The following is a 224,605-nucleotide window of genomic DNA, read 5'->3' as shown; positions in this document are numbered from 1 at the left end:
TGGTCGTACCGATGTCACCGCGCTTGGCGTCGGCGATCACCAGGAGCCCGGCGTCGCGGGCGCCCGCCATCACGTCCTCCAGCGCGGCGAAACCGCGGGAGCCGTACCGCTCGAAGAACGCCACCTGCGGCTTGACCACGCCGACCCGCCCGCGGGCGGCCTCGACCACTCGCAGGCCGAACTCGCGCGCGCCCTCGGCCGTGGCATCCAGCCCCCACGCCGACAGCAGCGCGGCGTGGGGGTCGATGCCGACGCACAGGGCGCCGTGCAGGTCGAGGGCGGCGCTGAGCCGCTGTCCGAAGGTGTCGCTCACAGACGCCCCGCGCGATCCACGGCGTACTCCTGAAGGCTGCGCACTCCGAAGCCGTCCTTCATCGCGCCCAGGGCGCTCACCGCGGCGCCGAGCACGGCCATCGTGGTGAACAGGGCCTTATCGGCGGCCACCGCGGCTGCGCGGATCTCGTACCCGTCGGCACGGGCGGTGCCGCCCGAGGGCGTGTTGACGATCATGTCGATCTCGCCGGCGTTGATCAGGTCGACCACGTTCTGCTGGTCGGAACCCTGCGTCTCGGAGTACTTCTCGACGACCTTGACCCGGATGCCGTTGCGGGCCAGGATCTCGGCGGTGCCCTCGGTCGCCATGAGCTCGAAGCCGAGCTCCTGCAGGCGGTGGGCGGGCAGGATGACGGCGCGCTTGTCGGCGTCGGCGACCGAGATGAAGACGGTACCGGAGGTCGGCATACCGCCGTACGCGGCTTCCTGCGACTTCGCGAACGCCGTCGGGAAGTCGCGGTCGATGCCCATGACCTCACCGGTGGAGCGCATCTCGGGTCCGAGGACCGAGTCGACGGTGTGACCGTCGGCGGTGCGGAACCGCTTGAACGGCAGCACGGCCTCCTTGACGGCGACGGGGGCGTCGAGCGGCACGCGCGAGCCGTCCTGCTCGGGGAGCAGCCCCTCGGCGACGAGCTCGGCGATGGTGTTGCCGACCATGATCCGGCTGGCGGCCTTCGCGAGCGGGATGCCCAGGGCCTTCGACACGAAGGGCACGGTGCGGCTGGCGCGGGGGTTCGCTTCGATGACGTAGAGGACCCCCGCCGAGATCGCGAACTGCACGTTCAGCAGACCGCGGACGCCGACGCCCTTCGCGATCGCGAGGGTCGCCTCGCGGACGCGGTCGACCTCTGTGCGACCGAGCGAGACCGGCGGAAGCGTGCACGAGGAGTCACCGGAGTGGATGCCGGCCTCTTCGAGGTGCTCCATGACGCCGCCGATGTACAGGTCGGTGCCGTCGTACAACGCATCGACGTCGAGCTCGATCGCGTCGTCGAGGAAACGGTCCACGAGCAGCGGGAGCCCGGGGCCGATGATCGCCTGGTCGGCGACGCGCACGAAGTAGTCGCGCAGCGCCTCGGTGGAGTACACGATCTCCATGCCGCGACCGCCGAGCACGAAGCTCGGGCGAACCAGCACGGGGTAGCCGATCTCCTCGGCCACGGTGACCGCGCCCTCGACATCGATCGCCGTTCCGTTGCGCGGGGCGACGAGACCGGCCTCGTCGAGCAGGCGCGAGAACAGCTCGCGCTCCTCGGCGAGGTCGATCGCCTCGGGGCTGGTGCCGAGGATCGTGTAGCCGGCGGCCTCGATCCCCTTGGCCAGGCCCAGCGGCGTCTGACCGCCGAGCTGACACACGACGCCGAGGATCCGACCCGACTGGGACTCGGCATGCAGCACCTCGAGCACGTCCTCGAGCGTCAGCGGCTCGAAGTACAGGCGGTCGGACGTGTCGTAGTCGGTCGAGACCGTCTCGGGGTTGCAGTTGACCATGACGGTCTCGTACCCGGCAGCCGACAGAGCGAACGACGCGTGCACGCAGGAGTAGTCGAACTCGACGCCCTGACCGATGCGGTTGGGGCCCGAGCCGATGATGACGACCTTGGTGCGGTCGGAGGGGGTGACCTCGGTCTCGGCGTCGTACGAGGAGTAGTGGTACGGCGTGAGCGCCGGGAACTCCCCCGCGCACGTGTCGACGGTCTTGTAGACCGGGCGCACGTCGAGCGCGTAACGGCTCTCGCGCACCGCGGCCTCGTCGATCCCGCGGATCTCGGCGATCTGGGCGTCGCTGAAACCGTGCTCTTTCGCCGTGCGGAGAGTCTCGGCATCCAGCTCAGATGCCTCGCCGATGAAGTCCGCGACCTCGTTGATGAGGACCATCTGATCGATGAACCACGGATCGATCTTGGTCGCCTCGAAGGCCTGCTCCGCCGTCGCGCCCTTGCGCAGCGCCTGCTGCAGGACGACGATGCGGCCGTCGGTCGGCGTCTTCGAGACCTCGAGCAGCTCGTCGACCGAGCGCGACTCCTCGCCCCAGTGGAAGCTCGACCCGCGCTTCTCGAGAGAGCGCAGGGCCTTCTGCAGCGCCGTGGTGTAGTTGCGGCCGATCGCCATGGCCTCGCCCACCGACTTCATGGTGGTGGTGAGGGTGGTGTCGGCGGCCGGGAACTTCTCGAAGTTGAAGCGCGGCACCTTCACCACGACGTAGTCGAGCGTGGGCTCGAAGCTCGCCGGCGTGACCTTGGTGATGTCGTTGGGGATCTCGTCGAGACGGTAGCCGATCGCGAGCTTGGCGGCGATCTTCGCGATCGGGAAGCCCGTCGCCTTCGACGCGAGCGCCGAGGAGCGCGAGACGCGCGGGTTCATCTCGATCACGATGATGCGGCCGGTCGCGGGGTCGACGGCGAACTGGATGTTGCAGCCGCCGGTGTCGACGCCCACGGCGCGGATGATGTCGATGCCGATGTCGCGCAGGCGCTGGAACTCGCGGTCGGTCAGCGTGAGGGCGGGCGCCACGGTGATCGAGTCGCCGGTGTGGACGCCGACCGGATCGACGTTCTCGATCGAGCAGACGACCACCGTGTTGTCGGCGGTGTCGCGCATGAGCTCGAGCTCGTACTCTTTCCACCCGAGGATCGACTCTTCGAGGAGCACCTCGTTGGTGGGCGAGTCGTGCAGGCCCGCGCCGCCGATGCGGCGGAGGTCGGCCTCGTCGTAGGCGAAGCCCGAGCCCAGGCCGCCCATCGTGAAGGAGGGGCGGACGACCAGCGGGTAGCCCAGCTTCTCGGCACCGGCGAGGAGTTCGTCCATGGAGTGGCAGATGACGGATGCCGCCACGTCGGCGCCCGCCTCGATGACGAGCTCCTTGAAGATCTGGCGGTCCTCACCGCGGTTGATCGCGTCGAAGTCGGCGCCGATGAGCTCGACGTCGTACTTCTCGAGGATGCCGCGCTTGTGGAGCTGGATCGCCGCGTTCAGCGCCGTCTGGCCGCCGAGCGTGGGGAGAACGGCATCCGGCTTCTCTTTGGCGATGATCGACTCGATGACCTCGGGGGTGATCGGCTCGATGTAGGTCGCGTCGGCGAAGTCGGGGTCGGTCATGATCGTCGCGGGGTTGGAGTTGACGAGGATGACGCGCACCCCCTCTTCGCGGAGCACGCGGCACGCCTGGGTGCCGGAGTAGTCGAACTCGCAGGCCTGACCGATGACGATCGGGCCGGAGCCGATGACGAGGACGGAGTTGATGTCGTCGCGCTTAGGCATTCTTCTTGGTCTCCATCGTCGCGAGAACCATCTCGCGGAAGCGGTCGAACAGGTAGTTGGCGTCGTGCGGGCCCGAGGCCGCCTCGGGGTGGTACTGGACGCTGAACGCGGGGATGTCGAGGGCGCGTAGCCCCTCGACGACGTTGTCGTTGAGGCCGATGTGGCTCACCTCGACGCGGCCGAAGCCGTTCGGGCTGTCGACGACCTGATCGAGCGGGGCGTCGACGGCGAATCCGTGGTTCTGGGAGGTGATCTCGACGCGGCCGGTGGTCTTGTCGAGCACCGGCTGGTTGATGCCGCGGTGTCCGAACGGCAGCTTGTACGTGCCGAAGCCGAGGGCGCGCCCCAGCAGCTGATTGCCGAAGCAGATGCCGAAGAACGGCAGGCCGTCGCCGAGGACGGCGCGGAGCAGCTCGACGTGCTGGTCGGATGCCGCGGGGTCGCCGGGACCGTTCGAGTAGAAGGCCGCGACCGGCTCGATCGCGCGGATGTCGTCGATCGTGGCGGACTGCGGGAAGACGTGCACGTCGAAGCCGCGGGCCGCGAGGTTCACGATCGTGGACTGCTTGACGCCCAGGTCGAGGACGGCGAGGTTGCCGATCCGCTCCGCCGTGGCGGGCGTGACCTCGACCTCGGTGACCGAGACCTCGGCCGACAGGTTGCGGCCCGCCATGCCCGGGGCCTCGAGCACGCGGCGCAGCTGCTCGTCGGGAGCGAGGTTCGCCGCCTCGCCCGAGAAGACGCCGCCGCGCATGCTGCCCGACGAGCGGATGCGGCGGGTGACCGCGCGGGTGTCGATGCCCGAGATGCCGACGATCCCGTCCTCGACGAGGGCGTCGTCGAGCGAACGGTCGGCGCGCCAGTTCGACACCATGCGCGAGGGGTCGCGCACGACGTAGCCGGCGACCCAGATGCGACGCGACTCGGGGTCTTCCTCGTTCACGCCGGTGTTGCCGATGTGGGGCGCGGTCTGCAGGACGATCTGACCCGCGTACGAGGGGTCGGTGATGGTCTCTTGATAGCCGGTCATGCCGGTGGCGAAGACGACCTCGCCGAGGGTCTCGCCGCGTGCGCCGTAGGCACGGCCGGTGTAGCGGGTGCCGTCTTCGAGCACGAGGACGGCGGGGTCTCGCGTGAGGCGCGAGGAACTGATCAGGGCGGTCATGCGTCGCTTCCTGTCGTGGTGATGAGGGGACGGATGGCGTCGGCGAGGGCTTTCGCCGAGGCATCCTGGGGTCGGAGGTAGGTGTCGACGACGGTCTCGTCGTCGATGCGCCAGCTGACGCGCGTCAGGCCGTCGCGCTCGACCACGCGGTCGATGGCGACGGTGGCTTGAGCGGCATCCACCAGGCGGTCGCGGTCGAGCACGATGCGCGGCTGGCCTCGGAGGTCGAGCGCGACGCCCGCCGTGGTGACGGTGACGTCGAGGCGGGAGCGGAAGCCGAGACCCTTGATGGCGAGCCGCTCGAGCGGCTCGTCGTGCCGGGTCGTGGCGACGTAGAGCCCCGAGAACACCGCCGTCTCGACGGCGCCTTCGGCCAGCTCCCCCACCGGGGCGGAGTAGCGCGCATCGCGCCGCGTTCGTCGTACCCAGGCCCACGCGAGCAGGGCGAGCAAGACGACGGCCACGCCGACCATGACGAGCAGGGCGCCCTCGCGGCTCACGAGAGCGCTCCGGGGGCGTCGAGCACGGCACCGTCGGCGACGGTCGGGATGCCGGCACGCACGGTCCAGCGCACCTCTCCGGGCAGCTCCCGGCCGAGGTAGGGCGAATTCGTGCTGCGTCCCGCGAGATCGTCGAGTCCGAACGCACGCGAGGGGCGCGGGTCGTAGAGCGTGAAGGTGGCGGGCTGTCCCTCGGCCACGGGCGTGCCGTGGCCGTCGAGGCGACCGATGCGCGCCGGGGTCGCCGACATCACCCGGGCGACGTCGGCCCAGGTCATCAGGCCCGTCTCGACCATCGCCTGATGGACGACCCGCAGGGCGCTCTCGAGCCCGACCATGCCGTTGGCCGCCGCCGCCCACTCGCAGGCCTTCGCCTCGGTGGGGTGCGGAGCGTGGTCGGTGGCCACGATGTCGATCGTGCCGTCGGCCAGGCCCTCGCGCACCGCGAGGACGTCCTCTTCGCGGCGCAGCGGCGGGTTGACCTTGAAGCGGGCGTCGTAGTCGCGCACGAGCTCGTCGGTCAGCAGCAGGTGATGCGGGGTGACCTCGGCGGTGACGTTGACGCCCCGCTTCTTGGCCCAGCGAATAATGTCGACCGAACCCGCGGTGCTGAGGTGGCACACGTGCAGGCGCGAGCCCACGTGCTCGGCCAGCAGGACGTCGCGGGCGATGATCGATTCCTCGGCGACCGCGGGCCAGCCGGCGAGACCGAGCTCGGCCGAGACGGCGCCCTCGTTCATCTGGGCGCCCTCGGTCAGGCGGGGGTCCTGGGCGTGCTGGGCGATGACGCCGTCGAACGCCTTCACGTACTCCAGCGCGCGACGCATGATGAGCGGGTCGAAGACGCAGAACCCGTCGTCGCTGAAGACGCGGACGCGAGCGCGCGAATCGGCCATCGCGCCGAGCTCGGCGAGACGTTCGCCCTTCTGTCCCACCGTCACGGCGCCGATCGGCTGCACGTGCACATAGCCGGCGGCCTCGCCGAGGGCGAGCTCCTGCTCGACCACGCCCGCGGTGTCGGCCACGGGCGAGGTGTTGGGCATGGCGAAGACGGTGGTGAAGCCACCGGCGGCGGCCGCCCGGGAGCCGGTCAGGATCGTCTCGGACGCCTCGTACCCCGGTTCGCGAAGGTGCACGTGCAGATCGACCAGACCGGGCAGGGCGATGAGCCCATCGGCGTCGACGACCGTGGCGCCCGCGTGCGACAGACCGGAACCGGTCTCGGCGACGACCCCGTCGCGCACGAGGAGATCGGTGGCATCGTGGCCCTCGATGCGCGCGCCGCGCACCAGAAGCGTCTGGGGGGTGGCGTGGCTCATCGGAGGTCCTCTTTCTCGGTGTGGGGCCGTTCGCCCGCCAGAAGCAGGTAGAGAACGGCCATCCGCACGGAGACACCGTTCGTGACCTGCTCGAGCACCGTCGAACGAGGCGAATCGGCGGCTTCGGCGGAGATCTCCAGACCCCGGTTCATCGGACCGGGGTGCAGGACAATGCTACCGTCCGGCAGAGCCTGCAAACGCCGCGCGTCGAGACCGTACCGGCGGGAATACTCCCGTTCAGTCGGGAAATACGCGGCACTCATTCTCTCGAGCTGGATGCGGAGCATCATGAGGGCGTCCGGACCCGCTGCGATCGCATGATCGAGGTCGTAGTCGATCTCCACGGGCCACCCGCTGACGTCCTGCGGCACGAGCGTGGGCGGGGCGACAAGGGTGACCTGGGCGCCCAGGGTGTGCAGCAGCCAGACGTTCGAGCGCGCGACGCGCGAGTGCAGCACGTCGCCGACGATCGTCACCCGGATGCCGCTGAGGTCGCGGCCGCGGCTGTCGTCGCCGAACAGGCGCTTGCGGATCGTGAGCGCGTCCAGCAGGGCCTGGGTCGGGTGCTCGTGCGTGCCGTCGCCGGCGTTCACCACGCCCGCGCTGATCCAGCCGGAGGTCGCGAGGGTCCGAGGAGCGCCGGAGGCTCCGTGGCGGATGACCACGGCATCCGCCCCCATCGCCTGAAGGGTCTGCGCGGTGTCCTGGAGCGACTCGCCCTTGCTGACGCTCGAGCCCTTCGCCGAGAAGTTGATGACGTCGGCGGAGAGGCGCTTGGCGGCGGCCTCGAACGAGATGCGCGTGCGCGTGGAGTCCTCGAAGAAGAGGTTGACGACGGTCTTTCCGCGCAGGGTCGGAAGCTTCTTGACCTCGCGGCGCTGGGTGTCGGCCATGTCTTCGGCGACGTCGAGGATCTGCAGGGCGTCATCGCGCCCGAGGCGCTGCGTGTCGAGGAGGTGCCTCATGATTCGATCGTCACCTCCTCGACGCCGTCGATCTCGGCGAGGCGCACGTTGACACGCTCGTCGCGGGCGCTGGGGAGGTTCTTGCCCACGAAGTCGGGGCGGATCGGCAGTTCGCGGTGACCGCGGTCGATCAGCGTCGCAAGGCGCACGGCGGCGGGGCGGCCGATGTCCTGCAGAGCGTCGAGGGCGGCACGGATGCTGCGGCCCGAGAACAGCACGTCGTCGATCAGCACGACCGTCTTGCCGTCGATGCCCCCGGCGGGGATCTCGGTCTTCCGCGGGGACCGCGTGGGATTGCGGTGCAGATCGTCGCGGTACATCGTCACGTCGAGGGAGCCGACCGCGACGGGAGCACCGCCGAACTCGCTGACGAGAGGGCCGATCCGATTCGCGAGCGTGACGCCGCGGGTCGGGATGCCGAGGAGGACGAGTCCCTCCGGTCCTTTGTTGGACTCCAGGATCTCGTGCGATATGCGCGTCAAAGCGCGGGCGATATCGGCATCGTGCATGACGGTGCGCGTATTCATCCGCCGCTCCCTTCTCCGCCTCACGGGACGGGGTTAAAGGTTGCTGTGGTTCTCGGACCAGTCTAGCGGGTGGGCTGGCCGGATGCCGTGGAGAGAAGCTGTGCGGCGGGGGTCCGTATCAGCGGGGTAGCTCGGCGACCCCGCCGCCGTCGGCCGCACCCGCGCATCCGGCGAGGAGCGTGCCATGTCATTCGGCTGGCGCCGCCTTCGCAGGGCGCGTCAGTCGAGGGTCGGGGTCTCGTCCTCGTCGGCGACGATCTCTGCTTTGAAGCCGGCGGAGTTCTCCATCCATCCGGCGTAGTGGGCCGGACCGCCGGCGAACGGATAGCGCTCTTGGTAGAGGGGCCGCCAACCGTGATCCGAGCAGGACGCCATGATCTCGTCGACGCGCGCTCGAGAACCCCCGCGGAATGCCAGGTGGTTCACACCCGGGGCGCGACGGTCGTGATCGGGACGGGACAGATTGGGCGACGTGGTGAGGGTGAGGTAGGACTCCCCCGCGGCCCACGACTCCCCCTCGGTCCACTCGGCGCTGCGCTTGAATCCGAGCTGGTCGAGCAACCACCCCCAGTCCGCGCGCGCCACGACCGGGTCGGCGACCCAGACCTCGACGTGATGGAACCCCGGCACGGGTCAGCCAGCGGCGACTTCGGCGGCAGCCCGCTCGGCCTCGGCGCGCTCGCCGCTGGGCGTGGAGCGGATCGGGTGACCCGTCGTGGTCAAGCAGCGACCGCTGGCCAGGTCCCACTTCCAGTCGTGCAGCGAGCACGTCAGCACGCCGTTCTCGATCTTGCCGGTCTTGGTGAGGTCCGCGCGCAGATGCGGACAGCGGCGCTGAACGGTCCACCCGTCGATCTCGGCATCCTCGGTCTGATCCGACTGCTCGGCGTACCAGTTCTCGACGTACTCGATGCGGTCGCGCGACAGGCACTTGAGGAACGTCGTGAGGAACTCGTTGAACTTGCCCGAACGACCCACCTCGAACTGCATCGACAGGAAGATCGAGTTCGACCAGTCGATCTCGTGATCCCGGATGTTCGTCGACACGAGGTCGGCGGGGATCGTGTACCAGTAGATGCACTCTTCGCCCGCGTACTCCCGGACCTTCGCCTTGGGGAAGTCCACGACCATGTCGAGCTCGCCGATGCGGAAGCGCACCATGCCGCCGACACCGTTGCGGATCGTGCGGGCACGACGCAGCAGCGGCTCCCACCACTCCTTGATCGCGGCGAGCATCTCCGCCGGGGGGATGACCTCCGCGCGAGTGGCCTCCTCGGCCCGCACCTCTGCCTGACGGCTGTCGCGCTGCTCGGCCAGGTAGTTCCACTTGTCACCGAAGACACGCTCGATCTCGGCATCCGTGTACAGCGTCTGGGTGACGGTGACGTCCGACCCCTGCACCTCGACCTCGGTCCCCGGGAGGAACAGGTAGCCCTTCTGGTCGGGGCGCTGCTCCTTCATGTGCGCGAGGAACTCCCGCTGGTCGGTGAAGATCGAGTCGTTCTCGAGGCCCGTGCCGTTGTAGCGGAACAGCTCCTCGCGCAGGAACATCGGCGGACCGGCCATCGGGAACACGTGCTCGGCGTCCACCTTGTCGATGTAGTACATCGCGCGCTTGTTCTGCGCGTCGCGCTTGAGCTGCGCGAAGTTCTGCTTCGCGTCCTGGGGCAGGTCGTAGACCATGGGCCACCAGATCGCGCCGGAGACCTGCGTGAAGTACGCGTCGGGCTTGCCGAAGTCGAACAGCTTGTCGAGGTCGAGCGGGTGCGAGTCGTTCTGGTTGAGGATCGACGCGGTGCCGTCGTCGAGCGACAGCGACGAGTCGCCGATCGGACCGTCGGAGGGGGCGCGCAGCGGCGTCACCATGAGCTTCAGGTCGCCGAACTGCAGGGGCACGCCGGCCTCGGTGCGGATGAGGTTCGTGTAGCCGAGCGCGATGAGGTCCTGCTCGAGGTCGTCGGTCGGGTACTCGGGCAGGAGCACCTTGATGTCCTTCGACACGTAGCGTTCCAGCATCGCCGGATCGAAGTGATCGCGGTGGCGGTGAGAGATGTACAGGAAGTCCGCCTTGCCGAAACGCTCCCAGTCGAGGGCGCGGTTGTCGGGGAAGGGGAACCACGAGCCGAAGAAGCTCGGGCCGATGACGGGGTCGCAGATGATGCTGCCGCCGCGCGTCTCGATGAACATTCCCGCGTGGCCGAGGCCGGTGATCTTCATGCCGCTCCTGTGTCGTTGGCGAACCCGAAGAGTCTACGCGCGCACGGCTGCGAGCGTCCGGGGAGCGCGGGGTGTCGGGGCAACGCGCAGTCGCCACCCCCGCCCCTCACGGCCCCAGCAGTCCCCGGATGTCGTCGGCGTCCAGGGCGGCCGCAAACGCGTCGCCGTCGTCGATCACCGCGTCGAACAGCGCAGCCTTCCGATGCTGCAGAGCCCGAACCTTCTCTTCCACCGTGCCCGCGGCGATGAGGCGGTACACGAACACGCTCTTGGTCTGCCCGATGCGGTGAGCGCGGTCGATGGCCTGCGACTCCGCGGCGGGGTTCCACCACGGGTCGAGAACGAACACGTACTCGGCCTCGGTGAGGGTCAGACCGAACCCACCCGCTTTGAGACTGATGAGGAACACCGGGGCGTCTCCCCCGCGGAACCCGTCGATCACGTCCCCGCGCCGGGTGGTGGAGCCGTCGAGGTGCGCGTACGACAGGCCCTCGGCATCCAACCTCTGGGCGGCGAGGTCGAGGAACGACGTGAACTGGCTGAACACCAACGCGCGGTGCCCCTCGGCGGCCACCTCGACGAGGCGCTCGAGCAGAACGTCGAGTTTCGCCGACCCGAGGTGCGCGTCGCGTTCGTCGACGAGCCCCGGCGCCAGGGCGAGCATGCGCAGCAGGGTCAGGGACCGGAACACGATGAAGCGCTGCCGATCGAGGTCGTCGAGAAGACCCAGCACCTTCTGCCGCTCGCGCTGCAGGACCCGGTCGTAGAGCTCCTGATGGGCGGGGCCGAGGGGGACGGCGATCTCCTGCTCCTGCTTGGGAGGCAGATCGGATGCCACGACATCCTTCGTTCGGCGCAAGAGGAACGGTCGCACGCGTCGACGAAGCCGCTCCAGTGTCTTCTCGCGGTGCGCGCTCGCCGCGGCCGCCGAGATCGCGGTCGGGGCATCCGCGGGCAGCTGCTCGATCGCGCGCGTGTAGTCCTCGCGGAACTGCCGGATCGAGGGGAACAGCCCGGAGGCGGTGAGCGCCAGCAGCGCCCAGAGGTCGTCGAGGCCGTTCTCGATCGGGGTCCCCGTCGCCGCGAACACGGCATCCGTGGTCAGCGACGCGATCGCGCGATGGATCCGCGTCGCCGGATTCTTCACGAACTGCGCCTCGTCGAGGACGACACCGCCCCAGTGCGGCACGCCGAACTCCTCGGCATCCGTGCGCACGACCCCGTAGGGGGCGACCACGACGTCGACGCCCGCGGCGATCTCGGCGACCGTCCGCGTGCGACGCACCGACGTGGCCTCGACCAGGGCGACCCGCAGATCGGGGGCGAAACGCGCGGCTTCGTCGCGCCACGTGGGCAGCACAGACGTGGGGGCGACCACGAGCCAGGGGCGGGTCTGGCCGAGCGCACGCGTGTGCGCGACCAGGGCGAGCAGCTGCAGCGTCTTGCCGAGACCCATGTCATCGGCCAGGATGCCGCCGAGCCGGTGCGCGTGCAGCAACGCGAGCCACGACAGCCCCTCGCGCTGGTACGGGCGCAGCTCGGCGCAGAATCCGGCGGGCGTCGGCACGTCCGGTACGTCGGCGACACCGCGCAGGGCCCGAGCGAGACCGCGCCATTCGACGGCGGCGTCGGACTGGTCGGCCAGGTCTTCGAACTCGGCCCACAGCGACATATGGGTACGCGAAAGACGCGGACCCGTCTCCCACTCGTCGAGGGCCGCGGCCTCTTCCAACAGTTCCCGCAGACGCTGCAGGGCGGGATGCGCGAGAGAGAACCACGCGCCGTCCGAGAGCTTGACCCGTGTCCTCCCGCGCGACAGGGCCGAGAACAGCATCCCGAACGGGATCGTGCGCCCCTCGATGGTCACGACGATCCCCAGGTCGAACCAATCGCGGTTGAGGGACTCCACCGCGGTGATGCGCAGCGACGGGTCGCCCCGCAGCTCGCGGAACGCCGGGGCGGTGCCGGTCGTGCGCACCCGCACCTCGTCGAGCACATCGACGGTGGGCAGCACGCGCGTCGCGAAGACGGCGGCATCGGCATCACGCAGGATCGCGCTCGCCGCGATCGGCAGGTCGGTTGCCGCCGCCCACGCCGTCGCGAACCGCTCACCGATCTGTGCCTCGGCGCGCACCTCGCGTTCGCCGTCGTCTGCGTCTGAGCCGTAGGCGACACGGAGACCGCCGGGATACGCCCAGGTGAGCCGGTAGGTCACGACGTCGTCCTCGTAGCCGACCGCCACCTCGAGGGTCGGGCGTGCCGGCGGTGGGGCCGGAACCCCCGCCCCCACCGACAGGGGCGCGCGCCGAGCGAGCCGGGGATAGACCTCCGCCACGAACTCGGCGGCCTCGGACGGCGGCACATCGACCGGCGGAGCCCCGAGCAGCGACGGCAGCGGTGCGGGCAGATCGACGGCGGCCAGCACGATCGGCACCGGGTCGACGTCGATCGCATAGGCGAACAGCCCCGAGTCGCCGATGGCGCGGGCGTGCGCGGCATCCGTCGACCGCCCGTCGAGCTCGAGGGCCGCCGACACACGCAGTGCTCCCTGACCCACCGCGTCGAGGGCCACACGCGCCGTCGCTTCACGAGCGAGTCGCACACGCTGCTGCGCGTGCATCGGAACGAGAGGGATGCCGAGACCCTCGGCCGCGGCCAGGTGCGGCCACAGCAGCGGCGAGTCGATGGCGTCGAGCGCCACGGTGTCCCCCGACGGGGCGAAGGGACCCGCCGTGCGCAGGGCCTGCGCCAGGGCGTGGAGCTCGGCGAACCACCTCACGTGTGCGGGGTAGAACCGGCCGGAGGACCGCCGGACGGCATCCCACGTGGCATCCGCGCGGATCCACGCGTCTCGTGACCCACGCACGAGGGGGCGGGCGACCAGCTGCAGGTCGTCCTGCCGTTTCGCCAGCGATCGCGGCGTGACGGGCACCACCGCTCGCGCCTCCCAGCGCGACGGGTCGTAGGCCTCGCGCTGGCGCAGCTCGACGCCGAGGGCGAGCGGCTCGAACGCGGTCCGCGCGCCCTCGGGGACGAGGTCGCGCCACGAGGTCACGGCACGATCCTTCCGCTGACCTCCGACATCGCGGCCGGAACGTCGCCCCCGGCGACCTCTCGGCGCGCAGAAACGCGGCCCGCGCGCATAAACGCGGTGTCTTCGCGTTTATGCGCGCGCAGAGCGTTTATGCGTGGGGTGGGGGCCGCGGCAGGCGAAACGGCGCTGCCCCGGGAGTCGGAACGACGCGACGCGGCCGCCGACGGGAAGTCGGGGCCGCGTCGGAACACGTCGGAAGGGGTCAGGACGATCGCGCGATCCGCGCCAGCACGCCGTGCACGAACGAGCCGGAGTCGTCGGTCGAGAATTCCTTGGCGAGCTCGACGGCCTCGTCGATCGCGACGGCCGTGGGCACCTCGTCGTTGTAGAGGATCTCCCACGTGCCCATGCGCAGCAGCGCACGGTCGACGGCGGGCATGCGCTGCAGCGACCAATCCTTCGAGAAGGTGGTGATCTGCTCGTCGATCGCGTCGCGGTTGTCGATCACGCCGTCCACGATGTCGCGGGCATAGAGCCACGAAGACTCGCGAGCGGGCTCGTTCGCCGCGCGCTTGGCCTCGGTGGCCAGCATGATCGACAGCTCCTCGCCGCGCACGTCGGCCTGGAAGAGGATGTCGAGGGCGCGCTTGCGCGCCTTGGTACGGGCGCTCAACGTCAGCTGATGCGGCCGAGGTACTCGCCGGTGCGAGTGTCGACCTTGATCTTGGTGCCGGTCTCGAGGAACAGGGGAACCTGCATCTCGTAGCCGGTCTCGACGGTGGCGGGCTTGGTGCCGGCCGACGAGCGGTCGCCCTGCAGGCCGGGCTCGGTGTACGTCACCTCGAGGATGACGGACGGCGGCATCTCGACGTACAGGGGGTTGCCGTTGTTGAGCGCGATCTGGACCTGCTGGTTCTCGAGCAGGAAGTTGGCGGCGTCACCGACCGTGGCGGCACCGACCGTGATCTGGTCGTAGTCGGCGACGTCCATGAAGACGAAGCCGTCGCCGTCGTTGTAGAGGTACGTGAAGTCGCGGCGGTCGACGTTCTCGGTCTCGATCTTGGCGCCGGCGTTGAAGGTCTTGTCGACGACCTTGCCGCTCATGACGTTCTTCAGCTTCGTGCGGACGAACGCGCCGCCCTTTCCGGGCTTGACGTGCTGGAACTCCACGACGCTCCAGAGCTGACCGTCGATGTTCAGGACGACGCCGTTCTTGATGTCTGCAGTGGATGCCATGAGTGCCGATATTCCGTTTCGTGAGTCGAAGTGGGCGAGAGCCCGACGTCAGAGTCTACGCGATCCCCGCCGTCAGCCGTCGGCCCGCCCCGAGAGGACCTCGACCAGGAGGTCGACGGCGCGGGCGTAGCCGGGCACTCCTTCGCCGATGACGTGCACCACGGCGACGTCTTCGATGTAGGAGAAGCGGCGGAAGCTCTCGCGCTCCTTGATGTTCGAGATGTGCACCTCGGCGACGGGAAGGGCGACGGATGCCAGCGCATCCCGCAGCGCGACCGAGGTGTGCGTCAGCCCTCCGGCGTTGATCACGATCCCGGCGCAGTCCAGACGTGCGGCGTGGATCGCATCGATCAGCACCCCCTCGTGATTGCTCTGGACGGCGCGGACCTCCAGTCCGTGCCCGTCGGCGGCCTCCGTCGTCACGCGCTCCACGTCGGCGAGGGTCTCGCGGCCGTAGATCTCGGGTTGGCGCGTCCCGAGCAGGTTGAGGTTCGGGCCGTTGACGAGCAGGAGACGGCGGGGGGTGGTCATGCCTGGCACGCTATCAGCGCCGCCCCTGGGCGCTGAGCCGCACGGGGGCCGTGCCCGCGCCGTAGCCCGTGTACCCGTCGACGCGCTCGACGAACTCGAGGAAGACCTCCCCGATCGTGCGCGTGTAGAAGTGCAGGTATTCCCCCGCGTGGTCGCGGTCGTAGCCCAGATGCAGCTCGCGCAGCTCATCGACAGCGGCATCCGTCATCTCGAAACGCGCCGCGAGGTCGTCGTAGTAGTTGCGCGGCATCGCCAGCGGGACGAAGCCCCGTTCGCGGGCGGACCGGGCGAGGGCCCGTACGTCGCTGCACGCGAAGGCGACGTGCTGGGGCAGGGCGGCGCCGGCACGTTCCCCGGCCAGGATCGGAGGGGCGACGTTGAGCGGAAGTCGTACCCCACCGCCGGGGGCGCCGAGCACGCGGCTGGCGACGAGACCCTGCGGCCCCGGCACCTCGGTGCTGCTGTCGACGCGCAGGGCGAAGCCGGCGGTGTAGAACAGCGTGGCTTCCTCGATGGCCTGCCACGGCTGCGACAGGCTCACATGGTCGACGCCCACCACGGCACTGGCACGCTCGGGCTCGCCGTGCTCAAATTCGGCGACCCAGGCGGGCTCGCCCTCGTCGGCGGCCTGAGCCCAGTAGACCTCGGTGCCGTCGGGGGCGACGGCGCCGTCGAGGCGTTCTTCGCTCGCGTAGGTGCGGCGGTAGGCGCGCGGCACGTGCAGCTCGTCCATGCGCAGGTCCACCGCCTCGGCGTCGTCGACCTCGAGGCCCACCGCGGCCAGCCGCGGCTCCCAGCCGCGCGCGTGCTGCTCGTTGAGCACGAGGCGGGCGTTGCCGGCCGTCCACAGCGTCACCGGCTTCGTACGGTGGCGTCCACGCGAGGTGAACCCGAGCTGACCGAGAAGCTCCTCGACGGCCGAGGTGTCCTCCGCCTTGATCTCGACGAAGTCGACTCCCGAGGGAGCCGCGGAGTCGGGGAGCATCGACAGGTCGTCGCGGTCCACGGCATCCGGGAACACCCTCGACACGGCGTCTTCGAGCCAGCGCAGCGAACGGCGCGCGTGGCGGGCCGTGCGGCGCGCGTCGGTCTGACGGAAGGTGTCGTTGAACACCTCGAGCGACCACGGACCGGTGTATCCGGCCGTGACGATGCGCGCGGTGAAATCGACCAGGTCGAAGTCGCCCTCGCCCGGGAACAGGCGGTGGTGCCGACTCCACGAGAGCACGTCCATGCTCAGCCGCGGGGCATCGGCGAGCTGGACGAAGAAGATCTTCTCGGGCGGGATGTCGGCGATGGCCGCGGGATCGTGCCCGCGCGAGAGGATGTGGAACGAGTCCAGGCAGACCCCCACGGCCGGGTGGTCGGCGAGCTCGACGATGCGCCACGCGCGGCGGTAGTCGTCGACGAAGCGCCCCCACGCCAAAGCCTCGAAGGCGATCCGGATGCCGTAGCCCCGGGCGAGGTCGCCGAGTCGCCGCAACTGCGCGGCCGAGACGGCGTCGTCGTCGATCGTCGCGGTCGCGACGTTGCTGCAGCACAGCACGAGGTCGATTCCGAGGCGGTTCATGAGGCGGAACTTCGCCTCCGCCCGGCGGAGGACCGCGGCGAAGGCCGGCTCATCGACTCCCTCGACGTCGCGCATCGGCTGGTACAGGTCGAGAGCGAGGCCCAACCTGCCGGCGAGGGCGGCGATCTCTTCGGGGCTCTCCGGGGCGGCGAGCAGGTCGGGCTCGAAGATCTCGACGCCGTCGAAGCCGGCATCGGCGCACGCGTGGAGCTTGTCGGCCAGGGTGCCGCTGATGCAGACGGTCGCCATCGAGGTCCTCATGGCGGCCGAATGTACCAGTTAGTACAAACGGGGTCCACTCCCCCGTCCACTAGGTTGGGGCCATGGCCGAGGCACGTCGAGACGCCGAGCGCACCCGCTCCGAGCTGCTGGCCGTGGCGACCGAGGTGTTCGCCGAAGACGGTTACTCGGGTGCCCGCGTCGATGAGATCGCGGCCCGCACGCGCACCACCAAGCGCATGATCTACTACTACTTCGGCAGCAAGGACGGTCTGTATCGAGCCGTTCTCGAAGAGGCGTACCGCGGCATCCGCGAGGCCGAGCGCGCGATCGACGTCGACCACGCCGACCCGGTGGATGCCATTCGCGCCCTCGCCGAACTCACCTACGACCACCACGTCGGCCACGACGCCTTCATCCGTCTCGTCGCTATCGAGAACATCCACCGCGGGGCCTTCATTCGCCAGATCGAGGGCCTGCGGACCCTGTCGCAGCCCGCGAAGGGGCTGCTCGACGAGATCCTCGAGCGCGGTCGCGCGGCGGGGATCTTCCGCGCCGACGTCGACGCGATCGACGTGCACCTCGTGATCAGCTCGTACTGCGTGTTCCAGGTCGCGAACCAGTACACCTTCGGGCACCTCTTCGATGTCGACCTCGCCTCCCCCGACCGACGGACGCACCTGCGCGCGGTCATCGGCGACGTCGTGGTCGGGTGGCTGACGGCGTCCTCGCGCTGAGGTGGTCGGGGTCTTTCGCCCCGGGCGCCGACGGCGGCGAGCAGCTGCTGCATTCGGAATGGATCGTTGACACCGTTTGCGAGGCATGGTTTTCTCTGAACGTACCGGTTAGTACATAACCGCGTCGCGGACACGAAGGAGTACCGTGAACGACGCTCACCCGTATCTCGTCGGCCTCATCGGCACGGGGGTCCTGCCCTCGCTGACGCCGCCGATGCACATGGCCGAGGCTCGCGCTCTCGGGCTCACCTACGTGTACCGCCCTCTCGACCTCACCGCCCTCGGGATCGACCCCGACCGCATCGGCGACGTGCTCGCCTGGGCCGAGCGCCTCGGGTACGACGCCGTCAACGTCACGCACCCCTGCAAGCAGAGCGTGCTCGCCCATCTCGACCGCGTCGATCCGGTCGCCGCCGCTCTCGGCGCCGTCAACACGGTGCTGTTCACACCCGCCGGTCGAGTGGGCTACAACACCGATACGACGGGCTTCGCCGCGGCCTTCGGCGACGGACTCCCCGATGCCGGCACCCGGCACGTCGTCCAACTCGGCGCCGGAGGGGCCGGTTCGGCGGTCGCCGATGCCCTGTTGCGTCTCGGAACCGCGCACCTGAGCATCGTCGACCTCGACCCCGCTCGCGCGACGGCTCTCGCGGACGACCTGGGCCGGCGTCATCCTCTCGCCGCGGTCGAGACGGCCTCTGTCGCCGATCTTCCCGCGGTGCTCGCCGACGCCGACGGGCTCGTGCACTGCACGCCGGTCGGCATGGCCGAGCACCCCGGCCTTCCGCTCGATGCCGGGCTGCTGCGCCCTGAGCTGTGGGTCGCCGACATCGTGTACCGTCCGCTCGACACCGAGCTGCTCGTCACCGCACGCGAGCGCGGGTGCCGCACCCTGAGCGGCGGACGCATGGCGGTCCACCAGGCCGTCGACGCATTCGCCCTCATCACCGGGACGCGACCCGATCCCGACCGCATGAGCGCCCACTTCCTCGACCTCGTGGCCGCCGACACTCCCGTCGACCCGGCCCTCGCCCGCTAAGGAGCATTCGTCCATGACCACCACCGCAACGACGCGGAAGACTCCCGTGAGGGCGGCCACCGCCAGCTTCATGGGGAGCGCCGTGGAGTACTACGACTTCTTCCTGTTCGGTTCCGCCGCCGCTCTCATCTTCCCCACGGTGTTCTTCCCCTCGGGCGATCAGGCCGCACTCGTGATGTCATTCGCGACTTTCGGTTTCGCGTACATCGCCCGGCCCTTCGGCGCCGTCATCCTCGGTCACTTCGGGGATCGCATCGGACGCCAGAAGGTGCTGATGTTCACCTTGCTGCTCATGGGGCTGTCGACCTTCGTCATCGGCTGCCTCCCCGGCTTCGCGCAGATCGGCTGGTTCGCCCCGGTGCTGCTGGTGCTCTGCCGTCTCGCCCAAGGGCTCTCGGCCGCCGGCGAGCAGGCGGGAGCGTCGTCTCTCACCCTCGAGCACGCCCCGGATTCGCGTCGCTCGTTCTTCACCTCGTGGACGCTGACCGGCACCCAGGGTGGACAGATCCTCGCCGCGTTGATCTTCATCCCGGTGGTCGCCCTGCCCGATGACATCAAGTTCTCGTGGGGCTGGCGCGTTCCGTTCTGGCTGAGCGCCGTCGTCGTGGTCGTGGCGTTCTTCATCCGACGGAGCTTGCACGAGACGCCCGAGTTCGAGCAGGCCAAGGCCGACGGCCAGATCGCCCGCATGCCGCTGGTACCGCTGCTGAAGAACCACTGGCGCGACGTGCTCCGGGTGATCTGCTGCGCGTTCATCGCCGCGGTCTCGACCGTGTTCGGCACCCTCGCGATCGCCTACGGCAAGGAAGAGGGTCTGGACGCGAGCGTCACCCTGTGGCTCGTCGTCGTGGCCAACGTCGTCGCACTGTTCACGCAGCCGCTGTTCGGCACGCTCGCCGACCGCATCGGACGCAAGCCCGTCTTCATCTACGGCGCGCTGTCGTCGGCGGCGTTCATGCCGTTCTACATGCTGTCGATGGGCGCAGGGAACAACCTCGTCACCTTCGGTCTGGCGATCCTCACGTTCTCGTGCGGATACGCGGCGGCCAACGCCGTGTGGCCCTCGTTCTACGGCGAGATGTTCAGCGTCCGCGTCCGCTTCTCGGGTATGGCGATCGGCACCCAGCTCGGCTTCCTCATGGCCGGTTTCGCCCCGAGCATCGTCGCCGCCCTCGGCGGCGGATCGGCCGGCGGCTGGGTCGTCATCAGCGTCTTCACCGCCGTCATCGCCGTGATTGCCTCGGTGAGCGCCCTCACCGCCCGCGAGACGAAGGACGTCCCGACCGATCAGCTCGGCCTCGCCGCTGAGCGCCGCGCCCCCGCGACGGTCTGATCGGCACGCGAAAGCCCCGTCCTCTCCGGAAGGCGGGGCTTTCGCGCGCACGGGTGATCTCGAAAGACCACGCTCGACGTCGCATGAGAGACGGAATCAGGACCGGATGCCACCGCCTCGGCACTCGCGCGCCTCATCGATCCGGAGACTCGCAACGGGTTCGAAGACGCGGGCGGGGTGGTCCGATTTCGGCTCGGGAATCCGACCTGCGTGCGGCCGTCCGCGCAGCGGCGTGCGCGTCAGAGCGTGCGCAGCGACCGGCTCATCGCGAGTTCGGCGCCGATCGGCCCCGTGAACGTCTCGCCGGTCGGCGTGAATCCCGCGCGCCGGTACACGGCCTGAGCGCGGGCATTGTCGACGTGCACGTCGAGTGAGAGCGTCTCGAAGCCCTGTTCGGCGCTCCAGCGCGCGGCGGCGTCGAGAAGAGCGTCGATCGCTCCGGTCCCCCGCGCCTCGGGGGCGACGTACACGCCGACGACGTCGGCGCGCCCCGCGCTCAGCCGCCGCCCCGTGTGGTCGACGTCGCCCGCACGGCGCACCAGCACGGTCACCGATCCGACCCACGCGTCGCCGTCTTCGGCCACGAACATCGCCGCGTCTCGCCCGGCCGCACCGCCCGCCGCGCGCTCGTCCCAGAAGGTCGAGTCCCGCTCGAGCTCCTCCTCGCGGGTGGTGAGGAAGGCGATGGATGCCACCGGGTCGCTCACCGCACGCAGCCGGAGCTCGCGCACGCGGGCACCCTCATCCGCGCGCACGCGGCGCACGGCGATGCTCACGCACCGACCTCCTGATACGCCGCGAAGAGCAGCGATTCGTCGGGCGCCTGCAGCACGGTGGGACGCGCGAGGTCGTCGAGCACGATGAAGCGCAACATGCTGCCCCGACTCTTCTTATCGCGCTGCATGGTCGCCTTCAGGGTCTGGAACGCCCCCGCTCGATACGTCGTCGGAAGCCCGAGAGACTCCAGCACCGTGCGGTGGCGCTGAGCCACGTCATCCGAGAGGCGCCCCGCGAGCCGCGACAGCTCGGCAGCGAACACCATGCCGACCGAGATCGCCGCGCCGTGACGCCAGCGGTACCGCTCGGCGTGCTCGATCGCGTGTCCCAGCGTGTGCCCGTAGTTGAGCACCTCGCGCAGTCCGGCCTCTCGCAGGTCCTCGCCGACCACGCGCGCCTTCATGTCGATCGCGAGCTCGACGCAGCGACGGAAGCCGTCTCCGCGGGGGTTCACGATCCCCTCCGGATCGGCCTCGATGAGATCGAGGATCTCCGGATGCCAGATGAAGCCCGCCTTGACCACCTCGGCGAAGCCGGCGGTCGCTTCGTTCTTCGAGAGCGTGTCGAGCAGGTCGAGGTCGCACACCACGGCGACCGGCGGCCAGAATGCCCCGACGAGGTTCTTGCCCTCGGCGGTGTTGATGCCGGTCTTGCCGCCGACGGCGGCATCGACCATCCCCAGCACCGTCGTGGGCACCTGCACGAGAGCGACGCCGCGCAGCCAGGTCGCGGCGACGAAACCGGCGAGGTCGGTCACCGCGCCGCCGCCGAAACCGACGACGACGTCGGTGCGAGTGAAGTCGGCCTGCCCCATGACCTGCCAGCAGAACGCCGCGACCTCGACGCGCTTTCCGGCCTCGGCATCCGGGATCTCGGCGAGCAGCACCTGACGATCGCCCACGAGCTGGGCGCGAAGCTCTTCGGCCTGCTTCGCGAGCGTCGGCGGGTGGACCACCAGCACCTTCTGCGCCCCCGCGGGCAGTGCCTCGCCGAGCGAGGCGAGAAGGCCCCGTCCGATCGTGATGTCGTAGCCGGGCTCGCCGGCGACGCTGATGGTGGTGGTGTCGGTCATACCGTCTCTCCGGCCGGCACACGGCGTGCCCAGGCCACGATGTCGTCGACGACCCGTGCGAGCGGGCCGGACGAGGTGTCGAAAGCGATGTCGGCGGTCTGCTCGTACACGGGCCGCCGTTCTTCGAAGATGCGCTGCCAGCGAGCGACGGGGTCTTCTCCGCCGAGCAACGGCCGTTCGTCGCCGTGGATCCGGGATGCCACGACGTGCGGCGCCACGGTCAGCAGCACGACACGGTGCTCGCGAAGGCGCGCGCTCGTCAGCGGGTCGAGGACCGCGCCCCCGCCGAGCGCGACCACTCCGCCGCGGGCCAGGGCCTCGACGACCGCCTCGCGCTCAAGGGCACGGAAGTGCGGCTCGCCGTGGGCGGCGAACAGCGCCGGGATCGGGCCGTGGTCGCGGACGACGAGCTTGTCGGTGTCGGTGAAGGGCGTGCCCAGCGCTCGCGCCACGCGGCGCCCGACGCTGGTCTTCCCCGCGCCCATCGGACCGATGAGCACGACGGCCGAACCCGCGGTCGGCTGCTCAGGCGAGGTCATGCGCGAGCAGCGCCGCGTCGGACGCGTCGGTCGTGCGCAGCGTCTCGGGGAGGTTCGCGAGGTACGTCTCGACGTTGCGGCGGGTCTCGACGATGTTGTCGCCGCCGAACTTCTCGAGCACCGCGTCGGCGAGGGTGATCGCGACCATGGCTTCGGCCACGACACCGGCCGCCGGAACCGCGCAGACGTCGGAACGCTGGTGGTGGGCGGCAGCGGTGTCGCCGGTGGCCACATCGACCGTGCGGAGGGCCTTGGGGATCGTCGCGATCGGCTTCATCCCGGCACGCACGCGCAGCACGGTACCCGTGGACATGCCGCCCTCGGTGCCGCCCGCGCGGTCGGACGACCGCGTGATCCCGTCGCCCGTGGCGAACAGCTCGTCGTGTGCCTGCGATCCACGGCGGGTGGTGGTGAGGAAGCCGTCGCCGACTTCCACCCCCTTGATCGCCTGGATGCTCATCAGCGCCTGAGCGAGCTTGGCATCCAGTCGACGATCCCACTGCACGTGGGAGCCGAGCCCCGGCGGAAGGCCGTAGGCGAGCACCTCGACGACACCGCCGAGGGTGTCGCCCGTCTTCTTGGCGTCGTCGACCTCGGCGACCATGGCCGCGCTCGTCTCGGCGTGGAAGCAGCGCAGCGGATCGGCGTCGAGGCGGTCGACATCGTCGGGCGTGGGGAACTCCGCGTCGTCGGGGACGCGCACGGGGCCGATCGAGAGGGTGTGGCTGACCAGTCGGATGCCGAGCTCGTTGAGGAACGAGCGGGCGACGGCACCCAGTGCGACGCGCGCGGCCGTCTCGCGGGCCGAGGCGCGCTCGAGGATGGGCCGGGCTTCGTCGAAGCCGTACTTCTGCATGCCGACGAGGTCGGCGTGGCCGGGACGGGGGCGCGTGAGAGCGGCGCCGCGGCCGCGCGAGCGGTCGGACAGCTCGACGGGCTCGGGGCTCATCACCTCGGTCCACTTCGGCCACTCGGTGTTGCCGATGCGCAGGGCGATGGGGCTTCCGATCGTGAAGCCGTGCACGATGCCCGTGGACAGCGACAGCTCGTCCTCTTCGAACTTCATGCGCGAACCGCGACCGTATCCCAGGCGACGGCGCGCCAGTTCTGCGCGGATCTGCGCCGAAGAGATGGGGACGCCGGCCGGCATCCCTTCCATGAGGGCGATCAGCTCGGGGCCGTGGGACTCGCCGGCGGTGAGAACGCGAAGCATGGTCCTAGTCTCCCACGAGCGCGGTGCGCATTGCGGCCAGCACCTCGGTCTCGCGTTCGAGGGCGATCTCGGGGTCTTCCCCGACGAAGACGCGCACCTGCAGCAGAGCTTGGTGCAGCAGCATCGCGAGACCGTCGTGCGCCTCGCCGCCCGCGCGTGCCCACGCCTGAGCGAGCGGAGTCGGCCAGCCGCCGTAGACGACGTCGACGAGCGGACCGGAGACGGATGCCAGATCGTCGGCGACGCCGCCGAGATCGGTGCCCCCGGGCAGAGCCGCGATGGTGGCGTCCACCGGTGACAGCTCGGGGTCGTTGAGGGCGACGACGCGAACGACGACCCCCAAAGGGTCGGCGAGGGCGCCGAGGGGGGCGGCCGCCTCGGGCCGCCGCGCGCGGACCTCGATGAGACCGGCTCCCGTACGGGCGGCGGCGACCACCGCGGAGGTCGCTGTGGCTCCGGCGCCGAGCACGCGGATCGCCCCGGGCTCGCGCACGCCGATCTCGTCGAGGGCACGGGCCAGGCCGCCCACGTCGGTGTTGAAACCGCGGGGGCCGCCCTCGGCCAGCAGGAAGGTGTTCACGGCGCCGGTCAGCCGCGCGTCGTCGTCGAGCGAGACGGCGGCGCGAGCGGCCGCGTGCTTGAGCGGCATGGTGAGCGAGAGCCCGCGCCAGACGGCATCCAGTTCTTCTACCGCGGAGGCGAAGTTCGCCTCGTCCACCCGTCGGCGCCCGTAGTCCCAGTCGAGGCCGAGCGCGCCGTACGCCGCCGCGTGCAGCCGGGGCGACCGCGAATGCGCGATCGGGTCTCCCCAGACGGCCAGACGGCGGCGAGGTCCGGTCAGCATCCGCCGTTCGGGTTCTCGCGGCACCACTGCTGGAACTGCGCGACCGCCTTCTCTTGGTCGGCGTAGGTGGTCGAGAACACCGTCTCGCCCGTCGACAGGTTCACCGTCGTGAAGTAGTACCAGGGGCCGTCGACGGGGTGCATCGCGGCGTCGATTGCGAGGTCTCCGGCGTTGGCGATCGGCCCGACGGGGAGCCCGGGATACTTGTAGGTGTTATAGGGATTGTCGCTGTTGAGGGCGTTCGCGCTCGACGACGAGGCTCCGGCGTCGAGCTCGTTCGCGCCGTACTGCGCCGTGGAGTCCATCTGCAGCAGACCGTGCGTCTCGGTGTTGTCGGGTTGCAGACGGTTCTCGATCACGCGTGAGACCTTGTAGAAGTCCTCGCTGCTGCGGGCTTCGCGTTCGATGATCGAGGCGATGGTGAGGATGCGCTCTCGATCGTTCGGCGCCACGCCGGCCTTGTCGAGCGACTCGATCGTGCGCTTGACCATTCGATCGATGATCTGTGGGGCGGTGACGCCGTCGTCGAAATCGTAGGTCGCGGGGAAGATCCAGCCCTCGAGGGTCGAGGCGGAGACCCCGTAGGTCGAGGGGGTCGCGACCGCGGCATCGAGATCGGCGCGCGCGATGCCGACCTGCTCCGAGATGATGTCCAGCGATTGCGTCAGGGTGAGCCCCTCACGCAGCTGCACCGAGTTGTCGAGACGGTTGGCCGGGTCGCGGAGCGCGGCGATCACCGCCTCCGAGGTCATCTGCTGCTGCAGCTTGTAGACGCCGGGCTGGAACGTGAAGCCCACCGCGTTGTCAACCATGTACTTGTAGAGCGAGTTGGTCGCCTTCGTCACGCCCGCCTCGAAGAGCTTCGGCGAAACGGACTGGCCCGTGTCACCCGACACGATCGTGACGCGTGCTTCGCCGGTCGCCTGTCCCGCTTCGTACTCGAGCGGCTCGCCGTTGCCGAGGAACGCCTGGATACGTTCGCCGTAGGTGTTCCACAGCGCGAAGCCGCCGCCGGCGACACCACCGACGAGGATCAAGACGATGGCGAGAGCGATCCAGCGACCCCCACCACGGCGCCGCTTCGGAGGCTTCTGCGGTGCCCAGCCGATCTGCTGCGTGGTGGTCTCACCGGTGAAGAGGTCTTCGAGAGATCCGGATGCCGTGCTGCGAGGCGTGGCGGAGGCTGCGGCGGCCGTTCCCGCTCCGGCTCCGACGAGGGCGGGTTCGCGGTCGCGCGACGGCTCGTTGCGGCGAGACTCGGATCCGGAACGGGGAGCGTCCGCGCGGCGGGCTGCGGCCTGCCAGGCTGCGGATTGCGTGTCACGGGCGGGCTGCATGGCGCCGGAGGGCGAGGAGGGAGTGCTCTGCGCGGAGGTCGTGCGAGGCGCCTGATCTCGCACAGCGCGCGTGGCAGGGTCTGAGGCCGCCGGTTCCGGCGCCGTCGCGGAGGCCGCGGCGGGAGCACCGCTGCGACGCGGCCCCGGCGCCGCTTCGTCGCGGCCGCCAGCGGAAGCGGCGTCTCGCGTGGTCTGCGGCGAAGGGGAATCGGTGGGTCGCGCGGACGCAGACTCCCTCCCTGCCGCCTGCTCGGCTGCGGAACGAGGCGCGGGCGTCGAGCCGGGGCGCGAAGCACCCGACGGCTCGGCGGGGAAGGCTGTCGGATGTTCGGCGGGAGCGGCCGGCTCCAGCGGCGGCTGCGCGTCCGCGACTCGCGGTGTGGCCGTGGCTTCGGCCTCGCGATGGGCGGGTGCGGTGGACGCGCCTTCGACCGCCTGCTCCGCGGACACGGTCGGCGTGGCCTCGGTCGCCGCGCGTCGGGCCTCGCGGGCGGCTCGGCGCGACGGCGGAGCAGCATCCTCGCCGCCGGGGAGGCGAGAGGAGCGCGTACCGGTGCGCGGGTCGGGCAGACGACCGTAAAGATCCGCGAACGGATCGTTTTCGGGGTGCTGGTTCTCGGGCATGTCAGGCGGGCTCCTGTCCCGGTGTTACGGCGGGTCCGGCCGGCTCGCCGGACTGTCGCTCCACATCGATCGCCTGCTGCAGAAGCACCACGGCGGCGACTTGGTCCACAATGCTACGAGAATCCCGCTGAGAACGCCCTGCTTCGCGGAGAACACTGTGCGCCGAAACGGTGCTCAGGCGTTCATCGACCAGGCGGACGGGCATCGGCAGAGCCGCGGCCAGCGCCGCGGCGAAGGCACGAGCGTCGGTCGTCGACGGCGTGTCTTCACCGCGCAGGTTCAGCGGCAGCCCCACCAGGATCTCGAATGCCTCGTACTCGCCCGCCAGAGCCGCGATGCGGCGAATCGGCTCGCCCTTTCGAGGCACCGTCTCGACGGGAACGGCGAGCACCCCGTCCGGGTCTGACCGAGCCACGCCGACGCGCGCGCGCCCGACGTCGATCCCGAATCGGATGCCGCGACGAAACGACGTCACGCGATCGTCGTCCTCACGTCCGAGACGATTCCCTCGAGCGCCTGCGGCAGGGCCGCGGCATCCGTCCCGCCGCCCTGGGCGACGTCGGGACGACCTCCGCCACCGCCGCCGAGCACACCGGCCGCCGCCTTGGCGAGGGCGCCCGCGGCGAGCCCCCGTTCGCGCGCGGCGTCGTTGGTGACGACGACCACCGTGGCGCGGCCGCCGGTGGTGCTCGCGAGAGCGACGACCGCGGGGTCGCTGCCCAGGCGGTCGCGCACCTGCAGCGCGAGCGAGCGCACGTCGTCTGCCGAGGCGCCCTCCCCGAGGCTCTGTGCGACCACCCGCACGGTGCCGACGGCGACGGCCGACTCCACCAGCTGGGGCAGGCGACCGGTGAGGGCCTGCGCCTCGAACGCCGCGATCTTCTTCTCGGCGGCCTTGAGGCTCGCGGCCAACTCGGCGATGCGGGTGGGCAGCTGCTCGCGCGGCGTCTTCAGGCTCGAGCTGAGCTGAGAGACGATCGCGCGCTCGGCGGCGAGGTCGCGGAAGGCGTCGAGGCCCACGAGGGCTTCCACGCGGCGGTTCGACGCGCCGACCGACTGCTCGCCCACGAGGTTGACCAGGCCGATCTCGGCGCTGCGAGACACGTGGGTGCCACCGCACAGCTCACGCGACCAGGGACCACCGATGTCGACCATGCGCACGGTGTCGCCGTACTTCTCGCCGAACAGCGCCATGGCGCCCGCGGCTTTCGCCTCGTCGAGCGACATCACGCGCGTGGTGACCTCGAGGTTGTCGCGCACCGCGTTGTTGGCGATGTCCTCGATCTCGGTGCGGGTCTCGGGCGACAGCGCGGAGCCCCAGCTGAAGTCGAAGCGCATGTAACCCGCGCGATTGAGCGAACCGGTCTGCGTCGCCGTCTTGCCGAGGGTGTCGCGGATCGCCGCGTGCACCAGGTGAGTCGCAGTGTGCGCCTGCTGGGCGGCGTGGCGGTTGAGCGCGTCGACGACGGTCGTGGCGGGGGCGCCGACCGAGACCTCACCGGTCGTCACCTCGACGGTGTGGCTGACGAGACCCGGAACGGGACGCTGCACGTCGAGCACCTCGAGCTCGTAGCCGGGACCGACGATGACGCCCTTGTCGGCGACCTGGCCACCTGATTCGGCGTACAGGGCGGTCTCGGCGAGGATCACCTCGGCGATCTGGCCCTCGGCCGCGCGGTCGGTTCCGACCCCCTGGATCAGGATGCCGAGAACCCGGGACTCCGTCTGCATCTCGGTGTAGCCGGTGAAGACGGTCTCGCCGTGGGCGCGGAACTCGCGGTAGGCGCTCTGGTCGGCGATCGTGCCCTTGCGGGCGCGGGCGTCGGCCTTGGCACGTGTGCGCTGCTCGAGCATCAGCTGGTCGAAGGCGCCGCGGTCGACGGACAGCCCGGCCTCTTCGGCGATCTCGAGCGTGAGGTCGATCGGGAAGCCGTAGGTGTCGTGCAGCAGGAACGCCTCGGAGCCCGACAGCGTGGTGCCGCCGCCGTTCTTGGCCTCGACGACCGACTGGTCGAGGATCGCGGATCCGGCCGCGAGCGTGCGGAGGAACGTCTGCTCCTCGGCGATCGCGTAGGCCGAGAGGCGCGCGTAATCGGCCTCGACCTCGGGGTAGGACTCTTTCATCGCGTCGCGTGAGGCGGCGAACAGCTCCGGGAACGTGGGGCCGTCGACGCCGAGGAGGCGCATCGAGCGGATCGCGCGACGCATGATGCGGCGCAGGATGTAGCCGCGGCCCTCGTTCGAGGGGGTGACGCCGTCGGCGAGCAGCATGAGGGATGAGCGCACGTGGTCGGCGACGATGCGCAGGCGCACGTCGTCGTCGTGAGACTCCTGGCCGTACGACTTGCCCGCGAGCTTGGCGGCCAGGTCCAGCACGGGGCGCACCTGGTCGGTCTCGTACATGTTGTCGACGCCCTGCTTGATGAACGCGATGCGCTCCAGGCCCATGCCGGTGTCGATGTTCTTCGCGGGCAGCTCCCCGACGATGTCGAAGTCGTACTTCGAGCGCACGTTGGTGATCTCGTACTGCATGAACACGAGGTTCCAGATCTCGACGTAGCGGTCGTCGTCGGTGGCGGGGCCTCCGTCGATGCCGTACTCGGGACCGCGGTCGAAGAAGATCTCCGAGCAGGGACCGGCGGGGCCGGGCAGACCGGTCGACCAGTAGTTCGTGTCCTTGCCCAGGCGCTGGATGCGCTCGTCGGGCAGAGAGCTGAGCTCGAGCCAGAGGTCGCGGGCTTCGTCGTCCTCCTCGTAGACCGTGACCCAGAGGTCCTTCGGATCGAACGCGAGGCCGCCCTCCGACTCGGGGGCCGTCAGCAGCTCCCAGGCGAAGCGGATCGCGTCTTCCTTGAAGTAGTCGCCGAACGACCAGTTGCCGAGCATCTGGAAGAAGGTGCCGTGACGCGGGGTCTTGCCGACTTCTTCGATGTCGTTGGTGCGGATGCACTTCTGCACGTCGGCAGCGCGCGGATAGGGCGGCGGAACGACCCCGCTCAGATACGGGATGAAGGGCACCATGCCCGCCACGGTGAACAGCAGGGCCGGGTCGTCGGTGACGAGCGAGGCCGAGGGGACGATCGTGTGGTTCTTCTTCTCGAAGAAGTCGAGGAAGCGCTGGGCGATCTCGGCGGTTTTCATGGCGGGTCTTTCCGTACGCATGCGGATCCGCCCCACGGGTGGGGGCGGGAGGCCGGAGGGGGTCAGTCGGAGGGGGAAACGGCCTTCTCGGCGGCGCGGGCGGCGTCGTCGACGGCGTCGGCGGACTTCTCGACCGCCGAGGACGCGACGCTCTTCGCGTCGTCGATGATCTCGGAGAGGCGGGTCTCCTGCGCGTGGTAGGCGTCGCTCATACGGTCGGTGAACTCGCCGATGCGGGAGTCGAGCTGCGCGAGCACCTCCTGCCCGCGGGGGTCCTTGTTGACGAGGTGGGCGGCGACGAAACCGCCGACGATGCCCAACGCGAACCAGACGAGGCTTCTCACGATCACCACTTCTTCCTCGATACGACGCCGCGGTCGCGGCATTCCCCCATCGTAGGCGAGGGCCCCCGCGGAGCGCGCGCCCGCCGGTCGGATGCCGCGGACTCGGCCGCCGAGGTCGCCACCGGCTCGTGCGGCGGCGCGAGGCTCGAACACGCGCACGCTCCTCGGCGAGTCCCGCCGCGACGCGGGCAGTCTCAGGCCGCTCCCCGGAAGTCGGGGCGGGATCGGCGGTGGGTCGCGCGCAAGCGCGACCCGAGAACCAGAAAGGGCGCCGGGAGAACCCGGCGCCCTTCTGTGCTCGCTGAGGTCAGCGGGCGGCGTAGTACTCGACGACGAGCTGCACGTCACACGTGACGGGCACCTCGGCGCGCTTGGGGCGACGAACGAGCTTCGCCTGCAGCGTCGAGAGGTCGACCTCGAGGTAGCCCGGAACGGGGGGCAGCACTTCGGCGTGCCCACCGGCGGCGGCGACCTGGAAGGGCTCGAGACCCTCGCTCTTGGTCTTGACGTGGATCAGCTGACCCGGCTTCACGCGGAACGACGGGCGGTCCACGAGCTGGCCGTCGACCATGATGTGGCGGTGCACGACGAGCTGGCGAGCCTGCGCGGTGGTGCGGGCGAAGCCCGAACGCACGACGAGGGCGTCCAGACGCATCTCGAGCAGCTCGACCAGGTTCTCACCGGTCAGGCCGTCGGTGCGGCGGGCCTCGTTGAACGCGATGCGCAGCTGCTTCTCGCGGATGCCGTACTGCTCGCGCAGACGCTGCTTCTCGCGGAGACGGACGGCGTAGTCGCTGTCGGCCTTGCGCTTGGTGCGACCGTGCTCGCCGGGAGCGTAGGGACGCTTCTCGAGGTAGCGGGCGGCCTTGGGGGTGAGTGCGACGCCGAGGGCGCGCGACAGACGCACCTTGCGGCGGTCCTGAGACTTCGTGGTCACGAAGTTCTCCTTCCGATGACGTGGCCGCGCCTTTCACGGCTCACGGGCGTATCGCCCCCTTCCGCCCGATCCGAAGCGCACGCCGGGGCGCACCGGAAGGTGATCACAGGAAGGAGGGGATGCCCGAAAACCCTGTTTCGAGCCGGTTCATGCTATCAGAGCCACCCACGCGTGCCCTCTGCACGCTCACTTCCCGTCGAGGATGCGTCGGATCTTCTCCAGGCGCGCGGAGACGTCGCGCTCGGTGCCGTGATTCGTGGGCTCGTAGTAGCGCTTGCCTCGGAGTTCGTCGGGCAGGTACTGCTGCGCCACGATGCCGATCTCGCTGTCGTGCGCGTACTTGTACCCCTTGCCGTGTCCCAGGCGCTTGGCGCCCGGGTAGTGCGCGTCGCGGAGGTGCATCGGCACGCGTCCGAAACCACCGGCGCGTACGTCGGCGATCGCGGCATTGATGGCGTTGTAGGCGGCGTTCGACTTGGCGGTCGTCGCGAGGTACACCGTCGCTTCGGCGAGGGGGATGCGGCCCTCGGGCATACCGATGAAGGCGACGGCGTCCGCCGCCGCGACGGCGATCTGCAGCGCCTGCGGATCGGCCATGCCGATGTCTTCCGCGGCGGAGATCACCAGGCGCCGCGCGATGAAACGGGGGTCCTCCCCCGCCTCGATCATCCGCGCGAGGTAGTGGATCGCGGCATCCGGATCCGAACCTCGCACCGACTTGATGAAGGCGCTGATCACGTCGTAGTGCTCGTCGCCCTGGCGGTCGTAACGCAGCAGAGCGCGGTCCACGGCCTGGGCGATGTGGTCGGCGGTGATCACGGGGAGCTCTCCCCCGTCGTCGACGAACGGTCCCGGATCCTGCTCGTCGTCATCGTCTTCATCGTCGTCTCCGCCGGATGCCGACGCGGGGGCAACGCCGTCGTCGCCCGCGACCGAGGCCGCGGCTTCGAGGGCGGTGAGAGCGCGACGGGCGTCTCCGGATGCCAGACGGACCAGGGCGGCGCGAGCGGCGTCCTTGAGCACGACGCGGCCGGCCAGACCGCGCGGGTCGGCCACGGCTCGGTCCACGAGGGCGCCCAGGTCGTCGTCGCCGAGGGGACGGAGGGTGAGCAGGAGAGAACGCGACAGCAACGGCGAGATGACCGAGAACGAGGGGTTCTCGGTGGTCGCGGCGATGAGCACCACCCACCCGTTCTCGACCCCCGGCAGCAGGGCGTCCTGCTGGGCCTTCGTGAAGCGGTGGATCTCGTCGAGGAAGAGGATCGTGGACTGCCCGTAGAGGTCGCGCTGCGTGAGCGCTTCTTGCATGACCTCGCGCACGTCTTTCACACCCGCCGTGATCGCTGAGAGCTCGACGAAGCGGCGCCCCGACGACCGCGCGATCGCCTGGGCGAGCGTGGTCTTGCCCGTTCCGGGCGGGCCCCACAGGATCACCGAGGCGGCGGTGACGGATGCCGAGGAGTCGGTCGTCGCGAGCGTGACCAGCGGGGACCCGGGCCGCAGCAGATGCCCCTGGCCGGCGACCTCGTCGAGGCTCACGGGGCGCATGCGCACCGCGAGCGGTGTCTGGCCCTGGAAGAGCGCGGAAGATGGGGTCACCACACCAGGCTAACCGCGGCCTCCGACACCGTGTCCGCGAGCGGCGAACCCGGTCGCCGGACGGCTCTTTGTAGGATCGACGTGCCCGGACGGGCGGAGGAGGTCGATGTGGCGGCGCGCGGAAAAGACCGGCAGGCGCGAGAGCAGCGCGAGCGTGCTCGCGCGTATCAGGCGCGGCTCGAGCTCCACGAGCGTCAGGGGCGACGCCGCACACGCGACAACCTCATCGGTCTCGTGGTCGGGCTCGTCCTGATCGCCGGCGCGGTCGGCGCACAGACCGCCTACTTCGTCGCGGGCCCGGGCGCACCGGACCCGGCACCCTCGTCGACCGATACCCCCGCGACGCCCGCCCCGACGGAGGTCCCCGCTCCCGTGCCGTCGGAGTCGACCACTCCTTGACCTCTCGCGCCGTGCGGTGGGAACGGCCGCGTTGCGATCGGCAGGGCTCGATCCTGTAACCCCGGGGTCGCGCGTACTAGGCTCGGAGGGTCCTTCTCCCCCAGGCGGTTCTGCCGCGATGAGGTGCTACCCGTGACTTCCGTCCCCACTCCCGAGACCTCCGACCCGCGCGACGACGAGAACGCCGTCGAGGTCGATCCCACTGCCACGACCTCGGTCGAGGCGGAGACCGATGCATCTTCGGCCCCGAGCGCCTCCTCCGACGAGGCCGCCGCGCCCGTCGAGGAGCACGAAGCTCCCGCGGGTGAGGTGCCGATCGCAGAGCAGTCGTCGGATGCCGCTGAGCCGGCGTCTACCGCCGATGCTCCCTCCGGCGATGACGCGATCGACGACGGTGCGACCGCCGAGGTCGAGGCCTCCTCCGACGCGGCTGAGGCGCCCAGCACCCCGTCCGCGCCCGCGCAGCCCGCCACTCCGCGGCCCGGCGCGCGCATCCCCGGACCGCCTCCGGGAAAGACCGCGTCCACTTCGACCGCGCAGCCGTGGGGTCGCGTCGACGAAGAGGGCACCGTCTCGGTCCGCGAGGGTGAGGACTGGCGCGTCGTGGGGCAGTACCCCGACGGCACGCCCGCGGAAGCTCTCGCTTACTATCAGCGCAAGTTCTCGGATCTCGCCGGCGAGGTCACCCTGCTCGAGACGCGTCATCGTCGCGGTGGGGCGTCGGCATCCGACCTCCGTTCGACGGCGAAGACCCTTCGCGGCAAGCTCGACGGTGCGGCCGCGGTGGGCGATCTCGCGGCCCTGATCGCTCGCGTGGATGCCCTCACCTCTGAGCTCGCCGAGGCGAGCGAGACCGAGGCCGTCGCCGCCAAGCAGGCCACTGAAGAGGCTGTGCGCGAGCGGACCGCGATCGTCGAAGAGGCCGAGGCCCTCGCCGCTCGTGACCCGCAGACGGTGCAGTGGAAGCAGATGACCGCCGAGATGACGGCTCTGTTCGACCGGTGGCAGGCTCACCAGCAGAACGGCCCCCGTCTGTCGAAGTCGACCGCTCAGCAGCTCTGGCGCCGCTTCCGCGACGCCCGCGCCACGGTCGACCGTCACCGCCGCGAGTTCTTCTCTTCGCTCGACGAGGTCCACAAGTCCGCCCGCGAGGCGAAGACGCGTCTCGTCGAGCGCGCCGAGGCCCTCGCGCCGCGTGGCGAGGACGGCATCGGGGCATACCGCGACCTGCTCGACGCGTGGAAGGCCTCGGGCCGCGCCGGCCGCAAGGTCGACGACGCGCTCTGGGCTCGTTTCAAGGCTGCGGGAGATGCCCTCTACGGAGCGCGCATCGAGCGTGAGTCCGCCGACGCCGAGGCCTCGAAGGAGAAGATCGAGCAGAAGCGTGCCCTGCTCGAGAAGGCCGCACCCATCGTCGACGAGAAGAACCTCGCGAGCGCCCGCCAGAAGCTCACCGCCATCCAGCGCGAGTGGGACGAGATCGGCCGGATCTTCCCCCGCGACAAGGAGCGTGTCCTCGACGACGAGCTCCGCAAGATCGAGCAGAGTGTGCGCACCCGCGAGGACGCCGACTGGAAGCGGAACGACCCCGAGCAGAAGGCGCGTGCCAACGACATGACGCGCCAGCTGACCGACGCGATCGACAAGCTCGAGGCCGAACTCGCCGAGGCCGAGTCGCGCGGCGACAAGCGCGCCGCGGCTCAGGCATCGGAGGCTCTCGAAGCGCGCCGCACCTGGCTCCGCGCCCTCGGCGGCTGATCGGTTCTCCACAGGTCGACGGTTCCGACCGTCACGGGCGACACCGCCCCGTCACACTGACGGGATGGTGTCGCCCTTTCTGTTCTTCCCCGGGGAGCGTCTCGCGTTGAGCGAACTGAGCGCTGCGTGTCTCGACGGGCTGCTGGTGCCCCTCGGCGAGGGGTTCATGCCCGCCGACGCGGTCGAGACGGCGTGGATGCGCGCCCGTAGCCTGCTGCCCCTTCTCGGGGAGCGATGGGCGGGAGTGCGCCTGACCGCCGCGTGGGTGCACGGAGGGATTCCGACCGAGCCGACGCGACATCACCTTCAGCGGGTCGTGACGAGGCGGACACGGGCCCATGACGGGACCCGTGCGGTGTATCACGACGTGCGCCTGCCACCGGCAGATACGACGTCGCTCGCCGGCGTACACCTCAGCACACCGGGACGCACGCTGGCCGACCTCGCCCGCTCCGACGACGAGCATCAGCGCGCTGCGGCGGTCGCGTGGGCGGCGTCCGATCCGCGAGCGAGAAGCGATGCGCGAGCGTGGCTCGATCGGCATCCGACCTTCCCCTACGGACGGAGAGGGATCGCGCTGCTCGCGACCGCGGACTCGGAACGCTGATGCGGCGGCTAGGAGGAGGTCACGCGGTAGACGTCGTAGACGGCGTCGATGCGTCGTACGGCGTTGAGCACGCGGTCGAGGTGCACGGTGTCACCCATCTCGAACACGAACTTGCTGAGCGCCAGACGGTCGTTCGTGGTCGACACGGTGGCCGACAGGATGTTGACGTGATGCTCGCTCAGCACACGGGTCACATCGCTCAGGAGCCCCGAGCGGTCGAGGGCCTCGACCTGGATCTGTACGAGGAAGACGCTCTTCGTGGTGGGTGCCCACTCCACGTCGATCAGTCGGTCGGGCTCTTCCTTCAGCGCCTTGACGTTGGTGCAGTCGCCGCGGTGAACCGAGACGCCGCTCCCCCGCGTGACGAAACCGACGATCTCGTCTCCCGGCACCGGCGTACAGCACTTGGCGAGCTTGACGAGGATGTCGGGGGCACCGCGCACGAGCACGCCCGAATCGCCACCGCGCGGGGCACGGCTGCGACCGACGGGGATGTCGATGGGCCCGGTGTTGGTCTCTTCGACGTTGACGAGCGCCGTGACCTTCTCGATCACGGACTGCGTCGAGACGTGGCCCTCGCCGACGGCGGCGTACAGGGCGGAGACGTCTTCGTAGTGGAAGAGGCGAGCGACCTCGGTGAACGAGTCCTGGTTCATCAGCCGCTGCAGTGGCAGGTTCTGCCGGCGCATGGCACGGGCGATGGAGTCCTTGCCCTGTTCGATGGCTTCTTCGCGACGTTCCTTGGTGAACCACCCGCGGATCTTGTTGCGCGCGCGGGTGCTCTTGACGAAGCCGAGCCAGTCCTGGCTTGGACCCGCGTCGGGGTTCTTGGAGGTGAAGACCTCGACGACGTCACCGCTCTGCAGCGTCGATTCGAGCGGCACCAGGCGTCCGTTGACCTTGGCCCCCATGGTGCGGTGGCCGATCTCGGTGTGCACGGCGTACGCGAAGTCGACCGGGGTCGCGCCGGTCGGCAGGCCGACCACACGGCCCTTCGGCGTGAAGACGTAGACCTCTTTCGCGCCGATTTCGAAGCGCAGCGAGTCGAGGAACTCCCCCGGGTCGGCGGTCTCGGCCTGCCAGTCCGAGATGTGCGCGATCCAGGCCATGTCGGCGTCGACGGCCTTGGCGTCGGCTTTGCCGCCCGCCATCCGCTCCTTGTACTTCCAGTGCGCGGCGACACCGAATTCCGCCTGCTGGTGCATCTCGTGCGTGCGGATCTGGATCTCGACCGTGCGTCCGCCCGGGCCGATCACCGTGGTGTGCAGCGACTGGTACAGGTTGAATTTCGGCGTGGCGATGTAGTCCTTGAATCGCCCGGGCAGGGGCGTCCACCGCGCGTGGATGGCGCCGAGCACCGCGTAGCAGTCGCGGACGGTGCCGACGAGGATGCGAATACCGATGAGGTCGTAGATGTCGTCGAACTCGCGACCTCGAACGACCATCTTCTGGTACACGGAGTAGAGCTGCTTCGGGCGTCCCATCACGCGGCCGCGGACGCGCAGTTCGCGCAGATCGGCGTCGACGGCGTCGATGACGTTCTGGACGTACTGCTCGCGCTGCGGCGTACGCTGCTTGACCAGGCTGTCGATCTCGGCGTAGAGCTTGGGATGCATCACCGCGAAAGAGAGGTCTTCGAGCTCGCTCTTGATCGCCTGGATACCGAGGCGGTGCGCGAGGGGCGCGTAGATCTCGAGAGTCTCGGTGGCCTTCTTCGCGGCCTTGTGCGGGGGCACGAAGCCCCAGGTCCGGGCGTTGTGCAGGCGATCGGCGAGCTTGATGAGCAGGACGCGGATGTCTTTCGACATCGCCACGATCATCTTCCGCACGGTCTCTGCCTGCGCGCTGTCGCCGTACTTGACCTTGTCGAGCTTGGTCACGCCGTCGACGAGCATCGCGACCTCGTCGCCGAAGTCGGCGGCGAGCTCGTCGAGGGGGTATCCCGTGTCTTCGACGGTGTCGTGCAGCAGAGCGGCGGCGATGGCCTTCGGTCCCAAGCCGAGTTCGGCGAGGATCTGCGCGACGGCGAGCGGGTGCGTGATGTACGGCTCGCCACTCTGGCGCTTCTGCCCGTCGTGCGCCTTGTCGGCGACGGCATAGGCCCGCTCGATGATCGCGAGGTCACCCTTGGGGTGGTGCGTACGCACCGTGCGCAACAGCTTGTCGACGTCGTCGCGGCGAGCGGCGCGCGAGAAGATGCGCGGGACCAGACGCCGGAGCGAAGACGGCGGCGGCGCGGAGGAAGTGGTCTCAGCCATGTGCCACCCCTTCCTTACGGCCAGTCGATCAAGTCTATGCCTCGAGACAGGAGTCCAAGGCGGGGTCCGCGGGTGAGACCCCGGGGGCGGGGCCCCGGCCTCAGGCCGGGACACCCGCCTTCTCGCGAGCCGCCACGACACGTGCGTCGCGCTGAGCGATCGGCTTCTCCTTCTCGCGCAGCAGGGCGTACATCGGGACGGCGACGAAGAGCGTCGAATACGCGGCGACGATCGTGCCGACGAAGATCGACAGCGAGATGTCGCTGAGTGTGCGCGCGCCGAGCGGCACACCGATGAAGAGGATCGCGCCGACGGGCAGGATCGCGACCACCGTGGTGTTGATCGATCGGATCAGCGTCTGGTTGGCGGCGAGGTTGACCGACTCCGCGAACGTGCGACCGGAGATCTCGCCGTCGTCCCTGGTGTTCTCTCTCACCTTGTCGAAGACGACGGTGGTGTCGTAGAGGGCGTAGGAGAGGATGGTCAAGAAGCCGATGACGGCGGCCGGCGAGATCTCGAAGCCGAAGACGGCGTAGACACCGATCGTGATGACGAGCACGTCGACGAGACCGATGATCGCGGCGACCGACATCTTCCACGTGCGGAAGTAGAGCGCCAGGATCAGGAAGGTCAGCGCGAGGAAGATCGACAGACCCCAGAGCGACTGTCGGGTGACGTCGTTGCCCCAGGTGGGTCCGATGAACGAGTTCGTGATCTCCGAGGCGGGAACGTCGTATGCCGTCGCGAGGGCGGCCGAGACCGCCTGCGTCTGGTCGTTGTCCAGCTGGTCGGTCTGCACGCGCACGGACTGATCGCTGATCGTGGTGACGCGCGTCGCGGCATCCGGGACGACCGAGGTCACGGCCTGCGTGGCCAGGGCCTGGTCGAACGTCGACGGGTTGGACACCGTGAACTGCGAGCCGCCGGTGAACTCGATCGAGAACTGCACGGGGCGGAACAGCGGAACGAGGGCCGCGCCGATCACGAGGACCGCGGCGATGATGAACCACAGGCGACGACGCTGCACGAAGGGGAAGGACGTCTTCCCCGAGTAGAGGTCGTTACCGAGCTGCGACATGGAGCGCATCAGTCGTCTCCCTCCTTCGTGGAGCGGCTATCACCGCGGCTGGCGGCCGCCAGTTCGGCCTGCTTGCGTTCGGCGATCGTCTGCCGACGCTGCGCCTCGCCGCGGGACTTCTTCACCCGACCGGCGTCGACCACGGGAGCCCGGAACTGCGCGCGACCGCGGTACACGGCGCCGAGGGCGTTGGGGTCCATCCCCGAGAGGGGGTGACCCGAGCCGAAGAACCGGGTGCGAGCGAGCAACTGCATCACGGGGTGCGTGAACAGGATGAAGATCAAGATGTCGATCGCGGTCGTGAGGCCGAGCGTGAACGCGAAGCCCTTCACCGTGGCATCCGCGAGGATGTACAGCACGACGGCCGCGAGGATGTTGATCGACTTCGAGATGTAGATCGTGCGCTTGGCGCGCGACCAGCCGTCTTCGACGGCAGCGGTGATCGACTTGCCGTCGCGCAATTCGTCTCTGATTCTCTCGAAGTAGACGATGAACGAGTCGGCGGTGAAGCCGATCGTCACGATCAGACCGGCGACACCCGCGAGCGAGAGGCGGAAGCCCGCTCGCCACGCCAGGACGCACAGCGCGAGATACGTCAGCACCGCCATCACGCCGAGCGAGGCGATGATGACCGTGCCGAGCGCGCGGTAGACGATGAGCGAGTAGATCGCGACGAGACCGAGTCCGATCAGACCGGCGATGAAACCGACCTGCAACTGCTGCGAACCGAGCGTCGCCGACACGGTGTCGGAGCTGACCACCTGGAAGCTCAGCGGCAGGGCGCCGTACTTCAGCTGGTCGGCGAGGGCCTTCGACGACTCCTGCGTGAACGAGCCGGTGATGCTGGGGCGACCGTCGACGATGATGCCGTTCATGGACGGTGCCGACAGCACGGAGCCGTCGAGCACGAACGCGAACTGGTTCAGCGGCGGCTGGGCTCCGTAGAGGCGCTGGCTGATCTCGGCGAACTTCTGCGTGCCCTGGTCGTTGAAGACGAGGTTGACGGCCCACTGGCCGGTGTTCTGCTCCTGGCCGTTGGTGGCGTTGGAGATGTCGGTGCCGTCGAGCTCGACGGGGCCGAGGATGTACTTCTGCCCGTCGTTCGTGCCGCACGTGATCATCGGCTGATCCGCCGGAGCCTGGGCGGGATTGCTCGGCGGGTTCGCGCAGTCGTACGCGAGGAACTGCGCCTGCAGAGCCGGGGTGATGTAGGCCGGGTCGCTGGCATTGGTCGGCGAGGCGGTCGGCGTCGACGGCAGGCTCGGGTCGGGCGTCGGGTACGGCGTGGAGACACCGTCCTGACCCACGAACGAGGTCGCCGGCGAGCCGCTGAACAGCACCGGGCGCAACTGCAGCTGGGCCGAGCTCTGGATGCGCTGGCGCGTGGCCTCATCGGCCTGGCCGGGGATCTGCACGACGATGTTGCGGCCACCCTCGGTGGCGACGTCGGCCTCACCCACGCCCGAGGCGTCGACGCGCTGGCGGATGATCGTGACGGCCTGTGCCAGCTGTTCGCTGTCGGGCGCGGCGCCGTCGGTGGTCTGGGCTTGCAGGATGATCTGCGTGCCGCCCTGGAGGTCGAGCGCGAGCTCGGGGGTCCAGGAACTGGCGTTGAAGACGTACACGCCCAGCGCGTTGATGCCGAAGAGCACGCCGGTGATGGCGAGCAATCCGGTCAAAACGCGCCAGGCGTGACGGACAGGAGTCGAGGGCGCCACGGAGTCGGCTTTCTGTGCGGCGGTGAACGAAACGGCGGGAGGGGCGATCAGACCGCGGGGCGGTCCTTGTCGTCGCGCTCTGCGTCGGCGGCGTGCTGGCGGGCGGCGCGCTGGTCGTCGCTGATCGAGGTGATGTCGCCGTCGGCGACACCGGCGACGTACTCGGCCTCGGTCTCTTCGGCTTCGATGTACTCGTCTTCGGTCACCGTGCCCGCGGCGGGGTCGACGATGCGCAGGATCGCCTGGCTGTGCACCTTGATGACGACGCCGGGGGCGATCTCGACGTGCGCGGGCTTGTCAAGGTCTTCGGCGTCGTACTCGACGATGGTGCCGTAGAGGCCGCCCTGCAGCAGCACCTCGGCGCCGGGGACCGTCTCGCGAGCCTTCTGCTCGAGCTCGGCCTTCTGCTTCTTCATGCGCCGGCGGGAGCTCAGGAACATGAAGACGAGCAGTCCGGCGAACAGGATGAGCAGGAGGAAACTGGAGTCCATGGAGGCGGTGCACCTTTCAGATCAGGCGCGCCGTGCGGCACTGCCTAGCGTGGGTCGGGGAATCCCCCGCCGAGTATAGGTCATGACCCCTGGCTGAACCGGAGCATGCCGTCGGGATGGGGTGCTCCGAGGTGGTCGTACGCCTCGGGAGTTGCCACACGGCCGCGCGGGGTCCGCCCCATGAATCCGATGCGCACGAGGTACGGCTCGACGACCGACTCGATGGTCTCCGGCTCTTCTCCCACGGCCACGGCCAGGGTGCTGAGCCCCACCGGTCCCCCGCGGAATCGGCGCACGAGGGCGTCGAGGACGGCCCGGTCGAGACGGTCGAGCCCGATGGCATCCACATCGTAGAGATCGAGGGCGGCGCCGACCGTGCGCACGTCGGCGTGACCCTCGTCGGTACCGGTCGACGGGCCGTTCACGACCAGGTAATCCCGGACACGCCGCAGCAGGCGGTTGGCGATACGGGGAGTTCCTCGCGAACGGCGGGCGATCTCGGAGCGCGCGGTGCCCGGCAGGCCGACATCGAGCATGGATGCCGAGCGTGAGACGACCCGCTCCAGCTCTTCCGGCTCGTAGTACTCGAGGTGGGCGGTGAAGCCGAAGCGGTCGCGCAGCGGGTTGGGCAGCAGGCCCGCGCGTGTCGTGGCGCCCACGAGGGTGAAGGGAGCGAGGTCGAGGGGGATGCTGGTCGCGCCCGCGCCCTTTCCCACCATGATGTCGATGCGGAAGTCCTCCATCGCGAGATAGAGCATCTCTTCCGCCGAGCGCGCCATGCGGTGGATCTCGTCGATGAAGAGCACCTCCCCCGGCGTGAGCGACGACAGCAGGGCGGCGAGGTCGCCCGCGTGCTGGATCGCGGGGCCGCTCGACAGGCGCAGCGGCCGACCGCTCTCGTGGGCCACGATCATTGCGAGGGTGGTCTTGCCGAGCCCCGGAGGACCCGAGAGCAGGATGTGATCGGGCGAGCGCTGCTGGATCCGGGCGGCGTCGAGCAGCAGCTGCAACTGGCCGCGCACCTTCTGCTGACCGACGAACTCGGCGAGCGAGGTGGGGCGCAGGGCGCCTTCGATAGCGAGTTCGACCTCGTCGTCGGGCGTTCCGGCGTCGCGGACGTCAGCCACTCACGCTCTCCTTCCGGGCGGGACCCAGCAGCGCGAGAGTGAGGCGGAGGAGCGACTGGACCGAGGCGCGGTCGGCCTCGGAGGCGGATTCGGCGACGGATGCCACGGCCTCGGCCGCGGTTCGTTCCGTCCAGCCCAGGCCCACGAGCGCCTGCGTGACCTGCGCGGGAATCTGTCCGTGCGGCGAGGCGGCGGCGGGAGCCGCGGACGGCGCGACCTGCAGCTTGCCGGCCAGCTGCACGACGATGAGCTTCGCGGTCTTGGGGCCGATGCCCGAGACGCGGCGGAACGGTGCGTCGTCGTCGTCGGCCACGGCCTGGGCGATCTGCGGCACGGTCAGCGACGACAGCACGCCGAGGGCGGACTTCGGGCCGACGCCGGTGACGCTGATCAGTTGCGTGAAGACGGTGAGTTCTTCACGGGCCTCGAACCCGTAGAGCGACAGCGCGTCCTCGCGCACGATGAGGTTGGTGTGCAGGTGGACGTCGTCGCCGACGTGCACCGTGCGTGCCAGCTGGGCGGTCACCGCGACGGAGAAGCCGACACCTCCCACCACGATGACCAGCGAGTCGTCGGCGACGTGAGCCGCCGTACCGTGCAGCGAGGAGATCATCGGACCAGCTTACGCGCCCGTTCGTACATGTGTTCGAGCGACACGCGTCGGCGGGGTGCGCTTCTTCTCGGCATCCCGCCAGGCTTTCTGCGCGGGTGTCAGAGTGTCGTCGCCCGACGCTCCGGCGGCTCCCCCGCGCCAGGCGTGGCACAGGGCGATGGCCAGGGCATCGGCGGCATCCGCGGGCTGCGGAAGGGAGTCGAGACGCAGCACCCGCGCCACCATCGTCTGCACCTGCAGCTTGTCGGCGGAGCCGTAGCCGGTGATCGCGGCCTTGACCTCGCTGGGCGTGTGGGTCGCGGCGGCGAGCCCGTGTTCGGCGGCGAGCAGCAACGCGATGCCGCTGGCTTGGGCGGTGCCCATCACCGAGTGCAGGTTGTTCTGGGCGAAGACGCGCTCGACGGCGACGACGTGCGGCTGGTGTCGGACAAGCACCTCGCGGATGCCGGCGGCGATCGCCGCGAGGCGCTTCTCGATCGGATCCGTCGGTGCAGACCGCGCGACGCCCACGTGCACGAGGGAGGCCGTGCGGTTCGGCGAGACGTCGACGACGCCGAGGCCGCAGCGGGTCAGTCCGGGGTCGATGCCGAGGACGCGGAGGGAACGAGACACGGCCCCCACGCTAAGCGCCGGGGGCCGTGCCGAGGAGAGGGCGCGCCCTTACTCGTCGTTCTCGAGCTCGGCCTGGACCTCGGCCGTCATGTCAAAGTTGGTGTACACGTTCTGCACGTCGTCGCTGTCTTCCAGAGCGTCGATGAGGCGGAACACCTTGCGGGCGGTGTCGGCGTCGACCTCGACCTTGAGGGAGGGGACGAACTCGACGTCGGCGGAGTCGTACTCGATGCCGGCATCCTGCAGAGCGCTGCGCACCGACACGAGGTCGGAGGCCTCGGTGATGACGCCGAAGCCCTCGCCGTGCGGCTCGACCTCTTCGGCTCCGGCCTCGAGGACCGCGAGCATGACGTCGTCTTCGGTGGTGCCCTCGGAGGGGACCACGATGACGCCCTTGCGGCTGAAGTTGTAGGCGACGCTGCCCGGGTCGGCGAGGGTGCCGCCGTTACGGCTGAGGGCTGTGCGCACCTCGGCTGCGGCGCGGTTCTTGTTGTCGGTCAGACACTCGATGAGGAAGGCCACCCCGTTGGGTCCGTAGCCCTCGTACATGATCGAGGTGTACTCGACGGCTTCGCCGCCGATACCGGCACCGCGCTTGATCGCGCGGTCGATGTTGTCTTTGGGGACCGAGGTCTTCTTGGCCTTGAGCACGGCGTCGAAGAGGGTGGGGTTGCCCTGGAGGTCGGCTCCACCGAGCTTCGCGGCGACCTCGATGTTCTTGATGAGCTTGGCCCACGACTTGGCGCGGCGGGAGTCGATGACCGCCTTCTTGTGCTTGGTCGTGGCCCATTTGGAGTGTCCGGACATGGCTTCCAGTCTAGAGCGCGGGCGCGCGCGTGCTGTATCGGGTGGACACGTGGTCCAGGAATCGGCGGTGGAAGCGCGTCTCCCCCGTCGATTCGGGGTGGAACGCGGTGCCCAGCAGTGCGCCCTGTTCGATCGCCACGACACGTCCATCGGGAAGGGATGCCAGGGGCTCGGCATCCGGTCCCCACTCGACGACCGCGGGCGCACGGATGAAGACGGCGTGCACCGGCGGATCACCCAGGACGGGGACATCGAGGTCCGTCTCGAACGAGGCGGTCTGGCTGCCGAAGACGTTGCGGGCGACGCGCGCGTCGATTCCGCCGAAGGTCCGCTGGCCGGTGATGGCGCCGTCGATGCGGTCGGCGAGCAGGATGAGTCCCGCGCACGTGCCGTACATCGGCATCCCGGCCGCGATCGCCTCGCGGATGGGGTCGAAGAGGCCGAAGGCGCGCGCGAGCTTATCGATGACGCTCGACTCGCCGCCGGGAAGGACGAGGCCTTCCACGGCGGCGAGCTCCTCGGGCCGGCGCACGGGGCGTGCGTCGGCGCCGAGGGCGGTCAGGACCGCGAGATGCTCTCGCACGTCTCCCTGGAGTGCGAGAACGCCGACGCGGGGTTTACCAGCCACGCTCGGCGAGGCGGTGCGGGGCGGGGAGGTCGGCGACGTTGATGCCGACCATCGCCTCACCGAGTCCGCGCGAGGCCTCGGCCACGATCTTGGGGTCGTCGTGGAAGGTCGTGGCCTTCACGATGGCCGCCGCGCGCTGGGCGGGGTTGCCCGACTTGAAGATGCCCGAGCCCACGAAGACGCCGTCGGCGCCGAGCTGCATCATCATCGCAGCGTCCGCGGGAGTGGCCACGCCCCCGGCCGTGAACAGCACGACGGGCAGCTCGCCGGTCTCGGCGATCTCGGCCACCAGGTCGTAGGGTGCCTGCAGCTCCTTGGCGGCGACGTACAGCTCGTCCTTGGTCTTGGCGCGCAGGGCGTTGATCTCGCCGCGGATGGTGCGGATGTGCTTGGTGGCCTCGGACACGTCGCCGGTGCCGGCCTCGCCCTTCGAGCGGATCATCGCCGCGCCCTCGGTGATGCGGCGCAGCGCCTCGCCCAGGTTGGTCGCCCCGCACACGAACGGCACGGTGAAGTCGTACTTGTCGATGTGGTTGACGTAGTCGGCGGGCGAGAGCACCTCGGATTCGTCGATGTAGTCGACGCCGAGCTCCTGAAGGATTTGCGCCTCGACGAAGTGGCCGATGCGGGCCTTGGCCATGACCGGGATCGACACCGAAGCGATGATGTCGTCGATCAGGTCGGGGTCGCTCATGCGCGCCACGCCGCCCTGGGCGCGGATGTCGGCGGGCACACGCTCGAGCGCCATGACGGCTACGGCGCCGGCGTCCTCGGCGATGCGCGCCTGGTCAGCGGTGACGACGTCCATGATGACGCCGCCCTTGAGCATCTCGGCGAGTCCGCGCTTGACGCGGGAGGTTCCGGTGTCGGTCATGTCCACTCCGTTCGGCGCCCGGGGGCGCGAGATGCGCGCTTCGGGGCGCGTCTAATTGGCTTAGGCCAAACCGTAGCATGGCGCAGGACATAGGCTGGTCTCGACTCAGGGGGGCTATGACCATCGACATGACCGGCCGATCGGCATCCGGCATCGCCGCCGACCTGCGCGAGCGGATCGAGCGGGGCGAGCTCTCACCGGGGACGCTCCTCCCATCGGTGCGGGCCGTCGCCGCCGACCTCGGCGTGAACCGGAACACGGTCGTCGCGGCCTACCGCCAGCTTGCGCAGGCGGGGCTCGTCGAGGCGCGAGGCCGCGGCGGCACGCGTGTCGCCGACCGTACCGCCGTCGCTCAGGAGGGCTACACGCCCGATACCGTCCTGCGCGACGTGGGTACCGGTAACCCCGACCCCGCGCTCATTCCCGACCCCACCGCGGCCCTGGCGCGCTCGACGCGCCCGGTGCTCTACGGGGAGCCGGTCATCGACCCGGGCTTGGAGGCCTGGGCCCGCGGCTGGATGGCCGACCAGCTGCCCCATGACGATCTGCTGATCACCGTCACCAGCGGCGCGAGCGACGCGATCGAGCGCCTCCTCGCGCAGGCCCTGCAGCGTGACGACGCCGTGGCGCTGGAGGACCCGTGCTTCTTGTCTGCGCTGCACACGGTCCGCACCGGCGGGTATCGCGCGGTGCCGGTGGCGGTGGATGCCGAGGGCATGACCGTCGAGGGACTGCGCGCAGCCCTGGAGGCCGGCGTTCGCGCCGTGATCTGTACGCCCCGTGCGCACAACCCCACGGGGGCGAGCCTGAGCGCCGAGCGCGCCGCGGCCCTGCGGGAGGTGCTCGCGGAGCACCCCTACGTGCTGGTGATCGAGGACGACCACTTCTCGCTCTTGTCGCGTGCTCCCCTGCACTCGGTCATCGGTCCCTCGCAACGCCGGTGGGCGCGCATCCGGTCGATGTCGAAGTTCCTCGGGCCCGACACGTGCCTCGCGGTCACGGCATCCGATCCCGACACGGCCGATGGTCTCGCCGTCCGTCTCACACCGGGCACGACGTGGGTGAGCCACATCCTGCAGCGCATGACCCTCGCCCTCGTGACCGACGATTCCGTTCGAGCCGACATCGAGGCGGCCGCCGAGCACTACGCCGCGCGCAACGCCGCGTTCGCGGCAGCCCTCACCGAACGGGGACTGCCGGTGGCTCCGGGCGACGGCCTCAACCTCTGGGTGCCGCTGCCGGTTCCGGCCGCGTCCGTCCGCGAGGAGCTCATGCACCGCGGCTGGCTGGTACGCGAGGGGGATCCGTTCTTCCTCTCCCCCGACCACGCCGGCGCCTTCTTGCGCCTGACGGTGCACGACCTCGACGAGGCCTCGGCCGCCGCCCTCGCCGACGACCTCGCCGTCGCCGCGGGCGCACTCCGTCCAGGCGTCCGAGGTGGGAGGATCGAGGCATGAAGGTTCTCTCGATCCAGTCGGCCGTCGCGTTCGGGCACGTCGGCAATTCCGCCGCTGTCTTCCCCCTCCAGCGCATCGGCGTCGAGGTCCTGCCCGTCTACACGGTCAACTTCTCCAATCACACCGGCTACGGTGCCTGGCGCGGACCCCTCATCTCTCCCGCCGACGTCGCCGACGTGCTCACCGGTATCGAGGAGCGCGGCGTTTTCCCCGAGATCGACGTGGTCCTCTCGGGTTACCAGGGCGGCGAGGGCATCGCCGACGTCATCATCGACGTCGTCGAGCGGGTCAAGAGGGCGAATCCGGATGCCGTCTACGCCTGCGACCCCGTCATGGGCAACGCCAAGTCGGGCTGCTTCGTGGCGCCCGCGATTCCCGAACTCCTACGCGAGCGAGTCGTGCCGGTGGCCGACATCCTGACGCCGAACCAGTTCGAACTCGGATTCCTCACCGGCACCGAGCCCGACGGCATCGACTCGACCCTCGCCTCGGCCGACCTCGTGCGCGAGCGGGGTCCGCGGACGATCCTCGTCACGAGCGTGGAACGCCCCGACCGAGAGGCCGACACCATCGAGATGATGGTCGTCGACGACGCCGGCGCGTGGATCGTGCAGACGCCTCTCATCCCCATGAAGGCCAACGGCTCCGGAGATGTGACGGCGGCGCTCTTCACCGCCCACTACCGCCGCAGCGGCGACGCGGCCGACGCCCTGGCGCGCACGGCGTCGAGTGTCTTCGATCTGCTCTCGAACACCTTCGAATCCGGATCGCGCGAACTGCGACTCATCGAGTCGCAGGAGGCCTACGCGAACCCCCGTCTGCAGTTCGCCGTCCGCCAGGTGCGCTGACGCGGCTCAGCCGCCGTACACCTCTCGATACGCGGCGACCCAAGCGTCGCCGTCGGCGGGGCACATGAAGGTCGCGCCGAAGACCATGACGCTCGCGATGGGCTTCTCGGCCTGTGTGCGCGCGGCGCCCTGGAGGTCGCTCGGGATGAGTTGGGCGAACAGCGGGGAGGTCGCGACGTGTGTGTTCATGGTCGAGGCATCGACCTGATGGCGATTGAGGATCGCCGTCTCGCACGCGTCTCCGGCGAGGGCCAGTGCCAGGCTCTCGTCGGCCGACGTCCAGGCCGAACCCTGCTGCTCGACGTATGCCCGCTGCTCGGCGATGAATTCTTTCTGGGCGAGCGTGACCGCGACCAGCGGTGAACCGTCCATCGGAAGCTGCTGCTCGCGGAAGTACTCCTCCCGCTCCGCGAAGACGTCGGACACGTCGTCGGGATCGGCGGTGGTCGACTCCTCGGGCACCGGACTCTGCGCGCCGTCGGGAGCGGAGGTCGGCCGCCCCGCGGCGCCGTCGGGCCCGAGCGGGCTCGGCAGCGGGATGCAGGCTGTCGTCCCGAGGAGGACGGCGGCGAGCGTGAGGGAAAGAACCAGATGGCGAGTCCGAGAGCTCATGCCGTGACGCTATCGGGAACGCTCTCGTCGCGGACGGGGGTTGTGCATAACCCCGGTTTGCTCGATACGTGGTCGCTCGAGGTTCTGGGAGCGCTCTCGTCCGACGCGTTACGCATGACCTCCAAAGACGCCTTGACAGAGGCCGGTTCGCGACGAGAAGATCGCACCCAAGCGGGTATGTGAGCGTTAACACTGGAGTCGACGCCCCGCGAGAACGCGTCTCCGCAGATCCCGTCAGGGGTCGCGGTCTGCCGGGCAACCCCCTCCCCGACGACGCGCTGTCGTGCGCTTCCGGCCGGCACTCCCCGCCTGCGGCGCGCGGCGTTCCCCCGCCCCACCCGGGCTCGCCTCGTGGCGGTCCGGCACAACGAAAGGTACTCACATGTCTCGGACGACGACGTCGCGAGCAAGAGGTCGAGGATGGAGCCTGGGCAGCGCGCTCTTGACATCCCTTGCCCTCTGTCTCGCCGTGTTCGGCTCAGCCTCCCCCGCCTCGGCCGCACCGACCGCGCCGGTCGGCACGGGCACGAACCAAGAGATTCGCAATCAGCAGAACACCCTGTGCATGGACGACTACGCCTTCGATACTCAGCCGGGTGCCGAGGTGCGCCAGTGGACCTGCCTCGAGGGCCAGAATCAGCTCTGGGCGATCACCGACCTCGGAAACGGCTACGCCGAGATCAAGAACACGTTCAGCAACCTCTGTCTCGACAACTACAACTTCGCCACCACGAGCGGATCGGAGGTGCGTCAGTGGTCGTGCTGGCGCGGCGACGTGCAGCAGTGGCAGCTGACCGACGTCGGAGGCGGCTGGACCGAGATCCGCAACAAGTACAACAACCTCTGCCTGCAGAGTGTCGCGTCCCCTGCCGACGGGGGGCTGCTGTCGCAGGTCACCTGCGACGGCACCGGCGTCCAGCGCTGGCGCCTTACGGACCCGAACGTGTCGAAGATGACATACACCCTCTACGAGTCGTCGAACCCGTCGGCCGATGAGCTCGATGCCTACGCCCGCATCAGGGACGCGATGGACCGTGCGCTCGCCCGGTACAACAAGTTCAACAACACCTGGCGGCACCTGAATGTCTCCTACGCACCCGGCGTCCCCACGGCCGAGGCCAGCATCAACGGTGACATCCGCTTCGGAAGCAATCGTTCCTACATGGTCGAGGGGACGGCGCTACACGAGATCTCGCACACCGTCGGGGTAGGCACAGCCGGCCACTTTCAGGCCAAATGCGACGCGCAGGATTGGCCCTCCGCCCTACCCCTGCTGAAGTCGTGGGATGGTCCGGACGCGCGGATCAACTGCGGCGGCAGCCACATGTGGCCGTACGGGCTGAACTACTCGGACGAGTTCAGTGAGACCGCGTTCGACCGCAACGTGCGGCTCATCCAGGCGATGCACCATGACGGTCTCTAACGCCTGAAACGACGGTGCCGGTTCGCGAAGACGATCCGCGGACCGGCACCGCCGTGTTCACTTTCCCCAGGCGTCCGAGACCGTGCGGCGCACGTCGCCGAGCAGCTGGGGCAGCGCCTTCGTCTTCGCGATGATCGGGAAGAAGTTCGCGTCCGACGCCCAGCGGGGCACGATGTGCTGGTGCAGGTGCCCGTCGACACCGGCTCCCGCGATCGCGCCCTGGTTCATGCCCAGGTTGAAGCCGTCGCACTTAGACACCGCCCGCAGCACCCGCATGCCGCGCTGCGTGAGCGCGCCGATCTCGGCGACCTCTTCGTCGGTGGCCTGGTCGTACGTCGCGATGTGGCGGTACGGGCACACCAGCAGGTGGCCCGAGTTGTACGGGAACAGGTTCAGCAGCACGTAGGCGGTCTTCCCGCGCGCGACGATCAGACCGTCCTCGTCGGACTTGTCGGGGGCGGCGCAGAACGGGCAGTTCTGCTCCATAGGCTCCCGGCCCGCCGAGATGTACGCCATGCGGTGCGGCGTCCACAGGCGCTGGAACTCGTCTGGTACGCCCGGGAGCGTCATGGCGTCGACGAGTTCGGCGTCGGTCGTGACCGATCCGGACCCGTCGCTGGCGGGTGTCGACCCGGCCACCGGCGACGAGTCCGCCGCGACGGCATCCGGATCGGTGGTCACGCGAGATCCTCGGCGGTGTTGACGAGCGTCCGGGCCGAGATCGCCCCGGTGATGCGCGCGACAGCCTCGTCGACGGGGATGCCGTTGAGCTGGGTGCCGTCGCGGAAGCGGAACGAGACCGTGCCGCCCGCGCGGTCCTGCTCCCCCGCGATCAGCATGAGCGGCACCTTCTGCGTGGTGTGCGTGCGGATCTTCTTCTGCATGCGGTCGTCGCTGTGATCGGCCTCGGCGCGTACGCCTCGGGCCTTGAGGTCGGCCACGATGCCCTGGAGGTAGTCGCCGTACTCGGCGGCCACGGGAACGGCCACGACCTGCACGGGTGCGAGCCACACCGGGAAGGCTCCGGCGTAGTGCTCGAGCAGGATGGCGAAGAAGCGCTCCACCGAGCCGAACAGGGCGCGGTGGATCATGACGGGGCGGTGCTTCTCGCCGTCGGGGCCGGTGTACTCGAGCTCGAAGCGCTCGGGCTGGTTGAAGTCGAGCTGGATGGTCGACATCTGCCAGGTGCGTCCGATCGCGTCGCGCGCCTGCACCGAGATCTTGGGGCCGTAGAAGGCCGCCCCGCCCGGGTCGGGCACGAGCTCGAGGCCGGAGGCCTCGGCGACCTCGCGAAGGGTCTCGGTCGCCTCGGTCCACAGCGCGTCGTCGCCGATGAACTTGGGATTGCCGTCTTCTTTGGTCGACAACTCGAGATAGAAGTCGTTGAGACCGTAGTCGCGCAGGGTCTGCAGCACGAAGTCGAGGCTGTGGGTCAGCTCGCCCTTGACCTGTTCGGCGGTGACGTAGATGTGCGTGTCGTCCTGAGTCATGCCGCGCACGCGCGTGAGGCCCGAGAGGGTTCCGCTCTTCTCGTAGCGGTAGACGGACCCGAATTCGCTCAGGCGCAGAGGCAGCTCGCGGTAGCTGCGTCCGCGCGAACGGAAGATCAGGTTGTGGAACGGGCAGTTCATGGGCTTCAGGTAGTACTCCTGGCCCTCGCGCGACACGTGCCCATCGGCATCCACGACCTCGTCGAGAACCATCGGGGGGTACATGCCGTCGGCGTACCACTGCAGGTGACCGCTCGTCATGAACAGGTCGCCCTTGGTGATGTGCGGGGTGTTGACGACCTCGTAGCCGCTGGCGAGAAGGCGCTCGCGCATGTAGCGCTCGATCTCGTAGCGGATGATGCCGCCCTTGGGGTGGAACACCGCCAAACCCGGACCGATCTCGTCGGGGAACGAGAAGAGGTCGAGCTCTTTGCCGAGCTTGCGGTGGTCGCGCTTTGCGGCCTCTTCGAGACGGTGCTGGTAGGCACGCAATTCGTCCTTGGTGGGCCACGCGGTGCCGTAGATGCGCTGCAGTTGCGGGTTCTTCTCGCTACCGCGCCAGTAGGCACCGGCGATGCGCGTGAGGTCCCAACCGTTTCCGATGAGGCGGGTGCCCGGAACGTGGGGGCCGCGGCAGAGGTCTTTCCAGGCGGTCTCGCCGTCTCGGGTGACGTTGTCGTAGATCGTCAGCTCACCGGCGCCGACCTCGACGGACGCGCCCTCGGCCGCCTCGGCCGAGCCGCCCTTGAGCCCGATCAGCTCGAGCTTGAACGGTTCGTCGGACAATTCCGCGCGGGCCTCGTCGTCGCTGACGACACGGCGCACGAACCGCTGGTTCTCGCGGACGATGCGCTCCATCTCCTTCTTGATGACCTTGAGGTCCTCGGGGGTGAAGGGCTCGTCGACCTGGAAGTCGTAGTAGAAGCCGTCGGTGACGGGAGGGCCGATGCCGAGGTTCGCCTGGGGCTTGACACGCTGCACGGCCTGAGCGAGCACGTGCGCGGTCGAGTGGCGCAGGATCGACAGGCCGTCGGCGCTGTCGACCGTGACCGGCTCCACCCGGTCATCGGCCGTCACGGTCGTGGCCAGGTCTTTCAACTCCCCGTTGACGCGCAGAGCGACGACCGAACGGTCGGGGAAGAGGGCGAAGCCATCGGCGGGGAAATCAGTCACAGAACATCTCCTGAAGGGGTCGTTTCCAGGCTACCGGGCGGGCGTGGTCTCGACCGCACGCGACGTGCCTCATAGTGGAGCGGTGACTTTGGCCATCATCGGCGGCGTGCTCTGGGTGCTCGGGCTCATCGCGCTGCTCACCGGCGTCTTTCCCGCCGACGCCGCCCTCGCCGTCGCCGACCGCGTCTGGCCCATCTTGCTTTTCGTCGTCGCCGTGACGATCGTCGCCGAACTGGCCTCGAAGGCGGGGCTGTTCGACGTCGTGGCCGCGCGCCTGGCGAGGATCGCTCGCGGGCGCACCGCCTTGCTGTGGGTGCTGGTCGTGGCCCTCGCCACGGTGGCGACGGCGTTCCTGTCGTTGGACACGACCGCGGTGCTGCTCACTCCCGTGGTCGTCGCCATGGCCGTGGCGCGGCGACTGGATCCGCTTCCCTTCGCCTTCGTCACCGTCGTGCTCGCCAACACCGCCTCGCTGGTGCTCCCGGTGTCGAACCTCACCAACCTGCTGGCATCCGAGGCGCTCGGCGGCGGTCACGACCCCGTCGCGTTCCTCGCCCTGCTGGGTCCCTCGGCGCTCATCGCCATTGCCGTGTCGGTCATCGTGCTGACGCTCGTGTTCCTGCGCCGACTGCCGAAGACATACCCGGATGCCGCCTCCCCCGAGGTCTCGGATCGCCTTCTGCTACGCGTCTCGGCGGTGGTGACCGTCGCTCTGCTTCCCCTGCTGGTCATCGGACTCGAACCCTGGATGCCGGCCACGGGAGCGGCCCTCGTCCTGATCGCCGCGTTCGCCTGGCGCGCGCCGCGAGCCCTCGGCATCCGTCTGGTGCCCTGGTCTCTGCTGGTGTTCGCCGGCGGACTGTTCCTGGCCGTGGGGGCCCTCGAGGCCCTCGGGATCGGGCGGGTCACCGCGGTGCTGGCCGGCTCGGGCGACGACCTCGTGTCGCTCTGGCAGGTGGCGGGTGTCGGCGCCCTCGCGGCGAACGGCATCAACAACCTGCCCGCCTACCTCGCCCTCGAGTCGGTGGCGGGCTCTCCCGCGCGACTGGCTGCGCTGCTGATCGGTGTGAACGCTGGTCCGATCGTCACGCCTTGGGCGTCGTTGGCGACCCTGCTGTGGCACGACCGTCTCGTCGCGGCGGGCGTCGAGGTGCGGTGGAGCCGATTCGTTCTGCTCGGCGCGGTGATCGCGCCGCTGATCCTGTTGCTGGGCGTCCTGCCGCTCGTGTGGTGAGCGGTCAATCCTCGTAGGTACGCGACCACGCCTTGCCGGGCTCGATGAACCAGACCGCCAGTCCCTCGCGCAGACCGTAGTCCTCGCCCGTGTAGAGCCGTGCGATGCGATCGACGTACGGCAGGGCGGCGTCGCCGTCGATCCGTTCCACGGCCACGCCACGCACGAACGCCATCGAGTAGCTGTTGTCGGATGCCGTGACCGAGATGGCCACGCGAGGGTCGCGCTGCAGGTTGCGGTCCTTGAGGGTGTCGACCTCGGTGAACAGCATGAGCCGTTCGCCATCCACCCCGACCCAGAGTGGGATCGAGTGGGGCGATCCGTCGCGCATGAGTGTCGCCAGGTGCGCCACGGCATCGGTCTCGAAGTACGGCTTGGTGGTGGCCCAATTGCTCATACCGGAGGTAACCGCCGAGGGCTCGGCATCCATTCCCCGCTCAGCCGCGGATGGAGTGGGGGGCCTGGTCGTTCGGAACCTCGCTGAACACCATCTCTTCGCGCCGCACGCTCTCGCGGGGAACGAACTCGTCGGGCTCGGTCACGACATAGAGCCCTCGACCCGAGTTGGCGTTGTAGGTCAGCGCGTGCAGCCAGGCCGTGCTGAGCTGCGGCGTGCGGCTACCGTGGAACTTGAACACCAGCGACACGTGCGGGTGGATGTAGACCGTGGTGCGTCCGCCGCCGGTGCTGATGTCGTCCTTCCACGTGAAGGGGAAGCTCTCGCCTCGCCGGACCTTGGCCATGATGACCGCCTGCAGGTGGGCCAGCAGCCGGTCTTCGAAATCGACCTTGATGTTGCTGTCGTAGATGAACTTGCCCATTTTCCACTCCCGTCGCCGCCGCCCACGGCCCTGCGCCTCTCGGCGAGAAGGGGAACGCGGGATCCGGGGGCCGGCAACCGCTCTCTATGTGAACGGTCTCTCGAAACCCTCTCGCGCGCAAACCCCTTGCGGCGGACTGCGCGTTCGGGATAGCGCAGCGGATGCCGCCGATCAGGCGTCGCGCGAGATGCGGATGATGACGCGGTCACCGGGCTTCCGCTGGATCCGCCTGGCGAAGGCCTCGAAGCCGAGGATGGCGCGGTACTGCAACCCGTACTTGCCTTTGAGCGCGGCATTCGCGCGGGCGTCGTCGGTGGCGGGTCCGGCGATGCGTCCCTCGGCCTCGACGCGGATGGCGTCCGGTTCGACCTTGCCCATGCGGCTGCAGGGCTGCAGCGTGACGCGGGAGTCGTTGCGCAGACGTTTGACCTTGCCCGTCGAACGCTCGCTCGTGACGACCAGCTCGTCCCCGTCGCGCGCGATCCACACGGGAACGGCCACGAGGGCGCCGTTGCGGCGGTAGGTACCGAGAGAGACGAACGGCGTGGCGGCGAGCTCGCGCCACTGGGCATCGGGGACGGTCATGGTGTCACCGTAGTGCGCGGCGCTCTCCGCCGGGGTGGGTTGCGCCGACGGCGCGCCTCGATCCCCGTACAGGTCGAGAACCTCGGGGACGGATGCCATCTCTCCCGTCCGTCCGTGTGCGAAGCCGCCCCACAGCGCGCGAACGCTCTTCCCGACGGCGGCGAGTTCGTCGGGCCGCGCTCCCGCGTACGGGGGAAGATGCGCCCCGGTCGACTCCGTGCCGAAGACGAAGGGCACCTCGATCGCGTGGGACGCGCGGTAGACGTCATTCGCCCGCCACCGGAAGACGTAACGCAGCGCCGTCCCGCCCGCACGTCGATAGTCACGGGCGAGCCGACGAGCGGGGTGGCCGTAGACGATGGCGTTCATGGCCGTGTCGAGCGCGATCGAGACGAGCGCGTAGAGCGGCGGGAGGGATCGAAGGCCGTCGAGAACCGAGATCCCCGGCAGGAAGAGCCGCGTCTCTTCGGCCGTGACGCCGATGAGCAGAGGGATGCCGGGGGCGCGCTCGAGCCACCTCTCGCGGATCTGTTTCTCGGGAGGGAGCGGGGTGAATCCCGGCTGCGGCGCGAACGGCATGAGAGAGAAACGCCCGAAGCCGCGCGAGACCCGCAGTGCGGCCGCCTGAATGCGTGCCAGCTCCCCCACCGGCGTGATGGAGGTGAGTTCGGCGGATGCGGCACTCATCGCCGCCGCGAGCTTGACGCGTGCGCCCATGGTTCCCATCGGGGCGCTCTGAACGATCGCTCGAGCGAACAGCCCGCGGGCCCGATCGATCGCCATGAGGTGCAGGACCGCGTCGCCACCGGCGGACTGCCCGAAGGCCGTCACGCGCGCGGGGTCTCCCCCGAAGCCCGCGATGTTGCGCTGCACCCATTCGAGGGCCGCCAGCTGGTCGAGCAGACCGAGGTTCGCCGGCCGTCCCGCACCGTCGCCGAGATAACCCAGAACGCCGAGGCGGTAGGTGACCGTCACGACGATGACCCGCTGTTCGTGCGCGAGCACGGCGGGGTCGTACACCGGAAGGTCACCCGCGCCACTCGTGTACCCGCCACCGTGGATCCACACCATCACCGGAAGAGGTGCGTCGTCGGTGCCCCGATCGGCGGGCACGGTGATGGAGAGGTGCTGGCAGTCCTCACGGATCGGCAGCCCCCCTGTCTGGTCACCGAGAGCATCGATCAGCGGGGTAGGCGCCTGGGGGGAGGCGGGAGACGGGGCGATCGCGTCGAACACGTCATGTGCGGGTCGGTCCTCGATCGGTTCCGGGGGATCGAAGCGGTTCGCGCGTGCATAGGGGATGCCGCTGGCGCGCAGAACCGCGCCCTCACGGCGTCCGCGAATCGGACCCGACGGGGTCGAGAAGAGGGGGGCTTCATTGTTCACGGGGATCTCGCTTCCTGTTCCGCGAGGCGGTTCGGGCGTTGGCGGCGGGGCCGCGGGGTGCCAGGTCACGATACTGAGCCTCGACGATGCGCCCGCTGTGCGCGCGACGTTCTCGGCGCAAAGCGAGCGCAAGATCAGCGCAAGGACACCACAAGACTCGACCCAATGTGTCCCCCAAATGGTGGACACGACGTAGTCTCGTGTTGTTCCCGCCGCCAGGCACTCCGCAGCCCCCCTTACTGGCGGCGGGAACGACCACTCGGTCCGATGGCTCTCCGCCTGACCGGCTCGGTAGAGCTCCCCTCGGCGCAGCTCCCGAACTCGGGGTGTGGGTTACCGACTCGTGCATGAGTGCGCCGTTGCGCGACAGTCGTGCGAACGTCGTCGGCCAGAGCGTCGCGACAATCCTGCACGGTACGTCGCAATCACGTCGTCGGCCGGGTCTTGTGCCGCACCCGGAAACGACGAAACCCCCGGCGAACCGGGGGTTTCTCAGGTGGTGCGCGATACTGGGATCGAACCAGTGACCTCTTCCGTGTCAGGGAAGCGCGCTACCGCTGCGCCAATCGCGCCTATACAGGCTGTTCTATTGTGAGGCGAGGTGGCGACGGGATTCGAACCCGTGTAAACGGCTTTGCAGGCCGGTGCCTAGCCGCTCGGCCACGCCACCGTGATGTGGTTCGACCCACGTGTCGTGATGCTCCATCGGTTTCCCAAACGGAGATCCCTCCACTCGAGCGGATGACGAGACTCGAACTCGCGACCCCAACCTTGGCAAGGTTGTGCGCTACCAACTGCGCTACATCCGCATTTCGTTCCCGGGGCTTGCCCCGAGCACTCGTAAGACATTACCCGATCTCAGCGCGGGTGCAAAACGAGGCGCCCCCCGCGCGTGTCTCCCGGCACTGGTTCGAAGCACCTCTCGGCATCCGGTACGATCGATGAGTCCCGTTCGGGATGAGGGCGATTGGCGCAGTTGGTAGCGCGCTTCCTTCACACGGAAGAGGTCGTCGGTTCGAGTCCGGCATCGCCCACCAGATAAACCCCTGGCCACCCGGGGGTTTTCTGTTTTTCGTTGCGCGTTCGACCCCTCAGCGTGAAGCAAACGTGAAGCAAAAATGCCCGCAGCGCGACGCAATCTTGCGCAGTACAGCGATAGCTGCACCCGCCGACGCCGTCGCTATGCTGACCCCCATGAGCGACACGACAACCCCGAAGCCGGGCAAACACGACCACCTAAGAGCCGATATTCGGGACGCCGCCCAGAGCCTTCCGGCATCCGGTTTCGTGAAACGGGATCTCGCACACCTCGAGTCCAATCTCGCCGAGGGTGAGACTGTGTCGCTTATCCTCTCCGGGACGTATGACAACCAGAACGGCATCTTGGCTCTGACCGATCGTCGCCTCCTGTTTCTGAATCACGGTTTGCTCTCGCAGCGCAGCGAAGACTTCCCGCTCGAGAAGGTCAGTAGCGTGCAATTCAAAGCGGGCATGGTGCTCGGCGAGGTAACCATCTACACGTCCAACCAGCAGGCCACCATCAAGAACGTTGGAAAGCCGCAGGGTAAGGCCTTCGTGGATGCGTCGCGCGCCCGCCTCGGCAAATCCCCCAGCCCCGCCAGCAGTGAATCGGCAGCCGACAGTAGCGACCCCGTCGCGCAGCTGACCAAACTCGCCGCCCTCCGGGATGCCAGCCTGATCACCCCGGACGAATACAACGCAAAGAAAGCCGAGATCCTCGAGCGCATGTAGCCCCCGCGTGCCCGATGCGTCGCTCGCGGCCAGCAACGACGAAACGCCCCCGGCGCTCCTCCCCCATCACGGGTTTGGAACGCCGGGGGCGTTGTGCTGCAGCGTGCGGGTTACGCGTGCGCGAGCAGGTTGTCAACCTCGGCGCGAGAGAGACGCATGACGTCTCGCGCGCCGGCCGACTTGAACTGACCGATCGATGCCGGGTCCGACAGGGGGCGCAGCGAGCCCGCGTTCAGCAGGTACACGCTCGCGTCGGCGGGGTCGCTCATGCGCACCAGGTCGGCGCGGTCGTCCTGCTGCGAGTGACGCAGGAGGATCTCTTTCCCGAGTCGATCCGACACGTGCTCGATGCGACGCACGCCGGTCAGGCGCCCACCCTCGCCGGGATCGGCGATCCAGTGCAGGTGACCACCGAGAGTCTCGAGGAACTGCGCCCCCGAATCGAAGATGTACAGGTCTGCCATTTCGTAATCCTCCTCAGGCTTGGCCGTGGTGGCCGGGTTGATGGCGATCGCAGCGAACGCCGGGATCGTGAAGGGGTCGAAGTCACCGATGTGCCACTCCTCGCGGGGGGTGACGAAATCGACAGTGAAGCCGACGAGCCGGCACAGCGCGACGAACCGGCCCCACGCGAGCGACTCGTTCCCGGGTGCCAGGGCACGCCAGTTGTTGACGTCGATCGCCGCGCAGTCGCGTCCCTGATAGGTGAGGCCGTGCGACGATCGGCCGGGCACAGCCGCCCATATGCCGAGCTCCTCGCGGTACTGCACCTGCACGTCGAGCGGTCGGTACCCGTTCCACCCGGGCGTCACGTAGATCAGCACGCCGTACTTCTCGACTCCGAGGCGACGGAGCTCAGCCCACCGTGCGGCCGTTCCTGCGGGCAGGTAGAAATCGGGGCCGAGGTAGACGAGATCGCTCAGCGGGGCGCGCCCGTTGTCGTAGCGCGTCATCACTGATCCGCCAGGAACGTGAAGGCGATATCGGTGCGCGCCGAACTGAGCGCAGTGTCGCCGACGACGACGTTCCCGCTCGGCGAGATCTCGATCGGCCGGGCCTGCCCGTTCGACCAGATCGTCACGACGATGTATTTCGTCGGCCGCGAACCCGCCGGCAGAACGAACAACACCGTTCCCGGCGCGACCGTGCCGCTCGCGATCGTCCCCTCCACAGCGACGACACCGTTTCGGCGGCGGTGCTGGATCGTCTGATAGTTCGCGTTCGAGTGATTGCCCCACCCGTTCTGCAGCGCGAGAGCCGACCACCCGGTGTCCTCGAGGATGACCTTCCAGCCGCCCCCGACGTACCGCTCTACGGTGCCGGTCGTCGTGTTGACGAACGTCAGCCCCGTGTAGAGCTTCGCCGCCGGGAGCGCGTCACGTTCTGCGGTCGTGCCGACGCGCGTGTTCCCCACGTCGCCCAGCAGGGCGATGATCTGGTTCAGGTCGGCCACGGTGCGGGCCGAGTCGGTGACGACGCCGAGCCCCTTCGGGCCACCGGTCGATGTGTATCCCACGTCTTCTCCTTTGCTATGCCGTGAACGTGACGCGCAGCACGCCTGACTGCCCGTCTCTTTGTCGGCCGGGCCAGACGTTCCACCCGCCGAGGGCGAAACCGAGGCCGCCCGTGTTCGCTTTCAAGTGGTCGATGAGGCCGGTCGGGATGCCGCACCACCCGGACGTGCCCCCGAGGGTGGAGGTGTCCGAGAACGTCAGCGCCCCGCCCGGCTTGCCGGCCTGGTCGTGTCGACCGAACGGCCGCGCCCCGGTCAGACGGTCGGGCTGCGGCAGGTAGATCTCGGCCCCGTCGATGCGGGCGTTATCCGGGATCGTGTCTTTGATCTGATCGCCGTAGAACCATCCGCCCGAGTTGCTCGAGGAGCTCCACACGTCGGCGGTTCGCCACCCGTAGCCGGGCTGGTAGCTGCCCGAGTCGGTCGGGGTGAAGGTGACCGTTCGCGTCTGCGGGCCGGTGCTCTCAGGCGGCGGCGGGACGTCGACCACGGGCGCGGGACCGCGGCGCCCGATGATGTGCGCACCCTCGCGCCAGGTGAGCTTCACGAGCGTGCCGGCGGCGAATGTCACCGCCCCGTCGTAGGTCGCTTCGATCTCCCCGAGCGCGGTCGAGACGCGTGCCGTACCCCCGGATGCCGAGATGACGGTGCCGTTACCGAGCCGGGGCGTGGTCGGCCCCATCACGTACGCGACACCGTCGATCACCTGCACCCAGACCGACTCGTTCACCGAGGGCACGTAGTCAGTCAGCATGTAGGCCGGCACGCGCCCGCCGTCGAAATCGACGACCGCGCGCAACCCGTCGAGACCGCGGAAGTTTCCCGGGATGACGCGCGCCGTGCTTTTGTCTCCGATGAGCTTCAGCAGCGTTTCCTGCTCGGTCGCCATCCGGTCCCCCTTCTACTTCGGGGTGATCGCCCCGATTTCTGCGGTGAGCTTCTGAGTCGGCCCGTCGTCGCGCTCGACGGTCACGACCCGGCCGAGCATCCACACCTCGGGCCGTTCGATGAGCACGACGTCGCCTCGCTCGCGCAGCGGGTTGAAGATCTCGACGACGGGCACTACCTGCGCGCGCGGTGTCGACACCTGCGCGAGCGTCGAGTTACCCCACGCCTGCGCCTGCGTCGGCGTGGTCACGTACTCGCTCGAGAGGTACTTCGTGCGGCGCCCCCACGGGGAACGCGACCCGTCCGGGTTTGCCACACGCAGCGGACCGTCGAGCACCTCGGACACCGAGAGCACGCTCGACTGCTGTCCGCTCGTCGCCCGCACGACCACCCGGTTATAGACGCCGGCCGCGCTCATCATCTGCCCCACCGACACGATGTGATCGGCACGGGTCAGGCGGGCTCGCACGGCCGGCCAGGTGTTCGGCCGACAGGCCAGCGCACCCGACGGTGTCATGTGCGGCACCGCGTCGAGGATGACGTCGGCGAGCTCGTACAGCACGTCGAGTTTCTTCCCGTCGTAGAGCACCGCCCGCGATATCGGCTGATCCGGCACGGCCCGACTGATCGGCATCCCGGACACGCGCGCGATCTCCGACCACGCCGATGCGAGCGACGGTGCCGACGTCGGGACGTCGAACGTCTCGACGCCGAGCACCGCCGTAAGTTCCTTCAACTCGAGCTCGACTTCTGACCCGAGGGTGAGCCACTGCGAATGAAATCGCATCGCTCGATCGCGGGCGTCGGGCACGTCGGTGATCTCGTAGCGCGCGAACGCGACCCGCTCCTCGAACGGGCCGGCGCTCACGACGCACGACACCCACAGCTGCGCCCCGAAGGGCGCGAGCGGATCGTTCACGTACCGCGGGACGAGCGACGTTGCGAGCTCATCCGTCCAGGTGACCGTGCACGATCCGCTCTGCTGGATCTTGGCATTCCCGTCCTCCTTGAAACGGGGCTGCGAGATGGGGAGATCCTCGATCACGCGCGCCCCGCCGTAGGTGAGGTCGGCGTACCACCGATAGTCGAACGACCCGAGCAGGGCGGCGCTCAGTTCCGCTGACGCGTCGCGCATCGCACCCCCTTACCCGGCCACGCCGACGAGCGAATAGTCGCGGTCCTGCGCGCTGTACGTGCCGTACCGCGCGTCTCTATTGGCAAGCGAGGGATAGGCCGCGTCGAGATCCGAGTACCGCAGGAACGGTGCGACGATGCCGGGTGCGGGCGGCTCGACCTCATCGCACTTCGCCTTGATCTGCACCCAGTCGCCGCCCGTGCGGACGGTGCGATCCTGCTTCGGCCAGGCATCCGCGGCGGCGAAGAACGTCCGCGGCCACATCACCGGCTCGGCGGTGCGGATGCACAGCACCCCGACTTGCTCGTTCTCGTACGACCCGAGAGCCGCCTCGAAGGCAGCGATCCGTGCGGCACTGTCGACGTTGAGCACGACGTTCACGCCCTCGAGCGCCCGACGCCGGGAGCCGATGCGCCGAGGAACGGAACCGCCCTCGGTGTACACTGCCTGTCCCGGCGTCGGTCGCACGATTTCGGCGGCCGACTCGTCGTCGACCTCGACCCGGACGCCCTGCGCTGGCTCGAGCGGGTTGTGCACCCATGTGCCGTCGGCGTCCAGGGACGCGACGGCCGAGTCGGTGAACCCGAGCGACGCACCCCCTGCTGTGAACTGCTCGGCGCGGTACGTGCACTGCGTGCGGAACGGCGCCTCCCAGTCGATCGCCGCGGCGCCCGGCAGCATGTCCCAGCCGCCGCGCACCTTCCACTGCCGATCCTCCGAGTACCGCCAGATGCGCAGCACCGACGTTCCGGCGGCCAGCGACGACGGATCAAAGAACACCTCGACGAACGGATTCGCGTCGAGATTCGGCGTTAGCAACGGTCCAGCCATGTCTACCCCCTCACCCCGACCTCGAGCTCGACGCGGCGTCGCCGCCCGTCCCGCTCGATATGGATATCGATCAGGTCACCGAGGGCGACCCCGGCGCGGTTCACGATCTCGACCAGCACGTCACCGCCGCCACGACTGCCGCCGCTGCCGGCGGATGCCACGGCTACCCGCTCGAGGCTCTGCTGGTACATCGACAGGGGCTGCACCATCTCCTGCCCGCCCGGGTTGTCACCGATCACGGCGAGCATCGGCCCCATCGTGACGCCACCCGTAGCGAGGTAGGGCACCTGCGGCAGCGAGACGCCGAACGTCTGACCACCGACCATCGGCACCCAGTCAGGGATCGTGACCGAGATCCCGTTGATAGCCCGGATCGCGCCATTCACCAGACCGATGATCGAGTTAATGGGACCGCGGACCGCCGACACCGCCCCGTTGAACGCGTTCGAGATGAACCCTCCGATCGCTCCGAACACGGTTCGGAATGCGTTCCCGACCATGTCGACCGCGCCCGAGATCGCGTTGAAGACGGGCGAGATCACCGAGTTGTAGACCCACTGCACGGCCTGACCGATCCCGTTCACTGCGGGCATGATCGCGTTGTTCCACAGCCACGAGAACACCGACCCGACCGCGTTCACGGCGGTGCCGATCGCTGCCCCTACGGGCATCACGATGTTCGCGTGCAGCCATGTGAACACCGCTCCGACGTTGCGCAGGACGTCACCGACGAAACTCGCGAACGGGGTGAAGATGTTCTGCGAGATCCAGGTGAAAACGTCACCGATCCCTCGGATGACGGCACCGATCCCGTCGCCGACGGGGACGAACACGTTCTCGTATAGCCATCGGAACGCCTGCCCGATCAGGTCGAACACCGGCATCGCGACGTTCTCCCAGAGCCACACGATCACCGCGGCCCACAAGCCGATGTAGAGCATGATCCCGGTCACGACCGGCAGGATGATGTTCTGATACAGCCAGTCAAAAACCTGCCCGATTCCCTGCACGACGGTGCCGATGAAATCACCGATGGGGGCGAACACGTTCGTCCCGAGCCATTCGAACGCGGCCCCGATTGCCGCGAAGACGGGCGATAGAACGGTGTCCCAGAGCCACGTCCAAACGGAACCCAGCCAGGCGGTGACGCTGTCCCAGTTGGACGCGAGCCAAATGATCGCGGCCACCAGCAGCCCGATCCCCACGATGACGGCGAGGATGATCCACGTCACCGGCCACGAGAACCACGCTGCATTGTTCAGCCACTGCGCCGCGGTCTGTATAGCCTGCGCAGCCGCATACACCTTCAGCGCCGCGGACACGGCCATGATCCCGCCCGCGACCACTGATATGACTCCGCCAATCCCGATAAGGATTCCCTGGTTTTCGCCCGCCCAGTCGGCGAACCCTCGCAGCACCTCGAGACCGTCGCTCACGGCAGGCGCGAAGGACTCGCCGATCTCCGCCGCGGTCATCTGCAGGTCGCGGCGAATCGATTCCCACGACCCCTTCGTGTTGCCAGAGACAGTGTCGGCCATCGCCGCAGCGGCTCCCGCGACATCTCCAAACCCGCCATCCAGGTTTGCCAGCTGGTCTAGGAACTTCGGAATCTCCCCCGTCCCGAGATCCTCGAGCGGCGTGCCGAACAGGGCCAGCGCGGCCTGCGACTGCGCGGCCGGGTCGGTCATCCCGTTCAGGCCCATGATGATCTGCGCGAACGCTTGCTCCGCGCTGTCACCGCCCGCGAGGATCTTGTTCGTCATGTCGGCCTGCGACAGCCCGAGCGCTTCATAAGCCGCACCACTGGCCGTCGACATGTCCGTCGACCGGATCGTGAATTCCTTCAGAGCATCGCCGGTCTTGTCGATCCCGTACATGCCCTTTGCGCTCGCGTCAGCGAGCATCGTGAAGGCCGTCTCGCCCGAGATCCCCAGCTGCTGGAAGAAGGGGCCGTACTCGTCGATCGCGTCGAGCAGATCGTCGCGCACGGCGGGGGGCACCCGCTGCAGCGCGACGGTGAGAAGGTCGATCCCCTCCTGCGCCGAGCTCGCCATGCCGGTGGACAGCATTTGCCCGACGATCTGCGAGACGCGGTCGGCCTCTAGCTCGAATCCGCCCGACAGCGTCAGAACACCCTCGGTGATCCCCTGCAGTTCCTCGACACTCGCGTCGCGCATGCCCTTGATCGAGCCGGTTACGCCGGCAGTCGCCGACTGAACCTCACCGAGCGATCCCCCGAAAGCGCGACCGTACGCGTTCGCGGCAGCCTCTCCCGCTCGACCGGCTTCGGGCTCGGTGAGCTTCAGCGCCCCGGCCATGCTGTCGATCCCGGCCTCGGCGTCGGCGAACGCGACCGTCGTCCCGACGGCGAGCCCACCCACAGCGAGCAGCGTGCCCGCCGCCACCTTCGACCCCTGCTCGAGCGCGTCGTTCCACGCGTCGAACTTCGCCTTCGACCGGTCGACTTTGTCGAGCGATTCGTCTTCGACGAGCAGGCGGATGATCAGATCCGTTGCGGACTTGCCAGCCACTCGGTCACCTCCGGTTCTTCAGACGCTCCATCTCGGCGGCGTCGTCTTCCTTCTGTTTCGCGATCGAGTCGCAGGCCAGCGCCAGCTGCCCCCACATCTCGTAGGGCAACTCCCAAAGCCGGTCCGGGGTGAGAGCCGGCCAGTAGTCGTGACGGCAGATCAGCAGCGCGCGCTTGGCGACCTGATCCTCGAGCCACGGTTCGCGCTCGTTGAGCGCGTCGAGCTCGGGCGACGCATCCTCAGATTTGGTGCGCCGCCCGCGCCCGTTGCGGACTACTGAGGGTCCGGGGTCTGCTCACCCTCCGCCCCCGCGTCGCGGTGGTCGCCGGGCTCGGCGAGCAGGTTCTCGATCCCGTCGAGATTCGCGCACGACGTGAAGGTGACGTCGTGGCCGGCGCGACGCAGGCTCGCGAAGATCGCGAACGCGGTCTGCATGCTGCCGGACTTCATCTGGTCGGCGTACTCCTTGCGGTTCCAGCCCATCTCCTTTTCGACGGCCGCGCCGTCCCAAAGGTTGGGCTTCACGACGGGGATCGTCGAACCGTCTGCGAGCTTGATTTTTGCCATGCGATATCGCTCCTAGGTCTGGTCGGCTGCGCGCGTGAGGATCTCCTCGGTAGCGCGCAGCAGTTGGTCGCGCCCGTCCATGACGGGGTTGCGGAAGAAGGGTTGGCCGCCCTGGTCGATGTAGTGCTTCCGGTCGCCGAACACGGGATGCCGGAACCGTTTCTTCTGCCAGAACTTCGCCTTGTTGAAACCGTCCTCGCCCCTCGGGCCGGTGGTCTTGAACTCGACGCCCTGTCGGGTCTTACCCGCGGTCACTCGGAACTTCAGCCCGGCCTTGATCCCGGCGCGCATCCCGGTCGATTGCCCGCCGCGCTTCACATCGGTCTCGGCGTAGGTGTTCACCTTCACCGCGTAGAACTTGCCCTTGCGCTTCGAATGCACGAGCTTGTGCCGATAGCCCGTCTTGCGGACGCCGCGGGGCAGCGGCCCGTCGAGAATCGCTTTCTGCTCCGCGATGACGGGCGCACCCAGCGCCCGAAGTTCCCGCCGAACCGGCGTGCGCACGGCCGGCGGGAACTCCCGCAGCTTGTTCAGCAGGCGCTTCAGCGACTCCGGGTCGGGCGTCGCACCCGTCACCTGCCGACCGGTCACGGCGTGGTATCGAGCGTGCGATACACGAACCACACCGGCTGCGTGTTCACGCCGTTATCGAACGCCTCGAAATCGATCGACTGCTTGATCGGCTTGCCACCGTCGGACGACGGCACCTCACCCTTCAGTCGGATCGCCGGCAGCACCACCTGCAGGGTCGCCTGCACCCCGGCGGCGATCTGCGGGCCGAGGAACGTCAGCACGAGCGGCAGCGTCGACTGCGAGAGGTACGCGTCGCGCAGCGTGTTATCGGTGTACTCCGCGGTGATCTTTCCCGAGATCTCGGGCTTGCCGAGCACCGGGGGGCGCGAGCGCTTACCCTGCCCGCCGAGGTTCCACCCGTCCGAGTCCAGGTTGCGCTTCACCGCGACCGACACCTCGCCGATGTTCGCCGCCGGCTGCCCCGACAGCGACGCGAGCGCCGTCGTCGTCGGCTCGGTCAGCGTGCCGGCGATGCCGATCGACCCGCCCACGAACGTGAACAGGTCATCATCGGCCGGGTACGACGCACCGGCCGCGGCGACGTTCGTCAGCAGATCGCGGGCGATCACCGAGAACTTCAGCTCGACGGTCCCGCCTTCCTTCGCGGAGAGCTCGAGCGAGTCGAACGCGCACCCGGTGAAGGTGTGAGCGAACGCATTGACACCGCCGAGGGTCGGCAGCACCTCCTGAATCGTGTACGTCGGAATCGGGTCGGTGAGGCTGACCGTGTGGTTCTGCTGGTACGCCGCGGTCGCACCGATGACGGTGTTCGTCACGGCGTGCAGGACGGCGTTGAGCAGGAACCCGAGCCCCCGGGTCGACGCGTCACACGCGATCTCCCCCGACCCCTCGAAGCGCGAGATGTAATTGCGACGCGTGCGGTTCACCGGCTTGCCGGGGCGCTGCCCCTTGCCGGTCTCCGTCTTCACATCGAACTTCATCTTCGCCTCGGACTCCACGAATCGGGTCACCGTCGCGGCCATGCCGTAGGTGGTTTCCTTCGCGGCGCCCACCGTGAAATCAAGCTGCGTCGTCACCGTCGACCACCTCCCCCTCTTCGATCTCCTCGACGGCCGCCACGGCATCCGCCGCGGCCGTCTTCGCCGACGTGTTCACCGGCTCGTAGTTCTCCGCCTGCCCGGCGAACAGGGGCACGAGATCCTCACGCACTTCGAACTCCTCGCCCGCGGCGATCACGCGGCCCAGCGCGGGCACGTCGAGCGCACCGAGCGGAGACACGTTCTTGAATCGGGGCACAGCCTTTCCGGCCATAGCTCCCCCTTCCGTTGTTGGTCGATCAGGTGGGGCGCACCTTGTGTGCGCACACGAACTCGGTCACGATCTCGGCGACGTACCCGTTCCCGTCGTCAGAGCCGACGGCGTCGTTACTCATCTGCCCGGGCAGGCACCACAGGACGGCCCCGCCGAGCTCTATGTCGCGCTGCGTGATGTACGTCTGAATCTCAGAGAGGAGCTCGAACGCATCCTCGAAGGCCGCCCGCCCCGCCGCCTCACCGCGACCCGGCGCCCACGCGCCCAGCGAAACGCCGATGCGAATCGCCTCGTCGAACGAACGGCGCGGGCCGATGTTGGTCAGGTCGGGATCGACCGTCATGTCTGTGAGCCCGACCCACTTCGTCGAAGTGACTTCGTCGGGCGTGGTGTAGTAGCGATCGAGATCGCGGCCGTGCGCGGCTGTCGCCGCTTGGATCGCGTTCCACAGCCCCTCGCGCGCCGCGAGCAGGCCTGTCGCCTGACTGATCCCGCTCACTTGCCGCCACCAAACCCGGGCGGGGCGGGGAACGGCTCGAGCCACACCGCGACTTTTGCGAGGATGCCGACACCCATCGGCGCGCCCTCGTCAGGCCGCGAGCGCGGGCCGTTCTTCGTCTGATTCCACATGTGCTTCGCCTGCTCACGTCCGGCGAGCACGAACTGCGGAGGCAGCTTGCCGTCGGGGCGGAGGTGGCGACGCGGGTCTGCGGTGCGGCCGGTGTGTTCGTCGATGATGCTGCACGCCGTCTCGACGAACAGGGTCAGTTCGTCGTCGTCTTCCTGGCCCTCGTCGATTCCGATTGCCTTTCGAAGATCGCTCGCTTTCAGCGGCCAATTGCTCGCCATCGGATCTCCCCTCTGCAACGCCGAGAGGGGCCGGCACCCAACCGGGTGCGGCCCCTCTCGACTGCTGCGCTTCGTGTTTACTCGGGCAGGCGCGCGTACCCGTTCGCGATGTACTGCGCCGCCTCGTCGGCGGGCAGCGCGACGGTCCCGCCGACGGCGGGCCACTGCTCGCCGTTGCGGGTGCCGGTGATGCCGACGAGCATCACGACCTCGACGTGCCCCTCGTCCGGGACGTCGCTCGTGTCACGCTCGGGCTGTGCCGGCGTGGTGGGAGCGATGTCGCCCGGGGCGACACCGGGGGGCGTCGCGTCGGGCGCGGGCGGCACCTCGGGCGCCACGGGGGCGACCGACTCCGGGGTGACGGGCGGCGTCTGCTCGCCCGGCTCCGGGGTCTCGGGCGGCGTCTGCTCGCCCGACTCCGGGGTCTCGGGCGGCGTCTGCTCGCCCGCCGACTTGCGAGTGCCGGCCATCAGGACGCACCACCCTGGAAGGCCTTGACCGCCGAGGCGTCCTCGAGCAGGCCGTCGCCGCGGAGGATGCCGCGGAACGCGACCTGGTTGCTCTCGAAGTAGCGCTCCTCGGAACGCGCGATCTCGATCGAGCCGACCAGCCGAACGATGTACTTGGACACGTCACCGAAGACCATCGACTTCTTGCCGAGGCCGAACTGCATGTTCGCGTCGGGGTACATCGCCTTGCCGAGCAGGGTGTCGGGCTGACCGACCTGCACGGAAGGCGCCCACAGGTACTCGCCCGAGCCGGTCGCCTTCGCCTTGCGGAGCGAGGGCAGCGCGGCGTCGGCGACGATGAACCCCGAGCGGGGCGTCGCGCGGTAGGGCGCGGCGAGCGAGTAGAACAGGTCGATCACGTCGTCGAACGTGGCCGCGCCACCGACGCCGGTCGCGCCGGTCTTGCCGGCGGTCGCCGCGGTGACGAGGCCCTGCGTCTCGTTCACGCCGGTTCCGATCGCGAGCTTCGCGGCCAGCGAGACGCCCACGTTCTCGGCGATCTTGCGGGCGACGAACGCCTCGATATCGATCGCGGCGTCTTCGATGAGACGGCGCGGGACGACGATCAGCTGCGAGTGCTCGTAGGCCTTGATCGACGTCTTGCCGAACGTCGGATCGGAACCGGCGCGAGTGTCGGACTCGCCGACGTTCGCGTTCGCCGAACCGTGACCCGAGACGGTGGGCCAGGGCAGTTCCTCGCCCGACTCGGTGACGATGACCGTCGGGCCGGCCTGAAGCACGGACGACATGTCACGCAGGGGCTCGGTGAGCCGGTTCAGGAACGTGGTCGGGATGGTGTTGCCACCAGCCGTCGCCGTTCCCGAGGAGAGCGCGCGCTGGAACTCCGCCTCGGTGAAGCTGACGTTCGCGCGGCGCTGAGTCGGGTCCGCCGACAAGAGACCGCGGAGCTCGGAGGCGAGTCCGTTCTCGCGGCGGTCAGCGTCGGGGCGAGCCTCGGGAGCCGCGCCGAACGCGCGCTCCTGCTCGTAGGCGCGCTCCACCTGGTCGATGCGCGCGGTCCGCAGGCCGATCTCGCGGTCGACGCGCTCCCACTTCTCGGACTCCTCGGCCGAGAGCGAGCGCTGCGCAGCGAGGTCGCGGAGCGGTGCCATCTCGGTGAGGAACAGGTTCTGTCGCTCCTCGCGCAGGGTGCGCAGGGCGTCCATCGTTTCGGTCATTCGGTTCTCTCTTTCTTCAGAGGGTCAGTTCGATTTCGCGGGCACGGCTGAGGAGCAGCGTCCGCTGGTCAGGCTGGGTTTCGGTCGGTGCGGGCGCGGGAGGTTCGCCACCTGCTCGCTCCGCGTCGAGCCGGGCTCGGATCGCGGACAGGTCGAAGCTGCGGAGCATCTCGGCCGACGACCCCCAGTAGGCGGGGTCGGCGACCGGTGCGACGTCGATCAGCCGCAGGCCGGTGATCCGGCGCACCAGCTGATCGTTCTCGCCATAGCTCCACTCCTCGCCATCGGGCAGGACGCGGAACGCGAACGACGAGTACCGGTAGTCGCCGCGGCGGGCGGAGACGGCGAGGTCGCGGCCGTACGTGGTGTTCGGCAGATCGATCTCGTAGTCCACCCCCTCGTCACCGAGGAACAGGCGCAGAGTCCCCGCATCCGTCACCCCGAGCAGGTAGTCGGAATTGTGGTTCGTGCGGGCGATGACGCGCGTGTGCGTGGCGAGGTCGACGCCACCCTCGGCGGTCGGCTCGCCGAGCGCGCGCGGGTCGATCTGCTCGGTGAACTCGCCGTACCACCAGTCGTACAGGGTGCGCGAAGACGAGTTGAACGCGATCGCGCGCCCCGTCAGGATGCCCGCCGAGTCGGCCCCCTCGGGCGCCGCGCGGAAAGTCACCTCGCTCGCGAACGTGCGCCGCTCCACCTCGGGAGCGGCTCGCTGATCGGTCATGTCTCCTCCTTTGTGATCGCCGTCGAGATCGACTCGGCCAGCGACTCGCTCTCCGACTTCGTGGTGCTGTACCACTGCTGCCAGTCCTCGATCTCCTGCGCCGTGAGCGGGGCGCGGTCCTCACGCGCGCGCACCTCGTGCAGTGTGATCGAGCCGTTTCGAAGCTCCTCGGTCGTGATCTTCACGCGGTCGATCAGGTTCGGCCGGGTGAGCGCATCCATCGAGAGCTTCACGAACTGCCCCGGCGGCAGGAGCTCGCCGATCGCGCCCTCATAGCGGGCCACGTGCGGCAGCATCTTGCGCACGTTGAACCGTTCGGCGTCTGCCTCCCGGTTGCCGTAGGTGCGCGAGTTGCCGGCCTCGCCGCCGATATCCTCGGGCGGTACCCGGAAGATCACGCCGACGATGGTCGCGTTCGCCTTGATCGTGGCGAGGAACTGCGCCTCGGCCGGGTCGATCGACAACTTTTTGTAGTCCCAGTCGCCAGGGACGGTGACGAGACCGCCGTCTTTCACCGACTCGAGGAACAGCCGCTTCGCTTCTCGCGCAGTCTCCTCGGTCAGCCTCGCCGTCTTCGACGAGAGCAGCGCCGTCGGCGTCCCGCCCGCCTCGAAGAATCGCCGTCCGAACTCGGCCGCGTTGTGCCCGAGCTCGAAATCGCGTGCGAATTGCCGGATCGGGGACAGCCCCTTGATCGACCCGGGCTCCATGAACTCGCGCACGTGGATGATCCGGCCGCCCTGCGAGTAGGGCGACTCGAGCTCGCCGCCGCCGTTCAGGCGGTAGCGCGGCCCGGCATCCGTCGAGATCGGCTCGACCGAGTCGGGGTGCAGCCACTGCACACCCTGGATACGACCGCGCGCGCTGACGACCAGGCCGTACGCGTTGCCACGCAGCTGCAGGCTGGTCGAATACTGGTAGCGCCACTCGATCGGCGAGAGACCGGGGGCCGGCCGCAGCATCCACGGCGGCGCCTCGATCGGCCGGCGGGTACTGCCGGTCTTCTCGTAGAAGTGCTGCGGCAGCGTGGCGAACATATCAGCGATCAGCGACACCGCGGCATAGACAGCGGCCAGCTGCAGCGCCTTCGTTCGGCCGCCGTAGTGCCGGATCGATCCGGTGCCGTAGACGTCCTCCCACGAGATCTCGCGCTTCTCGGCGCGGACGAACGCGCTCATCGCTTCACCCCGATCAGCGGCCGGTCGCGGCCAGCCAGCGCGCGGGCAATGCTCCACGCGATCAGCAGCACGCCGAGCGCGATCAGCGCCGCCGGCCACCCGAGCCACAGCCCGAGTCCGACGACGATCGCCAGCATGCCGACGATCTCGGTCAGGTCGGTCAGGGTCATGTGTCCTCCGTTCACGCGCTCGCGCTCCCTCGGAGCCCCGCGAGCGGGTCGTATGCGAGATCCGGCATTGTCTCGGCGAGCATCTGCCGTGCGTAGGTGATGGCGACCAGCGCGGAAACGGGGCGCATCGACTTGCCCCTGATCCACTTCCACCCGGCATCCGTGGCCTTCGTGCTCGCGGATTTCAGCGCCTCGGTGAGCTCGTCTTGCCCGAGGTGCACGACGTCGTGATTCAGCACGGCGTCCAGCAGGCCGGGACCGGCGACGGCGATGTTCGCGGCCGTCATCACACGGGCGTCGATACCCGCCTCGAGCAGCTTCGGCAGCAGGAACCCGGCCGCGCGGTGCTCGAGATAGACCGGCCCGGGCGCCTCGCGCACCAGGTCGACGATGCCGGGCACCTCGAGCCCGTCGTCACCGTCGAGAATCCAGTCGGTGCCGGGCGCGTCGGCCAGCACTTCCAGGTGCACCTTCGTGTCGGTGCGGATGCCAGCGACAGCGATCGATGCCCACGCCGACTCGGGCGCCACGTCGATGACGTACACGACTTCGTCGCGCGCCACCTCCGAGCCCGGGTCGACGACGGCCTCGTGCTCCCACCGTTCCTGTGGGATCTTCCACGCCACCTCGAGATCGTCTTGCCACCAGTTCAGGAACGGCCGCAGGAACCCACCCTGCATCGACTCTCGGAACGCGGCGATCTTCGTCTGATTCGTCGTGTAGCCGAGCGCGGGCATGCACGACCACCAGGTGACCGGGTCGTCGGGATCGGCCTTCGGGTCAGCCGAGTATTCGATGTACAGCGACCGCATCCGCTGCGCGTTGAGCAGCGATGGGTCGGCGCGAAGTAGCTCGACGCGGGATCGCCCCGCCTCGGCTTTCTTCCACAGGAACGGCGACTTCGTCTTGCTGTAGCCGACGGTCGAAATCCACATCGACTGTGCGTCATCGACCGCCGTCGTCGCCGGCATAAGCGCCGCCTCTAGACGGTCGTCCTTCTGCGCGAATATCTCATCGCCGATCGTCAGCCCGAGCGTGCCACCGTGGCCGGCGTCTTCGGTCGGCGCGTCAATCGCCCACTTCGAACCGTTGCGGAACCGCATCGACTCCGACCCGTTCGACAGGTGCAGAGTGTTGCCCCGCCGGTTCGGCCGCAGCTGCGACTTGAACACCGACGCCGCAATGCGGTGGTGGTGTTCCTCCTCGAGCTTCTCGAGCGCCTTGTCGCGGGTCTGCGCGATGTACAGCAGGTACTGCCGATCGGGCCACATCAGCATCCGGTGAACGCCCCACGGGATCACCAGGGACGATTTACCCGATTGCCGGGGCACGATGATGACGATTTCCGAGTACCACAGCAGGCCCGTAGCCGGGTCGATCTCGAAAGCGGTCTCGAGGATCTCCCGCTGCCACGGCATCGGCTCCCAGCCGAGCAACCGCATGCACCCGATCACCTCGGATGCGATCGTTCGCCGAGCAGGGTTACGGGGCGTCGCCCATCTCGGCACCGTCTCCGTCATCCCGGCCGGCATTCCTGATCGCTTCCACGATGTCGGCACTCGAACCCCCCTCGTCATCCGTGAGATCGGCGAGCACCTTGCGCAGCGCCTCGACGGTCGACGCGTAGTAGCGAGCGTTCTTCGGGTCATCGAGCGCGCGAGCGCCGCGGAAGATCAGTTCGTGGCGCAGCCGCGTCGCCTTGTCGGGCGCCTCGGGCAGCGCGTCGCGGGCGGCCCGCTCGATCGGCGCGTCAGCCTCGAGCAGATCGAGAAGTTCGAGCGCGTCGAGAGAGCCGCGGTGAATCCACCCGGCATCCCGGATTGCCGCCGCTGCGACGATCGACGCCGTCGCCGAATCGCCGCTCGCATCCCACAGCGCATCGTCGATCAGCTGCGCGAGCTCGTCACCCAGTGCCGGCCGACGAACCGACAGAGCGGATCGCACCTGCTCGTCGAAGTCAGGCGCCCCGACGGTCACGACGACCGGACGTGTAGGGCGCTTTTCACGTGTAGGGCGCGCCCTCACTTCAGGTGCGGGCGCCGCCTCGGCGACCGGTTCGCCACCCGCGGCGGCGCGCTTGCGCTCCCGGTACTCGGCCTGGTCTTTCGTCTTCCACGCTCGGCACGCATCGCACCGACAACCCGCGCGATATCGCGGCCGAGTGCCGTGCTCGGGGGTCTTCGCCGCCACGGCGACCACCTCCGCTCTGCGCCCCGCTGACGCGTCGAGCCGAGGGCACGCATCGCAGCGCGACCCGAGGCCCGTTCGGCCGCGCACGGCCCCCTCCGCGCCCTACGCGCCCTACACCCTGAGCCGGATGAACCGGGGAGAGGGATTTATGGGCGGGGCGAGGGTCGGGAGCAGTGCCGGGGGGTGGAAAAAATCGGTCGAAACCCGGCGGGTGCCGGCGGCGGGGGCGCATGGCCGCACCCGCTCGCCGTCGGCACTCGTCAGGCTTCGATCAGTTCTCGTCTTTCACGGCTCGGTCACGACGACCAGCATTCGCCCAGCGTGACGAGCGGGTACCACGCGGCACCCGGGGTGTCCGGTCCCGCCTACCCGAGTTGCACCCATAGTGAGCAGGCCGCAGGTTCCACAGATCCCACGTGCCGCCATCCTTCGCAGGCTTCACGTGATCGAGCGAAGGGCCGAGCGAATGCCAGGGGCGCAGCCCATACCGGATCGGCCCCCGTGCCCCACGGCACAGCCAGCACTGCGGCGTGTCCACCTCGGGCACCACGATCGCCAACAGGCGTGCGTACTCCGAGGCGCTGAGCTTCTCGGCGTAGTGAGGCATGCCGCCGCCCCTCCTCGCGCATTGCAGGGCATCGGCCCCCACCCGCGGTTTTTGCAACTCACCGCGGTCAGACGAAACCCGCGGGAGACCCAATAGTCTGACCACCACACAATGAAGGGGGCCACAGTGGCAACATCAGACAGGGGACCGCGAAGGCACGACGTTGACATGCCCACACTGGGTAGTGTCCCGATCTATGCCGGGGCCAAGGTTGGGAAAGCCCTCGACGAGGTGACCGAAGAGATGGACTTCTACCACGGAGTGCGTCTTGCGGAGGTGATGGAGGCTGTCTACGAACAAGGTCGTGTAGACGGTCGAGCCCAGGTCGTCTCTGCGTTCCAGGACGCGAGCGATGAGATCACGTCCCGCAAGGATCTTCGCTACCGCAACCCGGGCAAGCCTCGCGCCAAGAAGAAGAAGCCATCAGCGTGACATGAAAGGAGCAGCGGGGCCGCGCGCGGTGCTCTTCGCCGCGGCCCCACTGTCTCACCCCCGGCGTACCGTTCGACGAATGGACCCACGACCAGGCGCGAGCCTCGGCACCGTCAACACTCACCACGAACTCGCCTACCTGCGGGCAGGCACTGACCCACCCTGGGAGCGCCCACACCACGACGGCACCGATATCACCGACACCCCCGAGATGTGGACGCCCTACCAGCGTGAACGCCGCCTAGCCTTCGAGGCCCGCGTCATCGACTACCGACAGCGCGGCCTGCTCTAACGATCGACCAGCCACACCTCGTAGCTGACACCCGCCTCGCCGCCGCAGTCCGCGCCATCGACGAGCAGGCCCGTCGCGTAAGCATCCGTCGGCACGTCGCCACGTCGCATGAGCTCGCCACCGTCCAGGTCGGGCGCGACGTCCAGGAACACGAGACTGTCGGGCGAGTGCTTCATGCCGTCCACCGTAGCTAGACCAGCGGGGCGAGGGCAGCACCCATGACACGGTTACCGCGCGTGTTCGGGTGCACGTGGTCCGAGAACAGCGCCACCTTGTAGGTCGCGTCGTCTCCCGTGCTCATCGCGCGCGACCAGTCGACGACCTGCACGCGCGGGTCAGTGAGCGCGCGAATCCACGCGTTCACGACCGCGCGCGTTGCGTTCATCGTCGCCACGGGCGAGTCACCGCCCACGGAGCCGCGCGGCAGGACGGTACCCACGATCACGCGTGCCGAGGTGCCGGCGAGAATGCCCTCGATCATGGCCTGCAGGTTGGCGATGATCGTTTCAGGTGCCACCCCTCGGCCAAGATCGTTCGCGCCACCGAAGACGACGGCCAGGCCCGGGGCATCCGCAATCACGGCGGGCAGACGCGCGAGCATCTGCGTCGTCGTCTCGCCGGGCACTCCACGGTTGACCACCGTCCAGCGGCGGTCGGCGTGGCCGTTGGCCGTGTCGAACCACGTCTGCGCGTTCGTGATGCTGTCGCCGAGGAGGGTCGACTTCCCCGCGGGGTCGAGCCGAGCCGCGAGCAGCGTCACGCCGACGATGCGCCCCGACGGGAAGTCACTACCTACGAACAGCGGCAGCGCCTCGCCGGTAGCGGCGTTGAAGGACGATGCGAACGACCCACCGCCGAGGTGGGAATTCTTGTAGGCGTTGTTGAGGCCGTGCTGGAATGAGGCCGTGGTCGAGTCGCACCACAGGGTCACGACGTAATCCCCCGGCGGCAACTCGATGAGATCCTGCATCGGAACACGGATGCCACTCTGCCCGTCGGGAGTGAACTCCGACAGTGCACGGATGCCCGTCGTCGCGACCTTCGCCAGACTGACGCTGGTCGGGTCAGCCGAGCGACCCACGGCGTAGACACCGATCTCGATGTTCCCGGTTCCCGCGGCCGTCAGGCTCGCCGCCTGGAAGACGGTCGGGGCATCGAGCCGGAACCGGTTTCCGGCCGAGTAGGTGGCGCTGAACCAGGCCGACGCAGCGGCGGATGCCAGGACTGCAGTCCCGGGCGGTACGACCACAGCGGATGACCCGAGGGCGCGTCGCGTGTTCTCCTGCCCGGATCGGACAAACGAGCCGGTCACGCCGACGAGCTTCTGCCGCGTGAGCGTCGACCCGTCGATGAGGCCGCCGACAGCTGCGTCCTGCAGCGCCACAGTCCCCGCTGCGAAGGCGCGGGCCTTCTCGGCGCTCGCCTTCGCGTCACCCTCGGAAGACTGCGCCGCGGCGGCCGATTTGCCGGCGTTGAACGCGGACGTCCCGGCCGCGTTCCGATCTGCCTGCACCTGCTCGACGAGCGCCTGCGAGATGGCCGTACCGTCGGCGCCCTTATCGCCACGCGGGGCCGCGTACACCGAGATATCGACGTCCGACTGCACCACGCGCGTCTTCTGCGACGGGCCGACCGGGATCGACGATCCGACGGCCGCGCCGACCGACCCGTGCAGGAACGTACGGCGACCGCCCTCGAGCGTGCCCGACAGCGTCACCACGTCACCCCACGCGGCATCCGCGGTCTGCTCGGGCGTGAACGTCATCGCGAGACGACCCTCGGCCGAGCGCGACGCATCCACGACGCCCACGTGCTCACCCAGACGCGCATCGAATACCCACGCCGACAGGTCGACCGGTGCCTGCGTCGTCACCGAACGCACGTACACCTCGCGGAACCACGTATCCCCCGGGTACAGGTGCACTCCGACGACGAGAGGCTCAACAGGCGACGACTCGAACAGTTGCGCGGACACGGCGCCCCCTCTCAGTAGTGCGCGGGACCGCGCAACACGGTGGCCGCGCGCTGAGCACGCTCCACCGACGACACCGCCACCTCGGGCGGGTCCGCCTGCTGCACGACCAGCGCCTCGACAGGCGGAATCATGCGAGGCGGGTCAGGGACGACCGCGAACGACACGACGTCGTCGAACTACCCCGTCACGACGACGCCGCCCTGTTCAGGTAAGACTCGAACTTCCCAGCCGTCTCGACGATGCTCTCGACCGAATCGTTCAGCACCCGAGTCTCGAGCGCCTTCGACAGCGCGAACGCGCGCACAGGATCGAGCTCAGCCATCAGACGACCTCGAGGTACTGCACGCGCTGCCCGTCGAACGACGACGCCGCGACGTTCGGCTCGAACACCTCGACCAGCGCCCGCGTCAGCGGCACCGTCACGAGCACCACGTCGAGCGACAGGCCTCGGAACTCGGTCGCCGACGTCAGCAGGTAGGTCGTCTCTGCATCCGGGAACGCGGCACCCGCCGCATCGCTCACCCGATCCCGGTCAACCCGCGGCAGGAACGGCCAGAACACACCGACCCGCAACCCGGGTTTGCGTTCCTTCGCGAACGTCGCCGGGCTCGCCTCGACCGGACGCGCGGCATCCGCCGATTCAGCTGCCACCCGGGCGGCCACCGCAGACGCGAGACGCGCGCGCCCCGCGTCTACCGGATCGAGAACCATCGGAGCGCTGAGCGTGCCAGCGTTCACCATCTGCACCGCACCGATCAGGATCGAAGCGATCACCGTCGCCACCTGCAGGATCAGAGACGACGTCGACTCGGACCACAGCGAGAACGTGAACCCGACGACACCGATCGCACCGCCGAGCGAGTAGATCACGCCACGGCCGGTCGTGTTCAGCCACGTGAACCGGTCGCCCGGGCGCAGCAGGATCAGACCGAGAGCGCCCTGCACGGCGAGCAGACCGGATGCCGACAAGTCGAGCAGCGCCGACGACTGCACGTCGGTCACCGCCCCGAGGATCACGAGCAGCGACGTCGCCGACGCGACCAGCGCCTGCAGCGCCTGCCGCCGCGCATCCGTGAACCAGCCCGCCAGGCGGGTCAGGAAAGCCTTCATACGTCCATCTCCTCTTCGTCTTCGTCGTCGTCACAGTCGGGCTCGACTGTCGCCCACAGGCGGTCGTCAACCGCCGCGAGCTCCTCGTACTTCACATGCAGACCGGCGACGCCCTCCTCGAGACGGGCCGACGTCGCCGCTAGCGTCTCGACGGCCGCCTCGGTCCGCCTCAGCGCGTCATTCATCGACGTGCCGTGATTCGGGTGCAGTTCGTGATGAACAGCCGCCATCGCCTCATCCGTGCGCTCGATGAACGCCGGCAACCCCTTGACGCTGTCCAGCACCTGCGCCGCCGTGATCACCCCGCGCGCGAACGCGACCACCCCCGACGGGATGCCCTTCAGCACCGGCCACACCTTCGCGATGAACAGCCACGCACCCCAGGCCGCCGCAGCTACCGCCGCGAGCGTCGCGACCAACTCACCGACGCTCAGCGCCGCAATCGCATCAACCACGTGGCCCCCTGACAGTCGTCGTGCGGGTCGACCGCCCGCGGACACCACACGCGAACGGCCGACCCTCTCACCACTCCCACCTCACAGGGAGACCAGCACCCGGCACCCACCGGGAAGAACTGCGCCCCGTGCCGCACGCCCGCGAAAGGATGGGCCGTGCATCCGAGCACGCGGCATCCGCCTGCGGCGCGATGCTCGACGACGTGCTCGACGCCGGCTACTTGTAGTGGCAGCGGCGGCGACTCGAGGCGAGCCCCCGACCCGGTCTATACACACGGCGACGGGAAGACTCAGGCGCAGGAACACCAAAGGCCCGAACCGCCAACCGGTCCGGGCCTTCGTGTCAACTCTTGCGCAAGCACAAGCTTAACAGGCCGCCGCGCCACACGGAGGGCGTTTCAGCCCCTCACGACAAAGTCGCAAGCGCACCCGCCACGCCGCCCCAGAGCCCAGCCCCGAGACAGACCACGATCGCGACGAGCAGCACCACGAACAGCACCCGCGCAGCGACCACCACCGGCCCCGCCGTCAGCTTCCGCACCGAGCCGATCGCAGACACCACCAACAGCGCCACCGCGGACGGCACCGCCACGGCCGCCGCCACCAGCAACACCACAAGCCATCCGGCCATCAGATCTCCCCCTCAGCTGTCATTCTCTCGTCTCGCCCGTCCGGTGACGAATCACTCGATCTGGGAGCGACCCGCCCGGACTCACCGAGCGCGCGCGTGACGGCCAGGCATTCGCGGTGCCATGCCAAATATGCGGCGTTCGATTCGGTCAGGCGGAAGGTGGTCGGAAAGCCGCACCCCGCGCACGGCTTCACAATGCGCCCCCGTTCGGGTGTTCTAACGGTGTGGCAGTCGATGCGCCGCACTTCACGCACCGATAGTCCGATCCGGGCACGTGTCCGCCGAGGCCAGTCGCGCAGTTGAAAGTGCGGGCTTGTGCCGCGAGCAGATCGTTCAGCGGGTGGTTAAGCATCTTGGATCCCGTTCGCGTGGTCGGCACCCTCGGCGCGACGGATCGGCACACCCCATGCGCTATCGAACGTCCAGCCGTTCGACGGCCGAGTCGGCACCGCACCGAGCAGGCGCGCCCGCTGATCTTCATCGAGCACGATCGCCCCGTCCTCGTCGACCGGCACGTCTTCGCCGAGGGTCGTCGAGAGCTCGGCAACCGCGTGCGCACGCATGCGGGTGTAGCTCTCCTCGGCCGCTGCCTGCCATGCGGCGAGGACGGGGATAGCGGGAATGGTCACGGTGACGCCTTTCGGATGGTTGGTGGATTGGTGCTCGAGCAGCTGCCAGAGCCCGGCGGGCTGCCCGTGGACAGTGCCGGGTGCGACGAACTTCTCGCCGCACCCGCACTCGTGCTCAGTGACGCTCACGCGGCGTCGGCCTCGGCGTACCGGCCGCCCTCGTCGCGGACGTTCTTCGCCGCGGCCATGCGCTCTTTCGTGGCGAGCAGCGCGGACTCTCGGTAAAGCGGCGTCTTTCGCCCGGCGACATACGGTGACGTCTCGGGGACGATCTCGCCAGCCTTCGCCCACCTCTGCAGCGTGCGAAGCGACCCGGCGACGGCCGCGGCCTGCTCTCCACCGAGCAGCCGGTCGCCGTGCTCCGCGATCGGAGACGCCGTCGACTCGTCGAAGACCCGTTCGGGCCGCAGAGCACGGGATGCCGTCACCGCCTCCTCGGCCGGCTGCTCCCGACGCTCCGCGCCCCACTTGTCGAGCGCATCCTGCACCGACCACGCAGCGCGCACGCCGTCGTCGTCGGCCGGGTGACGCTCGAGTAGCAGCGCATACAGCGAATGCACGTCGTCCTCGTCGGCGAGCCACGTGTCGAGATGAGCGAGGATGCCAGCCGCCGCGGCCTCCGCGTCGTCGAACGCCTCCGCGGCATCCGAGCGCGGCCACCCGCCACCGGGAGACCAGCGCCACAGCCCCTTCTGCACCGCCTCGGACGCGTCGATCAGGTCGGCGGCCACCGGGGCGGGCGCCTCGGGCGACGGCGAGCCGGTACGACGCGCGCGGTCCTCGTAGACGATCGCCGACGTCGGGTCGATGAGCGACCGCATCCGGCCGACCAGGTCGGGCACCTCCCGCAGCGCGAACCGGAACCGGCCCCGACACTTCGAGCACACGAGCGTGCCACCGACCGTCGGCTCGGCCGCGCACCCGTCGCACGGGAACGCGTACTCCCGGCCGTCGTAGACCATGCAGTCAGCGAAGTGCACGCCCTGCTGAGCGCACCCCAGAACACACCCCGTCATCGCTTCCCCCCTCTCCCCCTCGCGGCGTACGCCACGAGGAAATCGATCTGCCAGGGCAGCAGTTGCACCCCCAGCGACTCAGCGACGGCCACCCACTTGCGCTCCTCGCGGCGACGGCGACGCAGCGCCCGCGCGGCCCGGCGCTGCTCACGTGTGCGGCTCATCAGAACGGCACCTCATCGCCCGTCGGGACCGACCAGGCGCCCGAGTCGTCGACCGGGGCGTCATACGGTGCCGACGACGGCCGCGCGCTCGACCCATTGCGGGGCGCCGTGCGCGTCACCTGCGCCGTCGCATACCGCAGGGAAGGGCCGATCTCGTCGACCTCGAGCTCGATCGACGAACGGTTGTTGCCCTCGCGATCCTGGTAGGCGCGTTGCTTCAGCTGCCCGACGACGACGACCCGCGACCCCTTAGAGAGCGACCCGGCGATGTGCTCGGCGTGCTCTCGCCATGCCGAGCAACGCATGAACAGCGGCTCGCCGTCCTTCCACTCGTTCGACTGCCGGTCGAAGACCCGGGGCGTGCTCGCGACGGTGAAGTTCACCACCGGTAGCCCGTTCTGCGTGTGCCGCAGTTCCGGGTCCGCGGTCAGATTGCCGACGATCGTCAGCGTGGTCTCTCCGGTCATTTCGTCTTGCTCCTCATGTGTTTGGTCATCTCCGAGATCGCCTCGGCTTGCGTCCTCACCAGCAGCCGGGCGCGGTCCTGAAATGCCTTCGCCTGCTGGATGGTCTTGAAATCGAACCCGGCCCTCTGAAGCTCGAGCAGCGCCTGCTTCTCGGCGGTCTCGAGCTTCGACAGGGAGGTGTCGAGAACAGCGAGCCGGCCCCGGTCACCACGGCTCATCGCCTGGCCCATCTGCCTGCCCCTCCCACTCCACGAGTTGATCCGTGTAACGCTGCTGAGCGAGCCACCTGTCGTGCTGACGGCGTGCGGTGCCGCAGGGGCCGCAGTTCTCCCGGCGGCCGTTGGGATGGTCGACGCACCCGATCGGCGGGGCATCCAGCAACAGCGGACGCCGCGGCGGCGCGGCCCTCTCGGCCCGCTCCCGCCACGCGGCCCACTCGCCGTCTCGCTCGGCCTGCTCGGCCCGCACCCGCGCCTCCGCCCGCTCCCTTGCGCTCTCCCCCTCCAAAGCCGCGACATGTCGCGACGAGTCGTGACCGGGCGGCGGCGGGCAGTCTGACGGCGGCGCGGTCCGGGTATCCGCCTTCAGCGTGCGACGGAGACTGATCCACTCCGACCCGCGCGCCTGATAGATCGTGAGAAACCCGCTCTCCTCGAGCATCAACAGGTGATCGATAACCATCGGCACCGCCGCTTGCCCCGGGTAGATATCCGCCGCGATCAACTCCGGCACCAACTCCCGACGCCCCGTCAGATCCGTGTGTAGCCAGAGCCCTTGCGCCGTCGGCTTCGCCTCGTGCGGCGCCCTCATGTACCCCGGGAACCTCAGATCGTCTGTCGCGATCGTCCGCTGCCTCATTGACGCCTTGCTCATTACCCCTCGCGAATCCCTTGAAACACAGATCGACGGCCAGCTGCACGTAGTGCTCGGGCACGCTGAAACATTCGGTCCAGCCCCTCCCGAGGGGCATGATCGCCGCCGCCTCGAAGGCGAAATCGAACGCGTCGGGGAACCAGCGGCGGAGCTCACGCAACGCCTCCCGCTCCCACGTGGCATCCGTCCCTCGAGCGAGCACGAGCACGTGACCGCCGGTCGACGTCATCGCGTCGATGCGATCCCACTGCGACGTGCGCCCGACCTTCAGCACGGCACGCTCGGGCCAATAGATGACGTACGTCATCGCGAACCGAGGCATCACGCGACCTTCTCCCACAAGGTGCGAGCGACGCCGTGATTCACGACGGGCTCACCGCAGCTGCGGCATGTGCGCGGCGCGCGCGGTCGCGAAGGCATGTTCCAGCCCCCGCGCGCGGGACGCTCGGCGACGACACGGAAGTTCGCCGCGCGCAGCGAAGCTCCCGACTCGCCTTCCTGCGTGTACGTGATCAGGCGCTCCCACCCGAGCGCTCGCGCTGCTCGCCACGCCGCGCCGTACAGCATCGAGTTGACATGCGGCGTGCCGTCCGTCGCACTCCTGTTCACCTCGAGCGTGTATTTCTCGGCGGCGATCACCCGAGAGATTGGATTGCCGACAATGGCAACGCCCACGAGTACGCCGTCGCGAGCGACGCCTACCCCGAAGCGCGCGATGCGGGGGGCCGCATGGTGCCGGTGATGCATCTCTACGAATGCGCGTGCCTCGGCCAGCGTCACGGGAACGACGCGCAGACCACTCATCGCCGGCCCCCTCGGCCGCGCGCCGCGGGGGCGGGCGCGGGCACCGCCGGCAGCCCGAGCCGCACCCGGTAGGTCTTATGCACCTCGGTCACCTTCGAGCACAGCCCGGCCTGATCGAGACGCATCGTCGACTGACCGCACAGCTTGCACTTCGGGTAGTCGGCCTGCATCCGGTCGATGCGTGCCGACGTCGCCGCCCACTCCCGGCGCAGGTGCTCCGTACGGCGGCCGTCGATCTTCGACCCGGCGTCATCCCACCCACCGCGAGGCAGGGCCGCGACCTCGGGCGAGCAGCATCCCAGCTTGCACCCCTTAATCACGACGCCCACCGCTCCTCCTCCTGCCCTGCGACCCACTGCCGCTCGAACTCCGCATACGTCACCCGCGGGTGCCCCTCCCAGTGCTCGACGAGCTCCGGCGACGCGTACGCGTACGCCCGCACCGCCGGCCCCATGAACAGCGACACCGCGTCCACCCCGCGCCGACGTCCGCGCTCGTTCAGCAGGGCGCCGTTCGTCGCGACCTCCGCCCGGGTGTACGCCGAATGCAGCACCTCGTCGAACGCCTCCCGACACTCGCGCCACACGGCGAACGCCTCCGAGATCACGCTCACGCGGCACGCTCCACCACCTCGGGGACGGCGCGCAGCGCGGCCGGGGCGAGCAGCTCGTCGATGATCGCGCCCGCCATGAGAGGCGGGACCGCGTTCCCGATCTGCAGGAACTGCTTGCCGAGGCCGCCCGCGAAGTGGAAATCGTCGGGGTAGCTCTGCAGCTTCGCCGCCTCGTGTGCCTCGAGACGCAGCGAGCCAGGACGGTTCTGCCGGGAAACGCCACCCTTCACGAACTCCGACCGACCGGGGCCACCGAGGCGAGGATCGGCGACGACGGTCGTCGCAGGACGCCGGAACACCCAATCGGGGCGCGACGTGTAACGGGCGAGCTTCGCGATCGGCTCGGCCCCGCCGGTCTCGGTGCCACCCCCGGTGATGGTCGGACTCGGGCGAAGCGAGAGCCCCCAGCCGAGAGCCTCGGCCATCGTCACCCACGGCAGCACGCCCTCGTCGAGACGCTGCGGCTCGCGCTCGTAGTAGCGCGAGTGCGTCGGCGTTGGCGGGGCCGCGTCGATGCCGTCGGCGCGGGCGATGAGCACGGCGCGGCGGCGAGTCTGCGGCACCCCGTACTGCTCGGCCCGGATGATGCCTACCCACACCGAGTAGCCCATGCCGCGAAGCACCTCGGCGCACGCCTCCCACACCGGCAGCACCGGGGGCACCTGCTCCCACGTGATGAACATGGGGCGGTCGCGGTGCACGTGCGCGAGGGGCGTCAGCACCAGGGCGGTACGGTCGTCGGTCTCTGCGCCGAGCGCGCGCAGGCGGGCGGGCTGCTCGTAGGCGCGATCGTCGATCGCGCGCAGCACGTCGTCGAGCGCCGCGCGGCCCGCACCCTTCCCCGCCAGGCTGAACGACTGACACGGGGGCGACGCGATCTGCAGAGAGTGCGTGAAGACGACCGGGTCGTCAGACAGCAGACCGTCCCACACGTCGTGATAGATCGTCTCCATGCCCGCCGCGGCGCGCGACGCGCGAGCCTCGGGCATGATCTCGACGCCACCCTCACGGATGCCGCGAGCCTGCAGGGCCACACCCCAGCCGGTGCCTGCGAACAAATCGAGTGCCACCGTCATGCCGCCATCTCCTCTTCGTCGGGCTCGTCGGCAGGCGCATAGCCGCCGTCGTTGTCGAGCAGCACCCACCCGAACAGGGCGTGCAGCAGGGGCACGTCGACCGGGCGGCGGATGCCGATCCGGGGGACGCGGAAACCGAGGCGCGCGGGCACCTCGTTACGGGTGATCTCGCCGTGGCATCCGGCGACGCCGTCACCGCAGAGCAGGACACCGTTCGCCGCGAGGGCGAGGTACGCGCGGGGCTGCACCCGGCCCTTGCTCGCGCGCTTCACGCCGCCCTGCCCGCGGTCCTCGCGGTGATGCACCGACCAGCCACCGAGGCCCGGGCCGCGGCGGTCCCACACGAGCGGCTTCCCGCACTTCGCGCAGCAACCCCGATCGCGATCCCAGATCTTCTCCACGGTCGCGGGCTTGAACTCGGCCGGACCGGTCACGGGAGCACCGCCGCACCGTAAAGCATGGCGATGACGACGAGACCGAGCACCAGCACGCAGCTGAAGAACACGGCCGCGGTTACGTCGCGATACACGGCCGCCGCCCCCACGAATCCGGCCGCTCCGACGATCGCCACCAGGCAAGCGATGAACGCGCCGATCATCGGGCACCGCCGCGAGTCTCGGGCGCGACCAGTCGCGGGACGTTGGGCGCAGGCGGGCGCGGCACGGGTGCCGATATCGCGGCGGTCTCGATGCCACGGTCTCGGCGATGCACCTCGGCCGCTTCCCACGGGAGCGCGGCGACCGCCGCCTCGAGCTCGGCCGACGCGGCGTGCGAGATGCGCGGGGCGGGCTCCCCCTCGGCCGGCTCCGCGGCCACGGGCGCCGCGGGACGGGCGCGGGGCTTGCCAGGGTCGGGGCGGTCGCCGATCACGTCGGCGAATGCACGCCCGAGCGCGGCGCGCAGCACATACGACTCGAACCGCTCCGTCGGGTTGGCCTCCCAGATATCACGCCAGCGGCGGCCGTCATCAGTCAGCACGGTCTCGCCAGGCAGCGCCTCCACCCATGCCCGGTTCACGACGGTCACGACGCCATCGCGACGGACGGTCGCGCGGGCGCCGGCCGGGTGCTCGGCGCGCAGCCACAGGGTGACGGGCGGAGCATCCTCGCTCGCGAAGAACTCCACCGGATCGATCTCGAGGCGCGAGCCCGTCGACAGCGCGAGGCGCGTGTACTCGGCGAGGGTCTGCGAGACGTCGTCGACCGGGACCGGCGGCGCGGGGCGCTCGGCACCGCGCAGGCGGGATGCCCGGATCTCGGTCGGGATCTGAATGTCATCGATATTTGTCATGCCGTCAGCCCTCCCAGGCCTTCGTTGTGGTCGTAGACCGCCCAGTTCGGCGGGATCGCGATCTGCAGTTCCTGCGGGTAGCCGGGCCACACGCCCGACTCGATGCCGGCGGCGAAGCGGCGACGCGCCTCGGCGGCCCCGGCGTAGCCCATCTCGAGGTACTCGCGGCCGAGCACGTACGTCGCCGTCAGGTAGGGCGGTTCCTTCTCGACGACCACGAACACGAATTGGTCGACCTCCCCGCCAGCAGCGGCGAGAGTGTCGAGGTAGTGGCCGACCTGGACGTGATAGCCGAGCTCGGCGACGGTCTTCGAGAACTTCACGGGCGTTGCCAGGCCGTGCTTCGTCTTCAGGTCGACGGCGAACCGTCGGCCCGACCCGCTGCCGAGGTAGTCGAATCGGCACCGCTGCTCGATACCGGTCTCGGCGTCGCGGGAGAACACCGACAGTTCGGCGTCGCCCTCCTGCTCGAACATGACGCGGGCCATCACGTTTGCCAGCACCGCTTCCGCCATCGCGTCCACCTCGGCGATCTCGTGCGCCTTCAGCGGGATCGCGTTCGACGCGCGGGCCATCTCCACCCACCACTTCGCGGCGACGCTCGAGATGGCACGGTTCGGACCCGACAGCAGGCGGTCGGGGATCTCGACTACGTCCCACCCGGTGCCGAGCACCTTCGCGTGCACGGCCGAACCGACGTCGTACGCCTTCTTGTGCGGCGGCTTGTTCTCCATCCAGTGCGCGAAGCGGGCAGGCGCCTGCAGCAGCTGCCGGGCGCCGGTCGACGACAGTGCCGGGTGAGCGTGATAGGTCACCTCGTCGAGATCGGGCACGAACCCCTCGAGCGCGCTCACGCGTGACCCCCTCGGCCCGTGCGGTCGCGCCACCAGGCGACGGCCAGCCAGACGCAGAGCGCGCCCGCGATCGGCAGCCCCAGCTGCGGCGGGAAGTAGTCGGGATTCACAGCGCCTCCCCCCGCGCGCCGACGAGCGGCGGCCATGTCTTGCCGCAGATGCAGCGGTGATCATCGCCGTGACCGGCGGTCAGCTTGCACGGGTGCGTCAAGGTCGAGTGCGGGGCGTTCTCGCGCTGATCCGTGCACGTCGTCGGGCACCGGTCAGCCGGCCGCGGAACAGGCGTGCGGTCGCTGTAGGCGCGACCGGGCTCCGCGGTCATGCCGCCACCCCTGCCGCCCGGCGCAGGTCAACGAACTGCCCGGCGACACCGCTCGCGCGCAGCAGTTCCGCGTCGTCCGAGCCGTACGCCACAAGGCACGACGGCGCGCCCGCGTTTGCCCGCGCCTTCACGCCGTCGGCGGTGAGGAACGACACACGGCCGAGCATGAACAGGACCGCGGAGGCGCGGCCCCACACCTGCTCGTGAAACATCTTCGTTTCGGTGCGCGCGAAGATGAGCGCGACGCCGCGGCCGTGGTCGGCGAGCTTGCGCAGGAACGGCTCGGCGAGCTTGCCATAGGGCGGGTTGAGCCACACGCGGCCGTCCCACGGATCGCGCAGGCCGTCGTCGCCGTTCTCGAGCAGGTAGGTACGGTCGGCGAGCACGTGCCCGGGTGCGCCACAAGGGTCCAGGTCGAAGCGGCCGAGCGGGGCGACGAGCTCGGGCGGGGTGAGCCACCGCACTTCCCGCTGCTGTGAGCCCTTGTTCTGATTCTCGCCACCGAGCCACCCGTTCGATGCGGGGCGGGCGTCGGGGGCGGGCGTCTGATAGGTCTGAGTCGTGTCGTTCAAGGCGTATCTCCTTGGTTTCGGGCAGCACGGAACATCGGCCGTGTCGCCGAGAGATGGTGAGAGGTGGGGGTTAGCGGGCGAGCGCCCAGACTTCGGCGCGGCGGGTGCCGGTCGGGCCGGGCTTAAATGCCGGGGTGCGGGTCAGCCAGCGCTTCCGCTCGAGCTCGGGGCAGCACGACCGCAGTCGCTGATCCGAGTAGGTCGAGCCGAGGCGACGGCCGTACTCGACGACCTCGTGCTCGGCGAGGGCCGTCACGCCGTCCTCGCGCGCAATCTCGAAGATGGCGAGCACTTCCATCTGCGAGCGGGCGAGATCCGTGTCGGCGACCGCCTCGGCCGAGGTGACCGGGTCGGCATCCCGGGTCCGCAGCGTCTGCCCCATCAGGCCACCGCCTCGCGGTCGTGACGATCGGCGTACCGGTCGACGCGATCGAAGCGCTTCGCCGCCACACGGTTGCGGGCGATCCGCTCCTCACGCTCGGCGCGAACCCGGCGCGACTCGAGCGCCTTCACGACCGGCATCCCCGGGATGGCGAGCGTGCGCCGCGTGCCGCTCATGCCTCGAGCTTCCGGGTGAAACCGTGCGTGCGCTTGACCGCGTTCTCGGCGACGACGCCGGCCAGCAGCCGGGCTGCACTCTTCGACGCGTTCGCGTAGGCACGCTCCCAGCCGTCACCAGCGAGCACACTGTGCACCGTCGCGAGCGCCATACGGTCACGCTCGACGCGCAGCGCTTCGTCGTTCAGCGACTGTGCGGCGGAATCCGCCAGGCGCTGCGAGCGGGCGAGCACCTCGCGGTGCGTCGGCGCGACCGGCGCGGGGCGAGCCTCCTCGACGGCGACGCTCACGCGATCACCGCCTCTTCGGGGAACCCGACGTAGGCAAGACGGGAGAGCAGCGCCCGCGAGAGTGCGAGCGTCTCGGCCGCGGTGAGGTAGCGGACTCCGTCACGCTGCTGCATGACGACGACGCGCTGCCCGTCGATCGTGGTCGTGTCGATCGTGAACGTGTCACTGTCGAACGACGCCTCGACGATGAGAGCGACCGGACGCTCGACGGTCGGAAAAGCTTCGGTGTTGCGGTCAGGCATGTGCTGCCCCTTCGGGTGAGGTGAGGTGGGTCATCAGCCGGCGCGGCGCATCGGCGTGACGTTTGAGGCGGCCCGGTGCTGGCACTCCGCACCGGCCATGTAGGCCGACAGGCAGCCCTCGGAGATGAGCCAGCGACCACCGTCGACGCGCTGCGACCCGTGCAGGGTGCCGCCGACCAGATCGCGACGGATCGTCACGACGTGGCGGCGCGCGATCTTCGCCGCTTCAGCGGGCGTGTACTGCGGCTCGAGCACGTCAGGCCGCCACCGGCACGGACGCGCTGAACTCCGCAGGCACGTACTCGGAAGGGGAGACACCGACTGCGCGGGCGATGCGCAGAAGTTCCCCCAGGGTGAACTCGACATGCCCGTCGATCTTGCGACCGAACGTCGAGGTCGGGATGCCTGCCGCCGAGGCCACGGATGCCTTGGAACGGCCAGCACGTAGAATGCTTGCTGCGACCTTGTCGGCCGTGAGCTTCGCCAGTGAGTGATCCATATGGGTAACTTAGACGCCCAAATGGGTCACGTCAAGACGGGCCCGTGCCCTATTTGGGTTGTTTTGTTACCCAAAATGGCGATAACATATCCCACATGGATCAGTATGTGGCGGCCGCCTCCGCCGAGCTGCGGGCAGCACAGGGCCGCGCCAACCTCAACGACGTTGCCCTAGCAGCGAAGTCAGGAATTCCCGTCGCGACCTTGCGGCGATACCTGAAGGGCGACCGGGACACGCCCGTCTCGGCGCTATTCCGAATCGCGAAGGCGCTCGGCGTCGATGCCGGCCGACTGCTCGATGACGCGGCCGAGCGCGTGCAGGATGCGTGACGGCGTCATGCTCAACTCGACCGATAGAGCCAGCACTTCCCCAGCCGTCAGATTCATTCCCGCTCCCCCACTCGAAGATTTGTTCGATAGTAGCGCAGGGCTCCGACCCTGATGGCCTGGTCACAGAAACTGCCGTCCGGTCGTTACCGAGGCGCCTACCGACTCCCCAGCGGAGAGGTCCGCTACACCCGCGGCGGCACGTTCACCTCGAAGCGCGCGGCCAAGGATGCCGCGACAGAACTCGAGGTGAAGGTGAAGCGCCCAGGATGGCGCGACCCCCGCGCCTCAGAGATCACGTGGGGCGACTGGCTCGAGATGTGGTCACCCGGCCGCCAGATCGAGCCGAGCACCGTCGAGAACGAGGCCGGCATGATCGAGCAGCACCTGCTGCCACAGTGGCGCGACGCCCCCCTCGCGGGCATTACGCGGCACGATGTGCAGACGTGGGCGACGCGGATGGTTAAAGAGAATCTCGGCACAGAGGAGGAGCCCCGCTACCGGAAATCGTCATCCGTCCGGCGATACCTGAACGTCTTCGTCTCGAGCATGACGGCCGCGATCGACGCCGAGTTGATCGACACCAACCCGGCAACGCGCATCAAGCTACCCCCGGACGCCGCGGGCGATCCCGTATTCCTTACGCGCGAGCAGTACGCCGCCCTCTCGGCTGCGGTGCCAAACTCACAGGATCGCGCCCTACTTGACTTCCTCGTAGGTACAGGCCTCCGCTGGGGAGAAGCCGCCGGCCTCCACCTGCACCGCCTCGACCTGACCCGCGGAGTCGTCACCGTCGCTGACGTAACCGACGGTCGCGAGATCAAGCCGTATCCGAAGGGTCGGCGACAGCGTCACGTGCCGCTGCTGCAGTGGTCGGTCGACTATCTCGAGGTTCCGGCTGCTCGAGATTGCGGGGTGCAGCACCGCGCGGGTCGCTGCCCCTCGGGGCTGGTCTTCCCCGCTGCCCGGGGTGGCATCCGTGACGACCGCAACTTCTACCGGCGCGTGATGCAGCCCGCGCTGAAGGCCGCGGGACTCGATCACATGGGCGCCACGCTGCACGATCTGCGGCACACCTACGCGTCATGGCTCGCGCAGGACGGCGTTCCGCTCGGCCGCATCGCCGAGCTCCTCGGGCACCGCTCAATCACCACGACGGAGATCTACGCGCACTTCGCTACCGCGACCGCAGCCGATATCGCTTTCGCCATGCGTGACCCACGTGAGGCAAACGTGAAGCAAAAGCCTGCTGTGAGCGGCATCATCCCGTTGCGTCGCGCTACGCAGGAATGACCTCACGACCTGGCCTAAGTTTCAACGCGCTGCATCCCGCTATGTTGCGTTGCAATAGTCCAGGGTCGTTCACACGGAAGAGGTCGTCGGTTCGAGTCCGGCATCGCCCACAGTCAGACCCCCGGTTCTCCCGGGGGTCTTCTGTTTTCGCGGGCGGTGCGGCGCTGAGCATCTGGTCGGTTGTCCCGGTCGTGTGCCGCGAGCCGATCCGAGACCACCTCGATGTGTTCGCGCGATCAGCAGGCCTCACTCATGGCCGCGCCCCGGCGCCCGACCATCGTGAGGTCGAGCGCCGGGGCGTCGTCGTGGGGCGCGTCAGTCGTCTTCGATGACCACGCGCAGATCCCGGCGCCGTTGGCCGAGCTTCTGCCGGCTCCCTGCTCCTGCGCCGTGCGAGGTGCCCGCTCCCGTGAGCGGAGGGCGGAGGCCTCCGGGTCCCGTTCCCTGAGCCGACGTCATCGACGTCGCGGCCATGGCCGCTCCCCCGGCGGTACCCCCGATGAGGAGTCCGCTGCCGCTGCCGGGGACGCCGGTCATCGCCCTGGCATCCACCGTCGACATGCCGCCGAGAGAGCCACCGCCGCCGGCCCCGCCGAGGGAAGCGTGTCCCACGACCGAGCCGTCGGGCGTGGGCGCGCCGGAGAGCGGCTGCGCGCCGCTCAGGTGGAAGTCCCCCGAGGCGTGCGCGCCCGAGACCGTGAACGGGCGGTACACGACGCCGTTCGCGCGTTCGTTGCGAACCGTCAGGTCGTGGGCGGCGCTGTTGCCGTAGCGCGTGGCGTCGGACGCATCCACGACGCTTCCCGCATCGATTCGGATCGACTGTGCGCCCGTCTGCAGAGCGGCCGCGGTGGTGGTCGAGGTGCGGTCGAAGACGCCCCGCAGCTGCTGAACCAGACCCGTGAGGGCCTTCACCGAGCCGAGAACGGCGCGCAAGGGACGAACCACCTTGTTGACCATCTCGTTGACCTTCATGACCACGCGCGCGATGGCGTACCCCATGCCGAGGCCGAACGAGGCGGCGACCACGGCCATCGCCTCGATCGCCGTCGCGACGACCTTCGAGATCGCCGACTTGACCACGCCCTGCATCTTCGTCACGAGCGTGGAGGCCGAGGTCAGGCCGCTGGCGGCGGCCTCGGCCCACTCCCCCGAAGCGCCGAGGTGCGCAGCCGCATCGGTGGCGAAGCGCACGTAGGCGGTGATGCTGCCCCCGGTCATGCCGTCGAGATCGCTCAGGCGACGGGTGAGGTCGGCACCGGCCTGCCGCATCGACGCCCCGGCGGAAACCCACTGCGATGCGACGGAGGCGACGTTCGACGCGCTTCCCGCAAGCTGGTCGAGCCAGGTGCTCAGCGGCTTGAGGTGCTCCATGACCCACCCGAGGCCACAGGCGGTGAGCGTGCCGATCGGGTCGGTGAGAGCCGCGGCCGCGTCGCCGAGGGTGTCGAGGAAGGCCATGCCGCCATCGAGCCAATTGCCGCTCTTGACGGCCTCGGAGAGAGCGCGGCCCGATTCGATGACGCGGCTGCCGGAGAAAGTGGTGCCGGGCGCGACGACGGTGCTCATCAGGCACCCATCGCAGACTCGAGCGAGCGGATGGTCGCGATGGTGTCGCTCTCGAATTGCTCCCATTGGTCGGCGGTCTGGCGGAGCTCGCCGGCGGTGCGCACCAGAAGCGACTGGTCTTCGCCGAGGAGTCCGGTCGCGGCCGCCGACAGGGCGAGTCCCGGGGGGACGAGGAAGGCGCACAGCAGACCGAACGCCTCGGGGAGGAGATTGCCGCCGCGGAGGACGGAGAGAGCCGACCCCACGTCGCCCACGAGGGAGTCGACGAAAGCGGCGTGCTGTCGGAGTCGATCGAAGTCGACGGCGATGTCATCGGCCATGAAGAGTCCTCTCGGGTGAGGCGGATTCGGCGTCGCGCAACTGCGCGACGATGGGGTCGTCGGCGCCCAGCAGGTCGGACACGGCGCGCAGGGTGCTCTCTCGCGCATCGGCCTCGGCCTGGCGGATGGTCGACAGGATCTCCGTCGCGAGGCGTTGGGCTCCGCGCGCCAGAGCCGCTTCGCTCAGTCGAAGGTCGACGACGCGGCCCGCGGAGTCCACCTGCGCGACGATGTCTCTGCCGCGCGAGCGGCCCGTACCGCGAACGCCGTCGACCGCGGCCTCGAAGGCCGGCATCTGCGCGGCTCGCAGCTCGGCACGACGAACATCGGCTTCCACCTGCGCGAACGACTCTTCGGGATCCAACGGCACGGCAGAAATTTATCGACAGCGCGCGCGAGAACGAATGCTCATCCGTCGAAAATCGCGTCAGATGAGAGGAATCTCACGTGGGTCTCACGAAGCGTTCCTCGGCGGGTGACGAGATCAGGCGAAGGATCCGCGTCAGGAGCGTGCCCACCCGTAGCGCGCCGCGAGAGCGTCGGCGACGGCATCGAAGCGCTTGCGGTCGAGTGCGGCGGCCTCGCGCCGCATACCCGCGTCGTGCACCAGATACACCTGCTCGACGTCGATCCACGAGGGGCGTCGCTGGGGATCCCACTCCCCCGTGCCGAGGGACAGGTACTGCCGGTCGCCGTCGTGCGGCTTGCTGGTCAACCTCACTGCGTAGGAGCGGGTGGCATCCGCTCGCCCGAGGACGAGGACGGGGCGATCCTTGCCCCGCCCGTCGCGCTCCTCGTACGGCACCCACGTCCAGACGATCTCTCCGCCGTCGGGGGCGTTGTCGCGCTTCGGCGCGTACGAGAGGGTCAAGCGCCTCGGGGGATCGATCTCGACCGTCTCCGTGCCACGAGGGGCGCTCTGACGCGGTGTGGGCTGCGCCGGGGTGGATCGACGCGTGGGCGGCGCGGAACGGAACATCCCGAGAAAGGCCGACAGCAGACGAGACGTGGTTCCCATACCCACACCCTAGGCACGACGAACGGGGCGCCACCGACGAATCGGCGACGCCCCGTTCGGGGTGAGGCGGGTGTCAGCCGCGGACGTCGGAGAGCACGTAGCCCTCTTCGCCGTGCACGACGGTGTCGATACCGGCGATCTCGTCCTCGTTCTTCACGCGGAAGCCGATCGTCTTCTCGATCGCGAAGCCGATGATGAAGGCCAGCACGAAGGAGTAGACCAGGACCGCGAGGGCGGCGATCGCCTGGACGATGAGCTGGTTGAACGAGCCGCTGTAGATGAGGCCGCTCGTGTTGGCGAAGATGCCGAGGTAGAGCGTACCGAGCAGACCACCCACGAGGTGGATGCCGACGACGTCGAGCGAGTCGTCGAAGCCGAGCTTGAACTTGAGCTCGATGGCGAGGGCGCAGACCGCACCGGCGAGCAGGCCCAGCACGATGGCCCAGATCGGCGTGAGAGCCGCGCAGGCCGGGGTGATCGCGACGAGACCGGCGACGGCACCGGAGGCGGCGCCGACCGACGTGGGCTTGCCGTCCTTGATCTTCTCGACGATCAGCCACGCGAGCAGGGCTGCGGCGGGAGCGGCGATCGTGTTGACGAAGGCCAGGGCGGCGGTGTTGTCGGCCGCGAGCTCGGAGCCGGCGTTGAAGCCGAACCAGCCGAACCACAGCAGACCCGCGCCGAGGAGGACGAACGGCGGGTTGTGCGGGACGTGGGCGCCCTTCTGGAAGCCGACGCGCTTGCCGAGGACCAGGGCGAGAGCGAGGGCCGCGGCACCGGCGTTGATGTGCACGGCGGTTCCACCGGCGAAGTCGATCGCGCCGACGCCGAAGACGTCCTGCAGACCGTGCGTGATCCAGCCGCCGTAGCTGAAGGAGCCGTCCTCGGCGAGGCCGAAGTTGAAGACCCAGCTCGCGACGGGGAAGTAGACGACCGTGGCCCAGATGCCGGCGAAGATCATCCACGCGCCGAACTTGGCGCGGTCGGCGATCGCACCCGAGACGAGGGCGACGGTGATGATGGCGAAGGTGGCCTGGAAGGCGACGAAGGCGAGCGGCGGGTACGCGGCGCCCTCGGGGGTGGTGAGAACGTTCGCGAGGCCGAAGTCAGCGCCGTCGATGTGCCACGGGGCGTTGGTGACCCCGGCGTCGGTCGCGGGGAACGCGATCGCGTAGCCGTAGAGCACCCACAGCACGCCCATGAGACCCATCGCGCCGAAGCTCATCATCATCATGCTGATGACGCTCTTGGCCTTGACGAGACCGCCGTAGAAGAATGCGAGTCCTGGCGTCATGAGCAGCACGAGGGCGGCTGCTATCAGGATGAATGCGGTGTTGCCTTGATCCATCTCGGAGGGAACCTCTCTGCAGGGACGCAGGTAAAGCGTCGGGTCCCCTCAGTGTCCACAGCCCCGGTTCCGTCGCCGTTCGCCCCGTGTTTCGGGGGTGTTACAGCCGGGCCGCTCAGGTAAACATCGCGTTTCCTGCGCCCGCGAACCGGCGATGAACTCGCCTCAGGAGTGCGTGAGCGCGACGAGGCGCGAGACCGCGCGCAGGTACTTCTTGCGGTACCCGCCGCCCAGCATCTCCTCGCTGAACACCGTGTTCAACGGCACGCCGGTGGCCCGGATCGGAATCTGCGCGTCGTAGGCGCGATCGACGAAAGCGACCAGACGCAGTGCCGCCGACTGGTCGTGGAGCACCTGCACGTCGCGCAGGCCGATCACGTCGACCCCGTCGATCAGCCGGATGAAGCGTGAGGGGTGAACCCGAGCGAGGTGGTCGACGAGGTCCAGGAATGCGTCGTCGGCGACGACCGAGCCGGAGGCTGCGGCATCCATCGCCTCTCGATAACCCTCGTCGGTCAGGACCTTGGCTTCTCCGTCGATCGCGCGCTGACGGAAGTCCGTGCCGTCGATGCGGATCGTGCGGAAGCTGTCGGCCATCGACTGGATCTCGCGGAGGAAGTCCTGGGCCGCGAAGCGCCCCTCGCCCAGGGCATTGGGCGGGGTGTTCGAAGTGGCGGCGAGCCGGGTTCCGGATGCCACGAGCTCACCGAGCAGGCGCGTCATGACCATCGTGTCGCCCGGGTCGTCGAGTTCGAACTCGTCGATGCAGAGAAGATCTGAGCCGCGGAAGAGCTCGACGGCCTTGGCATAGCCCAGTACGCCGACCAGCGCGGTGTACTCGATGAAGGAGCCGAAGTACTTCCGGCGAGCGGGCATCGCGTGATAGATCGCGGCCAGGAGGTGGGTCTTTCCGACGCCGAAGCCGCCGTCGAGGTACACACCGGGCTTGACGGGGGCGACCTTCTCGGCGCGACGGAAGAAGCCGCCCTTCTTGGCGGGAGCGGCCTGCTTTCCGGAGAACTCCTGCAGCAGCACCTTGGCCTCCTGCTGCGAGGGGTAGGCGTCGTCGGCGCGGTACGACTCGAAGGTCGCGGCGTCGAACTGCGGCGGCGGGACGAGGGCGTTGACCATGTCGGCGCCCGATACCGCGGGCTCGCGCTCGGTCAGGTGGATGAGGCCGGTCGTGGCGGGAGTGGAGGTCATGGCCGTCCTGTGTCCAAGTCTTACGGGGAGGGTGCGTGCCCCATGCCGCGGATCTAGGGTCGATGGTGCGGTGTCCACCCTATGCCGCACCGTCCATCGCCTTGACCGAGGAGTACCCGTGACCGTCGAGTTCGACACCACCTCCCCCAAGTTCGCCGACTACGCCGAGCCCGGACGACTCGTCACGGCTGAGTGGCTGGAAGAGCGCCTCGGTCAGCCGGGCCTCGTGGTCGTCGAGTCCGACGAAGACGTGCTGCTGTACGAGACGGGTCACATCCCCGGCTCGGTGAAGGTCGACTGGCACACCGAACTGAACGACCCGGTCGTGCGCGATTACGTCGACGGTGCGGGCTTCGCCGAGCTTCTGAGCGCCAAGGGCATCTCGCGCGACGACACCGTCGTCATCTACGGCGACAAGAACAACTGGTGGGCCGCGTACGCGCTGTGGGTGTTCTCCCTGTTCGGCCATGAAGACGTGCGTCTGCTCGACGGCGGCCGCGACAAGTGGATCGCCGAGGGACGCCCGAACACCACCGACAAGACGGTCGTCGAGCGCACCGACTACCCCGTCGTCGAGCGCGACGACTCCGCGCTTCGCGCCTACAAGGACGACGTGCTCGCCCACCTCGGCAATCCGCTCATCGACGTGCGCTCCCCCGAGGAGTACTCCGGCGAGCGCACCACCGCGCCTGCCTACCCCGAAGAGGGTGCGCTCCGCGCCGGCCACATCCCCAGCGCCCAGAGCGTGCCGTGGGGCAAGGCCGTCGCCGAGGACGGCGGTTTCAAGTCGCGCGAGGAGCTCGACGCCATCTACCGCGACGGTGCGGGGCTCGCCGATGGCGACAAGATCGTGGCCTACTGCCGCATCGGTGAGCGCTCGAGCCACACGTGGTTCGTGCTGAAGCACCTGCTCGGCTTCGACGACGTCCGAAACTACGACGGGTCGTGGACGGAGTGGGGCAGCGCGGTGCGCGTGCCGATCGTCTCGGGGTCGGAGCCCGGCGAGGTGCCCTCGCGCTGACCGCAGCCGACGCGGGCGTGGGAGGATGACGGTGATGTCCGACAACAATCTCCCCGCCCGCTTCGCCGAGATCCGCGACGAGTTCCTCGAGCTCGACGAGCCCGACCGCTTGCAGCTGCTGCTGGAGTTCTCGCAGGAGCTGCCCGAGGTTCCCGAGGAGTTGGCCGATCACCCCGAGTTGCGCGAGCGCGTGGTGGAGTGCCAGTCCCCCGTGTTCATCATCGTCACGGTCGACGGCGACGACCGCGTCGCGATGCACGCCACCGCTCCGGCCGAGGCGCCGACCACGCGCGGCTTCGCGAGCATCCTCGCGCAGGGGCTGACCGGTCTCAGCGCCGAGGAGGCCCTCGCCGTGCCCGACGACTTCCCACAGAGCATCGGTCTCACGCGCGCCGTCAGTCCGCTCCGCATCGCCGGCATGACGGGCATGCTCATGCGCGCCAAGCGTCAGGTGCGCGCGAAGCGCGACGCCTGAGCAGCACGCGTCGCCGGGGGCCGGCATCCGGAATCACTCCCGAGAGAGGCCCTGCCCGCGCACCCAGTCCTGGATCGCGGTGGTCCACCGCGTCTCGTCGTAGTTCCACAGCTTCGTGTGCCGGGCGACCGTGAAGGTCTCCATCGTGACGAGGTCGGGACGCGCCTTCGCCAGAGCGTGCGGGGCGTCGGCGGGGACGAAGCCGTCGTCGTCGCTGTGGAGGATGAGCACGGGATGCCGGAGCTCGACCGCCCTCGACACCACGTCGAGGCGATCGAGAGGGATGGGTTCGCCGCTGCGCAGCGCGGTCGCTCCCCAGGTGGAGACGAGTACGCGTTCGGCCATCGCGATGACGGGCGTGGGCAGGTGCATCGCGCGACCCTGGAAGTCGAGAACCGTGCGCCAGTCCACCACGGGCGACTCGAGGACGAGACCGGCGATGACGTCGGCGTGGGGCGATTCGAGGGCGGCCTGGAGCGACAACGCTCCCCCCATCGACCACCCCATCAACAGCACGCGGCGCGCCCCCCGACGGCGGGCGTAGCCGATCGCGGCGTCGACGTCGCGCCATTCGGTCGCGCCCAGGGCGTACGTGCCCGAGGGGCTGCGAGGGGCATCTCCGTCGTTGCGGTACGACACCACGAGGCTCGAGATGCCGAGCGTGTGGAAGACCGGGACGGCGCGGAGGGCCTCGGACCGCGTCGTTCCGCGCCCGTGCACCTGAACGACCCAGACGTCGGAGTCGCCCTCGGCGGGGAACTCCCAGGCGGGGCACGAGCCGACCCCGGCGTCGACCTCGAGCGCCTGGAACGGGAGCATGAGGTCTTCGGGCTTGTCGAAGTACCACCCGCTGAAGGCTGCCTCCGAGGCGAGATCGCCGTCGGCGGGGACATGCGTGAGGAGTTTGCGGGTGACGGTGGTCTCGTCTTCTCCGACGATCGAGCCGAGTCGCAGATAGTCCACCGAGCCGACGGTGAAAAGACCGTATCGGCCGGGCAGCGTCGTGTCGGGCGTGCGCTCGAGGGTGATCGTCTGCGACGCGGCGTCGAGACGCACGATACGCGTGTCGGGGCGTCGCCCGGCGGGGCGGACGACCGTGCGCGCCATGCGGAGCGAGACCGCCCCCAGCGTCGTCGCGGAGGCGGCGAGGGCGATGCCGAGGGCCGCGAGGGTGGCGCGCACACCGGTGGTCGAGCGCTGCGATGCGCGGGAACCCGCGGCGCGCCTGGGAGCGTTCATCGAGGCCTCACTCTAGTCTGTGGCCGTGAGTGACCAGCGCCCGGCGGAGGCCGACAGCCCCTTCGCGCGAGCCGTCGAAGAGGTGCGCGACACGACTTTCCGCGACGATCTGGTCGTCCGGCAGATTCCGTCGCCCTCCGGCTTGGCCCCCTTCTCTCTCGCTCTGGCGGGAGACGTGCGGCCCGAAGAGCACGCCACCGACTCGCCCTTCGGGACCGGGCGGTTCATCCTGCTGCACGACCCCGAGGAGCCCGAGCCGTGGGGCGGTGCCTGGCGCATCGTCTGTTTCGCGCAGGCGCCTCTCGAGCCCGAGATCGGCGTGGACCCCCTGCTGTCCGAGGTCGCCTGGTCGTGGCTCATCGATGCGCTCGACTCGCGCGGTGCCGATCGCCACTCGGAATCGGGCACCGCCACCAAGACCCTCTCGACCGGCTTCGGGGCCCTGGCCTCGCAGGGCGAGGGGTCGCAGATCGAACTTCGCGCGTCGTGGTCGCCGCGCGGTCCCTTCCGCCCGCACCTCGAGGCGTGGGCGGAGCTCGTGTGCATGCTCGCAGGCCTCCCCCCGGGGTCGGAGGGCGTCGCTGTTCTCGGAGCCCGGAGGCCCACGCGTGGTTGAGTACATCGTCATCGAGGATGCCGCGGGCTTCCTCGCCGCCTGCGAGACCCTGAACGCGGGGAGCGGTCCCGTCGCGGTCGACGTCGAGCGTGCCTCCGGCTTCCGCTACTCGCAGCGCGCCTACCTCATCCAGGTCTTCCGCCGCGAGGCCGGGGTCTTCCTCTTCGACCCCTCGACGATCGAGGACTTCTCGCCCCTTCAAGACGCCATCGGCGACGTCGAATGGGTGTTTCACGCCGCGAGCCAGGACCTTCCGTCGCTGCGTGAACGAGGGCTCGAGCCCCCGCGCATCTTCGACACCGAGCTGGGCTCGCGCCTGCTCGGACACGAGCGCGTCGGTCTCGGGGCGGTCGTCGAGCAGACGTTGGGCATCACGCTGGCCAAGGCCCACTCCGCCGCCGACTGGTCGACGCGCCCCCTGCCGGCATCCTGGCTCGAATACGCGGCCCTCGATGTCGAGCACCTGATCGACGTGCGCGACGTGCTCGACGCCGAACTGACCGAGCAGGACAAGACCGAGATCGCACGCCAGGAGTTCCAGGCCGTTCTCGATCGTGAGCCGAAGCCCCCGCGCGACGACCCGTGGCGTCGGTTGAGCGGGCTGCACAGCGTACGCGGTCGCCGCTCGCTGGCCGTCGCCCGGTCGCTCTGGCAGGCGCGCGAGGACTACGCCCGCGAGCAGGACATCGCGCCCGGCCGACTCGTACCCGATCGCGCCCTCGTCGCGGCCGTGCTTGCCGACCCGGCGAGCAAGCAAGCGCTCGCGGGCGTGAAAGAGTTCAACGGTCGCGCCAGCCGTACCCAGCTGGACCGCTGGTGGAACGCCATCGTCGCCGGTCGCGAATCGACGGATCTGCCCGCCGATCGCGTGCCCAGCGACACCCTCCCCCCGCCGCGCGCGTGGGCGGACCGCAACCCCGAGGCCGACCGCCGGTTGAAGAAGGCCCGCCCGGCTGTCGAGGCACGGGCGGAAGAGCTGCGGATGCCGACCGAGAATCTGCTCACGCCCGAGACCCTGCGCCGTCTGGCCTGGGCGCCGCCGGCCGAGCTCACCGCCGATTCTGTCGGGGCAGCCCTCGCCGAGCTCGGCGCGCGCCCCTGGCAGATTGACCAGACCTCACAGGTGATCGCCGATAGCTTTGTAGCTTCCCTCAACACCGACGACGACGGGTCCGCCACCGATTCGTAGGTTCGGACAACCGATTCTGCGCAGCAATCTCGCCTTCCTAGGCTGGGGTCATCCCAAACTTTGGAGGCAGAGTGGCCGAGATGACGGACGTCTTCTTCGTCGATGGAATGCGTACCCCCTTCGGGCGCGCCGGCGAAAAGGGCATGTACTGGAACACCCGCGCCGACGACCTCGTGGTCAAGGCGATCATCGGGTTGATGGAGCGCAACGCAGACGTGCCGAAGGACCGGATCGACGACGTGGCCATCGCGGCGACGTCGCAGACCGGTGATCAGGGACTTACCCTCGGGCGGACGGCGGCGATCCTGGCCGGGCTGCCCATGACCGTGCCCGGTCTGGCGGTCGAGCGCATGTGCGCCGGCGCCATGACGAGCGTCACCACCATGGGCGCGTCGATCGGCGTGGGCATGTACGACCTCGCCCTCGCCGGCGGCGTCGAGCACATGGGCCGACACCCCATCGGCGGCAACGTCGATCCCAACCCCCGCTTCGTCGCGGAGAAGCTCGTCGACCCGGGTGCGCTCAACATGGGCGTGACGGCGGAACGCATCCACGACCGGTTCCCGCACCTCACGAAAGAACGTGCCGACCGCTTCGGCGTCGCGAGCCAGCACAAGGTGCAGGCCGCCTACGACGCCGGCAAGATCCAGCCCGACCTCGTATCGGTCGCGGTCAAGGACGCCGACGGTGCGTGGGGCCTGGCGACGGAGGACGAGGGCCGTCGGCCCGAGACCACGCTCGAGGGCCTCGCGACGCTGAAGACGCCGTTCCGTCCGCACGGTCGCGTCACCGCCGGCACCTCGTCGCCGCTCACCGACGGCGCGACGATCAGCCTGCTGGCGGGAAGCGACGCCGTGAAAGAGTTCGGTCTCGCGCCGAAGATGCGCATGGTGTCGTTCGCCTTCGCGGGGGTCGAGCCCGAGATCATGGGCATCGGACCGATTCCCTCGACCGAGAAGGCTCTGAAGAAAGCCGGACTCACGATCGACGACATCGGTCTGTTCGAGCTCAACGAGGCCTTCGCCATCCAGGTGATCTCGTTGCTCGATCACTTCGGTATCGCCGATGACGACCCCCGGGTGAACCCGTGGGGCGGTGCGATCGCCCTGGGCCACCCGCTCGCGGCATCCGGAGTCCGTCTCATGATCCAGCTGGCCGCGCAGTTCGCGGAGCGCCCCGACGTCCGCTACGGCCTCACCGCCATGTGCGTGGGCCTGGGCCAGGGCGGCTCGGTCATCTGGGAGAACCCGTTCTTCGACGGAAAGAAGAAGCGCAAGTGACCGACTACACCGCGATCGACTTCACGCCTCTGGACGCCCTGACGGGCGATGAGGTGGTCACCCACTCCCCCGTCCGCGACGTGCGACTGCCCTCGGGCAACGTGCTGGCTCTGATTACGCTCGACAACGGTCGCGATCACACGCGGCCGAACACGCTGGGGCCGGGGACGCTCGCCGAACTCGGGCGCACGCTCCAGACGCTCCAGGAGCGTGCCGCTGCGGGCGAGATCCACGCCGTCGCGATCACCGGCAAGCAGTACATCCTCGCCGCCGGCGCCGACCTGTCCGACGTCGCCAAGCTGCCCTCGAAGGACGTCGCCCGTCTCATCGCGCAGCGCGGCCACCAGGTCATCGGCTCACTGTCCGAGCTGGGCGTGCCCTCGTTCGCCTTCGTGAACGGTCTCGCCCTCGGCGGTGGTCTCGAGATCGCGTTGAACTCGACGTATCGCACGGTCGACGCCTCAGCCGCAGCCGTCGCGTTGCCGGAGGTATTCCTCGGCCTCATCCCCGGCTGGGGCGGTGCCTACCTGCTGCCGAACCTCATCGGCATCGAGAACGCGCTCGAGGTCGTCATCTCGAACCCGCTCAAGCAGAACCGCATGCTCAAGCCGCAGCAGGCATTCGACCTCGGGATCATGGACGCCATCTTCCCCGCCGCCTCCTACCTCGAGGATTCGCTCCGCTGGGCGGATGGCGTGCTGACCGGTCGGGTCCGCGTCGAGCGGAAGAACGAGCCGGGCAAGCTCGAGCGCCTCACGAAGTGGCCCATCGCCATCAAGATGGCCCGCGGCATGCTCGAGTCGAAGATCGGTACCGTCCCCCGCTCCCCCTATGTCGCGCTCGACCTGCTCGACAAGGCTAAGAGCGGCACGAAGGCCGAGGGCTTCGCCCGCGAAGACGACGCACTGACCGATCTCATCACGGGCGATCAGTTCGCGGCATCCATGTACGCCTTCGACCTGGTGCAGAAGCGCGCGAAGCGTCCGGTCGGAGCCCCCGACAAGGCGTTGGCGAAGAAGGTCACGAAGGTCGGCGTCATCGGCGCGGGGCTCATGGCCTCGCAGTTCGCGCTGCTGTTCGTGCGCAGGCTGCGCGTGCCCGTGATCATCACCGACCTGGACCAGGGCCGTGTCGACAAGGGCGTGGCATCCATTCACGACGAGATCGGCAAGCTCGAGGCCAAGGGGCGTCTGGACGGCGACACGGCCAACCAGCTGCGCGCGCTCGTGCACGGCACGACCGACCGCTCGGAGTTCGCGGACTGCGACTTCGTCATCGAGGCCGTGTTCGAAGAGGTCGGCGTCAAGCAGGACGTCTTCTCGGCGATCGAGAAGATCGTGTCCGAAGACGCCATTCTGGCGACCAACACCTCGTCGCTGTCGGTCGCCGAGATCGGTTCGGTGCTGCAGCACCCCGAGCGGCTCGTCGGCTTCCACTTCTTCAACCCCGTCGCGGTGATGCCGCTCATCGAGGTCGTGAAGACGGATGCCACCAGCGACGCCGCCCTCTCGACGGCGTTCGTCGTGGCGAAGGGCCTTGGCAAGAACGCAGTGCTCACCGCCGACGCCCCCGGCTTCGTCGTGAACCGTCTGCTGGCGAAGGTCATGGGCGAAGCGGCGAGGGCGGTGTACGAGGGAACGCCCATCGCCGTCGTGGAGAAGGCTTTCGCGCCTCTCGGCCTGCCGATGGGGCCGTTCCAACTCATCGACCTCGTCGGGTGGAAAGTCGCCGCGCACGTGCAGGACACGATGGCGCACGCCTTCCCCGACCGGTTCTTCTCGTCCGAGAACTTCCACGAGCTCGCCGCGCTCCCCGAGGTCGTCGAGAAAGACAAGGGCGGTCGGGTGACCGGCTGGACCAAGGCCGCGCAGAAGGTGCTCGTCACCGGGAAGGCGCCGGTCGCGCCCGAGACGATCCTCGCCCGCGTACAGGACGGCCTCGCTCAGGAGATCGGGATCATGCTCGACGAGGGTGTGGTCCCCGAGGTGCAGGACATCGACCTGTGCCTGATCCTCGGCGCCGGTTGGCCGTTCATCGATGGCGGTGCCTCGCCCTACCTCGACCGCGAGGGGGCGTCCGAGCGTGCCTTCGGCGACACGTTCCATCACCCGCCGATCCGGGGCATCGGAGCCTGATCCGCGGGCTTCACCGGCGGCGCCGTCCCCTCGGGGGCGGCGCCGCCGTCGTTCGTGTTCTCGTGACGCAGGGTGGGGCGCGTCACGAGAACAGGCTGTGCGACGAGAACAGGCCGAATCGGGCGGTTCCGTCCTGTTCTCGATGCACTCTCCTGTTCTGGCGACCGTCGGACGGACGCCGGAGATGCAAGACCGGGCCGGGATAACGGCATCCCGGCCCGGTCCCGATGGTGCTATCGCCTTAGGGGCGCGAGTTCTCCCATGCCTCGATCGTGGGGATCGAGCCGGTCGGCGTCTGCCGTGCCATGGGGATCCGTGTGCCGAGCACCTGGGCCACGACATCGTGGGCGATCTTGGCGGCGGTGAGGCCGGCATCCTCGAGGATCTGCTCGCGCGTGGCGTGATCGATGAACTCGTCGGGGATCCCGAGCTCGTCGACGGCCGTGTCGACCCCGGCTTCGCGCAGCACCTGGCGCACGCGTGTGCCGACGCCGCCGACGCGGATGCCGTCTTCGATCGTGATCACCAGGCGGTGCGCGCGGGCGAGCTCGATGACGGAGGGCTGCACGGGGATCGCCCAGCGCGGGTCGATCACCGTCGCCCCGATTCCCTGCGCCTTGAGGCGCTCCGCGACCTCGAGGGCGAGGTGCACCATCGGACCGATGCCGACGAGCAGCACGTCTTCGCTCGTGCCGCGGCTCAGGACGTCGACGCCGTCGTGCAGGCGTTCGGTGGCCTCGACGTCGTCGTTGACCTTGCCCTTGGGGTAGCGCACGACCGTGGGGGCATCCTCGATCGCCGTGGCCTCGCGGAACTCCTCGCGAAGCCGCGCGGCATCGCGAGGAGCCGCGATCCGGATGCCGGGAACGAGCTGCAGCATCGCGAGATCCCAGATGCCGTGATGGCTCGGGCCGTCGGGACCGGTGACCCCGGCGCGGTCGAGCACGAAGGTGACGCCGGCCTTGTGCAGGGCGACGTCCATCATGACCTGGTCGAACGCGCGATTCATGAACGTCGCGTAGATCGCGACGACCGGGTGCAGACCGCCGAAGGCGAGACCGGCGGCGGATGCCACGGCGTGCTGCTCCGCGATGCCCACGTCGTACACCCGCTCGGGGAAGCGCTCGGCGAACTTCTGCAGCCCGGTCGGACGCAGCATCGCGGCGGTCATGGCGATGACGTCGTCGCGCTCGGCTCCGACCTTCACCAGTTCTTCGGCGAACACGTCGGTCCACTGGAGACCGCCGGCCGCGCCGAGAGCCTCACCCGTGAGGGGGTCGATCTTGCCGACGGCGTGGAACTGGTCGGCCTCGTCGCTCATCGCCGGCGCGTAGCCGCTGCCCTTGTCGGTGATGGCGTGGACGATGACGGGCGCACCGTACGACTTGGCGAGCTCGAGCGTCTCGATGAGGGACTCGAAGTCGTGTCCGTCGATGGGGCCGAGGTACTTGATGTCGAGGTTGCTGTACAGCGCCTCGTTGTTGGTGAAACGCGACAGGAAGCCGTGGGTGCCGCCGCGCACGCCGCGATAGACGGCGCGGGCAGCCGGGCCGAGGCGCCGGAAGAGCGTGTCGGACCCGCGGTGCAGCGTGCGGTAGGCGTCGTTCGTGCGCACACGGTTGAGGTAGCGCGCCATGCCGCCGATGGTCGGCGCGTAGGACCGACCGTTGTCGTTCACGACGATGACGAGGTTGCGCTCGTTGTCGTCGCTGATGTTGTTCAGTGCTTCCCAGGTCATTCCGCCCGTGAGTGCGCCGTCGCCGACGACGGCGACGACGTGGCGGTCGCGGCGACCGGTGCGACTGAAGGCGCGCGAGACGCCGTCCGCCCAGCTGAGGGAGCTCGAGGCGTGCGACGACTCGACGACATCGTGAGCGCTCTCGGAGCGCTGCGGGTAGCCCGCGAGGCCGCCGCGCGAACGCAGGGCCGTGAAATCCTGACGCCCGGTGAGCATCTTGTGCACGTAGGACTGGTGCCCGGTGTCGAAGATGATCGGGTCGGACGGCGAGTCGAAGACCTTGTGCAGAGCGATCGTCAGTTCGACGACGCCGAGGTTCGGTCCGAGGTGTCCGCCCGTGCGGGAGACGTTCTCGACGAGGAAGGAGCGGACTTCTGCGGCCAGCTGCCGTAGCTGGTCGGGGGTCAGCCCGTCGAGGTCACGGGGACCGTGAATGCCGGGTAGGAGAGCCATAAGACTCCTCTCGTGCGATGCGCGCGGGGTCCGCGCGTACGGGTCGATTCTAGTCTCCGAGGGGTGAACGGGCCCGGCAACGGCTTGCGCGGATCGCGTCCACGTGGTCTCTGCGGAAAGCGAAGTGCCCCGAAAGCGCGAGGCTTCCGGGGCACTTCGCCTGCGGGTCAGACCAGCGAACGCAGCACGTACTGCAGGATTCCGCCGTTGCGGTAGTAGTCGGCCTCACCGGGGGTGTCGATGCGGACCACGGCGTCGAACGTCACGGTCTGCTTGCCCTCGGACGAGAACTCGCTCGGCTCGGCGGTGACCTTGACCGTCTTCGGCGTCACACCCTCGTTGAGCTGCTCGAGGCCCTCGATCGAGACGATCTCGGTGCCGTCGAGGCCCAGCGACTTCCAGCTCTCGCCGGCCGGGAACTGCAGCGGAACGACGCCCATGCCGATGAGGTTCGAGCGGTGGATGCGCTCGAAGCTCTCGGTGATGACGGCCTTGACGCCCAGCAGGTTCGTGCCCTTGGCCGCCCAGTCACGCGAAGAGCCGGAGCCGTACTCCTTGCCGCCGAAGATCACCAGCGGGGTGCCCTGCTGCTGGTAGTTCTGGCTCGCGTCGAAGATGTAAGACTTCGGGCCGCCCTCCTGGGTGAAGTCGCGGGTGTAACCACCCTCGACCACCGTGCCGTCGTTGACGGCCGCGGTGAGCTCGTTCTTCAGGCGGATGTTGGCGAAGGTACCGCGGATCATGACTTCGTGGTTGCCACGGCGCGAGCCGTACGAGTTGAAGTCCTTCTGCGCGACGCCGTGCTCCATGAGGTACTGCGCAGCGGGGGTGCCCGCCTTGATGTTTCCGGCCGGGCTGATGTGGTCGGTGGTGACCGAGTCGCCGAGCGTCGCCATCACGCGCGCACCGGTGATGTCGCGCACGGCATCCGGCTGCATGGTCATGCCGTCGAAGTAGGGGGCCTTGCGCACGTAGGTCGAGTCGGCATCCCACTCGAAGACCGGGCCGGTCGGGGTGGGCAGGTTCTTCCAACGCTCGTCGCCCTCGAACACGGTGGCGTACTGCTGGATGAACTGCTCGCGCGAGATCGATGCGTCGATGATCGTCTGCACCTGGTCGGGGGCGGGCCAGATGTCCTTGAGGAAGACGTCTTCGCCGTTCTGGTCCTTGCCGAGGGCGTCGGTCTCGAAGTCGAAGTTCATCGAGCCGGCGAGGGCGTAGGCGACCACCAGCGGCGGCGAGGCCAGGTAGTTCATCTTCACATCGGGGCTGATGCGACCCTCGAAGTTGCGGTTGCCCGAGAGGACGGCCGTGACGGCGAGGTCGTTCTCGTTGATGGCCTCGGAGACCTCTTCGATGAGCGGACCCGAGTTGCCGATGCAGATCGTGCAGCCGTAGCCGACGGTGTAGAAGTCGAGGCCCTCGAGTGCCTTGTCGAGACCGGACTTCTCGTAGTAGTCGGTGACGACCTTCGAGCCCGGGCCGAGCGTGGTCTTGACCCAGGGCTTGCGCTTGAGGCCCTTGTCGACGGCGTTCTTGGCGAGGAGGCCGGCCGCGATCATGACCGAGGGGTTCGAGGTGTTCGTGCAAGAGGTGATGGCTGCCAGAGTGACCGCGCCATTGTCGAGCAGGTACGACTGGCCCTCCGGCGTGGTGACGCGCACCGGGTTGGAGGCGTTCGCGGGGTGACCCGACGAGACGAGCACCTCGGTCTCGGTGACGTGCTCGTGCTCTTCGCCGGGGACCGAACCGGGGTCCGAGGCCGGGAACGTGCCGTCGACCTCGAGGTCGACGACGGAGTCCGAGGTCGCGCCGCCGGCGTAGTTGAGGATGTCCTTCTCGAACTGCGACTTCGCCTCGGAGAGGAGGATGCGGTCCTGCGGGCGCTTGGGGCCGGCGATCGAGGGGACGACCGTCGACAGGTCGAGCTCCATGTACTCGCTGAAGGCCAGCTCTCGGTCGGCGTCGTGCCAGAGCTTCTGCTCTTTGGCGTACGCCTCGACCAGGGCGACGGTCTGCTCGTCGCGACCGGTCAGACGCAGGTACTCGAGCGTGACGTCGTCGATGGGGAACATCGCGGCGGTGGAGCCGAACTCGGGGCTCATGTTTCCAATGGTGGCGCGGTTGGCGAGCGGAACCGAGGCCACACCCTCGCCGTAGAACTCCACGAACTTTCCGACGACGCCGTGCTTGCGCAGCATGTCGGTGATCGTGAGCACGACGTCGGTCGCGGTCACGCCCGCGGGGATCTCACCGCTGAGCTTGAAGCCGACGACGCGCGGGATGAGCATCGACACGGGCTGGCCGAGCATGGCCGCCTCGGCTTCGATGCCGCCGACGCCCCAACCGAGAACGCCCAGGCCGTTGACCATGGTGGTGTGCGAGTCGGTGCCGACACAGGTGTCGGGGTACGCGCGCAGCACGCCGTCGACGGAGCGGTCGTAGATGACCTTGGCGAGGTGCTCGATGTTGACCTGGTGCACGATGCCGGTTCCCGGGGGGACGACCTTGAAGTCGTCGAAGGCCGACTGGCCCCAGCGAAGGAACTGGTACCGCTCGCCGTTGCGCTCGTACTCGATCTCGACGTTGCGCTCGAGGGCGTTCTCGCTACCGAACAGGTCGGCGATGACCGAGTGGTCGATGACCATCTCGGCGGGCGAGAGCGGATTGATCTTGTTCGGGTCGCCGCCGAGGGCGGTGACGGCCTCGCGCATGGTGGCGAGGTCGACGATGCAGGGCACACCGGTGAAGTCCTGCATGACCACGCGCGCCGGGGTGAACTGGATCTCGGTGTCGGGCTCGGCCGTGGGGTCCCACGAGCCGAGCGCCTCGATCTGCTCCTTGGTGACGTTGGCGCCGTCCTCGGTACGCAGAAGGTTCTCGAGCAGCACCTTGAGGCTGAACGGGAGCTTCTCGTGACCGGCGACCGTGTCGATGCGGAAGATCTCGTAGTCGGTGCTGCCGACCGTCAGGGTGCTCTTGGCACCGAAGCTGTCAACCGTGGACACGATCGTCTCCTTCGTCGGCGAATGCGCAGGCGTCGGCCCGCATTTCTCCATCTTCCCCGCGGGGAGAGGTCGATTCCAGGAAGGTCGACCTAACCGCCCGAGGCAGCGGATTTATCTTGATGTCAAGATAATATCAGGACTCTCGACGAGGGTGGAGGGCGCGGACGACGAGCCACGTCACCGCCAGCATCGGCGCGAACAACGGCAGGCCCATGACGATCTTGAGCGTCCCCAGCGCCGTCACGTCTCCCGCGAAGTACAGCGGCAGCTGCACCGCGAGACGCGCGGCGAACAGGGCCGCCCACGCGATCGAGAGCCACGTGTAGGCGCGGCGCTTGCGGCGATCGGCGCGCCAGCGGGTGCCTTCGCCGAGCAGGTAGCCCGCCACCAGGCCGATCAGCGGCCAGCCGATCAGCGCCGACACCAGGAACGCCGTCCCGTATGCGCCGTTGGTGAAGAACCCCGGCACGAAGTTGTCTTGACCGCGCCCGGTCACCAGCGACAGCACGGCTGCTCCCGCCGTCGCGAGCAGCCCGCCGATCGCAGCGCTCGGCGGTGACTTGGCGATGAGTCTCGCGAGCGTGAAGGCGACGGCCAGCCCGACCGAGACGCCCAGGCTCAACCACAGGTTTCCCTGGCGCGTCTCGGGGTCGATCGTGATCGTGAACAGCACGACGAACGCGAGCGAGGGCAGGACGGATTCCAGGATGCCGCGCACCCCGCCCATCGCCGACCACACGGCGGCGCCGGTCGAGGTGTGCTTGGCCGGGTCGAGGCCTGCGCGACGCGCGGCGTTACCGAGAGCCGCACTCACGCTCTCCGCCGCGGAGGGCGGGTCGAGGGGGACGCGGTCGTCTTCTCGCGCCGGGCGGGTGGAATCGTCGCTCATGCCGTTCCGGGGCTCGACGGCATCCGGAGCGGGATGAGATCGCGCGGCGGCATCGGCGAGGATCCGCGGACCACGACGATCGAACGGAAGAGGTCTTCGACAGCGGCGGCGGCCTCGACATCACTGGTGGCCGCTCCCCCGACGACGCCGCGCAGGAACCAGCGGGGTCCGTCGACGCCCACGAACCGAGCGAGACGCTTGCTCGCGCCGTCCGCCGCGGCGACGGGGACCTCGGCGAGGAGCTCGGGACCGAGGGGGCCCTCGCGCTCTTCGACGCGGCCGCCCTGCTGCTTGACCTGCTGGCGGATCTGGTCGCGCGTCTCTTCCCACAGGCCGCTCGAGCGCGGAGCGGCGAACGGCTGCACCTGCAGGGTCGAGTCGGCGTAGTCGAGGCCGACGGCCACGATGCGCTTGGTCTGCTCCTCGACCTCGAGGCGGAGGTTCAGGCCCTCGCGCGGCAGGATCTTGATCCCGCCCAGGTCGATGTAGGGGCGCACGGGGTTGGCCTCGGCCTCGTCGAACGGGCCCGCGCTCTCGCGGTCGACCGGGGCGCTCTTGGTCGCCGGCACCGCCTCGGCGCCGGACTGATCGTCTTCGGTGGTCTCGGGCGTGGTCTGCGACTCGTCGTCGGTCATCGGGTGCTCCCTTGCAGAGTCTGGTATCCGCTCGATCCGAAGCCGCCTTGACCGCGCACGCTGTCGGGCAGTTCGTCGACGGGGACGAAACGCACGGTCGGGACGGGCATCACGATGAGCTGGGCGATGCGGTCTCCGACCGCGATGTCATAGACCTCGTCGAGGTCGGTGTTCAAAAGGGCGACCTTGATCTCGCCGCGGTAACCGGCGTCGATCGTCCCCGGCGCGTTCACGATCGTGATGCCGTGCTTGGCGGCCAGGCCGCTGCGCGGCACGACGAACGCGGCATACCCCTCGGGAAGCGCGATGCGCACCCCCGTCGAGACGAGGGCGCGGCGCCCGGGTTCCAGTCGAACCGCCTCGGCGGCGGTCAGGTCGGCTCCGGCGTCGCCGGGGTGGGCGAAGACCGGAGGCTCGGATGCGACAATGAGGACGTCCACCGTTTCGGTCACCCCACGAGGGTAATGCAGAAGAGGGGGTGCGGCATCCGCACCGCAGCCGAGTATCGAGAGCGTCTCAGCCCGTCGCTGTGGGCGCTGGTCGCCGCAGCCGTGTGCGGTCCGATGGCGGCGGTCGTCTTCTCGCCGCTCGACACGACCCTGGCTCTGTTCATCGGGCTCGTGGTGTCGGTGGGGATCGTGTCGGGTCTGCTGGCGATCGCCCCCGTGATCGAGATCCGTGACGGCGAACTGCGGGCGGGACGCGCGCACATCCCGGTCGACCTCCTGGGTGCGCCCGTCGGCGTTGTCGCCGAAGAGGCTCGTACCGCCCGTGGGAGTGGTCTCGACCACCGGGCCTGGCACGTGATCCGCGGCGGTATCGACGGCATCGTCACGGTTCCCGTGACCGATCCCGACGACCCGACCCCGTCGTGGGTGGTGTCCACCCGCACGCCGGATCGCCTGGTCGCGGCGATCCAGCGTGCTCAGGTCAGGCTGCGCACTCCAGGCAGATGAAGCCGGGGCCGCTCTCTTCGGCGATCTGGGAACGGTGCTTCACGAGGAAGCAGTTCATGCAGGTGAACTCGTCTTCCTGAGCGGGAAGCACGACGACATCGAGCTCGATGTCGGAGAGGTCGGCGCCGGGCAGTTCGAAGCCCGAGGGGTTATCGGCATCCTCGTTGTCGATCGACCCCGACGCCTTGTCGGGCACGCGCTCTTTGAGGGCCTCGATCGACTCGCTGTCGTCCTCGGTCTTGCGCGGTGCGTCGTAATCGGTTGCCATGCGTGCAGGTCTCTACTTCCGGATTTCGTGGTGCTATGCCCCATCGGGTGCCCGATCGGGCGGCCATAGTTTGCATGACCCGTCCTCGATAAGCAAATGCTCCGAGAGGGGCGAGCGTGTCAGGCCTGACGGGAAACTCGCGGCGCGCCCGCGATATTCCCGGTTGCGGGCGGCACGCGTGACAGCATGAACGCTGACCGCAGATCGGAGGGGTGTTTCGTATGGAACAGCTCAAAGTCATCGGAACCGAAGATGACGTCCTCGTCGTGGCGACGCAGGCGGGCGAACGCTTCGCCCTCGCGCTCGATGAGGTGCTGCGCGCTGAAGCGCGCCGTGCGCGTCGGGACCGTGAGGACGACGACCGTGCCCCGCGCCCGAGCCCCCGAGAAATCCAGGCGCACATTCGCGCCGGCATGTCGGCTCGTGAGGTGGCGACGCTTCTGAACGCCCGCGTCGAAGACGTGGAACGTTTCGAGGGTCCCGTCCTCGCCGAGCGCGAGCACGTCGTGGCTCAAGCCCTCGCCGTGCCGGTGCTGCTGGGCGGCACCCTCGAGCACGACTCCCCCATCACCTTCGGGGCGGCCGTGCGTGCCAAGCTCGCCGAGGCCGGTGCGTCCGCGGAGCGTTGGACGAGCTGGAAAGAGAGCTCGGGCTGGTCCGTGAAGCTGGAGTTCACCGCCAACGGCATCGACCACGACGCGCGCTGGAGCTTCGACCCGCGTCGCAGCGTCCTCTCGCCGCAGAACTCGGACGCCATCCAGTTGTCGCGCCAGGGCTCGCTTCCCGAGGGGCTCATCCCCCGTCTCCGCGCCCTCGACAACGTCTCGAAGGACGACTCCCGTTTCGACAGCGGAGCGTTCGGGCCTCGCCGCATCGACATCGATGACGAGCCGGGTGTGGAGGCCACCGGTCCCGTCGCCACCGCCGTTCAGGCTGCCGCCATCAAGCGTGCACCCGATGCGCCCGTCACCTCGGCCGAGACCGCCGACCTGCTCGAGGCGCTCCGTCGCCGTCGGGGTCAGCGCGAGCCGCTGCCCGGTGCCTCCGAGGTCGCCGAGCCGGAGCCGCGTCCCTCGAGCCCGCCGGTCGCCCTGTTCGACGCCGTCGAGCCGGGCTACGTCGACGAGAGCGAAGAGACGCCGAGTGAACCCGAGCGTCCCCAGGCCGACAACGGTCGCCGCGCGAAGGGGCGACCGTCGATGCCGTCGTGGGACGAGATCGTCTTCGGCGCTCGTTCCGACGAGAGCTGACGAGGGATCGACTTTCTTGGCCGGTTCCTCGGTCGCCCGATCCGGGTCCGCCCGAGACGGATGCCGACACCCCGGCCTTAGGGCTGTGCTCAGGCGAACGCGCCCAGACGGAGGAGCGGCACCGTGCGCTCTTCGTCGGTGAGCGAGCCGTGCTGGCCCACCATGCGCTGCGGGCGCTTGTCGGGCTCGCGGTCGTCGTAGTACGCGAAACGTCCGCGCGCGGCGACGAGCACGTCCCCGATGCGCGGGCGGACCTCGGCGTCGACGTCGCCGAAGAGGCCGGCCGCGATGGCCTCTTCGCGCGTGAGCACCCAGGCCCGTGCCGCCTCGGTCTCCCGCCACAGCGCGGCCACGGCATCCGCTCGCCCCGCATGGGTGTACAGGTGGAGCATTCGGGGCTCGCCGCCGATGAGAGCGACGCCCTCGAGCAACGGGTCCCCCTCTCGGAGCAGGACGTGCTTGTGGGCGGGGACGTCGACCATGCCGTGATCGGCCGTGACGACGACGCCCGTGCGCTGGTCGATGGACTCGGCGAGGCGGCGGGCCGCGGCATCCACCCGCTCGAGGGCGTCGGTCCATCGGTCGGATTCCCACCCGTCCCGATGACCCGCGGTATCGAGCTCGGGGGCGTACAGGTAGGTCAGAGATCCCGGATGCCGTGCGGCCAGATCGGCCGCCAGGCGTACGCGCTCGTCGATGTCGTCGGACGAGGCGAACTCCGCCCCGCGCAGCGTCGCCTCGGTGAAGCCGGTGCCGGTATAGCTCGGTCGTGAGACGACGAAGCTGCGGAGCCCGGCGTCGGCGCGCAGGGCGAAAAGCGGAGTGCGTCTCTGCCAGGTGAGCGGGTCGAGGCTGTCGGTCTCCCACCCGTGCAGCTGATTGGCCGCGATGTCGGTGCCGGGAATGCGGGTGCGGTAGCCCACGATGCCGTGGCTGCCGGGCTCCGCGCCGGTGAGCAGGCTCGTGAGCGCCGCGGCCGTGGTCGAGGGGAACACCGTGCGTGCGACGTCCTTGCGACCGCCCACCGAGCCCAGGAACCGTGCGTGGCCGCGCCGGGCCGCCAGGTTGTGTGCGCCGAGCCCGTCCACGAGCATGACGATGGCGCTGCGGGCGTGAGCGAACCACTCCGACTCGCCCCTCAGGGCGGCGATCGACTGGGGCACCACACCGGTGAGGCTCCGAGAGCGCGGCGGGTCCGCCGGTAGGCTGAGTGACATCGGACCCAGTCTTCCACAGGAGTCCAGATCCCCGTCGAGACGCGACGCCCGCCCGACCCGAGGCCGTATCTATGCCCGATTCCCGTTCCTCCTCTCCCTCGAACTCGTCCGTCGTCGAGCGCATCGAAGACGTCGATGTCTCGACCGAGATGCAGGGGTCGTTCCTCGAGTACGCCTACTCGGTCATCTACTCGCGCGCCCTGCCCGATGCGCGCGACGGACTCAAGCCGGTGCAGCGCCGCATCCTCTACCAGATGGCGGAGATGGGCCTTCGGCCCGACCGCGGCCACGTCAAGAGTGCGCGGGTCGTGGGCGAGGTCATGGGAAAGCTGCACCCCCACGGCGACGCGCCGATCTACGACGCTCTCGTCCGGCTGGCGCAGTACTTCTCGTTGCGGGTTCCCCTGGTCGACGGCCACGGCAACTTCGGCTCGCTCGACGACGGGCCCGCCGCCCCGCGTTACACCGAGGCGCGCTTGGCGGCAGCGGCGCTGGCGCTGACCGAGAACCTCGACGAGGACGTCGTCGACTTCATCCCCAACTACGACGGACAGTTCCAGCAGCCCGAGGTTCTTCCGGCGGCGTTCCCGAACCTCCTCGTGAACGGGGCGACGGGCATCGCGGTCGGCATGGCCACGAACATGGCGCCGCACAACCTCATCGAGGTCGTCGCCGCAGCCATCCACCTGCTGCAGCACCCCGAGGCCACGGTCGAAGAGCTCATGGAGTTCGTCCCCGGCCCCGACCTGCCCTCGGGCGGAATCATCGTCGGCCTCGACGGCATCAAAGATGCCTACACGAACGGCCGCGGAACGTTCCGCACGCGCGCGAAGGCGTCGATCGAGTCGCTCGGTCCGCGTCGCACCGGCATCGTGATCACCGAGCTGCCGTATCTCGTCGGCCCCGAGCGCGTGATCGAGAAGATCAAAGACGCCGTGCAGGCGAAGAAGCTCACGGGCATCGCCGACGTCACCGACCTCACCGACCGCAACAACGGTCTGCGCCTCGTCATCGGGATCAAGACCGGATTCGACCCGAAAGCCGTGCTCGAGCAGTTGTACCGGCTGACCCCGCTCGAGGACTCGTTCGGCATCAACAACGTCGCGCTCGTCGACGGGCAGCCGCAGACACTCGGTCTGCGCGAGATGCTGCGCGTCTACATCGATCACCGCATTCGTGTCGTCACGCGACGCAGCGAGTACCGATTGGCCCGCAAACGGGAGCGTCTGCACCTCGTCGAGGGTCTACTCATCGCGATCCTCGACATCGACGAGGTCATCCAGGTCATCCGCTCCTCCGACGACGGCGAGCAGGCGCGCACCAAGCTGCAGGAGGTGTTCGACCTCTCGCACCCGCAGGCCGAGTACATCCTCGAACTGCGCCTGCGCCGGCTGACGAAGTTCTCGCGCATCGAGCTCGAGGCCGAGCGCGATCAGTTGAACGCCGAGATCGCCCAGCTCGTCGAACTGCTCGGAAGCGAGACGCTCCTGCGCCAGCAGGTGGCCAGAGAACTCGATGCCGCGGCCGAGGCGCACGGCACCCCGCGGCGCACCATGCTGCTCAACGGCGGACCCGTGCAGCCCCGGTCGGCGAAGGCCGCCGCCGCCGCGGACCTGCAGATCGCGGACGCACCGTGCCGTGTGTATCTCTCGGCCACCGGCCGCATGGTCCGCGCCGAGCTCGTGGCCGACGCCCCCGCCGGCGGCGTGGTCCCGCCCGCGCGTCGGTCCAAGCACGACGCGATCCGCTCCTCGGTCGACACGACCACCCGTGGTGACATCGCGGCGGTCACCTCGGCCGGGCGCCTCGTGCGCTTCTCCCCGGTCGACCTTCCCTCGGTGCCGGCCAACTCGGTGCAGGTCGCCGCCGGAACCAAGGTGGAGCAGTATCTGGCGCTGGCGAAGGGCGAGAAGGTCGTCGCCCTCGTCCCGCTGGTCGACTCCCCCACGATCGCCCTGGGCACCGAGCAGGGGGTGGTCAAGCGCGTCGCCGCGACCGAGCTGGGCTCGAAGGACGAGATCGAGATCATCTCGCTCCGCGACGGCGACCGCGTCGTCGGCGCCGCCCCCGCGGGCGACAACGCCGAGCTCGTCTTCGTCGCGAGCGACGCGCAGCTCCTGCGTTTCGAGGCCTCGTCGGTGCGACCGCAGGGACGGTCCGCGGGAGGTATGGCCGGCATCCGTCTCTCCGACGGCGCGCGCGTGATCTCGTTCGCCGTGGTGGGCGCCTCCGCCTTCGATGCCGTCGTGGTCACCGTCGCCGGCTCGTCTGCCGCGCTCCCGGGCACCGACGCGGGCAGCGCGAAGGTGTCGGCGTTCACCGAGTTCCCCGCGAAGGGCCGCGCTACCGGTGGCGTGCGTGCGCAGCGTCTGCTCCGCGGCGAGGACGCCCTCGTGCTCGCCTGGGTCGGCTCCGACCCGCGCGCCGTCGGCACCGATGGTTCGGTGCGGGCCCTGCCCGAGTCGGGCGCGAAGCGCGACGCCTCGGGCCAGCCGCTCGAAGCCGTCATCGGCGCGATCGGGACCGTCGTCCGCTGAGCCCGGCTGCTCCCCCGTCGGCTCGCCTTGTGTGCCGTCGTGCGGAGTTGATCGTTGGCGCCCCGGGGCAGGGGTGGCTGGGGCGGCGTGTCGGGGTGAGAGTCCGCCCGACGGTACCTTTCGGGCCGGCGGTGGGAGCGCCCTCTCTGGGTGTGGCGAGGAGCCGTCGTGCGGAGTTCGTCGGTGGCGCGCGCGGGCAGGGGCGGCAGGGGCGGCGTGTCGAGCCCCGAGTCCGCCCGACGGTCCGGCACAGAGGCGCACCCGAGCGGGGCGTCGACGAAAAGGGCGTCAGACGTCGATGCGCTCGCGCGCGAGGCGGTCGCTCGAGTCGATGATGAACTCGCGGCGCGGGGCGACGTCGCTGCCCATGAGCAGATCGAAGACGGATGCCGCGGCCTCCATGTCCTGCACGCGAACGCGGCGCAGCATGCGGCCGCCGCGATCCATGGTCGTCGTCGCGAGTTGATCGGCATCCATCTCGCCGAGGCCCTTGTACCGCTGCACCGGCTCTTGCCAACGCTTGTTGCCGCGCTTGAGCTTGGTGAGCAGGGTGTGGAGCTCCTGCTCGCTGTAGGTGTAGATCGTCTCGTTGGGCTTGGTGCCCGGGTTCATGACGATCACGCGGTGCAGCGGTGGTACGGCGGCGAAGACCCGGCCCTCCTCGACGAGCGGGCGCATGTACCGGAAGAACAACGTCAGCAGCAGCGTGCGGATGTGCGCGCCGTCGACGTCGGCGTCGCTCATCAGGATGATCTTGCCGTAGCGGGCCGCGTCGAGATCGAACGATCGACCTGAGCCCGCGCCGATCACCTGGATGATCGAGGCGCACTCGGCGTTCGACAGCATGTCGCTGATCGAGGCCTTCTGCGTGTTGAGGATCTTGCCGCGGATGGGCAGGAGCGCTTGGAACTCGCTGTTGCGGGCGAGCTTCGCCGTGCCGAGGGCGGAGTCGCCCTCGACGATGAACAGCTCGGAGTCGTTGACGTCGTTGGAACGGCAGTCGACGAGTTTCGCGGGAAGCGAGGAGGACTCGAGGGCGTTCTTTCGACGCTGGGTCTCTTTGTGGGTGCGCGCCGAGATGCGCGCCTTCATCTCGGAGACGATCTTCTCGAGCAGCTGAGCGGTCTGCGCCTTGTCGTCGCGCTTGGGCGAGGCGAAGCGGGCCGACAGTTCTTTCTGAACGACGGATGCCACGATCTGCCGAACCGCGGGAGTGCCGAGGATCTCTTTGGTCTGGCCTTCGAACTGCGGCTCGGGAAGGCGCACGGTCATGACGGCGGTGAGGCCGGCGAGCAGGTCGTCCTTCTCGATCTTGTCGTTGCCGACCTTGAGCTTTCGGGCGTTCTGCTCGACCTGCGAACGCAGCACCTTCATCAGGCCCTGCTCGAAGCCCTGCTGGTGCGTGCCGCCCTTGGGGGTGGCGATGATGTTGACGAACGAGCGGGTCGTCGTGTCGTAGCCGGTGCCCCAGCGCACCGCGATGTCGACCTCGCACTCGCGCTCGACCTCGGTGGGGATCATCGATCCGCCGGGCTGCAGCACGGGGACGGTCTCGGTGAAGGTACCGGTGCCGGTGAGACGCCAGGTGTCGGTGACGGCGGCGTCGGGTGCGAGGAACTCCGCGAACTCCGAGATCCCGCCGTCGAAGCGGTAGCTGGTCTCGACGCGCTCCTCGCCCCGTTGGTCCTGCACGACGATCTCGAGTCCCGGCACGAGGAACGCGGTCTGGCGCACGCGCTGCACGAGTTCATCGAGGCCGAAGGCGGCGTCTTTGGTGAAGATCTGTCGGTCGGCCCAGTAACGGATGCGCGTGCCGGTGACACCGCGCGGCGCTTTGCCGATCACGCGCAGCTCGCTGCTGCGTTCGAACGGCGTGAACGTGGAGTCGGGGGTGTCCCCGGCGAACAGACCGGGCTCGCCGCGGTGGAACGACATCGCGTACGTCTTGCCGCCGCGGTCGACCTCGACGTCGAGTCGCTCGGACAGCGCGTTCACGACCGAGGCGCCGACGCCGTGCAGACCGCCGGAGGCAGCGTACGAGCCGCCGCCGAACTTGCCGCCCGCGTGAAGCTTGGTGAAGACCACCTCGACACCGGTCAGGCCGGTGCGGGGCTCGACGTCGACCGGGATGCCGCGGGCGCGGTCGCGCACCTCGACGCTGCCGTCGGCGTGCAGCACGATGTCGATGCGCGAGCCGTGTCCGCCGAGGGCTTCGTCGACGGAGTTGTCGATGATCTCCCACAGGCAGTGCATGAGACCGCGGGAGTCGGTGGACCCGATGTACATGCCCGGGCGCTTGCGCACGGCTTCGAGGCCCTCGAGGACCTGCAGATGATGGGCGGAGTACTCGGACGTCACGATCTCTGAGCGTAATCGGGGCCACCGACATCCACTGCCAGACACACAGGCGGGTCGGGTCACCGTACGCGCACAGCGAAATGTGATCAAGCCGCGGCATAGGGGAAACATCCGCGTGGTTGTATATGGAGACTCGCCCACGACCACCTGAGGAGGGCACCCGACATGACCACCACGACTGCACCCGAAGCGTCAGCCGTCCTCGACCACCGCCTGACGGCGGCGGATCGCTGCGACTCCTGCGGCGCACAGGCGTACATCGCCGCAACGGTCAACGGCAGCGAGCTGCTGTTCTGTGCGCACCACGGCCGCAAGTACGAAGAGAAGCTCCGCAGCGTCGCCACCTCGTGGCACGACGAGACGGCGCGACTGAACGCCGCCGAGTAAGACCACGTCATCGAAAACGGGCCCCGCGCACCTCGTGCGTCGGGGCCCGTTTCGCGTGTCAGGCTCGATCGGTGAGATAGGACCTCGGCACGGTGGGAGACACGCGCAACGCGATCTCTTCGCCGATCGTGTCGATGAGTTCGGCGAGGTCGGTGACGCCGTAGAGGGCGCCCGAGCCGAACAGCACGATCTCGTCACCGGGAGCGGCGCCCGCCCACGGGGCGAGCACCGTCTCGGTCGGGGTGATGGCCTCGACGCGGCGAGGCCCGTCCGGCGTGGGCGCGTCGAAACGTCCGCCGAGGGCGCTCGGCAGCCCGTGCAGGCTTCCGACGTCGAGGTGGACGCCCGCGGCGTCGACGGCGGTCACCGTGGCGGTGAGGCGGCTGATCGCCTCGATGCCCAGCTCGACCTCGCTGGGTCCGCCGGCGGGACGGATGCCGTACGAGAACGCCCCGACGCGCACCAGATCCTCCCGGAACTCCCCCCGGGCGAAACCTGCCGCACTGGCGGCCAGATGTGAGAAGCGGGGATCGAGCCCTGCGGCGCGCGCGGTCTCCCGCGCCGCCAAGAACACCGCACGGGCGTCGTCGTCATCGGCATCCGAGGCTTCCGAGATGTGGGACCAGATGCCCTCGAACACGGCGCGGCCGTCGGCGACCAGCGCGGCGGTCTGCGCGAGTGCGGCGTTCCACCGCTCGGGACGGATCCCGTTTCGGTGCAGGCCCGTGTCGATCTTGAGGTGCACGCGTGCGGGGCGCTCGAGGCGAAGACCCGCGAGATCGTCGAGCAGCGCTTCGTCGCCGATACCGAGGTCGAGGTCGGCATCGACGCCCGCGGCGAGGTCGTCGCTCCCGCCGATGAGCCACACGAAGATGCGGACGTCGGATCCGGCGATGCGGCGGACCTCGGTTCCGGTGACCACGTCGAAGGCGCCGATCCAGCGAACGCCCTCTTCGACGGCACGCCTCACGATCGGTTCGAGCCCGTGGGCGTAGGCGTCGTCCTTGACGACGAGCATGGCAGTGGCGGGGGCGACGGCCTCGCGCACGCGGCGGAGATTCCGGGCGAGAGCGTCGAGGTCGACGCGGTAGACGGCGCTCACGCGGTCACCCTCCGATCCGCGCGGACACCCACGACGGCGACGATCTCGGCTGGGGTGAGGCCGGTGGCATCCGTCCACTCCTGCAGCGAGGGGTGACCCGCGGCAGGGTCGCCGAAGAAGACCACCTCGGAGCCGCGCGGCACGACGGCGTCTTCGACGTCGACGACGCAGACGTCCATGGCGACGCGCCCGACGATGCGATGACGTCGGCCCTCGATCGAGACCGAGACCGCGTTGCCCAGGGATCGCACGACGCCCTGGGCGTAGCCGCCGGTCACCAGGGCGACGGTGGTGTCGAGGGGCGCTCGGTGGGTGTACCCGTACGAGACGCCCTCGCCGCGCAGCAGGGGCTTGGTCCCGAGCGCTCGACCGCGCAGCGACAGCACGGGGCGAGCGTGCGAGCCGGGCAGGCCGAACAGGACCGCGGCGTCGAGGGGTGCGGCATCCATCCCGAGATCCGAGAGCACGGATGCCACCCACTCCGCGCCGTGGCCCCAGGCATCGGCGGCGAAGACGTCGTCGGCGCGTGAGCCGGTGCCGGCCGCGAGGGCGAGCGGGGCGTTCTGACGCAGGGCGGACTCCGAGACGAGCGCCACGGGCGCCACTCCCCCGGCCGCGGGCAAGCGGGCAGGGAGCGTGGAGGTCACCCCTTTAGACTAACGGGGTCCTCCTTCCCCGACCCCGGAGCCACATGCCTCAGCAGGGTTTCTCCCCCGTCACGCGCCTTCGCTACCTCGCCGGACGCGCCCGCCGCATCGACGTCGGATCCGTCGTCGAACGCGCCAAAGAAGCCTCGGCCCAGCACGGCAAGGCCCTGCCGCTCGTCGTCGCCGACATGCTGTTCCAAGCGGGTGTGAAGAACGTCGGCTTCCAGGACTACATCGACTACGACTTCGCGATCCTCACCCCCGCCGAGCGCGCCACCTACATGACGCATCCGGTGTCGAACCAGATCTCGCAGAAGTACGACCACCCCGACTACCGCGGCCTCTTCCAGGACAAGGTCGAGTTCGACCGCACGTTCAGCGAGTTCCTCCGCCGCGAGTGGATGGTGGTCGACGCAGACAACGCCGACGAGCTGCGCGCCTTCACCGAGCGTCTCGGCACCATCGTCACGAAGGAGCCGGTCGGTCAGGCCGGAACCGGCGTGCACCGCTACCACGCGGCCGAGGTCGAGGACTGGGAGCAGTTCCACCGCGGGCTGCTCGAGCGCGGCGAGATCCTCGTCGAAGAGGTCATCCGCCAGCACGACGACCTCGCGGCCGTCTGCCCCGGCACGGTCAACACCACGCGCGTCACGGCCTTCTTCGATGGAGACAAGACGCACATCCTCGCGATGGCGCAGAAGTTCGGCCGCGGAGCGGTCAGCGACCAGATGACTTTCGGCGGCTTCTACACGATGCTCGACGAGAACGGCCACGCCCTCGGCGCCGGCTACGACTCGCACGGGCATGTGCACGAGCTGCACCCCGACTCGGGAGCGCGCATCGCCGACTTCCAGCTGCCGATGATCGACGACGTGAAGGCGTTCGTCGACCGGGTCGCGCGCGTCGTGCCCCAGGTGCAGTACGTCGGCTGGGACATCGTCGTCGGCCCCGACGGACCCGTGCTCGTCGAGGGCAACTGGGGCGCCGGCGTGTACGAGAACAAGCCGAGCGTCACCGGAATCCGCACCGGCCACAAGCCGCGCTACCAGGCCGCCATCGGGTTCTGACCCCGCGCGTACGAAGGCCCGCTTCCCGCGTCGGGGGCGGGCCTTTCGCGTGGGCCCTGGACTCGGTGCCCGGCGCGCGTGGGCGGTCGCCGTCTTCGCCGCGTGCCCCGCGGCATCCGGATAGCGAGAAGGCCCGCTCCCCGGAACGGGAGCGGGCCTTCTCGTCGGATGGTCTCAGCTGTGGCGGACGATACCCAGCGGCGTGGACTCGTGTCCCTGGCCGAGCGGGTTGTCCTTCAGGATTGCGACGAGACGCTTCTCGCCGGCCTTGTCCATCGTGGAGCCGAGGATGTTGCCACCGAGGTCGTTGATGTCGACCACGGCAACCTGCAGGTCACCGCCGAGCAGCGACTTCAGGCGCGCGGCGACCTCGCGAGGACGCTCAGGGCCGAGGACGACGGCCTGGTTGTACGGCGGGATCGTGCCCTTGGTGGGGCCGTCGATCGCGCGCGCCTTGTCGCCGGCGATGCGGTAGAAGTCGCCCTTGCGACCCATCGCCTTGGTCACGGCCGAGACGGCGGCGGCGAACAGGATGCGGGGCGTTCCGCATTCGCGCAGGGCCATCTCCATGGTCTCGGGCATGCCGAGACCGATGCCGTACGGCGTGCGAGTGACGTACTTCGACAGGAACAGAGCCAGCTTTCGGGGCTTGATGGTGTCGAGTTTGAACGAACGACCCTGCGTGATGGCGACGATCTTCTCGGTGACGAACAGCAGGTCGCCCGGCTGCACGGCATCCTTCGCGTACTCGAGGATGAAGGCGTCGAGGTCGTCACCCGGCATGACGACCCGCGTGCGGATCGGGATGCGAGCGTACGAGGTGCCCTCGACGGTGACGGTGAGCGCCTTGCCGGCGTTGGCCTCCGCGCTCATTCGAGGTAGTCCCGAAGCGACTGCGAACGGCTCGGGTGACGCAGCTTCGCCATCGTCTTCGACTCGATCTGACGGATACGCTCGCGCGTGACGCCGAACGTGTCGCCGATCTGGTCGAGGGTCTTGGGCTGACCGTCGCCGAGGCCGAAGCGCATGCGGATCACGCCCGCCTCGCGCTCGCTGAGCGAGTCGAGGAGCGACTCGAGCTGGCGCTGCAGCATGGTGAAGCCCACCGCGTCGGCCGGGACGACAGCCTCGGTGTCCTCGATGAGGTCACCGAACTCGCTGTCGCCGTCCTCGCCGAGAGGGGTGTGCAGGGAGATGGGCTCGCGGCCGTACTTCTGAACCTCGATGACCTTCTCGGGGGTCATGTCGAGTTCGCGCGACAGTTCTTCCGGAGTGGGTTCGCGACCGAGGTCCTGCAGCATCTGGCGCTGAACGCGAGCCAGCTTGTTGATGACCTCGACCATGTGCACGGGGATACGGATGGTACGGGCCTGGTCGGCCATGGCACGCGTGATCGCCTGACGGATCCACCAGGTGGCGTAGGTCGAGAACTTGAAGCCCTTGGTGTAGTCGAACTTCTCGACGGCACGGATGAGGCCCAGGTTGCCTTCCTGGATCAGGTCGAGGAACTGCATGCCGCGACCGGTGTAGCGCTTGGCGAGCGAGACGACCAGGCGGAGGTTGGCGCCGAGCAGGTGGCTCTTAGCACGCTGACCGTCACGGGCGACCCACTGCAGATCGAGACCGAGTTGGCTCGTCTTCTCGGCCGCGGTCATGTTCGACAGCTTCTCTTCGGCGAACAGACCCGCCTCGATGCGCATGGCGAGCTCGACCTCTTCGGCCGCGTTCAGCAGCGGAACCTTGCCGATCTGCTTCAGGTAGTCCTTGACCGGGTCGGCGGTCGCGCCCGTGATCTGCGCGGAGTAGACGGGGACGTCGTCCTCGTCGCTCGACGAGATGACGATCGCGCCGGTGGGGAGGGCCTCGGCGGGCGCCGCCGGGGTCTCGTCCTCGTCGTCGTCGTCGGACTTCTTCGCGTCTGTCTTGGCCGCGTCGTCGGAGTCGTCGCTGTCGTCGGCGTCGTCGATCTCGACATCGCCCACTTCGACGTCTTCCTCGTCTTCTTCGAGGTCGTCGTCCTTCTTGGCCTTCGTCTTCGCCTTGGCGGGGGCCGCCTTGGCCTTGGCCGGAGCCTTCTTCGCGGGGGCCTTCTTGGCGGTCGTCGTCTTCGACGCCGTCACGGTCTCCTCGGAGTTCTCGAGTTCGGTGTCCTTCGCACTCCGGGAGCGGGTCTTGGTTGTCGTGTCTGCCACGTTTCGCCTTTCACCGGGAACGCACGCTGCACGGCCACCGGTCGTTCTCGGACACTAGTAAGACCCTTGTCAAGTCCCGAACCGAGGAGCGGGGGCTCCTGGTCCGGTTGACAACGGGTCAGGTTCTTCATTGTCTCACATTCCCGGACCGGGACTTGACGTGGGCCTGGGATCTATGCGTAGACAACGTCCGCGAGCAGGAAGGCATTCCCGGATGCCTTCTTCTCGGCAACCGGGAACGTGCGGTGCAGGACCGATCTCAGCCGAGCTTGCCGCGGCGATCGTCGTCGCCGGGCCGGGTGGCGAGGAAGCGCTCCAGCTCGGCGGCCAGTTCGTCGGCGCTGGGGAGATCGCCCGTGTGGATGATCGGGGTGGCCTGCGTGGAGCCCGCCATGTAGGCGTCGTAGCGCTCCTCGAGGTTCTCCAGCATGCGGGTCAGCTCGTCGCTCGCCTCGACCTGCTCGGTCACCTTGCCGAGAAATTCGCGGTTCTCTTCGCGGAGCACTTCGCCTGCGAACACCAGACCGGTTGCGACCGTAAGGCTGTCGAGGGCGGCGAGGGCCGCAGCGGGGTACTCGGTATCACCGAGATAGTGCGGAACGAGGAGCGCGAAACCAGCGACCTTGGCGCCGGCTTCCGCGAAGCGGTACTCGAGCAGATGGCCCGCGGTCGAGGGGACCTGCGTGTGCGGACGCCAGACGGAGTGCGCCTCGGCGAGGTCGGGGCGCGTCCCGCTGACGGTGGTGCCGATGGGGCGCGTGTGCGGCACCGGCATGGGGATGGCGTGCACCCAGGTGATCGACGACACCTGCAGACCCGCCGACAGCTCGAGAACGGTTTCGGCGAACGCTTCCCAGAGGAAGTCGGGCTCGTACCCCGCAAGAAGGAGGAACGGCTGTCCGAGTGAGTCGTGCGCGAGCGAGAGCTCGAGGCGCGCCGGACGGAAGTCGGTGAGGTGGTCTTCGACGAAGGTGATCGCCGGGCGACGCGCGCGGTAGTCCAGAAGCGAGTCGTTGTCGAAGACGAAGAGGGCGTTGGGCTGCACGTCGTTGCGGAAGTACTCGACCAGTCGGGTCACCGCCCCACCGGCATCCGTGAAACCGGTCAGTGCGATCACGAGCGGCAGGCCCGACGGCACGGGTGGCGCCGCGGGGGCGCGGTCGTACAGCGGGGCGGAGGAACGCATGTCTCCACTCTACGAGCGTGCCGGATGCGTCGGTCGCGGTGCGTCCCGCTCCTAGCGAACACGCTCGAACCTAGGATGGATGCCATGCCGTTTCCCTCCGTGGCGTACACCCACGCCCCCGCTCTCGAGTCCGACGCCGATGCGATCCTGCTGATCGTTCCCACCCTTTCGGAGGGATCCCCGGATCCCGACGGTTGGGAAGGTCTCGGGTCGGCTCTGTCGGCGGTCGGGTTCACCGGTGCCGCCGGATCGTTCCAGCGGGTTCACGTCCCGGGAGTGGCGACACCGGTCGCCGTCGCAGGTGCGGGTGCGAACCCCACCGAGGCCGCGCTTCGCGACGCCGCGGGCACCGGTCTTCGTCAGCTGACCGGCTTCGAGCACATCGCCGTGCAGTCGCTCGCCTCCTCCGCCTGGCGCCCGATCGCCGAGGGCGCCGCCCTGGGCGGTTACCGTTTCGCCGACTACAAGAAGAAGGCCGCGAAGGTGCGCGCCACGCGCGTGACCGTCGTCGCCGAGGAGGCGCCCGCTGACGCCGACGCCGCGGCGGTCGCGGCCGTCGCCGGAGCCGTGGCTCTGGTGAAGGACCTCGTCACGACGCCCGCCGAGTGGCTCGGCCCGTCCGACTTCGCCGACGCCGCCGTCAAGGCCGTCGAGGGTCTCCCCGTCGAGGTCGAGGTGCTCGACGAGACCGCCCTGCGCGAGGGTGGTTACGGCGGCATCCTCGGCGTGGGTCAGGGGTCGGATCGCCCGCCGCGCATGGTGCGCCTCGACTACTCCCCCGCCGGTGCCGAGCGCCACGTCGCTCTGGTCGGCAAGGGCATCACGTTCGACACCGGTGGTCTCTCCCTGAAGCCGCCGGCATCGATGGTCGGAATGAAATACGACATGTGCGGCGCTGCGACGGTGCTGGCGGTACTCAAGGCCGCGGCCGAGATGCAGTTGCCCGTCCACGTCAGCGCCTGGCTCTGCATCGCCGACAACATGCCGTCGGGCCGTGCGACGCGCCCGGGCGACGTGCTGCGCACCCTCGACGGCACCACGGTCGAGGTACTGAACACCGACGCCGAGGGGCGCCTGGTGCTCGCCGACGGCCTCGCTGCGGCCAGCCGCGAGAACCCCGATCTCATCGTCGACGTCGCCACCCTGACGGGCGCCATCACCGTGGCGCTCGGCAACCGCCACACCGGCGTGATGGGCGACGACGACGCGGTGGCGAAGTACCTCGCGGCATCGGCCCGCACGGCAGAACTCGCCTGGCAGCTGCCGCTGCCCGACCACATGGTCGATGACCTCGACTCCCCCATTGCGGACCTGCAGAACGCGAAGATCGGAGACCCCGCGGGCGGCTCGCTGTTCGCCGGGCTCTTCCTCCGTCACTTCGTCGGCCGCGTCTCTGCGGAGGCCGACGCCCCCCGCATCCCGTGGGTGCACCTCGACATCGCCGGAGTGGGAATGAACAAGTCCGCACCGTTCGGCTACACCGACAAGGGCGTGACGGGAGCAACGGTCCGCTCGCTCGTCGAGATGCTGGCCACGGACGGCGCGCGGTGACCGAGTACACCGCCGACGTCGTCGTGCTCGGCGGGGGAAGCGGCGGGTACGCCGCAGCTCTGCGCCTCGCCGAGCTGGGCAAAGATGTGGTGCTCGTCGAGAAGAACAAGCTCGGCGGAACGTGCCTGCACCGCGGCTGCATCCCCACCAAAGCGCTGCTGCACGCCGGAGAGGTCGCCGACGCCGCCCGCGGCGCAGCCGATATCGGCGTCGACGTGACCTTCTCGGGCATCGACCCGGTGCGGGTGCGCTCGTACCGCGAGGGCATCGTCGCCAAGAAGTTCAAAGGGCTCGAGGGGTTGATCTCGGCCCACGGCATCCGCGTGGTCCGCGGCGAGGGCTCGCTCGAGGCCGGACCCGCGGTGCGCGTCGGCGACGACCTCTATCGCGGCACCGACGTCATTCTCGCGACCGGCTCGTACAGCCGCAGCCTGCCCGGTCTCGATGTCGGTGGACGTGTGCTGACGAGCGAGCAGGCGCTCGAGCTCGACGTGATCCCCGAGCGCGTGATCGTTCTCGGCGGTGGCGTGATCGGCGTCGAGTTCGCCAGTGTCTGGCGTTCGTTCGGCGTGGACGTCACGATCATCGAGGCGCTTCCGCATCTGCTGCCGGCGGAGGACGTGGCATCCAGCAAGGCTCTCGAGCGGGCGTTCCGCAAGCGCGGGATCGCTTTCCAGCTGGGGCGACGCTTCGCCTCGCTCGCGCAGACCGCGGGCTCCGTGACGGTGACCCTCGACGACGGTTCGGAACTCGTGGCCGACTACGTCCTGGTCGCGGTCGGACGAGGTCCCGTCACCGCCGGGCTCGGTTACGAAGAGGCCGGGGTCGTGCTCGACCGAGGCTTCGTCCAGACCGACGAGCGTCTGCGCACCGCCGCTGCCCACGTGTGGGCCGTGGGCGACATCGTGCCGGGTCTGCAACTCGCGCACCGCGGCTTCCAGCAGGGCATCTTCGTCGCGGAGGAGATCGCGGGTCTTTCGCCCGTGCTCGTTCCCGATGTCGACGTACCCCGCGTCGCCTACTCCCACCCCGAGGTCGCGTCCGTCGGACTGACCGAGGCGCAGGCTCAGGATCGTTACGGATCCGATGCCGTGAAGGCGTACGAATACAACCTGGCCGGAAACGGCCGCAGCGAGATCATCGGTACCTCGGGCATCGTGAAGATCGTCCGGCGTGTCGACGGGCCCGTCGTCGGTGCCCACCTGGTGGGCGATCGCGTCGGCGAATTGATCTCGGAAGCGCAACTCGCGGTGGGCTGGGAAGCCCACCCCGAGGACATCGCGCCGTTCGTCCACGCACACCCCACCCAGAGCGAGGCGCTCGGCGAGGCCTTCCTGGCCCTCGCGGGCAAGCCCCTGCACGCACTCTGACCGCAACCGGTCACTAAGCTAGGTACCGCATCCGGTACGAAGGAGACATACCCATGAGCACTTCCGTCGTCCTCCCCGCTCTCGGCGAGAGCGTCACCGAGGGAACGGTCACCCGCTGGCTCAAGCAGGTCGGTGACACCGTCCAGGAGGACGAGGGTCTGCTGGAGATCTCGACCGACAAGGTCGACACCGAGATCCCCTCGCCCATCTCGGGCGTGATCGAGGAGATCCTGGTCCAAGAAGACGAGACGGTCGAGGTCGGCGCGGTCCTCGCGAAGATCGGTGACGGCTCGGGCGCTGCGTCGTCCGACGACGCCCCGCAGGCGGCTCCCGCCGAGCAGGAGTCCGCGCCCGCGGAAGAGGCCGCTCCCGCCGAGTCCGCTCCGGCCGAGCAGGCGGCTCCCGCCGAGCAGTCGGCTCCGGCCGCCGCCGGCGACTCGACCGAGGTGAAGCTTCCGGAGCTCGGTGAGAGCGTCATCGAGGGCACCGTCACCCGTTGGCTGAAGGCCGTCGGCGATGACGTCGCGGTCGACGAGCCCCTCCTCGAGATCTCGACCGACAAGGTCGACACCGAGATCCCTTCGCCGGTCGCCGGCACGCTGCAGGAGATCCTCGTGCAGGAGGACGAGACGGTCAACGTCGGTGCCGCTCTCGCGCGCATCGGCAGCGGTGCGGCCCCGGCCGCTCAGCCCGAGGCCCCGGCGCCCGCCGCCGAGGAGAAGCCGGTGGAACAGCCCGCGGCCGAGCAGAAGCCTGCCGAGCAGCCCGCCCCCGCCGCGGAAGAGAAGCCTGCGGCTCCCGCGCCCGCCGCCGAGAAGCCCGTCGAGCAGGCTCCCGCCGCGTCGTCGAACGACGACATCACCTACGTGACCCCGCTCGTGCGTCGCCTCGCTCAGCAGCAGGGCGTCGACCTGGCCTCGGTCAAGGGCAGCGGCGTCGGTGGACGCATCCGCAAGGAAGACGTTCTCAAGGCCGCCGAGGCCGCGAAGTCGGCTCCGGCGGCGGCTCCCGCCGCTGCGGCTCCCGTTGCTGCCGCCCCCGTCGAGGTCTCGCCGCTTCGCGGCACCACGCAGAAGATGTCGCGTCTGCGCAAGGTCATCGCCGAGCGCGCCGTCGCATCGATGCAGGCCACGGCCCAGCTGACCACTGTCGTCGAGGTCGACGTGACGAAGCTCGCCGCCCTGCGCGATCGCATGAAGGGCGAGTTCCAGCAGAAGACGGGCGACAAGCTCTCGTTCCTGCCGTTCTTCGCCATCGCGGCTATCGAGGGCCTCAAGGCCTACCCGATCATCAACTCCACGGTCGAGGGCGACGAGATCGTCTACCCGGCTCACGAGAACGTCTCGATCGCCGTCGACACCGAGCGCGGCCTGCTGACGCCGGTGGTCAAGGACGCCGGTGACAAGAACATCGCCCAGCTCGCGCGCGAGATCGCCGACCTCGCTGCCCGCACGCGCGACAACAAGCTGAAGCCCGACGAGCTCGCCGGTGGCACCTTCACGCTGACCAACACCGGTTCGCGCGGCGCGCTGTTCGACACGCCCATCGTGTTCCTGCCCCAGTCGGCGATCCTCGGCCTCGGCGCCGTGGTGAAGAAGCCGGGAATCGTCTCGGTCGACGGAAAGGACGCCATCGCGGTGCGCTCGTACGTGTACCTCGCGCTGTCGTACGATCACCGCATCATCGATGGCGCCGACGCGGCCCGTTTCCTGGGGACGGTCAAGGCTCGCCTCGAGGCGGCGCAGTTCGAGGGCGATCTCGGGATCTGATCCCGCCGAGCACCAGCTCATGATGGCTGGTCCGCGACCGTTCTGGCGGCGCGGACCAGCCATCTCTCGTTCTGCCGCACGAGAGTGACGTACTGCGTCGATCCTGCGGCGTCGACGCGTACGACGGTCACTCCCCCGAAGTCGTCGACCACCTCGATCTCCCCCGCGGCGGCATCCGCGAGCAGAGGCTCCCGCGGGAACACTGAGTTCTCCTCGTAGGACGACGCGCAGGCCTTGTCGTCGTGGCATCCGGCGATGTCCGTGAAGAGCCTTCGCGCGATCTCTTCGACGTCATCGGAGAGCGGGCGTCTTTCATCCACCGGCGGTGGGTCCGACAGCCACGGCGTGGAGGAGGTCGGTGCGGGATCCATCAGCGTCCGTTCGGATGCGGCCGGCGCCGAGCTGTGCTCCGCCGGAATGAGCGAGAAGCCGATGACCGCGATCACGGCGAGGCCCCCTCCGACGGTCGCGAGTCGAAGCATCCGTGAGGTGCGCCAGCGCTCGCGGATGCCTTCGAGAGCGCTGCGCGTCGCCTCGGCCAGATCGGCGTCGACCAACTCGAGCACACGCGCCACCGCACCCTCGCGCTCAGGTGAAGGCGCTGCGGCTTCGACGGACGGGATGAGCGGGCCGAGGACGAGAGGCAGCGGCGCCGCGTGCGAGAAGAGGCGTCTTTCGACGGCATCCCAATCCCGGGGAGGGCGGGTCAGGACGCTCTCTCGTGCTCGACCGAGGATGTCGCGGGTGGGCGGGTCTGCGGCGATCTCGGCGAGGTGCGCGAGGCTCTCCGCCGTCGCGGCGACGCCGTCCTGTCCGCCCGGGTCGTCCACGGCCACGGGGCAGCCGGTCGCCGTCAGCCACCACGTCGTTCCCTCTCGAGCGGCGGCTGCCCCGCGGCATCCGCGAAGGAGGCCGACGGCCGCGGTCACCGCCTCCCCCGCGGTGAGGGGGACGGTGCTGCGCGCGCGACGCCGCAGGTACGCATCGAACGGTTCGGCGAGAACGGATGCCGTGGAGCTGCTCATCCCGCGATGGTGGCGGAACCGCTCCGACCGCGTGTCGAGAAAAGTCGGAAGCGGGGACCATCCGGCGGAACCGTCCGCTGGGGAGGAAGGTCTCGCGGCAAAGATAGAATCAATTCATGGCCGCTCGCACCACCACGCCCGAGAAGCGTCCGGGCTTCTTCTCGCAGCTGAAAACCCTGTACACCTTCACGCAGAAGGAGTACCGGTGGCTGCCGTTCCTGCTGGCCGGAATCGTGCTGGTGGGCATCGCCCTCGGCGTGCTCGTCGGCTTCCTCATCCCGCCGCTCGCCGCATGGAGCGTCATCCTCTGGGGTGTGACGGGTCTGCTGGCCGGCATCCTGGCCTCGATGATCACCATGACACGTCTCTCGACGACGGCCATGTACAAGAAGATCGACGGCATGCCCGGCGCGACCGGGCACGTGCTGTCGTCGTCTCTCGGTCGTAACTGGCAGGCCTCGGAGGCGCCGATCGGCGTCAACCCCCGCACGCAGGAGGCCGTCTACCGCGCCATCGGCCGCGGTGGCGTCGTGCTCATCGGCGAGGGCAACCGCAGCCGACTGACGCGTCTCGTCGGCGAGGAGCGTTCCCGCGTGACGCGTGTCGCGGCCGGCGTCCCCGTCACCGTGCTCTACGTCGGTCACGGCGACGACGAGGTGCCGATCGCCAAGCTGGCCTCGACCATCAAGGCGCTGCCCAAGAAGGTCGACCGCTCGACGATGGCTGCCGTCATCAAGCGTGTGTCGTCGGTGTCGCAGGGCCTGTCGTCGTTGCCGATCCCGAAGGGTGTCGACCCGACCAAGATGCGCTCACCGCGCCCCCGTTGATTCGATGAGAAAGGCCCCCGCTGTGGCGGGGGCCTTTCTCATCGGTGCTCGCGGGTTCAGGTGCGGACGAGAACCGTGCCGACCACCTTGTCGTGCAGGCCACGCTGATCGGCGTCCCAGACGACGGCGGGGATGATCACGGCCAGCAGTACGGTGCGGACGATCGGGCGCCAGACGCCCACCCAGCCCCCGGATGCCAGCTCGAGCCGCATCCCCATGATCCGGTGCCCCGGGCTTCCGCCCAAGAGCGGGATGAACAGGATCTGCACGGTGAAGAAGATGAGGTTCGTCGCGATCGGGTTCGCGAACGGGACGCCGGTTACAGGGTCGGGGGCGGAGAAGAACGCGTATCCGATCAGACCGGCGCTCGCGACGTCGATCAACAGCGCCGCGATCCGGCGCCCCGGCCGGGCGATGGAGCCGCGACCCTCGCGGGGAAGGCCGAGCCGCTGGCCCGGATAATCGTTCTCGGCGGGGAGGCTCACGGCATCCAGCGTAATCGGGGCCCCGTAACATCCCCGAAACATGCGAGATATGACCGGGACACCGGTTCTGGGTATGGTCGAGGAGGCTGGCCGAGGCCGGCATGATCCCGAATGTTCTACCTCTGGAGTCTTCATGTTCAAAGATTCGTCCGAGGTGCTCAAGTTCATCCAGGACGAGGACGTCAAGTTCCTCGACATCCGTTTCACGGATCTTCCTGGTGTGCAGCAGCACTTCAACATCCCCGCCTCGACCGTCGACGAGGAGTTCTTCACCGTCGGACAGCTGTTCGATGGCTCGTCGATCCGCGGGTTCGCGAACATCCACGAGTCGGACATGCAGCTGATCCCCGACGTGACCACGGCGTACGTCGACCAGTTCCGCGAGGCCAAGACCCTCGTCATGATCTTCGACATCTACAACCCGCGCAACGGTGAGATCTACGGCAAGGACCCGCGCCAGGTCGCCAAGAAGGCCGAGAAGTACCTCGCCTCCACCGGCATCGCCGACACCGCGTTCTTCGCCCCCGAGGCTGAGTTCTACATCTTCGACGACGTGCGTTACGAAGTGAAGCAGAACTCGAGCTTCTACTCGGTCGACTCCGAGGAAGGCGCCTGGAACACCGGTCGCGAAGAAGAGGGCGGAAACCTCGCCAACAAGACCCCGTACAAGGGCGGCTACTTCCCCGTCTCCCCCGTCGACAAGACGGCGGACCTCCGCGACGACATCACCCTCAAGCTGATCGAGGCGGGTTTCGCCCTCGAGCGCTCGCACCACGAGGTCGGCACGGGTGGTCAGCAGGAGATCAACTACCGCTTCGACACGATGCTGCACGCGGCCGACGACATCTTGAAGTTCAAGTACATCGTCAAGAACACCTGCGAGCAGTGGGGCAAGGTTGCGACCTTCATGCCGAAGCCGCTCTTCGGTGACAACGGCTCGGGCATGCACACCCACCAGTCGCTGTGGAACGACGGCAAGCCGCTGTTCTACGACGAGACCGGCTACGGCGGGCTCTCCGACATCGCCCGCTGGTACATCGGTGGTCTGCTGGCGCACGCGCCCGCCGTCCTCGCCTTCACCAACCCGACCCTCAACAGCTACCACCGCCTGGTGAAGGGCTTCGAGGCGCCGGTCAACCTGGTGTACTCGGCCGGTAACCGCTCCGCCGCCATCCGCATCCCGATCACGGGCACCAACCCCAAGGCCAAGCGCATCGAGTTCCGTGCGCCCGACGCCTCGGGCAACCCGTACCTGGCATTCGCGGCCCAGCTGATGGCCGGCATCGACGGCATCAAGAACCGCATCGAGCCGCACGAGCCCGTCGACAAGGACCTCTACGAGCTCCCCGCCGAAGAGGCCAAGAACATCCCGCAGGTTCCGAACTCGCTCCTCGACTCGCTCGAGGCTCTACGCGCCGACCACGAGTTCCTGCTCGCCGGTGGCGTCTTCACGCAGGAGCTCATCGACACCTGGATCGAGTACAAGATCGAGAACGAGATCCAGCCGATCGCCCAGCGCCCGCACCCCTTCGAGTACGAGCTGTACTTCGGGGTCTGATCGCCCGATCGTCCACGTCGACGCCCGTCCCCGCCGTTTCGCGGGGGCGGGCGTCGACGTTCGCGAAAGGGGCACGGGGGCCGGGACCGGCTCAGCCCGCTCGGGCCGCGCGCTTCTGCTCCTGGAAGACGCGGATCGCCTCGTATCGCTCGGCGGAGCGGGCCTGCCGCTTCGCCGCCTCGACCTCGCGAACCTTCGGCGGGGCGTTCGTCACCAGATCGTCAAGCAGGTGCCGGACGGATGCCGCGATCTCAGCCACGGCGCGATCGAAGACGTCCTGATTGGCCCGAGACGGCGTGGTCGTCCCCACGATCTTGCGTACGAACTGCAGCGCGGCGTCGTGGCACTCGGCATCCGTCGCGGGGGGTGTGAAGTTGTGCAGGGGAACGATGTTGCGGCACATGCCCGACAGGCTAGGCCGATCGACCGCTCATCGCGAGGGGCGCTGCGTTTCCTCGCGGGACATGTCCCGCCAGGCGCGGACCAGGCGCACGGTGAGAGCGGCGCCGTAGACGAGGCTGAGCACGGCGAACGGGCCGCCCACCCAGACCATGACCCCGGCGGGGATGTGCCTTCGGCCGGAGCCGAGCGCCTCGTCCCAATCGATGCTGCCGGCGCTGAGGTCCGCGAGGATCGAGAGCACGTACCCGCCGAGGAGCGACCCGAACACGACTGCACCCAGGATCAGGAGCACCGCCCAGGTGCGTCCGCGCGCGCGTAACTGCCGATCCAGCTCTCTGGTCCACCGCCCCCCGGCGCGACTCACGGGGCCGGGATCTCGACGAGGCGGAACCAGCGCCCGGCCGGACGCAGGCGCGAGAGGGCGGGGAGGAAGTGCGGGTCGCTCACGTGTCCGTCGAAATCGACCATGGTGAGACCGCGATGGGCGAGGATCGTCATCGCGCGGCGGATGCACCCCTCGACCAAGTGCTCCCCTTCCGGCTCGTTGCGTGCGATCGTCTCGGCGACGATCAGCGCGGGGTCGGTGTCGCGGAACGTGAGAGCGAGGGCTCGGATGCGGCCCGATTCGTCGACCGCGAGAGCCGAGGCCTCGACGTCCAGCTCGTCCCAGAGACCTCCGGCGAGAGAGGTTTCGAAACCGGCTCGCACCGGGCTCCAGGTTTCGTGCGTCCAGCGGTACAGCTCCGCGTACGCCGACTCGATGCGCGAGCTGTCGGCACCGGCGAGCGGTTGCACCCCGGGGTGGGTGCGCAGCTCCGTCAGTGCGTCGAGACTCGCGCGCGCCGGCGGGACGGTCTGGATTGTGCGAGCACCCAACGCATCGGCGAAGTGCATGCTCTCGTCGTCGACGTAGCCGCGTGCCATGAAGGGCAGGTCGCGCGAGCGCAGCGTCGACAGGTGCTGTGTCAGCGCGGTTCCGATGCCCCGTCGGCGTCGTTCGGGGTCCACGACAATCTCGAGCCAGAATCGATCCTCGTGCAGTCGCGAGAGCCAGATCGCTCCCGCGGCGACGATCTCGCCCCCGTCGACGACAACCGCTGATCGGGTATCGTCGTCGCGCCAACGGTCGCGGGCGAGTGAGCGATCAGCCCACCAGGAGGGAGGGACGGCGAGGTCATCGTCGGCCAGCGGTCGGAAGTGCACTTCCCCATCGAACCAGGTCGCCGACTTCGCGGCATCCCTTCAGGTCAACCGCCGCCGCCATGTCGGAGGGGCACGCAAGGATAGGAGTATGCCCGAGTCTCCCTACGCGTCGCGTCCGTGGTCTGCCTCCTACGCCGAGGGTGTCCCCCTCGAGATCGACGAGCCTTCGCAGACGCTCCCCGAAATGCTGGCCGCGTCGGTCGCCCAGTTCGGCAAGAAGACCGCACTCGAATTCTTCGGCGCGCCCACCACCTATCGCGAGCTCGGCGACCAGGTCTCCCGGGCTGCCGAGGGACTACGGCGCCTCGGCGTGAGGGCCGGGGACCGCGTCGCTCTCGTGCTTCCGAACTCCCCGCAGCACGTGGTCGCCTTCTACGCTGCGCTCCGACTCGGTGCCATTGTCATCGAGCACAACCCGATCTACACCCCGCGCGAGCTCCGCCACCAGTTCGAGGACCACGGCGCGCGGTTCGCCATCGTCTGGGACAAGCTTGCTGACACGGTCGCGGAGTTCCCCGCCGACCTCGCGCTCGAGAAGATCGTCAGCGTCGACATCACGGCCGCACTCCCCCTGGCTAAGCGCCTCGCGCTGCGTCTCCCCATCGCGAAGGCGAAGGCCGCGCGTGAGCAGCTCACGAGCACCCCGCGCTCGAAGCGGCCGCTCGCGTGGGAGAAGCTGCTGACGCATGGCACGCTCTCGCGTAAGCACGCGGGGCCGGTTCTCGACGACATCGCACTGTTGCAATACACCAGCGGCACCACAGGTACGCCTAAGGGTGCGGTCCTCACGCACTCCAACCTCCGCGCGAACGCGATGCAGGGTCGCGCGTGGGTACCCGGCCTGCGCGACGGTGAAGAGACGTTCTATGGCGTGCTCCCGCTCTTCCACGCCTACGGACTCACGCTCTGCCTCACATTCGCGATGAGCATCGGCGCGAAACTCGTGCTGTTTCCGAAGTACGACCTCGAGCTGGTGTCGGCGGCGGCGAAGAAGAGTCCGCCGACGTTCCTTCCGGCCGTTCCTCCTATCTACGACCAGCTTGCGCGCGCCGCAGCACGCGGCACCGTCGATCTGAGCACCGTGCGGTTCGCGATCTCGGGCGCGATGAGCCTGCCCGTCGCGACCGTCGATCGCTGGGAGGCCGCGACCGGAGGGTTGCTCGTGGAAGGCTACGGCATGACCGAGTCCTCGCCCGTGGCCCTCGGCAACCCGATCGGACCGTCGCGCCGACCCGGAACGGTGGGCGTGCCGTTCCCCAGCACCGACATCCGCGTCGTGGACCCCGACGACCCCACCGTCGACCGGCCCCAGGGCGAGGCCGGCGAGCTGTTGCTGCGTGGTCCGCAGGTCTTCCAGGGGTACTGGAACCGTCCGTCCGACACGGCGGCGACGCTGCTCGACGGCGGCTGGCTGCGGACGGGCGATATCGCCACGGTCTCGCCCGACGGATTCGTCACCATCGTCGACCGACTGAAAGAGATCATCATCACCGGCGGCTTCAACGTTTCGCCGAGCGAGGTCGAAGACGTCCTCACCTCGCACCCCGACATCGCGGGAGCAGCCGTGGTCGCCCTTCCGAAGTCCAGCGGCCAAGAAGACGTCGCCGCGGCGATCGTGCTGCGCGAGGGTGTGCATGTCGAGCCCGACGCCATCCGTGACTTCTGCAAGGCGCGACTCGCGGCCTACAAGGTTCCGCGTCGAGTCGTCATCGTCGACGACCTTCCCCGCTCGCTCATCGGCAAGGTGCAGCGCCGTGAGGTCCGCGAACGCCTGATGTCCAAAGCATGAGAGGAAGGGATGCCGCGGTCTCGCGGCATCCCTTCGCTCGCGGCCGTCAGCCGTAGAAGAGCTTGTCGAAGACGCGGCGGGCGCGGCGGGTGGCGCCGAAGTAGTCTTCCTCGACCTGCGTCGCGGAGCGCGGCGCGTACTCGAGGATGCGGCCGATGCCGTCGAGTTTGGCGCGGTCGACGGGGAGGACGTTGCTCGTCTGCCCCGACAGCAGGGTGTTCGCGGAGCGCAGACGGCTCGCCAGGTGCCACGCCGCTGCGAGTTTGTCGGCCGCGTCGCTCTCGATGTGACCCGCATCGACGGCCGCTTCGAGCGCCTCGAGGGTAGACGTCGTGCGCATCGCGGGGGTCGCGCGAGCGTGCTGCAACTGCAGGAGTTGCACGAGCCATTCCACGTCGCTGATCGAGCCCGGGCCGAGCTTGAGGTGTCGCGCCGGGTCGGCGCCCTGCGGCAGACGTTCGTTCTCGACACGGGCCTTGATCCGGCGAATCTCGCGCAGGCCGTTCGGGTCGGCCGACTCCGGGTAACGCACCTCGTCGGCGAGGTCGAGGAACGCCCCGATCAGTTTCACGCTGCCGGCCACGCCACGGGCGCGCAGCAAAGCCTGCGCCTCCCACGACAGCGACCATCGCCGGTAGTACTCGGCGTACGCATCGAGAGAGCGGGCCAGGGGACCGCTACGCCCCTCGGGGCGCAGCTCGGCGTCCAGGTCGAGCGGCAGGCGGTGGTCTTCCGAATGCTCGCGCAGGCCCGCGACGAGTTTGAGCGCGAGTTGGCCCGCCCGCTGAGGGTCGACGCCGTTCGCGCGGTAGACGTACATGACGTCGGCATCGGAACCGAATCCGATCTCCCGGCCGCCGAAGCGTCCCATCGCGATGACCGCGAAGTCGAGGTCGTCGTCCTCGGGCGGCACGACGACCCGGCGCACGGCGCGCAGGGTGGCCTGGATCGTGACCTCGGTGATGGTCGTGAGAGCGTCGGAGAGTTCCTCCAGCGACACGGTGCCGAGCACCGCGGCCATCGCGACGCGCAGCATCTCGCGGCGGCGGAGGGCGCGCACCGAGCGCATCGCGTCATCGATGTTCTGCCACCGCGTCTGGATCGCTCGCGCCTCTTCTTCGAGGGCCTTGCCCGAGCGGGGACGCAGCAGGGCGTCGTCGTCGAGCCAGGCGACCGACTCGGGGATCCACTCCATGAGCTCGCCGATGTACCTCGAGCCGGACAACACGCGTGTGAGGCTCTCGGCAGCGCCCGCCGAGTCGCGCAGCATGCGCAAGAACCACGGGGTGTTCCCGAGCCGCTCGCTGATGCGGCGGAAGACGAGCAGACCGTAGTCGGGGTCGACGCCGTCGGCGAACCAGCGGATCATGATCGGCATGAGGTGCCGCTGGATGGTGGCCTTGCGGCTGAGCCCACTGGTCAGCGCCGCGATGTGGCGCAGCGCGCCGGCCGGGTCGCGGAAGCCGATCGCGGCGAGCCGATCGCGCGCCTGCTCGGTCGAGAGCGTCCGTTCCCCCTCGGGGAGGGCGGCGACGGCCGAGAGCAGGGGGCGGTAGAACAGGCGCACGTGGATGTCGCGCACCTCGCGTTTGATGCCCTCCCACACCGCCTGCACTCCGGATGCCGAGTCGGCCAGGCGGGACGCTCGTGCGAGCACCCGAAGATCGTCGTCCTTCTCGGGCAGCAGGGCCGTCCGGCGCAGACCCCGGAGCTGAAGGCGGTGCTCGAGCAGCCGCAGCAGACGATAGTCGCGGCCGAAGGCCTCGGCCTCGGTGCGACCGATGTAGCCCTCGGCCACGAGAGCGTCGAGCGCCTCGAGCGTTCCGCGCTGGCGGATGCGCTCGTCGGTGAGACCGTGCACGAGCTGCAGCAGCTGCACGGTGAACTCGACGTCACGGATGCCGCCGGGGCCGAGCTTGAGCTGACGGTTGACCTCGGCTGCGGGAATGTGGTCGGTCACGCGCTCGCGCATGCGCTGCACGCCCTCGACGAAGTTCTCGCGCGCGGCGCTGTGCCAGACGAGCGGTTGGACCGCCGCGACGTACTCAGCGCCGAGCGTCGCGTCCCCCGCGATGGCCCGGGCCTTCAGCAGCGCCTGGAACTCCCAGCTCTTGGCCCACCGGGCGTAGTACTGCTCGTGCGAGGCGAGGCTGCGCACCAGCGCGCCCTGCTTGCCCTCGGGGCGCAGATTCGGGTCGACCTCCCACAGGGGCGGCTCGATTTCGGGTCCCGAGATGCCGCGCATCGTCTGAACGGCGAGGCGGGTGCCGATATCGATCGCCCTCGCCTCGGAGACCACGTCTTCGTCGGCGGTTCCCCCGACGAAGATCACGTCGACGTCGCTGACGTAGTTCAGCTCGCGTGCGCCGGTCTTGCCCATTGCGATGATGGCGAACCGGGTCGCCTCCACCTGTTCGCGCGGAAAGGACCCCGGCCCGGCACCGGACACCCGCGCCCGAGCCACGCTCAGCGCGGCTTCGAGGGCGGCTCCCGCCAGATCGGCGAGTGAGGAGGAAACGACGGGGATCGCCCCCGCCGGGTCATCCTGGCCGAGGTCGTACGCCGCGATCCGGGCCAGCAAGCGGCGATAGCGCACGCGCAATGCGACCCACGCGGCATCCGAGGAATCCGACGCGAAACCCTCGACATCGCCGACGGATGCCAGGAGCTCGGCCCTCATGGTGGGCTCGTCCGGCAGCGTCAGACCGGCACCCGACAGGTGGGCGAGCTCGTCGGGGTGGCGGAGGTAGAACTCGGCGAACCCGTCGGAGGCGCCGGCCAGATCCCACAGGGCCCGCCACGCGCCGGCGTCGGCGGCCGTCGCGCGAACCGCGTCACGATCCCGGCGGGCGACCTGCAGGATCGACAGGAGGGCACGGTCGGGATCCGCCACGCGCTGCGCGAGCTGCATGGCATCCGCCCGTCCGACCCCCACCGACTCCTCGAGCTCGCCGAGCAGGGAGTCTGCTTCGGCGAGCCGCGAGAAGCCGGTGCGAGCCAGGGCGGTGAGCGCGGTGGAGCGATCGCCCGAGGTCATGGAACGACCGTCAGAGTGCTTCGAGGTTGCTCGCGAGCTCGAACGGCGTCACCTGGGCGCGGTACTGCTGCCACTCGCGACGCTTGTTGAGCAGCACGTACTTGAAGACCGTCTCGCCCAGCGTCTCGGCGACGAGCTCCGACTCCTCGAGGTACTCGAGGGCGTGGTCGAGGCTCGCGGGAAGCGGCGCGTAGCCGAGGGCACGGCGCTCGGTGTCGCTGAGCGACCACACGTTGTCCTCCGCCTCGGCGGGGAGCTCGTACTCCTGCTCGATGCCCTTGAGTCCGGCCGCGAGCATGAGCGCGTACGACAGGTAGGGGTTCGCGGCGGAGTCGAGGGCGCGGTACTCGACGCGGGTCGACTGGCCCTTGTTGGGCTTGTACAGCGGCACGCGCACGAGAGCGGAGCGGTTGTTGTGGCCCCAGCAGATGAAGCTCGGTGCCTCGTCGCCGCCCCACAGACGCTTGTACGAGTTGACGAACTGGTTCGTCACGGCCGAGATCTCGTTCGCGTGGCGGAGCAGGCCCGCGATGAAGTGGCGACCGACCTTCGAGAGCTGGTACTGCCCGCCCTCTTCGTAGAAGGCGTTCATGTCGCCCTCGAAGAGCGACAGGTGCGTGTGCATGCCGCTGCCGGGCTGGCCGCTGATGGGCTTGGGCATGAAGGTGGCGTACACGCCCTGCTCGATCGCGACCTCCTTCACCACCGTGCGGAAGGTCATGATGTTGTCGGCCGTGGTGAGCGCGTCGGCATACCGCAGGTCGATCTCGTTCTGACCGGGACCGCCCTCGTGGTGGCTGAACTCGACCGAGATGCCGAGGTCTTCGAGCATGCGCACCGAACGGCGGCGGAAGTCGTGCGCCGTGCCGCCGGGGACGTTGTCGAAGTATCCGGCCGAGTCGACGGGCTGCGGGCGTCCGTCCGCGCCGAGCTGCGACGACTTCAGCAGGTAGAACTCGATCTCGGGGTGCGTGTAGAACGTGAACCCGGCGTCGGCCGCCTTCGCGAGCGTCCGCTTGAGCACGTGGCGAGGGTCGGCGACGGCCGGCTGGCCGTCGGGCGTCGTGATGTCGCAGAACATGCGCGCCGTCGGGTCGATCTCTCCGCGCCACGGCAGGATCTGGAAGGTCGTGGGATCGGGGTGCGCCAGCAGGTCCGACTCGTAGGAGCGCGTGAGCCCCTCGATCGCCGAGCCGTCGAAGCCGAGCCCCTCGGTGAAGGCGCCCTCGACCTCAGCCGGGGCGATCGCCACCGACTTCAGCGTGCCGACCACATCGGTGAACCAGAGGCGGACGAACTTGACGCCCCGCTCCTCGATCGTGCGCAAGACGAAATCGCGCTGCTTGTCCATCGTCATCCCTCGTTTCGGTGGGCGTTCAGCGGGCGGAGCCGGAGCCCCAGTCGTCGCGGGCGTCTTCTTCGGCCCACTGCTTCGACCGCTCCTTCATGAGCTGCGGCGCATTGGCCGCTTCTTCGGCGGTGTCGAAGGGACCGGCACGATCCACCGCGGGCGACTCGTACCCCTGCTCGACCTTGCCGGTCTCAAGGTTGTACCAGTACTTCTTGTCTTCGTCGCTCACGATCGCTCCTCACGTGGATCTCGCGTCTCGGCGCGAACCGCCGGTGCTCCCCCGATCCTACTGATCCCGACCGTGCGGCTGGATAGGCTGAGGGGTATGGCAACGAATGCGTCTCGTGCGGTCGGAGTGGACATCGGCGGAACCGGCATCAAAGCCGGAATCGTGGATCTGGATGCCGGGGAGCTCGTCAGCGACCGCGTCAAGGTCGCAACCCCCGCGGGCGCGGAGCCTGCCGACGTGCTGGCGGCCGTGCACCAGGTGCTCGAGACCCTCGAAGCGCCCGCGGATCTGCCGCTGGGCGTGGCTTTCCCGGCCATCGTGAAGGGCGGCCGCACCCTGTCGGCCGCGAACGTGTCGAAGTCGTGGATCGGCTTCGAGGCCGAGAAGTTCTTCGAGCACGGGCTCTCGCGCGACATCCACTTCGCCAACGACGCCGACGTCGCCGGCATCGCCGAGGTCCGCTACGGCGCGGCGAAGGGTGTCGACGGTCTCGTCATTCTCACGACGCTCGGCACCGGTATCGGGTCGGCCATGATCTACGACGGCGTGCTCGTGCCCAACAGCGAGCTGGGTCACCTGCAGCGCGCCGGCCACAAGAAGGACGCCGAGCACTTCGCGGCCTACTCCGCGATGGAGCGCGAGGAGCTGTCGTGGGAGAAGTGGGCGAAGCGTCTGCAGTGGTACTACGACTACGTCGAGTTCCTCTTCAGCCCCGACCTCATCGTCGTCGGCGGCGGGGTCTCGAAGCACTCCGAGAACTTCCTGCCGCTGCTGAAGCTCCGCGCGCCGATCGTGCCCGCGAAGCACCGTAACAACGCGGGCATCATCGGTGCGGCCTCGCTCGCCGTGCCGGTGCCCGAGGCCCTGCCGGCGGTCAAGTAGCGCTCACGCGGCGTTCTCGATCCGTCGGACGCTGACCGCGTTCCGCCACACGACGGGCGCCCAGTGCCCGCCCTCGCACGGCACCTCGAGCATGACGACGCGGTCGTTGCCACCCGTCGCCCAGGCGGGCTCGCGGGTCGCGGCGCGGTTCGGCCAGGTCACCCATGCCCACACCGGGCGCTTCTGCGGATACCAGTCGATCGCTCGCGCCCCCCACGTCTCGGGCTGCAGCGTGCAGGGGGCGATGGATGCCAGCACCCGGGCGACCATCTCGTCGCTGACCCTCGTACCCATGCGCCGGACCCCTTTCCCGGCCGTGCTCGAGTGTAGAACATATGTGCGACACTCGACATCGGTTCGACGAGCCGACGGTCTTGCGCTCGAGCTCGGCCTCGACGGCCCTCCGGCGCGCGTGTCCCTCGCGCGGCGTCTGTTCGGGCCAGGTCTGCGGTGACGTCGGTGAGAACGGCGAGTCGGCGTGGAAAAGCGCGAATGGGCCGGCCTGTACGCCGGGTTCTGTCCGGGGGTCGAAACCCCGTGGACGGTCATCTCTCTCGGCGACACGTTGCCGTGCCGCTCCAGCGGCCTACCCGGGGACTCGGCGAGCCGCGTCGTCATCCCCTGTCTGGCCTTGCTCCGGACGAGGTTTACCTCGCGGGTCGTGTCACCACGACCCCGGTGGTCTCTTACACCACCCTTTCACCCTTACCCCGGCCCCGAGGGGCCGAGGCGGTCTGCTCTCTGTGGCACTGTCTCGCGGATCGCTCCGGGTGGGCGTTACCCACCGTCCTGCCCTGTGGAGCCCGGACGTTCCTCGGCACGGGCGAACCCGTGACGCGACCGTCCAGCCGACCCATTCGCATCGGCCAGTCTACGGCGGCCTGGCCTCACCGATTACCGAGTGGCGAGGAGGATGCCACCGAAGATGACCGCGGGCACGCCGAAGACGAGCGCGAGCAGGATCGCGACGTCCCAGCAGACGGAACGTCGTTGCAGACGCCGCCCTGCGGCGGCGACTTGCGTGCGCGGAGACGATGCCCGCGGGTCGGTGTACGGCGTGGCCTGCGTACGGACTTCGGCGCCCAGGAGGGCGGCGAAGCGCAGGAGCGCGGGCACCTCGGTCTCATCCCGACCCCGCCGGAATCGGGTGGATGCCACGAGGAGGAGATCATCGACGATCTCGGCATCCCAGTCACGTCCGTGGTCGAGGAGGCAGACGAGCACGTCGGGTGTGAGGACCTGCAGAGCGTCACGCGCGTAGCCGGGAGGGGCGTAGACCGCGAAGTGGCGGTCCATCTCGCCCTCGAGGGAGACCCGTTGCACGCTCGGTAGCTCGGATCGGAGGCGTCCGTTACGCACGGAGTCGATCATGATATGCGGCATCGGACGGGGCAGCCGCAGAGCGAGGAAGCGAAAAGCGGGCCGCGGCCCGCGCGCGGCATCCCGGCCGCCCTGGAACGTGGCGACGCCCAAGCGAAGCGGAGCATCTTCGAAGGGTGGCCGGTACAGCTCGAAGGTGCTGCCATACGAGGGATCGGCTCCGGGGGCCCGCTCGGCGAAGAAGACCCCGCCCATCTCGAGAGGTGCGCCGAACCGCGCGTACGACAGTCCCGCAGAGCGCGCGAAGCGGTGCAGGGCAATTTCACGCCGCACGTCGGCGGGATGGGCAACGAGTGCCGCCCCGAGCACCAGCCCGAGGACGCCCGCCCACAGCAGGACGACAGCAACCAGCCCCGCGACCGTATCAAGCCACGGGGCTCTGATGACCTCGAACTGCACGAGTGCCCATCCGCCGAGGAGCAGGAATCCGAGGGCGACGATCCCCGCGCCCGACGCAGCGAGGCGATAGGCGAATGGATCGGCGTCCCTCACCTCGGCGTTTGAGGCGCGTCGGGGGGTACGGCGGCAACTCGATCACCCTTCGAGCGTACCGAGCGCCCGTCAGCCCTTCTCGGCCGTTTCGCCGATGCGAAGGTCCAGGGGGAAGTCGATCGGGAACGTCCCGAACAAGAGGCGCCCGGCGGCGGTCGCCGCTTCGCGCACCGCCTCGGCGACGGCATCCGCGTGCTCGATCGGGGTGTGCACGACGATCTCGTCGTGCAGGAAGAATGCCAGGTGCGGTCGTCGCGAGAACACCGGGCCAGATGCCGTGGCCGGCACATCGTCATCTGTCGCCGGAAGCGCCGCCAGGCGCCCACGGAGATCGGCGAGCCACGCGAGCGCCCACTCGGCCGCGGTACCTTGCACGACGAAGTTGCGGGTGAAGCGTCCGCGGTCGCGCGCGGAGCGGCGCGCCCGGTTCTCGTCGATCCCGGATGCCGAAGACTCGCTCGCCATCGACTGCAGAGCGCGCCACGATTCCCCCGCCGGGGGCGAGGTGCGGCCGAGCCACGTATGCACGACGCCACCTTCTTCACCGGTGCGCGCGGCCTCGTCGACGAGCTGCATGGCCCGGGGGAAGGTGCGACGAAGGCGTGGCAGGAGTCGACCGCTCTCCCCGGTCGTGGCGCCGTACATGGCGCCCAGCATCGCGAGCTTCGCCTCGGCGCGGCTGGCGACCGCGCCGCGCTCGACGATCCCGGCGTACAGATCGCGACCGGCTGCCGCCTCGGCCAGGGCCGTGTCGCGCGCCATCGCGGCGAGGACGCGCGGTTCGAGCTGGGCGACGTCCGCGGTGACGAGTGTCCATCCCGGGTCGGCACGCACCGCGGTGCGGAGATTGCGCGGGATCTGCAACGCTCCCCCGCCCGACGATGCCCAGCGGCCCGTCACGACCCCCGCGGGGACGTAGACGGGTCGGAAGCGTCCGTCGCTGACCCACTCGTTGAGCCACGCCCAGCCGTTCGCGGTGTAGAGCCGCATGAGCTTCTTGTAGGCGACGAGCGGGGCGACGACCGGGTGGTCGTGCTCTGCCAGCTCCCACCGACTCGTGGATTGGACGAGGAGTCCCGCGCGGTGCAGCGACCGCAGCAGCCGCGGCTGTGAATCCAGCGAGGCGGCGGGATCGTTGAGGGCCGCGCGCACGGCCGCTGCCGTCTTCTCGACGGTTTCCGGAAGCCCGCCGCCTCGCCGCGGGCCGAGCTCGCTCTCAAGCAACTTCTCGTGCGCTGCGGTGCTCCACGGCACGCCCGCCGCGTGCAGTTCGACGGCGATGAGGGCCCCGGCCGACTCTGCGGCGCAGAGCAGGCGCAGCGCCCCGGGACTCGTCGACGATGCGATGGCCGCTCCCTGCCGCCGGTACTCGGCGAGGGCCGCGTCTGCACTCTCGGGAACCCCGGATGCCGACTCCCCGAGATCGAAGAGGGTGTCGCCGGCTGCGGGGGCCGAGGCGGTGGCATCCCAGGTCATGGCCGCGCGGAGGCCGTGGTCGTCGACGACCGCGGAGGCGTCGCGGAGGATGGCGTGGACCAGGCGCAGGTCCCAGGCCCGCGCCACCCGCACGCCGGCCGCCAGGAGTCGGGCGTACAGCGCGGCGGAATCCGCCCATACCCAGCGGATCTCACCCGCTGCTTCGCGCGTCGAGACGACGGAGGCCAGCTCGTTTGCGGCGATCTCGATCGTGCGCGTCGGTAAGCCTTCTGAATCCAGATCGATCAGGGCGATCCGCCCGGCGGAGGTGGTGCCGACGACGACCGTGTCAGACGGCACGGCCGTCTCGGGTCATCGTGACTCTTCGGTGCGAACGAGAATGGCGCCGCACTCGGGACAGAACACGACCTCGTCGGTCTGGGCGCGGCGCACCGTGGCGACATCGCTCGGCGGGAGCACCATGCGGCACGCCTCGCAGGCGCCGGCACGAAGGAGCCCGGCTCCGTTGCCACGGGCGGCGAGACGCTCGTACAGTCCCAGCAGGTCGGCGGGAACCGAGGCGGCCACCGCGTCGCGATCGCGGCGGGCGCCCTCGAGGCGTGTCGTCGCATCGGAGACGGTGGTTTTCGCCTCGGCGCTCAACCGCGTGCCCAGGGCATTTGTCTCGGAGATGAGGGCCTCTTGCTCCGAGACCGCGGCGTCGGCGGTCTCGAGGCGTTCCATGAGCGCGATCTCCAAGTCTTCGAGGTCACCCTTGCGCCGCTTGAGCGAGGCCAGCTCGCTCTCGAAGCCCTGCGCCTGCTTGGCGTTCGACGAGGCGGCGAGGCGCTCGGTGTCGCGCGCGATGCGGGCGTCGACGACGGCCACGTCGGACTCGAGACGCTTCAGCTCGGCGGTGATGTCATCGCGCGCGTTGGCGCGGGTCGACAGCTCTTGCGTGAGCGTCGCCCGCTGCGCGAGGAGCTCGCGCACGCGCTCGGCCTGCGGCGGGTTGGCCGAGACCTTCTCGTCACGACGGATACGGGCGTCGAGGTCGGCGAGGTCGAGCAGTTTGCGCTGGTCGGCGGGATCGGCATTCACGGGTTCCACGCTACCCCGGGGCTCCGACATCGGCGGTACGCGACCGCCGCGCCACCGGGCGAGGTCTGTGGTGCGCGGGGCCGAAGCTGCCTATGGTCCAGATCGCGCGGCCTCGGCGACGAGCCGCGACCGTGAGAGGACCAGATCACGCGACCTGGGCGAGGACGCACGACATGCCCCGTGCCCTCGCCCGGTTCACGTGACCTCGCGGCGGCGGTGGCGCGGGCCAGGAGCCGGGCGGACGCTAGACTCGAGGCATCCAGGGCCTTTAGCTCAGCTGGTAGAGCGCCACGTTTACACCGTGGATGTCGTCGGTTCGATCCCGGCAGGGCCCACCGTCAGTTCAGGATGTTCACGCTGCGCGAGATCACGAGCGCGAGCAGGATGAAGCCCGACACCGCCTGCACCATCATGAAGAGCTTCGCGCGCGTGCTCAGCGGCATGACGTCGGTGGGGCTGAACGCCATGGCGTTGGATGCCGAGAAGTACAGGTAGTCGACGTACCCGGGTGCCCAGTCCTCGGTGTCGGAGGATCGGCGGGCCACCTCGCTCACGGCATCCCGATCCGAGTCCTGGGGGAACTGGAAGTCCGCTGGCGGCAGTTCGTCACGGGCGTCCCGGCGGCGGGCGATCGGGCCGCCGCGATCCATCTCCCAGTAGACGACGGCGTAGCCGATGACGTTGATGGCCCACACCTGCGCAGCCCCGAGCAGGGTTCCGGCGCCGCTGCCCTCTCCGCGCAGCAACTGCTGGATAAGCAGGAAGAACGCCACCTGGTTCGCCAGCAGCAGCACGGCGGTGAAGGCGAGGGCGAAGCCCCGGCCCACGGTGGATTCGCGCGACAGGCGTGAGGGGTTCGTCACCACCATGGGGATCGTGCACAGCACGCCGGCGCCGACGACGACGTAGCGGAGCACGCCCGACGTCTCGTTCGGGAGCACCGCGTACAGGCCCGTGCCGACGGCCAGGGCGATCAGGACCGGCCAGCGATGCTCCGGTCTGGTGCGGAAGCATTCGCTCTTGTGCGTGCTCACGCGGTCAGGCTAGACCCGCGCCCCCGCACGCCTCGCCCGACGCGGTGGCTTCAGGCGGTCTTGATAGGCCGGAGCTCGTCTCGACGTCGAAGCGTCTGCGCGGCGCGGGCCGGTTCGTCGCGGCCGTGGCGCATCCGATGTCGCCGCGACTCGCTAGGCTGGACGCTGGTTGATTGTGCGGAGCAGACAAGGGTTGCCGCACTCGTATGGCGATTCTCTGGCATGACCTGCCAGACGACGAAAGGTCTTCCGTGACTGTTCACGACCAGGATCCGTATTCGCAGGGGCCGCAGGACAGCGACCCGGAAGAGACCGGGGAGTGGCAGGAATCCCTGCGACAGCTGGTCCAGGCGAAGGGTCCGGCTCGCGCTCGCGAGATCATGCTGAGCCTTCTGAAGGGCTCCAAAGAACTCCACCTCAATGTGCCGATGGTTCCGACCACCGACTACATCAACACGATCTCGCAGAAGAACGAGCCCGAGTTCCCCGGTGACGAGGAGCTCGAGCGGCGCTACCGCAAGTGGATCCGCTGGAACGCCGCGGTCACCGTGCACCGCGCGCAGCGTCCCGGTATCGGCGTCGGCGGCCACATCTCGACCTACGCGTCGTCGGCCGCGCTGTACGAGGTGGGCTTCAACCACTTCTTCCGCGGTCTCGACGACCCGTCGGGCGGCGACCAGATCTTCGTTCAGGGCCACGCCTCCCCCGGCGCCTACGCCCGCGCGTACCTCGAGGGTCGTCTGACCGAGGCGCAGCTCGACGGCTTCCGTCAGGAGAAGTCACAGGCGCCCAACGGCATCCCGTCGTACCCGCACCCGCGCCTCATGCCGGAGTTCTGGCAGTTCCCGACCGTGTCGATGGGCCTCGGCCCGATCAACGCGATCTACCAGGCGATGTCGAACAAGTACCTCTCCAACCGCGGCATCAAGGACGTCGGCGACTCGCACGTCTGGGCCTACCTCGGCGACGGCGAGATGGACGAGGTCGAGAGCCGCGGTCAGCTGCAGGTCGCGGCGAACGAGGGTCTCGACAACCTGACCTTCATCGTCAACTGCAACCTCCAGCGTCTCGACGGCCCCGTCCGCGGTAACGGCAAGATCATCCAGGAGCTCGAGAGCTTCTTCCGCGGTGCCGGCTGGAACGTCATCAAGGTCGTCTGGGGCCGCGAGTGGGACGACCTCCTCGCCCGCGACACCGAGGGCGCGCTGCTCAACCTCATGAACAGCACGCCCGACGGCGACTACCAGACCTACAAGGCCGAGAACGGCGCGTACGTCCGCGAGAACTTCTTCGGTCGCGACCCCCGCGCTCTCGAGCTCGTCAAGGACTACACCGACGAGCAGGTCTGGGGCCTCAAGCGCGGTGGCCACGACTACCGCAAGGTCTACGCGGCCTTCAAGGCGGCCAAGGAGCACAAGGGCCAGCCCACCGTCATCCTGGCGAAGACGATCAAGGGCTACGGCCTCGGTCCGCACTTCGAGGGCCGCAACGCGACCCACCAGATGAAGAAGCTGACGCTCGACGACCTCAAGGCGTTCCGCGACGCGATGGACATCCCCGTCACCGACGCGCAGCTCGACGAGAACCCGTACCAGCCGCCGTACTACAACCCCGGTGAGCAGGACGAGACGATCAAGTACATGCTCGAGCGTCGTCGTGCGCTCGGCGGTTTCCTTCCCGAGCGTCGCACCACCCACGTCGGTCTCGAACTGCCGGGGGATGCCGCGTACGCGCTGCCCAAGAAGGGCTCGGGCACGCGTACGCGCTGCCCAAGAAGGGCTCGGGCACGCAGGAGATCGCCACGACCATGGCGTTCGTGCGTCTGCTGAAGGATCTGCTGCGGGTCAAGGACTTTGGTCACCGCATCGTGCCGATCATCCCCGACGAGGCGCGCACGTTCGGTATGGACGCGTACTTCCCGACGGCGAAGATCTACAACCCCAAGGGCCAGCACTACACCTCCGTCGACCGCGAGCTGCTGCTGGCGTACAAGGAGAGCCCGCAGGGTCAGATCGTGCACGTCGGCATCAACGAGGCGGGCGCTCTCGCGGCGTTCACCGCGGCGGGCACGGCGTACTCGACCCACGGCGAGCCGCTCATCCCGGTGTACGTCTTCTACTCGATGTTCGGCTTCCAGCGCACGGGTGACGCCCAGTGGGCCGCGGGCGACCAGATGGCGCGCGGTTTCATCATCGGCGCCACCGCCGGTCGCACCACCCTGACCGGTGAGGGCCTGCAGCACGCCGACGGTCACTCGCAGCTGCTCGCGTCGACCAACCCGGCCACGGTGTCGTACGACCCGGCTTATGGCTATGAGATCTCGCACATCGTGCGCTCGGGTATCGAGCGGATGTACGGCGGGAACCACCCCGACCCCAACGTCATGTACTACATGACGGTCTACAACGAGCCCTACGTGCAGCCGGCCGAGCCCGAGGGCGTCGACGTCGATGGCATCGTCCGCGGCATCCACCACATCTCCTCGGGCGAGGGCGACGGCCCCCGTGCCCAGCTGCTCGCCTCGGGCGTCGGCGTGCCGTGGGCTTTCGAGGCCCAGCGTCTGCTGAAGGACGACTGGGGCGTGGTCGCCGACGTGTGGTCGGTCACCTCGTGGAGCGAACTGCGCCGCGACGGCCTGGCCGCCGACGAGCACAACTTCCTGCACCCCGAGGAAGAGCCTCGCGTGCCGTACCTCACGGACAAGCTGAAGGAAGCCCAGGGCCCGGTCATCGCGGTCAGCGACTGGATGCACGCGGTCCAGGACCAGATTCGTCAGTGGGTCCCGCAGAACTACTGGACCCTCGGGGCCGACGGCTTCGGCTTCTCCGACACCCGTGCCGCCGCCCGTCGCTTCTTCAAGATCGATGGTCCCTCGATGGTCGTCCGCACCCTGCAGGCGCTGGCCGAAGAGGGCAAGGTCGACCGCGCGGTCGTCGGACAGGCGATCGAGAAGTACCGTCTCCACGACGTCAACGCCGGCACCACCGGCAACGCGGGCGGCGAGGCCTGATCGCGTGACGAGCACCACCGACGGGTCCGGTTCCGCCTCCACGGGCGGGGCCGGACCCGACCGGTCTGCGGGCTCGGTGGCCGCCGCCGCGCAGGAGAAGGCCGACACCCTCACCTGGCTCCGGCGTATCTCGGGCGATCTGGCCACGGCGACGATCCAGCGCCTCGAAGAGACCCTGCCCTGGTACGCCGAGATGCCCCCCGCTCGGCGATCGGCCGTCGGGCTCGTCGCCCAGGCGGGCATCACCTCGTTCCTGCAGTGGTTCGAGGAGCCGGCATCCACTCCCGCCATCGCCGCGGACATCTTCGCCGCCGCTCCCCGTGAGCTGCTGCGCAGCGTCAGCCTGACGCAGACGCTTCAGCTCGTCCGCGTGACCGTCGAGGTCATGGAGGAACGCGTGGCCGGCCGCAGCGAGAAGGTGCGCGAGGCGATGCTGTCGTATTCGCGCGAGGTCGCCTTCGCCGCCGCCGACGTGTACGCGCGTGCCGCCGAGGCGCGGGGGCTCTGGGATGCGCGTCTCGAAGCCCTCGTCGTCGACTCGATCCTCACCGGCGAGGCCGACGACGAACTCCCCAGCCGCATCGCCGCCCTCGGGTGGCACGGCCACGGAGAAGTCGCCGTCCTGGTGGGCACGACTCCCCCGCAGCTCGATGTCGACCAGGTTCGGCGCACCGCGCGCAAGCTCGGCGTCGACGTGCTCATCGGTGTGCAGGGTTCCCGCCTGGTGCTCGTGGTCGGCCGGGCCGACCTGCCCGCCCGCGCCGGCGAAGAGAACGCCGAACTGCCGTTCCCCGAGATCGCGAGGCGCCTCGAGCCCGGCTTCGGCACCGGGCATCTCGTGCTCGGGCCCGCCGTGCCCGCGCTGGTCGACGCGGGGCAGAGCGCTCGTGCGGCCCTCGCCGGCTTCGCCGTGGCCCGTGCCTGGCGCCACGCCCCGCGCCCGGTCGAGGCCGACGACCTGTTGCCCGAGCGCGCCCTCGCCGGCGACGCCGTGGCCAAGCAGACCCTGGTCGACCGCGTGTATCAGCCCCTGCACGCGCACAGCGCCGATCTCGTCGCGACCCTGTGGAGCTACCTCGACAACGGCCGCTCGCTCGAGGCCACGGCCCGCGAGCTGTACGTGCATCCCAACACCGTGCGGTACCGCCTCAAGCGCGTGTCGGAGGTCATCGGGTGGGATGCCACCGGGCCGCGAGAGGCGCTCATCCTGCAGACCGCGCTCATCCTCGGATCGATCGGAACGGATGCCACGCGCCGCCGGAGTCCGGTGGGCCGACGGTCGCCTCTGGCGCGTTGATGCACGGCGCGCACAAAGACACGCCGTATTTCTGTGTCGATATCTCCAGAAGCGCGTGCCCGATCCTTGACAGGATGGAACGGTGATCATCGCCGTCTTCCCCGGACAGGGCTCTCAGACCCCCGGGTTCCTTTCGCCCTGGCTCGAACTCGACGGGGCGCGTGAGCGTCTCGCCGCCTATTCCGAGCAGGCGGGCGTCGATCTCATCGCCGCCGGTACCGAGTGGGATGCCGATCGCATCCGCGACACGAGCGTGGCGCAGCCGCTGATCGTGGCGGCGAGCCTGCTGTCGTGGGCCGCGCTGAACGACCGCGCCGGCGCGTCGGTGCACGGGGTCGCGGGGCACTCCGTCGGCGAGATCGCCGCACTGGCGGCATCCGGTGTGCTCTCCGACGACGACGCGCTGCGTCTGGTCGGACTCCGCGGCCGCGCGATGGCCGAGGCCGCCGCCGCCGTCGAGACCGGCATGAGCGCCGTCGTGGGCGGCGACGAGCAGACCGTGCTCGAGCGACTGGACGTGCTCGGCCTCACCCCGGCCAACTACAACGGCGGTGGCCAGATCGTGGCGGCCGGTGAACTCTCGGCGTTGGCAGAGCTCGCCTCCGAGGCGCCGCGCGGTGCGCGCGTCATCGCGCTGCAGGTCGCGGGAGCGTTCCACACCCGTTTCATGGAGCCCGCCGTCGAGACCCTCCGCGCCGCCGCCGCCGACGTCGCAGTCTCTGACCCGAGCACGACGCTCTGGACGAACTCCGACGGCTCCGTCGTCGCCGAGGGACGTCGCGCCCTCGACCTCGTCGTCGCTCAGGTCGCCTCCCCCGTGCGCTGGGACCGCTGCATGCTGTCGTTCGCCGAGCACGGCGTGACCGGCATCATCGAGATGTCCCCCGCCGGCGCCCTCACCGGGCTCGCCAAGCGCGCCCTCCGCGGCACCCCGACCGTCGCGGTCAAGACCCCCGACGACCTCGACGCGGCCGTCTCCCTGCTGAAAGAAGAACAGGCATGAGCACCCCCACCCTCCGCCAGCTGCAGGGCCCCGCGCACACGCGCATCTACTCGTACGGCGCCGCCCGCGGCGAGAACTTCGTGCCGAACGACGACCTCGTCGGCCCGATCGACTCGAGCGACGAGTGGATCCGCCAGCGCACCGGCATCGTCACGCGCGTTCGCGCGAACAAAGAGACGGATGCCATCGACCTGGCCACCACGGCCGCGCGCGAGGCCGTAGAGAAGTCGGGCGTGGCGCCCGAAGACATCGATGCGGTGATCGTGGCGACCATCAGCAACCCCAAGCAGACGCCGTCCGCCTCGGCCATCGTGGCCGACCGGATCGGTGCGAACCCCGCCGCCGCGTACGACCTCAACGCCGCCTGCGCGGGCTTCGCGTACGGCGTCGGTCAGGCCGACGCGCTCGTGCGGGCGGGCCTTGCGAAGCACGTCGTCGTCGTCGGTGCCGAAAAGCTCAGCGACGTCGTCGATCCCACCGACCGCAGCATCTCGTTCCTGCTCGGCGACGGCGCGGGCGCCGTGGTCGTGGGCCCGAGCGACACCCCCGGCATCGGCCCCACCATCTGGGGCTCGGATGGCTCGAAGGCGGATGCGGTGGGCATGAACGCCACCCTCACCGACTTCCGCGACGGGGTCGCCGCCTGGCCGACCCTGCGTCAGGAGGGCCCCACGGTCTTCCGCTGGGCCGTCTGGGAGATGGTCAAGGTCGCGCGCCAGGCCATCGAGGCCGCGGGCATCGAGCCCGCCGACCTCGCCGCCTTTGTGCCGCACCAGGCGAACATGCGCATCATCGACGAGTTCGCCAAGCAGCTCGGTCTTCCCGAGACCGTCGTGATCGGTCGCGACATCGAGACCACCGGCAACACGTCTGCGGCGTCCATTCCCCTCGCCACCCACCGCTTGCTCGAGGAACACCCCGAGCTCAGCGGCGGCCTCGCGCTGCAGATCGGCTTCGGAGCCGGACTGGTGTTCGGCGCGCAGGTCGTCGTGCTGCCCTGACGCAGCGCCGTCGAACTCTAGACTAATCGGGGCCCGACAGGCCCCGCCCCCAAGAAACAGGAGACATCATGGCATTCACCAACGACGAGGTTCTCGCCGGCCTTGCCGAGCTCATCACCGACGAGACGGGCATTTCGGCCGACGAGGTCGCGCTCGAGAAGTCCTTCACCGACGACCTCGACATCGACTCCATCTCGATGATGACGATCGTGGTCAACGCCGAGGAGAAGTTCGGCGTCACCATTCCCGACGACGAGGTCAAGAACCTCAAGACCGTCGGCGACGCCGTGACCTTCATCACGTCGAACCAGTCCTGACACCTCCCGGTGGGGGCTCCGGCCCCCACCGGTCACGACCTGTCGGCCGCACCAAGGATTTCTCGCTCATGAGCACACCCCGCATCGTCGTCACCGGCATCGGAGCCACTTCGCCCATCGGCGGCACGGCACCCGAGAGTTGGTCCGCCCTGCTCGCCGGAACCTCCGGCGCCCGTTCCCTCGAGCACGAGTGGGTCGAGCAGTACAACCTGCCCGTCACCTTCGCCGCCGAGGCCCTGGTGCGCCCCGAGACCGTGCTCGAGCGCCCCGTCGCCAAGCGCCTCGACCCTTCGTCGCAGCTCGCGATGGTGGCGGCGAAAGAGGCCTGGGAAGACGCCGGCTCCCCCGACATCGACCCCGACCGTCTCGGCGTCGACTTCGCCACCGGTATCGGCGGCGTCTGGACGCTGCTCGACGCCTGGGACACCCTGCGCGAGAAGGGCCCGCGGCGTGTCATGCCGATGACGGTGCCCATGCTCATGCCCAACGCGGCCGCCGGCAACCTCTCCCTGCACTTCAACGCCCGCGCGTTCGCGCGCACGGTCGCCTCGGCCTGCGCCTCGAGCACCGAGTCGATCGTGAACGCCGTGCAGCACATCCGCGACGGCCTGGCCGACGTGGTCATCGCCGGTGGCACCGAGTCGGCGATCCACCCCATCACGATCGCCTCGTTCGCGTCGATGCAGGCGCTCTCCAAGCGCAACGACTCCCCCGAGACGGCGTCCCGCCCGGCCAGCATCGACCGCGACGGCTTCGTCATGGGCGAGGGCGCCGGTGTCCTCATCCTCGAGACCGAGGAACACGCGAAGGCCCGCGGCGCGAAGATCTACGCCTCGATCGTGGGCGGCGGCGTCACGGCGGATTCGTATCACATCACCGCCAACGATCCCGAGGGTCACGGAGCCGCACGAGCCGTGCACATGGCGCTCGAGATGGCGGGAGCGTCGGTCGACGACGTCACCCACATCAACGCCCACGCCACCTCGACCCCGGTCGGCGACCCCAACGAGTACAAGGCGCTGCGCGCCGTGTTCGGCGCCCGTGTCGATCAGATCCCGGTGTCGGCCACCAAGGCCTCCACCGGCCACCTGCTCGGTGGAACCGGTGCCCTCGAGGCGATCTTCACGGTGCTGGCGCTTCAGAATCGCGTCGCCCCGCCGACGATCAACCTGACCGAGCAGGACCCCGAGGTCCCGTTCGCCCTGTCCGGCTCGGCCGTCGAGCTCGGAGCCGGCGACCAGCTCGCGATCAGCAACTCCTTCGGCTTCGGCGGTCACAACGCCGTCGTGGCCATCGCCTCGGTCTGAGCGCGGTCTTCCGCACGGCGAGAGCCCCCTGGCATCCCCCCGACTGCAATCGGGGATGCCAGGGGGCTCTCGTTTTGTCAGGCGAGGGATACGCGGTCCCGGTGCCGGGTGTGGTCACCGACCTCCGGTAGTGGCGCCTCCCCCGCCCGACGGTCTCAACCCACCTTGTGCAGCCAGACGATCTGCTGGTCGTCGCCGGCATGGCGGAAGGGCTCGAGCTCTTCGTCCCAGGCGGAGCCCAGGGCGACGTCGAGCTCGCGTTGCAATTCGAGAGCGTCGCCCGCGGCGACCTCCATCGCGTAGCGCACGCGGTCCTCGGCAATGACGACGTTGCCCGCGGAATCGGTCTGAGCGAAGTGGATGCCGAGTCCCGGCGTGTGCATCCAGCGGCCGCCGTCACTACGGGGCGTGGGGTCCTCGCTCACCTCGAAACGGAGGTGCTCCCAGCCGCGGATCGCACTCGCAAGGGCGGCACCGGAGCCGACAGGGCCTTCCCAGTAGAACTCCGCGCGACGACTGCCCGTGAGAACGGGCTGCTCGGTCCAGTCGAAGTTGACCGCGCGGCCGAGAGCGCGTCCCACCGCCCACTCGAGGTGGGGGCACAACGCGCGGGGCGCGGAGTGGATCAGGATCACTCCGCGCGAAGACGTGATCGCCATGGTTTCTCCTTCGTCAGGTACGTCTTCCCCTACGACCTGTGATGGAGTGCTGGCGATTGTTCGGTTGTCCGGCAATTATTGCCCGTGCATAACGAAATCACAACACTGTGATTTTGCCACGGGCCCCGCGCGTCGACCCGTGGTGCTCGACGGGTCGATTCAGCCGAACCAGAGAGCCCAATAGAGCGCGAAGTTGCGGTTGCCGTATGCGGAGCAGGAGTCTCCGACTCCCCAGCGCGCGGCCAGGGCCGCGGCGTTCGGCTGATAAGGCGTGTAGTTGTACAAGGCCGCGGTGGCAGCGTTCGCGATGGTGACCTCCGAACCCCCGCAGGAGGGGTCGGGCGAGTAGGCGAGGTAGTGCGTACCCGGTTGCCGCATGAAGTCGGACGCGCTGTAGGACTTCAGGTCGGTCGCGGCCTGGGCGACCTGTGCACCGAAGCCGGCGGCCCCGGCGTCGCAGGGGGCGGTGTCGGGGCATCGTGCGCCCATCGCCGCTCCGAGCTGTTCGGGTGAGGGAGCCCGGGCGGTGCGACCCGAGACGAGACTCTGCTCCTTCTGCAGGGTGACCAGGAGCACCTTCGCCGAGATACCGCACGCGCGCTGCAGGCGGTCGATGATCTGGGCGGCCGTGAGCTCTCCCCCGTCGTAGCCCTCGCAGACCGGTCGTCTCGGATGCGACGGGCCGCACGGTCTGCGAGGGCTACGACGGGGGAGAGCTCACAGACCGTGCGGCCCGTCGCATCCGAGACGACCGGTCCTCGTGCCGGCAGTTCGGAGCGCAGGACGGACAGACAGGCGTTGTTGCGACACTCCCCCACCTGATCGTCGAGGAAGGTCTGGATTTGATCAGCGGTGAGTGCGTCGCCGTCGTAGAACTGCTCGTCGTCGATCAGGTGGCCCGGGTCGAAGGACGTGAGGTCGATGGCCGCGCGACGCGCCTCGGTGTTCCACGCGGTGGTGAGCGAGACGAGCGGGACGACCGCGAGGGCGACCAGGCCGACGAGCACCGCGGCAACGGCGCCGAAGGCCAGACGCCGTCGGCGGATCTGCCGTTGCCGGGGCGTGCGGCGGCGCCGCCTGCGTGTTCTCGCCACCCGTCGATCGTGCCTCACCGCGCTGACCGCGCGCTGCACGCGAAGGGCGTGGCGCGCGGTCAGCGCGGGGTGGCGCTCAACTGCCCGGCGTGGCGGGCGGCGTCGGCGTGGTGCCCTCGGCGGGCGGGGTGGGAGCCGTGCCGTCGGCCGGGGGTGCGGGCGGCGTGGGCTTGTCCCCCTCGGCGGGCGGAGTGGGAGCCGTGCCGTCGGCGGGCGGCGCGGGCTTGGCGGCGTCGCCCTTGGGCGCACCGGGGCCGCATTCGCCCGGTCCCTTGCCTCCGCCGGGGGCGGCAGGAGCGGTGCCGTCGGCGGGAGGCGTCGGGGTGCTGCCGTCGGCGGGGGCCGAGGGCATGGCATCCGGGGTGGGGGCCGTCCCGGGAGTGCTGGTGCCGGGGCCCGTCGAGCCGCCGTCGGCGCTGGGGGCCGAGGTCGAGGAGGCCGCCAGCGGGCCCGTCCCGTTGCTCTGCGCCGCGAGCGCAGCGGTTCCGCCGGTGAGGCCCGCGGCCACGATCACGGCGCCGGCGATGAGCGCCGGCCCGCGCCAGGAGCGGCGGCGGGGTTCGCGGGTCTCCTCCTGACGCGGCAGCGGCAGGGTGGGATTGTCGTCGTTCATGGTTCTCTTTCCGTCCGGTGTCGGTCACCGGCTCTGGAACCAGACTTCGAGCCGGGACTGAAGCGAACCTGAAGCCCGCTCACCCGCCCGGTTCGCATACGCAAGCCATAAGTCCCGTTCAGCCGGTGACCGTATCGTCGCCCGGATGTCCCTCGCTGCCCGCGTGCTCGTCCTCGACGACGACGAGACGATCCGCGTCGCCGTCACCACGGCTCTGCGCGCCGACGGTTTCGTCGCCGAGGCGGCGCCCGACGGCACGGACCTCGCCGACCGGTTGGCGTCGTTCCGCCCCGACCTCGTGATCATCGACTGGATGATGCCGGGGCCCAGCGGCATCCGGTTGCTCCCGATCGTGCGGGCCACGGGCGACACGGCGGTCATCATGCTGACCGCGCGAGACGAGGTCGATGATCGCCTGCGGGGGTTCGCGGAGGGTGCCGACGACTACGTGGTGAAGCCGTTCACGATGGCCGAGCTCGTCGCGCGCAGCGGCGCGGTGCTTCGGCGGCGCGGAAGGCTGCCGCAGACCGTGTCGGTGGGAGATCTGGTGGTCGATCCGGATGCCGCGACGGCACATCGCGGTGGAGTGTCTCTCGAGTTGACGGCCACGGAGTTCCGGCTGCTGCACCTGCTCGCCGAGAGTCGCGGACGAACCCTCTCGAAGGCGCAGATCCTCACCCAGGTCTGGGGTTACGAGGACTACGACCCCAATCTCGTCGAGGTGCACCTGAGCGCGCTCCGCCGCAAGATGGAGCAGCGTGGACCGCGGCTGATCCACACCGTGCGCGGCCTCGGCTACCGCTTGAGCGAGGAACGGTGAGACCCTCGCCCCCGCTGAAGTCGGGATCGCTGCGCCGGCGGACGATCGTGGCGGTGGTGGCCCTGGTGGCGCTGCTGCTGGTCGTGCTCGCCGTCGTCGTCGACGTGGCCTTGGGGGCCCGCCTGCGCGGCCAGATCGAGGAGCGCTTACGGGATCGCGCTGCGGCCGCCGCCTCCCTGGTGGGAACGGTCGATGACGCCGACCTGGCCGAGCGATTGTCCGACCAGGGGCTCGCCGTCCGCATCGACAGCGCGGGGGGCGACTCGGTGGTCGCCGGCCCCAGCCCCGAGCAGTTGCGCGAAGCTCCACCGGGTGGACCCGGAGGCCCCGGCGCCGGTCCCGGTGCCCGTTCCACCCCTCAGCCCACGGTCTCGAACGACGTGAGCGTCATCGCATCCGAGGTCACGGGCGACGATGAGCTCGTGACGCTGCGTTCGACGCTCAGCGACGGCTCGAGTCTGACCCTGACGGCGTCGGTGGCGGGCGTCGACGACACGCTCGCTCAGGTGCGATGGATCATGGCGCTGTCGTCGATCGGCGTCCTCGTGCTCGCGGCAGGCGCGGTCACCCTCGTCGTGCGACGGAGCCTGAGGCCCCTCGATCAGGTGTCGAGCGTCGCTCGCGCGATCGGCTCCGGGGAGCGCCAACGGCGTCTGCACCCCACCCGCTCCGATACCGAGATCGGACGCGTCGCCACCGCCCTCGACGACATGCTCGACGACGTGGTGGGCGCCGAGCGGGCCGCTCTGGACGCCGAGCAGCGCCTGCGGGCGTTCCTGTCGGACGCGGCGCACGAGTTGCGCACGCCGGTCGCCGGCATCCGGGCGGCCGCCGACACGCTCGTGCGCGCCGACCTCGACGGACCCGAGCGCGAGGTGCTCGCCGCGCACGTGGCACGCGAGGCGGCGCGGGCTTCACGCCTCGTCGACGACCTGCTGACGATGGCCCGCGTCGATCGCGGTCTCGAGCTCTCGCGCACGGATCTCGACCTGCGGGCGCTCGTCGAGGCCGAAGTGGGCCGCGCCCCGCTCGTACACCCCTCCCTCGTCCTTCGCACGCAGACTCCGGATGCCGCGGTGCCGGTGCACGCCGACCCCGACCGCCTCGCCCAGGTGTTGTCGAACCTCATCGAGAACGCGGCGCGGGCAACCGGGGGAACCGGCACCGTGACCGTGGCTGTCGCCGTGCGCGGCGCGACCGCGGTGGTGTCCGTCGCCGATGACGGCCCGGGCGTTCCGGCGGCCGACCGCGAGCGCATCTTCGAGCGTCTCGTCCGTTTGGACGCCGCGCGGGCGGCATCCGGCGGGGTCGGTCTCGGATTGCCGATCGCGCGAGGGATCGCGCGAGCGCACGGCGGCGACGTGAGATGCGTCGACGGTGGGGTCGGCGCGCGATTCGAGGTGACGCTACCGCTCGAGGGGTGAGGGCCTGAGCCCCGTCATCGACCGCCGATGGGCTGCCGGTGCGGGGCCGTGGTCGCGGGGGCGATTCCCGCGGCGGTCAGGGTGAGCCCGTCGGCGCCGCTGGCGTCGTGCATCATCTGATCGACGAGCGCGCGATCGATCGCCGGCTCTCGTCCGCCGTAGAACTGCATGACGAGCGCGTTCGAGGCGTGGATCCACAGGCTGGCCTGTCGCACGCCTTCGTTGACAGGCAGTTGCAGCATGAAGCCCTCGTTACGGCGGAGCTTGTTCATCACGACGATGCGGAGGTGAGCGAGGATGCGGTCGTCGATGTCGAACGACGCGCGATCACGGTAGATAAGACGTCCCATCACAGATCCTTTTCTGGCTCGACGAATCGAACCGTGTTTCAAAGGGACCGCGCTGGGGCGCAGCAATGGGGGCCCTTCTATTGTGCCATTCGTCGCGAGGGCGGGAGCGGATTGCCGGAGGATTTGCCGCGGCGATCAGGCCCGTGGCGTCGGCCCAGCGGGCTCTCCCACCACCGACGCCAGCACGCCGAAGGCCGAGCGCGACAGGAAGGCGACGATCTCCGCCGCCGGCATCTCGGTGCCGAGAGCGAGTTCGACGAGCACCTCTTCGGCGAAGTTCACCCACGAGCGCAGGGCCACTCGAAGCAGAGGGGAATCGCCGGAACCGAGTTCGAGGAAGCCGTCGGTCACCCAGCCCGCGGTCACGTCTCGAGCGCGATCGACCTCGCTCCTCACCTCCGGGTCGCCGGAGGCGACGCCGCGCACGAGAGAGAAGAAGGTGCCCCGGTGCTCGCGAACGAAGGCGACGATGCGGGCGAGCGTGTCGTCGAGCCGCTCCCGCGGGTCGAGGTCTTCCCGCGGGACGGACGCCTCCAGCAGCGCCGCCGCGGCCGTGATCACGACCTCTCGGTGCAGGCCCTGGCGCGAGCCGAAGTAGTGGAAGACAAGGCCGCGTGAGACGCCGACGCGCTCGGAGAGTACTTCCATCGTGAGGTCGTCGAGCGGCTTCTCGGCGAGAAACGCGACACCCGAGGCGACGAGCTGGGCGCGCCTCTGATCCGGCGTGAGGCGCGTGCGACGGTCGCTCGACATGAGGGAACTCTAACGAAGCGATGCTGTCTCCAACTATTGACACTCTGTCAATGCGGCGTAGCCTGGCTTCGCTCGGCGACGGCGCCGGGCTCGCTTTCCGCAGGAGGATCGATGAAGTTCCGTAACCTGACCCGCTCCCGCACCGGCCGGGTCGCCCTGGCGACCGTGCCCGTCGCCGCCGTCGCGAGCCTTCTTCTCACCGGTGTCGCCCAGGGCGCGGTGCCCGTGTCCTTCGCCGTGTCGGGCAGCCAGTTCCAGATCAGCGCCTCGCAGCTGGAGGGCACCGGCTTCTCGCAATACGCTGGCGTCACCAGCGACACCGCCGGAGGCCAGCACAACGTCGCGATCGCCAACATCCGGTCGGCCACTCTCGCCGACCTCTGTCAGTCGGTCGTCAGCGACACTCCCCTGGGCAAGGTGGGCGTCCTGATCACCGCGGGTGGTGGCGGCGCCCCGGCATCCGCCTCCGACCTGCAGATCGGTATGACGGGCCTCCAGGGCGACTCCTCGTTCGGCAACATCCGCATCGGCGTGGACGCCTCGACGGTCAACACCTCGGCCAAAGGCACCCCGGGGGACTTCGCTCAGGATGCCGACACCATCTCGATCGCACATCTCAAGCAGACCGCGTGGAGCACGCAGGCCTCGGTCTTCACCCTCACCGGCATGAAGCTCGAGCTGACCGACGGCTCGAAGACCTGCTTCTGATCGGAGTCGTCATGACCTCCCCCGACCTCTCCTCGTCGGCGCGCTTTCGAACCTGGCGGCGGAGCCGTCCCCTCATGGGCGGCGTCCTGGTCGCACTCGGCGGCGTCGAGATGTTCTTCTCCGGGCAGCTCGACATCGGGCAACTGCACATCCAGCTCGGGATCGAGGGTCTTCAGGCCACGGTGATTCCGGTGGTTCTGGTGCTGCTCGGCATCCTGCTCGTCCTGATGCCGGCACACCGCATCTTCTACGGTGTCATCGCCCTCGCCGTCGCGGTCTACTCCCTGGTCGGCGTCAATCTCGGTGGCTTCCTGCTCGGGATGCTGGTGAGCACGGTGGGTGGGATCGTGGCCGTGTCGTGGGCGCCGCCGACCGCCTCCGCGCCGCGAGCCTCGGCACCGACCGTCGAGGAGGCGGAGAGCGCTGCCACCGGGGTCGAGCGATGAGGCGGGCCCGGGCTACGGCTGCGCTCACCGCTGCCATCCTGGTGCTCGGCGGGTCGACCGGCGCAGCCGCGGCCTCGGCCGACGACGGTCCTCGCCCTGCCCGGTTGTGCATTCCGATCCTCTTCCCGTGCGGCGAACCCGCGCCCTCCTCGACGTCGACACCGACGCCGACACCCGGGCTCACCGTGCCGGGCCTGCCAAAGCTTCCCGGTGCCGGCACCTCGACGCCCGCTACGCCGTCGACGCCCGAGGACTCCCCGACCTCCGCGCCGTCTGCCCCCTCCGCTGATTCGACCACGCCGCCCGCACAGGCAGCCGTCGCCGACGAGCGCGCGCCGGTGTTCACTCAGCCGTCGGCACAGCTGGGCGCCCAGTCGCTGTCCTTCCGCGGCATCCCCCTCATCAGTGTGGTCACGGTGCCGCTGGCCGACGGCACTCGTATCACCGCGCTGAAGATGACGGCGGACGAGATCACGATCGAGGGCTTCGCCCTCACGGTTCGCCGAGAGACGGGTCCAGCGCTCGTCACGACCGCCGACCGCATGACGTTGTCAGGGCACGTCTCGGTGTACCTGAACTCGCTGTCGGCCACCACCGCGGACGGCAAGACCCTCACCCTCGGGGCCGATACTCCTCCACCGGCCGACGGCATCGCACCCGGGCTTGCGCGCCTCACCCTGGGGCTCGTCGGCACCACAGCCGATTCGATCGTTTACACGAACACCGACCAGAAGATCACCGAACCGGGGTGAGCTCAGGGTCGGGCGAATCCCCAGCCTGAGCGGGACGCTGCTCGATACAGTCGACGTGATCATCGATCACCGACCCACGAGAGAGAAAACCCGTGAGCCATCACCGCGCCTCCACCGACCAGGAGGGCCGATCTTCGAGCCCCCTCTTTCCGAGAGGGGGTGAGATCTGATGCTGGCCGCGGCCCTGACGCTTCTGTTGGGGATCATCGTGACTCTGGCGATCATCGCCGCCTGCGGCTTCTTCGTCGCGCAGGAGTTCGCGTACATGTCCGTCGACCGTTCACGGCTGGCGGCGAAAGCCGAGAAGGGCGACGCTCAGGCGAAGCGCGTGCTCGCCATCACGAAGCGCACCTCGTTCATGCTGTCGGGTGCCCAGCTGGGCATCACCGTCACGGGACTGCTGATCGGCTACGTCGCCGAGCCGTTGATCGGTGAGTCGCTCGGCACCCTCCTGGGAGGGGTGGGCATCGACCCGGCCGTCTCGGTCCTCATCGGCACCATCGGCGCGTTGCTGCTGGCCACCGTCGTCACGATGATCTTCGGCGAGCTGTACCCGAAGAACCTCGCCATCGCCAGCCCGGAGCCTCTGGCCCGCGCGCTCGCGGTGCCCACCCGCATCTACCTGCTGCTGTTCGGCTGGCTCATCACCGTGTTCGACGTCGCCGCCAACGCCCTGCTGAGGCTGCTGCGCATCGAGCCCCTCGAAGACGTCGACGAGAGCGCCACCGCGCGTGACCTCGAGGCGATCATCGAAGAGTCCCGCGTCAGTGGCGACCTTCCCGACGACCTATCGATGATCATCGACCGCATCCTCGACTTCCCGCAGCGCGACGTCGAGCACGCCATGATCCCGCGTTCCCAGATCGACTCGGTCACCCCCGACACCACGGTCGGCGAGGTGCGCGCGCTCATGTCCACCGGTCACACCCGCTACCCCGTGATCGGCGACGAGGACTCCCCCGTCGGCGTCATCGAACTCATCGACGTGCTGCGCGAGCAGCCCGCCGACGATGCCCCCGTGGCATCCGTCATGCGCGCCGCCGTTGTGATCCCGACCTCGATGCTGCTCCCCGTCGCCCTCGACCGCATGCGTCGCTCCCGCAACGAGCTCGCGTGCGTGGTCGACGAGTACGGCAACTTCGACGGCATCCTGACGATCGAAGACCTGACGGAGGAAGTCATCGGCGAGCTGTCCGACGAGCACGACGTCGAGGTCGCCGAGGTCTCGGCCGACGGCGACGATGCCTGGACGGTTCCCGGCGACCTGCACCTCGACGAGCTCGAGCGTCTGCTGGGCCACGACCTCGCCGAGAGCGATGTCGAGACCGTGGCCGGCCTCGTCATCGAGACCCACGGGGATCTGCCGGCGGTCGGCAGCGTCATCCGGATCGATCTGCCCGAGCGCGCGTCCGAGACCGTGCAGGGGCTCGACCTCGAGCGCTGGCTCGCCGTCGAGGTCGTCGAGGTCGACCGGCACGTGCCCTCCCAGTTGAAGATCCGCCTGCACGAGGTGGATCGAGATTCCGAGCCCGCCGTGGAAGCATCCGCGATCGACGAGGAGGTGGCCCGATGAACGGCTGGACCGTCGCGATCATCACAACCGCGCTCATCGTCGCCAGCGCCTTCTTCGTCATCGTCGAGTTCGCCCTGCTCGCCGCTCGTCGCCACCGCCTCGAAGAGCAGGCCGCCACGAGCGCCTCGGCGCGCGCGGCTCTGCGCGGTGTGAACGAGCTCACCGTGATGCTGGCGTTCGCGCAGCTCGGCATCACGGCGTGCACCTTCTTGCTCGGTGCCATCACCAAGCCCGCGATCGACTACGCGCTGGCCCCCGTGTTCGAGACGTGGGGTCTGCCGTACGTTCTCGCCGACATCATCGCCTTCATGCTCGCGTTGATCGTCGTGACCTTCCTTCACCTCGTGATCGGAGAGATGGCGCCGAAGTCGTGGGCGATCGCGCATCCCGAAACCGCGGCGAAGGCCACCGGCATCCTGGCCCGCGCCCTCACCTGGCCGTTGCGTCCGTTCCTGCTGTGGATCAATCACATTGCGAACCGTCTCGTGAAGGCGTCGGGTGTCGAGCCGGTCGACAAGGCCGCCGCGGGCGGACAGGACGCCGACACCATTCGCGAGCTCGTGGCACATTCCCGCCAGGCGGGCACCCTCGAGAAGCAGTACTCCGAGCCGATCGCTCAGGCGATCGCTCTGGGCACACTGACGGTGGGTGACATCGTGCGCACCGACCGCTCCCCCACGAGCGTGCCGACGGATGCCACGGTCGCCGACATCCAGAAAGTCGCCGCCTCGTCGACGCACCTGCGAATCCTCGTCGGGGCGGGAGCGTCCTCGCGCGTCGCGCACGTGCGGGACACGCTCGCCGTCGACCCCGGGACGCCGGCGCTCGAGATCGCCCGTGATCCTCTGGTGCTCGAGCCCGCGGCATCCGCTTACGACGCTCTGGCACGCATGCGGCGCGGTCGTGTCCAGCTGGCGACGGTCGTGGAGGGCGAGCGTCTGATCGGCGTCGTGACGCTCGACGATCTGCTGCGGGAGATCCTGCCCGGGCCGGGAGAGCTGGCGCCTGCCGCCCGCTGACCCGGTGCCACGAGAGCCCCGTCCGTTCACCGCGGGCGGGGCTCTCACCTTGCCGTGCGGTGGTCGGGTGTCAACCCGAGGAGATTCTGAAATCCGCGGCGTACCGTCGCCCGCGTTCACCCCCTATCTCTCTCGGAGGACACTCATGAGCAAGACGTGGTTCATCACCGGCGCATCGAAGGGCTTCGGCCGCGAGTGGGCCGAAGCGGCTTTGGAGCGCGGTGACAACGTCGCCGGCACTGCTCGAAACCTCGACGACGTGAAGGCGCTGGTCGACAGCTACCCCGACTCGTTCCTTCCCCTCCAGCTCGATGTGACCGACCGTTCCGCCGATATCGACGCCGTGGCCAAGGCCCACGAGAAGTTCGGCCAGCTCGACATCGTCATCAACAACGCCGGCTACGGGCACTTCGGCATGGTGGAAGAGCTGACCGAGGACGAGGTCCGGGCGCAGCTCGAGACCAACTTCTTCGGCGCGCTCTGGGTCACCCAGGCCGCGCTGCCGATCATGCGGAAGCAGGGTTCGGGCCACATCATCCAGGTGTCGAGCATCGGCGGCATCAGCGCCTTCCCCACCGTCGGTGCCTACCACGCGTCGAAGTGGGCGCTCGAGGGTCTCTCGCAGTCACTCTCTCAGGAGGTCGCGGGCTTCGGCATCCACGTAACCCTCATCGAGCCCGGCGGCTACTCGACCGACTGGTCGGGCCCCTCTGCCCAGCGCAGCGACGAGATCGACGCCTACGCCGAGGTGCGGGAGCAGGCGGCCAAGCGCCCCTCTGCTGCCGACCCCGGTAAGCCCGAGGCGACGCGCGCGGCGATCCTGAAGGTGGTGGATGCCGAGAACCCGCCGCTGCGTATCTTCTTCGGCAAGGCGCCCCTGGGCATCGCCGAGCGCGACTACGAGTCGCGTCTGCAGACGTGGCGCGAGTGGCAGCCGGTGTCGGAGGAGGCGCACGGCTCGTAAGCCGGACGCTCGCTCCTCCGGGGTGCGGCTTGTGCGGTGGGGTGTCTGTCGAGCGCCCCGGTGCGCGGGCCGTGCCCCGTTGCCGCCGGACCGCCGAGCGTGGCGCGCGAGGCTCGGTGCGCAACTCGGGGAGGACGACGTCGGGCCAGACCTCGAGGCGCTGGAAGAACGGCCTCGCGACCCGTACGCCATTCGCCCTCTGGCGGCTGGCGGCACCTGGCTGAGTGCGATACCGGCGTTGCGATCCGGATGGTGTCGCCGGGAACGCGGGAGGATTCTCGGTATAGGCCGACCGCGTAAGAAACCTCGCGGCCCTCCGACCGCTGTCTCCGGGCCCATGACGCCTGCTCTCTCTGCCGCGGCTGTGACGGTAATGGGCGCCTCCGACATCGGCGTTCATCCGCTCGTGGTCGCGGCGCGTCCCGCTAGGGTCGGGGCATGACGATGCCCGCCATGCCCCCGCAGCAGCCGCCTTTTCTTCTGCCGCCGCGCCCGCTCCCGGCGGTGACGAACGGAACCGCCATCGCCTCCGTGGTGCTCGGACCCATCGCAGTCCTGAACGCCGCCTTCGTGCCGTTGCCCTACGTCGGCATCGTCGCGATCTTCACGGCTTTCCCTCTTGCAGTGGCGACGGTCGTCCTCGCCCACCTCGGACTCGGTACGGCCCGGCGCTATGGGGTGGGGCGCGCCATGGCGGTCGTGGGGCTCATCTGCGGCTATGTCGCGCTCGGGGTGATCCTGGCCACGGTGATCCTGTTCTTCTCGCAGTTCTTGCTGATCAGGCCCTACATGGTGGGCTGAGTCTGCCACTTGAACAGAGAAAAGACCCCCGACCAGGCCATGCCTGTCGGGGGTCTCGCGTAGGGCGGGTGGGACTTGAACCCACGATCGTCGGGTTATGAGCCCGCTGCCTTGACCAGCTTGGCCACCGCCCCCAGCGGCTTAGAGCCTACCGGCATCCGGTTATTCACAGTTGGTGAGCTCCCCTGCGAAGCGGCGAAGGGTTTCGCTATGGTGTTGGCAAAGCTGACACGAGCGGGGGCCCCGTGGCGGGAAGAACACACATCATCATGGACACCGAAGTCCTGGCAGAACAGGCGTCGACGCTGGGACGCGTGAGCGATTCGCTGGATGCCGCGGCGTCCGCCGCCGGAGCACCGCTCCCCGGCTCCGCATTCGGCGTTCTGGCGTCGGGAATCGTCGTCGGGGCCGCGAACGGTCTGGCGAGCAACACCGCGCAGTTGCTGTCGAGTGCGCGAGAGCTCGTTGCGACGATGCAGAAGGGTGTGCAGGTCGCCCGCGAGTCGTTCGACGAGGTCGAGGAACAGGCCGTCGCGGTGATGCAGGAGTTCGAGTCGTGAGCGGCGCTGCCGCCGTCGCTGCGCAGCTGCGCAGCGAGTCATGGGCTGCGGGCGCGTCGCGTTCTTCGGGTGGAGGGTGCGATGGCATCCCCGGCTTCGCCGGCTGGCTGATCACCTACGTGCAGCCGCTCCCCCAGTGGATGGACGAGCTGCAGGGCGATCCGGGGGCCATCGCGATGCGTTCGTCGGAGTGGCGCACGGTGGAGTCGTCGGTGTCGGACCTGACGCTCGACCTTGCGTCCGCCGCGCGGGCTCTCGACGACCTCGATGGCCGGACCGTGCGGGCCCTGCGCCAGCGGTACGAAGACGTCTCGCGGGTGTTGACGGACGTGCAGGACTGGGCGGGTGCCGCGTCGTCTGCGCTGGCCCTCGCGTCGACTCTCGTCACCGCCTGCCGGGATGCGATCTGCGGCCTGCTGAACGCCCTGGCGCGTCTGTCCGACTCTCTGACGAGTTTCACGCTCAACCCGTTCGACAAGCTCGACGCCATTCGCGAGTTCGCGGACGCGGCGTGGGACGTCATCGTCTTGGCGCGGGACCTTGTGCAGCAGCTTGTGACCGCATTGGGTCAGCTCGCTCGACTGCTGGCGGAGCTCGGGCCGATCGTCCAAGACTGGTTCACATTTTTTCGGGACTTTCTCGGCCGGATGCTCCCGGGAATCGCGATGGCGACAGGCGGCGCGCTGGGCTACCTCTTAGGCACGGGGTTGGGAGACATGCTGCGATCGGACCCCCGGGTAAGCGAGCTGTTCCCTGAAGATGCGGTGGAGAGTCAGTTCTACGACGATCTTATGAACCGCAGCGAGATCAGTTCTCCCGCTGATCTGCTGCAGGGGAACGAACTGATCGACGGTCTAGGCAAAGATCAGCAAACGGCGATCAGTGTGACGACCGTTCGTCGCCCCGATGGGTCGACGTACACCCTCGTCAATCTGCCCTCGACGCAGGACTGGGGCATTCTGAAGGGACTCATGGGCGGCGAGTGGGCGGACACGTACCGCGATGCCGGACCGATGAACGATCTCGACAGCAACATCGCCCTCATGATCATGGACAACCCCGTGTTGCGAACCCAATACGAACGCGCGGTGATGCAGGCCATGCAGGACGCGGGGGTTCCACCCGGATCGGATGTGGTCTGGTCGGGATTCAGCCAGGGCGGGATCATGGCAGGCAACCTCGCTGCCGATGGCTCGGTGCCGTACAACACCATCGGTGTCGTCACAAACGGCTCCCCGATCGACGGGTTCAATATCCCGGATAACATCCCGGTCATGCAGGTCGAGCACGTCTCAGACCCGGTGGCGAAGCTCGACCTCCAGACGCCACTGGTCCCGCAACCTCACGTCATCAACGGACCGATGGGACCGTCTGTCACAGTCACGCCGCATCTTCCTGACAATGTGGATTGGGTTGTCCTGGGTGATCCCGACGGCTCCATGAGCCCCGGTCAGACGCACAACGCACGTAACTACACTGACGACCTGCAGGATTACATCGACAACGGCGGTGGCTTCCGGAATGACTGGAGCTTCCTCAACGGCTCGGTCGAGGAGGTCTACGTTGCGCGGACAGGAGAGTGATGATGATTGATGACATCGACGCACGCGTAGAGGCGGCGCGAGCGCGTCTGGATGCTCAAGTGGCGGCCGCCCGGGCCGCCCATGCGAATCTGGACGTCGGTCTCGAGGAGCTGCGTAACGTCTCGGTGACGGTCCGCAGCCCGCGCAACGAATGCGAGGTCACTGCCACGGCTGAGGGCTCAATCACGCAGGTTCGGGTGTCCCCGGGCGCGGAGCTCGGCGCCGGACTCGACACCGCCCTCACTCGCACCATCGAGGCCGCGCAGTCCGCCGCTCGAGAGGCCGCTGCGGACCGGGCAGCTGTTCTCCTCGGCGAGGGCTCCTCTCTTGTCGCCGACCTCCGGGCCCGGCGCGCCCCGGCGCGGTGATGGCGGTGTCATCTCGTCTCGATGTCCGTCTGGGTCCTCTCTTGGATCAGGCTGCGCGACTGGAGGCCCAGGCGACAGAACTGGAGCAGACCTCCGCCGACCTGAAGAAGGCGATCGAGTCACTGCGCGCGACGACAAGTGGCGAAGCATCGGAGGCTGCGATTGCTTCCAGCGCCCGAGTCCTCGCCGAAACGGATACCCGCAGAGAGCGGCTGGCTCGCAATGCCGCCGTGATCCGGAAGCTTGCCGACGTCTACGACACCTGCGACCTCGCAGGCGCGAGGGCTCTCGGCTCATGAGTACGCGATTCACCGGACGTGTCATCTCGACAATGGCGGTCGCAGCGGCAGCGATGACGCTCGCGGGCTGTTTCTCGATGGGCGGGCCCACTCAAGACGAGCGAGCAGCTCAGTTGGCGGCAGAACTAGAGAGCGGAGGGCTCGGGGTATCTCAAGCGGAGGTGTCGTATCAGGATTCGTTTTCAGGGGATCTGACCGTCACCGTGACGCTCGAAGATAGCGTGATCGAGCCGGGGCTCAGCGTGTCCGCTCAGACGCTTGGCCCCATCCTCGGGGTGATGGCGCGCGGTGCTGAGAATATGCGCGTCGGAGCTGCAGGTTTCTATGCGCAAGATGCCGACGGCGTCGATGTCTCGATGGTGACGGCCGCTACCGACTTGGGAATCGGCGACGCCGTCCGTGGACGCTCGCTCTCTCTGTCGGGCGCGAAGCTCGAGCAGTTGTCGAAGTAGTGAGCCCATCGCGCGGCGGTCGCGCCCTGAGGGAGGGCGCTGTCGGCCTCGTTACCGCGGCAGGTGCCCCGGCATTGTGCCTAACGTCGTGTACCGGCGGGCTGAGCGCGGAGGAGAAGGCGAATCGCCCGTCTGCAGCGCTTGAGTCAGCTGGAGAAGGCATCGAGGGTGTAGAGGTGGTCAGCACGCCTTGCTCGGCGGGGAGCCTTACCGTCAGTGTGCGTGTGTCTCCTGAAGGTCTCGACTCCGCTGGTGCCGAAGTGAGAATCGGCCCCCAGACGCGCGTTCTCGAGGTGACGGCCGATAATGCAGGGGACATGAAGATCACGAGTCTCCGCCTCTACGCCGACGATCAAGCGGGTCCAGGTGTCTCGTTTGACAACGAGGCCGCCGATCGAGGGCTTCACAAGTCTCTCGACGGGGATTTCTTGACGTTGGTTGCGGAGGGAGGGACTTCCTACGCCAGAGGGTGAATCGCGCGAGCACATCGGCACTCAGGCGGTGCGGCCTCCTCCACGGCGGGTCTCACCGACGACGGGGCCGCCGTGAGGCCTAGACAAAGACGCCCTCACTGCACCCGAGGCTTCGCCAGCTTCCCGTCCGCCGTCACCTGAGGGTGGTGCTTGGTCAACTGGATCACGCCCCAGGTCGCGATCGCGCCGGCGATGACGAAGCCGATGAGCGCCCATGCGGGGGCCGTCGACGCCTCGCCGAGCACCAGCAGACCGATCAACACGGCCACGATCGGGTCGATCACGGTGAGGCCCGCGATGACGAGGTCGGGCGGGCCGACCGAGTACGCCGTCTGCACGAAGTAGGCGCCCACGGCGACGGCGGCGAGCAGCGCTACCAGGCACAGCATCGTCAGCCACTCGAAGTTGCCGGCCTGCGCGCGGCTGATGACGACCTTGGCGAGCGTCGCGACGAAACCGTAGATCACGCCCGCGGCCATGATGTAGAACAACGCCTGAGCGCGCCGGCGTACGAGCACCCAGAACACGCCGAAGACGATGACGACGACGGCCAGGATACCGAGGATGATCCACAGCTCGCGCTCGGTGACCACGTGCTCGGTGGCGAAGAACGCCGCGATCGTCACGAAGATGAAGATGCCGCCCACGCACAGTGCGATCGCGATGAGCGACTGCCGCGTCGGCTTCTGTCCCGAGACGCGGGCGTTCAGCACCGTCGTGATGACGAGGGCGATGGCGCCGAGCGGCTGCACGAGGATCAGCGGGGCCACCGACAGCGCCGAGAGCTGGCACACGATCGCCAGGCCCAGCATGACCGTGCCCGCAACCCACGAGGGACGCGTCAACAGGGACGTGAGCTGCTTGCGCGAGAGGCCACCGGTGGTCTTGCCCGAGAGGCGCTCGACCTTCTGCACTCCGCGGTGCTGATACTGCGCTCCGAACGACATGAACACCGCACCGAGCAGGGCCAGCGGGATGCCGAGGAGGATACGGGGATCGCGGAACACACCGACGAGCTGGTCGATTCCGTCGCTGAGGGTGGCATCGAGCGGGATCACCCTCCGACGATAGCCCGCCGCCCCCTGGATAGGCTGGTGACGTGGCCGTACTCCCGATTCGCATCATGGGTGATCCCGTGCTGCACGCTCCCGCTGCCCGCGTCGACGAGATCACCGATGAGGTGCGCACCCTCGTTGCCGACATGTTCGAGACGATGGACGCCGCTCCCGGTGTGGGCCTTGCGGCTCCGCAGGTCGGGGTGGGACTGCGCATCTTCACGTACACGTACGAAGACGACGAGGGGCAGCCCTGGCGCGGCGTCGTGATCAACCCCGAGCTGTGGATTCGCCCGATGGAACCCGGCTACCCCGACCCCGACGAAGAGAGCGAGGGGTGCCTCTCGTTCCCCGGCGAGCGCTTTCCGTTGCGCCGGTCCGATGCGGCACTGCTCACCGGCACCGATCTCGACGGCCACGCGGTCCGTATCGAGGTCACGGGTTGGCGCGCGCGCATCCTGCAGCACGAGTTCGATCACCTCGACGGCATCCTGTATGTGGATCGTCTCGACGAGGAAGACGGTCGGGTGGCGGCGAAGATCGCGAAGAAGCGCAAGTGGGGCAAGCCTGGTATCTCGTGGATGCCGGGTGTCGACGACATCGACGCGTGAACGGCCAGCCGCGGGGCGGCGCCGTCAGCTCTCGATGATGTTCGGCGCGAAGCGACAGAAGTAGTCCGTGATCGGTCCGTCGGATTCGCGGATGCCGACGCCGAACGCTTCCTGGTCGATCACCCATGAGCCGAGCACGGGGTGGTTGCTGCCGTTCTTCCCGGGGAAATCGGGGAGCTCGTGGTACTCCTGCCACACGCGCTCCCGGCCTATGCCCTCGCGCCGGTACTCATGGCCGTTCGAAGTGATGCTGCCGTCACTGCGGTGCACCTGGATGCCGTCGCCTTCTCGACCGAAGACGGGTTTGACGACGAAGTCGGTCATGCCGTTCGGGCCGTCGGCGTAGGCCGGCAGTAGGTTGGGGTGGCCGGGGAACAATCGCCAGAGGGCGACGAGCAGGAGCTTGTTCGAGAGGAACATCTTCCACGCCGGTTCGTACCAGCGGCCGAAGAGTCCGCGACCCGCAATGAGCAGCGCGCCGAACTCCTGGTCGCCGACGACGCGATCCTCTCCCGAGACGAGGTCCTCCCAGGGGTAGAGCTTGAAGAGGTTGCGGATGACGGGGTACTGCGTGCCCGGGGTGTCACCGGGAAGCGCCGCGATGCTGCGCGAGGAGCCCCACGGCTCGGGAACGCCGACGAACTGCCGCGCGCCGTGGTGCCAGCCGATCTCCTTCATCTCGATGCCGGTGTGCTCCCATCCGGCTTCTCCGGCGACGTCGCGCATGTAGGCGACGGTGTCCCAGTCCTCGCCGTAGGTGTCGGCATCCGAGTGGGCGACGAAGAGGCGTCCGCCCTCCCCCTCGTTCAACGAGCGGTGCAACAGGGTCCGCCAGCGCTCCACCAGGGCCTCGTGCAGGCCGTTCCACTGGTCGGTGTCGGCAGGGAGGACTCCGCTGTTGATCCGATCCTGCAACCAGAACCACTGGGTGACCGACGCCTCGATCAGACCGGTGGGGGTGTCGCCGTTGTACTCGAGCATCTTCACGGGTGAGCCGTCGCTGGCGTAGGCGAGGTCGAAGCGGGCGTAGACGTCGGGTTCGTTCTGCTCGAGCGACCACTGGGCGAGCTCGAACGCTTTCGGGCTGAGCCCCAGGTGACCGAGTGCACCGGATGCCATGTACTTGGCCGCCTCGAGACTCATGCGATGCAGCTCTTCGGTTTGCTTCTCGAGTTCTTCGACCTCCGGGAGCGTGAAGACGTACGCAGCGCCGTCGTTCCAGTACTCCACCGCCGTTCCGTCGTCGCGGACGGAGTGCGAGTAGATGAGGCCGGACTGCTTGATAGTGCGCTGCCAGTCGGGCCGCGGGTCGAGCTCAATGCGCCGCATCAGCTGCCGTGGCTTCCGTCGGAGCCCGATCCGCCGAAACCACCGCGCGAGACGCTGTCGCCATCGCTCGAGATGCCGCGGGCAGCGGTCTTCCCCGACGGGATGCTGTCGGAGCCGCCGGTCGCCGGCTGCCCCACGGCGGGTACCGTTCGGCTGCTCGAGCCGAGCGGCAGGTAGTACCAGTGGGCGCTTCCGCCGTGGTTGTTGCAATCGTCGTCGGGCAAGCGCTTCTCGGTGGAGTTGTCTCGGCAGATCTGGGCGTAGTCGTCCGAGACGTTCGTCCCCTGTCCGCACCCGGTGAGGGTGGCGGCGAGGGCGGCGACAACGCCGACGGTGACGGTGCGCGACGCGCGACGACGCACGACTGGCTGCATGGGGGGCTCCTTCGGAAATGCCGATCCGGCGACACTGCGCCGATGTTCTCACACCCTCGTTCGGGTGGTTTCAGACGCGGGATTCATGTCGGCGGGGGAAGACGTGCGACGGGGCGCCGGAGGCCGGCATCCACTCGCAGGTGAAGCTTCCGCGGTAGCCGAAGAGGAAGCCGAAACGGTCGTTGTCGACGCGCAGGTCGACGTGGAAACGACCGTCGCCGTCGTCGAAGCGTTCGCGGAGGGTGGCCCGGCCGCTGAAGAGCTGGGGGAAACGGAACCCGACCGGTCCCTCGTAGAAGCGCTGCTCCCCCGACCGCAGGAGCAGGCCGCCCTCGTCGTCGACGCTCAGGTCGAGGTCGACCGCGAGATGCTGGTGCGTGCCGAGGTAGTCGATCACGCGGCCGTCGTAGAGGATCATCGTCGCGTCGAACCGGGCGGGCCGACCTCTCACCTCGTACTCCCGCACGAAGGTGACCGTCTCTCGGCCGAAAGGGTCGAGGTACGGGCTGTTCCAGATGGTGAAGGGGACGTTCTCTCCCACCGTCGGCACGAGGATGTTCCGCAGTTTGCCGATCTGGAGAAACGGTACGGTCCACCAGGGCCCGCGCCGGATCTCGCTCATGACACCGCGACCGACGCACGCCTGGCCCTCGTCGAGGCCGACGCCGAAGCGTCGCTGCATCATCGGGTGCAGGCGGTCGAAATCGGAGCCCATCGCCTGCGCGAAGATCGACGTCATCGGTTCGCTCCCGGTGCGGGCAGCGTCGCAAGCGTGGCGGGGGCGTCGTCGAGGGCGCGCCGTCGATGCGGGGGGATTCGCTCGCAGCGCGAGGCGCGGGGGCGGTCCGTCCGCCAGAAGGCGATGGCGTGCCGGATCGACCACCGTTCCGGCTCGACGCCGGTTTCGAGCCAGATGCGCAGGCGGTCGAAGCTCCACGCGGTCGCCCAGCCGACCAGGGGACGCACGATCACGTCGAGGGGGCCCCACCCGGCCTCGTAGTCGTATCCGGTCGAGAAGCGGATGCCGTCGTCGACCGGCTCGTAGCGCCAATAGCCGCGACCGTCGCGAAGCGGTGACAGCCTGTCCTGGGTGGTGAAGCGCAGCGCGGAGGTGCGGGTGCCATCGGGTCGCGACGTCTCGCCGATGCTGATGCCGTCACCGCGGACGGTGTGCACGGGCGTCCGTCGTTCGTAGACGAACCGAGCGGCGCCGTCCCCCGTGCTCGTCGTGGGTGTGATCCGCGAGAAGCGGACGTCCCATCTCACGTGCTGCGACGGCTCCTGCGTCGCCGTCCAGACCTCGTCGAGCGTCGCGCGGATGGTGGTCGCGACATAGATCCCCCGTGCCCCCATGGCGTCAGCCTAGGCCGATCGGGCGGAGACGCCGTGCAGGGTGCATCGGGTGTCGTCAGCGCGACGAGAAAGAATGCAGCGCGAGGTCTTCGCTCAGGGCTTCGCTCGCGAGGCAGCCGCGGACGCTCGTGCCCTGTTCGTCGAGCGGTGGACTCACCACGGCCGCGCCGAGACGGCCGGGTGAGGACAGCACGATCGCGCCGGAGACACTCGACTTGGCCGGAATGCCGACCGCGCGCATCCACCGGCCCGAGCCGTCGTAGACCCCGCAGGTCGCCATCACCGAGATGACGTCTCGCGCGACCCGCTCGGGCACGACCCGTTCCCCCGTCCGGGGATTGATCCCCCCGAGCGCGAGCGTCGCCCCCATGACGGCCAGGGTCTCGGCATCCACCAACGTCGCGCAGGCTCGGGCGTAGACGGCGACCGCGTCGTCGGCCGAGGGCTCGAGGGTGCCCTCCGCGCGCATCAGGTGGGCCAGGGCGTGATTACGGTCACCGAGGAGGTGTTCGTTGTGGGCCACGTCTTCGTCGACCTCGAGCTCGCGTCCCGCGAACGCCGCGAGCCCCCGCGCGATGCGGGCGCTGCGCGCCTCGGCGTTCGTTCCGGCGACGAGCGAGGCGGTCAGCAGTGCGCCAGCGTTGACCATGGGGTTCGGCGGTCGGCCCGTGCCGCTCTCGAGCTTGATGGCGTCGAACGACTCGCCGGTGGGTTCGATGCCGACGCGATCGAGGGCCGCCCCCTCGGAGTCGACGAGCGCCAGAGCGAACAGGAACGGCTTGACCGCGGACTGCACGCTGAACGAGACATCGGCCTGTCGGCTCGCGTGCACCGAACCGTCGGGGAGGGCGAGGGCGAGGGCGCAGAGGTCGGGATGGGCGTCGGCGAGCTGCGGGATGCTGTCGTCGATTCGCCCCCTGCGTTCGGGCAGCAGGCGGGACCGCAGGGCGTCGAGGTCGTACGAAGCGGCAGCGGGAGGCGAGGTCACTCCCCCAGCCTCGCAGGCTCGCCGGGGGTTCGGGCCCGTACCCGTCAGTACAGACCCCGTTCCGCGAGGGCGCCGCGCAGGATCGGCGCCAGCCGTTCCGCGAACGCCGGCGTGATGTGGGTGTCGTCATAGCGCACCGGCGTGTCTCCCGCGAAGGCGGGACACACTCCCTGCCAGCAGCTGAAGGGCAGAGCGCTGATCGCGAGGTCGCCGGTGAGCGCCGCGCGGGCCTCGGTCGCCGTCTGCATCTGCATCCACACGTCGTCGATGCCCGCGAGACACGACGAGGGGCCCGTGAGCGGCGACACGCACCGCCCGAGATCGACTCCGTGCGGCGGGGGCGCCAAGTACACCGTGTGGCCCGCGGGAGCCCACCCCGTAACCTCGGACGCGATGGCCGAGACCAACTCGCCGGCATCCAGATCCCGCCCGTCGACCGAGCGGCCCAGGGTGAACGCGTTCGACACCACGAGCAGGTCGGCGGGTGAGGCGCCGACCATCGCCGCGACGTCGGCCTTGCGCTGCCCGCACGCGGCCATGACCGACGGATCGCGGCTCTCGACCAGGACGTCGGTGAAGCGGCATCCGTACATCCCGACCGTGGTCACACGCCACGCTCCCCCGCTGTCGTCGGCGAGCTTTGCGAAGGCGGGGGCGTACGCCATGGCGCTCGAGTCGCCCACGAGGTACAGGTGCCGCGGTGCGTCGGCGGACCCCCAGGTGCACCGCCCGGCGTCGAGGGGCACGCCCGGGGTGAAGCAGTCGTGAGCGCGGTTCGCCGACGACGAAGCGCGCTGCGCCTCGTCGAGGGAGGGGTGCAGCTCGGGCCAGGAGGTGGCGGTGCTCGCGGCGGCGAGCTCGCCCTGCAACACACTGAGCGCGTCTCCGGCTTCGGCGGCGACATCGACCGGGGCAGGCACCGCGGCCGGTAGTCCCGGGAGGGGCGGAGCGCCGTACGCCAGCATCACCGCGAGCGCCGTCGCTCCGGCGCCGATGGCGAGCGTGGCCCCGGCCATCGCCACGCGTGGGGCGAAGCGGGCGCGCCAAGCGGCCCACGGGGGTGCGGTGCCGGCGTCGATGGATGCCGGGGGTACCGGCATCCGTTCGTCTCCATCCGGCAGGCGGGGTGCCGAAGCGGTCGCCACCGCTAGCTCGGGCACAACGGCGCTCGTGGAGCGAGATCCGGGGTAGTACCTCTTGCCGGGGACGTACCCGGCGGGTCGCGAGGCGAGTGCGCTCGACCGACGCTCGGCGGGTACGGGTTTCGACGGGGTGGGTGCGGCGGGTTTCGGCTGTTCCACGGGGCCGCGGGTCGCCCAGGGTGCGCGATGGAGCGGCTGCTCGATGCCGAGGTAGGTCGCGACCGTCAGGACGAGCATGGCGAGGACCGTGATCGCTGTCGCGGCCGGTCCGGGAGCCAGCAGAACTCCGGCGAAGACGATCACGGGCAGGTGCCAGAGGTACAGCGAGTACGAGAGGTCACCGATCGTCACGGCGAGCGGGTTGGTGAGGACGAAGAGGTGGCGGTGACGCGGGTCGCCGCCGATGCCTGCGCCGATCACGAGCGCCGCGCCGAGTACGGGGAGCGCGGCGACGGGCGCGGGGAAAGGCGCCCCGGGATCGATGAAGAAAAACGCCGCCGTGATCACGGCCACCCCGATCCAGGCGAGGGATCCGCGAGCGGCTGCCGGGATGCGCGCGAGCACGGGAGCGGCGGCGGCGATCACCGCACCCGTGGCGAGCTCACCGGCTCGTGTCACGGTCGAGAAGTAGGCCAGGCTCGGATCGGCGGGCGTCTGGAGGAGGGCAGCGACTCCGGAGGCCACGACGACGGCTCCCGCGAGCAGGCCCACGGCAACGCGGCCCGGCCGCGCGCGTCGCGCCGCGACCGGCAGCGTGGCGACCGCGAGCAGCACGAGGAAAGGCCACGCCACCGAGAACTGCTCCTCGACGGAGAGCGACCAGAAGTGCTGGAGCGGCGAGACGTCCGAGACGGCGAAGTAGTCGCGACCAGCGAGGCCGAAGTGCCAGTTCGACACGAGACCCACCGCGGACAGGGCGTCAAAGAGGATGCTTTCCGCTCGTACGGGCGAGAAGATCATGAATGCCGCCCCGACCACGGCCGCGAGGACGGCGAGCGCGGCGGGCAGGAGGCGCTTCACGCGGCGTGCGAAGAAGGCCCCGAGCCGCAGCGTCCCCTCGTTCTCCAGGTCGGACAACAGGATGCCGGTGACGAGGAAACCCGACAGGACGAAGAACACGTCGACGCCGACGAAGCCGCCCCGGGGCCAGCCCGTGAGGTGCGTGGCAACGACCGCCAAGACGGCGATCGCCCGGAGGCCCTGGAGATCGCGGCGCACGCGAGAGGCGGGTGCGGGCACGTCGGATCCTCTCGGGCCGGCGTCGGCGGCCGGAGAGAGCTTAGTGGAACCGCTCCCACGGTCGCGGCAGGCGGCCCTGCGGCGCAGTGGAGCGGGACGGGGAACGAAGGCGCGCACCACGAACCGAGCGGGCATTATGCGGGTCCCCCCGCGGTGCCGCTACCCCTGATCGTGCGGGGCCGCGCGGGCATAGTGTGCGACGCAGCGGAGGCGCCCCGGCATCCGCTCTTCTCGCCGTCAGGCGGTCCTGCTCGAAGGATGCGATGAGTCACGCGCTCGGTCACTCGATGCCCCATGCGGGCGACATCCTGGGCGGGCGCTACATCCTGCGCGAGAGGATCGGTGCCGGCGGGATGGGGCGTGTCTTCCGCGCGCGCGATGAGGTCCTCGCGCGAGACGTCGCGTTGAAGATCTTCTACGCGGACGCGAGTGATGAGCCCGACCCTCTGCGCCGCATGTCGGAGGCGCGCGCTCTCGCGACGGTCGATCATCCCTCGCTCGTGACCCTGTACGACGCTCGGCTCACCGGCGATGACCACGTCTACCTGGTGATGGAGCTGGTGAACGGCCCCTCGCTGCAACGACGCATCGAAGAGGGGCCGCTCTCGACGGTCGAGGTGGCGGGGATCGTCGCCGATCTCGCCGGCGCCCTCGCCGTCGTCCACGACGCCGGGATCGTGCACCGCGACGTCAAGCCGTCGAACGTCCTGCTCCGCCCGGTGCGGGGCGAGGCTCGCCCGGTCGAAGCCGTGCTCGCCGATTTCGGGGTCGCCCGGCTGATCGGCGCGACGCGCCTGACCACTCCCGGCACGGTCATCGGGACGGCCGCCTACCTCGCACCGGAACAATTGCGCGGCGAGCCTCCCCGCGCGGGGTCGGACGTGTACGCGCTGGGGTTGCTCGCCATCGAAGCTCTCACCCGACTCCATCCCTTCGGCGGCGGAACGCTCCAGGAGACGCTGCTTGCTCGTCTGGCCCGTCAGCCGGAGGTCCCGGAGACGTACGGCAGCCGGTGGCAGTCGCTGCTGACGTCGATGACCGCCTTCCACCCGGACGACCGGCCGACCGCGGCGAGCGTCGCGAAGCGGATGCAGGCGCTCGTAGACGAGACGCCCGTGGCAGTGGCGGGTGGACCGGCGGCGCGTGCGTCTTGGGTGCTGCCGACCGCGGCGATGACCGTGCCCGTGTCAGCGGCGGCGGCTCACGGCGGGCCGGCTCCGGCGGCCCGGGTCGCGCGTGCGACGGAGACCGACGAGACCGCCCCGGTCGCCGCCGCGGCGTCCGTCGGAGCCGGATCCGGGAGCTCGTTCGTGCCATCGACGCGTCGACGCCGGTCGTTCCGGCGGCTCTGGCTCGGTGCCACAGCCGGCGCCGCCCTCCTCGTGGGCGGGTACGTGATGGCGTTCTCGCTGGGCGCGGTGCCCGACCCGGCCACGGACCGCATCGACACACCCGCGCCGTCCTCGACGTCGGCCCCTCTCGTCGCGGAGAACGCGCCCTCATCGGTCGAGCCCGTCTCGAGCACGGATGCCGAGACCCCACCGCCCTCTCCCGTTCCGGTCGCACCCCAGCCCGTGCAGCCCGCCCCGGCCTCGCCCGTTGCGAAAGTACCGGAGGGCGGGGCGTCACAGCCGGATGGGGACGCCCCCGGCGGCGGCGGTCTCGCGATCGTCGAGCCGGAGCCCGGAGCGACGGTGCCCGGAGGCGGCGGATCCGTCGTGCCGATGCCGAGCGCCTCGCCCTCCCCGGAGCCGACGGATGGTGGGGCCACTCCCGGGGTCGCGGACCCCGGCAAGGGCAACGGCTCGGCGAACGGCAAAGGTCCGGGCGGGGGGAAGGGCCAGGGCAGTGGCAAAAGCGGGGAAGCCCCGTCGGGTTAGCCGACCGTCCGGGACCTCGGACGGTGCATGCGGGCAGCGACCGGGACGAGCGTGCGAGGCATGCCCCGAGTGGCGGCACGGGCTCGGTGCGGCTCGGCGGCCCAGCTCTCGACCAGTCGTGAGCGAGAAGGATCTGCCGCTGCGCGCCGCCTGCGAACGACGAAGGCCCGACGCCTGCGAACGACGAAGGCCCGACGCTGACGCGTCGGGCCTTCGGTTGGCTCCCCGGCTTGGACTCGAACCAAGAACCTATCGGTTAACAGCCGATTGCTCTGCCAATTGAGCTACCGAGGATCATGCTCACCTTGCGGCGGGCAACCCCACGATACTAACAGCACGCGGGGGTGGCGGAAAAATCAGCCCGCCGAAATCCGCCGCTCGGGCGTGCCGTCGGGCGTCCACTGTACAGCCTGGGCGCCATGACCGAGCCCCACGGCGTGGCCCGCGTGCAGGACGAGCACATCGGCATCCAGATCTTTCGGGGCATCGGCGTCGTTCGTCACGATGAGCGAGGCCATTCCGCGTTCGTCGCGCCGGCGCGTGATCGACGCGCGCGCAGCCGCGCGCACCTCGAGATCGAGGTTGGCGTACAGGTCGTCGGCGACGAACAGCCGCGGCTCCAGGACGAGAGCCCGCGCCAGAGCGACGCGCTGACGCATGCCCGCGCTCAGCTCGTAGGGGTACTTCGGTGCCGTGCCGAGCGGGAGTTCCATCTCGTCGAGGAGCGTGGCTACGCGCACCGCGAGCGCCCGCGTGTTGACCTTGCGGTCGCGACTGGTGATCGGCTCGGCGATCACGTCCTGCACGGTCAAGCGTGAGGGCAGCGCTGCACCCGCCCCCTGTGGCAGGTAACCGGTGTGAAAGACCCACTCGCGACGGGCGCGCCCCGGACGCCGCGCCGAGATGCCGTGCACGCGGGCGTCTCCCCCGACCACCGTGAGCCCGTCGTCGGGGTGACCGGCCAGCAGCGAGACGAGCGAGCTCTTGCCCGAACCCGTCGAGCCCTGGACGACCATCGTGCGCGCCGCGGGAAGGGTGAAGGTGATCCCGTCGATCACGCGCACGCCGCTACGCGCCAGGGACAGGTCATCGGCTCGAAGGGCGACGTCGGTGTCGAGTGTCCGGGGCATTGACTCATCCTCCCTGACGAGTACGAGGGATGCCAGCGGCGCGCGGCAGTGCCCGTTCAGGAGACGATGAGTCGCTGACGGTCGGCGTCGAGCTCGCGCAGCCGGAACCGCAGGCGCTTGCCCTCATCGGAATCGGCGGGCACCCGCTGGATTCCGCGGAGCAGCTCGCTCTTCTCACGCTCGAGTTCGCGCACCAGCAGACCCCGGGCGAGGTCGTTCGCCGAGGCGACGGCGCCCTCTTCGGTGCGTGCTGGGAATTCTGCGGTCAAGAGTTCGGCAGCCAGCGAGCGGAACGGCTCGCGCACGGCTTCGACGGCGGCGACGGCCCAGCCGGGCTGCGACAGATCGGTGGATGCCAGAGAGCTGCGCACCGCCTCGAGAGCGGGATGCGTGAACGGCGTCTGGAGCGCTCGCAGGAAGACATCGGGCTCGATGCGATGCCCGTACTGCAGGAACGCCATCATCGCACCGCGCTCGAGGGCGACGTCGCGGTTGTTCGGCAGAGACGCCATGGTGACCGAGATCGCGATCGGTGCGTGCTCGGAGTCCTTGCGGGTCTCACGCTTCTCGGCGCGGTCCGCACCGCGAGCCGCACGCTCGACGGCCGTCTGCACCTCCGGCATGTCGAGGCCGAGACGGCGCGCGAGTACGCGCACGTACCCCGGACGCAGGGCGGGATCGCGGATGTCGGCGACGATCGGGGCGGCCGCGCGAAGAGCACCGGCACGGCCCTCGACACTGGAGAGGTCGAAATCCTTCAAGCGCTGGTCGATGACGAACTCGAACATCGGCGCCTTGTTCTCCATGAGCGCCCGCACCGCACCGTCGCCGCGCTGGAGGCGCAGGTCGCATGGATCCAGGCCCTCGGGGGCGACGGCGACGTACGTCTGCGCGGCGAAGCGCTTCTCGTCTGCGAAAGCGCGCAGCGCCGCCTTCTGCCCCGCGGCATCGGGATCGAAGGTGAAGACCACTTCGCCCGAAGAGCTGTCGTCGCCCATGACCCGACGCAGCACCGTGATGTGGTCCGTGCCGAAAGCCGTGCCGCACGACGCGATGGCCGTGGTGATGCCGGCGAGGTGGCACGCCATGACGTCGGTGTACCCCTCGACGACCACGACCCGGTGCGAGCGCGAGATGTCGCGCTTGGCGAGGTCGAGGCCGTAGAGGACCTGCGCCTTCTTGTAGATCGGCGTCTCGGGGGTGTTGAGGTACTTCGGCCCCTGGTCGTCGTCGAAGAGTTTGCGCGCGCCGAAGCCGATGACCTGTCCGGTGACGTCGCGGATCGGCCACACGAGACGACCGCGGAACCGGTCGTAGACACCGCGCTGTCCCTGGGACACGAGCCCCGCCTGCAGCAGCTCGTCGCGGGTGAACTTCTGCGCGAGCAGGTGATCCATGAGGTGCGACCAGCCCTTCGGGGCGTAGCCGACTCCGAAGTGCGCGGCGGCTCCGGCGTCGAAGCCGCGATCGCCGAGGAAGCGCCGCCCCGTGTCTGCTTCGGGCGTCATGAGCTGGGCGCGGAAGTACTCCGCCGCGGCGGCGTTGGCCGCGTACAGCCGCGAGCGCCCCGTGGTCTCGGGGGCGGGGCCGCCGTCTTCGTAGTGGAGGGTGTAGCCGACGCGCGCCGCCATGCGCTCGACGGCCTCGGTGAACGACACGTGGTCCATCGCCCGAAGGAACGAGTACACGTCTCCCGACTCGCCGCAGCCGAAGCAGTGGTAGTAGCCGACCTGCGGGCGCACGTGGAAGCTGGGGCTGCGCTCGTCGTGGAACGGGCACAGTCCCTTCATCGAGCCGACGCCGGCGGATTTCAGCGCGACGCGCTCACCGACGACGTCGGCGATGTTGACCCGCGCTTTGACCTCTTCGACATCGGATTGGCGGATGCGGGGCATCAGGTATCCGCTCCTCGCGCGCTTCGCGCTCCGGGCGCCCAGACGCCGAGCTCCGCGGCATCCACTTCTCCGACAAGTCGTCCGTGCCACGCGATCGCGAGCTGGTCGGTGAGGCTCGCGACCTGGTCGACGACCACCCGACGCCGGGCCTGGTCGTCCACCGCCGCGGCGAAGTCGGGCGCGTGCAGGGCGTCGAGCGCACCCGGGTTCTCCCACAGAGCGGATGCCAAGCGCTTGAGCACGTGGCGCTGCTCGCGATACAGCACCTTGCGGCCGTCGATCGAGACGACCGTCGCGCCGATGATGCCCTTAAGCACCGCCATCTCGACCTCGACCTCGGCGGGCACGATGACGTGCGCGCGATACCGGGTCAGCTGATCGGCGGGATACGCCTCGCGGGTCGCCGCGGTCGCGGCGCGGGCGAAGCGACCGATGAGGTCGGAGGTGAGGTTCTTGAGCCGCGCGAGCGCGGGACGCGTGCCGTCGAAGGAGTGGATCCACTCGGGCATGGCCATGAGCCGTTCGAGACCCGCCGCGAGGTCGTCGCGCACGAAGTCGTAGCCCACCCAGCTCTGGATCGCGTCGAGCAATCCTTCTCGTCCGACGCGGGATGCCAGACGAGCGGGATCGACGTAGCGGTTGACCACGGCGTCTTCGAAGTCGTGCACCGAGTAGGCGATGTCGTCCGAGAGATCCATGACCTCGGCCTCGACGCAGCGCCGACGGGCGGGGGCTCCCCCGCGCATCCAGTGGAAGACGGGCTCGTCGTCGGGGTAGACGCCGAACTTGAGGCGCCCACCCGGGTCGGGGACGGGCTCGTCGATGGTCCACGGGTACTTGCAAGTGGCGTCGAGGCTCGAGCGGGTGAGGTTGAGGCCGAAGGGCTCGCCGTCGGCGCCGAAGGTCTTCGGCTCGAGGCGGGTGAGGATGCGCAGCGTCTGCGCGTTGCCCTCGAAGCCGCCGATGTCGGCCGCCCAGTCGTTGAGCGCGCGCTCTCCGTTGTGGCCGAAGGGCGGGTGACCCAGGTCGTGACTCAGGCAGGCGGTGTCGACGACGTCGGGCGACAGCTGCAGGGCGGTGGCCAATTCGCGGCCCACCTGGGCGACCTCGAGCGAATGCGTGAGGCGGTTGCGGGCGAAGTCGGCGGGGCTTGCGGGGCTCAGCACCTGCGTCTTCGCGGCCAGACGCCGAAGAGCCGCCGAGTGCAGCACGCGCGCGCGGTCGCGCGCGAAGTCATCGCGCTGGGATCGGTGGTTCTCGACGTGGAAGCGTGCCGCATCGGCGTCGTCGTAGCCGACCGGTCGAGCGACCGCCGGCGAGAGCTCACCCGCCACTGTGGTGCAATTCCGCTGCGGCCAGTTCGCGGCCGGCCTCGTGACCGATCTCGCGGGACTCGAGCCACCCGTCGGGGAGGGCGGGGCGCTTGGGCGTACCGGCGCGACCCCGCTGTCCCTCGGCCGCGGCCCCGGGGTAGGGCGCGTCGAGCTCCATCGTGGCGAGGAGTTCGTCGATCTCGTCGAGGGTCGAGGCGGTCGCGAGGGCTGCGCGCAGTTCTCCACCGACCGGGTACCCCTTGAAGTACCAGGCGACGTGCTTGCGGATGTCACGGCATCCGCGCCCCTCGTCGTCGAAGAACTCCACGAGCAACTCGGCGTGACGGCGGAAAGCGCGGGCCACGAAGCCCAGGGTGGCGTCGACGGGGTCGCCGTGCGCCGCGTCGGGGCCGCCGAGCGCGCGAGCGAGGTCGCCGAACAGCCAAGGCCGACCGAGGCAGCCGCGACCGACGACCACGCCGTCGCAGCCGGTCTCGTCCATCATGCGCACGGCGTCGTCCGCCGACCAGATGTCGCCGTTGCCGAGGACGGGAACGCTCGTGACCGTCTCTTTGAGCTTGGTGATCGCCGCCCAGTCGGCGTGGCCCGAGTAGAACTCGGATGCCGTGCGGGCGTGCAACGCGATGGACGCCACTCCCGCGCCCTCGGCGATGCGTCCGGCCTCGAGGTAGGTGAGGTGGTCGGCGTCGATGCCCTTTCGCATCTTGATCGTGAGCGGGATGTCGCCCGCGGCGGTCACAGCGCGCTCCACGATCTCGCGGAAGAGCGACGTCTTCCAGGGAAGAGCGGCTCCCCCGCCTCGGCGCGTGACCTTGGGCACCGGGCAGCCGAAGTTGAGGTCGACATGGTCGGCGTGGTCCTCGTCGACGATCATCTTCACGGCCGTCTCGACCGTCGCGGGGTCGACGCCGTAGAGCTGGATCGACCGCGGGGTCTCGGACTCGTGGTGGCGGATCAGACGCATGGTGGTGTCGTTGCGCTCCACCAGTGCGCGTGTCGTGATCATCTCGCTCACGTAGAGCCCGGCACCGTATTCGCGACACAGGCGACGAAACGCCGTGTTCGTGATGCCGGCCATCGGGGCGAGCACGACGGGAGCGTCGAGTTCGATGTTGCCGATGCGGAGCGACCGCGTCGGAGCCATTGCCGTGTTCACTGCACCATTCTCCCAGACGGATAACGACAGCGGTGCCCGATCCCGATGAACCGGGAACGGGCACCGCTGGGGAGGAGCCTCACGCGTCGGCGGTCTCGGCTGCCTCGCGGCGCTCGCCCCACACCTGGCGGGCGATCTGCGTGAACGCCTCGACGGGCTGAGCGCCGCTCACGCCGTACTTGCCGTCGATGACGAAGAAGGGAACGCCGGTGATGCCGTACTGCTGCGCCTGAGCCTGGTCGGCGCGCACAGCGGGTCGGTAGCGCTGCGATGCGAGGGCCTCGCGGGCGGCATCCTGGTCGAGCCCGGCCTCGACGGCGAGAGCGACGAGATCGTCGTCGCGGCCGACGTGGCGGCCCTCGAGGAAGTACGCCGACATGAGCAGCTCGGCCAGCTCCAGCTGGCGGCCGTTCTCTTTGGCGAAGTGCAACAGCTCGTGCGCCTTGACCGTGTTCGTGTGCTTCAGGATGTCGAAGCGGTACTCGAGACCGGCTTCTGCGGCGACGCCGGTCACGCGGTCGAGCATCTCGCGCGCCGATTCGGGAGAGATGCCTTTGTGCTGCGAGAGGTAATCGACCTCTCCCCCGTCGAAGTCCTCGGGGGTGTCGGGCGAGAGCTCGAACGAGTGGTACTCGATCTCGACGACCGGGGCGTCGTCATCCGACGCGGTCGCGGCCAGGCCGTTCTCGAGGTTCCGCTTGCCGATGTAGCACCAGGGGCAGGCGATGTCGCTCCACACGTCGATCTTGATGGCATCCGTCATATCGCGTACAACCGTTCGATGCTTGGGTCTATTCCGTTCGCGGCATCCGTCACGCGGTCGGGGTGTCCACCGCCCCGCCGAAGCGGCGATCGCGCGAGAGGTACAGACCGATCGCGTCCCACAGGTGCGTGCGACGGAAGTCGGGCCAGAGGGTGTCCAGGAACACCATCTCGGCGTACGCCGACTCCCACAGGAGGAAGTTCGAGGTGCGTTGCTCGCCGCTCGAGCGCACGAACAGATCGACGTCGGGCATGTCGGGCTGATACAGGTTCTTGCGGATGAGCTTCTCGGTCACCGCGGACGGCTTGAGCTTGCCGGCCGCGATGTCGTCGCCGATGCGGCGCATGGCATCGACGATCTCGACGCGCCCGCCGTAGTTGACGCACATGGTGAGCGTGAGGGTCGAGTTGCCCTCGGTGAGCCGCTCCGCGTGCTGGAGCTCCTTGATCACCGAACCCCACAGGCGGGGCTTCCGGCCCGACCAGCGGATCCGCACCCCCCATTCGTTCAGCTGGTCGCGGCGACGGTGCAGCACCTCGCGGTTGAAGCCCATGAGGAAGCGCACCTCGTCGGGGGAACGCGACCAGTTCTCGGTCGAGAAGGCGTAGACCGACAGGTGCTTCACCCCCGCCTGGATGGCGCCGGCGACGACGTCGAGCAGAGCGGCCTCGCCCGCCCGGTGCCCCTCGACGCGCGTGAGGCCCTGCCGATTGGCCCAGCGGCCGTTGCCGTCCATCACGATCGCGACGTGCTCGGGGACGGACCCCTTGGGGTAGCTCGGCGGATACTCGCCGGTCCAGTCGAGGGGGCGGTACGGCACGGCGTCGCGGTGCGTGAAGGGTTTGGGGGTCATCGATGCGACTCCAGGTGCGAGAGGGAACGGATGCCACGTTCGAGATGGAACTGCGCGTAGGCCGCCACGAGACCGGAGGCCGCCGCGGTCGTTCGGCCCGGGGCGGCGTCGACGACCTCCCACTCCCCCGCCATGAGCGCGCGGAGCACGTCGACCGTGTCGCGCGCCACACGGGGCGAGCCCGCCGGGGCGCAGGTGGAGCAGATGACACCCCCGAGCTGGGGCAGGAAGTAGTCGTGATCGCCGACCGTGCCGCAGCGCGCGCACTCGGTCAACCCCGGCGCCCAGCCGGAGAGAGCCATGGCGCGCAGCAGGTACGCATCGAGCACGCTGCGTTCGGCGTGCTCCCCACGGGCGAGTGAGCGCAGCCCGCCGACCAGCAGGAGATACTGCTGCGGGGTCGCCTCGGCTTCATTCAATCGGTCGGCGGTCTCGACCATCGCGCTGGCGGTGGTGTACCGGTCGTAGTCGGTGACGATATCGGCCCCGTACGACCCGAGCGACTCGGCCTGCTGCACGATGTCGAGGTTGCGTCCCGTCGACAGCTGCACATCGGCGACCATGAACGGCTCGAGCCGAGACCCGAACTTCGAGGAGGTGCGTCGCACGCCCTTCGCGACCGCGCGGATCTTGCCGTTGCGACGGCTCAGCAGGGTGAGGATGCGGTCCGCCTCCCCGAGCTTGTGGGTACGCAGGACCACGACCTCGTCGCGGTAGGTGGGCACAGTCCATTATCCGCCCGGGCCCCCGAGAAGAGGCCGCGCGGGGCCGTGACGCGCCGCCCGCGGTCAGCGAGCGGGACTCTGCCGCCCCTGAAGAGGCCAGGAACCGTCGGGGACGGGCAGGTCGGGGCGGCTCTGCTGCAGGAAATCGATCAACTGCGGATACCCCAGCATGAGGCGCGTCGCCCCGAAGCGGGTCTTGCTCCCCGTCAGCGCGAGGATCCCCCCGAACCGATCGCCCGGGTTCGGGACCAGAGCGGTGACCTCCGCGATCGGCACCTGCTGGGGGCCGCGCACGAGCCCGAACGACCACACCGAGTCGGGAGTGACCTCCAGACGCATACGTTTCATGCCCCGGGCGAGGAGGAGGAACAGAATTCCTCCCGCCAGCATCGCCGCCCCCGCGATCACCATGCCGATCTCGGGGTCGCGCACGAAGACGGCCGCGAGCAGCAGGATCACTCCGAGCGAAAGCACCGCGATGCCGACCGTGCGGATCAACACGCGCTGCCACATCCGCGTCGAGACCACGAAGAGCACGCCCTCTCGTGTGGCCCGGGCCGTCGCGCGCGACGGCGATCGTCGGATGATCGCCGTGACGACGGTCGTGATCACTCCCGCGATGAGAGCGGCCACGGCCACGCTCGAATTCGCCCCCCAGTGCATCTGCACACCTCTTCTGCGGTTCGTGACCGCCTCGACGTTCTCGGCAGCACGAAACGGCCCCCTGTCACGATGAAACCTCACCGACCGCCCGCGCGCGGCCGCTGGACGCGCACCCGCGTGCGGTGCTATCGCAGCATCTTCAGCGGTCCCGGTCGCGTCGCCCGCTCGGCTGAGCGCGGCCGAGGAGCCAGCGCGGTGACCGCAGCGTGCCGAACTCGGCAGACTCTGACGCGCCTGTCCGCTCCGCTCGCGTCACTCCCGGAGAATGGATGCCGTGAACCCCTCGGTCTTCGTCATCCCCCTGTGGGCGGATCTCACCGCCGTCGCCCTCGGCGGTGTTCAGGGGGCGCTGTTCGCCTCGGGGTTCCAGGGCCAGCGACGCCTCGATCTGCTGGGTGTGGCGATCATCGGCATCCTGCTCGGGATGGGCGGCGGTCTCATCCGCGATCTGCTGCTCGGGCTCACCCCCGCGACGCTCCAGAGCAACTGGTACCTCATCACCGCGACCCTCGCGTCGATCGTGGGAATGCTCCTGTCAGGGATCTTCCAACGGCTGAACCGCGCGATCATCATGCTCGATGCCGTCGTGATCGGTCTGTTCGGCGCCTTCGGCACGTCCAAGGCCCTGGCCTTGGGGATGCCGGCGGTGCCCGCCGTGTTCGTGGGGGTTCTCTCCGCGGCGGGCGGAAGCGTGCTGCGAGATGTGCTCATGGGTCTGCCGGTCGCAATCATGCACGTCGGCTCGCTCTACGCGGTGGCCGCCGGGGGCGGCTGCGTCGTGCTCGCCACGACCGCGGCGTTCGGCGTCCCGCTTCCGCTGGCGGCGGTGATCGGCCTCATCGTGACGACCGTCATCCGCGTGCTCGCGGTGATCTTCGACCTCTCCCTGCCCGAGCAGCGAAAGCTCTACCGCCGCAAGGTCGCGGTCGAGACCACCGGCATCCCGATCATCCGACCCGACGACGCGTCCTGAGCGCCGCACCGGCGCCGTGCGTCACTCGTCGACGACAACCTCGTCGCCCGTGCGGATCGTGCCGCCGCCGTCGACGGGGAGCAGCAGGATGCCGAGGGTCGGCTCGTCCTGGCCGAACTCGGACGTGAGCACGCGGAGCAGGCGCGCATCGCGCACGCCCGTGTCGGGATTCGCGGTGATCGCGGCGCACCGCTCGATCGGCTTCTGCACCTCGAACACCACCTCACCGATGCGCACGCGAGCGCTCCAGTCGAGCTCCGCCCAGGCGGCGGTGCCCCCGACGACGATGTTCGAGCGGAAGCGGCGATCGTCCACCGGCGCGGGGACCGTGGCATCCAGGGCGGCGACCGAGGCCGCGCCGTGGAGCGAGACGAAACCGCGCGGGCGGTCCTGGAAGCGCGCCGTTTGGCCGTCGCCCAGAAGACCGAGGGGCAGGATGCCGTCGGCCTCCAGCAACTTCGCGTCGCTCGTCGTGCGCAGGTACGCCGTCACCGCCTCGGACAGGCGTGCGCGCCCGCTCTCACTGAGATCGGCCTCGACGTCGATGTCGTCGACCCGCAGCCGGAGCGTCTGCGACTCGTCGTCGAAGGTCAGATCGACCCGTGCGAGTGTGGGGAACGTCATCAGCGCGAGACCGCGGCTCTTCGGGAACGTCGCGTCCGCCGGCTCGAGGGCGTCGGCGAAGCGGAACACGAGCGAGCGGTCCCCCTGCACGCGGCCGTCGTCTTGGATGACGAGAGCGTCGCGTCTCTCGGGTGTGAAGCCTTTGACGGGATAGCGGTAGAGGGCGTCGACGCGGATCACCAGTTCATCCTGGCATCCGACGTCGCGGAACGCGTCCGAGCGGAGCTCAGTCGCCGCCCGGAAGCATCTCTCCGAGGATCTGCGCCGCCGTTTCCGCGTCGATGTCGCGAAGAGCGGGGACGTCGAGGAAGTGCCGCGCGATGGTCACGCCCATGATCGATGCGACGAGGATCGCCGCTCGCTGGTGCCGGTCTCGATCGCCGCCCGCGGCGAGGGCCGAGGCTCGCTCGTCGAGATAGGCGCTCATCGCATCCGCGGCCTCCGGTGAGCTCAGCATCGAGCGCATCAGCGCGCGGGTGGGGGCGTCGAGCTCATGGAACCGAGCGAGCAGCACCTGCTCCAGATGGACGCCCACCTTGCCGTCCGCCTCGTCGAGCTCGGCGACGGGTCGTACCGCCAGAGCGAACAGAGCGCTCTTCGAGCCGTAGTGCTGCATCACGAGCGACGGGTCGACTCCCGCACGACCGGCGATCCGGCGGATCGTCGCGCCGGCCGGCCCCCGTTCGGCGAACTCCTCGCGCGCGGCCTCGAGGATGCGGTCGGCTGTTGCAGCGCGCTTCTCGGCTCGCGTCCCTGTGCGTTCCATATCTCCACTCTACAAACGTTGAGCGAAGGCGTACTGTTTCGCTCATCACTTGTTGAGCGGAGGATGCCATGACAGAAGCACACACTCGCCGGGCGTTGATCGTCGGAGCCTCGCGGGGCCTCGGCCTCGCCCTCGTCGAGGAGTACGCCCGTCGGGGCGTCGAGGTCGTCGCGACGGTCCGTGATGCCGAGAGCGAGGCGCTTCGCGCCCTGACCGAGCGGTTCCCGGTCGCCGTCGAGCATGTCGACGTCACCGATGCCCTGCAGATATCGGCTTTGGCGCACCGGCTGGGGAGAGATCAGTTCGACCTGCTATTCGTCGTCGCGGGCATTTCTCTCGCACCCGTCGACGAACCGGCGTCCGACATCGCCGATGACGCATTCACGCGGACCATGTTGACGAACGCGCTGGGCACCATGCGTGTCGTGGAGCGTCTCGCGGCCCTCGTCCCTCAGACGGGCACCGTCGCGGTGATGTCATCCGGCCAGGGCAGCGTCGCGAACAACACCTCCGGCGGTTTCGAGGTCTACCGCGCGTCGAAGGCGGCGCTGAACCAGCTGATGCGGAGCTACGCCGCGCGGCACGCCGCCGAACCGAAGACGCTGCTCTTGCTGGCACCCGGCTGGATCCGCACCGACATGGGCGGCGAGAGTGCAGGTCTCGACATCGCCGAGGCCATTCCCCCGCTCGTCGACACGATAGAGGCTCAGCACCGGACACCGGGACTGCAGTACCTGGACCGCCACGGTGCGACCGTGCCGTGGTGACACGGCCGCACGCGGGTGAATTCACGAGCGGGCGAGCACCTCGCCGTGCGGGAGGAGGATCCACCCGTCGGAATCGGCTGCCCATTCGCGCCACGCGTCGGAGATCCGCTGAAACGTCTCGTCATCGGCGAGTCCGAGCCTCTTCGCGTGGCCCGCGAAGGCGGAGGCGAGCACTCGGTCGGCCCACATCCCTCCCCACCAGGCGCGAGGTACGCCGCCGAGTCGGCGACGGTGCGTGCGGCGTGAGAGCGCAGCACGCTTTCGTGGTGTCCGTGGGCGTAGGCCACGGCCGTTCGCTCCGGACCGGAGTCAGACGCCGGCGAGGGCGTCGGACGACTGCCGCGTGCGGATCGCGCGATTGACACCCGAGACGATCGCCTTGAGCGAGGCGGTAGAGATGTCTCCGTCGATGCCGACGCCCCACAACCGCTGGTCGTCGACCTGCAGTTCGACGTAGGCGGCGGCCTGCGCGTCACCGCCCGAGCTGAGAGCATGCTCGACGTAGTCGTACAGCGTCACCTCGAAACCCTGCGATCGCACGATCTCGAGGAAGGCAGCGACCGGACCGTTTCCCACAGCCGACGCGGGGTGGCTCGAGTCGCCGTCGCGCAGCGTGATGTCGAGGTGCACATCCCCCGACATGTCGCTCGCCGAGCGGGTCGAGAGCAGTTCGAAGCGGCCCCAACGCTGGTCGTCGTCCGTCGACGGCAGGTACTCGTCGGTGAAGATGTCCCAGATCTGGCTGCTGGAGACCTCGCCGCCCTCGGCATCGGTGCGGGCCTGCACGACGCCGGAGAACTCGATCTGGAGCTTGCGGGGCAGGTCGATCGCGTGATCGGCCTTCAGCAGGTAGGCGACCCCGCCCTTGCCGGACTGCGAGTTGACGCGGATGACGGCCTCGTACGAGCGCCCCAGATCCTTCGGGTCGATCGGCAGGTAGGGAACCGCCCACTCGATGTCGTCGATGCTCTTGCCCTCTGCGTCCGCGCGGGCCTGCATCGCCTCGAAGCCCTTCTTGATGGCATCCTGATGCGATCCGCTGAACGCGGTGAACACCAGGTCGCCGGCCCAGGGGCTGCGCTCGGGAACGGGCAGCTGGTTGCAGTATTCGACGGTGCGCTTGACCTGGTCGATGTCGCTGAAGTCGATCTGCGGGTCGATGCCCTGCGTCAACAGGTTGATGCCCAGGGCGACGAGGTCGACGTTGCCGGTGCGCTCACCGTTGCCGAACAGGCAGCCCTCGATGCGATCGGCGCCGGCCAGGTACCCCAGCTCCGCGGCGGCCACGGCCGTGCCTCGGTCGTTGTGCGGGTGCAGCGACAGGATGACGTTCTCGCGGTGGTTCAGGTGGCGCGACATCCACTCGATCGAGTCGGCGTAGACGTTGGGGGTGGCCATCTCGACCGTGGCGGGCAGGTTCAGGATGACCTTGCGCTCGGGAGTGGGCTCGAAGACCTCGAGCACCTCGTTGCAGATGCGCAGCGCGAACTCGAGCTCCGTCCCGGTGTAGCTCTCGGGCGAGTACTCGTAGTAGACCTCGGTCTGCGGGATGGTCTTCTCGTACTGCTTGCACAGCCGCGCGCCCTCGAGGGCGATGTCGACGATGCCCTGCTGGTCGGTGCGGAACACCACCTCGCGCTGCAAGACGCTCGTGGAGTTGTACAGGTGCACGATCGCCTGCCTGGCACCGGCGATCGCCTCGTACGTGCGGGCGATCAGGTGCTCTCGCGCCTGGGTCAGCACCTGGATGGTGACGTCCTCGGGGATCAGATCCTCTTCGATCAGCTGGCGCACGAAGTCGAAGTCGGTCTGGCTCGCGCTCGGGAACCCGACCTCGATCTCCTTGTACCCCATCTTCACGAGCAGGTCGAACATGACGCGCTTGCGCTCCGGGCTCATCGGGTCGATGAGCGCCTGGTTGCCGTCACGCAGGTCGACGGCGCACCAGCGGGGCGCGACCTCGATCCGCTTCGACGGCCAGGTGCGATCGGGCAGATCGACCGCGATCTGCTCGTGGAACGGACGGTACTTGTGCACCGGAGCGGACGTGGGCTTCTGGGTGTTCTTCATGATGTGTCGCTTCTTTAGATTCGTTCGGTGGGGCCGACGACGATCTCCGCGACGAGGAAGGCCCTTAGATCGAGGACTCGTCGCGGCAACTAAGAAGAAGCTGGCCACCGAAGCGCATGCAGCGATCGTAGCAGTCCCTCACGCGCCGCTCGCGTCCCCGGCCGCCCACTCGCGATCGAGAACCGCGTAGACGAGCAGGTCGCTCCATCGCCCCTTGAACCACTCGTTCTCGACGAAGTGCGCCTCGCGACGCAGGCCGAGGCGCTCGGCCAGCGCCACGGAACGCGCGTTGTCGGCGTCGATCTGGGCGACGAGACGCCGGAGGCCGTAGACGTCGAACGCCGTGTCGATGAGCGCGCGCACCGCCTCGGTGGCGAGACCGCGACCCGATGCCGCCGGGCTCACGACCCACCCGATCTCGGCGGATCCTGCCTCGATGTCGAGGTGGAAGAGCACGAGGTCACCGATCACCGTGCCGTCGTTCTCGATGACGAGCATGACGCCGCCGCGCGCGCCCTCGAGCGAGGTCCCTCCCATGAGGTGGCCGTTGCGGCGGCGGATGTCGTCGGGCGACTGCGGCTCGAACGGCAAGAAGCGACAGACGTCGGCGTCGCCGCGGTAGGTCGCCATAGCCTCGAGGTCGCTTTTCTCGAACGGACGCAGACGCACGCGCTCGCGAACGACCTGGAGCGACTCCGGCGCCGGGGGCAGGAAGAACGGTGACCCACTCACGGCAGCAGCGCGACCTTCCCGCCGGGGTGGCCGTCCATGACGAAACCGACGGCCTCGACCGCCTCGGTGAGGGGGTACGTCCGAGCGAGGGGGACCTCGAGATCACCGGATGCCGCCAGCTCGAGCACCCGGGCACGGGCGATGTCGCGGAAGCGGGCGCTCTCGGGGCGCGAACCCGCGATCCACAGCACGCCGTCCTTCTTCGCGCGCTCGGGGTCGACGATCGTGACGATGCGGTCGCGCTCGGCGACGAGGGCGAGGGAGACGTCGAACGCCTCGTCGGTGCCGACGGCGTCCCACGCCGCGGCGATGGGAGCGCCTTCTGCCGCAGCTTCGACGCGCTCGCGCAGACCGACGCCGTAGGCCACCGGAATGCCGCCGTAGCGACGGACCCGGTCGGCCGAGTCCTCGGCATCCGGCCCCACCGTCCCGATGACTCGGACGCCGAGTTCGCGCGCCTGCTGGAGCAGGCTGACGCCCACCGCACCGGAGGCGGCATGGAGCAGGACGGTGTCACCCTCGACCACACGGGTGACCTGGATCATCTCGGCGGCGGTGGTGCCGGCGAGCAGGAGGTTCGCGGCCTCGGGGTGCGAGAGGTTCGCCGGCTTTGCGAAGACGTCGCGCGCGGGGACCGTGAGTTCGGTGGCGTAGGCGCCGTGCACGCGGAAAGCGACGACCTCATCGCCGACGCGAAGCGGGCCCGAGCCGCCGAGGGCATCGGGGCCGACGGCGATCACCTCGCCGGACAGCTCATAGCCGATCGGCACGGGGAACTCGGCGCCGGGGCGCGCGGTGGCGACGTGCTTGGCATCCGCGGGATTGACACCCGCCGCGTGCACCCGGACGCTCACTTCACCCGGGCCGGGAGGCGCGAGCTCGACCTCGTCGAAGCTCCACGTGTCGATCGGGCCCGGAGCCGGGGCCGTCCACCTCATCGCCATGGTCACGCCTTTCGTTGCGGGTGTTCGCCGCCGAGCCGAGACCGGGCACGACAGGTTCGGAGAGGGGCGGTCAGAAGCCGAGGCGACCGAGCTGCTTCGGGTCGCGCTGCCATTCCTTGGCGACACGGACGTGCAGGGAGAGATAGACGCGGCCGCCGACGAGCGGCTCGATGCCGGCGCGGGCGCGCGCTCCCACGTCGGCCAGGCGCGAACCCTTCTTGCCGATGATGATCGCCTTCTGGCTGTCGCGCTCGACGACGATGTTCGCCCAGACGTCGGTGAGGTCGCTGTCCTCGCGCGGAGCGACGTCGTCCACGGTCACCGCGATCGAGTGCGGGAGTTCGTCGCGAACCCCGTGAAGGGCTGCCTCGCGGATGATCTCGGCGATGCGGTCCTCGAGGGCCTCGTCGGTGACGACGTCGTCTGCGTACAGCGCGGGGCCGACCGGCATGAGGGCGAGGAGCTCGTCGCTCAGCACGTCGAGCTGGTCGTTCGTGACGGCTGAGAGCGGGATGACCGCAGCCCAGTCCTCGCGAAGCGCGTCGACCTCGATGAGTCGCTCGGTGATCTGATCGCGCGTCGCGGCATCTGTCTTCGTGACGAGGGCCACCTTCTTCGCGCGCGGGTAACCCGAGAGCGATTCGGCGATGCGGCGATCGCCGGGACCGACCTTCTCGGTCGCGGGGGCGCAGAACGCGATCACGTCGACGTCTCCGAGCACCTGTTCGACGAGATCGTTCAGACGCTGACCGAGAAGGGTGCGAGGACGATGGATGCCGGGAGTGTCGACGACCACGAGCTGACCGCCGGGACGGTTGACGATGCCGCGGATGGCGCGGCGAGTGGTCTGCGGCTTGTCGCTCGTGATGGCGACCTTCTCGCCCACCAGGGCGTTGGTCAGCGTGGACTTGCCGACGTTCGGCCGGCCCACGAAGGTCACGAAGCCGGATCGGGTGTCGGTCATCTGTCGTTCCTCTCACGCGGCGAGGGCTCTGCCTCGGCGTCTTCTTCGTCCATCGTCTCAGCCCGCTCCACGATCACCGTGGCGATACCGCGGTTGCGACCGCGCGAGGCGCCCCCGGTCATGACGAGACCGGAGTGCTCGGCCGTCGCGCCCGGCTGTGGGATGCGGCCCAGGGCCTTGCCCAGAAGGCCGCCGATGGAATCCACGTCTTCGTCGTCGAGTTCGAGACCGAACAGGTCGCCGACCTCGTCGAGGCCGAGGCGCGCGTTGACGCGGTAACGGCCGTCGCCCAGCTCGACGATCTCGGTGGACGGGGCGTCGTACTCGTCGGCGATCTCGCCCACGAGCTCTTCGATCAGGTCTTCGAGAGTCACCAGGCCCGCGACTCCGCCGTACTCGTCGACGACGAGGCAGACGTGCACGGCGTCCTTCTTCATCTGCTGGAGAAGGGTCTCTGCCTTCATCGACTCGGGGACGAAGACGGCCGGACGCGCGATGCGCCGAATCGGGGCATCGCGCCAACCGGCCTCGTCACGGAAGCCGAACTGGACGAGGTCTTTGAGGTACAGCACGCCGACGACGTCGTCCGCCTCGTCGTCGGCGAGGGGAATGCGGGAGACCCCCTTCTCGAGGAACAGCGCGAGTGCCTCGCGGGAGGTGGCCGCGGCATCCACGCTCACCATGTCGGTGCGGGGGACCATGACTTCGCGCACGTAGCGGTCGGTGAAGTCGAAGACCGAGTGGATGAGCTCGCGATCGTCCTGCTCGATCAATTCGTTCTCGGCGGCCTCGTCGATGATGCTGAGCAGCTGCTCCTCGGACGCGAACGAGGTCGAGTGGGCGACACCGGGCGTCACGCGGTTGCCGACCGCGACAAGGCCGTGGGCGAGGGGTCCGAGCAGGATGCGCATGCCGCGGATGACCGGCGCTCCCCCGCGGAGCAGCCCGCGAGCGTGCTGCCGTCCGACGGAACGCGGACTCGCGCCGACGGCGACGAAGGAGATACCCGTCATCAGCACGGCCGCCGCGAGGACCGCGAGCAGGATGTTGTCGAAGATAAGCATGAAGGCCGCGGCGACCAGCACGGCCGCGGTCGTCTCGGCGAGGACGCGGATGAAGGAGACGGCGGTGACGTGGGCGTTCGTGTCGTCGCCGATGCGACGCAGAGACCGCGCGTTGCGGCCGCCCGACCCGAGCTCGATCAGGTCGACGCGCGAAGTCACGCCCAGCGCCGCCTCGAATGCCGCCATCAGGCCGCCGAAGGCGACGAGGAGGAACGCGGCGACGAGGAGCAGGGCCTCGGTCATGCGCGGCGCTGGCGCTCGACGGCCTGGAAGCCGGTGATGAGCTCGCGCTGCAGGCCGAACATCTCGCGCTCCTCGTCGGGCTCGGCGTGGTCGAAGCCGAGGAGGTGCAGGAGCCCGTGGGTCGTGAGCAGGATCAGCTCGTCCTGCGTGGAGTGCTTCGCGGCGACGGCCTGGGTTTCGGCCACAGCCGGGCAGAGAACAATGTCGCCGAGCAAGCCCGCGGGCGTGGGGGCGTCTTCGGAACCGGGACGCAGCTCGTCCATCGGAAAGCTGAGCACATCGGTGGGGCCGGGCTCGTCCATCCACTGCACGTGGAGGGATTCCATGGCGCCCTCGTCGACGAGCACGATGGCCACGTCGGCGTCGGCACTCACGTGCAGTTCCGCGAGGTTGTACTCCATCAGACGCAGCAGGACCTGCTCGTCGATCTGGTGGTCGGACTCGTTGTTGATCTCGATCGTCATGAGCGGTTTCGTCTCGGGAGGTGATCGCGGGGACCGGCGGCGCTCGGGCCGCGTCGCTCCGCACGGGTGGCGAATTCGGATGCCTCGTCGCGTTCGCGACGTGCGGCAAGGCGCTTCTCGTCGTACTCGCTGTAGGCGTCGACGATGCGGCCCACGAGGTTGTGGCGCACGACGTCGTCGCTGGTGAGGCGGGAGAAATGGATGTCGTCGATGTCGTCGAGTACGCGCGTGACGAGTCGCAGTCCCGAGGCACCCTGCGGGAGATCGACCTGCGTGATGTCACCGGTCACGACCATGCGCGTGCCGAAGCCGAGGCGCGTGAGGAACATCTTCATCTGCTCGGGCGTGGTGTTCTGCGCCTCGTCGAGCACGACGAAGGAGTCGTTCAACGTGCGACCGCGCATGTACGCCAGCGGCGCGACCTCGATCGTGCCGGTCGCCATGAGCTTGGGGACGATGTCGGGGTCCATCATCTCGTTAAGCGCGTCGTAGAGCGGGCGCAGATAGGGGTCGATCTTGTCGGTGAGCGTGCCCGGGAGGAACCCGAGCCGCTCCCCCGCCTCGACGGCCGGCCGCGTCAGGATGATGCGGTTGACTTCTTTGCGCTGCAGCGCCTGCACGGCCTTGGCCATGGCCAGATAGGTCTTGCCGGTACCGGCGGGGCCGATGCCGAAGACGATGGTGTTCTCGTCGATCGCGTCGACGTACTCTTTCTGGCCCGCGGTCTTGGGACGGATGGTCTTGCCGCGCGACGAGAGGATCGCCTCGCCCATCACCTCGGAGGGTCGGGGACCGCCGTCGGAGAGCATGCGGTTCGAGCTCGACACGTCGGACGGGTCGAGGCCCTGCCCCGAGCGGGTCATGCTGAGCAGTTCGTCGACGAGGCCGCGGGCCGCGCGCACCGCACCGGGTGCGCCCGACAGGGTGATCTCGTTGCCGCGCACGTGCACGTCGACGTCGGGGTGTTCCTTCTCGACCACGCGGAGGAGGCGATCCTGCGGGCCGAGAAGCTGCACCATGGCCACGCCGTCGACCTGGATGTGGTCGGAGACGGTTTCTTCGGCGGAATCAGCCACCCAAGCTCTTTTCGTTCAGGCCACCCGCGAGGACGTGGGCGTGCACATGGAAGACGGTCTGGCCGGCGCCCTCGCCGGTGTTGAAGATGAGGCGGAAGTCGCCGTCGGCGTGCGCGGCGGCAACCGAATGGGCGAGCCCGATGATCTCGGCGAGCAGGTCGGGATCGCCCGCGGCCAGCTCGACGACGTTGCGGTACTGCTGCGTCTTGGGGATGACGAGCAGGTGCACCGGCGCCTGAGGCGCGATGTCGCGGATCGCGAAGGCGTTCTCGGTCTCGGCCACGATCTCGGCGGGGATCTCGCCCCGCAGGATGCGCGTGAAGATCGACGGTTCGCTCATAGCATCCAGTCTAGTGACGGCCTCCGACACCCAGGTCGGGGGTTCCGGCATCCGTCGCTCTCCGAGGCGCCGGCACGGGCTGGAGGTCGGGGCGGAGACGTCGGGCCTCGATCCCCGCGAGCGCCGGGGCGGAAAGGTGAAACGCCGTCACCAGCGCCCGTATGCCGCCGACAGCACCGAGATCGCCGCAGCCCCCGCGGTCGATGTCCGCAGCACCGTGTCTCCGAGGCGTACGAGCCGCGCGCCGGCCGCCACGAGCGCTGAGAGCTCCTCGGGCGCGATCCCGCCCTCCGGGCCGACGACGAGCAGCACCTCGCGGCCGTCCGACGCCTCCGCGGTCACCTCGGTGAGGCGAGCGGATGCCGACGGCTCGAGCACCAGGATCACAGCGGTGCCCCCAGCCTCGACGAGGTCGGCGGTGCGCGCAACCGCCCGGACCTCGGGTATCCAGGCACGGTGAGCCTGCTTCGCCGCTTCACGGACGATGGCGCGCCAGCGCGCGAGACCCTTCTCGGCCTTCGAATCCCAGCGCGAGACGCTTCGCGCTGCCTGCCACGGCACAATCGCATCGACACCGAGCTCGGTGGCTGCCTGAACGGCGAGTTCGTCGCGGTCACCCTTGGCGAGGGCCTGGACGAGCACGAAGCGCGGAGTGGGCGCGGGCAGCTCGTCGCGCCCGGTGACGCGCACGTCGACCTGTTTCGGGGTCGCCGCGGTCACGATGCCCGACAGCCATACACCGCGACCGTCGCCGAGCGTCACCGCCTCGTCGACGCGCACGCGCCGGACGGCCGAGGCGTGGTGCGCCTCGGCGCCGGTGAGCTCGACGGTGTCTCCCGGTCGGGCGGAACCGGCGTCGTCGGTGACGAAGTGCAGTGCCACGATCAGTGCCGGAAGCGGTCGCGGAACTTGCTGAACATGCCCTGCTGGTGCTCGGCCAGGCGGGGCTTCGGGGCCTTCGTGCGCTTCGCGAACTCCTCGATGAGGGCGCGCTCCTTGTGGTCGAGGCGGGTGGGGGTGACGACGTGCACGCCGACGCGGAGGTCTCCGCGCTGGCTCCCCCGCAGCGGCGTGATCCCGCGGCCCTTGATGGTCAGGACGTCGCCGGATTGCACGCCCGGTCGCACCTCGAGGTCGACGCTGCCGTCGAGGGACTGGATCGTGGTGTTCGTGCCGAGGATGGCATCCGGCATCGACACCTCGAGGGTCGCGACCAGATCATCGCCCTCTCGGCTGAAGGACTCGTGCGTCTCGACGGTGATCTCGAGATAGAGGTCGCCGTTGGGACCGCCCGCGGGCCCGACCTCGCCGGAGCCGGGCAGCTGCAGGCGCAGGCCCGACTCCACACCGGCGGGGATGTCGACCGACACCGTGCGGCGGGCGCGCACGCGCCCCTGCCCCTGACAGGTGCCGCACGGGTACGGAATGGTCGTGCCGTGACCCTGGCAGACACTGCAGGGAGCGCTGGTGACGACGTTGCCGAGCAGGCTGCGCACCGTGCGCTGCACGTGGCCGGAGCCGTGGCAGATGTCGCAGGTGACCTCGCTGGTGCCGGGCTGCGTGCAGGCTCCCTGGCAGGTCTCGCACAGCACGGCGGTGTCGACCTCGAGGTCGCGGTGGGTACCGAAGACGACGTCGCCCAGGTCGAGGGTGACGCGCACGAGGGCATCCTGGCCGCGCTCACGACGCGAACGCGGACGGGGTCCGCGGCCGCCGCCGCCCTGACCGCCGCCACCGAAGAACGTCTCGAAGATGTCGCTGAAGCCTCCGAAGCCGGCCGCTCCCCCGCCGCCGAAGGGGCTCTGGTCGCCCCCCATGTCGTAGCGGCGACGCTGCTCCGGGTCGCTCAGCACGTCGTAGGCGTGGGTGACGAGCTTGAAGCGCTCTGAGGCGTCGTCTCCGGGGTTCACATCGGGGTGCAGCTGGCGCGCCAGACGGCGATACGCCTTCTTGATGTCTTCGGGGCTGGCGTCGCGTTCGACGCCGAGGACCTCGTAGTGGTCAGCCACAATCGCCTTCCTGTCCGCTTGCGCGGGGTCGTTCTCGGGTGGGGTGCTCGGTGAGTTCGGCGTCAGCGAGACGTGTCGTCGTCTTCGAGCATCCGGGTCAGATAGTGCGCGACGGCTCGGACCGCCGCGAGATTGGAGGAGTAATCCATGCGGGTAGGGCCCAGCAGGCCGACACGCGCTCCGCCCGTCGAGCCGTCGTAGCGGCTGGCCAGCACCGAGGCCTCGACGAGACCGAAGGGCTCGTTCTCGCGGCCGATGCTGGCCGACAGGCCCTTCTCGTCGGCGACCATCTCGCTCATCAGACGCAGGAGCGTCACCTGCTCCTCGATGGCCTCGAGCAGCGGGTAGATGCTGCCGCGGAAGTCGGACTCGCGCCGGGCGAGCGTCGCGGCCCCGGCCATGACGAGGCGGTCCTGGCGGAACTCCTCCAGCTCTTCGCCCACGATGCGCAGCACCGCGTCGGAGATCGCGTCGAGGGCGACACCGGGCCGTGGTCCGTCGGCGAGCACCGCCTGCACCTGGTGCGAGCTGTCGGCGACGCTGCGTCCGACCAGCACCGCCCCCACGCGGGCGCGCAGCTGCACGATGTCTGCCTCGCTCGGCTCGGCGGGCACGAGAGCGATCCGTTGCGACACCCGGCCAGTGTCGGTGACGAGGATCACCAGCACGCGCGGTCCGCCGAGGGCGACGAGCTCGACGTGGGTCACGTTCGCACGGGCGAACGAGGGATACTGCACGATCGCGACTTGTCCGGTCAGCTGGGTGAGCGCGCGGACGGTGCGGGCGAGCAGGTCGTCGAGATCGCCCGCTTCATCGAGGAACGAGGTGATCGCGCTGCGCTGGGCGCCCGAGAGCGGGCGGAGTTCTGCGAGGTGATCGACGAAGACGCGGTAGCCCTTATCGGTGGGGACGCGCCCCGACGAGGTATGCGGGGCGACGATGAGCTCTTCGTCCTCGAGCAATGCCATGTCGTTGCGGATCGTCGCCGCCGACACCCCGAACGCGTGGCGGTCGACGATCGCCTTGCTGCCGACGGGTTCGCGCGTATCGACGTAATCCTGGACGATCGCGCGGAGCACCTGGAGGCCTCGTTCCGACACCATGAGCTGCTCCTCCCGTCTGGCACTCGCATCTGCGGAGTGCCAATTCTACGGGATCGGTCCGACACGGTGCCGGGGGCTCGCGGATCAGACCGTGAGCGCTCGCACCACGGCATCCGCCAGCAGGCGCCCGCGCAGGGTCAGCACGATGCGTCCCCTCACCGCATCCCGGCCCTCGATCAGGCCGTCGGCGATGAGGGATGCCACCGCCTTACGCCCTTCGCCGAGGATCTCCGAGACCGCCAGCCCCTCGCGGATACGGCTGCGCAGCAGCACCGATTCGAGTCGGCGCGCCGTCTCGTCGGGGCGTTCCCGCGCCGCGGCCGGAGACTCGAGCGCGGCCAGGCGCTGCGCGTACGCCGCGGGGTGCTTCACGTTCCACCAGCGCAGGCCGCCGACGTGACTGTGCGCACCGGGGCCGAACCCCCACCAGTCGCTCCCGCGCCAGTAGGCGAGGTTGTGCCGCGAGCGGTGCGAGACGCCCCGCGACCAGTTCGACACCTCGTACCAGTCGAACCCGGCGGCACCGAGCAGCTCGTCGGCCAGCTCGTACATGTCGGCCTGCAGATCGTCGTCGGGCATGGCCACGTCGCCCGAGCGGATCTGGCGCGCGAGCTTCGTGCCGTCTTCGACGATCAGCGCGTACGCCGAGATGTGGTCGGGTTCGAGCGCGATGGCAGCCTCGAGCGACGCACGCCAGTCGTCGAGCGACTCCCCCGGCGCCCCGTAGATGAGGTCGACCGACACGTCGAGGCCGGCCCGGCGAGCTGCGGCCACGGCGGTGGCGACGTTCAGGGGGTCGTGCGTGCGGTCGAGGACCGCGAGCACGTGCGGCCGCGCCGACTGCATGCCGATCGACAGGCGGGTGACTCCGGCGTCGGCGAGCGTGCGCGCGACGGCGTCGTCGACCGTGTCGGGGTTCGCCTCGACGGTGACCTCGGCAGCGGCGTCGATCCCGAACTCGTCGCGCACCGCTGCGAGCATCCGCGCCAGATCCCCCGGCGGCAGAAGCGTGGGCGTTCCTCCTCCGAAGAACACGGTGGATGCCGGGCGGCGTCCGCCCGCGGCATCCATCACTCCCCCCGCCAGGCGTACTTCGGCGGCGAGCGTGTCGGCGAAGTCGTCTTGCCGGGCGCCGCGCAGCTCACTCGCGGTGTACGTGTTGAAATCGCAGTAGCCGCAGCGCACCCGGCAGAAGGGAACGTGCAGGTACACGCCGAAATCGGCCGCCGGGTCGATGTCGAGGTCGGCCGGCAGGTGTCCGTCGACGGGGGCGGGGTCTCCGAGCGGGAGGGGACCGCCCATCAGGACGCGTACAGCGGCGAGATGGCGCGCAGGTACCGGGCGAACAGCGCCTTGCGGCGGCGACGCACGCGGCTGGTGAAGAGGCGGTAGGTGGGAGCGGTGGGGCGATCGAACGCGCGGACCACGAGCCAGACCTCGTCGTTGTCGCGCCACTCGACCGCGAACAGCTCTTCGCCGCTGACGATCGAGTGACCGACCGTGCCGAGGATGAACCCGACGCGGCGCGGTTCTTCGAAGACCGAGATGACGCGCAGCTCGGCGTCGGCGCGGTGACCGTCGACCTTGCCGTGCAGGCGGATACCCGTCCCAGGGCTGACGAAGGGCGTGCCGTCGGCGGCGAAACGCTGCTCGGCCTCGAGGCTGCTGGGCGCGACGGGTGCGCCGTCGGCGTCGAAGCCGACGCCCGAGTACCCCTCGCCCGATGCCGGGCGCACATCGCTGATGCTCAGCTCGCCGGCACGCAGCGGCGCCCACGACAGCAGCAGCTCGCTCGCCGAGGCGAAGCGCTCCTCACCGCTGCCGATGCGCCACGCGTCCTCTGCGGGAACGGAGTTCTCGGGCGGGTACTGCATCAGATCGTGCGCCTGGGTGGCGCCGACAGCCGCGTAGTCGACCGTGTCATCGGTGAAGTTCTGCCTGCGCATGGTTCACCCCTCTCGGTGTGGTGCGTTACTTCTTGGTCTCGACGTCGCCCGACAGGGCGGCGATGAACGCCTCCTGCGGAACCTCGACGCGGCCCACCATCTTCATGCGCTTCTTGCCCTCTTTCTGCTTTTCGAGGAGCTTGCGCTTTCGGGTGATGTCACCGCCGTAGCACTTGGCCAGGACGTCTTTGCGGATGGCGCGGATCGTTTCGCGCGCGATGATGCGCGCACCGATCGCGGCCTGGATGGGCACCTCGAACTGCTGGCGAGGGATGAGTTTGCGCAGGCGCTCGGCCATGAGCGTGCCGTACGCATAGGCCTTCTCGCGGTGCACGATCGAGCTGAACGCGTCGACCTTGTCGCCCTGCAGCAGGATGTCGACCTTGACCAGGTCGGCGGTCTGCTGACCGGCCGGTTCGTAGTCGAGGCTCGCGTAACCCTGGGTGCGCGACTTGAGGTGGTCGAAGAAGTCGAACACGATCTCGCCGAGGGGCATGTGGTAGCGCAGCTCGACGCGGTCCTCGCTGAGGTACTCCATGCCGAGCAGGGTGCCGCGGCGCGTCTGGCAGAGCTCCATGACGGTGCCGACGTAATCCTTTGGAAGCAGGATGCCGACCTTGACGATCGGCTCCGAGACCGAGGCGACGCGCCCGTCGGGGTACTCGCTGGGGTTGGTGACCGACACGGTCTCACCGGTGTCGGTGGTGACCTCGTACGTCACCGACGGCGCGGTGGTGATCAGGTCGAGCCCGAACTCGCGCGAGAGACGCTCGGTGATGATCTCGAGGTGCAGGAGGCCCAGGAATCCGCAGCGGAAGCCGAAGCCGAGAGCGACGGACGTCTCGGGCTCGTACTGCAGCGAGGCGTCGGAGAGCTTCAGCTTGTCGAGCGCCTCGCGCAGCTCGGCGTAGTCGCTGCCGTCGATCGGGTAGATGCCCGAGAAGACCATGGGCTTCGGATCGGTGTAGCCGGGGAGCGCATCGGTGGCGGGCTTGCGGTGCGTCGTGATCGTATCGCCCACCTTGGACTGACGTACGTCCTTCACGCCCGTGATGAGGTAACCGACCTCGCCGACGCCGAGCCCCTTGGTGGGCACCGGCTCGGGGCTGGACACGCCGATCTCGAGGGCCTCGTGTGTCGCGCCGGTCGACATCATCTGCAGTCGTTCGCGCGGCTGCAGCGAACCGTCGATCATGCGCACGTAGGTGACGACGCCGCGGTAGGCGTCGTAGACCGAGTCGAAGATCATCGCGCGTGCCGGGGCGTCGGCCTTGCCGACCGGGGCCGGGATCTTCTCGACGATCAGATCGAGCAGCTCCTCGACGCCCATGCCGGTCTTCCCGCTGACGCGCAGCACGTCGGCAGGGTCGCCGCCGATGAGGCCTGCGAGCTCGGCGGCGTACTTGTCGGGGTCGGCCGCGGGCAGGTCGATCTTGTTCAGCACCGGGATGATCGTCAGGTCGTTCTCGAGCGCCAGATACAGGTTGGCCAGCGTCTGAGCCTCGATGCCCTGAGCGGCGTCGACCAGCAGGATCGCGCCCTCGCAGGCGGCGAGAGACCGACTGACCTCGTAGGTGAAGTCGACGTGCCCGGGCGTGTCGATCATGTTGAGGGCGAAGGTGCCGTCGGTGGTCGACCACGGCATGCGCACGGCCTGCGACTTGATCGTGATGCCGCGCTCGCGCTCGATGTCCATGCGGTCGAGGTACTGGGCCCGCATATCGCGGTCGCTGACCACGCCGGTGATCTGCAGCATGCGGTCAGCCAACGTCGACTTGCCGTGGTCGATGTGAGCGATGATGCAGAAGTTGCGGATCTGCTCCGGCGGAGTGGCAGACGGCTCGAGGGGCTTCAGGGCGCGCGGTGACATGTTCCGTCGATTCTACGGTGGTGCGCCGACATCCCCGTCCGCGGGTGCTCAGGGTTCCGGCATCCGGTGCTTCTGGCGCCCTGCTTCTGACGCGAGATCACGTGATCTGGGCAGAGCCACACGGTATGTCGTGTGACCTGGGCGAGGCTACGTGATCTCGACGCAGCGGGGCCTGGGCGCCCGGCGGTTCTCGCGCTTCTACGATGGATGCCGTGGCGGTCCGGGTCGTGCTCGTGCACGGCATCCGCACGTCTTCGACGATGTGGCGCGCACAGGTTGCTTATCTGCGAGACCGAGGTACGCCCGTCACCGCCGTCGACCTCCCCGGGCACGGGACGCGCCGGGGTGAGGCGTTCACCCTCGATGAGGCGTTCGCGTCGATCGACGCAGCGGTACGGGATGCCGCGACGCTCGGCCCCGTGCTGCTGGTGGGGCACTCGATGGGTGGGCTGCTGGGCATCGATTACGTCGGCGGCGAGGATCGGCCTCCGGTGGCGGGGTTCGTGGCGGCGTCTTGCACCTCGATCCCCCGCGGAATCGGGCTGTCTGCCTACCGGTTCTTCACGCGACGCTTCGACAGCCTTCCCGATCGCGGCCTGGGCCTGACGAACCGCGTGCTCGATCGCACGCTCCCTCCGGAGACGCGGCCTGATTTCGGAGCCGGCGGGTACGCCTTCGACGCGCAGGACACGGCCCTGGCGTCGCTTTCGACGCTGGACCTGCTGGCATCCCTCCGCCGGATCGACGTGCCCCTGTGGTTCGTGAACGGGCAATGGGACCAACTGCGGATGAACGAGAGGTTGTTCCTCGCCGTCGCGCGCCACGCGGAGCTCGTCGTGGTCCCGCGCACGACGCACCTCGTCACGGCGATGCGACCACGCGTGTTCAACGCGCTGTTGGAGGTGGCGCTCACCACGATCGAGGCAGCGACCTGATAGACTCGGTCCTTGGCTTGCGTGTGGGGTTTTTCCCGACCTCCACGATCGCCGGTGCAGCGCCCCTCTACCGCTCGCCCGGCACAATCCCATACTCACTCAAACGAAAGACCCTCGACGTGGCGAACATCAAGTCGCAGATCAAGCGCAACAAGACCAACGAGAAGGCGCGCGAGCGCAACAAGGCCGTCAAGAGCGAACTCCGCACGCACGTGCGTCGCACCAACGAGGCCGTCGTCGCCGGTGACAAGGAAGCTGCCCTCAAGGCGCTCGCCACCGCGACCAAGAAGCTCGACAAGGCCGTGAGCAAGGGTGTCATCCACCAGAACCAGGCCGCGAACCGCAAGTCGGCCATCGCGAAGTCGGTCGCCGCTCTCTGAGTCGCCGATCCTCGAGGCCCGCTCCGCATTGCGCGGGGCGGGCCTTTTGCTGTGCGTCGACCTGATCTGGCTCGACCTTCGGCGGCCCGCATCGGCCGCGTCGACTCACCGGTCGACGACGCGGTCGTGCAGGCGTTCGAGTGCGGGGAGGGCTGCGGCGATGGCCGCGGCATCGCCGTCGGGGAGATCCTGAAGCGCGGCGACGAGCACCGCGGTCGCGGCGTCGTCGAAGGCGCGCAGTCGCGCGGCGGCGAGGGGGGTCAGCCCGACCTGGGTGCGGCGCCCGTCTCCCGAGACAAGACGGCGTTCGACGAGTTCGCTCCGCTCCATCTGCGACAGCAGGTTGCTGACGGTCGAGCGCGCGAGACCGAGCGCGTCGGCGAGCTCCGACGGGGTGCGGGTGCCGGTCGTCGAAAGGCAGCGCATGACCTCGATCTGCGCGTCGGGGATGTCGGGCAGAGCGGCGGACGACCGGGAGGCCCGCGAGACGGCGCGGCGGAGGGGGCCGAGCCGGTCGCTCAGCAGTCGCGCGGTGATCGAGGTGCCCTCAGCCATGGGGCAAGTGTACGAGCCCGAAGTGTTTGACAGAAAACTAATTTGGTCACAAAATCATCGCATGGATATCACCACCACCGTCGCCCACCCCGAGCCGACCCAGGATCTTTCCGGCATCGTCGGCCACCGCTTCATCTACACCTACGCCAACGGCTGGCAGTACGAGATGTACGCCAAGAACGCCACGACGATCGACTACCGCATCCACAGCGGCCACGTCGGCGGTCGCTGGGTGAAGGATCAGACGGTGGACCTCGTCGCTCTCGCGCCGGGTGTCTACAAGGTCTCGTGGAACGAGCCGACGGGTACGAGCGTCGTCGTGAACGTGCTCCCCGCGTCTCGAGTGCTGCACGGCACCATCTTCTTCCCGCGCTGGATCGAGCTCGACGGGCACAAGACCGTGCTCTTCCAGAACGACCACCTCGACGACATGCAGCGCTACCGCGACGAGGGTCCTACCTACCCGATCTACGTCGTTCCGGAGTTCGCCCACATCACGCTCTTCGAACACGTCGGCGAGAACGACGAGACCGTGATCGACACCGCCCCCGGCGACCTGCCCGCCGGCTGGTCGGAGCGGACGAACTGATGGCCGCCGACCCGCGACTCACGCCCCTCAGCCTCTCCCACGGCGGTCGCACTCTGCGCGGATGGCAGTGGGAGCCCGTCGCCGGCGCCTCCGCCGACGCGCCGCGAGTGCTCCTGGTTCACGGCTTCAGTGCCGACGCGACGGGCGGGCACCAGCTGTTCGTGCAGACGGCGCGTCACCTCGTCGATCGTGGCGCCGTGGTTCGCAGCTACAGCCGGCTCGGCCAGGGCGTGAGCGACGGCGAGTTCGCCGACATCACGATCGGCGACGAGATCCATCAGGTGGTCGGCATGATCCGTGCCTTCGCCGTCGAGGGGCCCGTCGATGTCGTGGCGCACAGCCTCGGCGCGGTGGAGTCCGCTCTCGCCGCGGCTCACGTGCCCGAGCTGGTTCGCACGTTGACGCTGTGGTCTCCGGCGGGTGTCGTCGTCGACGACATCACGGTGCACGACGCCATCCAGGGCCAGCCCCTCGCGCCGGCTCGCGAACAGGGCTGGTTCGATTTCGGGGGGATGCCGCTGGGCATGGCGTTCATCGACGAGGTGACCGCGGGGCTCGACGTGTACGGCCCGGTCGCGCAGTACACCGGTCCCGCGGATGTCGTACACGGAACGCAGGACATGATCGTGCCGGTGGAATACGGCACGCGATACGCGGATCTGCTGCCGGGCGCGTCGCTCACCGTCGTGGACGGCGCGGACCACGGGTGGTCGGCGACTCCGTGGCGTCGGCGTCTGCTCGAGATCCTCGATGCGCGGATAGCATCTGCGGCCTGACTCCGACCCCGCCGTAGCGTCGTGTAGGCGCGCTGCGGCGGGTCGGAGCGATCCGGAAACGCAGACGGCCGATCAGCCGCCGTAGGGTGCCCGTGTCGCGATGATCGTGATCATGCGCTCGAGAGCGAAGACGGGGTCTCGCGATGCGCCCTTGACCTCGGCGTCGGCGCGTGCGGTGGCATGGATCGCCATGCCCAGCGTGTTGCCGGTCCACCCGACGAGGTCGCGGCGGGCGCGGTCGACCTGCCAGTCCTTCATGCCGAGGCGCTGCGCGAGCATCGACGACGACTCCCGGGTTCCCGCGACACGGGCCATGGTGCGCAGCTTCATGGCGACGGCGGCGACGAGGGGCACGGGATCGGCTCCGGATGCCAGCGCGTGCCGCAGCGCGAGAAGAGCGGGCCCGTACTGCCCGGCGATGGCGGTGTCGGCCACGGTGAAGGCCGAGGTCTCGACGCGCCCCCCGTAGTAGCGCTCGACCGTGCGCTCGTCGATGTCGCCGGGGACGTCGGAGATGAGCTGCTGGCAGGCGGCGGCGAGCTCGGTGAGGTCGTCGGCGAACGCGGAAACGAGCGAGCGGAGGGCGACCGGGGCGATACGCTTCTGCGCGGCCTTGAACTCGCCGACCGCGAAGTCGAAGCGATCCGAGTCGCGCTTGACCGCGGGGCAGGCGATCTCGATGCCGCTGCCCTGACCGGCGCGGATGCCGTCGAGCAGCTTCTTGCCGCGAACGCTGGCTCCCGTGTGACGAAGGACGACCGTGGCACCCTCTTGCGGGTGGGCGAGGTACGACACCGCCTCGGTGAGGAAGGTGTCGCTGCATTTCTCGACGCCGCTGACCCGCACGAGGCGGGGTTCGCCAAACAGCGAGGGCGACGTGACGCTGAGCAGGGTGCCGGCGGCGTAGTCGTCGGCGCGGATGTCGGTGACCTCGAGGCTCGGGTCTTCGCTCTTCAACATCGATCGAATGCCAGCGATCGCGCGCTCGGCGCAGACCTCTTCGGGGCCGGAGACCAGGACGAGGGGCGCGGGCTGGGGAGACCGCCACGACACCTGCGGAATGGCCGACTTCGCCTTGGCAGGCGCGGAGCGTCGGGGAGCCGGGGTCACTCCCCCAGCCTACCGATCGGTTCCGACATCGCCGGTCGACGCGGGACTCCCGTCATCCGCACCCGCCCGCTCTCGCCACAGTGTCACCCGCCCCTCACCGTCGAGCCAGACGGCCAGGGCGCCGTCGCGATCGGTGCGCGCGGCGGTGGTGCCGAGAGACGTCAGGATGCCGAGGAGCTTCGCGGTCGGATGACCGTAGTCGTTGTCGGCGCCCACACCGATGAGCCCGATCCTCGGGAGAAGGCCTCGGTAGAGCAGAGGATCCTGGTCGGCGCTGCCGTGGTGCGACACCTTCACCACCTGCACGCGCGGAACATCGATGCGGCGTCGGAGAGCAGACTGCGCCTGCTCACCGAGATCGCCGAGCAGGACGGTGCGGGGAAAGCCCGTTCCGACCACATCGAGGGCGACGGACGCGTCGTTGCCGGGGTCGGCGTTCGGCGGCGGCCCGAGCACCTGCCACCGCGTCGTGCCGACGGATCCCGTCAGCCCGATCCCCGCGGGTCGGATCCGCGCCCCCGCGGCGGCGAACCGGTCGAGCAAACGCTTGTCGGCCGCGCCATCGGGTGGGCCGTGGACGACGAGATCGGCCCGGCCCACGACTGCCGACGATCCGCCGACGTGGTCGAGGTCGAAGTGCGTGAGGACGACGAGAGCCAGACGGTCCACCCCGAACGTCTGCAGGCACCGCGTCAGGGCTTCGGGCTCGGGCCCGGTGTCCACGAGAGCGACGGCGTCGCCCGATCGCCACAGCGTCGCGTCGCCCTGACCGACATCGCACATCGCGACCTGCCACGCGCTGGGTACGGTCAGGGGGCCCGCGACCGTGCGCACGGCCGTCTGGCCCAGCACGAGGCCGAGGACGACGGCGACGGCGGCAGAGGAGAGCGCGGTGATCCGGGGAAGCCTCCGGGGTCGCACGACGCAGACGCTGATGGCCGCACCCACCACGGCCAGCAGCGCGGCCCCCGCGAGCCCGTCGGGCCACGGCAGGTTCTGCGCCGTCACCGCCGCGGTGGTGTGCGCGACCGCGGCGATCCACGCCGCCGGCACCCAGGCGAGGGCCGTCAGTCCGTCCCGAAGCCAAGGAAACGGGGCGATGCAGGCCAGGGCCCCCGCGATCGTCGCCGGAGCGGCGGCAGGGTCGGCGACGAGATTCGCCGCGACGCCGAGCAGGGGGACGTGCGGGTCGATGAGCACGATCAGCGGTCCGCACACGAGCTGGGCCGAGGTGGGCACAGCGAGGGCGAGCGCGAGGGCGCGTGGCATCCAGCGCTCCAGGCCGCCGGCCAGCGGACGGGCGAGCACGAGCAGGGCACCGGTGGCCGCGGCGGAGAGGGCGAAGCCGAGGGACCGGGAGAGCCACGGGTCGACCACCAGCAGCACCGTCACCGCGAGCGAGAGCACCGCGACACCGATCGCGGGGCGCCCGAGCGCCAGCGCGAGCATGGCCACCGCTGCCATCGCGGCGGCGCGGACGACACTCGGCTCGGGTGTGACGAGGGTGACGAAGGCCGTGAGCACGAGCATCGCGCCAACCACCCGCACGACGCGGGAGGCACCGCAGAGCGCCAAAAGAGCGAACGCCGCACCGACGACGATCGCGCAGTTCGCCCCCGACACCGCGGTGAGGTGCGAGAGCGAGGACGCATTCATCGCGGCTTCGGTGGCGGGGTCGAGGCTCGAGGTATCACCCACCGCGAGACCCGGCACAAGACCCGCCCCCGGCTGCGGAAGGCCGCGCGTCGAGGTGACGAGTCCGTCGCGGAGCCCCTCGAAGAACGCCCACATCCCTGTCGGAGTCGAGGCGGACTCGATCGAGGTCGCCCGCACGACGAGCGCGGCTCGCTCCCCCGGGTCGGAAGGGACGGCTCTCCCTGTCAGCCGGACCTCGCTGCCCATGCTCGCGACGGCCAGCGCGGCCCGCCCCTCCGCGTCGACGAGGACGCGCGTGGGGATCGTACCCGTCACGCTCAGCTTTCCCGCGCGGACGCTCGAAGCGACCGCGTCGAACCACGCGCCGCCGTCGGGCGACCCGTCGATGCGTCCGGTGACGGTCACCGCGAGGGTGAGTTGCCTCCCCCCGCCGGCTTCGAGCGCGGCGATCTGGGAACGGGTCGGACCCACGGAGGCAACGGCCCCCGCGGTCGCGGACGAGCACGCGAGAGCCACGGCAACGACGGCCAGCAGCGCCACGCCTCGCCACGCGAGGAGCGCGGTGGCCACGCAGGCCGCCAGAGCGAGGGCCACCGTGAGCGGGGCGGCATCCGGGATCAGGGTGGCCACGCCGGCCGTGATCCAGGTCGCCGCGGCGACGGAGACCGCGCGGAGAGAGCGCCGGCGCGCCCCGGGGCGACCCCTCACACGCGCACCAGGTCTCGCAGCCCGGCGAGCATCTTCTCGCCGATTCCCGGCACGGAGAGCAGATCGTCGACGCTGGTGAATCGTCCGTTCGCCTCGCGCCACGCGAGGATGCGGTCGGCCATCGCCGGTCCGACGCGGGGAAGCTCGTCGAGCTGGTCGCGGGTCGCGGTGTTGAGGTCGAGCGGCCCGCTCGAGTCGCCGCCCGCGCCCGAGGCGGGAGCGGCCGTCTCGGCCCCGACGACGGGGACGACGATCTGCTCGCCGTCGGCCACGGGACGGGCGAGGTTCACCCCGTCGCGCTGCGCGTCTTCGGCGAAGCCCCCGGCTCGGGCGATCGCATCGGCGACCCGGTCACCGGCGTCCAAGCGATACAGTCCCGGCTCACGAACCGCTCCGGCGACGTGGGCGTACAGCCCCGTCGCCGCCGGTATCGCCCGGGAGGAGGAAGAGGGCGATGCCGTGGGCTCGATGACCTCCGCGCCGGTCGCACCCCGCAGCATCCCGATGAAGATCGTCACGGCGAACGCGAGGAGCACCAGCACGATGACCGCGCCGATCCCCAGGCGGGTGCGCGGCTGCAGGGCACCGTTCGACGGAGGTTCGGCCCCGCGCTCCCCCGGTGCCGCTGCAGCCTGCGGGGACGCATCGCCCACGGCACGCGAGGCCATCGCGGTGTCGGGAAGGGGCGTATCGGTCACGCGACGACGATAGGCAGACGGGCCCCGCCGCGCGGGCGGAAACTGCCGTTCCGTGGACAGGCGGTTGCTATCGCCCGATGTGCAGAACCCGCGCATACCCTGGAGCGGTGTCTCCGAACGCCTGGCGCGCCCTGGTCTCCGCTCTCGCCGACGACAGCGCGCGCGAGGTCTACGCGCGGATCGTGCTCGACACATCCGTCGAGCCGGCGCTGGACGCGCTGTCGCCCGGAAAGCGGAGGCGCGTCCTCGACTCCCTGCGTGAGGCGGGCCTCATCTCGCCCGACGGGGCGGGGTGGCGCATCGAGCCCGACGTCTTCCGTGTGGCTCTCGCCGCCGCACCCTCGCCGCCCCGCCCGACAGGTGCGAACCGCTTCTTCGTCGACGGTCGGCTCGTGACGTACCCATCCCGGGCCGCCGATCGCGACGAGGTCCTCGCGCGTCTCGCCGAGCGGATGATGCAGCCCGGCGAGACGCTGAGCGAGGGAGCCCTCAACGACCGGCTCGCGGAGGTCGTCGACGACGTCGCGGCCATGCGTCGCTACCTCGTCGACGCCGGGTTTCTTGATCGCGCCCGCGACGGAACGATCTACTCCCGCCCTCGCTGAATCCCGCGACACCGCCCCCGAGAACGACGGATGCCACGCCCCCGCACTCCGCAGAGCGTCGGGAACGTGGCATCCGGAACGAGAACCTACTTCGTCGAGAAGCTGACCACCTTCGGCGGACGCACCACCGCGCGCACGATCTCGCGCTCGCCCAGGGCGCGGACGATGCGCTCGTCGCCGCGGGCGAGGGCCTCGAGCTCCTCGGCGCCGATCTTGGCCGAGACCTCGAGCGTGCCGCGCACCTTGCCGTCGATCTGCACGACGGCGGTGACGGTGTCTTCGACGAGCAGCGTCGGGTCGGCCTGACGCCAGGTCGCGAGCCCCACGAAGCCGTCGTAGCCGAGCGTCGCCCACATCTCTTCCGCGGTGTGGGGGGCGAAGAGGTCGAGGGTCATGGCGATGACCTCGGCCGCCTCGCGGACGGCGGGGTCGCTCGCGCCGGCCTTCCCGTCGATGGCCTTGCGGGTGGCGTTGACCAGCTCCATCAGGCGGGCGACGACGACGTTGAACTTCGTCTGTTCGACGAGGTTCGCGGCATCCGCCAGCAGGCGGTGCGTGACACGGCGGAGCGAGGCATCGCCCTCGGCCCAGACCACGTCGGTCTCGCTGTCGACGTCGTGCGCGATGCGCAGGGCGCGGGCGAGGAACTTCGCCGCACCCGTGGTCGAGACGTCGTTCCAGTCCTTGTCGTCTTCCACGGGGCCCGCGAAGGCGAGCGCGACGCGCAGCGCGTCGCCACCGTGGGCGTCGAGCTCCTCCTGGAACAGCACGAGGTTGCCCTTGCTCTTCGACATCTTCGTGCCGTCGAGGATGACCATGCCCTGGTTGATGAGGCTCGAGAACGGCTCGGTGAACTCCACCAGACCCATGTCGAACAGCGCCTTGGTGATGAAGCGCGCGTACAGCAGGTGCAGGATCGCGTGCTCGACGCCGCCGATGTAAAAGTCGACGGGGCCCCACTTGTTGGCCTCGCGACCCGAGAACGCCTCGGTCTCGCTGTTCGGCGACAGGAAGCGCAGGTAGTACCAGGAGCTGTCGACGAAGGTGTCCATCGTGTCGGGGTCGCGCAGCAGCGTCTGGCCCGTCTCGGGGTCGGTGACCTCGACCCAGTCGGTGGCCGCGCCGAGCGGCGAGGTGCCCTTCGGCTTCAGGTCGAGACCCTCGACCGAGGGCAGCGTCACCGGCAGCTGGTCGGCGGGAACGGGCGTGATCGAGCCGTCCTCACCGTGCAGCATCGGGATGGGCGTGCCCCAGTAACGCTGGCGCGAGATCAGCCAGTCGCGCAGGCGGTAGGTCTTGGCGGCGCGGCCGACGCCCTTGGCCTCGAGCTCCTCGATCATGCGCGCGATCGCGTGACGCTTGGAGAGACCGTTGAGCGAGCCCGAGTTCATCATGCGACCGTCTCCGGTGAGCGCGATGCCGGTCTTGACCGGGTCCAGGTCGTCGATGTCGCCGAGCGGGTCGATCGGCACGCCCTCGTCGTCGAGCTCGATCACCGGGATCGCGCCGGTGATCGGCGCGGTCGTGTCGACGACGACCTTCACGGGCAGGTCGAAGGCGCGCGCGAAGTCGAGGTCGCGCTGGTCGTGCGCGGGCACGGCCATGACCGCGCCGTGACCGTAGTCGGCGAGGACGTAGTCGGCGGCCCAGATCGGCAGCTTCTCGTCGTTGACCGGGTTGATCGCGTAGTGGCCGAGGAACACGCCGGTCTTCGGGCGGTCGGTGGCCTGACGCTCGATGTCGGTCGCGCGCTGCACCTGTGCCAGGTACGCCTCGAACGTCTCTCGCACGCCCTGATCAGCGGATGCCGCGAGCTCGGCCGCCAGGTCGGACTCGGGCGCGACGACGAAGAACGTCGCGCCGTGCAGGGTGTCGGGACGCGTCGAGAACACCGTGATCTTGTCGTCGCGCCCCTCGATCTCGAACTCGATGTCGGCGCCGACCGAACGGCCGATCCAGTTGCGCTGCATCTGGATGACCTTGCTCGGCCAGAAGCCCTCGAGCTGGTTCAGGTCGTCGAGCAGGCGGTCGGCGTAGTCGGTGATGCGCAGGAACCACTGCGTCAGCTTCTTCTTGACCACCACGGCGCCGCTGCGCTCGCTCGTGCCGTCGGGAAGGACCTGCTCGTTGGCGAGCACGGTCTGATCCACCGGGTCCCAGTTGACCAGCGCGTCCTTGCGGTACGCCAGGCCCTTGTCGTAGAGCTTCTGGAACAGCCACTGGTTCCAGCGGTAGTACTCGGGGTCGCTCGTGTGCAGCACGCGGCTCCAGTCGAACGAGACGCCGTAGTCCTTCAGGCTCGCCTTCTGCTGGGCGATGTTGGCGTAGGTCCATTCGACGGGGTCGGCGCCTCGCTTGATCGCCGCGTTCTCGGCCGGCAGGCCGAACGAGTCCCACCCGATGGGGTTGAGCACGTTGTAGCCGCGGTGACGCCAGAAGCGCGCCACGATGTCGGAGTAGAGGTAGTTCTCGGCGTGACCCATGTGAAGGTCGCCCGAGGGGTACGGGAACATCGCGAGCACGTACTTGCGGGGGCGCGTGTCGTCGTCGCCCCCGGCGCGGAACGGGTCTTTCTCGGCCCAAGCCTGCTGCCACTTCGCCTGGATGGCGTGGGTGTCGAAGCCCCCCTCGCGGGGGTCTGGTGCGGAGTTCTGAGACACGGGTGAAGCCAATCGTGAAGGTCGGGAGGCCGCGGGGACCAACTCCCAGGCTATCGGACCCGCCGTCACCACCCGGGCGGCACCCGGGCACCGAGAGCGGCGAGGGGCGCTCGCGCCTTGATCCCCACCTCGGCGACCTCGGATGCCGCGACCGAGCGCCACGTGATGCCTCCCCCGGCGCCGACCCACGCGGCATCCCGCTCCACGACGACGCTGCGGATGACCATCGCGAGGTCCGCCGCCCCGTCGTCGCCGATCCACCCGAAGGCGCCCGAGTAGACGCCGCGCTCGGCCCCTTCGAGGCGGCGCAGGATCTGCATCGCGGAACGCTTGGGTGCACCGGTCATGCTGCCGGCGGGGAACGCCGCGGCCAGCACCTCTTCGATCGTCGTGCCGGGCAGGAGCCGGCCCGACACCTCGCTCACCAATTGGTGCACGGTCGGGTACGTCTCGACCTCGAGCAATCGGTCGACACCGACCGTCGACGGTTCGCAGACGCGCGAGAGATCGTTGCGCATCAGGTCGACGATCATGACGTTCTCGGCCTGCTCCTTGGCATCGGCCTGCAGCTCGTCGGCGAGGGCGCGATCGCGAGCGGGATCCGTGGATCGGGGACGCGTGCCCTTGATGGGGTGGGTGTGCACGCGGCCACCGCGCACCTCGAGGAAGCGCTCGGGAGAAGCGCTCACCAGCGTCATGTCGCCGATGCGGATGAAACCCGCATGGTGCGAGGCAGAGACCTGCCGCAGCCGCCGGAACACGTCGACTGCGTCGACTTCGCCGGGAACCGTGAAACGCGTGGTGAGACACAACTGGTAGGCATCGCCCTCGCGGATCCGATCGCGGCACGCTTCGATGAGCTCGACGTACCGCTCGGGACTCACACGGGCGGATGCCGTGCCCCGGTCCGCCGCGGCATCCACCGCCGCAGCCGCCGGCGTGGCGGCGACCCGGGCGGCGAGGTCGGCATCGCCGAAGACGTGCACGCGTCGCCGGGCGTGGTCGAAAGCAAGGAAGGTGTCGACGCGCAGCCAGGCGTCCCGGCCCTCGTACGAGCGCCAGCCGACCCAGCCGCCGCGGAACGCACCGGCGTCGTCGACCGCGTCGCCGGGCCCCGCGGCACGGCGGTGCAGACCCACGGGAGCTTCGTCGAGACGTCCCGTGCCCATCCAACTCCAGCCCGTCGAGGCCGCTGCGCCCGCGTCGAGCCAGAACGCGTCGCCCGCGGCGGCGAAGACGTGCAGGAACACCGCCTCGGGGTCGATCCACCGCGTCAGGGTGAGCGGCGGAACGGATGGAGGCACGCTCCCAGGCTAGAGCGAGGCGGCGGGCCTAGGCTGACGGAGGTGAACGAGATTCTCACGTCGCTGCTCGACCTGGTCCGCGACGTCGATCCGGTGCTGCGCACGGTGGTTGCGGGCGTGGCCATGGTCCTCGAGACCAGCGTGCTCGTGGGGCTCATCGTTCCGGGTGACACCATGGTGATCGTCGCGGGAACCGCGGTCGCCTCCCCGATCGAAGGGGTCGTGCTGGCCGCGGCGATCGTGGTCGGGGCCCTGATCGGCGAGAGCCTCGGATTCTGGCTCGGCCGGTACTTCGGGCCACGCATCCGTGCCTCGCGTGTCGGGCAAAAGCTCGGCGAACGCAACTGGGAGCGCGCGGACCGGTACCTGCGCCGTCGCGGCGGACCCGCCATCTTCCTGTCGCGGTTCCTTCCCGTGCTGCACTCGCTGGTGCCGCTGACGGTGGGCATGAGCGGCTACAGCTACCGTCGTTTCCTCGCCTGGACGACGCCCGCGTGCATCGTGTGGGCCGGTCTGTACGTCACGGTCGCGGCATCGGCCGCGGGCACCTACCGCGAGCTCTCCGACCGCATCCATTACGCGGGCTACGTCTTCGTCGGCATCCTCGTCGTCTTCCTCGTGCTGGTCTTCATCGGCAAGAAGGTCATCGAGCGCGTGGAGCGCCGACACCTCGCCGACGAGGCCACCCCCCTCGAACCGGTGGACGGTGACGTGAAAGACTGAGGGCGATGCCTCGTTCCCCTCGCGCCAAAGTGCTCTGGTTCGCCCGACTCGAGCGCCGTTTCCACCGCTGGCGCGAACGTCGAGCGCGCGCGCGCGGCCTGCGCCCCGCCGTCACCGGTTTTCCGGGGTACGGCACCGAGGAGTGGGTCCGCGTCCTCGGCCGGGTGCTCATCGCCCCGCCGATCAAGCGCACCTCGACGGGGGAATTCGCCAGCCTGCGCGGGTGGCGGAGCTTCGCGGCCGTACCCGTCGGCTTCGGCCAGGTCGACATCGTCATCGACGGCGTCACGCACCGCGTCGTCGCGGACCGCGGCGGGGTGATCGATGCGAAGCTGCCCGCGACCCTCTCCCCCGGCTGGCAGAGCATCACGATGTCGGTGGAGGGAAGCGAGCCCGCCGAGACGCGCGTGTTCATCGTGGGGTCGGACGTGCGGTTCGGCGTGGTCAGCGACATCGACGACACCGTCATGGTCACGCTGCTGCCGCGACCGCTGCTCGCCGCGTGGAACTCCTTCGTCGTCGATGAGCACGCACGCCAGCCCGTGCCCGGCATGGCCGTCATGCTCGAACGGCTCACCCGCGAGCACCCGGGCACTCCGGTGATCTACCTCTCGACCGGCGCCTGGAACGTCGCACCGACGCTGACGCGTTTCATGCGACGCCACCTCTTCCCCTCGGGGTCCTTCCTCCTCACCGACTGGGGCCCCACCCACGATCGGTGGTTCCGCAGCGGCCGAGAGCACAAGGAGCAGAACCTCCGCCGACTCGCCGCGGAGTTCCCGCGGGTGAAGTGGCTGCTGGTGGGCGACGACGGCCAGCACGACGACGCCATCTACACCGGGTTCGCCATCGAGCACCCGCAGAACGTCGCCGCGGTCGCGATCCGCAAACTCCTCCCCGCCGAAGCCGTTCTCGCCGGTGGCCGCACGGTGGTCGACGACCATTCGGCTGCCGAGGTGCCGTGGGTGACCGAGTCCGACGGTGCGGGTCTTCTCGACCGCCTCCGCAGCACGGGCGTCATCTCGAACGACGCCTGATTCCGGATGCCGCGGCGCCCGGCGCCGGGCGTACCCCGCTGGCGTGCGCGCCGTCGACGGCATCCGGTGTCGACGTATCCGTTCTCGTGCGGCGGACGTGGTGCACCGTCGAGGTCGTACGCGGCCGCTCCCGGCGTGATTCGATGTCGGAGGGGACGCGTACGGTGGGAACATGTGCGGTCGATTCGTCGTAGCCAACGTGGCCTCAGAGCTCGTGGGGGTGCTGCGCGTCGACGTCCAGGCCGACGAGTTGCCGCAGCCCTCGTACAACATCGCGCCCACCTCCCAGATCGGCATCGTGCTCGACTCGATCAAGAGCGAGCCCCCGGTGCGTCGCCTCGAGGTCGCGCGGTGGGGCCTCGTTCCCGGCTGGGCGAAAGACGTCAAGGTCGGCGCGCGGGCATTCAACGCCCGTAGCGAAGACGTCGAGGACAAGCCGATGTTCCGCGATGCGCTCATCAAACGGCGCGCCGTGATCCCGGCATCCGGGTACTACGAATGGAAGACCACCGAAGAGGGCAAGACCCCCCACTACATCCACCCCGCCGACGGGTCGCCGCTGTTCTTCGCGGGCCTCTACGAGTGGTGGAAGAATCCCGCCCTCGCCGCCGACGACCCGGCGCGATGGGTACTGAGCTGCACGATCCTCACGCGCGACGCGATCGGGCGACTGGGGTCCATCCACGACCGCATGCCGCTGTTCATGGATCCCGACTTCGCCGATGCCTGGCTCGACCCGACGACCGAGAACGTCGGAGACGTCCTCGATGCCGCTATCGACGCAGCACCCGACATGGTCGAGACTCTCGACGATCACGTGGTGTCGTCCGCGGTCGGAAACGTGCGCAATGACTCCCCCGAACTCATCGAGCCGGTCGCGTGACCCTGCTCGCGACCCGGGAGGTCCTG

Annotated in this window: 228 protein-coding genes, 7 tRNA genes, 1 other RNA gene and 1 pseudogene (2 of these 237 cut by a window edge); 68 read left to right on the top strand and 169 right to left on the bottom strand. The window is 69.3% G+C overall.

The features are described 5' to 3' along the window. The 14 genes from pyrF to OVA17_RS15425 form a co-directional block, all read right to left on the bottom strand. On the bottom strand, positions 1–313 hold the start of the coding sequence (pyrF, locus tag OVA17_RS15490) for an orotidine-5'-phosphate decarboxylase (RefSeq protein ID WP_267787355.1). The gene continues 548 nt to the left of window position 1, outside the view; only the first 313 of its 861 coding nucleotides appear in the window; its start codon is at positions 311–313; its stop codon lies off the left edge, out of view. Further along, positions 310–3,597 carry a carbamoyl-phosphate synthase large subunit gene (gene carB / locus OVA17_RS15485; RefSeq protein WP_267787354.1) on the bottom strand — a complete coding sequence of 1,096 codons (3,288 nt, stop codon included), beginning with the start codon at positions 3,595–3,597 and terminating at the stop codon, positions 310–312. The genes pyrF and carB overlap by 4 nt, the downstream gene beginning before the upstream one ends. Next, positions 3,590–4,762: a glutamine-hydrolyzing carbamoyl-phosphate synthase small subunit gene (gene carA / locus OVA17_RS15480; protein WP_267787353.1), complete on the bottom strand. Its 1,173-nt coding sequence runs from the start codon at positions 4,760–4,762 to the stop codon at positions 3,590–3,592. Before carA ends, carB begins: the two co-directional genes overlap by 8 nt. Next, positions 4,759–5,262, bottom strand: coding sequence for a hypothetical protein (locus OVA17_RS15475; protein ID WP_267787352.1), 504 nt, complete (start codon positions 5,260–5,262; stop codon positions 4,759–4,761). The genes carA and OVA17_RS15475 overlap by 4 nt, the downstream gene beginning before the upstream one ends. After that, positions 5,259–6,581 carry a dihydroorotase gene (locus OVA17_RS15470; protein ID WP_267787351.1) on the bottom strand — a complete coding sequence of 441 codons (1,323 nt, stop codon included), beginning with the start codon at positions 6,579–6,581 and terminating at the stop codon, positions 5,259–5,261. Before OVA17_RS15470 ends, OVA17_RS15475 begins: the two co-directional genes overlap by 4 nt. Beyond that, on the bottom strand, positions 6,578–7,546 hold the full coding sequence (locus OVA17_RS15465) for an aspartate carbamoyltransferase catalytic subunit (protein WP_267787350.1): 969 nt from the start codon (positions 7,544–7,546) through the stop codon (positions 6,578–6,580). The genes OVA17_RS15470 and OVA17_RS15465 overlap by 4 nt, the downstream gene beginning before the upstream one ends. After that, the gene (gene pyrR / locus OVA17_RS15460; RefSeq protein ID WP_210075161.1) at positions 7,543–8,073 is read right to left on the bottom strand and encodes a bifunctional pyr operon transcriptional regulator/uracil phosphoribosyltransferase PyrR; all 531 of its coding nucleotides are present in this window, start codon (positions 8,071–8,073) and stop codon (positions 7,543–7,545) included. Before pyrR ends, OVA17_RS15465 begins: the two co-directional genes overlap by 4 nt. Positions 8,074–8,292: 219 nt before the next feature. Then, on the bottom strand, positions 8,293–8,703 hold the full coding sequence (locus OVA17_RS15455; protein WP_267787349.1) for a VOC family protein: 411 nt from the start codon (positions 8,701–8,703) through the stop codon (positions 8,293–8,295). A gap of 3 nt (positions 8,704–8,706) precedes the next feature. After that, positions 8,707–10,290 carry a Rieske 2Fe-2S domain-containing protein gene (locus OVA17_RS15450; RefSeq protein ID WP_267787348.1) on the bottom strand — a complete coding sequence of 528 codons (1,584 nt, stop codon included), beginning with the start codon at positions 10,288–10,290 and terminating at the stop codon, positions 8,707–8,709. Positions 10,291–10,396: 106 nt separating this feature from the next. Further along, complete coding sequence (locus OVA17_RS15445) at positions 10,397–13,345, bottom strand: DEAD/DEAH box helicase (protein WP_267787347.1); 2,949 nt, start codon at positions 13,343–13,345, stop codon at positions 10,397–10,399. A 241-nt stretch (positions 13,346–13,586) separates the two neighbouring features. Continuing rightward, positions 13,587–13,997 (bottom strand): transcription antitermination factor NusB, encoded by a 411-nt coding sequence (gene nusB, locus OVA17_RS15440; RefSeq protein WP_267787346.1) that lies wholly within the window; start codon positions 13,995–13,997, stop codon positions 13,587–13,589. Between the two features lie 2 nt (positions 13,998–13,999). Continuing rightward, on the bottom strand, positions 14,000–14,560 hold the full coding sequence (efp, locus tag OVA17_RS15435) for an elongation factor P (protein ID WP_056231743.1): 561 nt from the start codon (positions 14,558–14,560) through the stop codon (positions 14,000–14,002). Between the two features lie 72 nt (positions 14,561–14,632). Then, complete coding sequence (locus OVA17_RS15430; RefSeq protein WP_267787345.1) at positions 14,633–15,091, bottom strand: type II 3-dehydroquinate dehydratase; 459 nt, start codon at positions 15,089–15,091, stop codon at positions 14,633–14,635. 13 nt (positions 15,092–15,104) lie between these two features. Continuing rightward, positions 15,105–16,922, bottom strand: a complete 1,818-nt coding sequence (locus tag OVA17_RS15425; RefSeq protein ID WP_267787344.1) for a sugar phosphate isomerase/epimerase and 4-hydroxyphenylpyruvate domain-containing protein — start codon at positions 16,920–16,922, stop codon at positions 15,105–15,107. Between the two features lie 62 nt (positions 16,923–16,984). On the opposite strand from OVA17_RS15425, the gene OVA17_RS15420 reads away from it, so the two are divergent. The 3 genes from OVA17_RS15420 (at position 16,985) to OVA17_RS15410 (ending at position 19,989) form a co-directional block, all read left to right on the top strand. Beyond that, complete coding sequence (locus OVA17_RS15420; RefSeq protein ID WP_210075148.1) at positions 16,985–17,617, top strand: TetR/AcrR family transcriptional regulator; 633 nt, start codon at positions 16,985–16,987, stop codon at positions 17,615–17,617. Between the two features lie 145 nt (positions 17,618–17,762). Then, on the top strand, positions 17,763–18,656 hold the full coding sequence (locus OVA17_RS15415) for a shikimate dehydrogenase (protein ID WP_267787343.1): 894 nt from the start codon (positions 17,763–17,765) through the stop codon (positions 18,654–18,656). Between the two features lie 13 nt (positions 18,657–18,669). Next, on the top strand, positions 18,670–19,989 hold the full coding sequence (locus OVA17_RS15410; RefSeq protein ID WP_210075144.1) for an MFS transporter: 1,320 nt from the start codon (positions 18,670–18,672) through the stop codon (positions 19,987–19,989). Positions 19,990–20,228: 239 nt separating this feature from the next. Here the strand turns inward: OVA17_RS15410 and OVA17_RS15405 are convergent, their stop codons facing one another. The 11 genes from OVA17_RS15405 to OVA17_RS15355 form a co-directional block, all read right to left on the bottom strand. Then, positions 20,229–20,765 carry a GNAT family N-acetyltransferase gene (locus tag OVA17_RS15405; protein WP_267787342.1) on the bottom strand — a complete coding sequence of 179 codons (537 nt, stop codon included), beginning with the start codon at positions 20,763–20,765 and terminating at the stop codon, positions 20,229–20,231. Continuing rightward, complete coding sequence (gene aroB / locus OVA17_RS15400) at positions 20,762–21,838, bottom strand: 3-dehydroquinate synthase (protein WP_267787341.1); 1,077 nt, start codon at positions 21,836–21,838, stop codon at positions 20,762–20,764. Before aroB ends, OVA17_RS15405 begins: the two co-directional genes overlap by 4 nt. Beyond that, a complete protein-coding gene (locus OVA17_RS15395) occupies positions 21,835–22,377 on the bottom strand; it encodes a shikimate kinase (RefSeq protein ID WP_267787340.1) in 543 nt (180 codons plus the stop codon). The genes aroB and OVA17_RS15395 overlap by 4 nt, the downstream gene beginning before the upstream one ends. Beyond that, positions 22,364–23,590, bottom strand: a complete 1,227-nt coding sequence (gene aroC, locus OVA17_RS15390; RefSeq protein WP_210075137.1) for a chorismate synthase — start codon at positions 23,588–23,590, stop codon at positions 22,364–22,366. The genes OVA17_RS15395 and aroC overlap by 14 nt, the downstream gene beginning before the upstream one ends. A 4-nt stretch (positions 23,591–23,594) precedes the next feature. Next, positions 23,595–24,434 carry a shikimate dehydrogenase family protein gene (locus tag OVA17_RS15385; RefSeq protein WP_267787339.1) on the bottom strand — a complete coding sequence of 280 codons (840 nt, stop codon included), beginning with the start codon at positions 24,432–24,434 and terminating at the stop codon, positions 23,595–23,597. Then, a complete protein-coding gene (gene mltG / locus OVA17_RS15380; protein ID WP_267787338.1) occupies positions 24,428–25,771 on the bottom strand; it encodes an endolytic transglycosylase MltG in 1,344 nt (447 codons plus the stop codon). Before mltG ends, OVA17_RS15385 begins: the two co-directional genes overlap by 7 nt. A 625-nt stretch (positions 25,772–26,396) precedes the next feature. Then, the gene (ruvX, locus tag OVA17_RS15375) at positions 26,397–26,870 is read right to left on the bottom strand and encodes a Holliday junction resolvase RuvX (protein WP_267787337.1); all 474 of its coding nucleotides are present in this window, start codon (positions 26,868–26,870) and stop codon (positions 26,397–26,399) included. Then, on the bottom strand, positions 26,867–29,536 hold the full coding sequence (gene alaS / locus OVA17_RS15370) for an alanine--tRNA ligase (RefSeq protein WP_267787336.1): 2,670 nt from the start codon (positions 29,534–29,536) through the stop codon (positions 26,867–26,869). Before alaS ends, ruvX begins: the two co-directional genes overlap by 4 nt. Before the next feature lie 62 nt (positions 29,537–29,598). Next, positions 29,599–30,033 carry a hypothetical protein gene (locus tag OVA17_RS15365; protein WP_267787335.1) on the bottom strand — a complete coding sequence of 145 codons (435 nt, stop codon included), beginning with the start codon at positions 30,031–30,033 and terminating at the stop codon, positions 29,599–29,601. Positions 30,034–30,187: 154 nt separating this feature from the next. After that, positions 30,188–30,817, bottom strand: a complete 630-nt coding sequence (rpsD, locus tag OVA17_RS15360; protein WP_056231683.1) for a 30S ribosomal protein S4 — start codon at positions 30,815–30,817, stop codon at positions 30,188–30,190. Positions 30,818–31,003: 186 nt separating this feature from the next. After that, positions 31,004–32,416 (bottom strand): replication-associated recombination protein A, encoded by a 1,413-nt coding sequence (locus OVA17_RS15355; RefSeq protein WP_267787334.1) that lies wholly within the window; start codon positions 32,414–32,416, stop codon positions 31,004–31,006. 81 nt (positions 32,417–32,497) lie between these two features. Here OVA17_RS15355 and OVA17_RS15350 point away from each other — a divergent pair, with 81 nt between their 5' ends. From OVA17_RS15350 to OVA17_RS15340, 3 genes are all read left to right on the top strand, one after another. Continuing rightward, positions 32,498–32,815 (top strand): dioxygenase, encoded by a 318-nt coding sequence (locus tag OVA17_RS15350; RefSeq protein WP_267787333.1) that lies wholly within the window; start codon positions 32,498–32,500, stop codon positions 32,813–32,815. Positions 32,816–32,947: 132 nt separating this feature from the next. Then, the gene (locus tag OVA17_RS15345) at positions 32,948–34,573 is read left to right on the top strand and encodes a DUF349 domain-containing protein (protein ID WP_324289901.1); all 1,626 of its coding nucleotides are present in this window, start codon (positions 32,948–32,950) and stop codon (positions 34,571–34,573) included. A 64-nt stretch (positions 34,574–34,637) separates the two neighbouring features. Then, on the top strand, positions 34,638–35,180 hold the full coding sequence (locus OVA17_RS15340) for a hypothetical protein (protein ID WP_267787332.1): 543 nt from the start codon (positions 34,638–34,640) through the stop codon (positions 35,178–35,180). Between the two features lie 8 nt (positions 35,181–35,188). Here the strand turns inward: OVA17_RS15340 and OVA17_RS15335 are convergent, their stop codons facing one another. The 10 genes from OVA17_RS15335 to pdxS form a co-directional block, all read right to left on the bottom strand. Next, a complete protein-coding gene (locus OVA17_RS15335) occupies positions 35,189–37,438 on the bottom strand; it encodes a RelA/SpoT family protein (RefSeq protein ID WP_267787331.1) in 2,250 nt (749 codons plus the stop codon). A 100-nt stretch (positions 37,439–37,538) separates the two neighbouring features. After that, complete coding sequence (gene secF, locus OVA17_RS15330; RefSeq protein ID WP_210075118.1) at positions 37,539–38,525, bottom strand: protein translocase subunit SecF; 987 nt, start codon at positions 38,523–38,525, stop codon at positions 37,539–37,541. Next, the gene (gene secD, locus OVA17_RS15325) at positions 38,525–40,234 is read right to left on the bottom strand and encodes a protein translocase subunit SecD (RefSeq protein WP_210075115.1); all 1,710 of its coding nucleotides are present in this window, start codon (positions 40,232–40,234) and stop codon (positions 38,525–38,527) included. The genes secF and secD overlap by 1 nt, the downstream gene beginning before the upstream one ends. A gap of 47 nt (positions 40,235–40,281) precedes the next feature. Next, positions 40,282–40,725 carry a preprotein translocase subunit YajC gene (locus OVA17_RS15320; RefSeq protein ID WP_210075113.1) on the bottom strand — a complete coding sequence of 148 codons (444 nt, stop codon included), beginning with the start codon at positions 40,723–40,725 and terminating at the stop codon, positions 40,282–40,284. A gap of 80 nt (positions 40,726–40,805) precedes the next feature. Continuing rightward, positions 40,806–41,852, bottom strand: a complete 1,047-nt coding sequence (ruvB, locus tag OVA17_RS15315; protein WP_056231660.1) for a Holliday junction branch migration DNA helicase RuvB — start codon at positions 41,850–41,852, stop codon at positions 40,806–40,808. After that, entirely contained in the window at positions 41,845–42,465 is a 621-nt protein-coding gene (ruvA, locus tag OVA17_RS15310) for a Holliday junction branch migration protein RuvA (RefSeq protein WP_210075109.1), read from the bottom strand. Before ruvA ends, ruvB begins: the two co-directional genes overlap by 8 nt. Positions 42,466–42,474: 9 nt before the next feature. After that, entirely contained in the window at positions 42,475–43,077 is a 603-nt protein-coding gene (ruvC, locus tag OVA17_RS15305; protein ID WP_267787330.1) for a crossover junction endodeoxyribonuclease RuvC, read from the bottom strand. Positions 43,078–43,125: 48 nt separating this feature from the next. Next, positions 43,126–43,884 carry a YebC/PmpR family DNA-binding transcriptional regulator gene (locus OVA17_RS15300; RefSeq protein ID WP_210075105.1) on the bottom strand — a complete coding sequence of 253 codons (759 nt, stop codon included), beginning with the start codon at positions 43,882–43,884 and terminating at the stop codon, positions 43,126–43,128. 10 nt (positions 43,885–43,894) lie between these two features. After that, positions 43,895–44,512, bottom strand: a complete 618-nt coding sequence (pdxT, locus tag OVA17_RS15295) for a pyridoxal 5'-phosphate synthase glutaminase subunit PdxT (protein ID WP_267787329.1) — start codon at positions 44,510–44,512, stop codon at positions 43,895–43,897. Then, positions 44,502–45,386: a pyridoxal 5'-phosphate synthase lyase subunit PdxS gene (gene pdxS / locus OVA17_RS15290; protein WP_210075101.1), complete on the bottom strand. Its 885-nt coding sequence runs from the start codon at positions 45,384–45,386 to the stop codon at positions 44,502–44,504. The genes pdxT and pdxS overlap by 11 nt, the downstream gene beginning before the upstream one ends. Before the next feature lie 116 nt (positions 45,387–45,502). Here pdxS and OVA17_RS15285 point away from each other — a divergent pair, with 116 nt between their 5' ends. Continuing rightward, on the top strand, positions 45,503–46,843 hold the full coding sequence (locus OVA17_RS15285; RefSeq protein ID WP_267787328.1) for an aminotransferase class I/II-fold pyridoxal phosphate-dependent enzyme: 1,341 nt from the start codon (positions 45,503–45,505) through the stop codon (positions 46,841–46,843). Then, a complete protein-coding gene (gene pdxY / locus OVA17_RS15280; protein WP_210075097.1) occupies positions 46,840–47,691 on the top strand; it encodes a pyridoxal kinase PdxY in 852 nt (283 codons plus the stop codon). Before OVA17_RS15285 ends, pdxY begins: the two co-directional genes overlap by 4 nt. A gap of 6 nt (positions 47,692–47,697) precedes the next feature. Here pdxY and OVA17_RS15275 read toward each other — a convergent pair whose 3' ends face one another. Further along, positions 47,698–48,303, bottom strand: a complete 606-nt coding sequence (locus tag OVA17_RS15275) for a hypothetical protein (protein WP_267787327.1) — start codon at positions 48,301–48,303, stop codon at positions 47,698–47,700. A 442-nt stretch (positions 48,304–48,745) separates the two neighbouring features. Between OVA17_RS15275 and OVA17_RS15270 the strand changes: the two genes are divergently transcribed. Next, positions 48,746–49,726: an RICIN domain-containing protein gene (locus OVA17_RS15270; RefSeq protein ID WP_267787326.1), complete on the top strand. Its 981-nt coding sequence runs from the start codon at positions 48,746–48,748 to the stop codon at positions 49,724–49,726. A 57-nt stretch (positions 49,727–49,783) separates the two neighbouring features. Here the strand turns inward: OVA17_RS15270 and OVA17_RS15265 are convergent, their stop codons facing one another. Both OVA17_RS15265 and thrS read right to left on the bottom strand, forming a co-directional pair. Continuing rightward, positions 49,784–50,296: an HIT family protein gene (locus OVA17_RS15265; RefSeq protein ID WP_267789414.1), complete on the bottom strand. Its 513-nt coding sequence runs from the start codon at positions 50,294–50,296 to the stop codon at positions 49,784–49,786. Positions 50,297–50,403: 107 nt separating this feature from the next. Beyond that, positions 50,404–52,389 carry a threonine--tRNA ligase gene (gene thrS / locus OVA17_RS15260; RefSeq protein WP_267787325.1) on the bottom strand — a complete coding sequence of 662 codons (1,986 nt, stop codon included), beginning with the start codon at positions 52,387–52,389 and terminating at the stop codon, positions 50,404–50,406. 82 nt (positions 52,390–52,471) lie between these two features. Here thrS and OVA17_RS15255 point away from each other — a divergent pair, with 82 nt between their 5' ends. Then, positions 52,472–53,623, top strand: coding sequence for an SLC13 family permease (locus tag OVA17_RS15255; protein ID WP_267787324.1), 1,152 nt, complete (start codon positions 52,472–52,474; stop codon positions 53,621–53,623). A gap of 4 nt (positions 53,624–53,627) precedes the next feature. On the opposite strand, the gene OVA17_RS15250 is transcribed toward OVA17_RS15255, so the two are convergent. From OVA17_RS15250 to OVA17_RS15220, 6 genes are all read right to left on the bottom strand, one after another. Further along, a complete protein-coding gene (locus OVA17_RS15250) occupies positions 53,628–54,053 on the bottom strand; it encodes a TIGR03618 family F420-dependent PPOX class oxidoreductase (RefSeq protein ID WP_267787323.1) in 426 nt (141 codons plus the stop codon). 7 nt (positions 54,054–54,060) lie between these two features. After that, positions 54,061–54,444, bottom strand: coding sequence for an ATP-dependent DNA ligase (locus OVA17_RS15245; RefSeq protein WP_267787322.1), 384 nt, complete (start codon positions 54,442–54,444; stop codon positions 54,061–54,063). A 171-nt stretch (positions 54,445–54,615) separates the two neighbouring features. Beyond that, complete coding sequence (locus OVA17_RS15235) at positions 54,616–56,415, bottom strand: PPOX class F420-dependent oxidoreductase (protein WP_324289900.1); 1,800 nt, start codon at positions 56,413–56,415, stop codon at positions 54,616–54,618. 497 nt (positions 56,416–56,912) lie between these two features. Next, positions 56,913–56,987, bottom strand: a tRNA-Val gene (locus OVA17_RS15230). A 27-nt stretch (positions 56,988–57,014) separates the two neighbouring features. Further along, positions 57,015–57,085 (bottom strand) — tRNA-Cys (locus tag OVA17_RS15225). Between the two features lie 66 nt (positions 57,086–57,151). Continuing rightward, a tRNA-Gly gene (locus OVA17_RS15220) sits at positions 57,152–57,224 on the bottom strand. A 152-nt stretch (positions 57,225–57,376) separates the two neighbouring features. Here OVA17_RS15220 and OVA17_RS15215 point away from each other — a divergent pair. Both OVA17_RS15215 and OVA17_RS15210 read left to right on the top strand, forming a co-directional pair. Continuing rightward, a tRNA-Val gene (locus tag OVA17_RS15215) sits at positions 57,377–57,452 on the top strand. A 157-nt stretch (positions 57,453–57,609) separates the two neighbouring features. Next, complete coding sequence (locus tag OVA17_RS15210; RefSeq protein ID WP_267787321.1) at positions 57,610–58,167, top strand: PH domain-containing protein; 558 nt, start codon at positions 57,610–57,612, stop codon at positions 58,165–58,167. Between the two features lie 110 nt (positions 58,168–58,277). Here the strand turns inward: OVA17_RS15210 and OVA17_RS15205 are convergent, their stop codons facing one another. The 19 genes from OVA17_RS15205 to OVA17_RS15115 form a co-directional block, all read right to left on the bottom strand. Beyond that, positions 58,278–59,120 carry a hypothetical protein gene (locus OVA17_RS15205; RefSeq protein WP_267787320.1) on the bottom strand — a complete coding sequence of 281 codons (843 nt, stop codon included), beginning with the start codon at positions 59,118–59,120 and terminating at the stop codon, positions 58,278–58,280. Further along, positions 59,120–59,683, bottom strand: a complete 564-nt coding sequence (locus tag OVA17_RS15200) for a hypothetical protein (RefSeq protein WP_267787319.1) — start codon at positions 59,681–59,683, stop codon at positions 59,120–59,122. The genes OVA17_RS15205 and OVA17_RS15200 overlap by 1 nt, the downstream gene beginning before the upstream one ends. Positions 59,684–59,696: 13 nt before the next feature. Beyond that, complete coding sequence (locus tag OVA17_RS15195; RefSeq protein ID WP_267787318.1) at positions 59,697–60,569, bottom strand: hypothetical protein; 873 nt, start codon at positions 60,567–60,569, stop codon at positions 59,697–59,699. A gap of 12 nt (positions 60,570–60,581) precedes the next feature. Beyond that, positions 60,582–61,703, bottom strand: coding sequence for a hypothetical protein (locus OVA17_RS15190; RefSeq protein WP_267787317.1), 1,122 nt, complete (start codon positions 61,701–61,703; stop codon positions 60,582–60,584). Between the two features lie 9 nt (positions 61,704–61,712). Further along, a complete protein-coding gene (locus tag OVA17_RS15185) occupies positions 61,713–62,534 on the bottom strand; it encodes a hypothetical protein (RefSeq protein ID WP_267787316.1) in 822 nt (273 codons plus the stop codon). Positions 62,535–62,536: 2 nt separating this feature from the next. Then, the gene (locus OVA17_RS15180) at positions 62,537–65,065 is read right to left on the bottom strand and encodes a phage tail tape measure protein (protein WP_267787315.1); all 2,529 of its coding nucleotides are present in this window, start codon (positions 65,063–65,065) and stop codon (positions 62,537–62,539) included. A 273-nt stretch (positions 65,066–65,338) separates the two neighbouring features. Further along, entirely contained in the window at positions 65,339–65,632 is a 294-nt protein-coding gene (locus OVA17_RS15175; RefSeq protein ID WP_267787314.1) for a hypothetical protein, read from the bottom strand. Between the two features lie 12 nt (positions 65,633–65,644). After that, the gene (locus OVA17_RS15170) at positions 65,645–66,223 is read right to left on the bottom strand and encodes a hypothetical protein (RefSeq protein ID WP_267787313.1); all 579 of its coding nucleotides are present in this window, start codon (positions 66,221–66,223) and stop codon (positions 65,645–65,647) included. Then, positions 66,220–67,242 carry a phage tail tube protein gene (locus OVA17_RS15165; protein ID WP_267787312.1) on the bottom strand — a complete coding sequence of 341 codons (1,023 nt, stop codon included), beginning with the start codon at positions 67,240–67,242 and terminating at the stop codon, positions 66,220–66,222. Before OVA17_RS15165 ends, OVA17_RS15170 begins: the two co-directional genes overlap by 4 nt. Then, positions 67,226–67,477: a hypothetical protein gene (locus tag OVA17_RS15160; RefSeq protein ID WP_267787311.1), complete on the bottom strand. Its 252-nt coding sequence runs from the start codon at positions 67,475–67,477 to the stop codon at positions 67,226–67,228. Before OVA17_RS15160 ends, OVA17_RS15165 begins: the two co-directional genes overlap by 17 nt. Before the next feature lie 25 nt (positions 67,478–67,502). Further along, complete coding sequence (locus OVA17_RS15155) at positions 67,503–67,976, bottom strand: hypothetical protein (protein WP_267787310.1); 474 nt, start codon at positions 67,974–67,976, stop codon at positions 67,503–67,505. After that, entirely contained in the window at positions 67,973–68,326 is a 354-nt protein-coding gene (locus tag OVA17_RS15150; RefSeq protein ID WP_267787309.1) for a head-tail connector protein, read from the bottom strand. The genes OVA17_RS15155 and OVA17_RS15150 overlap by 4 nt, the downstream gene beginning before the upstream one ends. Before the next feature lie 77 nt (positions 68,327–68,403). Then, positions 68,404–68,796, bottom strand: coding sequence for a hypothetical protein (locus OVA17_RS15145; RefSeq protein ID WP_267787308.1), 393 nt, complete (start codon positions 68,794–68,796; stop codon positions 68,404–68,406). Next, the gene (locus OVA17_RS15140; RefSeq protein ID WP_267787307.1) at positions 68,796–70,013 is read right to left on the bottom strand and encodes a phage major capsid protein; all 1,218 of its coding nucleotides are present in this window, start codon (positions 70,011–70,013) and stop codon (positions 68,796–68,798) included. Before OVA17_RS15140 ends, OVA17_RS15145 begins: the two co-directional genes overlap by 1 nt. 16 nt (positions 70,014–70,029) lie before the next feature. Continuing rightward, the gene (locus tag OVA17_RS15135) at positions 70,030–70,737 is read right to left on the bottom strand and encodes an HK97 family phage prohead protease (RefSeq protein WP_267787306.1); all 708 of its coding nucleotides are present in this window, start codon (positions 70,735–70,737) and stop codon (positions 70,030–70,032) included. Then, positions 70,734–71,915: a phage portal protein gene (locus OVA17_RS15130; protein WP_267787305.1), complete on the bottom strand. Its 1,182-nt coding sequence runs from the start codon at positions 71,913–71,915 to the stop codon at positions 70,734–70,736. Before OVA17_RS15130 ends, OVA17_RS15135 begins: the two co-directional genes overlap by 4 nt. Beyond that, entirely contained in the window at positions 71,912–72,085 is a 174-nt protein-coding gene (locus tag OVA17_RS15125; protein ID WP_267787304.1) for a hypothetical protein, read from the bottom strand. Before OVA17_RS15125 ends, OVA17_RS15130 begins: the two co-directional genes overlap by 4 nt. 11 nt (positions 72,086–72,096) lie before the next feature. Continuing rightward, positions 72,097–73,527, bottom strand: a complete 1,431-nt coding sequence (locus OVA17_RS15120) for a terminase large subunit (RefSeq protein WP_267787303.1) — start codon at positions 73,525–73,527, stop codon at positions 72,097–72,099. Between the two features lie 40 nt (positions 73,528–73,567). Beyond that, positions 73,568–74,062: a hypothetical protein gene (locus OVA17_RS15115; protein ID WP_267787302.1), complete on the bottom strand. Its 495-nt coding sequence runs from the start codon at positions 74,060–74,062 to the stop codon at positions 73,568–73,570. 988 nt (positions 74,063–75,050) lie between these two features. Here OVA17_RS15115 and OVA17_RS15110 point away from each other — a divergent pair. Both OVA17_RS15110 and OVA17_RS15105 read left to right on the top strand, forming a co-directional pair. Then, positions 75,051–75,314 (top strand): hypothetical protein, encoded by a 264-nt coding sequence (locus tag OVA17_RS15110; protein ID WP_267787301.1) that lies wholly within the window; start codon positions 75,051–75,053, stop codon positions 75,312–75,314. A 79-nt stretch (positions 75,315–75,393) separates the two neighbouring features. Beyond that, complete coding sequence (locus OVA17_RS15105) at positions 75,394–75,606, top strand: hypothetical protein (protein WP_267787300.1); 213 nt, start codon at positions 75,394–75,396, stop codon at positions 75,604–75,606. On the opposite strand, the gene OVA17_RS15100 is transcribed toward OVA17_RS15105, so the two are convergent. From OVA17_RS15100 to OVA17_RS14970, 27 genes are all read right to left on the bottom strand, one after another. Beyond that, complete coding sequence (locus tag OVA17_RS15100) at positions 75,603–75,782, bottom strand: hypothetical protein (RefSeq protein ID WP_267787299.1); 180 nt, start codon at positions 75,780–75,782, stop codon at positions 75,603–75,605. The genes OVA17_RS15105 and OVA17_RS15100 overlap by 4 nt on opposite strands. 14 nt (positions 75,783–75,796) lie before the next feature. Beyond that, positions 75,797–77,581: an SGNH/GDSL hydrolase family protein gene (locus OVA17_RS15095; RefSeq protein ID WP_267787298.1), complete on the bottom strand. Its 1,785-nt coding sequence runs from the start codon at positions 77,579–77,581 to the stop codon at positions 75,797–75,799. Positions 77,582–77,765: 184 nt separating this feature from the next. Next, positions 77,766–77,903, bottom strand: coding sequence for a hypothetical protein (locus OVA17_RS15090; RefSeq protein ID WP_267787297.1), 138 nt, complete (start codon positions 77,901–77,903; stop codon positions 77,766–77,768). Next, positions 77,903–78,691, bottom strand: coding sequence for a hypothetical protein (locus OVA17_RS15085; protein ID WP_267787296.1), 789 nt, complete (start codon positions 78,689–78,691; stop codon positions 77,903–77,905). Before OVA17_RS15085 ends, OVA17_RS15090 begins: the two co-directional genes overlap by 1 nt. Further along, positions 78,688–79,110 carry a hypothetical protein gene (locus OVA17_RS15080; RefSeq protein ID WP_267787295.1) on the bottom strand — a complete coding sequence of 141 codons (423 nt, stop codon included), beginning with the start codon at positions 79,108–79,110 and terminating at the stop codon, positions 78,688–78,690. Before OVA17_RS15080 ends, OVA17_RS15085 begins: the two co-directional genes overlap by 4 nt. 442 nt (positions 79,111–79,552) lie before the next feature. Next, a complete protein-coding gene (locus OVA17_RS15075) occupies positions 79,553–79,777 on the bottom strand; it encodes a hypothetical protein (RefSeq protein WP_267787294.1) in 225 nt (74 codons plus the stop codon). A 344-nt stretch (positions 79,778–80,121) separates the two neighbouring features. Next, positions 80,122–80,535 (bottom strand): hypothetical protein, encoded by a 414-nt coding sequence (locus tag OVA17_RS15070; RefSeq protein WP_267787293.1) that lies wholly within the window; start codon positions 80,533–80,535, stop codon positions 80,122–80,124. Next, positions 80,532–81,422: a hypothetical protein gene (locus OVA17_RS15065; protein WP_267787292.1), complete on the bottom strand. Its 891-nt coding sequence runs from the start codon at positions 81,420–81,422 to the stop codon at positions 80,532–80,534. The genes OVA17_RS15070 and OVA17_RS15065 overlap by 4 nt, the downstream gene beginning before the upstream one ends. Beyond that, positions 81,419–81,586, bottom strand: coding sequence for a hypothetical protein (locus tag OVA17_RS15060; protein ID WP_267787291.1), 168 nt, complete (start codon positions 81,584–81,586; stop codon positions 81,419–81,421). The genes OVA17_RS15065 and OVA17_RS15060 overlap by 4 nt, the downstream gene beginning before the upstream one ends. Further along, on the bottom strand, positions 81,586–82,053 hold the full coding sequence (locus tag OVA17_RS15055) for a single-stranded DNA-binding protein (protein WP_267787290.1): 468 nt from the start codon (positions 82,051–82,053) through the stop codon (positions 81,586–81,588). The genes OVA17_RS15060 and OVA17_RS15055 overlap by 1 nt, the downstream gene beginning before the upstream one ends. Then, positions 82,050–82,283 (bottom strand): hypothetical protein, encoded by a 234-nt coding sequence (locus OVA17_RS15050; RefSeq protein ID WP_267787289.1) that lies wholly within the window; start codon positions 82,281–82,283, stop codon positions 82,050–82,052. The genes OVA17_RS15055 and OVA17_RS15050 overlap by 4 nt, the downstream gene beginning before the upstream one ends. Beyond that, positions 82,258–82,926 carry a hypothetical protein gene (locus OVA17_RS15045; protein ID WP_267787288.1) on the bottom strand — a complete coding sequence of 223 codons (669 nt, stop codon included), beginning with the start codon at positions 82,924–82,926 and terminating at the stop codon, positions 82,258–82,260. The genes OVA17_RS15050 and OVA17_RS15045 overlap by 26 nt, the downstream gene beginning before the upstream one ends. Before the next feature lie 321 nt (positions 82,927–83,247). Continuing rightward, positions 83,248–83,706 carry an XF1762 family protein gene (locus OVA17_RS15040; protein WP_267787287.1) on the bottom strand — a complete coding sequence of 153 codons (459 nt, stop codon included), beginning with the start codon at positions 83,704–83,706 and terminating at the stop codon, positions 83,248–83,250. Positions 83,707–83,726: 20 nt separating this feature from the next. Beyond that, positions 83,727–84,059, bottom strand: coding sequence for a hypothetical protein (locus OVA17_RS15035; RefSeq protein ID WP_267787286.1), 333 nt, complete (start codon positions 84,057–84,059; stop codon positions 83,727–83,729). After that, positions 84,047–84,343 carry a hypothetical protein gene (locus OVA17_RS15030; protein ID WP_267787285.1) on the bottom strand — a complete coding sequence of 99 codons (297 nt, stop codon included), beginning with the start codon at positions 84,341–84,343 and terminating at the stop codon, positions 84,047–84,049. Before OVA17_RS15030 ends, OVA17_RS15035 begins: the two co-directional genes overlap by 13 nt. Continuing rightward, entirely contained in the window at positions 84,340–85,419 is a 1,080-nt protein-coding gene (locus OVA17_RS15025; RefSeq protein WP_267787284.1) for a DNA cytosine methyltransferase, read from the bottom strand. Before OVA17_RS15025 ends, OVA17_RS15030 begins: the two co-directional genes overlap by 4 nt. Next, the gene (locus OVA17_RS15020; RefSeq protein ID WP_267787283.1) at positions 85,416–85,853 is read right to left on the bottom strand and encodes a hypothetical protein; all 438 of its coding nucleotides are present in this window, start codon (positions 85,851–85,853) and stop codon (positions 85,416–85,418) included. Before OVA17_RS15020 ends, OVA17_RS15025 begins: the two co-directional genes overlap by 4 nt. After that, positions 85,850–86,017 (bottom strand): hypothetical protein, encoded by a 168-nt coding sequence (locus OVA17_RS15015; RefSeq protein ID WP_267787282.1) that lies wholly within the window; start codon positions 86,015–86,017, stop codon positions 85,850–85,852. The genes OVA17_RS15020 and OVA17_RS15015 overlap by 4 nt, the downstream gene beginning before the upstream one ends. Continuing rightward, on the bottom strand, positions 86,014–86,709 hold the full coding sequence (locus tag OVA17_RS15010) for a hypothetical protein (protein ID WP_267787281.1): 696 nt from the start codon (positions 86,707–86,709) through the stop codon (positions 86,014–86,016). Before OVA17_RS15010 ends, OVA17_RS15015 begins: the two co-directional genes overlap by 4 nt. Continuing rightward, a complete protein-coding gene (locus tag OVA17_RS15005; protein WP_267787280.1) occupies positions 86,706–87,563 on the bottom strand; it encodes a PD-(D/E)XK nuclease-like domain-containing protein in 858 nt (285 codons plus the stop codon). The genes OVA17_RS15010 and OVA17_RS15005 overlap by 4 nt, the downstream gene beginning before the upstream one ends. A gap of 318 nt (positions 87,564–87,881) precedes the next feature. After that, positions 87,882–88,457, bottom strand: coding sequence for a DNA N-6-adenine-methyltransferase (locus OVA17_RS15000; protein WP_267787279.1), 576 nt, complete (start codon positions 88,455–88,457; stop codon positions 87,882–87,884). Between the two features lie 70 nt (positions 88,458–88,527). After that, positions 88,528–88,839: a hypothetical protein gene (locus OVA17_RS14995; RefSeq protein WP_267787278.1), complete on the bottom strand. Its 312-nt coding sequence runs from the start codon at positions 88,837–88,839 to the stop codon at positions 88,528–88,530. Then, positions 88,839–89,015 (bottom strand): hypothetical protein, encoded by a 177-nt coding sequence (locus OVA17_RS14990; RefSeq protein WP_267787277.1) that lies wholly within the window; start codon positions 89,013–89,015, stop codon positions 88,839–88,841. Before OVA17_RS14990 ends, OVA17_RS14995 begins: the two co-directional genes overlap by 1 nt. Further along, a complete protein-coding gene (locus tag OVA17_RS14985; protein WP_267787276.1) occupies positions 89,012–89,305 on the bottom strand; it encodes a hypothetical protein in 294 nt (97 codons plus the stop codon). The genes OVA17_RS14990 and OVA17_RS14985 overlap by 4 nt, the downstream gene beginning before the upstream one ends. Further along, complete coding sequence (locus tag OVA17_RS14980) at positions 89,302–89,547, bottom strand: hypothetical protein (RefSeq protein ID WP_267787275.1); 246 nt, start codon at positions 89,545–89,547, stop codon at positions 89,302–89,304. Before OVA17_RS14980 ends, OVA17_RS14985 begins: the two co-directional genes overlap by 4 nt. A 33-nt stretch (positions 89,548–89,580) precedes the next feature. Further along, positions 89,581–89,802: a hypothetical protein gene (locus tag OVA17_RS14975; protein ID WP_267787274.1), complete on the bottom strand. Its 222-nt coding sequence runs from the start codon at positions 89,800–89,802 to the stop codon at positions 89,581–89,583. A 1-nt stretch (position 89,803) separates the two neighbouring features. Then, positions 89,804–90,046 carry a helix-turn-helix domain-containing protein gene (locus OVA17_RS14970; RefSeq protein WP_267787273.1) on the bottom strand — a complete coding sequence of 81 codons (243 nt, stop codon included), beginning with the start codon at positions 90,044–90,046 and terminating at the stop codon, positions 89,804–89,806. A 95-nt stretch (positions 90,047–90,141) separates the two neighbouring features. Here OVA17_RS14970 and OVA17_RS14965 point away from each other — a divergent pair, with 95 nt between their 5' ends. Then, the gene (locus OVA17_RS14965) at positions 90,142–90,375 is read left to right on the top strand and encodes a helix-turn-helix domain-containing protein (RefSeq protein ID WP_267787272.1); all 234 of its coding nucleotides are present in this window, start codon (positions 90,142–90,144) and stop codon (positions 90,373–90,375) included. Between the two features lie 111 nt (positions 90,376–90,486). Further along, on the top strand, positions 90,487–91,665 hold the full coding sequence (locus tag OVA17_RS14960) for a tyrosine-type recombinase/integrase (protein WP_267787271.1): 1,179 nt from the start codon (positions 90,487–90,489) through the stop codon (positions 91,663–91,665). Positions 91,666–91,980: 315 nt separating this feature from the next. On the opposite strand, the gene OVA17_RS14955 is transcribed toward OVA17_RS14960, so the two are convergent. From OVA17_RS14955 to zapE, 6 genes are all read right to left on the bottom strand, one after another. After that, the gene (locus OVA17_RS14955; protein ID WP_267787270.1) at positions 91,981–93,234 is read right to left on the bottom strand and encodes a hypothetical protein; all 1,254 of its coding nucleotides are present in this window, start codon (positions 93,232–93,234) and stop codon (positions 91,981–91,983) included. Further along, positions 93,234–93,554 (bottom strand): type VII secretion target, encoded by a 321-nt coding sequence (locus OVA17_RS14950; protein ID WP_210075081.1) that lies wholly within the window; start codon positions 93,552–93,554, stop codon positions 93,234–93,236. The genes OVA17_RS14955 and OVA17_RS14950 overlap by 1 nt, the downstream gene beginning before the upstream one ends. After that, positions 93,544–93,924 carry a hypothetical protein gene (locus tag OVA17_RS14945; RefSeq protein WP_267787269.1) on the bottom strand — a complete coding sequence of 127 codons (381 nt, stop codon included), beginning with the start codon at positions 93,922–93,924 and terminating at the stop codon, positions 93,544–93,546. The genes OVA17_RS14950 and OVA17_RS14945 overlap by 11 nt, the downstream gene beginning before the upstream one ends. A 132-nt stretch (positions 93,925–94,056) precedes the next feature. After that, positions 94,057–94,572, bottom strand: a complete 516-nt coding sequence (locus tag OVA17_RS14940; RefSeq protein ID WP_267787268.1) for a type II toxin-antitoxin system PemK/MazF family toxin — start codon at positions 94,570–94,572, stop codon at positions 94,057–94,059. Positions 94,573–94,645: 73 nt separating this feature from the next. Further along, entirely contained in the window at positions 94,646–95,920 is a 1,275-nt protein-coding gene (locus tag OVA17_RS14935) for an ammonium transporter (protein WP_267787267.1), read from the bottom strand. Positions 95,921–96,085: 165 nt separating this feature from the next. Further along, a complete protein-coding gene (gene zapE / locus OVA17_RS14930) occupies positions 96,086–97,123 on the bottom strand; it encodes a cell division protein ZapE (protein WP_267787266.1) in 1,038 nt (345 codons plus the stop codon). Between the two features lie 118 nt (positions 97,124–97,241). Here zapE and OVA17_RS14925 point away from each other — a divergent pair, with 118 nt between their 5' ends. Together OVA17_RS14925 and OVA17_RS14920 are read left to right on the top strand one after the other, a co-directional pair. Beyond that, entirely contained in the window at positions 97,242–98,144 is a 903-nt protein-coding gene (locus OVA17_RS14925; RefSeq protein ID WP_267787265.1) for a sulfurtransferase, read from the top strand. Positions 98,145–98,178: 34 nt separating this feature from the next. After that, complete coding sequence (locus tag OVA17_RS14920; RefSeq protein ID WP_267787264.1) at positions 98,179–98,619, top strand: SufE family protein; 441 nt, start codon at positions 98,179–98,181, stop codon at positions 98,617–98,619. Positions 98,620–98,652: 33 nt separating this feature from the next. Here OVA17_RS14920 and OVA17_RS14915 read toward each other — a convergent pair whose 3' ends face one another. Next, positions 98,653–99,858, bottom strand: a complete 1,206-nt coding sequence (locus OVA17_RS14915) for an alpha/beta hydrolase family protein (protein WP_267787263.1) — start codon at positions 99,856–99,858, stop codon at positions 98,653–98,655. 25 nt (positions 99,859–99,883) lie between these two features. Between OVA17_RS14915 and OVA17_RS14910 the strand changes: the two genes are divergently transcribed. From OVA17_RS14910 to OVA17_RS14895, 4 genes are all read left to right on the top strand, one after another. Continuing rightward, positions 99,884–100,474, top strand: coding sequence for a DUF3000 domain-containing protein (locus OVA17_RS14910; RefSeq protein WP_267787262.1), 591 nt, complete (start codon positions 99,884–99,886; stop codon positions 100,472–100,474). Beyond that, positions 100,467–101,663, top strand: coding sequence for a ribonuclease D (locus tag OVA17_RS14905; protein WP_267787261.1), 1,197 nt, complete (start codon positions 100,467–100,469; stop codon positions 101,661–101,663). The genes OVA17_RS14910 and OVA17_RS14905 overlap by 8 nt, the downstream gene beginning before the upstream one ends. A gap of 71 nt (positions 101,664–101,734) precedes the next feature. Then, the gene (locus tag OVA17_RS14900; protein WP_210075059.1) at positions 101,735–102,943 is read left to right on the top strand and encodes a thiolase family protein; all 1,209 of its coding nucleotides are present in this window, start codon (positions 101,735–101,737) and stop codon (positions 102,941–102,943) included. Then, positions 102,940–105,078 carry a 3-hydroxyacyl-CoA dehydrogenase NAD-binding domain-containing protein gene (locus OVA17_RS14895; protein WP_267787260.1) on the top strand — a complete coding sequence of 713 codons (2,139 nt, stop codon included), beginning with the start codon at positions 102,940–102,942 and terminating at the stop codon, positions 105,076–105,078. The genes OVA17_RS14900 and OVA17_RS14895 overlap by 4 nt, the downstream gene beginning before the upstream one ends. A gap of 241 nt (positions 105,079–105,319) precedes the next feature. On the opposite strand, the gene dxs is transcribed toward OVA17_RS14895, so the two are convergent. The 5 genes from dxs to dut form a co-directional block, all read right to left on the bottom strand. Then, complete coding sequence (gene dxs / locus OVA17_RS14890) at positions 105,320–107,269, bottom strand: 1-deoxy-D-xylulose-5-phosphate synthase (RefSeq protein WP_267787259.1); 1,950 nt, start codon at positions 107,267–107,269, stop codon at positions 105,320–105,322. Between the two features lie 167 nt (positions 107,270–107,436). Beyond that, positions 107,437–110,277, bottom strand: a complete 2,841-nt coding sequence (gene acnA / locus OVA17_RS14885) for an aconitate hydratase AcnA (RefSeq protein WP_324289899.1) — start codon at positions 110,275–110,277, stop codon at positions 107,437–107,439. A gap of 133 nt (positions 110,278–110,410) precedes the next feature. Next, positions 110,411–111,166 carry a DUF3159 domain-containing protein gene (locus OVA17_RS14880; RefSeq protein ID WP_267787257.1) on the bottom strand — a complete coding sequence of 252 codons (756 nt, stop codon included), beginning with the start codon at positions 111,164–111,166 and terminating at the stop codon, positions 110,411–110,413. Beyond that, the gene (locus tag OVA17_RS14875) at positions 111,163–111,801 is read right to left on the bottom strand and encodes a DUF3710 domain-containing protein (RefSeq protein WP_267787256.1); all 639 of its coding nucleotides are present in this window, start codon (positions 111,799–111,801) and stop codon (positions 111,163–111,165) included. The genes OVA17_RS14880 and OVA17_RS14875 overlap by 4 nt, the downstream gene beginning before the upstream one ends. Next, positions 111,798–112,253 carry a dUTP diphosphatase gene (gene dut / locus OVA17_RS14870; RefSeq protein WP_267787255.1) on the bottom strand — a complete coding sequence of 152 codons (456 nt, stop codon included), beginning with the start codon at positions 112,251–112,253 and terminating at the stop codon, positions 111,798–111,800. The genes OVA17_RS14875 and dut overlap by 4 nt, the downstream gene beginning before the upstream one ends. Before the next feature lie 12 nt (positions 112,254–112,265). On the opposite strand from dut, the gene OVA17_RS14865 reads away from it, so the two are divergent. Next, on the top strand, positions 112,266–112,757 hold the full coding sequence (locus OVA17_RS14865) for a DUF3093 domain-containing protein (RefSeq protein WP_210075047.1): 492 nt from the start codon (positions 112,266–112,268) through the stop codon (positions 112,755–112,757). Here OVA17_RS14865 and OVA17_RS14860 read toward each other — a convergent pair. Continuing rightward, on the bottom strand, positions 112,732–113,025 hold the full coding sequence (locus OVA17_RS14860) for a DUF4193 domain-containing protein (protein WP_055837222.1): 294 nt from the start codon (positions 113,023–113,025) through the stop codon (positions 112,732–112,734). The genes OVA17_RS14865 and OVA17_RS14860 overlap by 26 nt on opposite strands. Before the next feature lie 221 nt (positions 113,026–113,246). Here OVA17_RS14860 and sepH point away from each other — a divergent pair, with 221 nt between their 5' ends. After that, positions 113,247–114,275 (top strand): septation protein SepH, encoded by a 1,029-nt coding sequence (sepH, locus tag OVA17_RS14855; RefSeq protein ID WP_210075045.1) that lies wholly within the window; start codon positions 113,247–113,249, stop codon positions 114,273–114,275. Positions 114,276–114,364: 89 nt separating this feature from the next. Here sepH and OVA17_RS14850 read toward each other — a convergent pair whose 3' ends face one another. Next, complete coding sequence (locus OVA17_RS14850; RefSeq protein WP_267787254.1) at positions 114,365–115,492, bottom strand: alkaline phosphatase family protein; 1,128 nt, start codon at positions 115,490–115,492, stop codon at positions 114,365–114,367. A gap of 71 nt (positions 115,493–115,563) precedes the next feature. Here OVA17_RS14850 and OVA17_RS14845 point away from each other — a divergent pair, with 71 nt between their 5' ends. Beyond that, positions 115,564–118,029, top strand: a complete 2,466-nt coding sequence (locus OVA17_RS14845; protein WP_267787253.1) for a DNA gyrase/topoisomerase IV subunit A — start codon at positions 115,564–115,566, stop codon at positions 118,027–118,029. Positions 118,030–118,317: 288 nt separating this feature from the next. On the opposite strand, the gene OVA17_RS14840 is transcribed toward OVA17_RS14845, so the two are convergent. Then, a complete protein-coding gene (locus OVA17_RS14840) occupies positions 118,318–120,387 on the bottom strand; it encodes a DNA gyrase/topoisomerase IV subunit B (protein ID WP_420712423.1) in 2,070 nt (689 codons plus the stop codon). 165 nt (positions 120,388–120,552) lie between these two features. Here OVA17_RS14840 and OVA17_RS14835 point away from each other — a divergent pair, with 165 nt between their 5' ends. Further along, on the top strand, positions 120,553–120,774 hold the full coding sequence (locus OVA17_RS14835; protein WP_115918381.1) for a DUF7455 domain-containing protein: 222 nt from the start codon (positions 120,553–120,555) through the stop codon (positions 120,772–120,774). 58 nt (positions 120,775–120,832) lie between these two features. Here the strand turns inward: OVA17_RS14835 and OVA17_RS14830 are convergent, their stop codons facing one another. Both OVA17_RS14830 and OVA17_RS14825 read right to left on the bottom strand, forming a co-directional pair. After that, a complete protein-coding gene (locus OVA17_RS14830) occupies positions 120,833–121,876 on the bottom strand; it encodes an alanine racemase (protein WP_267787252.1) in 1,044 nt (347 codons plus the stop codon). Next, the gene (locus tag OVA17_RS14825) at positions 121,873–122,523 is read right to left on the bottom strand and encodes an alanine racemase C-terminal domain-containing protein (RefSeq protein WP_267787251.1); all 651 of its coding nucleotides are present in this window, start codon (positions 122,521–122,523) and stop codon (positions 121,873–121,875) included. The genes OVA17_RS14830 and OVA17_RS14825 overlap by 4 nt, the downstream gene beginning before the upstream one ends. 44 nt (positions 122,524–122,567) lie before the next feature. On the opposite strand from OVA17_RS14825, the gene OVA17_RS14820 reads away from it, so the two are divergent. After that, positions 122,568–123,590: a sugar-transfer associated ATP-grasp domain-containing protein gene (locus tag OVA17_RS14820; RefSeq protein WP_210075035.1), complete on the top strand. Its 1,023-nt coding sequence runs from the start codon at positions 122,568–122,570 to the stop codon at positions 123,588–123,590. Between the two features lie 174 nt (positions 123,591–123,764). On the opposite strand, the gene OVA17_RS14815 is transcribed toward OVA17_RS14820, so the two are convergent. The 3 genes from OVA17_RS14815 to OVA17_RS14805 all read right to left on the bottom strand — a co-directional run bounded on the left by OVA17_RS14815 (position 123,765) and on the right by OVA17_RS14805 (position 126,968). After that, positions 123,765–124,463 (bottom strand): coenzyme F420-0:L-glutamate ligase, encoded by a 699-nt coding sequence (locus OVA17_RS14815; protein ID WP_210075033.1) that lies wholly within the window; start codon positions 124,461–124,463, stop codon positions 123,765–123,767. Next, complete coding sequence (locus OVA17_RS14810) at positions 124,460–125,782, bottom strand: RNA polymerase sigma factor (protein ID WP_210075030.1); 1,323 nt, start codon at positions 125,780–125,782, stop codon at positions 124,460–124,462. The genes OVA17_RS14815 and OVA17_RS14810 overlap by 4 nt, the downstream gene beginning before the upstream one ends. A gap of 259 nt (positions 125,783–126,041) precedes the next feature. Beyond that, the gene (locus OVA17_RS14805) at positions 126,042–126,968 is read right to left on the bottom strand and encodes a PAC2 family protein (RefSeq protein WP_210075029.1); all 927 of its coding nucleotides are present in this window, start codon (positions 126,966–126,968) and stop codon (positions 126,042–126,044) included. An 84-nt stretch (positions 126,969–127,052) separates the two neighbouring features. On the opposite strand from OVA17_RS14805, the gene OVA17_RS14800 reads away from it, so the two are divergent. From OVA17_RS14800 to sucB, 3 genes are read left to right on the top strand one after another with little or no spacing between them, the layout of a single operon-like run. Further along, positions 127,053–128,519 (top strand): leucyl aminopeptidase, encoded by a 1,467-nt coding sequence (locus tag OVA17_RS14800; protein WP_267787250.1) that lies wholly within the window; start codon positions 127,053–127,055, stop codon positions 128,517–128,519. Next, on the top strand, positions 128,516–129,889 hold the full coding sequence (gene lpdA / locus OVA17_RS14795; RefSeq protein WP_267787249.1) for a dihydrolipoyl dehydrogenase: 1,374 nt from the start codon (positions 128,516–128,518) through the stop codon (positions 129,887–129,889). The genes OVA17_RS14800 and lpdA overlap by 4 nt, the downstream gene beginning before the upstream one ends. 53 nt (positions 129,890–129,942) lie before the next feature. Beyond that, entirely contained in the window at positions 129,943–131,658 is a 1,716-nt protein-coding gene (gene sucB, locus OVA17_RS14790) for a 2-oxoglutarate dehydrogenase, E2 component, dihydrolipoamide succinyltransferase (RefSeq protein WP_267787248.1), read from the top strand. Between the two features lie 17 nt (positions 131,659–131,675). Here sucB and OVA17_RS14785 read toward each other — a convergent pair whose 3' ends face one another. Further along, the gene (locus OVA17_RS14785; RefSeq protein WP_267787247.1) at positions 131,676–132,683 is read right to left on the bottom strand and encodes a hypothetical protein; all 1,008 of its coding nucleotides are present in this window, start codon (positions 132,681–132,683) and stop codon (positions 131,676–131,678) included. Positions 132,684–132,799: 116 nt separating this feature from the next. On the opposite strand from OVA17_RS14785, the gene OVA17_RS14780 reads away from it, so the two are divergent. After that, positions 132,800–133,510: a DUF4191 domain-containing protein gene (locus OVA17_RS14780; RefSeq protein ID WP_210075018.1), complete on the top strand. Its 711-nt coding sequence runs from the start codon at positions 132,800–132,802 to the stop codon at positions 133,508–133,510. A gap of 56 nt (positions 133,511–133,566) precedes the next feature. Here OVA17_RS14780 and OVA17_RS14775 read toward each other — a convergent pair whose 3' ends face one another. Next, the gene (locus tag OVA17_RS14775) at positions 133,567–133,995 is read right to left on the bottom strand and encodes an RDD family protein (protein ID WP_267787246.1); all 429 of its coding nucleotides are present in this window, start codon (positions 133,993–133,995) and stop codon (positions 133,567–133,569) included. A gap of 133 nt (positions 133,996–134,128) precedes the next feature. Here OVA17_RS14775 and glnA (OVA17_RS14770) point away from each other — a divergent pair, with 133 nt between their 5' ends. Beyond that, positions 134,129–135,553: a type I glutamate--ammonia ligase gene (glnA, locus tag OVA17_RS14770; protein WP_103209374.1), complete on the top strand. Its 1,425-nt coding sequence runs from the start codon at positions 134,129–134,131 to the stop codon at positions 135,551–135,553. A 91-nt stretch (positions 135,554–135,644) separates the two neighbouring features. On the opposite strand, the gene OVA17_RS14765 is transcribed toward glnA (OVA17_RS14770), so the two are convergent. From OVA17_RS14765 to OVA17_RS14755, 3 genes are read right to left on the bottom strand one after another with little or no spacing between them, the layout of a single operon-like run. Beyond that, positions 135,645–135,956, bottom strand: coding sequence for a DUF2277 domain-containing protein (locus OVA17_RS14765; RefSeq protein ID WP_267787245.1), 312 nt, complete (start codon positions 135,954–135,956; stop codon positions 135,645–135,647). Between the two features lie 27 nt (positions 135,957–135,983). Further along, positions 135,984–136,319, bottom strand: a complete 336-nt coding sequence (locus tag OVA17_RS14760) for a hypothetical protein (protein WP_267787244.1) — start codon at positions 136,317–136,319, stop codon at positions 135,984–135,986. Beyond that, on the bottom strand, positions 136,316–137,158 hold the full coding sequence (locus tag OVA17_RS14755) for a GNAT family N-acetyltransferase (RefSeq protein WP_267787243.1): 843 nt from the start codon (positions 137,156–137,158) through the stop codon (positions 136,316–136,318). Before OVA17_RS14755 ends, OVA17_RS14760 begins: the two co-directional genes overlap by 4 nt. 88 nt (positions 137,159–137,246) lie before the next feature. Here OVA17_RS14755 and OVA17_RS14750 point away from each other — a divergent pair, with 88 nt between their 5' ends. Next, the gene (locus tag OVA17_RS14750; RefSeq protein WP_267787242.1) at positions 137,247–138,947 is read left to right on the top strand and encodes a long-chain-fatty-acid--CoA ligase; all 1,701 of its coding nucleotides are present in this window, start codon (positions 137,247–137,249) and stop codon (positions 138,945–138,947) included. A gap of 46 nt (positions 138,948–138,993) precedes the next feature. On the opposite strand, the gene OVA17_RS14745 is transcribed toward OVA17_RS14750, so the two are convergent. Genes OVA17_RS14745 through OVA17_RS14735 form a run of 3 tightly spaced genes read right to left on the bottom strand, consistent with a single transcriptional unit; the run spans position 138,994 to position 143,564 of the window. Then, positions 138,994–141,984 carry a bifunctional [glutamine synthetase] adenylyltransferase/[glutamine synthetase]-adenylyl-L-tyrosine phosphorylase gene (locus OVA17_RS14745; RefSeq protein ID WP_267787241.1) on the bottom strand — a complete coding sequence of 997 codons (2,991 nt, stop codon included), beginning with the start codon at positions 141,982–141,984 and terminating at the stop codon, positions 138,994–138,996. A gap of 10 nt (positions 141,985–141,994) precedes the next feature. Next, on the bottom strand, positions 141,995–143,335 hold the full coding sequence (gene glnA, locus OVA17_RS14740) for a type I glutamate--ammonia ligase (protein WP_210075378.1): 1,341 nt from the start codon (positions 143,333–143,335) through the stop codon (positions 141,995–141,997). 25 nt (positions 143,336–143,360) lie between these two features. After that, positions 143,361–143,564, bottom strand: coding sequence for an SPOR domain-containing protein (locus tag OVA17_RS14735; RefSeq protein ID WP_210075006.1), 204 nt, complete (start codon positions 143,562–143,564; stop codon positions 143,361–143,363). Positions 143,565–143,660: 96 nt separating this feature from the next. Here OVA17_RS14735 and ppgK point away from each other — a divergent pair, with 96 nt between their 5' ends. Then, the gene (gene ppgK, locus OVA17_RS14730; RefSeq protein WP_210075004.1) at positions 143,661–144,446 is read left to right on the top strand and encodes a polyphosphate--glucose phosphotransferase; all 786 of its coding nucleotides are present in this window, start codon (positions 143,661–143,663) and stop codon (positions 144,444–144,446) included. Positions 144,447–144,449: 3 nt separating this feature from the next. On the opposite strand, the gene OVA17_RS14725 is transcribed toward ppgK, so the two are convergent. The 5 genes from OVA17_RS14725 to OVA17_RS14705 form a co-directional block, all read right to left on the bottom strand. After that, entirely contained in the window at positions 144,450–144,740 is a 291-nt protein-coding gene (locus tag OVA17_RS14725; protein ID WP_267787240.1) for a hypothetical protein, read from the bottom strand. A 195-nt stretch (positions 144,741–144,935) separates the two neighbouring features. Continuing rightward, an RNA gene (gene rnpB, locus OVA17_RS14720) (RNase P RNA component class A) lies at positions 144,936–145,302 on the bottom strand. Positions 145,303–145,340: 38 nt separating this feature from the next. Continuing rightward, positions 145,341–146,318, bottom strand: a complete 978-nt coding sequence (locus OVA17_RS14715; protein WP_267787239.1) for a hypothetical protein — start codon at positions 146,316–146,318, stop codon at positions 145,341–145,343. A 69-nt stretch (positions 146,319–146,387) separates the two neighbouring features. Then, positions 146,388–148,094, bottom strand: coding sequence for a bifunctional 3'-5' exonuclease/DNA polymerase (locus OVA17_RS14710; RefSeq protein WP_267787238.1), 1,707 nt, complete (start codon positions 148,092–148,094; stop codon positions 146,388–146,390). A 12-nt stretch (positions 148,095–148,106) separates the two neighbouring features. Next, positions 148,107–148,835, bottom strand: coding sequence for a zinc ribbon domain-containing protein (locus OVA17_RS14705; RefSeq protein ID WP_267787237.1), 729 nt, complete (start codon positions 148,833–148,835; stop codon positions 148,107–148,109). A 262-nt stretch (positions 148,836–149,097) separates the two neighbouring features. Between OVA17_RS14705 and OVA17_RS14700 the strand changes: the two genes are divergently transcribed. Beyond that, positions 149,098–149,170, top strand: a tRNA-Val gene (locus OVA17_RS14700). Positions 149,171–149,173: 3 nt separating this feature from the next. On the opposite strand, the gene OVA17_RS14695 is transcribed toward OVA17_RS14700, so the two are convergent. Next, entirely contained in the window at positions 149,174–149,869 is a 696-nt protein-coding gene (locus OVA17_RS14695; RefSeq protein WP_267787236.1) for a hypothetical protein, read from the bottom strand. 251 nt (positions 149,870–150,120) lie between these two features. Here OVA17_RS14695 and aceE point away from each other — a divergent pair. The 6 genes and pseudogenes from aceE (at position 150,121) to OVA17_RS14665 (ending at position 157,804) form a co-directional block, all read left to right on the top strand. Further along, positions 150,121–152,879, top strand: a pseudogene (aceE, locus tag OVA17_RS14690) (pyruvate dehydrogenase (acetyl-transferring), homodimeric type). A gap of 76 nt (positions 152,880–152,955) precedes the next feature. Next, complete coding sequence (locus tag OVA17_RS14685; RefSeq protein WP_267789411.1) at positions 152,956–154,176, top strand: PucR family transcriptional regulator; 1,221 nt, start codon at positions 152,956–152,958, stop codon at positions 154,174–154,176. An 82-nt stretch (positions 154,177–154,258) separates the two neighbouring features. Continuing rightward, positions 154,259–155,179, top strand: coding sequence for an ACP S-malonyltransferase (locus OVA17_RS14680; protein ID WP_267787235.1), 921 nt, complete (start codon positions 154,259–154,261; stop codon positions 155,177–155,179). Next, positions 155,176–156,180 (top strand): beta-ketoacyl-ACP synthase III, encoded by a 1,005-nt coding sequence (locus OVA17_RS14675; RefSeq protein WP_267787234.1) that lies wholly within the window; start codon positions 155,176–155,178, stop codon positions 156,178–156,180. The genes OVA17_RS14680 and OVA17_RS14675 overlap by 4 nt, the downstream gene beginning before the upstream one ends. Before the next feature lie 68 nt (positions 156,181–156,248). Continuing rightward, positions 156,249–156,497: an acyl carrier protein gene (locus OVA17_RS14670; RefSeq protein ID WP_022880558.1), complete on the top strand. Its 249-nt coding sequence runs from the start codon at positions 156,249–156,251 to the stop codon at positions 156,495–156,497. Positions 156,498–156,565: 68 nt separating this feature from the next. After that, positions 156,566–157,804: a beta-ketoacyl-[acyl-carrier-protein] synthase family protein gene (locus OVA17_RS14665; RefSeq protein WP_267787233.1), complete on the top strand. Its 1,239-nt coding sequence runs from the start codon at positions 156,566–156,568 to the stop codon at positions 157,802–157,804. Between the two features lie 155 nt (positions 157,805–157,959). Here OVA17_RS14665 and OVA17_RS14660 read toward each other — a convergent pair whose 3' ends face one another. The 3 genes from OVA17_RS14660 to OVA17_RS14650 all read right to left on the bottom strand — a co-directional run bounded on the left by OVA17_RS14660 (position 157,960) and on the right by OVA17_RS14650 (position 160,170). Beyond that, positions 157,960–158,463: a DUF3145 domain-containing protein gene (locus OVA17_RS14660; RefSeq protein ID WP_210074985.1), complete on the bottom strand. Its 504-nt coding sequence runs from the start codon at positions 158,461–158,463 to the stop codon at positions 157,960–157,962. 159 nt (positions 158,464–158,622) lie between these two features. Continuing rightward, a complete protein-coding gene (locus OVA17_RS14655; protein WP_267787232.1) occupies positions 158,623–159,039 on the bottom strand; it encodes a hypothetical protein in 417 nt (138 codons plus the stop codon). A 594-nt stretch (positions 159,040–159,633) separates the two neighbouring features. Further along, positions 159,634–160,170, bottom strand: a complete 537-nt coding sequence (locus tag OVA17_RS14650; RefSeq protein WP_267787231.1) for a hypothetical protein — start codon at positions 160,168–160,170, stop codon at positions 159,634–159,636. A 145-nt stretch (positions 160,171–160,315) separates the two neighbouring features. Between OVA17_RS14650 and OVA17_RS14645 the strand changes: the two genes are divergently transcribed. Continuing rightward, positions 160,316–160,990, top strand: a complete 675-nt coding sequence (locus tag OVA17_RS14645) for a response regulator transcription factor (protein ID WP_267787230.1) — start codon at positions 160,316–160,318, stop codon at positions 160,988–160,990. Continuing rightward, on the top strand, positions 160,987–162,414 hold the full coding sequence (locus tag OVA17_RS14640; protein WP_267787229.1) for a sensor histidine kinase: 1,428 nt from the start codon (positions 160,987–160,989) through the stop codon (positions 162,412–162,414). Before OVA17_RS14645 ends, OVA17_RS14640 begins: the two co-directional genes overlap by 4 nt. 14 nt (positions 162,415–162,428) lie before the next feature. On the opposite strand, the gene OVA17_RS14635 is transcribed toward OVA17_RS14640, so the two are convergent. Next, positions 162,429–162,764 (bottom strand): ATP-dependent DNA ligase, encoded by a 336-nt coding sequence (locus tag OVA17_RS14635; RefSeq protein WP_210074975.1) that lies wholly within the window; start codon positions 162,762–162,764, stop codon positions 162,429–162,431. A gap of 135 nt (positions 162,765–162,899) precedes the next feature. Beyond that, positions 162,900–163,517, bottom strand: coding sequence for a TetR/AcrR family transcriptional regulator (locus OVA17_RS14630; RefSeq protein WP_267787228.1), 618 nt, complete (start codon positions 163,515–163,517; stop codon positions 162,900–162,902). A gap of 111 nt (positions 163,518–163,628) precedes the next feature. On the opposite strand from OVA17_RS14630, the gene OVA17_RS14625 reads away from it, so the two are divergent. From OVA17_RS14625 to OVA17_RS14595, 7 genes are all read left to right on the top strand, one after another. Next, positions 163,629–164,225, top strand: a complete 597-nt coding sequence (locus tag OVA17_RS14625) for a DUF6230 family protein (RefSeq protein ID WP_210074971.1) — start codon at positions 163,629–163,631, stop codon at positions 164,223–164,225. Between the two features lie 11 nt (positions 164,226–164,236). Next, positions 164,237–164,671 (top strand): DUF6114 domain-containing protein, encoded by a 435-nt coding sequence (locus OVA17_RS14620; RefSeq protein WP_267787227.1) that lies wholly within the window; start codon positions 164,237–164,239, stop codon positions 164,669–164,671. Next, a complete protein-coding gene (locus OVA17_RS14615) occupies positions 164,668–165,423 on the top strand; it encodes a hypothetical protein (RefSeq protein WP_267787226.1) in 756 nt (251 codons plus the stop codon). Before OVA17_RS14620 ends, OVA17_RS14615 begins: the two co-directional genes overlap by 4 nt. Before the next feature lie 169 nt (positions 165,424–165,592). Then, positions 165,593–166,996 carry a hemolysin family protein gene (locus OVA17_RS14610; protein WP_267787225.1) on the top strand — a complete coding sequence of 468 codons (1,404 nt, stop codon included), beginning with the start codon at positions 165,593–165,595 and terminating at the stop codon, positions 166,994–166,996. Beyond that, positions 166,993–168,015, top strand: coding sequence for a CNNM domain-containing protein (locus OVA17_RS14605; RefSeq protein WP_267787224.1), 1,023 nt, complete (start codon positions 166,993–166,995; stop codon positions 168,013–168,015). Before OVA17_RS14610 ends, OVA17_RS14605 begins: the two co-directional genes overlap by 4 nt. Positions 168,016–168,160: 145 nt before the next feature. Further along, positions 168,161–168,979: an SDR family oxidoreductase gene (locus OVA17_RS14600; protein WP_210074962.1), complete on the top strand. Its 819-nt coding sequence runs from the start codon at positions 168,161–168,163 to the stop codon at positions 168,977–168,979. Positions 168,980–169,417: 438 nt separating this feature from the next. Then, positions 169,418–169,780, top strand: coding sequence for a hypothetical protein (locus tag OVA17_RS14595; RefSeq protein WP_267787223.1), 363 nt, complete (start codon positions 169,418–169,420; stop codon positions 169,778–169,780). 60 nt (positions 169,781–169,840) lie between these two features. Here OVA17_RS14595 and OVA17_RS14590 read toward each other — a convergent pair. After that, positions 169,841–169,914: transfer RNA gene (locus OVA17_RS14590), tRNA-Ile, on the bottom strand. A 135-nt stretch (positions 169,915–170,049) separates the two neighbouring features. Between OVA17_RS14590 and OVA17_RS14585 the strand changes: the two genes are divergently transcribed. From OVA17_RS14585 to OVA17_RS14565, 5 genes are read left to right on the top strand one after another with little or no spacing between them, the layout of a single operon-like run. Then, positions 170,050–170,340 carry a hypothetical protein gene (locus tag OVA17_RS14585; protein WP_267787222.1) on the top strand — a complete coding sequence of 97 codons (291 nt, stop codon included), beginning with the start codon at positions 170,050–170,052 and terminating at the stop codon, positions 170,338–170,340. Then, a complete protein-coding gene (locus OVA17_RS14580) occupies positions 170,337–171,923 on the top strand; it encodes a hypothetical protein (protein WP_267787221.1) in 1,587 nt (528 codons plus the stop codon). Before OVA17_RS14585 ends, OVA17_RS14580 begins: the two co-directional genes overlap by 4 nt. Before the next feature lie 2 nt (positions 171,924–171,925). Next, entirely contained in the window at positions 171,926–172,291 is a 366-nt protein-coding gene (locus tag OVA17_RS14575) for a YbaB/EbfC family nucleoid-associated protein (protein WP_267787220.1), read from the top strand. Between the two features lie 41 nt (positions 172,292–172,332). Then, positions 172,333–172,590 carry a hypothetical protein gene (locus OVA17_RS14570; protein ID WP_267787219.1) on the top strand — a complete coding sequence of 86 codons (258 nt, stop codon included), beginning with the start codon at positions 172,333–172,335 and terminating at the stop codon, positions 172,588–172,590. Continuing rightward, positions 172,587–173,042 carry a hypothetical protein gene (locus OVA17_RS14565; RefSeq protein ID WP_267787218.1) on the top strand — a complete coding sequence of 152 codons (456 nt, stop codon included), beginning with the start codon at positions 172,587–172,589 and terminating at the stop codon, positions 173,040–173,042. The genes OVA17_RS14570 and OVA17_RS14565 overlap by 4 nt, the downstream gene beginning before the upstream one ends. A gap of 568 nt (positions 173,043–173,610) precedes the next feature. Here OVA17_RS14565 and OVA17_RS14560 read toward each other — a convergent pair. Next, entirely contained in the window at positions 173,611–174,573 is a 963-nt protein-coding gene (locus OVA17_RS14560; protein WP_267787217.1) for a DMT family transporter, read from the bottom strand. 41 nt (positions 174,574–174,614) lie between these two features. On the opposite strand from OVA17_RS14560, the gene def reads away from it, so the two are divergent. Further along, positions 174,615–175,181, top strand: a complete 567-nt coding sequence (gene def, locus OVA17_RS14555) for a peptide deformylase (protein ID WP_210074941.1) — start codon at positions 174,615–174,617, stop codon at positions 175,179–175,181. A 24-nt stretch (positions 175,182–175,205) separates the two neighbouring features. On the opposite strand, the gene OVA17_RS14550 is transcribed toward def, so the two are convergent. From OVA17_RS14550 to OVA17_RS14525, 6 genes are all read right to left on the bottom strand, one after another. Further along, positions 175,206–176,510: a glutathionylspermidine synthase family protein gene (locus OVA17_RS14550; protein WP_267787216.1), complete on the bottom strand. Its 1,305-nt coding sequence runs from the start codon at positions 176,508–176,510 to the stop codon at positions 175,206–175,208. After that, a complete protein-coding gene (locus OVA17_RS14545) occupies positions 176,510–176,884 on the bottom strand; it encodes a tRNA-dihydrouridine synthase (RefSeq protein ID WP_210074937.1) in 375 nt (124 codons plus the stop codon). The genes OVA17_RS14550 and OVA17_RS14545 overlap by 1 nt, the downstream gene beginning before the upstream one ends. Positions 176,885–176,954: 70 nt before the next feature. Next, positions 176,955–177,623: a DUF4166 domain-containing protein gene (locus OVA17_RS14540; RefSeq protein WP_267787215.1), complete on the bottom strand. Its 669-nt coding sequence runs from the start codon at positions 177,621–177,623 to the stop codon at positions 176,955–176,957. Next, complete coding sequence (locus tag OVA17_RS14535) at positions 177,620–178,237, bottom strand: SRPBCC family protein (protein WP_267787214.1); 618 nt, start codon at positions 178,235–178,237, stop codon at positions 177,620–177,622. The genes OVA17_RS14540 and OVA17_RS14535 overlap by 4 nt, the downstream gene beginning before the upstream one ends. 55 nt (positions 178,238–178,292) lie before the next feature. Then, positions 178,293–179,225: a glutaminase A gene (gene glsA, locus OVA17_RS14530; RefSeq protein ID WP_267787213.1), complete on the bottom strand. Its 933-nt coding sequence runs from the start codon at positions 179,223–179,225 to the stop codon at positions 178,293–178,295. 44 nt (positions 179,226–179,269) lie between these two features. Then, positions 179,270–181,606 carry an acyltransferase gene (locus tag OVA17_RS14525; RefSeq protein ID WP_267787212.1) on the bottom strand — a complete coding sequence of 779 codons (2,337 nt, stop codon included), beginning with the start codon at positions 181,604–181,606 and terminating at the stop codon, positions 179,270–179,272. Positions 181,607–181,869: 263 nt separating this feature from the next. Here OVA17_RS14525 and OVA17_RS14520 point away from each other — a divergent pair, with 263 nt between their 5' ends. After that, complete coding sequence (locus OVA17_RS14520) at positions 181,870–183,486, top strand: serine/threonine-protein kinase (RefSeq protein ID WP_267787211.1); 1,617 nt, start codon at positions 181,870–181,872, stop codon at positions 183,484–183,486. Positions 183,487–183,704: 218 nt separating this feature from the next. On the opposite strand, the gene OVA17_RS14515 is transcribed toward OVA17_RS14520, so the two are convergent. The 9 genes from OVA17_RS14515 to OVA17_RS14475 form a co-directional block, all read right to left on the bottom strand. Next, positions 183,705–183,780: transfer RNA gene (locus OVA17_RS14515), tRNA-Asn, on the bottom strand. A gap of 62 nt (positions 183,781–183,842) precedes the next feature. Next, positions 183,843–184,616 carry an ATP-binding cassette domain-containing protein gene (locus OVA17_RS14510; RefSeq protein ID WP_267787210.1) on the bottom strand — a complete coding sequence of 258 codons (774 nt, stop codon included), beginning with the start codon at positions 184,614–184,616 and terminating at the stop codon, positions 183,843–183,845. A 56-nt stretch (positions 184,617–184,672) separates the two neighbouring features. Then, positions 184,673–186,511 (bottom strand): DNA primase, encoded by a 1,839-nt coding sequence (gene dnaG, locus OVA17_RS14505; protein ID WP_267787209.1) that lies wholly within the window; start codon positions 186,509–186,511, stop codon positions 184,673–184,675. Continuing rightward, on the bottom strand, positions 186,511–187,845 hold the full coding sequence (locus tag OVA17_RS14500; RefSeq protein WP_267787208.1) for a deoxyguanosinetriphosphate triphosphohydrolase: 1,335 nt from the start codon (positions 187,843–187,845) through the stop codon (positions 186,511–186,513). Before OVA17_RS14500 ends, dnaG begins: the two co-directional genes overlap by 1 nt. Continuing rightward, positions 187,835–188,989 (bottom strand): tRNA dihydrouridine synthase DusB, encoded by a 1,155-nt coding sequence (dusB, locus tag OVA17_RS14495; protein WP_267789410.1) that lies wholly within the window; start codon positions 188,987–188,989, stop codon positions 187,835–187,837. Before dusB ends, OVA17_RS14500 begins: the two co-directional genes overlap by 11 nt. A gap of 91 nt (positions 188,990–189,080) precedes the next feature. Continuing rightward, complete coding sequence (locus OVA17_RS14490) at positions 189,081–189,764, bottom strand: DsbA family oxidoreductase (RefSeq protein ID WP_267787207.1); 684 nt, start codon at positions 189,762–189,764, stop codon at positions 189,081–189,083. Between the two features lie 49 nt (positions 189,765–189,813). Next, positions 189,814–190,617 carry an isoprenyl transferase gene (locus OVA17_RS14485; protein WP_210074916.1) on the bottom strand — a complete coding sequence of 268 codons (804 nt, stop codon included), beginning with the start codon at positions 190,615–190,617 and terminating at the stop codon, positions 189,814–189,816. After that, on the bottom strand, positions 190,614–191,342 hold the full coding sequence (gene recO / locus OVA17_RS14480) for a DNA repair protein RecO (protein ID WP_267787206.1): 729 nt from the start codon (positions 191,340–191,342) through the stop codon (positions 190,614–190,616). Before recO ends, OVA17_RS14485 begins: the two co-directional genes overlap by 4 nt. Positions 191,343–191,405: 63 nt before the next feature. Then, on the bottom strand, positions 191,406–192,005 hold the full coding sequence (locus OVA17_RS14475; RefSeq protein ID WP_267787205.1) for a hypothetical protein: 600 nt from the start codon (positions 192,003–192,005) through the stop codon (positions 191,406–191,408). 265 nt (positions 192,006–192,270) lie between these two features. On the opposite strand from OVA17_RS14475, the gene OVA17_RS14470 reads away from it, so the two are divergent. Beyond that, positions 192,271–192,978 carry a trimeric intracellular cation channel family protein gene (locus OVA17_RS14470; protein WP_420712422.1) on the top strand — a complete coding sequence of 236 codons (708 nt, stop codon included), beginning with the start codon at positions 192,271–192,273 and terminating at the stop codon, positions 192,976–192,978. Between the two features lie 21 nt (positions 192,979–192,999). Here OVA17_RS14470 and OVA17_RS14465 read toward each other — a convergent pair whose 3' ends face one another. Together OVA17_RS14465 and OVA17_RS14460 are read right to left on the bottom strand one after the other, a co-directional pair. Then, positions 193,000–193,782, bottom strand: coding sequence for an MOSC domain-containing protein (locus OVA17_RS14465; RefSeq protein WP_267787203.1), 783 nt, complete (start codon positions 193,780–193,782; stop codon positions 193,000–193,002). A 46-nt stretch (positions 193,783–193,828) separates the two neighbouring features. Further along, positions 193,829–194,368, bottom strand: coding sequence for a TetR/AcrR family transcriptional regulator (locus OVA17_RS14460; protein WP_267787202.1), 540 nt, complete (start codon positions 194,366–194,368; stop codon positions 193,829–193,831). Between the two features lie 68 nt (positions 194,369–194,436). On the opposite strand from OVA17_RS14460, the gene OVA17_RS14455 reads away from it, so the two are divergent. Continuing rightward, complete coding sequence (locus tag OVA17_RS14455; RefSeq protein ID WP_267787201.1) at positions 194,437–195,135, top strand: SDR family oxidoreductase; 699 nt, start codon at positions 194,437–194,439, stop codon at positions 195,133–195,135. Between the two features lie 21 nt (positions 195,136–195,156). Here OVA17_RS14455 and OVA17_RS14450 read toward each other — a convergent pair whose 3' ends face one another. The 15 genes from OVA17_RS14450 to lepA all read right to left on the bottom strand — a co-directional run bounded on the left by OVA17_RS14450 (position 195,157) and on the right by lepA (position 209,960). Further along, on the bottom strand, positions 195,157–195,324 hold the full coding sequence (locus tag OVA17_RS14450) for a hypothetical protein (protein WP_267787200.1): 168 nt from the start codon (positions 195,322–195,324) through the stop codon (positions 195,157–195,159). Positions 195,325–195,444: 120 nt separating this feature from the next. Further along, a complete protein-coding gene (leuA, locus tag OVA17_RS14445; protein ID WP_267787199.1) occupies positions 195,445–197,205 on the bottom strand; it encodes a 2-isopropylmalate synthase in 1,761 nt (586 codons plus the stop codon). A 138-nt stretch (positions 197,206–197,343) separates the two neighbouring features. Then, complete coding sequence (locus OVA17_RS14440; RefSeq protein ID WP_267787198.1) at positions 197,344–197,937, bottom strand: GNAT family N-acetyltransferase; 594 nt, start codon at positions 197,935–197,937, stop codon at positions 197,344–197,346. Beyond that, the gene (locus OVA17_RS14435) at positions 197,934–198,881 is read right to left on the bottom strand and encodes a quinone oxidoreductase family protein (protein ID WP_210074899.1); all 948 of its coding nucleotides are present in this window, start codon (positions 198,879–198,881) and stop codon (positions 197,934–197,936) included. The genes OVA17_RS14440 and OVA17_RS14435 overlap by 4 nt, the downstream gene beginning before the upstream one ends. A gap of 70 nt (positions 198,882–198,951) precedes the next feature. Continuing rightward, entirely contained in the window at positions 198,952–199,845 is an 894-nt protein-coding gene (gene era, locus OVA17_RS14430) for a GTPase Era (RefSeq protein WP_267787197.1), read from the bottom strand. Then, on the bottom strand, positions 199,842–201,152 hold the full coding sequence (locus tag OVA17_RS14425; RefSeq protein ID WP_267787196.1) for a hemolysin family protein: 1,311 nt from the start codon (positions 201,150–201,152) through the stop codon (positions 199,842–199,844). Before OVA17_RS14425 ends, era begins: the two co-directional genes overlap by 4 nt. Next, a complete protein-coding gene (gene ybeY / locus OVA17_RS14420) occupies positions 201,149–201,616 on the bottom strand; it encodes an rRNA maturation RNase YbeY (protein ID WP_210074894.1) in 468 nt (155 codons plus the stop codon). The genes OVA17_RS14425 and ybeY overlap by 4 nt, the downstream gene beginning before the upstream one ends. Beyond that, complete coding sequence (locus tag OVA17_RS14415) at positions 201,613–202,635, bottom strand: PhoH family protein (RefSeq protein WP_267789409.1); 1,023 nt, start codon at positions 202,633–202,635, stop codon at positions 201,613–201,615. Before OVA17_RS14415 ends, ybeY begins: the two co-directional genes overlap by 4 nt. Positions 202,636–202,684: 49 nt before the next feature. Then, positions 202,685–203,032 carry an HIT domain-containing protein gene (locus tag OVA17_RS14410; RefSeq protein ID WP_267787195.1) on the bottom strand — a complete coding sequence of 116 codons (348 nt, stop codon included), beginning with the start codon at positions 203,030–203,032 and terminating at the stop codon, positions 202,685–202,687. Positions 203,033–203,179: 147 nt separating this feature from the next. Next, positions 203,180–203,914, bottom strand: coding sequence for a 16S rRNA (uracil(1498)-N(3))-methyltransferase (locus OVA17_RS14405; RefSeq protein ID WP_267787194.1), 735 nt, complete (start codon positions 203,912–203,914; stop codon positions 203,180–203,182). A gap of 2 nt (positions 203,915–203,916) precedes the next feature. Continuing rightward, the gene (dnaJ, locus tag OVA17_RS14400; RefSeq protein ID WP_267787193.1) at positions 203,917–205,041 is read right to left on the bottom strand and encodes a molecular chaperone DnaJ; all 1,125 of its coding nucleotides are present in this window, start codon (positions 205,039–205,041) and stop codon (positions 203,917–203,919) included. A gap of 62 nt (positions 205,042–205,103) precedes the next feature. Then, a complete protein-coding gene (hrcA, locus tag OVA17_RS14395) occupies positions 205,104–206,144 on the bottom strand; it encodes a heat-inducible transcriptional repressor HrcA (protein WP_267787192.1) in 1,041 nt (346 codons plus the stop codon). 84 nt (positions 206,145–206,228) lie between these two features. Beyond that, on the bottom strand, positions 206,229–207,446 hold the full coding sequence (hemW, locus tag OVA17_RS14390; RefSeq protein WP_267787191.1) for a radical SAM family heme chaperone HemW: 1,218 nt from the start codon (positions 207,444–207,446) through the stop codon (positions 206,229–206,231). Next, a complete protein-coding gene (locus OVA17_RS14385; RefSeq protein ID WP_267787190.1) occupies positions 207,446–208,090 on the bottom strand; it encodes a DUF1990 family protein in 645 nt (214 codons plus the stop codon). The genes hemW and OVA17_RS14385 overlap by 1 nt, the downstream gene beginning before the upstream one ends. A 25-nt stretch (positions 208,091–208,115) precedes the next feature. Continuing rightward, positions 208,116–209,960: a translation elongation factor 4 gene (gene lepA, locus OVA17_RS14380; protein WP_210074878.1), complete on the bottom strand. Its 1,845-nt coding sequence runs from the start codon at positions 209,958–209,960 to the stop codon at positions 208,116–208,118. Between the two features lie 212 nt (positions 209,961–210,172). On the opposite strand from lepA, the gene OVA17_RS14375 reads away from it, so the two are divergent. Both OVA17_RS14375 and rpsT read left to right on the top strand, forming a co-directional pair. Further along, positions 210,173–210,895, top strand: coding sequence for an alpha/beta fold hydrolase (locus OVA17_RS14375; RefSeq protein WP_267787189.1), 723 nt, complete (start codon positions 210,173–210,175; stop codon positions 210,893–210,895). A gap of 119 nt (positions 210,896–211,014) precedes the next feature. Further along, the gene (gene rpsT, locus OVA17_RS14370) at positions 211,015–211,275 is read left to right on the top strand and encodes a 30S ribosomal protein S20 (RefSeq protein WP_210074874.1); all 261 of its coding nucleotides are present in this window, start codon (positions 211,015–211,017) and stop codon (positions 211,273–211,275) included. A gap of 105 nt (positions 211,276–211,380) precedes the next feature. Here rpsT and OVA17_RS14365 read toward each other — a convergent pair whose 3' ends face one another. Next, complete coding sequence (locus OVA17_RS14365) at positions 211,381–211,830, bottom strand: MarR family winged helix-turn-helix transcriptional regulator (protein ID WP_267787188.1); 450 nt, start codon at positions 211,828–211,830, stop codon at positions 211,381–211,383. Between the two features lie 61 nt (positions 211,831–211,891). On the opposite strand from OVA17_RS14365, the gene OVA17_RS14360 reads away from it, so the two are divergent. Together OVA17_RS14360 and OVA17_RS14355 are read left to right on the top strand one after the other, a co-directional pair. Beyond that, positions 211,892–212,419, top strand: coding sequence for a phenolic acid decarboxylase (locus OVA17_RS14360; RefSeq protein ID WP_267787187.1), 528 nt, complete (start codon positions 211,892–211,894; stop codon positions 212,417–212,419). Continuing rightward, positions 212,419–213,195: an alpha/beta fold hydrolase gene (locus OVA17_RS14355; RefSeq protein WP_267787186.1), complete on the top strand. Its 777-nt coding sequence runs from the start codon at positions 212,419–212,421 to the stop codon at positions 213,193–213,195. Before OVA17_RS14360 ends, OVA17_RS14355 begins: the two co-directional genes overlap by 1 nt. A gap of 72 nt (positions 213,196–213,267) precedes the next feature. Here the strand turns inward: OVA17_RS14355 and holA are convergent, their stop codons facing one another. From holA to OVA17_RS14340, 3 genes are read right to left on the bottom strand one after another with little or no spacing between them, the layout of a single operon-like run. Continuing rightward, positions 213,268–214,305 carry a DNA polymerase III subunit delta gene (gene holA, locus OVA17_RS14350; protein WP_267787185.1) on the bottom strand — a complete coding sequence of 346 codons (1,038 nt, stop codon included), beginning with the start codon at positions 214,303–214,305 and terminating at the stop codon, positions 213,268–213,270. A gap of 9 nt (positions 214,306–214,314) precedes the next feature. Then, positions 214,315–216,669, bottom strand: a complete 2,355-nt coding sequence (locus OVA17_RS14345) for a ComEC/Rec2 family competence protein (RefSeq protein WP_267787184.1) — start codon at positions 216,667–216,669, stop codon at positions 214,315–214,317. Beyond that, positions 216,666–217,367: a helix-hairpin-helix domain-containing protein gene (locus tag OVA17_RS14340; RefSeq protein WP_324289898.1), complete on the bottom strand. Its 702-nt coding sequence runs from the start codon at positions 217,365–217,367 to the stop codon at positions 216,666–216,668. Before OVA17_RS14340 ends, OVA17_RS14345 begins: the two co-directional genes overlap by 4 nt. 107 nt (positions 217,368–217,474) lie before the next feature. On the opposite strand from OVA17_RS14340, the gene OVA17_RS14335 reads away from it, so the two are divergent. Then, a complete protein-coding gene (locus OVA17_RS14335) occupies positions 217,475–217,972 on the top strand; it encodes a DUF2087 domain-containing protein (protein WP_267787183.1) in 498 nt (165 codons plus the stop codon). Between the two features lie 86 nt (positions 217,973–218,058). On the opposite strand, the gene leuS is transcribed toward OVA17_RS14335, so the two are convergent. Together leuS and pabB are read right to left on the bottom strand one after the other, a co-directional pair. Beyond that, on the bottom strand, positions 218,059–220,632 hold the full coding sequence (gene leuS / locus OVA17_RS14330) for a leucine--tRNA ligase (RefSeq protein ID WP_267787182.1): 2,574 nt from the start codon (positions 220,630–220,632) through the stop codon (positions 218,059–218,061). Positions 220,633–220,697: 65 nt separating this feature from the next. After that, positions 220,698–221,936: an aminodeoxychorismate synthase component I gene (gene pabB / locus OVA17_RS14325; protein WP_267787181.1), complete on the bottom strand. Its 1,239-nt coding sequence runs from the start codon at positions 221,934–221,936 to the stop codon at positions 220,698–220,700. A gap of 42 nt (positions 221,937–221,978) precedes the next feature. Here pabB and OVA17_RS14320 point away from each other — a divergent pair, with 42 nt between their 5' ends. From OVA17_RS14320 to OVA17_RS14305, 4 genes are all read left to right on the top strand, one after another. After that, positions 221,979–222,659 carry a DedA family protein gene (locus tag OVA17_RS14320; RefSeq protein ID WP_210074858.1) on the top strand — a complete coding sequence of 227 codons (681 nt, stop codon included), beginning with the start codon at positions 221,979–221,981 and terminating at the stop codon, positions 222,657–222,659. Positions 222,660–222,664: 5 nt separating this feature from the next. After that, positions 222,665–223,696, top strand: coding sequence for an App1 family protein (locus tag OVA17_RS14315; RefSeq protein ID WP_210074856.1), 1,032 nt, complete (start codon positions 222,665–222,667; stop codon positions 223,694–223,696). A 172-nt stretch (positions 223,697–223,868) separates the two neighbouring features. Then, complete coding sequence (locus tag OVA17_RS14310; RefSeq protein ID WP_267787180.1) at positions 223,869–224,579, top strand: SOS response-associated peptidase; 711 nt, start codon at positions 223,869–223,871, stop codon at positions 224,577–224,579. Then, on the top strand, positions 224,576–224,605 hold the start of the coding sequence (locus OVA17_RS14305) for a 3-methyladenine DNA glycosylase (protein ID WP_267787179.1). Its footprint extends 879 nt past the window's final position; 30 of the gene's 909 nt are visible here — the first part of the coding sequence; its start codon is at positions 224,576–224,578; its stop codon lies off the right edge, out of view. Before OVA17_RS14310 ends, OVA17_RS14305 begins: the two co-directional genes overlap by 4 nt.

This window comes from Microbacterium sp. SL75, from assembly GCF_026625865.1.
Lineage (GTDB): Bacteria > Actinomycetota > Actinomycetes > Actinomycetales > Microbacteriaceae > Microbacterium.
This window is presented reverse-complemented; position numbering and strand designations above follow the sequence as displayed.

Excerpts from the sequence above, each read along its gene's own strand:
- carB (WP_267787354.1), bottom strand. The coding sequence starts at position 3,597 with ATGCCTAAGCGCGACGACATCAACTCCGTCCTCGTCATCGGCTCCGGC.
- carA (WP_267787353.1), bottom strand. The coding sequence starts at position 4,762 with ATGACCGCCCTGATCAGTTCCTCGCGCCTCACGCGAGACCCCGCCGTC.
- OVA17_RS15470 (WP_267787351.1), bottom strand. The coding sequence starts at position 6,581 with ATGAGCCACGCCACCCCCCAGACGCTTCTGGTGCGCGGCGCGCGCATC.
- OVA17_RS15465 (WP_267787350.1), bottom strand. The coding sequence starts at position 7,546 with ATGAGGCACCTCCTCGACACGCAGCGCCTCGGGCGCGATGACGCCCTG.
- pyrR (WP_210075161.1), bottom strand. The coding sequence starts at position 8,073 with ATGAATACGCGCACCGTCATGCACGATGCCGATATCGCCCGCGCTTTG.
- OVA17_RS15450 (WP_267787348.1), bottom strand. The coding sequence starts at position 10,290 with ATGAAGATCACCGGCCTCGGCCACGCGGGAATGTTCATCGAGACGCGC.
- efp (WP_056231743.1), bottom strand. The coding sequence starts at position 14,560 with ATGGCATCCACTGCAGACATCAAGAACGGCGTCGTCCTGAACATCGAC.
- OVA17_RS15430 (WP_267787345.1), bottom strand. The coding sequence starts at position 15,091 with ATGACCACCCCCCGCCGTCTCCTGCTCGTCAACGGCCCGAACCTCAAC.
- OVA17_RS15425 (WP_267787344.1), bottom strand. The coding sequence starts at position 16,922 with ATGAGGACCTCGATGGCGACCGTCTGCATCAGCGGCACCCTGGCCGAC.
- OVA17_RS15420 (WP_210075148.1), top strand. The coding sequence starts at position 16,985 with ATGGCCGAGGCACGTCGAGACGCCGAGCGCACCCGCTCCGAGCTGCTG.
- OVA17_RS15410 (WP_210075144.1), top strand. The coding sequence starts at position 18,670 with ATGACCACCACCGCAACGACGCGGAAGACTCCCGTGAGGGCGGCCACC.
- aroB (WP_267787341.1), bottom strand. The coding sequence starts at position 21,838 with ATGACCGACACCACCACCATCAGCGTCGCCGGCGAGCCCGGCTACGAC.
- OVA17_RS15395 (WP_267787340.1), bottom strand. The coding sequence starts at position 22,377 with ATGACCTCGCCTGAGCAGCCGACCGCGGGTTCGGCCGTCGTGCTCATC.
- aroC (WP_210075137.1), bottom strand. The coding sequence starts at position 23,590 with ATGCTTCGCGTTCTCACCGCCGGCGAGTCCCACGGCCCCGAGCTGATC.
- OVA17_RS15385 (WP_267787339.1), bottom strand. The coding sequence starts at position 24,434 with ATGCTGACCGGACCTCGCCGCCGTCTGGCCGTCTGGGGAGACCCGATC.
- mltG (WP_267787338.1), bottom strand. The coding sequence starts at position 25,771 with ATGCAGCCCGCCCGTGACACGCAATCCGCAGCCTGGCAGGCCGCAGCC.
- alaS (WP_267787336.1), bottom strand. The coding sequence starts at position 29,536 with ATGAAAACCGCCGAGATCGCCCAGCGCTTCCTCGACTTCTTCGAGAAG.
- OVA17_RS15340 (WP_267787332.1), top strand. The coding sequence starts at position 34,638 with ATGGTGTCGCCCTTTCTGTTCTTCCCCGGGGAGCGTCTCGCGTTGAGC.
- OVA17_RS15335 (WP_267787331.1), bottom strand. The coding sequence starts at position 37,438 with ATGGCTGAGACCACTTCCTCCGCGCCGCCGCCGTCTTCGCTCCGGCGT.
- secF (WP_210075118.1), bottom strand. The coding sequence starts at position 38,525 with ATGCGCTCCATGTCGCAGCTCGGTAACGACCTCTACTCGGGGAAGACG.
- OVA17_RS15320 (WP_210075113.1), bottom strand. The coding sequence starts at position 40,725 with ATGGACTCCAGTTTCCTCCTGCTCATCCTGTTCGCCGGACTGCTCGTC.
- ruvA (WP_210075109.1), bottom strand. The coding sequence starts at position 42,465 with ATGATCTCCTCGCTGCACGGTACGGCGGCTCACGTCGCCGACGACTCG.
- OVA17_RS15300 (WP_210075105.1), bottom strand. The coding sequence starts at position 43,884 with ATGTCCGGACACTCCAAATGGGCCACGACCAAGCACAAGAAGGCGGTC.
- pdxS (WP_210075101.1), bottom strand. The coding sequence starts at position 45,386 with ATGACCGACACCGGAACCTCCCGCGTCAAGCGCGGACTCGCCGAGATG.
- OVA17_RS15285 (WP_267787328.1), top strand. The coding sequence starts at position 45,503 with ATGACCATCGACATGACCGGCCGATCGGCATCCGGCATCGCCGCCGAC.
- pdxY (WP_210075097.1), top strand. The coding sequence starts at position 46,840 with ATGAAGGTTCTCTCGATCCAGTCGGCCGTCGCGTTCGGGCACGTCGGC.
- OVA17_RS15275 (WP_267787327.1), bottom strand. The coding sequence starts at position 48,303 with ATGAGCTCTCGGACTCGCCATCTGGTTCTTTCCCTCACGCTCGCCGCC.
- OVA17_RS15265 (WP_267789414.1), bottom strand. The coding sequence starts at position 50,296 with ATGACGCTCCCGGGCGTACCAGACGAGTTCCAGCGCCTGTGGACGCCG.
- OVA17_RS15250 (WP_267787323.1), bottom strand. The coding sequence starts at position 54,053 with ATGGATGCCGAGCCCTCGGCGGTTACCTCCGGTATGAGCAATTGGGCC.
- OVA17_RS15245 (WP_267787322.1), bottom strand. The coding sequence starts at position 54,444 with ATGGGCAAGTTCATCTACGACAGCAACATCAAGGTCGATTTCGAAGAC.
- OVA17_RS15210 (WP_267787321.1), top strand. The coding sequence starts at position 57,610 with ATGAGCGACACGACAACCCCGAAGCCGGGCAAACACGACCACCTAAGA.
- OVA17_RS15205 (WP_267787320.1), bottom strand. The coding sequence starts at position 59,120 with ATGACGCGCTACGACAACGGGCGCGCCCCGCTGAGCGATCTCGTCTAC.
- OVA17_RS15195 (WP_267787318.1), bottom strand. The coding sequence starts at position 60,569 with ATGGCGACCGAGCAGGAAACGCTGCTGAAGCTCATCGGAGACAAAAGC.
- OVA17_RS15190 (WP_267787317.1), bottom strand. The coding sequence starts at position 61,703 with ATGCGCGACGCGTCAGCGGAACTGAGCGCCGCCCTGCTCGGGTCGTTC.
- OVA17_RS15185 (WP_267787316.1), bottom strand. The coding sequence starts at position 62,534 with ATGGCTGGACCGTTGCTAACGCCGAATCTCGACGCGAATCCGTTCGTC.
- OVA17_RS15175 (WP_267787314.1), bottom strand. The coding sequence starts at position 65,632 with ATGGCAAAAATCAAGCTCGCAGACGGTTCGACGATCCCCGTCGTGAAG.
- OVA17_RS15160 (WP_267787311.1), bottom strand. The coding sequence starts at position 67,477 with ATGGCCGGAAAGGCTGTGCCCCGATTCAAGAACGTGTCTCCGCTCGGT.
- OVA17_RS15150 (WP_267787309.1), bottom strand. The coding sequence starts at position 68,326 with ATGGCGAGCAATTGGCCGCTGAAAGCGAGCGATCTTCGAAAGGCAATC.
- OVA17_RS15145 (WP_267787308.1), bottom strand. The coding sequence starts at position 68,796 with ATGGCCGGCACTCGCAAGTCGGCGGGCGAGCAGACGCCGCCCGAGACC.
- OVA17_RS15140 (WP_267787307.1), bottom strand. The coding sequence starts at position 70,013 with ATGACCGAAACGATGGACGCCCTGCGCACCCTGCGCGAGGAGCGACAG.
- OVA17_RS15135 (WP_267787306.1), bottom strand. The coding sequence starts at position 70,737 with ATGACCGATCAGCGAGCCGCTCCCGAGGTGGAGCGGCGCACGTTCGCG.
- OVA17_RS15130 (WP_267787305.1), bottom strand. The coding sequence starts at position 71,915 with ATGAGCGCGTTCGTCCGCGCCGAGAAGCGCGAGATCTCGTGGGAGGAC.
- OVA17_RS15125 (WP_267787304.1), bottom strand. The coding sequence starts at position 72,085 with ATGACCCTGACCGACCTGACCGAGATCGTCGGCATGCTGGCGATCGTC.
- OVA17_RS15120 (WP_267787303.1), bottom strand. The coding sequence starts at position 73,527 with ATGCGGTTGCTCGGCTGGGAGCCGATGCCGTGGCAGCGGGAGATCCTC.
- OVA17_RS15110 (WP_267787301.1), top strand. The coding sequence starts at position 75,051 with ATGCCCACACTGGGTAGTGTCCCGATCTATGCCGGGGCCAAGGTTGGG.
- OVA17_RS15105 (WP_267787300.1), top strand. The coding sequence starts at position 75,394 with ATGGACCCACGACCAGGCGCGAGCCTCGGCACCGTCAACACTCACCAC.
- OVA17_RS15100 (WP_267787299.1), bottom strand. The coding sequence starts at position 75,782 with ATGAAGCACTCGCCCGACAGTCTCGTGTTCCTGGACGTCGCGCCCGAC.
- OVA17_RS15090 (WP_267787297.1), bottom strand. The coding sequence starts at position 77,903 with ATGGCTGAGCTCGATCCTGTGCGCGCGTTCGCGCTGTCGAAGGCGCTC.
- OVA17_RS15085 (WP_267787296.1), bottom strand. The coding sequence starts at position 78,691 with ATGAAGGCTTTCCTGACCCGCCTGGCGGGCTGGTTCACGGATGCGCGG.
- OVA17_RS15075 (WP_267787294.1), bottom strand. The coding sequence starts at position 79,777 with ATGGCCGGATGGCTTGTGGTGTTGCTGGTGGCGGCGGCCGTGGCGGTG.
- OVA17_RS15065 (WP_267787292.1), bottom strand. The coding sequence starts at position 81,422 with ATGACGGGGTGTGTTCTGGGGTGCGCTCAGCAGGGCGTGCACTTCGCT.
- OVA17_RS15060 (WP_267787291.1), bottom strand. The coding sequence starts at position 81,586 with ATGAGCCGCACACGTGAGCAGCGCCGGGCCGCGCGGGCGCTGCGTCGC.
- OVA17_RS15055 (WP_267787290.1), bottom strand. The coding sequence starts at position 82,053 with ATGACCGGAGAGACCACGCTGACGATCGTCGGCAATCTGACCGCGGAC.
- OVA17_RS15050 (WP_267787289.1), bottom strand. The coding sequence starts at position 82,283 with ATGGGCCAGGCGATGAGCCGTGGTGACCGGGGCCGGCTCGCTGTTCTC.
- OVA17_RS15045 (WP_267787288.1), bottom strand. The coding sequence starts at position 82,926 with ATGAGCAAGGCGTCAATGAGGCAGCGGACGATCGCGACAGACGATCTG.
- OVA17_RS15025 (WP_267787284.1), bottom strand. The coding sequence starts at position 85,419 with ATGACGGTGGCACTCGATTTGTTCGCAGGCACCGGCTGGGGTGTGGCC.
- OVA17_RS15015 (WP_267787282.1), bottom strand. The coding sequence starts at position 86,017 with ATGATCGGCGCGTTCATCGCTTGCCTGGTGGCGATCGTCGGAGCGGCC.
- OVA17_RS15010 (WP_267787281.1), bottom strand. The coding sequence starts at position 86,709 with ATGACAAATATCGATGACATTCAGATCCCGACCGAGATCCGGGCATCC.
- OVA17_RS14995 (WP_267787278.1), bottom strand. The coding sequence starts at position 88,839 with ATGGGGCAGACGCTGCGGACCCGGGATGCCGACCCGGTCACCTCGGCC.
- OVA17_RS14990 (WP_267787277.1), bottom strand. The coding sequence starts at position 89,015 with ATGAGCGGCACGCGGCGCACGCTCGCCATCCCGGGGATGCCGGTCGTG.
- OVA17_RS14980 (WP_267787275.1), bottom strand. The coding sequence starts at position 89,547 with ATGCCTGACCGCAACACCGAAGCTTTTCCGACCGTCGAGCGTCCGGTC.
- OVA17_RS14970 (WP_267787273.1), bottom strand. The coding sequence starts at position 90,046 with ATGGATCACTCACTGGCGAAGCTCACGGCCGACAAGGTCGCAGCAAGC.
- OVA17_RS14965 (WP_267787272.1), top strand. The coding sequence starts at position 90,142 with ATGGATCAGTATGTGGCGGCCGCCTCCGCCGAGCTGCGGGCAGCACAG.
- OVA17_RS14960 (WP_267787271.1), top strand. The coding sequence starts at position 90,487 with ATGGCCTGGTCACAGAAACTGCCGTCCGGTCGTTACCGAGGCGCCTAC.
- OVA17_RS14955 (WP_267787270.1), bottom strand. The coding sequence starts at position 93,234 with ATGAGCACCGTCGTCGCGCCCGGCACCACTTTCTCCGGCAGCCGCGTC.
- OVA17_RS14950 (WP_210075081.1), bottom strand. The coding sequence starts at position 93,554 with ATGGCCGATGACATCGCCGTCGACTTCGATCGACTCCGACAGCACGCC.
- OVA17_RS14940 (WP_267787268.1), bottom strand. The coding sequence starts at position 94,572 with ATGGGAACCACGTCTCGTCTGCTGTCGGCCTTTCTCGGGATGTTCCGT.
- OVA17_RS14935 (WP_267787267.1), bottom strand. The coding sequence starts at position 95,920 with ATGGATCAAGGCAACACCGCATTCATCCTGATAGCAGCCGCCCTCGTG.
- zapE (WP_267787266.1), bottom strand. The coding sequence starts at position 97,123 with ATGACCTCCACTCCCGCCACGACCGGCCTCATCCACCTGACCGAGCGC.
- OVA17_RS14920 (WP_267787264.1), top strand. The coding sequence starts at position 98,179 with ATGTCCGACAACAATCTCCCCGCCCGCTTCGCCGAGATCCGCGACGAG.
- OVA17_RS14915 (WP_267787263.1), bottom strand. The coding sequence starts at position 99,858 with ATGAACGCTCCCAGGCGCGCCGCGGGTTCCCGCGCATCGCAGCGCTCG.
- dxs (WP_267787259.1), bottom strand. The coding sequence starts at position 107,269 with ATGGCTCTCCTACCCGGCATTCACGGTCCCCGTGACCTCGACGGGCTG.
- OVA17_RS14880 (WP_267787257.1), bottom strand. The coding sequence starts at position 111,166 with ATGAGCGACGATTCCACCCGCCCGGCGCGAGAAGACGACCGCGTCCCC.
- OVA17_RS14875 (WP_267787256.1), bottom strand. The coding sequence starts at position 111,801 with ATGACCGACGACGAGTCGCAGACCACGCCCGAGACCACCGAAGACGAT.
- OVA17_RS14865 (WP_210075047.1), top strand. The coding sequence starts at position 112,266 with ATGCAGAAGAGGGGGTGCGGCATCCGCACCGCAGCCGAGTATCGAGAG.
- OVA17_RS14860 (WP_055837222.1), bottom strand. The coding sequence starts at position 113,025 with ATGGCAACCGATTACGACGCACCGCGCAAGACCGAGGACGACAGCGAG.
- sepH (WP_210075045.1), top strand. The coding sequence starts at position 113,247 with ATGGAACAGCTCAAAGTCATCGGAACCGAAGATGACGTCCTCGTCGTG.
- OVA17_RS14850 (WP_267787254.1), bottom strand. The coding sequence starts at position 115,492 with ATGTCACTCAGCCTACCGGCGGACCCGCCGCGCTCTCGGAGCCTCACC.
- OVA17_RS14845 (WP_267787253.1), top strand. The coding sequence starts at position 115,564 with ATGCCCGATTCCCGTTCCTCCTCTCCCTCGAACTCGTCCGTCGTCGAG.
- OVA17_RS14835 (WP_115918381.1), top strand. The coding sequence starts at position 120,553 with ATGACCACCACGACTGCACCCGAAGCGTCAGCCGTCCTCGACCACCGC.
- OVA17_RS14820 (WP_210075035.1), top strand. The coding sequence starts at position 122,568 with ATGCCTCAGCAGGGTTTCTCCCCCGTCACGCGCCTTCGCTACCTCGCC.
- OVA17_RS14815 (WP_210075033.1), bottom strand. The coding sequence starts at position 124,463 with ATGAGCGCGGAGGCCAACGCCGGCAAGGCGCTCACCGTCACCGTCGAG.
- OVA17_RS14805 (WP_210075029.1), bottom strand. The coding sequence starts at position 126,968 with ATGCGTTCCTCCGCCCCGCTGTACGACCGCGCCCCCGCGGCGCCACCC.
- OVA17_RS14800 (WP_267787250.1), top strand. The coding sequence starts at position 127,053 with ATGCCGTTTCCCTCCGTGGCGTACACCCACGCCCCCGCTCTCGAGTCC.
- sucB (WP_267787248.1), top strand. The coding sequence starts at position 129,943 with ATGAGCACTTCCGTCGTCCTCCCCGCTCTCGGCGAGAGCGTCACCGAG.
- OVA17_RS14785 (WP_267787247.1), bottom strand. The coding sequence starts at position 132,683 with ATGAGCAGCTCCACGGCATCCGTTCTCGCCGAACCGTTCGATGCGTAC.
- OVA17_RS14780 (WP_210075018.1), top strand. The coding sequence starts at position 132,800 with ATGGCCGCTCGCACCACCACGCCCGAGAAGCGTCCGGGCTTCTTCTCG.
- glnA (WP_103209374.1), top strand. The coding sequence starts at position 134,129 with ATGTTCAAAGATTCGTCCGAGGTGCTCAAGTTCATCCAGGACGAGGAC.
- OVA17_RS14765 (WP_267787245.1), bottom strand. The coding sequence starts at position 135,956 with ATGTGCCGCAACATCGTTCCCCTGCACAACTTCACACCCCCCGCGACG.
- OVA17_RS14750 (WP_267787242.1), top strand. The coding sequence starts at position 137,247 with ATGCCCGAGTCTCCCTACGCGTCGCGTCCGTGGTCTGCCTCCTACGCC.
- OVA17_RS14745 (WP_267787241.1), bottom strand. The coding sequence starts at position 141,984 with ATGACCTCGGGCGATCGCTCCACCGCGCTCACCGCCCTGGCTCGCACC.
- glnA (WP_210075378.1), bottom strand. The coding sequence starts at position 143,335 with ATGGACAAGCAGCGCGATTTCGTCTTGCGCACGATCGAGGAGCGGGGC.
- ppgK (WP_210075004.1), top strand. The coding sequence starts at position 143,661 with ATGGCAACGAATGCGTCTCGTGCGGTCGGAGTGGACATCGGCGGAACC.
- OVA17_RS14725 (WP_267787240.1), bottom strand. The coding sequence starts at position 144,740 with ATGGGTACGAGGGTCAGCGACGAGATGGTCGCCCGGGTGCTGGCATCC.
- OVA17_RS14675 (WP_267787234.1), top strand. The coding sequence starts at position 155,176 with ATGAGCACCCCCACCCTCCGCCAGCTGCAGGGCCCCGCGCACACGCGC.
- OVA17_RS14670 (WP_022880558.1), top strand. The coding sequence starts at position 156,249 with ATGGCATTCACCAACGACGAGGTTCTCGCCGGCCTTGCCGAGCTCATC.
- OVA17_RS14665 (WP_267787233.1), top strand. The coding sequence starts at position 156,566 with ATGAGCACACCCCGCATCGTCGTCACCGGCATCGGAGCCACTTCGCCC.
- OVA17_RS14660 (WP_210074985.1), bottom strand. The coding sequence starts at position 158,463 with ATGGCGATCACGTCTTCGCGCGGAGTGATCCTGATCCACTCCGCGCCC.
- OVA17_RS14650 (WP_267787231.1), bottom strand. The coding sequence starts at position 160,170 with ATGAACGACGACAATCCCACCCTGCCGCTGCCGCGTCAGGAGGAGACC.
- OVA17_RS14645 (WP_267787230.1), top strand. The coding sequence starts at position 160,316 with ATGTCCCTCGCTGCCCGCGTGCTCGTCCTCGACGACGACGAGACGATC.
- OVA17_RS14635 (WP_210074975.1), bottom strand. The coding sequence starts at position 162,764 with ATGGGACGTCTTATCTACCGTGATCGCGCGTCGTTCGACATCGACGAC.
- OVA17_RS14630 (WP_267787228.1), bottom strand. The coding sequence starts at position 163,517 with ATGTCGAGCGACCGTCGCACGCGCCTCACGCCGGATCAGAGGCGCGCC.
- OVA17_RS14625 (WP_210074971.1), top strand. The coding sequence starts at position 163,629 with ATGAAGTTCCGTAACCTGACCCGCTCCCGCACCGGCCGGGTCGCCCTG.
- OVA17_RS14620 (WP_267787227.1), top strand. The coding sequence starts at position 164,237 with ATGACCTCCCCCGACCTCTCCTCGTCGGCGCGCTTTCGAACCTGGCGG.
- OVA17_RS14615 (WP_267787226.1), top strand. The coding sequence starts at position 164,668 with ATGAGGCGGGCCCGGGCTACGGCTGCGCTCACCGCTGCCATCCTGGTG.
- OVA17_RS14610 (WP_267787225.1), top strand. The coding sequence starts at position 165,593 with ATGCTGGCCGCGGCCCTGACGCTTCTGTTGGGGATCATCGTGACTCTG.
- OVA17_RS14605 (WP_267787224.1), top strand. The coding sequence starts at position 166,993 with ATGAACGGCTGGACCGTCGCGATCATCACAACCGCGCTCATCGTCGCC.
- OVA17_RS14600 (WP_210074962.1), top strand. The coding sequence starts at position 168,161 with ATGAGCAAGACGTGGTTCATCACCGGCGCATCGAAGGGCTTCGGCCGC.
- OVA17_RS14595 (WP_267787223.1), top strand. The coding sequence starts at position 169,418 with ATGACGATGCCCGCCATGCCCCCGCAGCAGCCGCCTTTTCTTCTGCCG.
- OVA17_RS14585 (WP_267787222.1), top strand. The coding sequence starts at position 170,050 with ATGGACACCGAAGTCCTGGCAGAACAGGCGTCGACGCTGGGACGCGTG.
- OVA17_RS14575 (WP_267787220.1), top strand. The coding sequence starts at position 171,926 with ATGATTGATGACATCGACGCACGCGTAGAGGCGGCGCGAGCGCGTCTG.
- OVA17_RS14565 (WP_267787218.1), top strand. The coding sequence starts at position 172,587 with ATGAGTACGCGATTCACCGGACGTGTCATCTCGACAATGGCGGTCGCA.
- OVA17_RS14550 (WP_267787216.1), bottom strand. The coding sequence starts at position 176,510 with ATGCGGCGCATTGAGCTCGACCCGCGGCCCGACTGGCAGCGCACTATC.
- OVA17_RS14545 (WP_210074937.1), bottom strand. The coding sequence starts at position 176,884 with ATGCAGCCAGTCGTGCGTCGTCGCGCGTCGCGCACCGTCACCGTCGGC.
- OVA17_RS14540 (WP_267787215.1), bottom strand. The coding sequence starts at position 177,623 with ATGACGTCGATCTTCGCGCAGGCGATGGGCTCCGATTTCGACCGCCTG.
- OVA17_RS14535 (WP_267787214.1), bottom strand. The coding sequence starts at position 178,237 with ATGGGGGCACGGGGGATCTATGTCGCGACCACCATCCGCGCGACGCTC.
- OVA17_RS14520 (WP_267787211.1), top strand. The coding sequence starts at position 181,870 with ATGAGTCACGCGCTCGGTCACTCGATGCCCCATGCGGGCGACATCCTG.
- OVA17_RS14510 (WP_267787210.1), bottom strand. The coding sequence starts at position 184,616 with ATGCCCCGGACACTCGACACCGACGTCGCCCTTCGAGCCGATGACCTG.
- dnaG (WP_267787209.1), bottom strand. The coding sequence starts at position 186,511 with ATGCCCCGCATCCGCCAATCCGATGTCGAAGAGGTCAAAGCGCGGGTC.
- dusB (WP_267789410.1), bottom strand. The coding sequence starts at position 188,989 with ATGGCTCCGACGCGGTCGCTCCGCATCGGCAACATCGAACTCGACGCT.
- OVA17_RS14490 (WP_267787207.1), bottom strand. The coding sequence starts at position 189,764 with ATGACGGATGCCATCAAGATCGACGTGTGGAGCGACATCGCCTGCCCC.
- OVA17_RS14485 (WP_210074916.1), bottom strand. The coding sequence starts at position 190,617 with ATGACCCCCAAACCCTTCACGCACCGCGACGCCGTGCCGTACCGCCCC.
- OVA17_RS14475 (WP_267787205.1), bottom strand. The coding sequence starts at position 192,005 with ATGCACTGGGGGGCGAATTCGAGCGTGGCCGTGGCCGCTCTCATCGCG.
- OVA17_RS14470 (WP_420712422.1), top strand. The coding sequence starts at position 192,271 with ATGGATGCCGTGAACCCCTCGGTCTTCGTCATCCCCCTGTGGGCGGAT.
- OVA17_RS14460 (WP_267787202.1), bottom strand. The coding sequence starts at position 194,368 with ATGGAACGCACAGGGACGCGAGCCGAGAAGCGCGCTGCAACAGCCGAC.
- OVA17_RS14455 (WP_267787201.1), top strand. The coding sequence starts at position 194,437 with ATGACAGAAGCACACACTCGCCGGGCGTTGATCGTCGGAGCCTCGCGG.
- OVA17_RS14450 (WP_267787200.1), bottom strand. The coding sequence starts at position 195,324 with ATGTGGGCCGACCGAGTGCTCGCCTCCGCCTTCGCGGGCCACGCGAAG.
- leuA (WP_267787199.1), bottom strand. The coding sequence starts at position 197,205 with ATGAAGAACACCCAGAAGCCCACGTCCGCTCCGGTGCACAAGTACCGT.
- OVA17_RS14435 (WP_210074899.1), bottom strand. The coding sequence starts at position 198,881 with ATGGCGATGAGGTGGACGGCCCCGGCTCCGGGCCCGATCGACACGTGG.
- era (WP_267787197.1), bottom strand. The coding sequence starts at position 199,845 with ATGACCGACACCCGATCCGGCTTCGTGACCTTCGTGGGCCGGCCGAAC.
- OVA17_RS14425 (WP_267787196.1), bottom strand. The coding sequence starts at position 201,152 with ATGACCGAGGCCCTGCTCCTCGTCGCCGCGTTCCTCCTCGTCGCCTTC.
- ybeY (WP_210074894.1), bottom strand. The coding sequence starts at position 201,616 with ATGACGATCGAGATCAACAACGAGTCCGACCACCAGATCGACGAGCAG.
- OVA17_RS14415 (WP_267789409.1), bottom strand. The coding sequence starts at position 202,635 with ATGGTGCAGCTTCTCGGCCCGCAGGATCGCCTCCTCCGCGTGGTCGAG.
- OVA17_RS14410 (WP_267787195.1), bottom strand. The coding sequence starts at position 203,032 with ATGAGCGAACCGTCGATCTTCACGCGCATCCTGCGGGGCGAGATCCCC.
- hrcA (WP_267787192.1), bottom strand. The coding sequence starts at position 206,144 with ATGGTGTCGGAACGAGGCCTCCAGGTGCTCCGCGCGATCGTCCAGGAT.
- hemW (WP_267787191.1), bottom strand. The coding sequence starts at position 207,446 with ATGGGCGGTCCCCTCCCGCTCGGAGACCCCGCCCCCGTCGACGGACAC.
- OVA17_RS14385 (WP_267787190.1), bottom strand. The coding sequence starts at position 208,090 with ATGCGCAGGCAGAACTTCACCGATGACACGGTCGACTACGCGGCTGTC.
- lepA (WP_210074878.1), bottom strand. The coding sequence starts at position 209,960 with ATGTCACCGCGCGCCCTGAAGCCCCTCGAGCCGTCTGCCACTCCGCCG.
- OVA17_RS14365 (WP_267787188.1), bottom strand. The coding sequence starts at position 211,830 with ATGGCTGAGGGCACCTCGATCACCGCGCGACTGCTGAGCGACCGGCTC.
- OVA17_RS14360 (WP_267787187.1), top strand. The coding sequence starts at position 211,892 with ATGGATATCACCACCACCGTCGCCCACCCCGAGCCGACCCAGGATCTT.
- OVA17_RS14355 (WP_267787186.1), top strand. The coding sequence starts at position 212,419 with ATGGCCGCCGACCCGCGACTCACGCCCCTCAGCCTCTCCCACGGCGGT.
- OVA17_RS14315 (WP_210074856.1), top strand. The coding sequence starts at position 222,665 with ATGCCTCGTTCCCCTCGCGCCAAAGTGCTCTGGTTCGCCCGACTCGAG.
- OVA17_RS14310 (WP_267787180.1), top strand. The coding sequence starts at position 223,869 with ATGTGCGGTCGATTCGTCGTAGCCAACGTGGCCTCAGAGCTCGTGGGG.